Genomic DNA, 230,686 nt, shown 5'->3' with positions numbered 1-230,686 from the left:
GTGCAACGTCGCTAGTTCTGAGCGTCCTCGCCTTTTCCGCTCCCATTGTGACCGTTTCGGGATATATTGCCTTCGCAATTGGCTTTGTTGGTGAAACGGCGCCTCTGGCCTGGGTCGTGGCAACTATCGGTCTAGCGATCTTTTCGGTTGGCTACACCACCATGACTAAGCACATCAAACGCCCAGGAGCTTTCTACGCCTACATTTCACTGGGGCTCGGGAAGACGCTTGGACTTGGCGGAGCCTACCTAGCAACGGTTTCGTACATGCTGATTACGGTTGGCATCTATACATTTACCGGGACAATGGTTTCTTCTGCTGTGGAAGCCTTAGGCGGACCAATTATCCCGTGGTACTTGTGCACTGCAGCCAGTTGGATTGTCATCACCGTCCTTGGCCACTTCCAAATTGAACTTTCCGCCAAGGTACTGGGCATCGTCATGGTCCTGGAGATTATCTTGGTAGCAATTTTCAACGTCGTCGTTCTCGGCAAGGGCGGTGAAAGCGGGCTGTCAGTTGAGCCCCTGAACCCAGCCAAGTTCTTGAATGCCGGCACAGGCATGGCATTGTTGTTTGCTTTCGGAAATTTCGTCGGATTTGAAGCAACTGCTCTGTATCGGGACGAAGTTCGAAATCCAGGAAAGACGATTCCTCGGGCAACGTATATGGCTGTCTTCCTCATCGGCGGGTTCTACGCGATTTCTGCGTACTCAATGATTACCGCCTATGGATCAAGCGCGGTCTCGCATGCGGTTGATGACCCAACAACGATGTTTGATTCAGCGATGGCAACTTACGTCAGCAACAGCTTGGCCACAGTGACGCTGGTTTTGGTAGCAACTTCAGCGCTGGCATCGGTGCTATCTACACACAATGTGGTTGCACGATACCTTCAAAACCTCGGTGCAGATCATGCTCTTCCGAGCTTCTTGGCTGCTGTACACCCGGTTCACAAGTCGCCATACAAAGCGTCGGGAACGAACTCCGTTCTGGTTGGCGTACTTCTCATTCTTGGTGGGCTCATCATTCACGACGAGGACCTAGTTATCGGAACTGGCAGTGGCTTGGGAACGGCAGGGGTTCTGTCCCTGATGGCCTTGGTGAGTTTTGCAGTGGTCCGATACTTCGCTATGGCTGGCCGCCCGGCAGGCGAATCAGTGTGGAGGGTGAAAACTGCGCCTCTGATCGCCGCATTCATTCTTTGTGCAGTCGTAGTGTTTGCGCTTGTTCGATTCGATCTTCTCGTCGGCGGAGAGCCAGGAGAACGGCTTTGGCTCCTGCTGATCCCGATCCTGTTCATCAGCGCGGGCTGTCTGGTTGCGATTCGGATGAAACGTCTGCATCCCAATTTGTATGGCTGCCTTGGCCGTGCAGAAGGTGACCGATCCTAGCGGAGCTTTCAAGCTCGGAAATTTGAAGTGGGCTAAATCGCTCATTGAATTCATTGCATTGCGGAAGACGTCGACTGTCTCCGCAATGAACAGAAACAACAAAAGAAAGTAGGACAAGATGACTGCAGTAAAAATTGGACTCGTTGGCGCCGGCCCGTGGGCAAAGATTTTTCATGCGCCAATGATCACCGGAGGCCCTGAAGCGGAGCTTACGGCTGTCTGGGCTCGTCGACAAGAAGCTGCCCAGGAAATCGTTGATGAGTTCGGAGGCGTGGTCTCCGGCTCCTTCGAAGACTTGGTCGAGTCCGTAGATGCAATTGTCTTCGCCGTCCCGCCATTCATTCAGGCGGAACTGGCGGCAAAGGCCGCGCCGGCCGGCAAACCGATGTTGTTGGAAAAACCACTTGGTGTGGATCTTGAACAGGCCGAGAAATTAACGAGCACCCTGAACGAAGCCAACGTAGCTACGCAGGTCATGTTCACTAACCGGTTCAGCCCACGCATTCGTGAATTCTTGGCTGATGCACGGAAACAGAAGCCGATTGGCGCTGTTGGAAGCTACATCAATCAGGCAGCACTTCCAGGTGGCACTTTTGCAACTCCTTGGCGAATTGAAAAAGGCGGCCTCCTCGATCTTGGGCCGCACGTTCTGGACACTTTGGACGCGGCAGTTGGGCCTATTACCCAAGTTCGCGGTGAAGGCGATCCACAGCGCTGGTACATCTTGACGGCTACTCATGAGAACGGGGTTTTGAGCCAGGCCGCTTTGTCGCTCACTAGCCCCGTCGTCACTGACGTAGCCGGCGTCAAGGTATATACCGAAGACGGCGAACTCGAATGCGAATTCGTGGGCAAAGACGGTGACCCTGAGACGCCTCACGTTATTCGCCGAGAATTCGCCGAAGTCGTAAGGTCTGGCAATTCTCACGAGATTGACGTGAATCGAGCCCTCTATATCCAGCGATTGCTTGAACAAGCAAAGACCGCCAACTAAGTAATTCGGATTGCCTGGTGCCATAGGCGGTATCCGAAGATTTACAAAATTGGACGCGGGCCCTTGATGGCCACTCAAATTTGAAAGGTGGACACATGTCTCAGAACGTCATTGCCACTACTATCAACGAACTGCTTGGCCCGAACGCGCCGAAGAATTGGGGCAAGTGGGGCGAGCAAGATGAGGTCGGCAGCCTCAATTACTTGGATGCAGCCCAAATTCTGAAAGGAATTGCATCAGTCCAGTCCGGTGAGGTTCATACGCTTCAGGTACCCATCGGTGACCCCGACCTTCCTGATCCGGTGTGGCCCGGCCGTGAGCCCGCAGTACGCACCCCAGTCATGGACGAAGGTTATTTCATCAGGGGTGAAGAAGAAGAACCGTCCGATGGCCATCATTGGGCGGACGACAAGATCGAAATGTTCACGCAGGGGTCGACGCAGTACGACGCGCTAGCTCACTACTGGTACGACGGCAAGGTCTGGAATGGTTATCCGGCGGAAAGCACTGTGGGCGAATTGAGCAAGGCATCGGTACTGCCAATTGCTGAACGCGGTGTCGTTGGCCGAGGTGTTCTGATCGACGTGGCGCGTGCCCGCGGCAAAGATGCGCTTCAACGCGGTGAAACCATCACTCTGCAAGATCTTTTGGATGTCGCCAAGCTTCAAAATATCGAAATTTCCAATCGCGACATATTGCTGATTAGAACCGGCTGGATTGGCTCGTACTATCGGACCCAGAGCTCTGAGTTCTTTGACGATTGGAACGAACCAGGATTGATCTACAGTCCCGAACTAGTGGATTGGTTCCAGGAAATGGAAATCCCGAACTTGGTTACTGACACCATTGCGAACGAATTGAGCTTCTACCCCGGGGGGCTCCAGCTTCCGCTGCATTGCGCCTTGATGCGCAATCTCGGGGTCGCCTTCACTGAACTGTGCCAATTGGATTCGTTGGCTGATGCCTGTGCAGCAGACAAGCGGTGGAAGTTTCTCTACACTGCTGCGCCCCTCAAGATTGTTGGCGCAAGCGGCGCCCCAGTTAATCCGGTGGTGATCCGATGAGCGCTCATATCGAAGAAACAAGCTACGAGACAAATGTCGATCCTGTCCCACGTGGCCCAATCGATGTGTTCCGTGATGAGTACGGAATGTTCAGTATGGTCGCAGTAGATCAGCGAGGCTCGCTACGTCACATGCTGAGTGAAGGCCGGCAGGGTGCTGCAATTGCGGACGATGAATTGTCCAGTTTCAAGACTGACTTGGCTCTGGCTATCGGGGACCAGGCAAGCGGCCTATTGCTTGACCAAGATTACGGGCTAGCAGCAGCGAGAAACGCACAGTGCCCGGTAATCCTGGCCGCCGATATCTTGAGCTCCAGCCAGCCTGGTGGTCCCATGGACATCGCTCAACTTGATGATTCTGTGACTCTCGAAACTGTTCAAGCTTTTGGCGCGAAGGCTTTGAAGTTTCTACTGCCCTGGCAGCCCAACCGCAGAACCGAAGCCGTCGAGCTTGCTCATGCCTTCATGGAGCGGTGCCGCGAGTTTGGAATTCCGGGAGTGCTCGAGGGCGTTGTCAGGCCACGCGAGGGGCATCTGGAATCGGCCGAAGGCTTCTCGGAAGCGCTCATCATGGCCGCATCGGACCTGTCCAAGGTGCAGCCAGACCTATATAAGACCGAGGTCCTCTATGGTGGCGAACAAGATCGAGCACTGGCAGTAGCAACAGCCAAATCAATCACTCGCGAACTTGACTGCCCTTGGGTTGTTCTTTCCTCCGGCGTTTCTGCCGAAGAATTTCCTGAAGCGGTTTTGGCAGCAGTGACGGGTGGAGCAAGCGGGTTTCTGGCTGGTCGGGCTGTTTGGAGCCGTGCAACGAGGGCGGCAGATCCTGGCGATTACCTGCGCTCTCATGCGCCAAAGAACTTGCAATCAATAGCAGAGCGAATTCGAAAGACAGAAGAACGATGAACAACAGGATGGACCAAAAAGCCGATGTCGTGGTGATAGGTCGAGTTTGCATCGACCTGTATCCGGAACAATTCGGAGTCGGGCTTGAGGAAATCACCAGCTTCAGCAAGTCGATTGGAGGCAGCGCAACGAACGTTGCGGTAGCTGCAGCACAGCTCGGAAATTCCGTACGGCTGATCAGTCGCGTCGGTGACGACCCGTTCGGGGAGTATGCCAAAAATGAAATTGCCCGCCTTGGTGTAGACAACACGGGGATAACAGCCGTAGCCGGAATGAAATCGGTGCTGACTTTTTGCGAAGTCTTCCCACCGGATAATTTCCCTCTGTATATCTATCGCGAGCCTACTGCTCCGGATATGTACATTAATGGTGACGAACTGCCTTTGGACCTCATTGCGAAGAGCCCTATTTTCTGGGCAACCGCCACGGGCTTGTCTAAGGAACCGACGCAGTCTGCCCACATCATGGCCTGGGAAAAACGCGGGCGTAAGCCCAACACCATCTTGGACCTGGATTATCGTCCGATGTTCTGGAAAGACGAGGACCAAGCGCACCAAGCCGTTTCCAAGGCGCTGGACCATGTCACGGTGACAGTTGGAAATCTCGAAGAGTGTCGAGTTGCAGTAGGGGAAACTGACCCGGACCGGGCAGCAGAGGCCTTGCTGGATCGTGGCGTGGAATTGGCGATCGTCAAGATGGGCCCCGAAGGCGTAATGGCAAGAACCCGTACGCAACGCGTTGAGTCCAAGCCGATTCCAGTAGATGTAATCAACGGCCTGGGAGCAGGTGACGCATTCGGAGGCGCATTGTGCCATGCGCTGCTCAGAGGGATGTCGTTGCAGGAAACACTGGACCTCGCTAATGCCGCAGGCGCTCTGGTCGCGACGAGACCGCAATGTTCATTGGCCATGCCGAGCTGGGACGAGCTCCATGAGTTTTCCGTTCAGGCACACGGCATTCCAGCCAACTGATGAACGACTCTGCAGGATTACCAGGTGCATTCCCATCTGATCTGCATAAAACAGAAATAACGAGCATAAGGAAAAACAATGAACGAGATTAGAGTTGCAATTATCGGTGGTGGCGGCTTCATGGGGTATGCCCACAGCCTTGGATGGGCATTGGCTCCCATCACAGCCGATGCAGGTGCAGTCGTTCGCAAGGCCGTACTTGTTGAAGCCGATGAAGAACGGGCAAAGTCGGCAGCGCAACGACTAAATTGGGAAGAATGGTCGGATGACTGGCGTGCTGTTATCGCCAGGGACGACATTGATGTTGTCGATATTGTGACTCCTCCAGGGTCGCATGCAGAAATCGCTGTGGCAGCTCTGCAGGCCGGTAAGCATGTGTTCGTCGAGAAGCCCATCAGCAATACGCTTCAGGACGCAGAGATCATGCAAGCAGCGGCCGAAAAGAGCTCATCGGTGAGCCAAGTGGGCTTCAACTATCGCCATGCAGCTGCAATTACCTTGATCAAGAACATGCTTGACGACGGGACCCTGGGCCATCCATTGCAATTCCGTGCTCACTACACGCAAGATGTCGGAGCGCTCGGACGTGTCTTGAGCGGGTGGCGCGCCAAGAAGTCTGCCGGTGGATCTGGCGTTACAGGCGATATCGGTTCTCACATCATCGATTTGGCTTCGTATCTCGTTGGAGACATTGAATCGGTTAACGCAATTGTCGGCGCAAAGAATCCGAAAAGTAACACTGCGTGGCTTTCGGACGAAGAAAGGAAAGCCGGAGACCATCTCGATGACGCGGCTTTGTGGATGACCAAATTCGAAAACGGCGCAATTGGTTCATTCGCGGCGACGGTGTACGCCTCGGGGCGCAAGAACCGGCTATTTTTTGAACTTGAATGCACGGGCGGCACCGTTGAATTTGACTGGAACCACACTGACGAAATCAAGCTCAGCTTGGTCAGTGATGACCCAGACAAGCAAGGCTTCCGGACTATCACGTTGAACGAAAATCACCAGGATTACTGGTACCCATTGGGCGGTATGGGAACGGGTTATGCAGATGATGCATCCCTGCAGCTTCAAAAGTTCGTACGTGCCATCGTCGAAGGACGGCCGGGTACGCCAGGGTTCGCGGAAGCGACACGTACTCAGCGCGTCATTGAAGCTGTAATGCAATCTGCTGATAGCCACCAATGGGTAGCGGTAGACGAGGTGACGGCATGAGCCTGGACTTGAGATGGAGCACTGACATTGTCACTTTTTTCAACCCTGAATATTGGGATATGCCCGCTGAGCAGGCCTACAGCGAGTGGGAAAGAAAAGTTGACGAGGACCCTCATCGGTTCTTTGACAAAATGCTGGACGGCGCTGCCGAAGCACAACTTAGCGGCATCGAATTAGCGCCAGCACCCGGTGGTTGGGTTAATGCGTTGCGTGCTTATGGGACCGCTACTGCTTTCAAGAAGGAGCTAGACCGGCGCGGCCTCGTACTTTCATCGAGCTATGTGTTGCCGATAGCGCTCAAGGCAGTCGTGGACGCCCCAGACGCCAAGAGCAGGGCCGTTGCCCTGAACCGGCTTCATGAGGAGACGGCGCAACATGCCGAATTTCTTCGTGAGGTGGGATGCCAAACGTTGATTACTAGCACCGTGCCCAGGGCAGAGTTCTCGGAAACGGCCGGAGTCGAAGCATCGGCCGATTCATTCGCGAAGCCTGCCGATCCTGATCTTATGGGATCCATCGCTGACGTGCTGGAAGGCGCAGGGAAAATTGCTTCCGAGAGCGGAGTGCATCTCGCGATTCATACAGACGCCTATTCACTGGCATCACGAGTCGAGGATATAGACACCCTGATGAGCATTACGGATCCGAATTTGGTGAAGCTGTGCATAGATGCGGGGCATATCGCTCTTGACGGAAGCGACGCGGTGAGCGTGGTTCGCAAGCATGCTCTACGTGCGCCGATACTTCATTGGAAAGACTGTGCAGCACATTTACCCCCGCACAAATTGAGCGGAACACCGATGGAACGGCATGACGTGATGATCAAATCGTTCCGAGTTATGGGTGAAAAGGGAATTGTTGATTGGCGCAAATGGACCATGACTCTGAAAGAACAGCAGTGGTCTGGCTGGGGTGTAGCGGAAATCGATATGTCTGTTGATCCGATTCGTGAAATTCGTGATGGAATCGAATACTACGATTCTGAACTCTCCCAGAATTGATCACTAATGTTCCGGTCTCTTAAGGCAGTTCGGTAATTTCATAGTGCCTGAGGAGCAAGGGTTAAGAGGCATCACCATGGCTTACGAAGATGTAGTCATCAATACTCTATTACGTGCTTTGGATCCCCAAGGCGTAAATGCTGCAGGCGAGCGAGGCATACCAGCCGCGGGGCGTAGCCGGCAAAATGACGAAGAAGTCGTCGAGAGAGAAGATCATGTAGATTTCGAATTCCTTGCCACTCCTGCGGAAAGGATTTTGTCGTTCTTCAAGAGACAACATCGCGAGATAGCGTCTGACTAAACGACAACGGAACCAGAGGGTTAGTGGGAAAGGTTTACAGCGGACCGGCTTGGTGCGCCATCGTGATCCTTGGTCTTAAAGTGCGCGGCAAAGGGACTTGTCCAGGATTCAGAGCTTCGGATGATCGAGTTCTGAATTCAGGCAAGTTCCTTTGCCGCATTCTCTGGAGACTTCAAGAGGCAAAGTCGTGCCGCTCCCAGAAGGTGACCCGCAATCCGTGATGAAGGGTCCTAAAAGACAACTTGGCTTAATATTTGCCAATAGAACTAGCGCGTCAATATTGGCTTTTGGCCAAGGCCCGTTTCGAGGAAAGTCTCGCGTGGCCGACGTCCTCTGCTGGCTACAAAACTAGGCCGGTGGGAAAAGCACGGTTCCGCTGGCTGCCACCGTGATGATGATGAGTGTTGCGATCACGCCCAGAAGCAACGCCTTGACGCCGGTAGTGAAGATGCTGCGCAGGTGGACCCCGAGCCCCAGGGCAAACATGGCCGCAGACAAGAGCAGGGTTTGCACGGTGGAAGCGCCGTCGATGAACACCTCGGGGAGATCCATGGTGGTGCGCACCAGCATGGTGGCCAGGAAACCAATAATGAACAAGGGCACCAGCGGCGGATTCTTGTCGCCGCGAACGCTGTGCTTGCGCCGCATATAGATTCCGACTCCGGCAACCACCGGAGCGAGCAGGAGAACCCTGGCCAGTTTCACGGTGACGGCCACGGCCAAGGCGGCTGCCGACACCGAGCCAGCGCCGGCCACAACCTGTGCCACCTCATGGGTTGAAGCGCCCACGAGCATGCCGATGCCGCGTTCATCCAAACCCAAAAGCAGGCCCAGCGCGGGCATGGCCGGAATCATCAGGGTTCCGAAAAGCACCACTAGGCCAACTGCTGTGGCTACTTGATGCTCCTTGGCCTTGATTGTTCCTTCAGCCCCAGCCACAGCTGCCGCGCCGCAGATGGAAAAGCCAATGGCAATCAACAGCCGTTGTTCCAGGTCCAGACCCATCAGCTTGCCGATCCAGGCGGTGAGCAGGAACGTGACGGTCACCGATGAAACCACCACCAGCAGCACGCCGGGGCCAAGAGCAAGGATGGATTCCAAGGACAATTGGAATCCCAGAAAGACGATTCCCCACCGCAGCAGCTTCTTTGCCGAAAGTGCCACTCCGGAATCAACAACATGAGGCACTGGCGCCAGGTTGCGCCACAGGGCGCCAAGCACAATGGCGATGAGCAACGCGCTCACGGAACTGGTGAAATGGCGGGCGAGCATGCACAGCGCGCCGACGGCCAGGCACAACAGCACGCCAGGGACCGGGCCGGAGAGCAGCCGGGTGGCCAGCGGCGTTCTGCTGGCCATGCCGGCATCGGAAGCAGAAGCAGTGCTGGTCGAGCCCGAGAGGCGGTTCATGCTCACCATTCTCCGCCGATGCGCTAGCCAGCGGTATTCGCCTCCTGGCTATCGCGGGCATATGATCATGATATGGATAGCGATTCGCCAGCAGGGCAGAGCCTGTCTCATTGGCTGCAATTCTCATCATTGGAGTTGCTGGTTGGCATTGCCGATCACGGGAGCCTCAGCGCAGGCGCCCGGGCGGCCGGCATGGCGCAATCCAACGCCTCGCGGGCGCTGAAAACCCTCGAGCGCCGATTGGGATATGCGCTGGTGACCAGGAAAACCAGCGGATCAACTCTGACCGCAGAAGGAGTGCTGACCGTCCAGTGGGCGCGTGAGGCGCTCGCCGGGTTGAACGCATTTTCCGCCGGTGTGCGCTCGCTGGCCGAACATGGCAACAAGGAGCTGGAATTCGGGGCCAGCATGACGGTGGCAGAATACCTGGCCCCGTCATGGATCGGGCAGCTGCATGAGAAGCTGCCCAGCGTCATTCCGCGAATGAGGATCATGAATTCCCACGACGTGATCCAGGCGGTGGAACAGGAGCAGCTCGGCTTCGGATTTGTTGAAACACCTCAGCTGCCCACGTCTCTCAGGAGCCGTGAAGTGTTCCGCGATGAAATGCTGGTCGTGGTTTCGCCTACCCATCCTTGGGCAGCGCGGAAGAATCCGGTGACCTTGGAAGAGCTGCAGGAAACCGCGCTCATCGAGCGCGAGGAAGGCTCGGGGACCAGGGCCTTTTTGAATTCCTTGTCCGCCGTTGAACGGGCCAAGCCGATTGCGGAATTCAATAGCAATGCGACCATCGCCCAGCTGGTAGCCGGAGGCATGGGGCCGGCAGTGCTCAGCCAGCTGGCGGTGGAGAACCTGCTCAATCAAGGGTCGTTGGTTGAAGTACCGTTTGCCGGCCCGGCGTTAATGCGCGAGTTGCGCGCCATTTGGCGTGAAGAGCGTGCGCTGAATGCCAATGAGCGGACGCTCCTTGGCATCGCCATCAACGAGTCTCCCAACGCTTGAGATCCAGGCGGTCCCGGGCGGCATTCTTGCGTCCCTTAAAATCAGTATCCCGGCCGTTTGGCATTCCTTGAAGGGAAGGCAGGCCAAACGGGCCGGGATGCTTGCAAAGACGGCTAGGAGACCTTCTCGACCGCGTGGCCCAGCTGCTTGGTGGGAACCCGATAGGTCTCGCGTGCAGTCAACGCCGAGAGCGAGGAAATGACGGCGATCGCCGCGGTGAACAGGCTGATCTGGACCCAGCCATTGGCTTCAAGCCCGCCCAAGGCGGCGACGATGGACGGCGCGAAGCCCGCCATCAGGAAGCCCAGCTGGGTGCCGATGGCCAGCCCGGAGAAGCGCACCTGCGAGGAGAACATCTCTGCGTAGAAGCTCGGCCAGACAGCGTTCGCTGCCGCATAGGCGCAGGAGAACACCAGCACCGAAAGGGTGAACTGCGCCAGCGCGTTGCTCGACTCCATGGACCGCAGGTAGAACGGCATGATGGCCGCCGAACCCAGCGCGCCGTAGATGAACACCGGCTTGCGGCCGATCTTGTCTGCCAGCATGCCGAACAGCGGCTGCGAAATCAGGGCGCCGATATTACCGGCGACAACCAGCCAGAGAGTAATGGATTCGTCCATGTTGCCGATGGTCTTGCCGTAGGAAATAGCCAGGGTTCCATAAACGGTAGAAACGGCTGCGATGAAGGCACAGAATACGACGCGCAGAACGTCCTTCCAGTGGAAACGAAGCAGTACAGCCAACGGAAGCTTGGCGATTTCATTGTTCTTCTTGGCTTCTTCAAATTCTGGAGTCTCATTCAACGAACGACGAATGAAGAAGGTAACGATAACAACCAGGGCCGAAAGCCAGAACGGGATACGCCAGCCGATGCCGTACTTGATCTCATCAGGCAAGGCCACCACAGGAATAAAGATCATGGCGGCAAGAATCTGACCACCCTGAGTGCCCGTCAACGTCCACGAGGTGAAGAAGCTACGGCGGTTATCCGGCGCGTGTTCCAGTGACATAGAGGAAGCACCTGCCTGCTCGCCAGCTGCCGACAGTCCTTGGCAGAGGCGGGCGAAGACCAACAAGATAGGCGCCAGCCAGCCGACCTGGTCAAAGGTAGGCAGGCAGCCGATAAGGAAGGTTGAAGCACCCATCAAGATGAGGGTGAACATCAAGACTTTTTGCCGTCCAATGCGATCACCAAAGTGGCCCACAAAGATCGCGCCAACTGGCCGGGCGACATAGGCGAAGCCGAAGGTTGCCAGCGACATAACGGCGGCGTTGGTGTTTGTATCAGGGAAGAATATGTGCGGAAAAATCAGTGCAGCCGCTGAACCGAAGATGAAGAAGTCATAGTATTCAACAGCGCTTCCCATGAAGCTAGCGACGGCAGCTTTGACCGGGGTGCGGCCCTGACTGCCTGAATCGGCTGATGCGTTGAGGCTATCTGGAGATGGCATCGGAGGTACTCCTCGTCGAGTGTTTAAAGCTGAAGCTCAAGAACAGTGTTCGCTATGCGTACACTTGTTCGGAATGTGTTCATTGCATTACAGTAGATGTAAATCACATCTCAGGCAATACCTGAAGTAAACAAGAAGAGTTGCGGGAGAAAATGAGTACACGTGCGGAGTCTTATCTGGTCGGTTTGATCGGTGATGGTGTGATGCCGTCGCTCACCCCACCGATGCACGAAAGAGCTGCCGAGGTTCACGGTCTGCGATACCTCTACCGGCCTATTGACCTGACCGAACTGAAACTACCGGCCAGCGACATCGGAGAATTGCTCATTGCCGGAGCAAAGCTTGGTTTTAACGCATTCAACGTTACCCATCCTTGCAAACAACTCGTACTTGATCACTTAGATGACATCTCACCCACCGCCAAAGCCATCGGTGCGGTTAACACCGTGGTCATCACCGACGGCAAATTCCACGGGCACAACACCGACGCCTCAGGATTCTCTCGCGCTCTCGACACCGGTCTTCCCGCAGCTAACAAGCAGCGCGTCCTGCAGCTAGGAGCCGGCGGCGCCGGTGCCGCCGTCGCGTACGCATTGCTGGATTCTGGAACCCAAGAACTGCATATCGTTGATCTTGATGAAGAGCGCGTGAATCATCGAGTCCAAGAACTTCGCAAAAACTTCCCCAAGGCCAGCATCCACGCTGCCACGCCAGATCAGGTGCCTGAGTTGCTGGCACAAGTTGATGGGCTACTTAATGCCACGCCGATTGGCATGCATCACCACCCAGGGGTGCCACTAGATATTGCCGCTCTGGAAGCCCGACACTGGGTCGCAGATTGCATCTACCGCCCGGTGGATACAGAACTGATCGTGGCCGCTCGAAACTTGGGCTGCCAAGTTCTGGACGGCGGACATATGGCTGTGGGACAAGCCGTGGACGCTTTTGAAATCATCACCGGCATCAAGCCAGATGCCCAGCAGGTGCGCGAGCACCTGCTGGAACTGCTGGAAAAGGGACTGTAATGCGTACATCCATCGCCACCGTATGCCTCTCAGGAACACTCGAAGAGAAACTGCTGGCCTGCGCCAAAGCAGGGTTTGACGGCATCGAAATCTTTGAACAAGACCTCCTGGTTAGCCCGATGTCACCAGAAGAAGTCAAAGCCATGGCGCAACGACTGGGGCTAACCTTGGATCTGTTCCAACCCTTCAGAGATTTTGAGGGAGTCACCGAGAGTCAGCTGAAAGCTAACCTGCATCGGGCCGAAGCGAAGTTCCAACTCATGAATCGACTGGGCATGGATTTGATGTTGTTGTGCTCCAACGTTGGCACCGCAACCATCAACGACGACCAAGTGTTTATCGAGCAGATCCGACAGCTCTCGGATCTGGCGGCAAAATACAATGTGCGCATTGCCTATGAGGCGCTGGCCTGGGGCAAGTACGTTGACACCTATCAGCACTCTTGGGAGATCGTGAAGCAGGTGGACCGCGCGAATGTGGGCCTGTGCATCGATAGCTTTCACATTCTTTCGCGCGGGGATGACCCGGCAGAGATTGCGAATATCCCTGGCGAGAAAATATTCTTTGTTCAGTTGGCTGACGCCCCAGTGCTTTCGATGGATATCTTGTCGTGGTCCCGCCACTACCGGCTCTTCCCGGGGCAGGGTGGATTTGCACTCGATCAGTTCTTGGCGGAACTGGTGCGCTCGGGATACAGCGGCATCATTTCCCTTGAAATCTTCAATGACGTATTCCGTCAGTCCAACGTAGAGCGTACTGCCATCGACGGCCTGCGGTCCCTGCAATGGCTTCAGTCTCAGACGGCACAGCTACTAAAATCCAACGGCGAACAGTACGCGCTGGAGCTCAAAGAACTTCCGGGCATTCAAGACGCCACCGGATTCGACTTTGCTGAGATTCGTACCGAGGATCCTGAACTTGTCGGCGGGATGCTGGCCCAACTGGGCTTTAGTTTCCGCGGCCAACACCGCCGTAAGCCGGTGCAGCTATGGACCTCGGGGGACGCGCGGATCATCATCAACTCGCAGCGCAGTCGCGGAGTTGAAGCAGCGGTGTCCGGTTTTGGCGTTCAGGTACTAGATCCCGGTGCGAGCGGCGAACGGGGCAACAGCTTGTTGGCCACCAAGGTCCCGCGCTTGCGAACCTTTAATGAACAAGAACTTCCAGGATTTGTTGCCCCTGACAGCACCGAGATTTTCTTTAGTTCGCCAGAGAATACACAAAACTGGATCATTGAATTTGAAGAAGCGACGCTGCCTAATACGGGCGTCAACGATGGGCCCATCCTGTGCATTGACCACATCAACCTGGCTCAACCATGGCAGTGCTTTGATGAATCCGTGCTGTTTTACAGCAGTGTCATCAACCTCAAAGCACAGCCGGGAACCGAAGTTCCTAGCCCCATGGGTCTGGTGCGTTCGCAGGTGCTTTCCACCGAGGATTCCAGCGTGCGTCTGGCGTTGAATATTGTTCCGCATGGTCTGGAGAGCGCCATCGAGCGCAACCATGAATATCCAGAACATGTTGCCCTGCGCACCGAGGACATTATTGGGTTGGCCAAGGATGCTCGCGCACGAGGCATGGAGTTCTTGCAGGTTCCGGCGAACTACTATGAAGACTTGGCCGCACGCTTTGACCTTGATTCGCAACTGCTCACAACGCTCAAAGAATTGCACCTGCTCTATGATCGTGATGAAGCGGGGGAGTTCTTGCATTTCTACACCAAGACCATTGGCAACATGTTCTTGGAGGTAGTTGAACGTCGTTCTAGCTACGATGGGTATGGAGCGCCTAATGCTCCGGTGCGACTGGCCTCTCAGTTTGAGAGCAACCGCTGGAGCAGAAACCTATAAAGCTGGGGAGAAATACACGTGGCAGAGCGGCCAGATTACTTTGTTAAGTCTGCGGATAAGACTTTGGCCGTGCTGCTCGCATTTTCAGCTGGCAACACCGAATTGACCGTCTCTCAAGTGGCTACGGCAACGGACCAGACCCGCGCTTCGGCTCGCCGGTTCCTGCTGACCCTTACGGACCTTGGCTATCTACAAGCTAACGGCAACGCGTATCGGATGACCCCGCGCGTTTTGGATATCGGTGCTGCCTATTTGTCGGGACTCACTCTGCCACAGGCAGCGGTGGGTCACCTACAGTCTCTGGCGCGCGACTTGGAAGAGACCGCTTCATTATGTGTGCTTGAAGGCCAAGACATTCTGTACGTTGAACGCGTTACTGCACCACGACTGCACGCGCTAAACGTCTCCATCGGCAATCGACTGCCGGCCTGGGTGACATCGATGGGCCGTGTGCTGATCGCTCACCTAGAGCCTGCCGAGCAAGAGGCATTCCTTGAGCGGGTAGATCTGCACCCGTACACCGAACACACGGTGGCTGATCTTGCGGCATTAAAGAAGGAACTGGCAAAGGTCCGCGAGCAGGGATGGTCACTGGTTAATCAGGAACTCGACGAGGGACTGCGCGGACTGGCTGTTCCGGTGCTTCGCGGTGGGAAACTTCTAGGCGCGCTGAACATCTCGGTACAGACCAGCCGGAACAACTCTGAAGTCATCGAAGAAGAGCTGTTGCCAAGGCTGCGACGTACCGCCAAAGAAATCGCTGATGACTTTGGCGGTCGCCTGAGCTAAGCGAGAGGCGGACCCTAGCTAGCGTTTGCTTCGATAGCGGAAGCTAGCAGGGTCGATAGACGCTGCACACCTTCAGCGATGGTGGCCTCATCAACGGCGCAGAACGCTAGACGAAGCTTGTTATCTGCCTGTCCGCTTGGGCTGAACGCCGCTCCTGGAATGAAAATGACTCCGGCCTTCACGCCAAGTTGCAGCAGTGCATACGTGTCGATTCCTTGGGGAAGAGTCAACCAGATGAAAAATCCACCTTCAGGTCGCGTGTAGCTGACCTCTGCTGGTAGGTACTTTTCTAGGGCATCAAGCATTGCGTCGCGACGGGAACGGTACAGATCGTTGTATTTAGTGATCTGTCCCTTCCAGTCATGCTCTTCAAGATAAGCACTGATGATCATCTGATTCAGGGTTGGTGGGCACAGCGCCACAGCTTCGCCAGCCAAGTAGAAACGACGGAACAGATGGGTAGGCACTGCGGCCCAGCCAATGCGTAGACCGGGTGCAAAGATCTTGGAGAAGGAACCCATGTAGATGACGTTCTCGGGATCCAAGCTGCGCAGGGTTGGCGCCGCTTCTCCCTCGTAACGCAGCATTCCGTAAGGGTTATCTTCCAGAATCAGAATGCCTTCTTCACGGCAGATGGCCACGATTTCTTCGCGTCGCTCGGCTGCCAGCGTGATGCCTGAAGGGTTGTTAAAATTCGGAATGGTGTAGAGGAACTTGATGCGTTCCCCGGAGGCTCGCAGCTCAGTGATGCGCTCACGCAACGCTTGAGGAATCAGACCATTATCGTCGGTGCCTACCGGACGTGCTTTGACCTGGTAGGCCTCAAAAGTATTCAGCGCACCAACATAGGTCGGGTCCTCGCACAGTACGGTATCCCCAGGATCGCAGAAGACCTTGCAGGCCATATCTTGTGCCGATTGGGATCCGTTGGTTACCACTACGTCTTCAACTTTGACGTTGGTGATTCCTTCTGCGGCCATGACATCGAGGATCTGCGCGCGGAGTTGAGCGGTGCCCAAACCGGAGCCGTACTGTAACGCTTCAGGCCCCTGCTCGGTGATGATGCGCTGGGAGATTTCACCAATCTTTTCCAGTGGCAGTAATTGCAAAAAAGGATTGCCGCCAGCAAGGGAAACCAATGAAGGATCCAAGGAGAGTTCAAAAACGTCTCGTACCGCAGACTGTTTGATACCTGCTGCCCGCTCGGAGAGCAATTCTTCGTGGGCAGATGTTAGGGACTGGGGTGCGGTGCTCATGGTCCTCCTTGGCCAAGGCTCCTACTGATGTAAGGAGCGCGCTCCTCGCATTCAGGCTCCATGCGAGGATGTGTTTTCAAATAGAATACTTTGGTATTCCAACAGGAAAACTCGCGGTTGGCAAGAACTTCAGCAATGTGCGGCCATTGCCCTTAACCTAGGACAGGTATTCGTCCGGCTACTTCTCGGATTCGGCGCGAGAATCTAACCAATCCTGAATGGAGCTAGGGCGGATACGCCGGTGTGTGCCGCGGTATTCCACCTCGATAATTCCTGCATCAGCAAGCTTTCGAAGGTAGCTATTTGAAATGCCAGCCATCTGAGCTGCCTGAGAAGTGTTCAGCAGTAACTCTGGAGTTCCGATGCTGACCGACTCTCCATTGGCAAAACGCGCGAGCACTTCAATGAGCGCCTGATGAGCTTCCTTAGGTAGCTGTAGTGCAGTGCCATTCACAAACACCGTGGTGTCGTTTGATTCATCCAGCGCGCGTCGTAACCGTGTGGTGGTCTTTTCGTCGAGTGACTCGAAAGTACGTACTCTGCCCAAGGCTGAAGTCGGTGATGCCATGGAATTCATTTTGCCTCAAGATGCGCACCAAGTGCGTGCAATGAGCACCAGAGGTGGATATTGCTACGGCAAGTCATATTAGAGCTCCACGACGAAAGGGGGTTGTATTGCGACAAACGGTTCCCGTATGGTGGAAATTGTAGGTCTAAAGAAAGTACTGACCAGCCATCTTCCGGCACACCACGACGGAACCTTCAGCCTTACCCGGCTGAGCTCCTCGGGGAACTGTGTACATAGAAGCTTGATGCCCTCCTTAATTGCGTCGGGTCAAGCTCTGTTGCGGTCGGATGAATGGTCATGCGCGTTCCTACGCTATGCCACAAGCTTTGTGGGTACTGCGTTTTCGTCGTTCAAAACTTTCTTGAAAGAAGAATCATTCAATGTCGATTGAATCCGCCAAAGACCTGTCCACCATCACCGATGCAGAAGTATTCGACGCTCACATCGGTGGCAAACTCACCGTTCAGTCGCAGATGCCACTGAAGTCCAAGCGTGATCTGTCCATTGCGTACACTCCCGGAGTAGCCAAGGTTTCCCAAGCGATCGCTGACAATCCAGCCATGCACTCCACCCACACCTGGGCCTCGCGTCTGGTTGCCGTCATCTCCGACGGCACCGCAGTGCTAGGCCTAGGCAACATCGGTGCAGCAGCGTCGCTGCCGGTGATGGAAGGTAAGAGCGCACTATTCAAAGAATTCGCTGAACTAGATTCCATCCCGCTGGTACTGAACACCACCGACGTTGATGAAATCGTTGAGACAGTGATTCGTCTACGCCCAAGCTTCGGTGCGGTAAACCTCGAAGACATCTCGGCGCCTCGTTGTTTCGAGATCGAAAAGCGCCTCATAGAAGCGTTGGATATCCCAGTGATGCACGATGATCAGCACGGCACCGCCGTGGTGGTCCTGGCTGCACTTATTGGGGCCGCTCGTCAGACCAAACGGGACATCAGCTCGTTGAAGGTTGTTGTCTCCGGTGCGGGTTCAGCCGGTGTAGCCGTGACTAACCTGTTGCTCAAGGCAGGAGTGGATGACGTGATCGTTCTCGATTCGCGGGGAACCATTCACCGCGAGCGTGATGACTTGAACCCCATCAAGGCCGAATTGGCAGGACGCACCAACCGTGATGACGTGATGGGCGGATTGGCTGAAGCCTTGGAAGGCGCTGACGTAGTGGTGGGACTATCTTCGTCGAAGTTTGACGAAGCAGCATTGGCCAAGATGAACAAGGATGGCATCATCTTTGCGCTGTCTAACCCGACTCCGGAAATCATGCCGGATGTGGCCAAGATGTATGCGGCAGTGGTTGCCACCGGACGAAGTGACTTCCCAAACCAGATCAACAACGTTCTGGCCTTCCCTGGAATCTTCCGTGGTGCGCTGGACTCGGGCGCCACGAAAATTACCGAGGAAATGAAGGTCGCCGCGGCTCATGCCATCGCTGATTTGGTCGGTGATGACTTGGCTGAGGACTACATTGTTCCTTCGGCTCTGGATGATCGAGTGATGCCAGCTGTAGCCGCCGCGGTGGCTGCTGAAGCACAGTCGGCTAAGTAGTCTCGTAGGCACCTGTCGGTGTCGCACCTAAGGCGTTGCCTGCAATCGATGTGATTGCGGGCAGCGCTTTTTTGTTGTCCACACCGAGTTTGATTCTTAACCTCCAAGCCTGATATCAGCGTGAGACTTGCTGACATCACATCATGCAAGGAGGAGTAGTAGTGAGAGACTTCGTAACGAAATGGTGCACGATCAGAAGCACCTTATCCACTGCGGAAGAAGCGGCCTTTCTGGCCGAATTAGAGATAAAGCGCCGCGGCTATGCGTTGTTTGCCTACCGTATTCCTCTGTCGCCGCTTGTCATGGCATCAACCAAGGGTCTTGAGGATTCGGGCCACGCTGAAATCGCCACCCTTGCCGGCAGTGAAGACGAAGCCTTTGGCTTATTGAAGTACCTTGCTGAACAAGTCCTCGACCACGGCCGACATTTCACAGAGGGAACCAGCGGAACAGCCTTCTTTGGAGAATTGAAGTTCCACGACTTGTCTGCCGAGGCGTATCTCCTTGATGCCTTTGAGGATTTTGACGACTTTGAAGACCCTGAGGACTTTGACGATCTTGATGACTTTGACGACGCGCTGGGCGAGTATCGTCCACGTTTGTTAGTTTGCGAGTCTCCATCGCGCAGATCAACGCCGGCACGCAAGGCGCTGCACCAGGTCCAATGCAAAGCAGCCTGAGCTCATGGACAGCAATCGAAGTAAGAAGGAGCGCAAGCATGTGCGATATGTGTGATGGGATGAGCCTTGCAGATGTGGAGGTCAGAAGCGATCAGTGCATTCGTGATTTTGGACGTCAGGTACTTTTTGTAGAACCGGGCCGATTCAGCCAGCCCTACGCCTACACCATCGGGCTCAGCCTGCGAGGGCATCCAGAATTTTGGTTCGTGGCCTGAACTTTGCCGATAGTTTGTACCTGCTCAACGGCCTTTCAGGATCAGTGTTAGAGGACAATGAAGTTTTTGCGCACGGCCATAACTGTTCGTGGAATGAGACCGCGTTGTTGTACTTCTCGAAGATTTCCAGAGGGATCAGGCACGAGGCACCATGGGCTTTTAGTCGGTACGGCGAGAATATGAGACTGCTAGAAGTGCTCTTTGTGAGTCGAGATCTTCCCTTTGGCGCGATGATATCCCCAAATAATTGACCCGTTGCAGTCCTTGCCTGGATAAAGAAAAGCCGTGATCACCCGAATGGATTCGGATGATCACGGCTTTGCCTAAAAAGGAAGATTGATCCTTATTAGTGCTTCTTCGAAGCGAAGTAGGCTGCTGCCTCACGCTTCTCTGCAGCTACACGCTCCACATGTGCTTGACGCAGCTTATGATGCTGAGGATTGTTGCGCAGCAACAGATAGCCGATACCAACCACAACGAACCAGATTGGCGTTGCCAACAGGCCAGTTAAGGTGTCTGCATCCTTAGTGAAAGCCCACAGTAGGAACACGAAGAACGCCATGACTACGTACGGCATGAAGGTGCCGCCCGGCATCTTGAAGACCGACGTGTCATGAGCCTGCGGACGACGCTTGCGGTAGACCAAGTAGCTGATCAAGATGATCGTCCAGACGAACATGAAGCACAGCGAGGAGATCGTGGTGACTACCGAGAAGCCGGTGGACTTATCCAGACCGAAGACCAGCAGAACAATCGAACTGAGCAACACAACGCCGGAAAGGAACAACGCATTGCGTGGAACCTGACGGCTGGTGAGTTTGCCGAAGAGCTTTGGTGCATCACCGTCGGTTGCCAGTCCGAAGACCATACGCGAAGTTGAGTAGATGCCCGAGTTAGCCGATGACGTCGCAGAAGTCAGCACCACGGCGTTAACCAGGTGAGCTGCAGCGCCAAGGCCTGCCAGCGAGAAGAGCATCACGAATGGCGACTGATCAGCGGTGAAGCGATCCCAAGGAACGACCGACATCAAGATGGCCAGCGAACCTACGTAGAAGAGCAGAATACGCACTGGGATGGCGTTGATAGCCTTTGGCAGGTTGTGTTCCGGGTTCTTTGTTTCAGCAGCTGCGGTACCAACTAGCTCAATACCAACAAAGGCGAAGACGGCGATTTGGAAGCCCATAACGAAGCCCATGAGTCCGCCACCGAAGAATCCGCCTTCACCGTTGAATAGGTTCAGGAAGGAAGCCTGAGCGCCATCGTGCTCGAAGCCGGTGACGATCATGACCAGGCCGACGACAATCAAGACAACAATCGCGACAATCTTGATCAATGCGAACCAGAACTCGGTTTCACCAAATCCGCGTACTGAAGGTAGGTTCAGCAGAATCAGCAGCACGATGACTGCCAATGCTGGGATCCACAGCGGAATGGTTGGCAGCCAGTAAGTGACGTACACCGAGGCGATCACAATTACGTCGGCGACGCCGGTAACAATCCAGCAGAACCAGTAGGTCCAGCCGGTGAAGAAGCCAGCCCATGGTCCAAGGATGTCTCCGGCGAAGTCGGAGAAGTTGCGGTAATCGGTGCGGCTGAGCAGTAATTCGCCCATAGCGCGCATCACGAAGTACAACATGAAGCCGATGACCATGTAGACCAGGATGACCGATGGGCCAGCAACAGAGATGGTTTTTCCCGAGCCCATGAATAGGCCAGTGCCGATTGCACCGCCAATGGCAAGGAGCTGAATGTGTCGGTTGGACAACGCTCGTTTAAGCTCGGGTCCAGTCTCTGCGGGATCAGTAGTTTCTATATTTGCCACGCAGGGTCCTTTATCGTGCAGCTTCATCGTGAAGCATAAATCTTTGTGGAGACAGATTCGCCTAGTGCCACGTCTAGTGACATTACCGGAAAACGTCTCGTTGTTTGTAATTGTCCTCACATCAGACTGTGTTGGTCGGCTCAATTGAGGCAAATAGTGTACATACCTAGTGGAAGCCCTCAGGCCCAAGTGAGTAGTCTGGGAACTATGGCAATTCGAAATCGTCGAGCAGCGGCTCTTCCGGCAAAACTGTCCCGTTCCTGGCTTTTGGTGAACGCAGCAAAAGAGGAGGACTTTGCGCCGGCTCTCGCGAGCGAGGCCGACTCAGTCATCTTCGATATGGAAGCTGCTGTCCCTGATGACAAAAAACTTCAAGCTCGCGACAATGTAGTCCGCGCGCTGTCCAATGGCATGACCGCATGGGTGCGCGTCAACGGCATTGATACCGACTTCTGGGCCGATGATCTTGCAGCCCTGTCTGAGGCACCAGGTCTGCGCGGCATTATGCTGGCCATGACCGAGCAGCCAGAGCAGGTCACCTACAGCGCCATGCGTCTGCGCGCGGGCACCCCGGTGCTGGCCTTGATCGAAACCGCATTGGGTATCGAGAATGCTACCTCGATCGCATCGGCTCCTGGCACTTTCCGTCTAGCCTTCGGCGTGAATGACTTCCGCAAAGACACCGGTGTCTCCGATGACCCACTGGCGCTGGCCTATGCTCGCGGCAAGCTGGTCATCGCATCACGTGTTGGAAAGCTTCCCGGCGCCATTGATGGTCCACCACCAGCTGGTTCTGATGCGGCTAAGGTTTCTGAGGAAACTCGCGTCACCGCATCCATGGGTATGACCGGCAAGCTCTCGCTCTCCCGCGACCACGTGGACGGCATCAACGCGGCCTTGGCTCCGAGCGAAGACGAACTGTCATGGGCCATGGAACTGCTCGAAGCCCACGCCGCTGGCGCTTCGGTGGGTGACGGCTCGTACTTGCCGCGTTTGGCCCGTGCGCAGAAGATTGCGGATCTGGCTGACTCCTACGGACTGTGGAACGCCTAAGCTTTCCGAGGGCTAGTTGCGAACCTGGTTTAACAGCAAATGATCTCGGTGAGGATCCTGGAAACAGGATCCGCACCGGGATCATTTTTTTTGCATCAATTCAGGCTTAGCTCATTAAGCGAGGTGTTATCCGCTATGTGCTTGACGATGTTGGGAGGAACCAACAACGTCACCGGACTTCCACTCGCTCCAGCCATCGCGGTCCTTCATGAAGTCCTCAATCTGTGCCTTGTTGGCTTCCAGCTTCGGATCATTCTTGAGGTACCAGCGGGTTTCACGAGCAATCAAACCGGACATGATGAGCAAGCCCACGAGGTTTGGTAGGGCCATAAGACCGTTCATCATGTCGGAGAAGTTCCATACGGCGGTCAGCTCGGTGGTGCAACCTACGTAGACAATCAACGAGAAGAGAACGCGGAATGGCATCACTGCGCGTCGACCAATCAAACGCTCAATATTGCGTTCACCGTAGTAGCACCAGCCAAGGATGGTTGAGAAGGCGAACATAACCAGGCCGATGGTGACAACCCAGTGTCCCCACTGGCCGGGCAGGCCGTGGGTGAAGGCTTGGCCGGTCATCAACGCGGCGGAGACTTGCTCGCCGGTGGCTTCATCAATCTTGTTCCAAGTACCGGTGGTGATGATCACCAATCCGGTGCAGGTAACTACGATGATCGTGTCGATGAAGGTCTGAGTCATGGAGACCAGACCCTGACGGACCGGGTGGGTGGTCTGTGCCGCGGCAGCCGCGATAGCCGCCGAGCCCATGCCGGATTCGTTGGAGAAAATACCGCGAGCAACACCGTACTGTACGGCGATGATGATTGCAGACCCGGCGAAGCCACCTACGGCCGAGGTGCCGGTGAAGGCGTCAGTGAAGATCTCTGCAAAAGCGGCGGGGATGCCACCGACATTGGCAATCAAGATGTAGATCGAAGCAACCACATAGAACACGATCATGATCGGCACGAAGCCGGCGGTGACCTTGCCGATGGACTTGATGCCACCAACAAGGACAGCCAGTGACAGAATGGTGAGGATCAGGCCCGTGACCCACGGGGTGACGCCAAAGGAATTATCCAGGTTGGCGGCGATCGAGTTTCCCTGGGTCATATTGCCGATGCCGAAGCTGGCCAGAGTCGCGGCGACAGCGAAGAACAAAGCCAAGAATTTACCGAATGGGCCTTTGATACCGCGCTGCAGGTAGTACTGCGGTCCGCCGGATTTTTCACCTGCAATATCCGTGCCGCGGTAGCGGACGCCGAGGTAAGCCTCGGAGTACTTGGATGCCATTCCCAGCAGGCCGGTGACCCACATCCAGAACAGCGCGCCCGGTCCGCCAATGCCGATGGCTGTTGCCACGCCGACGATATTGCCAGTTCCAACCGTGGCGGCCAAGGCCGTCGTCAACGCTTGGAACTGCGAGACGTCGCCTTCAGCACCATCATCTTTGCGTTTGAGCAATCCTAGGCGAAGCGAAGCGGCGAGCTTGATAAATTGCAATCCGCCGAGGCGAATGGTCAGGTACAGGCCAGTGCCTAGTAGCAACGGGATCAGACAGAATGGTCCCCAAATAACTGATGAAATATCTCCGAAGAGAGTTCCCAGAGCTTCCATGTATACAACATCCCTTGTGCGAGTGAGTGACAAAGAGAAAGCTTGTAGCTCCCATAGCTGACATCTTATGGCAGAGTGCGATGTGTGTCACTGAATGCTCTGGTGAGCGGGGTAATCATCACGATGGACGGCGCCTTGCCGGCATCGAAGACGCGATGCCGGCAAGAGAGGACCGTTAGCCCTGACGAGCCTTGAGTCTTGGATTCTTTTTATTGATGACGTAGATACGTCCGCGACGCCGAACCACTTGGGATCCTGGCGCATTTTTGAGGTCGCGAAGAGAGTTGCGAACTTTCATTTTTCACCTCCTTTGGGGCAGGTCATGTTGGCGGTAACTCAGGATGCGGAGAATAGCCCTTGCAGCTCTTCCTCTGTCACCTGGCATTGGTGGAATAGGTTAGTAATCTCGTTTGCTTCGTGTTCTGAGCCGTAGACCAAGAGCTCGGAAGCGGCGATTTCAGTTGACCATGAGCCGGTATTTTCCATCCAGAGACGCGGTCCTGCACTTCCGATGGCTACTCGTTCACTTAGTGCACTGGCCACCCAGAGTCGTCCCCGGATGCAGGTACAGGTCGCGGCTAGCGCAGGGAGCGCTTCACGGAACCGTTCGGGATGAAGGGGTCGTTCTGCGATTAGGTGGATTGGTGCGTGTTTTGTTGGTGACGAGGCTTCTGAGATATCAGGTATGTGCCCAGCACTGGTACGTTGCTGGGCGGCACCGGGATTGAACGAGCCGACCTGGCTGTCATGACTGCAGATAGTGGCGTGTGGGGCCATCTGTTGAACCACGCCAAGTCCGGTGTCAAAGTCTTCGCCGCCAATGCGACGAGGCCCCTTGGGGGATTCCAGCAGCCGTGTGTGCATCCCTTCTACGGGTAGGACCGTGTCAGCTTGCATGAGCTCGGTGAAGAAAAACTCTCCGGCGGTGCGTTGGTCGCGCTCCATGGAGCTGAATCCTGACTCCCATAAGGAGTGCTTGTCCCACATGTGATCTTCAAGTTCAGTGGGGTCCAGCGAGAGTGCGATGCTGTTGATGCTGATGTCAACAGTGGCAAGCTTTTGGGCCAATGTTTCCAGCACCGACCCGCTATGCCACGTTGCGGGCCGACCTAGGAGCATTGTGGCTTCGTTATCCTCGGGCGCCAGCCGTTCAATAGCGGGAAAGATTTCGTATTTGACGGCGCAACCGATGCACGGATGTTCGAGGACCGCTTCACCATGCTCGACTGCAGCGTTCCCTGCAACGGTGCGTACCAAACGATTTCCCTCGATGAAATCGTAGGAAAGGATTATGGCCTCTGGATAGTGGCGCCGTAGGTGTTCCAGCCCAGCATCGCGGCAGGAGGTGTCGAGGGCAGAGAGGACGATAACATTCACGTCTTGAAGACTATATGAGAATGAGTCTCAATAACAAATAATGAAGCGCGGACAAAAATGGCCTGCCAGTTCTAACTGACAGGCCATGAGGGAAAGCTAGCTAGTGCTGTGCAGCGTTGAAGGTTGTGCGAGCAACACCTAGGCCATCGATGCGAGTTTCCAGCACGTCACCATGCTTGAGCCACGGGTGACGACCGTTTTCGTCGCGACGTCCCAGTGCCACTCCAGCAGGAGTACCGGTGAGGATGACATCGCCTGGCTGAAGTTCGTTAAACGTCGACAAGTAGGACACCAACTGCTCAGCGTTGAAGATCAAATCATCAATCTGGCCTTCCTGGACGATAACTCCGTTCACGGCACTGGTGATTTTTGCTGCCGGATCTAGCTCATCTGGCGTCACCAGCCATGGACCTAGCGGAGTGGAGTGGTCCCAAATCTTTCCTTGAAGCCATTCGGAGCTTCGTCCTTGGAAGCCTCGCATCGACACGTCACTGGATACGGCGTAACCCGCGATATGTGATGCGGCATCTTCTTCGGCGATACGCCGGCCCGGCGTACCAATGATGATTGCTAGTTCAGCTTCATAGTCCACCCGGTGATCTTCGACAGGGATTTCTACTTCGTCGTTTGCGCCGCACAGCGACGAAGCGAACTTCGCGAACACTGTGGGGTATTTAGGCAACTCTTGACCAACTTCAGCAGCGTGGGACTTGTAGTTCAGTCCGATGCAGTAGATCTTTGACGGGTTAGGAATCAGCGGCGCGTAGTGAGCTTCACCTTCAGCAATAGACTCACCCACCAGTGCACGAGCGATGACTTCCTGCTGCGTTGGCTCATCCAAGCGCAGGAATCGCTGGACGGTATCAAGGTTGTCTAGGTAGTAGGCTCGGCCATCTTCGATGACGGCTGCGGTGGTGTGTCCTGGTTCGCTGGTGAGGCGGAGCGTTGCAAGTTTCATGGTTCCATCTCACTACATTTCTCGTTGAAATCACACCCTGTTTCAGGTTCCCACAAGCATTGTTTTGAGCAAGCTAACTGCCCATGTACCAAGTCAGGAAACGCCGCGAACCTTGGTGAGCTAGATAACCCCCGGTAAGCTCAGGGCAGGAACAGGGCGATTTATGCGTCCTGAGATCGAGCTTGATACGTAACTAAAGTGAAGTAGGTTTTAATGTGGGTGAATTTTTTGAGGAGCGATATCGCAATATCCTCTTCTCCTCCTGGCAACACTTTTCGCTTGTCCTGCAGTGCCTGATTCTGGCAACCATCATTTCAGTAGTGCTTGCCGTACTGGTGTATCGCAATAAGGCATTATCTGGAATCGCGAACTCCGTCAGTGCCATCGGCCTGACCGTCCCATCCTTTGCACTGATCGGTTTGCTCATTGTCCCGTTTGGTTTTGGTGTCGCACCAGCAGTGATCGTTGTGACCTTCTTTGCCGCCTTGCCGATTCTGCGCAACGCCATCGTAGGCCTGAACAACATTGAACCAACCATTGTCGAATCAGCCAGGGGCATCGGCATGAGCCGAATGAAAACCCTTGTTTCCGTTGAACTGCCCATTGCTTGGCCAGTGATCCTCACCGGCGTGCGTGTTTCGGCGCAGATGGTGATGGGTGTAGCCGCCGTTGTTTCCTACGCCTTGGGCCCTGGACTTGGCGGATTTATCTTCCAAGGTCTTTCCCGTTTAGGCGGCGCTAATGCCCTTGAATCAGTGGTTACCGGCGTTGTCGGCGTCGTGATTCTGGCTCTCATTCTTGACCTGATTTTGCTCGGCATCGGCCGACTAACTACCCCGCGAGGTATCCGTGTCTGAAAATAAGAATTCCGAAACTTTGACTGCCCAGAATGTCACTGGCGCTTCGATCATGCTTGAAGAAGTCACCAAAACCTACCCCGGGCAGAAGAAATCTGCCGTCGGGGGACTCACCCTGGAAATTCCAGCCGGTTCAATCGTGATGTTTGTTGGTCCTTCCGGTTGTGGCAAGACCACCACACTGAAGATGATCAACCGTCTGATCGAGCCCACCAGCGGAAAAATCGTCATCAACGGCGAAGACGTGACCGGAATGAACGGCGATGAACTACGTCGTCGCATCGGTTACGTCATTCAGGCTGGCGGCCTGTTCCCGCACATGACCGTGGCAACTAACATCGCCATGGTTCCTAAGATGCTGGGCTGGTCAAAGGAAAAGATCGCTGCTCGTGTTGATGAGCTTCTCGAGTTGGTCTCGCTGGATCCCGAGATGTACCGCGACCGCTTCCCGAAGGAACTTTCCGGCGGACAACAGCAGCGTGTTGGTGTAGCCCGCGCCTTGGCCGCTGATCCACCGGTCTTGCTGATGGATGAGCCTTTTGGCGCGGTGGATCCGATTACCCGTCAGCGACTTCAGGATGAGCTTCTGAATATTCAGTCTGAAGTTCAGAAAACCATCGTCTGTGTCACCCACGACTTTGATGAGGCCGTGAAGCTGGGGGATTGGATTGCCATCTTCAACGAAGGTGCACAACTGGAGCAGTACGATTCGCCAGAACGAATTCTGGCCAACCCCGCCAGCGAGTTTGTCGAAAACTTCATCGGCTCAGGCGCCGGGCTCAAGCAGCTGACCTTGACCCGAGTCAACGAAGTTGAGCTGGAAGAAGCAGTCACAACCACTCCGGGCAAGCGAGCTTCAGAGGTGCTTTCCCATCTGCAGGGTGCCGGGCGCAAACACGCTGTGGTCTTGGACTCGCGTGGCCGCCCATTGCGTCGCTTGGATCGACGTCAGCTATCGCGTGCAGAAATCATCGATGGCACGCGTGATCAGAATCTGCCAGTAGTTGGCGAGCAGGCAACCCTGAATGACGCGCTGGATACGATGCTGGTAGCCAGTTCCGAGTCCGCTTTGGTCACCGGTCGTCGCGACGTGCTTCTTGGCGTCATCTCGGTGCAGACCGTTATGGAAGCCATTGCGGCAGCTAACGGTTCCCAGGATGGAGCCCACAACGCGCCGGTCGGTTTGAATTCTGGTGCGATCAATGTGGTGGACATTGAAAGTGAAGCCATCACGCCGGATGGTGAACCCGTATGAGCGGAGAAAAACGAAGCCTGATATGGCAGATCATTGGCATTGCCATCGCCTTCGCGGTGCTGGTTATCTGGCTGTTAAGCGCAGATCTCACCGAGACTGAGCGCCAGACACTGGATCCCGCCACCATTTGGGGCTACACGCTTCAGCATCTGCAACTGACGGTGATTGCAACGATCATTGTTCTGATTATCGCCATCCCGTTGGGCATCCTACTGACCCGTCCCTCATTGCGGCGCGCTGCCCCAATCGTTCGCGCCATCGCTAACTTCGGGCAAGCTGCACCGGCTATCGGTGTCATTGTCTTGTTAGCTTTTTGGCTTGGCTTTGGATCGAAAACTGCCATCGTTTCACTGGTGATCTACGCGATTCTTCCGGTGCTCTCCAACACCATCGTGGGATTGCAACAGGTTGACCAGCGCATCGTGGAAGCCGGGCGCGGTATTGGCATGTCTTTGATGTCTGTGCTGTTCAAGGTAGAGCTGCCTCTGGCAGTTCCGGTCATGCTTTCGGGCATCCGCACCGCGTTGGTCCTCTTGGTGGGTACAGCAACGCTGGCCACTTTCATCAACGGCGGTGGACTGGGCATCTTGATCACTACCGGCGTGAACCTGAACCTGAACGTCGTACTGATTACCGGTTCCTTGCTGGTGGCTTTGCTGGCTCTGACCATTGATTGGCTGGGGCGAGTAGTTGAACAGGTTGCACGTCCGAAGGGACTGTCATGAAACACGTACTAAAACTCTCGGTGTTGTCCGTTGCCGCCGTGATCGGTTTGACCGGTTGTGGCCTGAGTCCATCCACTGGCACCGTTCCAGAAGTGGGGCCCGGGAAAATTCAGCCGGTTGCCGACGCTGCTGATGCTCCGAAGGTGACCGTGACTTCTAAGTCGTTCACCGAGCAGCTGCTGTTGGGCAAGATCTCCGTGATTGCCTTGGAAGCTGCCGGATATGATGTCACCGACTTGACCAACGTTCCGGGATCTCAGCCTGCACGTCAGCTCTTGCTCTCTGGAGATGCAAGCATGCTGTGGGAATATACCGGCACAGCCTGGTTGACGTACCTCGGGCATGAGAAACCAGTGGTTGGCGAAAAAGCTCAGTGGGAAGCGGTGCAGAAGGAAGACGTGCCCAATGGCATCAACTGGGGCAAGCCGGCACCACTGAACAATACGTACGCCATGGCCATGAACGAAAAGACGGCAAAGCGTCTGGGCATCACTAAGCTCTCAGAGCTGAAGAGTTTGGATACGAAAGACCTAACCTTCTGTGTTGATCCTGAATTCAACTCACGTCGTGATGGTTTGACTCCAATGCTGGAACACTATGGCATTGATCGTGGGTCTCAAGTATCTGAGAACAACATCGGTCTCTACGACGTAGGTGCCATCTATCAAGCAACGGCTTCAGGAGCCTGTGACTTCGGAGAGGTGTTCACCACCGACGGTCGTATCAAGGCGCTGAATCTGACGGTGCTGGAGGACGATAAGAAGTACTTCCCAAGTTACAACGCTGCTCCGGCCTTCAACGAGGCATTCTTGAAGGAACATCCAGACGTCAAAAAGATCATGGGTGAGATCGCTCCATTGCTCACCGATGAGGTGTTGATGGAACTGAACTACCAAGTTGATGTGGTTGGGCGCGAACCGGCGGACGTCGCCTTTGAATGGATGGTTGGCGAGGGGCTAGTCTCCAAGCCGTAGGCCTGATCTTCTTACTGCTCAATGACAACTGCTCACTACCAAAGGCTGGATCCTGACACTTGAAAGTGTCGGGATCCAGCCTTTGTCATTGAAGATTCACGGGAAGTTATTCCCAACGGCAAGTGATGGGCGCATGATTGAAAAGGTGAATGAGACTGGTGTGGCTGTTCGCGGACACGTTCAGGGCGTCACAGGAGCCGAGGCAAAATAAGTTTTCTGGCAAACATTCAAGTCAGAAACGATTTATCGGGTTGAGTCTCTAAAACGAGGAAAATTTTTAGCAAAGTTGTTGACGCTTCAACTTTCTTCGTGCAATACTTGTATCAGCAAAACAAATTGAACCGTCAACTAATTGTTGGCGTGATGAAAGGACTTAGATATGACTGAATCTGCACTGACTTCCGGCACCTGGAACCTTGACGCTTCACACTCCGAGGTCGGCTTCTCGGTCCGTCACGCTGGTATCTCCAAGGTTCGCGGTAGCTTCACCGAATTCGATGCAACCCTGACCGTCGGCGAAACCCTGGCTGACTCCAGCGTTGTTGCCAACGTTCAGATCGCCTCGGTCAACACCAAGGACGCAAACCGCGATGGACACCTCAAGAGCGCTGACTTCTTCGACGCCGAGCAGTTCCCAGCCATGACCTTCAAGTCCACCGGCATCAAGGGTGACTCGGAAGAATTCGTCTTGGTCGGCGAGCTGACCGTCCGTGGCGTTTCGAAGGAAGTTGAATTCGACGTAGAGCTTGGTGGCCAGGCAGTGGACGCATTCGGTGCAACCCGCGCTGGCTTCTTCGCAAGCACCACCATTTCCCGCAAGGAATTCGGCATCACCTGGAACGCAGCTCTTGAAGCTGGCGGTGTTTTGGTCAGCGACAAGGTCAAGATCGAAATCGATGCTTCCTTCGTGCTTCCAACCGAAGCCTAAATAAAACTTCCCGAAGGCCGTCGCATGGGGTGACGGAATAGAGGGCCGATACAGACAAAGCCTCCGAACCATTCGTGGTTCGGAGGCTTTGTTGTTGTATGAAGCGTTTTCTGAGCTTAGTAACTGTAAGCGGATTCAGGCGCTTCCGGTGCCATGATCGCAAATACGATCACACCGACAAAACTCAGCACGTAGATGAGGCCAAGGATTAAGCCGATCCAGCCGGTTACCTTGCCAACGGTTGCTGGAGTATTAAACTCGCGCTCGGCCTGACGAGCCTTGATGATGGCGATGGGGCCGAGGATGATTCCGAGAAGGAAGAGTGAGATGGTGCCCAGAATCATTGAAGTTTGCGCGAGCTGGCTGCCTACGATCTGATTCTGATTTGGGTACCCCTGATTTGGGTAACCCTGATAACCCTGTTGGTACGGCGAGCTCTGATTAGGCGACTGTTGGTATCCGAACTGCTGATACTGACGGGACTGGCCATTCTGCTGATTTTGTCCTTGGTTTGGCTGGCCTGAAGTGTACGGATTCTGTGGTTCGCCATTCGGAGTCGACATTGCGGCCTGCTTTCAGACTAGGTGGTTAGTTCATTAAATCAATCATGCGGCCAATTCACCCAAATAGATTGTGTTTGGGTCAATGAGATGTCACTTCGAGGCGCTAAGAAAAGTCATCAGTTAGTCGGGCAAGCCAATTGGTTTCTAGAATGGTGAATCATGACTTGGGCTTCGTTTTGCGCGTATCTTGGCGTGTGCGTGATGGTGACACTTTCACCCGGACCGGATACTTTTTTGGTACTGCGCTATTCGCTGGTTCGTCAGCTACACGGAGTCATCGCGGCTCTCGGGATGATGGTGGCCATCTTTGCTTGGGCCACTCTGGCAGGGGCTGGGGCAGCTTCGGTCATTCAACGATTCCCTATCGTTGAGACGGTCATCTCGACTCTCGGTGGACTGTATCTGATCTATCTCGGGCTCTCTGGTTTTTTCAAATCACGAGCGGTCGCTAAAGCCGACAGCGCTATCGCTCGCACCGAAACCCGTTCCACCACCGCGCGGCAGGTTCACTCGCTGGGCAAAACTTTTACCGCCGGCATGCTCTCGGCTGCGCTCAATCCGAAGCTGGGCCTACTGTTTCTAGCGATGATGCCAAGCTTTATTCCCCAAGGTTCTAATACCTTCGTGTGGGGCATGGGGCTGGGCGCAATCTTCGCTTCGGTTGGATTCATCTACATGCTGATTTTGAGCACGGCAGCGTCAAAAGCGATGCACTGGTTCAAGCGCCCAGAGATCGCTTTGCGCTTGGAATGGATTGCTTGCGCAGCGCTATTCATCATGGGTGTGGGCGTACTTGTCCACGCGTTCTTTTAGAACGAGGCACGGCATAACACTCATATCGAGAAGGCATCCGTAGCATCGATAGCTAGCGTTAGGTGGCCAGGCTTGGTATTGGGCGCTGCGCAATAGCGCCGTCGCGCAAGGTAATGGTTCGATCCGCAAGCATTTGAGAATCGTGATCATGGGTCACCAGCACCACCGCTAGGCCATGGTCCGCTTCGGCGCGCAAAATCTTATGAATCGCATCCCGACTTGAAGTATCCAGCGAAGCCAGAGGTTCATCGAGCAGTAGTACGGGAGTTTGCTGGACCAATCCTTGAGCAACTAGCGCACGCTGGCGCTGCCCGCCGGAAAGCGTGGAGAAATTTCGGCGTTCAAATCCACTAAGGCCCACGCGCTCTAGTCCCTGTGCGACGATCCGATTGCGTTCTATTCGTGTGGATCGAGTGTGCCATGTCCCCATCGCTACAACATCGGCCACACTCAGTGGCAGAGCCGGGGGAGTGTTGGGCCTTTGAACCACCAGCGCAACTGGAACCGGTCGTTCGATGTGACCGTGGCTGGGCAGCATGACACCAGCAATCAGTTCAAGCAATGTTGACTTTCCTGACCCATTGGCGCCTGTGATGGCCAGTATTTCTCCCCTGTTGATAGTCAGTGATACTCCATGCAGTATTTCTTCCTGAGCATAGGAAAAATGCACCGAGTGAACGTGGATCAAAGTGTTGGGTGTTGTCATAGCTCCAGTGTAGCAATTGATAATGATTCTCATTTAAGGTTACTCTGTGTCATGTGTTGATACTTCCTTTCACTTCTGAGTTCATGGAGCGCGCCCTGATCGGCGGCAGCTTGGTCGCAGTTATTTGTGCCATCGCCGGTACATGGGTCGTGATTCGTGGGATGGCTTTTCTCGGCGAAGCGATAGGCCACGGCATGCTCCCTGGAGTTGCCCTCGCGACCGTATTGGGACTGCCGGTAATGCTCGGCGCTGCGGCCAGTGCCGTGGTGATGACTGGCCTACTTGGTGCAATGCAACGGAAAGGAAAACTTTCCTACGACACCAGCATCGGTCTGGTCTTCGTGGGCATGCTGTCACTGGGAATCATCATCGTCTCCCACTCACGTAGCTTTGCCACGGACGCCACAAGCATGCTCTTTGGCGACATCCTGGCCATCAACACTGCGGACCTGTGGCTTCTAGCCGGTGCCTTGTTGCTGAGCGTGGCCATTGCCGTGAAGTTTCACCGAGCCTTCGTAGCTAGTGCGTTCGACACTCGAATCGCCTTGACCTTGGGCTTCAAGCCAGGACTAGCACAAATCATGCTGGTGCTTTTAGTAGCGCTGTCTATCACAGCCTCCTTCCGGTCTGTCGGAACGTTGCTGGTGGTTGGCATGCTACTGGCGCCAGTCGTAGCGGCCAAGGTTTGGGTAGCGCGCATTCCCGCCATCATGATCCTGGCCGCCGTTTTCGGAGTGCTCAGTGTGAGCGGCGGACTACTAATTTCTTGGTACGCACAAACGGCAGCGGGGCCTTCAATCTCTTGCCTGGCCATTTCGTTGGCCGGCATTTCGGCCTTGATTCAAAAGCTTCTGAGTACTCACAAGTGCATGCCTGAAACGACACACAATAAATCGCTACTACACGTTGAAAGTGCCACATGAAGGCTCAGTCCTACTCACTTACCGCAGTACTACTAAGCGCAGTACTACTGGCGGGATGCGCCGCCTCTCCGTCCGCCACCAACGACGATAGCGCCGTGGAACCGGCAGATCACGGAGCCGTTGAAGGAGCACAAGAAATGCCCGAGGCACCACTACATCTAGTGACAGTGGACGCTAGCGGCACAAGCGGAATGCTGGATCTGCTCACCGATGAAGAAACTGAACTGAGCGAGCTAAAGAACATCCAGAACCTCCAAACCGAGGGACGCTACCTCTTTGCAGATACGGGGGCAGGGGTAGACATCGTTGATAGCGGGATGTGGAGCTGGAACCACACGGACCATTTCCATTACTACCGCGGCACACCGCAAACTGTCGGTCATCTCGATGGCGAGGGACCAGCGCAGATCATCGGTGGACCGCTCTCCACCGCAGGAAGTACCGGTGTTTATTTCCCAAAGACGGGAAGGGGAATTCTTCTAAAGAATTCTGAACTGGCCAAGGGTAACGTCAGTGAACAATTCACTACTCAAGCCTCACCTCATCAAGGTCTACTGACTCCGCTGGGAGAAGGTGCCATAACTAGCGAAGCTAAAAGTGAAACGGCTCCGGCACAAGTGCAATATTTGGACGCCGAGGGCCACCCGGTAGACGGTGCAAACGCTCCCTGCGCTAACCCGAGTGATGCCACACAGACTGCTGCAGGACTCGCTATCGCATGTGAAGAAGGCATCCTCGTTGCCAACGAAGAACAGCCTGGACACCCAGAATTTGAACTGGTGAAATATCCCCAAGGGACTACCGCTGATGAACGAGTTGACCAGCTTGAACATCGCAAGGCCCGCCCTGTGGTGGCTGGTCTGGCAGGGGAGCGAGGGGCTTGGGTTATTAATACCCGAGACCTGAGCATGAACAGAATTATGGAGGATCAGAACCTCCTGAAGGTCACTGCCGTGGGGGATAAAGACGGCAACGTGGTGGCTGTAGATGCAAGCGGACGGGTGCTGGTCTACTCCACAGAAGCCGGAAAAACTACCGGAGTCAGCAAGCCAGTGCTTCAGGAAACTGTGAAAAATCCTCAGGCCTTGGCGAGCACAAATTTGGTCGTCGATGCTCAGCGAGCCTACGTGAATGCCCCTGCGCAGAAGAGAGTGTTTGAAATCGATTTTGCTGATTCAGCACGGATCGCCCGCACCCTTAGCCCGCAAATAGATCCGACCTGGATGACTCAGGTGGGGAATTGATGAGCAACAATATAAGGCACTCAGGTAAAGCGCTGGCCTTGCTGCTGGGCGTATCGCTGTTACTGACTGGCTGCATCGGCACGGCACAGCAAGATGAGAAACCGAGCATTGTGGTCACCACCAACATTCTTGGAAATGTTGTGCAGAACCTAGTCGGTGACCAAGCCCAAGTTCACACGCTGATGCCACCGAATGTTGATCCGCACTCCTTTGAGATCTCCGCGCAGCAAGCCGCCTTGCTCCATGATTCAGACCTGGTGGTTTCCAACGGGTTGAATTTGGAAGAAGGCCTGCAACATCAGCTGGACGCGGTTGATGAGGCCGAAAACAACCACTTTGTCGCCAGCGATCATTTTGAGGTTCTAGAGGTTGCAGGGTCTAACGGTGCAGCCGACCCACATTTCTGGACCGACCCAGCAAAGATGATCCAGGTGGTTGACGCCTTACACCAGCAACTCAAGGATCTCCCCGGAATTTCTGCGGAACAGTTGGCTTCCGATACCCAGGGGTACCGCGCCGAGCTCACTGAGCTTGAACAGCAGATGACCGCTTCTTTCGCGCAGATTCCCGAACAGTCTCGGGCGTTGGTAACCAACCACCATGTTTTTGGTTATCTCGCCGAACGCTTCGGATTCAAAACCATTGGGGCAGTGATCCCTTCGGGGACAACACTGGCCTCTCCAAGTGCAGCGGATCTAGCGTCGCTGGCCGAAGCCATTCGTAGTTCAAAGGTCCCTGCGATCTTTGTTGAGTCGGCCCAGCCGGACAAGCTGGCACGCGCCCTGGCCGATGAAGCCCAAGTAGAGGTACAAATCGTCGAATTGTATTCAGAATCGCTCACGCCACCGCATCAAGGGGCCGATAGCTATCTGCAGATGATGCAAGTGAACACCGAACGAATCACCCATGCCCTGCGCAACTAAGCGCAACAAGAAAGGAATCATGAATCTCATCTCGCCTCGCACCCTCAAAGCCGGGTCAGCTCTAGCCGTCCTAGGTCTACTGGCCACCGCATGCACCGCACCCAGTGCTGCCGAATCCGAAACTGTGTCACCAACTAGGATCGCGGTGACCTATAAAGACGGCGTCTCAGTACTCGACGGGAAGTCACTGAAAGTACTCAAGAGTTTTGACACCGAAGAATTCACGCGATTGAACTCGGCAGGAGATGGCAAAAACTTCCTGCTCACCACCTCCAAAGGATTCCAAGTTCTGGATGCAACGGCTCCTGAACTGACCGAGACCACCTTTGACGCCGGAGCTGCTGGACATGTGGTTCCACATGCTGGCAAGACAGCGCTCTTTGACGACGGCAGCGGAACCACCACGATCTTCGACACCGATAAGCTCGCAGAGGCCGATGGAAAATTGCCGGAGGTTCAAACTGTCGAATCCCCAGCTCATCACGGGGTCTCGGTGGCCTTGGACGACGGTTCCTTGTTGACCACCGTTGGTGATGACACCTCACGTACCGGTGTGAAACTGCTTGATGACAAACAGCAGAAGATCGCCGAAAGCACCGATTGCCCGGGAGTGCACGGTGAAGGTACCGCTGCAGATGGCCGTGCAGTCTTCGGCTGTGAGGACGGGGCATTGGTATTTGCTGACGGAAAATTCACGAAGCTCACCGCACCTGATACCTACGGTCGCATGGGCAACGCCTACGTCTCACCAACCAGTGAATTAGTCATTGGCGACTACAAGGATGACCCAGATGCCGAGGGCAATTTGCTGCACCAGATCACCCTGATCGATACCGCCAAGCTCAGCTACAAGGTAGTAGATCTGCCCAAGGGAATTGAATACACCTGGCGCGGACTCACCCGTGGTCCACAGGATCTTGGTTACCTGTTAGGTACCGACGGTAAGATCCACGTGATTGATCCAAGCACCGGGAAGATCACCCGTGACATCGATGTTATTGACCCGTGGGAAGGACCGGCCGAATGGCAGGAAGCCCACCCGTCCCTGCGCATTGATGGCAACACCGCCTACGTCAGCGAACCAGCTAAGAAGTCGGTGTACGCCATCGACCTTGAGACCGGTAAAAAGACTGCGACCGTGAAACTGGACGCGGAGCCTAACGAAATGGCTGTGACCACCAAGTAGAGCTTGCAGAAGAAATAGTTGTGGCCGATTGCCCGCCCGAATCTGGGTGGGGAATCGGCCACAAGTCTGAGCGCGTCGAATTACAGACCGCGCACCATCAGTACATCCAAGGTTCGTGGACCGTGCACACCCTCAACACGTTCGAGCTCGATATCACTGGTGGCCGAAGGCCCAGAAATCCAAGTTAGCGGGCGGGTGATAGAAAGCCGTGGCATGGCTTCGGGCAGTAGCTGCACAATCGTGGAGATCGGCACAATGCACACGTGGTGATCCGGTACCAACGAGATGGCACGACGTCCCTGATCTGGCTGACCATCAAGGATGATGGTGCCCGACTCCGCGACGGAGACTGCTGAAGAAGTCACTACCGCGCTGGTGGCATCTAGTTCGGCCACACTCAAGCGGGCGCCGGGAGCATCAAGACGCTGTTCCACATCTTTGTCTAGCGCCGAAAGCCAGTTGCTATCTAGGCCCTGCGGGTAGACAACACTGCTGGCGTCCTTGAGCTTGGCTGCCACAAATTCAGGAATCTGCGCCGCATCGATGACCTCAACGCCGGCCTTGTAATCCACCAAACGGTCTACCAAGAGTTCGATGAGCTGCTCTTCATTCATGGCGGAGGTGGTGCGGTATTCGCGCGGCACTTCTTCGGTCACCGGGGTATCGGCTAGGGCCGTACGAATCCTTGAGAGGATCTCATCTTTGGCGCTCACTTGGACTCCTTTTCGTCGCTCCACCAGTCGCGGAAAGACTTACTTGGTGGTGCGGGAATGTCGCGGCTCTGGGTCCACCCGGCAGCGATGCCCGGCAGCTTTTTGATCTTCCTATCCTTACCGGCGGCCAATCGACCCAGTGGCAGTGCTTTTTCGAGCAGACCAATATTTTTGCCCTTGCCCAAAGCCCAAGATCCGCCCTTCATCAATAGATCCATCTGGGTAGGCAGTTTGTGCTTCTCACGTTTGGCATCCACATCTTCGCCGCGCAGGTGCACAAGGATTTCTGGGATGTTGATCTTTACCGGGCAGGCTTCATAACAAGCCCCACACAGTGAGGAAGCGTAAGGAAGAGATCCGTTTTCCTCAACCTCGATGCCGGTGAGCAGCGGGGAGAGGATCGCGCCGATCGGGCCCGGGTAGGTTGAACCATAGGCGTGACCGCCCGTGCGCTCGTAGACCGGGCAGACGTTCATGCAGGCCGAGCAACGAATGCAGTTCAGCGCGGTGCGGCCAAAACGATCGGCCAGGGCTCGGGTGCGTCCGTTATCGAGCAAGACGATGTGCACATTCTGCGGGCCGTCGTCTTCGGTGACACCGGTCCACAGTGAGGTGTACGGGTTCATGCGCTCGCCGGTGGAGGAGCGTGGCAACAGCTGCATGAAGACCTCGATGTCCTCCCACTGCGGCAGTACCTTCTCGATACCCATCACGGTGATCAGGGTTTCTGGCAGGGTCAGGCACATGCGGCCGTTGCCTTCGGACTCGACCACGCCCAAGGTGCCGGTATCGGCTAGGGCAAAGTTGGCTCCGGAGATCGCGACCTTGGCAGCCAAGAACTTCTTGCGTAGGTGGGCACGAGCCGCTTCGGCCAACTTGGCTGGCTCATCGGTCAGGTTCGGATCCACCACCGGCATCTCCTTCAGGAAGATGTCGCGCACCTCGGTGCGGTTTTTGTGGATGGCAGGAACCAGGATGTGGCTTGGCTTGTCGTGGCCTAGCTGGACAATCAGTTCGGCAAGGTCGGTTTCAAAAGCACTAATACCTTCGGTTTCCAAGTGCTCGTTGAGACCAATTTCCTGAGTGGCCATGGACTTAACCTTGACCACCTCGGTGGAGCCGGTGGCTTTAACAAGATCGGTGACAATCTGGTTCGCTTCATCCGCGTCACGGGCCCAGTGGACAATACCGCCGCGTGCCGTGAAGTTCTTTTCGAATTCCAGCAGACGCTCTTCAAGGGTGGCCATCGAATTGTTCTTGATGACGCTGCCCGCATCACGCAGGGCTTCCCAGTCGGGGAGTTCACCAACGACCTTCAGGCGCTTATCGCGGATGGTGTGGGTGGCATGGCGCAGGTTTTTGCGCATCTGGGTGTTGCCCAGTTCGCGGTGCGCTGCCTTGGGGAAAGGCTCGGATTCGAACAGGTTGCCCTGTCCGCCGGCCGGCATGCCGAGGAATACCTGAGTCACAGTGACACCGTCTCTTCCATGGTGCTGGCCAGGATGTCGGCCAGGTGCAGGGTCTTGGGCTTGGCGCCGGTGCGGGAGAGGCCGCCGCCGATGTGCATCAGGCAGGAGGCATCGCCACCGGAGCACGCTGAGGCGCCGGTGGAGCAGATGTTCTTCACCTTGTCATCAAGCATGGCCGAGGAGACATCCGCGTTTTTGATCGAGAAGGTTCCACCAAAACCGCAGCACTGGTCAGCTTCGGGAAGTTCATTGACGGTAATACCGCCGACGGTCTTGAGTAGGTCCAGCTGTCGATCGCCTAGTCCCAAGGACCGCATGCCGTGGCAGGACGGGTGGTAGGTGATGGTTTCGGGGAAGTAGCTGCCTAGTTGTTCGGCCGCATTGGTGATGCCAAGAACGTCCACCAGTAGCTGGGTCAGTTCATAAGTGCGCGCCCCAACGGCCTTGGCTCGTTCCTTGAGTTCTGGTTTGCCCAAGCGATCAGCTAGGTAGGGGTGCTGGTGCTTAACCGAGGCAACGCAGGAACCGGAAGGGGCGACTGCAACGTCGTAGTCGTCGGTGTCGAAGGCATTGATGTGGTTTTCGACCACGGGCAAGGCTTCGGGCATGTAGCCGGAGTTCATGTGCATCTGCCCGCAGCAGGCTTGTGCCTTGGGGAAAATTACCTCATGTCCCAAGCGTTCGAGCAACTTCACTGTCGACTTGGCGGTTTCTGGGTACATAGCGTCCACTATGCACGTGGCAAAGAGAGCGATTCGCATAATAAATGACTCTTTCAGAGTGTGGTCTGACCATACTATGCAGGATCTTTTGTAATAGTCAAGAGCTTGCCGTGATGGCGATCACCTTGTACTCTTGGTGGTCGGACCACATATGGTCAGACCATCTTCTAGTAAGGACGCCCACACCGTGTTTACACCATCCACCGAGCCGATAGCGGGCAGTGTCGCCCTCTCCGCGCTGGTTGCATTGATCCCGTTGATCACCTTTTTTGTGCTGCTGGCGGTGATCAAAACCAAGGCGCACTGGGCCGGGTTGGGATCTCTTGCCGTGGCCATTATTGTCGCCATTATTGGCTGGAAAATGCCGGTATTGATGGCACTAAACTCCGGGGCGATGGGGATGGTGTTTGGTGCCTTCCCGATTGTCTGGATTGTCGTAATGGCGATCTTCCTTTACCAAGTCACCGTCAAATCAGGACGCTTCGAAGACCTGCGTCGAGTCTTTGATGTGATCGGTGGAGGGGACGTAAGAATCCAGGCCGTGCTGATCGCCTTCTGCTTTGGTGGCTTGCTTGAAGCGCTGGCTGGATTTGGCGCACCGGTGGCCATTACCGCCACCATGCTGCTGGCTTTGGGGCTATCTCCGCTGCGTGCGGCTTGTGCCGTGCTGATTGCCAACACTGCACCAGTGGCTTTTGGTGCGGTGGCCATACCCATCACTACCGCCGGAGCATTGACCGGAATCCCGGCTCATGAAATTGGTGCTGTGGTAGGCCACCAATCGCCACTGTTGGCGTTGTTTGTACCAACCATCTTGGTGCTCATTCTTGATGGCTGGCGGGGTGTGCGCCAGACTTTACCGGCCACGTTGATCATCGGTATTTCCTTCGGCATCGCCCAGTGGTTGTGCTCCACGTACTTCTCCTATGAGCTCACCGATATCGTTGCCTCCTTGGTTGGTTTGGCCGCGGCGGTTATCTTATTGCGCTTCTGGACTCCTAAGGGTGCATCCGAAGCACGCCAGCGCGTGTTGACCGCTGAGGCTGCTGCATTGCCGGTGGAGCAGGGCACTAAATTGCACGGACTAAATACCTGGATGGCGCTGTTCCCATACTTGCTGGTCATCGTCATCTTCGGCCTGGCCAAACTGTGGAAATTGGGAATCGACATCCCAGCGTGGCTGGCTAGTACTGACATCAAGTTCGGTTGGCCAGGACTATATGGGGAAGTGGTGGACTCCAGCGGCAAGGCTGTCTCGTCAACCATGTACACCTTCTCGTGGTTGTCCTCGCCGGGTACTCTGCTGCTGATCACCGGCGTGATTGTTGCTTTTGTATATTCACGCAATACCTCCGGCGGCAAGTACGCCTTGACCTTTGGTGAAGGTCTGTCGGAAATCGGCAAGACTATCTACAACATGCGATTTGCCGCGTTGACCATCCTTTCGGTGCTCGGCTTGGCCTACGTGATGAACCTGTCCGGGCAGACCATCACCGTGGGCACTTGGCTGGCTGGAGCCGGTGGATTCTTTGCGTTCCTTTCACCAATTCTTGGCTGGATCGGCACCGCCGTGACCGGCTCGGATACTTCTGCCAACGCGTTGTTCGCCAAGCTGCAGCAGACCGCCGGTGTGAATGCGGGTATTGATCCGCATCTGCTGGTGGCAGCCAATACTTCCGGTGGTGTGGTTGGCAAGCTGATCTCCCCGCAGAACCTGGCTATTGCCGCGACCAGCGTAAAGATGGAAGGCCAAGAATCGGTCATCCTCAAGAAGGTGGCCGGTTGGTCAGTGGGCATGTTGCTGGTGCTGTGTTGCTTGGTCTATCTTCAGTCCACTCCGGTGCTTTCGTGGATGCTTCCATAGCCAGATGAACGGCTAAAATAGTTCCGATGCCAATAAACCCAGCTCCGCGTGCGTACCAAATCGTGCTTCAAGCCATTGAAGAGGATCTGCGTACCGAGAAGTTGTCTCTAGGGGACCAGCTTCCAGGTGAACGTGCGCTCGCGGAGCAACATGGGATCTCCCGTGCGTCGGTACGTGATGCCATCCGTATCCTCGACGTAATGGGAATTATCAAAACCTCTACGGGCTCTGGACCCAACTCCGGTGCCGTGATTGTTTCCAACCCGGCCGCCGGAATCTCTCAAGCCCTGCGTCTGCATTTGGCTGCCAAGGGCATTAACGTTCGCGAGATCGTTGAATCGCGCATTCTGCTCGAGACCTGGGCTGCGCAAATGACTCCGCGCGATCCAATCCAGGCACAGCAGGTCATTGAGCGCACTGCTGTGTTGATTATGCGTATGGATGACGCGCAACTGTCCCGCGAATCCTTCCATCGTATTGATGCCGAGTTCCACGTACTGCTGGCTTCCATGGCCGGCAATGCGGTGGTGGAGTCCATGATGGAATCGCTGCGCAACTCGATTAGTGACTATGTTGCGGCATCGATTCCTGACGACGAATCGTGGCAACCTGTGGTTAAGGTTTTACGCCGCCAACACAAGGCCATTCACCATGCCTTTGCTACTGGCCATCGTGAACGTGCAGCGCAGCTGCTCGAGGAACACATCACTTGGTTCTACTCGCAGACGCACTAGATCCCCAAATTAGTCCGGAACCCACGTCTTCGTCTACGGGCAATACCCCAAGGCGCAGCAGGAAGACATCGATCTTAAATATGTGTTCATGGTGGCGGCCCTGCTCTACTCCAAGCCTTTAGGGACCGCCCTGTTTGGTTGGCGATTATTCGGAGGCGCTGGCTTCTTGATTCCGGTAGCGAGTCGCGAGCTCAGATCCAAGATTTTCGCCCATGATGCGGCGTTCAATTCCGGTAAATTGCTCGACTAGTTGTTCATCTTCCAGTCCGGGAAGACAAACGACTTCACCGAGCGAGAATCCTGCCCACCCTGCCTGAGCTACGTCTTCGGCCGTCATGGCACGGGGGCCCTGCGACTTTCCACCGTTCCATTCCGTGGACACCAAACCCGGGCACACTACAGTTGCCTGCACCCCGGTGCCGTGCAACTCCGATGCGAGAACTCGGGTAAAAGCCATCGTCCCTGCCTTAGCTCCCACGTACAGCGCGCGCTGTGGCAACGTTGCACTTGTGCCGGGCGTTCCCGACGACGAGTTAGTACCCGGGGGTTGGTCGGCACCCGCACTAAATGCGAGGTTGGAGGCAACACTGATGATTCCACCCCGCCCGCGTCCCAGCATGCCGGGGAGTGCTGCTCTGGCCAGGACCGGTGTGACATCAGCATTTAGTGTCCAAGCTCGATCCAGCTCACCGGGGTCGATTTCTGCGAACGGCCCATAAGCGCTGACTCCTGCATTTGATACGAGGACATCAATGTCACCGGCAGCGGCACGTTCAACTGCGCGTTTCAGGCCTGCTTTCTCGGAGAGGTCTACGGTCAGGGTTTCTGAGCTTGCTCCCGCGTCGGAAAGTCGCTCGGCTAGCGCTGCTAGCCTGTCTGCTCTCCGGGCGACAAGTACTAAGTCGTGGCCCGCCTCGGCAAGAACCGTTGCCATGGCGGCGCCGATCCCAGAACTAGCTCCTGTGATGAATGCGATTGGTCGAGGCATATTGACTCGAAGTGTTGACGAGTATAAAGCGTTTGATAGATGACAATGAGTGTACATTAAAGTTATGAGTGAAAATTCTATGGCGGAGACCCCGGATCCCCGAGCCCGAGTAATTTGGGCGTTGCGCCGGGCGGAGCTGGCAGTGCAGAACCTTAAAGACCGTCAGCTTCGAGCGGTGGGTTTACGCTCCTCGCACCACACGTTGCTCGCATCGGTGAGCGCCGAACCGGGGCTTGCTGGAGCCACGCTTGCACGTCGACTAAACGTCACTCCTCAGGCAATCGCTTCTCTGGCCAACCGGTTGGAAACACTCGGCCTCATTGAGCGGAAGGTTCATCCGCGGCACGCGCAAGTGCAGGAATTGCATTTGACTGATGCCGGCCGCATCGCGCTGAACGCAGGCGAGGCTATCGTGGATGGCCTCGAAGAGCAGGTTGTTGAATTGCTCGGTGCCAAGGAGAGTGAGCATCTACGGGTGGTCCTTGAGCGGCTGGCGGAGTTATTGCCTGCAGAACGCATCGGAAACGAAGTGGCTAATGATTGACATCAGGGGCGTTGCTCAATGAGTTCCTTGAAGATCCGGAAGCATCTGAAAAGAATTACCTTGGGCGCAAACTTGCCGTCGAATTGACCTCACCTCGCGCGGGGCAAAGCATGTACTCGACGCCGGTAATTGAGGGGTCTGATCGACCGGACGGCGAGCTACTTGCAGTTTTTGTTCTTCCCTATGGCTCCAAAGCGAGAGCTTCGTTTCGAGCCCTGGAGTGTATTGCGCGAGGAAGCCGTCTCGTGATCACTGGCGAGTGTCGAATGGTGGCAGATGAGAACGTTCTGGTATTCGAGAACTGTTCCATCGCGAAAAGTTAGTTTTCGTGGACCCATAGTGTGACTGGCGGAAATGTGCGCTGCTCGACAGAGTGACCCTGCCGAACTTGCGGAAAAGCATTCCCAGCCACCCATGGCGGCTGGAGATTCTTTGAGCCATCAACTACTCGTCCAGCAATTCATAAATCGTACTTTATTGCAACGTGCGTCACATATATCTGATATCTTTTGAGGGAGCGACGGGGCTACTTTTTGGATACACCACTAGGCCAAGGCCGGTGATGGGTTCCCGTCGGTGAATTATCGACACTTCTTGCGAGGGAATTCATGAGTCAACTTTTTGACCTATCCGGACGTTTGGCCCTGGTCACCGGGTCCTCCCGCGGCATTGGCCGCGAACTTGCCCGAGCGCTAGCCGATGCCGGCGCCACCGTCATTCTTCATGGACGCGATGAGCAACGCTTGGCCCAAACCGTTGCCGAATTTAGCAGCCATTACGGCACCGAAAAAATTCACAGTGCATGCTTTGACGTCACTGATGACGCGGCGGTACGTGAAAATATCGAGGCCGTAGAAAAGAACATCGGCGCCATCCGCATCTTGGTCAACAACGCTGGAATCCAGCACCGCGTACCAATGCTTGAGCTTGAACTAGCTGACTGGCAGCGTGTCATTGATACCAACCTGACCAGCGCGTTCTTGGTAGGACGCGAAGTAGCCCGTGGCATGGTGCAGCGCGGTGAAGGCAAGATCATCAACATCTGCTCGGTACAAACCGACTTGGCCCGCCCCACCATTTCCGCGTACACCGCGGCCAAGGGTGGCCTGCGAAACCTCACCCGCGCCATGACCGCCGAATGGGCTGGTTCCGGACTGCAAATTAATGGCATCGCACCTGGCTACATCCACACCGAAATGACCCAGAACCTCGTTGACGATGAGAAGTTCAACTCCTGGATCTTGGGCCGCACACCAGCTGCCCGTTGGGGAACCGTGGAGGACTTGGCCGGCCCGGCAGTATGGCTGGCCTCTGACGGTTCCAACTACGTCAACGGACAAACTATCTTTATCGACGGAGGCATGAGCGTTGTCGTCTAACACCCTAGCTACTAGTACCGAAGCCGTTGTCGCCCACGCTGCAGGGGACCTACGTGTTGAGCAGATCGAGCTAGCCGCACCGGCTGCGGATGAAGCTCGCATTTCCATCGCCTACGGCGGTATCTGCGGATCGGATCTGCACTACTGGAGCCATGGTGCTGCCGGTGAATCCATTCTTAAAGCACCTATGGTTTTAGGCCACGAGATTGTCGGCACTGTGCTGCAGGCGGCCGCCGATGGCCGTGGGCCAGCGGCTGGCACCAAAATTGCCGTGCACCCGGCAACTCCCGGTGAAACTGGCGAACCTTATCCGACCGAACGTCCCAACCTGTCTCCAGGCTGCACCTATTTAGGATCTGCAGCCCGCTATCCACACACCGAAGGTGCGTTCGCCCGCGAGGTCAACCTACCTGCTCGGATGTTGCGCGCTCTACCCGAGTCCCTTTCACTACGTGATGCCGCGTTGGCGGAACCAGCAGCAGTGGCCTGGCATGCAGTTTCACGTGCGGGAGATGTTGCTGGAAAGCGCGCACTGGTCATCGGTGCCGGCCCCATTGGAGCTTTGGCAGTCGCCGTGCTCAAGCGCGCCGGAGCCGCAGAAATCATTGCGGTGGACATGCATGACAAGCCACTTCAGATCGCAACAAAGCTCGGTGCAACGTCTACCCTGCGAGCCGATGATCAAGAGTCCATTGCCAAGGTGAATGCCGACGTAGTGATTGAGGCTAGCGGTAACTACCGTGGCCTGGCCTCGGCAGTGCGCGGCGCTACACGTGGCGGACGAGTGGTCATGGTTGGCCTGCTACCAACCGGTGAGCAGCCAGCACTGATCTCGCTTGCCATCACCCGTGAACTTGAACTCGTTGGTTCGTTCCGGTTTAACGACGAAATTGACCACGTGCTTGCTGCCTTGGCCGACGGGTCGTTACAGATCTCGGATGCTGTCACCCACGAGTTCCCAGTGGGCCAAAGTCTTGAAGCTTTTGAAACGGCCAAGGATGCTTCCACCTCGGGCAAGGTCCTACTGGATTTCCGTAGCGAATAATCCATCACTGTAAAGCGCACTGCGGTGGCCCTGAAATTCGGGCCACCGCAGTGCGCTTTTGGTTCAGCTGAGACTAATTATTGGTTTCGACAACGCGCACAGAGGTAGTCACCGGCACCGGGTTGGTGAACAAGTCCAACACTGGGCAATGGGCGTCCACTGCCTGGCGTAGTTCTTCATAACGCTCGGCGGCTTCAGGACCAGCGATGTGCACCTGCAAGTCCACGGAGGAGAAGCCCGGACGAATTGTTTCATCAATGCCAAATAGGCCACGAACATCAAGTTGGCCATCAGCGGTGATCTGCACATCATCCACTTGGATGCCCAAGTTTTCCGCGTACAGACGGTAAACAACTACTTGGCAGGAAACCAACGCTGCCAAAGCATATTCCACCGGGCTGGCCGCGATGTCGCTGCCTCCCAGTGCAGCTGGTTCATCAACGGTAAAGCTGTGCTTGCCGGCCCTGATGTTACTGGCAACAGAGCCGAAGCCTTCGCCACGAACACTAAACGTGAGTTGTGCGCTCTGTGGGGCTGCCGAAATGCGTTCACCCCACCCAGCGTCAGCTTCTTGCAAACGCGCAGAACGGTCTTCGGCTACGGAAAGTTTCTTGGTTGCGGTAGGCATAAGAGGTGTTCCCCTTTTCTGACGCAAGGGTGCGCCATCGTTTACGCTTCTTGACTCTCAAGATGCGTCGAATCTTCACCTGGGGCACCCCGCACAATGGCTAGAGGGTTGCCGTCCACTCAGCCAGGGCCGCAGTGAGTGGAACTCGTGATTCAGTGATTCATTTTTATCCTTGAGTACCGCTGCGAGTAAAGCATTCGCTTAACTTTTCGTCATTACGAAGCTGTCGGTAACCGTCGATAGGATGGAGGGTAGCAACCGGCTCTATTGCGTACACAACGATTGGCGGATATGGAATACCAGCTGACTATCAAAAACTTGGACTTGGTACTGGACCAGGACACGTTGGAGATTGGTGCGTTCTACTATCAGTCGGGAAAGGTCTCGCACGTTGAACGCCACGTTGAAGCCGGTCTTACTCAAGTGCGCGGACAGGTGCTCGGCGCGCAGGTGAACGCAACCTTCCGATTTGAAGCGCAAGGGATTTCATTTGAAGGTGGTTGCAGCAAACACCCCACCAGTACTCGCTGCGAAGAAGTCGCCGCGTTATTGATTGAAACCATTAACGAAGATGATGAGCCTCTGTACGTCACCGACGGTGCGGTGCGGCCGCATGACTGGCAACGTCAAGCGGTGCCGCAGTGGGAACGTAGTCTTAACCGCCTATTGCCCGTCATTGATGATGAACAGGACGTCGCCCAAGAGCCGCTGGGCCTCATTCTAAAAATCGTTAGCGAACCACGCTACGGTAGCGATGATGTCCTGACCCTTCAGGCTCGCCCGGCGCGACAAGGTACCAAGAGCCCATGGATTCAGACCGGAGTGAGCTGGAAGTCTGTGGCCTTTGACAAGCGGTTCTCCAAAGAACAGCGCCGCGCCATAAGTGAACTGGACCAGCTGCGAGAGCAGGCTGAAAAGCAAAAATACGGTTATGTCTGGGACGTCAAAGACTGGATCTCGCTAATGGATCTGCCGGGCAAAGATTTGCTCGAAGCTTTCGTTGCGCTGCAAGCAGCCGGAGTGCAGATCATCAACGGAAGTAGCAACGCCAAGCCCGCTGTGACCTTCAGCCCTGAGCCGGCGAATGCTTTTGTAGATCTGCGCCGGGGTGAAGATGGCTTGACCATGGAAGGGTTCATTTCCGCGCCTGATCCACAAGATTCACATGTACTCCCTGTCGGAAATCCACCGACATTTTTGGTGTACTCGGCTAAGCCGTTGACCAAGGCCAAAGACTGGGGACTGGCAGAATTTGCTGAGCCTGTTTCAGCGGAACTTGCCTCTTTTATTGCTTCTGGAGTTCAGTTCGTTCCAGCAGTAGATGTTCCGCGTTTTGAGGAAAAACATCTGGAACGCATGCGCCACTTGGCCCCGCTGAAAAGCGTTGACGTTAGCTATAAAATTCCTGCCCCTGCTCGTCCCGTCCTGCGGCTGGCTGTATCTAGCAGCCCAGAAGTTGTCGCCCTGCGCTATTCGTGGAAGTACCCGTCCAAGGCGCCACGGCAACGTGGCATCGAGAAGGAAATCCTAGCCTCGATCAAGGACAAGCTTGGCGACGACGCTGCCTTGGGACCAGCGAACTCTTCGGGCATTTTTGAAGATCAAGACCTGAGCATGTCTCAGTCCATCGACTTCTTGGTTTATACCCTTCCGCTGCTCGAAGAGCACCCGGACGTATTAATCGAAGCGCAAAACCGTCTGCCAAAGTACCAAATTAATGACGCGCCAGCCACCGTTGCCGTTGAAGCTGGAGAAAGCACCGGAGACTGGTTCGACCTTTCGATTGAAGTCACCATTGATGAGGTCAAGGTACCTTTCCCTCAACTACTCGCAGCGCTGACTCGGCATGAGGACTACCTTGTCTTAGATGATCTGACCGTCATTCCTATCGCCGGTGCTGACTTTGCTCAGCTACGTCAGTTGGTCAATGAAGCTGGGGAACTGGGCACAGTTGAAGGCGATACGATTCGCATCCACAAGCTGAGCATCGACTGGTGGCAACAACTGCTGGACTTGGGCATCATTGAAGCTCAGCACAACGCCTGGCTAGAAACCATGAACGAGCTGACCAGTGGCGAGGAACTTGCGCCCGTAGCTCTGCCAGAAAGTTTCAAAGCGAATTTGCGCCCGTACCAGGAGCAGGGACTGGCCTGGCTGAATTTCTTGCGTACCCACTCACTGGGTGGAGTGCTCGCAGATGACATGGGCTTGGGTAAAACGGTCCAGTTGCTGGCCTGTCTGGAGCAAGCGCGCACGGAAAACCCTGATCAAAAGTTCTTGGTTCTTGCCCCGACCTCGGTGGTAGGTAACTGGATCAATGAAGCGCAGCGTTTCGCGCCGAACCTTCGTACGCGGGGGATTAGCTCCACGTCAAAAAAGGCCGGGCAGAGCATCAAGGATCAGTTGGGTGACGCGCAGCTGATTGTCACTAGCTACACGATCTTCCGACTGTCCTATGAAGAGTTTGAAGCTGCCGGATTCTCCGTGATGATCATGGATGAAGCGCAACAGCTGAAGAACCACACCTCAAAGGGCTATAAGCAAGCGCGCCAGTTGCCGGTGCCTTGTAAGTTCGTTGTCACTGGTACGCCGATGGAAAATAATCTCCTTGAGCTGTGGGCTCTGGTTTCCTTGGCTGCCCCTGGACTGTTGGGCGGACAGAAGGCCTTCAAGGATATTTATCAGAAGCAGATTTCCGACGGTGATAAAGAAAGACTCGATCGTCTCAAGAGCCGGTTGCGTCCATTTGTACTTCGACGCACCAAGGAACAGGTGGTTCCGGAACTTCCAGCAAAAACCGAACAGATTCTGGAAGTTGAGCTGGAACCAAGTCACCGTAAGGCCTATGACCGTCGCTTCCAGCGGGTACGACAAGAAGTGCTCGGATTGGTTGATGACGTAGATTCCAACCGTTTCAAGATTTTGCAGTCGCTCACGTTGCTACGCCAACTGGCCTTAGATCCGTCCTTGGTCGGTGAAGGTGACGGCCCGAGCGCCAAGCTTGAGCTACTACGAGAACTGATGGCCGACGCAGTGGCTGAAGGACACAAGATCTTGGTCTTCAGCCAGTTCACCAGCTTCTTGACCAAGGCGCGGGACGTTGCCGTATCGCTAGATATTGAGCACGGTTACCTAGATGGTTCCACTAGTGGAATCAAGCGAAAAGAAATGATCGATGGGTTCAGCAATGGGGACTTCCCGGTCTTCTTCATCTCGTTGAAGTCCGGCGGTTTTGGTATCAACCTCACCGCTGCTGATTACTGCATCTTGTTGGATCCTTGGTGGAATCCGGCTGCGGAAGCTCAGGCCATTGACCGTGCACACCGCATTGGTCAGGAACGACCGGTTTACGTGTATCGTCTGGTCGCCAAGGACACCATCGAGTCCAAGGTGCTGGCCTTACAAGCCAAAAAGACGCAGCTGTTTAATGACGTTTTGGGTGACGAATCGGAGGCTGGTCAGCAGTCTGCCTTGAGCGCTGATGACTTCTTAGCTTTGATGCAGTAGCTTGAATCGTTGTCTTTAGGTCAGCTCTTCGAAACTGATGTTCAGTCGGTGCAACAGCTGTCCAAAGTTTTGTAGTTCGCTAGCTTCCCATTCGGTGAGCTGGCGGCGCAGTTCCTGACGCAGGGTGTTTCCGCTGTCGCGCCACTTGTCTCTAGCCAGTGCCGTGGCAGAGACCAGTTGAGCGCGGCCGTCAGAGGGATCTTGGGTCCGGTTCACTAGGCCCAAGGACTCTAGCTGCTGAACCAGTCGGGAAATAGTTGCCTTATCTAGACGAAGCTTTTCGGCCAAAGCGCCCTGTTGCTGAGCGTCTTCGCGGATGACAAGACCGAGCAGGCGGTAACCAGGCGCCTGCAAATCGGGGTGGACCGCTTTTGCGCGGCGAACGATCATATCTCGGGCGTGCAAAAGTATGGCAGTGAACTCATCTTCGACCGTCTGCAACAGCGTTTCATCTTGCATAGTCACTATTCTAGGGAGTTGAGGCCACCTCGGGAGAATTTAGTCCTTTGTGCTGTTCAGCTACCGAGGCAAAGTCATTGATATTGGAGCAGATTTCCTTCACCCGTGAAAGAAAAGTTTCTCGCGAGTGCCCCGAATAATGTGGTGTGGCAATGACCAATGGATGTGCAGCCAACCGTTGGGTTAGCGCGGGCGCAACGGTGCCTGTCGGGGCGTCCCACCAGACGTCTAGTGCTGCTCCGCCAATGAGCTGTTGATCTAATACGTCAATGAGCGCTGGCGCGTTCACTATCGGTCCACGCGCAACATTGACCAACAGTGCGTCACTACGCATCATCGAGAGTTCAGTAGCGCCGATAAGATCTCTTGTTGCATCAGTCAGTGGTAGGCAAAGAACCACCACATCGCTGCATTCAAGAAGTTCGGGCAGATGCTCCATGGATTTCACCCAGTGAAGATTTTGGTTATCAGTTGAAGGCTCGCTCGGGTTTCGGCGCACCGCTACCGCTTTGGCCCCCAGGGCTGTGACTGCCGCGAGGGTGTGTTGGCCAATTGCCCCCATTCCAATGAATCCCACGGTTAGGTCCTTGACGGTACGGAACATGGAAATGTTGGGATCTGTTGCGAGAGTGCGCCAGGTGCCCTCGGTCAATTCACGGGTGATGCTGAGCAGGCGCCGTTCGTGGGCGAGGATGGCCATCACTACGTATTCTGCGATGGAACGTTCGTGGTGGGAGGTCGTCGCAACTTGGGTGGACTCGGGCAGGTACTTCAGCGCCACGCGGTCAGTGCCGGATCCGGTGACATGCACTAGACCGGCTGTACAGCGTTGTGCGTCTTGGTCGGAAAGTCTTGCGCACACCAAAACGTCCGCCTCGGCGATCTGCCTTGACTGTTCGTGGGGGTCAAGCGATGCAACAAACTTCCAGTTGTGTCTGGTGCCCAACTGACGGAAAAGGGATTCAAAGCGGCTGACGATGGGGTCGGTCACCACGATCTGTAGTGGCCTTACCATCGTGGACTCTTCAGCTCATAGGTGGGATCGATGGACTGCATGTAGCTGGTATCGTCACGTTGCTTCAGCCCACAGTCAAGGTATTGCTGATGCATCCGCTCAAGGGCTTGCGTATCGAGTTCCACGCCCAGTCCAGGACCGGTTGGAACTTGGACCTTACCGTCTTGAATCGTCAGTGTTCCGGCCACGATGACATCGTCTTCCTCGAGTTTCCAAGGCCAGTGGGTATCGCAGGCGTAGTCAATATTCTCGGTGGCCGCCGCTAACTGAATCATGGCCGCGAAGCTGATCCCTAAATGAGAATTCGAGTGCATCGAAAGGCTCAGACCAAAGGTCTCTGCGATGCCGGAAAGTAGTTTGGACCGGCTCAAGCCGCCCCAGAAGTGATGATCGGACAGGACGATGTCTACAGCTTGCGCTTTGATGGCTGGCTGAAGATCAGCAAAAGAGACCACGCACATGTTGGTGGCGATTGGCAGGTTGATGGCTGCGCGCACGGCAGCATTATCGGCAATCCTCAGGCAAGGATCTTCCAAGTACTGCAGGGATGCTTCCAAACGGTGCCCGACTTCTATTGCCGTTGGCACGCTCCACACACCATTGGGGTCTAAACGCAGTGGGATGTCGGGAAACTCTTGGTGTAACGCCTCGATGGCGGCAGCTTCTTGGTCCGGCGGGAAGACCCCACCCTTGAGTTTCAATGCCTTGAATCCGTAGTCAGTGACCATCTTGCGGGCTTGGGCCACGATCCCTGCAGGGTCTATGGCCTCGCCCCACTTGTCGCTTTCACGTCCGGGATGATTTGCCCACTTGTAAAAGAGATAGCCACTGAAATCAACGTATTCGCGTATTGCGCCGCCGAGCAACGTGCTGACCGGTACTCCCAGGACCTTGCCTTGGATATCGAGGCACGCAACGTTGAATGCGGACAGTACTCGGTCATCTAACGAGGTCGTTGTGACCATGCCTCCGGTGCCGTGTCCGCCTTGTCCGTTGTCCTGCACTAGAGACTCAGAGACGAGTCGTGAGATGAGATTCAGATTAAACGGGTCGGCACCTTGCAGAGCAGAAGCTGCTCGACGTAGCCGCGCGACGTGGGCCTCGTCGCCGTAGGTTTCACCTAGCCCGTAGTGTCCTGTATTTGTATGCACCACCACGATTGCTCGCAACGCAAATGGTTCGTGTACTCCCACGGAATTAAGCAAGGGCGGATCCGCGAAAGCGACGGGAGTGACTTCAATTCTTTCCACTCGGCATGATGTTGGTTCGCTCTGCGGCGATTGGCTAGAGACTTGCTGCGTCGTTGCATCCAGCATGGCGGGCTCCCTTGGTCGTGTAGGTCTAGACTCACCATAGAAGCCGTTATTGATACCTGTCCAAGCTAATTTATGCAATCAACGATTCAAGGAGAGCATTGATGTTTTCGCTCATTCAACTGGAGTCCTTCGTCGCCGTTGCTGAAGAACTCCACTTCGGTGCTGCCGCTGAACGACTCAACATGACTCAGCCGCCGCTGAGCCGACAGATCCAATTGCTGGAACGTGAATTATCCGCCAAGCTCTTCACCCGCACCTCGCGCAATGTGCAACTAACCGCTGCTGGCGAGGTGCTGCTCCCCAATGCCCGCAGACTTTTGGAGTTGAGCCGACGCACCAGCATGGAAGTCTCCCGTGTGTCTACCGGGGACTCTGGAACGGTGATCGTTGGTTACACCTCAGTGGCTGGCCAATCTGTTCTGCCGGCCTTACTGTCTACCGCTGCCCGTCATCTGCCGGATGTCACGCTGGTTCTGCGAGAAGCCGTCTCCATTGACCAACTCGACGCGTTGAGCAGCGGAAATATTGATGTTGGTCTATTGCGCCCAGTCGTCAATCGGGGCGGAGTGCAATCATGTCTGGTGAAAAAGGACCGACTGGTGGTGACTCTTCCAGCAGGACACTATTTGGCCACCGGCAAGGGTGTCTTGATCAAAGAATTGGTGGGGCTCCCACTGATGATGTATTCAACCAATGAAGCTAGGTACTTTTACGATCTGGTGATTCGGCTCTTCGATTCCGTGGGAAGCAAACCAACCATTACCCAAATTGCCAGCCAGATTCCTGCGCTCATGGCTTTGGTTGCCGTGGGGCTCGGGGTGTCGTTGGTGCCGGCCAGCGCCATGGACTTTGCGCCACCTGGAGTGGTTTTTGAAGAACTAACTAGCCCTGACGGACTACAAAATTTGAACCATTCTGACATCTTTATTGCTTGGGAAGAAGGTTCGGTGAATCCGGCTGCGCAACGACTACGAGAAGTCTTTATTGACTCTCTGGAAAATGTTGAAGGAACAGCGATTCCCGACAAGACTGCTTCAACCGATCGGCCTGAGTAGGCCAAAGCTGTGTTGCCGGGTCATTGGTGAATTAGTGGTGCAACAAACCAGCAAAGGCCAACATGACCGGAATACCTAGAATCGTGGTGACCAGAACGGTGTCCTTGGCAATGGTAATTCCGGCGTTGTAGCGATCAGCGTTGACAAAAATATTCTGCGCGGTAGGCAGTGCCGCCATGATAATCGCGATGTATTGACCGGTGGCGTCGAGCCTGAACACCCAGGCTGCCAGAACCCAAGCTAGGAGTGGGTGAACAACCAGCTTGAGTGCTGTTGCCACCCATACTTCGGTTCGGCGTTGTGTTGCCTTTTGCAATGGTTTAGAGCCCACTAGAGAAATGCCGAAGCCAAGAAGCATGGCCGGAATCGAAGCTCCGGCAAGCAGTTCTATGGGTGTCAGCAACAACTGTGGTGGCATCCAATGGAAGATGGAACAAGCCAACCCGGCTGCCGAAGCAATAATCATCGGGTTTGATAGCGTGCGAATCAGGAGGCTTCGCGCACCGGCTTCCCGGTTGCTTGTAGCCTTTTCCATCATCGACAGTGACACCGGAGTCATGATGGCCATCTGAAACAGGGCCACGGGTGCAGCGATAGAGATATCCCCCAACGCATAGAGCGCGATGGGCAGGCCTAGGTTCCCGGCATTCACCGTGGAAGCGGCCATGGAGCCGATTGTTCGTTCTGCAGCAGAGCGTTTAAAGAGCCACCGCGAGAGAAAATGGAAAAGTACAAACACAACGCTGGCCGAAATTCCGGCGATAAACAGCTGAGAGCCGAGGGCTTCTTGAGGATTGGCGCCGGCAATTGTGGTGAAAAGCAAAGCGGGCGAGGCAATGAAGAAGGTGAGACGATTGAGGATCATTCGCCCTTCAGGGCCGAAGACATTCTTCTTTCCAGCCCAATAGCCAATGCCAATAATGGCCCAGATACCGAAAAATCCCTCGAAGACACCAAACATGAGACGGGCTTGAACTCCTAGCTCAAAAGGAACGTTGCTAGCAATGCTACCGGGATGGATAAAAATGTACTGGCCAGAATCACTTCACGAGGAACCGTAGGTTTCAGTGAGAACTGCTGACTGAACAACAGAACGTTCTGCGCGGTGGGCAAAGCGGCCATGACAACTACACCCATGAGATCCGTTGACTCAAGACCAAAAACAAACCGACCCAAAGCCCAAGCAATGCACGGCATGAGCAACACTTTGAACGCGCTACCCAAAAAGACTTCAGGCCGTCCTTCCTTTTCAGCCAATGGCTTTTGCCCATACAAGGACATGCCAAAGGCCATCAGCAACAACGGAATGGAGGCATTACCGAGCATCTCCAAAGGTGCGTGCAACACTTCGGGAAGTCTGAGATGGATGAAAGAAAAGCAGGCACCAATGGCGGTTGCGACAGTCACCGGGTTAGCGATGGATTTCAAGACGGTTCGGCCCAGCGGAAGGTTCTGCGTATCTGGGTTCAGTTTGCGCGAGATCACCGCAAACATACATAGGTAGGCTGGCGCGATGATCAACAACTGAGCTATCAAGACGGAAACTGCAGGGGTAGTACTACCCACCGCATACAGCGCCAGGGGAATGCCGATGTTCCCGGCATTGACGTAACTGGTTGCCATGGCGGCCGCCGGGAGATGGCGGGCCGGAGTCTTGAGGAAAATTCTGGAGACCACCGCGAAGAGCGCGCCGGTGAGCACGGCAGTCAACAGCGCTATAGGTGTGAACACACCCAGAACTAATCCAAGGTCGGCGTCTGCGAGCAAGATGAACATCAAGGCAGGGTTGGTGATGTAGTAGATCAGCGGGGTCAGCCCGGTGGAAATGGCTTGCCGCTTACTCGGGAGAAATTTTGCTGTCGCCAGACCTACCCCGATAAGGATTAGGACTATCGCGAACCCTTGCATCACGCCGTGCATATCTTCTCCTGCTTACACTTCTCTATGACTGCGTTGAGGCCTACCAACACCACAGTGGGGACAGCCGGGACAACATCAAATGTTGTTCCAACCGCCCCCCATGGTCATCACTTATTCAGAGTCAATACTTAGCGAACCAACGCTGGGCTCTTGGAATCAAAGCTCCAGCCTGGAATCAGATATTGCATTGATACCGCGTCATCGCGTGATCCGAGTCCGTGCTGCAAATACAGCTCGTGAGCCTCGTTGACACGCGCTCGGTTCAGGGTGACCCCAAGACCGGACTTTTGCGGAACTTGGATTTCTCCGTCGCGAATCTGCAGTGGTTCTTCGGTCAGCTCTTGACCGTCCTGCCAGATCCAGTGGGTATCCAACGCCGTGATTTCTCCTGGCGCTGCAGCCCCGGCTTGGGTGAACATGGCCAAGGAAATATCAAAGTGGTTATTTGAGTGAGAACCCCACGTAAGCCCAAACTCGTCACACAATTGGGCAACCCGAACGGAACCGGACATGGTCCAGAAGTGCGGATCCGCTAGTGGAATATCCACCGCGTTGGTTCGCACTGCGTGGGACATTTCGCGCCAGTCGGTGGCAATCATGTTGGTAGCGGTCTGCAAGCCGGTGGCACGACGGAACTCGCTCATCACTTCGCGTCCCGAGAACCTGCCCTCAGGTCCACAAGGATCCTCAGCGTAAGCTACAACTCCGCGCATACGCTTGCCCAAACGGATAGCGTCTTCCAACAACCATCCGCCATTAGGATCCAAGGTAATACGCGCATCAGGGAATCGTTCCTTGAGCGCAATCACCGCATCCACTTCAGCGTCGCCTGCCTGGACACCGCCCTTGAGCTTGAAGTCTTTGAACCCGTAACGTTTCTGAGCGGCTTCAGCCAAGCGGACCACAGCTTCTGGTGTCATAGCCTCTTCGCGGCGAACTTTCTCCCAGTCATCCGCGCCATGAGGTTCGCGAAGATATGGAAGATCGGTGGCGTCGGGATTGCCCACGTAGAAGAGGTAGCCCAGCATTGGTACTGCTTCACGCTGCTGACCGTCACCCAGTAGCTCTGCTACCGGCACACCAAGGTGTTGTCCGTGCAGATCCAACAGCGCAGACTCAACGGCGGTAACTGCGTGGACCGTGGTGCGCAGATCAAAAGTTTGCGCTCCACGTCCACCCTTGTCGCGGTCTGCGAAACGGCTGGAAATCTGTCGCAGCAAGGAACGGTATTTGGCTACTGGTGCCCCATGGATGAGCTTTCCAGCTTCTTCAATAGTTGAGCGAATTGCTTCGCCTCCAGGTACTTCACCTAAACCGGTGCGTCCATCAGAGTCGGTGATGATGGCAATATTTCGGGTGAAGAAGGGGCCGTGGGCACCGGAAAGATTCAGCAACATCGAATCGTGGCCGGCGACCGGAATGACCTCTACCGAAGCAATAGTTGGTTGTGCACTCATAGATTATTCTCCTGCTAACTTCAGCGTGCCATCGATGCGACGATTCAGATTCCATGGATTCTCATCTGCCAAAGGCTGGGGCAAGAGCGAATCAGGGAAGTTCTGGTAAGCCACAGGACGCAAGAAGCGTTCGATTGCTAACGTGCCAACAGAAGTGGTCTGTGGGGCAGAGGTAGCCGGGAACGGACCGCCGTGGACCATCGCATCGCCAACTTCAACACCGGTAGGCCAGCCGTTGATCAAGATACGTCCAGCCTTGGTTTCCAAGACGGGAAGAGCTTGGGCAGCAACCGGATAATCCGACTCGTTGAGCTGCAAGGTCGCGGTGAGCTGGCCTTCGAGCTGAGAGAGCGTGCTAACCAATTCTTCAGCGCTGTTGTAGCGGATGACCAGCGAAGCTGCTCCGAAAATTTCTTCCTGAAGGACAGGATTGGTCAAAAGCTGTTCTACACCAGCAGCGAAGATGACCGGTCCAGGTGCATTTTCGCTGTCACCTTCGGCACCACGTCCGAGCAGTTCTACGCCGTCCTGCTTTTCAAGGGCAGAAACACCCTCGGTCCACGCGTTGTAGATCCCCTCGGTCAGCATGGTCTGGCCGGTGCTAGACGTAGTAGCTGGAGCAATAGCCTTTACAAAGGCGTCGCCTGCCGCACCCTGTGGAGCAAAGACCAAACCTGGAGCGGTGCAGAGCTGACCCGAGGACCCGGTGACGGATCCTAGGTACGCCTTGGCATGGCCTTCTGGATCTTCAGCCAAGACACCTTCGAAGAAGATGACAGGGTTGATGGCGCTCATTTCTGCGTACACCGGAATTGGTTCAGGTCGTGCTGCTGCGGTGGCCATCAACGCGGTACCGCCGGAACGTGATCCGGTAAAGCCAACAGCCTTGATCACTGGATCAGCTACCAGCGCCTGACCGATGGAGGCTCCGGGACCATAGATCAAGGAGAAGACACCGGGGTGCAGGTCAGCGTCGGTGACCGCCTGGGTGATGGCGCGGCCAACAATTTCACTGGTGCCCGGATGAGCATTGTGCGCTTTGAAAACTACCGGGCAACCGGCAGCCAAAGCAGAAGCGGTGTCGCCACCGGCGGTGGAGAAGGCCAGCGGGAAGTTCGAGGCACCAAAGACGGCCACTGGACCCAGCGGGATCTTGCGCTGTCGAATATCTACGCGAGGCAATGGGGTTCGCTCTGGCAATGCTGGATCGATGCGCACACCACGGAAATCACCCTGGCGAACGACCTTTGCGAACAGACGCAGCTGGCCGGTGGTACGGCCGCGCTCGCCGTTCAGGCGCGCTGCGGGCAGGCCGGTTTCGGCCATGGCGCGTTCCACGAGCTCTTGACCGACAGCTTCGATGTTATCGGCGATGGCTTCGAGGAAAGCTGCATGCTTTTCTGGATCCAGAGCACGGAAGGAATCAAAGGCTTCGGCCGCCGCGGAGGTGGCAAGCTTCAGTTGCTCGGTATCGATCAGGCTGTAGCCCGGTTCTAGCGGCTGGTTGGTGGCAGGGTTAAAACCGTTAACGGTCCGTCCGGTGCCGGTAGTACTTTGACCTGCGAGAATCGACTGCCCGGTGAGTTGCTCGATGTTGGTAGTCATGGTGCTCCTTGCGATTCGAAAAATTGCCAGTTCAGTTTTTTACAGTGCGGCGCCGGCAGGAACGATGCCGGCCTTCTGGATCAGTGCCGAAAGATCCGCAAGATCAGCTTCAGTCAGGTCCTGCAGTGGTGGGCGCACCGAGCCGGAATCGCGACCAATGGCTTTCAGGCCACCCTTGACGATGGACACTCCGTAGCCCTTGACGCGGTCGCGGATGTCCAAGTACGGCATAACAAAGCGGTTCAGCTTTTCGTTGATTGCCACACGGTCCTGCGCGCGAACGTCCTTGTAGAAGTCCAGTGCAAATTCAGGAACGAAGTTGTACATGGCTGAGGAGTAGGTGCTCATTCCCAGCTGCAACAGTGGTAGTGCGAAAGTCTCTGCGGTAGGCAGGCCACCGAGGTAGAACAGGCGGTCACCGTTCTTCGCGTAGACCTTGGTGATCTGCTCAATGTCGCCCAATGCGTCCTTGAAGCCAATGAAGTTTTCGTGGTTATCTGCCAGTCGCGCCACGGTGTCTGCGGAGTAGACAGCGTTGGCACGGTTGTAAACAATCACGCCAGTTTTGGTCGAGGAGCAAATTTTGGAGACGTGCTGGTACAGGCCTTCCTGGTCACATTCGGTCAGGTAAGGAGGCAGGAGCAGCAGTCCTTCGGCGCCAGCAGCCTCGGCGTCCTGGGCGTTCTGGATGGCCTGCTTGGTTGATCCACCTGCCGAGGCTAGAACTGGAACACTGGAACCGGCTTCTTCAACGGCCATGCGAACAACCTTGGCTGATTCTTCCGGGGTCAAGGTGAAGCCTTCACCGGTGCCACCGGCTGCGAACAAGCCCGCCACATCGAAGCTGGACTGCCACGCTAGGTGCTTGCGGTAGTTGGCCTCATCGATTTCGAGGTTCTCATCAAAGGCGGTGACTGGGAATGAGAGCAGTCCGTCTTTGAGCTTGTTTGCAAGTTCGGAAGGTGTGTACTGAGCCATGGGGGTTTCCTTTGATTCCATTCCCGCATCAGGTAGCTGCAGGAAAAAGTGAGAGTTGATCAGCTATTACCCTCAGCCTAGGAACACTCAGTGATGCCTGTCCAAGCCCATATTTGTATTGTTTGATACCTACTCGGCATCATTGTCGTGCAAGCTTCCGCGGACTATGGAGACCAGTCGTTCCAGCGCGGGGTTTTTGGAAGTCCTACTCCAGATGGCGTGCAGCTGCACCGGGTCCTCGCGGACCTCGGGTAGGCGCAGATAACTCACGCCGGAAACGCCGAGAAGTTTGGCGCTCTCTGGAACAAAAGCGATTCCACGTCCGGCTGCGACCAAAGCGATCATGGTCAAAATCTGGCTCACGGTATGCCGCACGTTTTTATGCTCGATATCAATCATGCGCACAACGAGGTCATAAAAGTAGCGGGCCTTGGTAGGCGAATGCATGATCAGCGGTTCATCGCGTAGATCTTCAAAGGTGAGACTTCGATTCAGTTGAGCCAATGGATGATCCGATGGCACTGCCACTACCAAACCTTCCGAGAACAGCAGGGCAGACTCAAATAAGGTTTCGTCAAAGGGTGGGCGGGCTAGTCCAAGGTCTAGGTCGCCATCAAGTAATGCGACTACTTGTTCGCTGGTCACCATTTCAGATAGGTCCACATGAACCTGCGGCATCTGTGCCGAAATTTCCCCAAGCATTGGCCCGAGCAGGCTGAAGCCAGAAGCGGCGGTAAAGCCAATGCGCAGTTCGCCGAGTTGGCCAGCTGCGATCCTTCGCGCATTATCCGGAGCACGTTCGGCTGCGATGACCAGTCTTCGGGCGTCTTGCAAAAATGCCTGGCCCGCCGCGGTGAGGGCGACCCTGCGGTTATCTCTTTCCAATAACTCGACGCCAACGGTGCGTTCCAGCTTCTGGATTTGGCGGCTCAACGGGGGCTGAGTCATGTTCAGCCTCTCGGCAGCGCGGCCGAAATGTAGTTCTTCTGCCACCGCAACAAAGCTTCTGGCCTGATCCAGAGTAAACATTCAATACCTTTCGGGAATCACTCCATGCACATTCAACCTTGGACATGCATCACTTCAAGTTTCTACGCTATACCCGAGACCAACAAGGTGACTTGCCTCACGTAAGGATTCAAAATTGGTCGCTCGCACTCAAACTCGCAGGAGAAAAACATGAAAAACCGTATGGCTCGTCGCACGCTACTTGCCCTTTCGTCCGCCGGTGTTGTGCTGGCGCTCAGCGCTTGCGGTGGAAACGTTGGGGGAGGGAGCGCCGACTCGGCGCAATTCCCATCTGGCCCGGTCACCCTCACCGTAGGACAGGCTCCAGGCGGGTCTACGGATTTGATTGCCCGCGCTGCCGCTGAAGGAATGGCCGATTCCCTCGGTGTATCAATGCCAGTGGTCAACAAGCCAGGGGCCAACGGCGCATTGGCTACTAAAGAGGTAGCTGCTATGAAGGCAGATGGCCAGAACCTGGTCTTGCTCAACGCTTCACTGATCACCATCACGCCGCTGGCTGTTTCTGAAAACGAAACTGTTTCCCTTGATGACCTCGATGTTCTGATGGGACTTTCGCAGGACGACTACGTCATGGTTGCAAGCAAGGCCTCGGGCCTGAAGAACATTGACGACATCAAGAAGAGCGAGAAGAAACTGTCCTTCGGCACGACCGGGGTGGGAACCGGATCGCAGCTGGCCCAGGAGCTGTTGCTCGCTCAAGCTGATATCGAAGGCACCACCGTACCGTTCGACTCAGGATCACCGGCATTGACCGCAGTCATGGGTGACCAAGTCCAGGTATCAACCATTCAGCTGGGCGAAGCTAAGCCACAGATTGATGCTGGCACCGTGGTGCCAATTACGGTCTTCTCCAAGGAACGCAATGAGTTTCTGCCCGATGTTCCGACTGCTGTCGAATCCGGCTATGAAGTTCCAGTCTCGCAGTACCGTGCCATAGCGGCTCCTAAGGGCTTGAGTGATGAAGCAAAGGAGAAGTTGGTAGCTTCCATCAAGGACGCCACCGCAGCTGATAGCTACAAGTCCTTCAACAAAAAGAACCTGCTCAGCACCCACGAGATCAGCGGCGAAGAGGTTGTCTCGGAATGGACGGAGTTGGCAGAGACCTATAAGAAACTAACCGATGAGCACGAGATTTCCCTCGCTGGCAAGTAGCCGGTAGACACCGATAGGAAACTCGAAAGCGAGAATCTCAGGATGAAACTCATGGACGCGAAACACTCGCGGCAAGATTCAAAAGAGCAAGCTACCAGCGCGCAACCGGCAGAACAGGTTCAGGAAGCTGAGGCGCTCACACCAGATGAATTGGCAGCTCAGTGGGAAGCTGAAGCGGCTGAACCAGCGGGACCAATCGCCAATTTGCTCTCTTCGTTGGTAGTTCTGGGCCTGAGCATTGCTGGCATGGTGCTGTCCGTGGGTCTGGGCCTAGGTACACCAGCTGCGCCGGCGGCGGGCATGTGGCCCTTTGTCATTTCACTCATCGCAGCGGTCATGGCAGTCGCGCAAATAATTATTGGGCGCGCTGGTGGCAGAGACGGCGAGAAGTTCAGCGCAATGAGTTGGTACGCCGCAATCGGGTTCGCAACGCTGATCTTGATGGTTGTACTGATGCCAGTCATCGGCTTTGAAATCCCATCACTACTCCTGTGCTTCGTATGGATGCGATGGCTAGGCGGTGAACGCTGGAGGTCCGCAACGATCTACTCAATTCTGATCGTTGCAGCCTTCTACGCAATCTTCATCGCTGCCCTGGGCACAACGATCCCTCGACTCTTCTAAAGCACGCAAAGGCTGACTCGCATGGAATTCTTTGGACCAGTCCTAGACGGATTTAACGTCGTCCTGGACCCCACCAACCTTTTGTACTGTTTGCTGGGCGTTGTTGTTGGCATGCTCATTGGTGTGCTGCCGGGCCTGGGCCCGGCAGCTACAATCGCCATCTTGCTTCCCATGACCTACGGCGTTGAACCAGTCACCGCCATCATCATGTTGGCCGGAATTTTCTACGGTGCACAATACGGCGGAACCATTACCTCGGTACTGCTCCGCCTGCCCGGTGAAGCCAGCTCAGTGGTCACTGTCTTTGACGGTTACGTTATGGCTAAGCAGGGTAGAGCAGGGGCGGCCCTAGGTATCGCTGCCATTGGCTCATTCTTTGGCGCCACCGTCTCGATTATCGGTTTGACCTTTCTGGCGCCACTCGTTGCCAGCTTCGCTCTGGATTTCGGTCCGCCGGAATATACGGCTCTGGCGATGCTCGGCATCCTGCTGGTAGCAACGATCTCCGGCGGAACCAAAATCAAGGCAATCATCGCCGCTGCTGCTGGCTTGTTCCTGGCAACAATCGGTCGCGATGGATTTACTGGAGCCGAGCGTTTTACCTTCGGTAATCTCTCGCTGGCCGATGGCATCGACTTTGTTCCCATCGCCATGGGCCTATTTGGTCTCGGCGAAATCCTATACAACCTTGAAGAACGCCATCGTGCAGCCACTGCGCCGGTGAAGGTTTCAAATGTTTGGCCGAAAGGCAAAGACATCAAGGAAGCATCCGGGGCCATCGGTCGTGGCTCAGTTCTCGGCTTCTTCCTCGGCATTCTTCCTGGTGGTGGGGCAACCATTGCTTCGCTAGCTTCCTATGCAATGGAGAAGAAGACCGCAAAGGATCCTTCGCGCTTTGGAAGGGGCGCCATTGAAGGCGTTGCTGGACCAGAATCGGCCAACAACGCCGCAGCTACCAGCTCATTCATTCCTCTGCTGACGCTGGGCATCCCGGCCAATGCGACGATGGCAATAATCTTTGGTGCACTGCTAATTCAGGGCATTACCCCTGGGCCGCAGCTGATCAATGATGATCCTCAGTTGTTCTGGGGCGTTGTGAATTCGATGTATATCGGCAATATTCTCTTGTTGATCATGTCGATTCCGCTCATTGGTGTATTCGTAAAAATCCTCCGTGTGCGCGCTGCAATCTTGGCTCCGATCACTGCCCTGATCACCATGCTTGGTGCATACACCATTCGAAATTCAATGTTTGACGTGTTGCTAGTCGTGCTCTTCGGTGCCATTGGTTATCTCATGAAAAAGTTTGGTTTTGAACCAGGTCCTCTGGTGTTGGCGTTCGTGCTCGGTAGCTTGCTCGAATCGAATCTTCGTCGGTCATTGCTTGTGCTTGAAGGCGACCCAACAGGATTCTTCACCCGTCCGATTTCGGCGACCCTGTTGGTGCTGTTTGTCTTCGTCGCCATTTGGCCAGTTATAAAGAGCGCAATTGATAAGCGAAAGACGAGCTCAACTACCAGTGCTGTAGTTGCAGACAAAGAAAAGGAAAACGCATGAGTATCATCGTCGGATACGTTCCTTCGAATGTAGGGGAAGCCGCCGTGGCTGCGGCGATCAAAGAAGCAAGTCTGCGCGATGAGCAGTTGCTCATCGTTAATTCCTCTCGCGAGGGATCGTTAGTAGACAAGAACACTGCTTCAGAAGAAGACCTGGCCCGTGTCTTGGACGCGGCACTTAGTGCTGGAGTCAAAGCACAGGTCATCGAGTCAACTTATCGCGATGATCTAACTGAAGAGTTCTTGGGGCTTGCTGACAAGCATCAGGTCTCGCTCATTGTCATTGGATTGCGCCAGCGTTCTCAGGTCGGCAAATTCATCATGGGATCCCAGGCTCAGCGGATCCTACTGCAGGCGGAGCACCCAGTTCTGGCCGTCAAAGCGTCATGACTCGTTAGGCGTAGTCAAAAGGTATATTCGGCAGGTCGTGGGCTCTCGGTTGGAGAGTCCCGCGGCCTGCTTTTTTGCGTCAAAAACGAGGGCGACTAACTGTAGAGAAGATTCAAAAAGTATGGTGATACTGATCACAAAACTGCGGAAAATTGGCGAGGGTGGAGGGCGAGTCGAACGGTAGGCGGAGGGGATTTCTTGGCTTATCTGCGCGGATTTCAGGAGTCGGCGACCTGAGTTCGAGTCGCACTGATGCCAGCTAGGTATCAATGAATGCGGTTCGAGTCTTGGACGGACAGAAATGAACTCACTAACGTGATTGGTGGCACATGGACTTATGCGCCAGCTCACTTTGTAGCACTGTGAACGCAGTCCATTCGATGCCCAGATTCTTTTCCTGCCCCTGCTCTAGATTGGAGCCTCAATGCCATTGCTCATCGTCGCGCTGGCTGTCGTTGTTCTGTTGATCCTTATGATGAGGTTCAAGCTCAACGGATTCATTTCCCTCATTCTTGTCGCCACACTTGTCGCATTCTGGGCGGTGGCTACTGACTCGCTCACCATCGACGGCGAGGCGGCCGGGATCGCAGATATCCCCGATATCATCGCGGACGGTTTGGGCGGGCAGCTTGGCGGAACGGCTATCGTCATTGGCCTTGGCGCGATGATTGGCCGTGTCATGGGTGACGCAGGCGCAGCGCAACGCATTGCGAAAAAGATTCTCTCTGTTTTTGGAGAACGTGGTGTCCAGTGGGCCATGGTCATTTCGGCGATGCTGATCGGTGTCACCATGTTCTACGAAGTCGCGTTCGTGATTTTGGTACCGGTGGCATTTACCCTTGTTCGCGCCACCAAGGTCAATCTGTTGTGGGTGGGATTGCCTATGTCGATCTCGCTGTCGACAATGCATTCGTTCTTGCCACCGCACCCGGGTCCAACGGCCGTTGCGGGGCTATATAACGCTTCAGTAGGTCTGACTCTTGCGTACGGGCTGATGATCGCTATCCCGGTCGGTGTTGCCATCGCGATGACCTGGCCACGTCTGGCTTTCGTGAAGAAGATGAATCCGCAAATGCCCGCTGGTCTGTTGGCGGAAAAAGAATTCAAGGATGAAGAACTTCCGTCCACTGCGATGTCCTTTATCGTTGCTCTGCTTCCCATCGTGCTGATTGCCGGATCGGAAGTAGCGCGTATGACGCTGGAGATGAGTGAAAGCCTCAGCAATGTTTTGGAGCTTCTTGGTTCAGCTGAGATGGCCTTGCTGATCGCATTGATCGTCGCAATTTTCGCTTTTGGGCCGATGAGTAATCGCAGCATGAGCCAAGTTGCTAAATCCATGAGCGAGGCAGCCCGTGCGATGGCCATGATCCTCTTGGTTATTGGTGCCGGTGGTGCATTCAAGGAGGTTCTGGTCTCGGCGGGAATTGCCGACTACATTGCGGAAACGACGTCTGGGTGGGATCTTAGCCCGTTGGTCCTTGCGTGGCTCATTGCCGTGATTCTGCGTATTGCACTGGGCTCGGCAACTGTTGCTGTCTCGACCGCGGCCGGCATCGCCGCTCCACTGGTTGTGGCCACCGGGGCCTCGCCGGAGCTGATGGTCCTGGCTACGGCTTGTGGTTCCATTGCATTCAGTCACGTAAATGACCCGGGGTTCTGGATGTTCAAAGAATATTTCAACCTCAACGTGGGCCAAGCCATCGCGGTGCGCACTACCTACACCACCACGTTGGCGGTCTTGGGCCTGGGTGGGGTTCTGTTACTCAGCCAGTTCATTGCCTAAAAAATGCAGAAACCCTTTGTGGCCTGTGCGGAGAACTCCGCACAGGCCACGAAGGGTTTGTCTATAACTGGGGCTGCCGCTGAAAGCAACGTGCTTTGCTCAGCTCGGCTTAGGCCTCAGCCTGTAGTCGCTTCACTGAATTTGCTAGGTGCAATCTCATGGCCGCAGAAGCCAACTGAGGGTTGCCCGAGGCGATGGCTTCATGGATAGCGCGGTGCTCGGCTGCGACAGAATCTAACCTGTGGCTGTCGATAGAATCTGTGGCATCTAGTCGGCGACGAGGCATGGCAATCATGCCGGGGCCAAATGTTTGAACGGCTTGAGCAAAGTACGGATTGCCGGTGGCCCTAGCCACGGCAAGATGGAATTCATAATCGCAGCCCATGCTCACCGAGGCGTTGCCCAAGGAAGCTTCAAAACCCTGAAGCGCCGATTCCATTGCCGAGAGGTCTGACTCAGAAGCGCTAAGCGCTGCACTGGCCGCGGCTTCGGTTTCAAATCCCATGCGGAATTCGATCAGTTCTCGGCGTTCATCCAAGGTGCGTGGGATCAGTGGCTGAGTTTCAGCCATGGCAGCAGGTGGGGGAGTCAGTGCAAAGCTACCGGCTCCGCGCCGAGTGTAGATCAGACCTTCAGCCTGCAGGCGCGTAATGGCTTCGCGCACCACGGTACGAGAAACACCATGGGAAGCGATCAACGTGTTTTCACTCGGAAGCTTTTCGCCAGCGACTATGTCTCCAGAGCTGATTCGTTCACGTAGGTGCTCCACCAACGAAGAGGCCAGATTGGGTTTCATGCTCTGCATCCTTAAAGCATAAGCGCCGATCCCCGCGAGAGGCGGGCATCGGCGCTGGTGGAGGAGGAACTATGGGCGTCCGAATTCAACGGTGTCCGTGGTCCACGCGCGAGCTTGGTCGCTGAAGGTGAACCCGAGGCCTGGGCGGTTCGGGACCAGCATCCGACCGTCCTTGGTTTCCAAGTGTTCGTTGAATAGTGGGTCCAACCAGTCGAAGTGCTCTACCCATGGCTCGCGTGGGTAAGCTGCCGCCAGATGAAGGTGGATCTCCATGGCGAAGTGAGGTGCCAAATCCAGGCCGGCTTGATCGGCGAGCGTGGCTAAGCGCAGGAACTGGGTGATGCCACCAACGCGTGGAGCGTCCGGCTGGATGATGTCGCAGGCGCGGGCTTCGATCAAGCGTTCATGCTCAGCGACCGAGGCCAGCATCTCGCCGGTGGCGATGGGAGTGTCTAGGGCTGCGGCGAGAGCCGCATGTCCTTCAGCATCGTAAGCATCCAATGGTTCTTCGATCCAGACCAGATCAAACTGCTCTAGCTTGCGGCCCATGCGAAGTGCGGTGGCGCGGTCCCACTGCTGGTTGGCGTCGACCATGAGGGGCACGTCGGGGCCGATGTGTTCGCGCACGGCAGCGACACGACGCAAGTCCTCGGCACTGTCTGGCAGGCCGACCTTGATCTTGATGCCACCAATTCCTTCCTCGATGGACTGGCTGGCGCGTTCCTTGACCTCTTCGATTGAAGCGTTAAGGAAGCCGCCTGAGGTGTTGTAGGTGCGTACCGAGTCGCGGTGCGAGCCCAAGAACTTGGCCAGTGGAAGTCCGGCACGCTTGGACTTCAAATCGTAAAGTGCGATATCCAAGGCAGCCAGGGCCTGGGTGGCAACACCTGAGCGTCCAACGGAAGCGCCGGTCCAGAGTAGCTTGGTGTAGAGCTTGGCGATGTCGTTGGGGTCCTCGCCGATCATGGTTTCGGCGACTTCCTTGGCATGAGCGTACTGAGCTGGACCGCCAGCACGCTTGGAGTACGAGAACCCCATGCCTTCATGGCCCTGCTCGGTGGTGATTTCTGCGAAGAGGAAGACGACTTCGGTCATCGGCTTTTGGCGCCCGGTGAAGACCTTGGCATCTGAGATCGGGGTGGCCAGCGGCAGTCGTGCCGTGGAGAGCTTAACGTGGCGAATGGCGTCTGGGGTGTAAGTCATGAAATCTGTGCTCCGATGAACAGGGGTGAACATTGCTTTCAACTTATCGTATAAGTTGGCAACTTATCTCACAAGTGTTTTTTGCAGAGAAATATCTTTGATTTTTTCTACCCGGTAAATTGGCGCGCACGAGTACTAGCCCATCCGTATTTTCCGGATGGGCTAGTACTCGAAGGGGATCTGTGGCGCGCTTCTTGGTTATGAAATTGGCGTAAGCAGCGAACGATCCGCAAGGTAGGAACGCAGGTTATCTAAAGTCAGTGCGGCCATATCGGCTCGTGTTTCGTTGGTCCCGCTACCAAGGTGGGGGAGCAGGACAACATTCTCTAATTCCAAAAGCTCTGCCGGCACATGTGGTTCGTTTTCAAAAACATCCAGCCCGGCGCCGGCGATTTTCCCAGTGCTCAGTGCGTCAATGAGGGCTGACTCGTCAATCACGGTTCCGCGGGCGATGTTGATGACAAAGCCTTGTGGTCCAACGGCGGATAAAACTTGGGCATCCACCAACTTGGCCGATTGTGCTCCTCCGGCCGCTGCCACAATAAGGACTTCAGTCTTGGCTGCGAGGTCAACTGCTGAGTGGTGGTAGGTGTAGTTCGAGTCGGGCTTCTGGTTGCGGTTGTGATAGTGGATTTCACACCCAAAGGCTTCCAGCCTGGTGGCAATGGCTTGGCCAATGCGCCCCAGCCCAAGGATGCCGACCTTCTTTCCGCTGGCGCGGGTGGCGAGGGGAAAATTCTTGCCCGGAACCCATGAGCCATTGCGGACAAATCTCTCGGCTGCACCCAAGCTGCGCAGGGTGACCAGGTAGAGACCTAAGGCGGTGTCGGCAACACAATCATTGAGTACCTCGGGGGTGTTGCTGATCTTGATCCCACGAGCGATGGCCGTCTTGGTGTCCGTGGCGTCGTAGCCGACACCAAAGTTGATGATCGCCTCCAGCGCAGGTAATCGAGATAAAAGATCGGTGTCCACGCCAAAGCGTCCAGAGCAGACTGCCACGCGGATCTGCTCGCCGTGGGCCGTGAGGAACGCCTCGCGTTCCGGCTCGGTTTCCGGAAGAACAAGGCTGGAGAATTCTTCGGACAAGCTTTGGGCCACAGTGGGATTTACTGGTCCAACGCGAAGGATCTGTTCGCCGGCGATGGGTGCGGTGACTTGTGGCGCGGACGCGCTGATATTCGTGGGCATAACTGCATCGTAGGGATCATGATCGATTCACGTCCAACACGCAAATTGGATAGATCAATGCTCTTGAGGCATGGATGCCCCGTAAGCCTTGGAATGTAGCGCAAGTAACACTTGGCCTACTGTGCGGTACGCACTCCCGTGCCTCATCAGGCGATTCCTTGGACGGCCCAAAGCCTTGACCGGGCCCATCGAGCGGTCAAAGCTGTGCTTACGAACTTCGGCGGAAAACCCGCCTGATCACCCTTGCTCATCGCACCGTCGCGAAGGAAACGCAATGCTCTTAGTAACTCCACGCTCCCGCCGCATCCCACTGGCCTTAGCCGCCTCTGCGCTACTTGGCACCACTGCACTGTCCGGTTGCTCGGTCGCCAACTCTGAAGATGCTGCCGGTGGGTCATCGGCACCCAGCGACACCCTGCGCGTTGTGCTCCAGCAGGAGCCACCTACCCTCGAAGCCTGCGAGTCCAACCTGACCAGTACCGGTGTGGTCATTCGTTCCACCATCACCGAACCACTGGTAGAAAGAAACCCAACCAGCGGTGAACTGGAGCCCAAGCTTGCTACCCAATGGTCCAGCAAAGATGATCAGACCTGGACGCTGAAGCTACGCGAGGGTGTGAAATTCCATGACGGATCTGACTTCAACGCAGATGACGCCATTGCCACCATCGACCGCGCGGTCAATTCCAAGCTCGGCTGCAACGTCGAAGGCTACGTCTTTGGCGACGATGACCTGAAACTCAAAAAAGTCGATGACTACACTATTGAAGTGACAGCAGCCAAGAAGGACCCGATCCTTCCATTGCGCCTGTCCTTCCTAGAAGTTGTCCCTAAAGAGACATCTACGACCGAAAAAGTACGCGAACCAATTGGCACCGGCCCCTACCAGATTGAAGACTGGCAAGCAGGGCAAAGCATCAATGTGGCAGCGTTCGCCGACTACTGGGGCGAGGCCCCTGCCTATTCCAAGGCCAACTATCAGTGGCGTTCGGAAGGTAGCGTCCGGGCAGCCATGATCACCTCGGGTGAAGCCGATATCGCAACAGGGCTAAGCCCAGAAGACAACATTGGGGATTTGGGAGTTTCCTACCCAAACAATGAAACCGTGGCTCTGCGCATGCACGCCGACACTGCACCATTTGATGACATCCGCATCCGTCGTGCGGTGAACTACGCGATCGATAAAGAATCGATTGTCGCTTCCCTCTACGCAGGACGCGACAAGGCCGCGGCCCAGCTGGTACCTTCCGGAGTAGTTGGACACAGCGATGACTTGCCCGTCTGGGAATTCAACCTCGACAAGGCCAAGGAGCTAGTTGCGGAAGCCAAAGCTGATGGCACGGACGTGTCAGCTCCAATCAACTTGGTAGTTCGTACCGCACAGTTCCCCAAGATTCAGGAACTAGCTCAGGTGATCCAAGAACAGCTTACCCAAGCCGGACTCACCGTGAATTTGAAGATGCTTGAGACCAGCCAGCACCTGACCTACCAGGTTCGTCCATTCCCTACCAAGGATGATGGGGCCATCATGCTGATGACCCAGCACGGAAACCAAGCCGGTGACGCAGCCTTCACCGTGGATCAGTACATGACTTCCAAGGGCGCGCAGTCAGCCTTTGGTACCCCGGAACTGGACGAGCTCATTGCCCAGGCTGATGCCGCATCAGGTGATGACCGCCAAGCTGCCTTCGAAAAGGTCTTCAAGTACCAGAATGACGAAGTTGTTCAATTTGCTCACATCGCTCACCAGACCGGCATGCTCGGTATTTCCTCTTCGGTAGCTTACGAGCCGAATTCTTCCAGTGGAGACGAATTGCGTCTTGCTGAAGTCACTGCGGCAAAGTAACCAACGGCAACTGAAAGTACAGCAACATGCTTACCTATTTGCGTAAAAGAATCATCGCCTCGGCGCTGCCACTGGTGGTTGTCATCGTTGGTGTCTTCGCGCTGGCCAGAATGACCGGTAATCCGGCAGCACTGTATCTACCGCTGAATGCCACTGACACAATGCGCGCAGAATTCGCTGCACGAAACGGGCTAGACCAACCGATCTGGGTGCAGATGGCCCAGTATTTCGGTGGGATCTTCCGCTTCGATTTTGGAACGTCCATGCGCACCGGACAGGACGCTGCGCAGATGGCGCTGCGGGCCTTCCCGGCAACCCTGCAGCTGGCGGCCACCACGATGATCATCGCCATCATCTTGGCGCTCATCGTTGGCTCGGCCGCTGCGATGAAGCCCAACGGCATCCTGGATCGTTGCAGCTCCTTCATCTCCATGACCGCTGCCTCGATCCCGGACTTCTGGTTGGCCATCGTAGGCATCTGGGTTTTTGCCATCACGCTAGGGGTGGTTCCAACCTCCGGTGTAGTCGGTGCAGCAGCCTGGTTCCTGCCCGTAGCCACCTTGGTCATGCGCCCCTTTGGCACGCTGGTCCAGGTGATTCGCGGGGCCATGGTCTCGGCGTTATCTGAACCGTATATCAAACTGGCACGTTCCAAAGGCGCGACCGAGTATCGGGTTATTGCCCAGCATGCCTTGCGCAACGCCGCCGCCCCTGGGCTGACGGTGGCAGGGGACCTGACCGTTGGACTGGTCAACGGTGCCGTGGTGGTTGAGACGATCTTTGGCTGGCCGGGAATCGGCAAGCTCATGATCGACTCAATTTTGCAAAGAGACTTTGCAGTGCTCCAAGCCTGTGTGCTGCTCACCGCGGTGGCCATCTTTGTGCTCAATATCCTGATTGATCTTGGCTACGCGCTACTAGATCCTCGGGTCCGGCCAAGCGCCGGCGCACGTCAACGTCGCAAGGCACGCGCCGCTCAAGGTCCAACCCATGGATCTGAAAACCGCACGCTGGCGCCAGTTGGACCAGCGCTGAGCACGAGCGAATCTTCGAGGGGGAATCACTGATGTCAGCACTAGAGATGGCACCGCCAGCTAAGGATGAACGTCCCGAGCCGAAGAATCGGCGCAAGGCGAAGACTCAAAGTGAGAGTCGTGTTTCGATGTTCACCATGTTGCTACGCGACAGATTCGCCACGGTGGCTGCAATTTTCCTCAGCTTGGTGGTGCTCACCGCGATCTTTGGTCCCGCACTGATGGGTGAACACGCCACAGCGCAGAACTTGATGTTCATGAATAAGGCACCTTTTGACCCGGCCAACGGATGGCTTTACATCCTGGGCTCGGATTCTCTGGGCCGTTCAGTACTGGCCCGCATTGTGGTTGCTACCCAAACAACACTCCTAGTTGCCGTTCCTGCAGTATTGGTGGCCCTGCTCCTTGGCTCATTGTGGGGTGTCTGGGCGGGTTACCACCGTGGACGTCGCGAAGCCATTTCCATGCGCATCGCAGATATCATCATGTCCTTCCCTTCATTGTTGCTGGCTGTGGTGGTGCTCTTTGTCTTCAGCCCTTCGGCAGCAAATATCGTGCTGATCCTGGCGATCACTCGCATCCCGATTTACCTTCGTACCGCACGAGCAGAATCGGCAGAACTGCAGTCACGAACTTTTGTGGATGCAGCCCGCACCTTCGGAACAAATCCCAACGCGATTATTGTTCGCCACGTCATTCCAGTGGTCACTCCGACACTGTTAACCTTGGCTACTTTGGAATTCTGTTTTGTCATGCTCGCCGAGTCCTCACTTTCATTCCTTGGAATTGGTATCCAGCCACCAGACGTCTCTTGGGGACTGTTAGTTGCCCAAGGGCGACAATATCTGCAGACCGCCTGGTGGTTATCTATCCTTCCCGGTTTAGCCATTGTGCTCACCGCGGTCGCCGCCAACGTGCTCGCTGCATGGATGCGTATTGCTACGGATCCAGCCCAACGCTGGCGCCTGGAACTGGACCGTAAAAGTACCAAGGCGTTTGAAAAGGCCACGCGCCAGGCTGCAAAGATGCAGACCAAGAAAGGCAACGACAAATGATGACCGAAATACTTGAACCAACCTCCCGAACTCAGTCAGCAGACCAGGCCGTTCTTGAAGTCAAAGGTTTGGATGTCGACATTCGCACACCCAAAGGAATTGTCCGTGTGGTGAGCCAGGTCGGCTTCAGTGCACGTCGCGGCAAAACGCTGGCGTTGCTGGGGGAATCTGGCTGCGGTAAATCAATGACAGCCAAGGCTATCGCCGGATTACTTGACCCGGTGGCGTCTGTTGCTGGAGGCGTTGCGCGTCTTGATTCAAAAGATCTCTTGTCCATGACTGCTAAGCAGCGCCGGAAAGCGGCGGGAGAAGGGCTAGGGATTGTTTTTCAGGATGCCCTTGCCGCACTCAACCCGGTGTACACCATTGGAACCCAACTCGGAGAAGCGTTCAGGATCCACCGTGGGGCCAGCAGAAAACAGGCCAAAGTTGAGGCCATTGAACTAATGCGCAGGGTTGGTATCCCGGAACCCGAGACACGGGTTAATTCGTACCCGCATCAGTTCTCCGGTGGCATGCGCCAACGAATTCTGATCGCCATGGCGGTGGCCTTGAGCCCCAACTTGTTGATCGCTGACGAACCAACAACGGCGCTGGATGTCACCGTTCAGGCGCAGATCATGCAGTTGTTGAGAAATCTTCGCGAGCAAGAAGATATGGCGGTGGTGCTCATTACCCACGACCTCGCTGTGGTTGCTGAAGAAGCTGATGACGTGTGCGTGATGTATGCAGGCAATGTGGCGGAACAAGGAAGCGTTGACACCGTATTCACTCGGCCAACGCACCCCTATACCAAGGGTTTGCTTTCATCAGTGCCCACCGATTCGCAGCGCGGAGCAGGCCTGAATTCCATCCCGGGCAGTCCACCAGAACTGAGCAAGATTCCCTCGGGGTGCGTTTACCAGGACCGCTGTCCGTTGGTTGCGGCCGTCTGCCGCGAGCAACGTCCGGCCCTGCGTGAAACCGGGCCGGGGCAGAGTGCTGCTTGCCATTTTGCTGAGCAGGTCGCCACGAGCCAAACCACTGAAGAACGTCTTGCTGTAGGAGATGATGAAAAATGAGTACTGTTCTTGAAGTTCAAGATCTTGCCAAGACATTTCATGTGGCCTCCGGCGCCGCGGGAACACGAGAGCTCAAGGCACTAGACGGAATCAATCTGAGCGTAAAACGCGGAGAGACCCTAGGCCTGGTTGGGGAGTCAGGCTGCGGAAAATCAACGCTAGCTCGTACCCTGATGATGCTGGAGCAGCCCGATGGTGGGACGGTGCGTTTTGATGGGCAGGACCCCTTTGCGCTGCGCGGCAAGCAGTTGCTGGCATGGCGGCGTAGGGTGCAAATGGTGTTTCAGGATCCCTTTGCCTCGCTGAACGCACGAATGTCCGCCGGGCAAATTATCACCGAACCTTTTGCTACCCACAAAGATCTGTATCCCAGCGCTGCAGCTCGAAAGCAGCGCTTGAACGAACTGCTTGACTTGGTGGGACTGCGCGCCACCGATGCTGATAAATCACCGCAGGAGTTCTCCGGCGGACAGCGTCAGCGCATTGGTATTGCTCGCGCTTTGGCCTTGGGTCCGGATTTGATCATCTTGGACGAACCAGTTTCTGCCTTGGATCTTTCGGTACAGGCTCAGGTGCTAAATCTGCTCAACGATCTTCAGCAGCAACTTGGCGTCAGCTATATCTTCATTTCCCATGACCTGTCTGTAGTTCGCCACGTGACGGACCGAGTGGCTGTCATGTATCTGGGACGAATTATTGAAACCGGGTCTACCGAGCAGGTCTTCGATTCACCCCTGCATCCTTATACGGCCTCGTTGATGTCGGCCTCGCCAAAGTTGGACCCTGCGCTACGACCCGTGAATCGCATAGTGCTTCAGGGTGAATTGCCTTCTCCTTTAGATCCGCCCTCGGGTTGCCGATTCCGCACGCGGTGCTGGAAGGCGCAGCCGATCTGCTCGGCAGAGCGACCGGAAAGCCGAACCCGCGAAGCTGGTGGCAAGATCTTGTTGGGCATGCCCGGCGATAGCGTCAATGCCGGGCAACAGTTTGCGGAGTGCCACTTCCCGGTCGAATCGGCCGCGGAAGCCGGACTGGCAGTTTCTGCCTAACTCAAGGGGCAGTGGGAGCCAAGTCTTGAATACAAGAATAGTGAAGCCGGCGCTGACCGGCTTCACTATTTTTTGGTTCTTGATACTTCTTTAGAGGACTAGCTGGTGGCTAGCGAGGTGTCGTCGATGCGGAAGGTTGTTGCCTGGGAGCTGTCTTCAACACCCCTGAAACGCAAGGTGACGGTCTTGCCGCGGTAGTTGTTCAGGTTGATGCTTTTCTGCGCGTAGGACGAGCTTGCGTCGAGGTTTGACCATGTACCGACGTTGTAGGTGCTTGAACCATCGAGTACCTGAACGGTGAGCTTGTCGTATTGGGTAGACGCAGTGGTTTCGTCAGTCAGCACCCGCAGGTAGAACTTCAAATCTGCAGTGGTAGCAGTAGAAGGAATGGCGACCTGCTGATCCAGGGTGTAGGTGCTTGCTGTACCCCATCCGTTGAGACCGGCCAAACCGTTGCCGGTGCGAGCAGCTGTTCCGGTTTCAAAGGTGTCGGCACGATTGGCGGTCCAGGAGTCGGCACCGCTTTCAAAGCCTGGGTTCTTCAGCAGATTGCCGCTGGGCTCGGGAGTTGGCTCCGGGGTGGTTCCACCCAGGTTTGTCATGATCTTCGTGGCATCGACCAAGCCTGCACCACAGCCGATGCTGCAACCGCCTGGCATAGCGCGGGTGCCGTTCTTCAACACGGTTTCCACCTGAGCAGGGGACATGGATGGGCTGACGGACTTCATCAGAGCCACCATTCCTGCCACGTGTGGTGTAGCCATGGAAGTGCCTTGGTAGAAGGTGTAACCCTGGCTTGATGGGGTGGTGGTGCCGGTGTTGATAGTGGAAAGAATGCCTTGACCTGCGTAGCGGGTGTCGCCACCAGGTGCGGTCACGTCAACTGCAGAGCCGTAGTTTGTGTAATACGACGGTGCTCCCGATGGGTTGCTGGCAGCTACCGTAATCACGTTGTTGCAGTTTGCTGGGCGTGAGTTCGAAGCGTTTTGGCTTTCATTACCTGCCGCTACCACTACGGAAGTTCCACGAGATACTGCGCTATCGATAGCTGCTTGGTACGTGGTTCCGCAGACTCCACCGCCACCGAGCGACATGTTGATGGTGTCAGCCGGGGTCGAGTTGGCTGGGATGCCAGACACGGTGCCACCGGAGGCCCAGATGATCGCATCTGCGATATCCGAGAGGCTGCCACCGCACTTCGCTAGGACGCGTACCGGTTGGATCTTGGCGTTGGGTGCAACTCCGGCGACGCCGCTGGAGTTGCCGGTGACTGCCGCGACGGTGCCAGCTACGTGGGTGCCGTGCCATGAGGAGTTTCCGGCGTAACTGCTGCCGCATTCGCCAGCTGCGTACCAGTCGCCCTGGTCTTGTGGGTTGGAATCTCGGCCGTTGCCGTCACGCGCCGAAGTTGAGCTGGAAACGAAGTCATGGCCTGAAATCACGTTGGAGTTCAGATCCGTATGGGAGGTGATTCCGGTGTCCAAGACGGCCACAATACTGCCGGTGCCGGTGCCGGTGCCGATGTCCCACGCAGAAGGGATACGCATGCCGTTGGTTCCGTGGAAGTCCCATTGTTCGCTGTAGCGGGTGTCGTTGGGCGATAGGGAGATCTTCATCAGGGCATCAGGCTCGACTGCTTCAACCAGTCCAGACTTGGCAATTTCTGCCATAAACTCTTCGGCGTCTGCGCCCTTGAGTTTCTTGTCAGCCTTGAGAACAAAACCTCCGGTGGCCATGGCGCGCAGTTCCTTGACCGAAACTCCGGCGTCCTTGGCTGCTTTGCCCCAAGCCTTGGCCCGGCCCTGCTTGTCGGCGCTCTGGGTTGACACCTTGTAAGTGACGATGAACTGGTCGTAGGACTCACCGGACTGGGGTGAACCGATCGTAACCTTCGCATCGTTGCTTGGTGCGGGAGCGGACTTTTCTGCCGGTGCCGTTACGGGCTGTGCTGAGGCGGGCATTGCGCCGGCCCCTAAGCCGGCCAAACCGATCACGACTGCGGTGGACGCAGCCAAGGATCGTCGAAGTGGGGTAGAAAAACGTGCCATTGATGTTCTCCTTAGTGGGTTTTGGGCGCACAAGGTTCGGTGATCAAGCGAAATGGGGTGTGCCGATATGGAGCGTAGCGCCTGCGATATCCAGAAAGGAAGTAGTTCTCAAATAAATCTTTTATATTCCTGCATGTGCTAAAAACTCACTTCACACTTTCATTGCAGGGAATCCAACGATTTTCAAGGCTTTGAAAAATGAATGCCAGTTACTTGCACGATAAGGTGTTCTAAAAATTTCAGATTCGCGCTGACTATGGCAAACGCATAACTATTTTTCGTTACTCATGGAATTTATTCGAGACGTACCGTGGGTCAGGCCGAGAATAAAGTGAAAGTTTCGACGACTTCTAGCGCGGAGAATCGGGTCTATGATTCATTGCCTAATTCATTGAGTAATCTGTGCAGTGATTTTCCTGAGGATGCTACGTCAAGTAGTTACGACTGCTCACCTGACGATTGCGTGACTCGCAGCGAAGTCCTCGGTCCAAAAATGCGAGCTCTTGGGGCACCCGGACGGGTTCTCAAAGTAATCTGAAAACCAAGCACAAACAGGAGCAGGTAGATGACAACTGGATTATTGGCCGTTGACGGTGGGCAAAGCGGGATCAAACTTCGTCTTGAATTTGATGGTGAGCGCACGGAATCGAAATTTCCTGGTGTCCAAACCGACGAGCCGGTCCTGCCCCAGTTGGCACGTGTGATCAATGAGTTCATCGCATCAAGCACGGTGGACATTGGCACGGTAACCGTAGGCACCACCGGGTTGGTCAAAGAAGAACACGACGCACATCAACTCTTCAAGCTGATCGACTCAGCCACAGTTGAACGTGTTGCCTTGGCCCATGACTCGGTCACCAGCTACCTCGGCGCCTTGGGCAACGAACACGGCGCCGTGGTTGCTGCCGGTACAGGAGTGGTAACCCTCGGTGTTGGCCCTGGCAGCGTAGCCCGAGTTGATGGGTGGGGCCATATTATGGGCGACGCCGGTAGTGGTTACTGGATTGGCCAGCAAGCACTGATCGCAGTGATGCGTGACTTTGACGGACGCGGACAAGCCACCGCACTCACCGCTGCTGTGCAAGGACGTTGGCCCGATCTATCCGAGGCCTACATTGACTTACAAGCACTTCCCGACAGGGTTTCTACGGTGGCCTCCTTTGCCACCACCGTTGCCGAACTTGCTTTCAGCGATGCCATTGCTGCACAGATCTGTCGCAGAGCCGGAGAAGAACTGGCTGATTCGATTGCCACAGCCTTGCGACGTGTGGGCCTAGAGAAAGCCGACGGGAACGTTCCGGTCGCTGCAATCGGTGGTGTGTTTGAAGGTACGTATCTGAAAGCTGCCTTCGAGGAACAGCTGCACCGACTGCACCCCGGGGCGCAAATTCAGTCTGTCACCGGATCAGGGTTGGACGGAGTGCAACTGTTGGCGCAACTACCCGCCGATCATGCCCTGCAGGAGCTGGTCTCGCGCTACGGCTTTGGGAACTAGTCAGAAAAGCACAGTCATCGTGATCTGCCAGCTAGGTGCTGGCGATCAATAGATGACAAGATGAGACTGATCAGTATTGAGCATTAAAGGAGTCATCGTGAGCTATCGAGTCGGTCCCGTAGATCTAGTCCCAGAAGGCGAATCCCTGCTGGTAGATTCCAAGGACAGCGGTGCCACCGAAGACATTGCGATCTTCCATGCCGAAGACGGCAACTTCTATGCCCTTCAAGACGAGTGCACCCACGAGGTTGCGTCCCTCTCCGATGGGTGGATTGAAGACTGCTCGGTGGAGTGCCCAATTCACTCCTCAACCTTTGATCTAAAGACCGGCCGAGTGCAGTGCATGCCAGCAACGGTAGACGCGCGCACCTACACGGTGAACGTCGTGGATGGTTTTTTGGAGCTCGAAGTCTAAATGCCTTCGGTCCACATCATCGGCGGTGGCGTTGCCGGTTACACCTTGGCGCGCGAACTGGTGCAAAAGCAGTATGCCGGTACCATTACGATCAGCGACGCCCAGGGCTTACCCTATGATCGTCCGGCGCTGAGTAAAGCCTTGCAGGTTGAGCCCTTTGCTCCGGTTGCTTGGTACCAGCAGCACCGTATCAACCTCATCCAAGAAACAATCACCGAGGTGCAACTGCCAGATTCGGAAACGGATTGGGTTGTCCTCGCTACCGGTACCGTGCCGAATCGGCTAAGTCTGCCCGGGGCTGAACACGCACACACGCTGCACACCGCGGCCGACGCTGTGGCACTGGCAGAAATTATCGATTCGGCCATGTTTGGCTTCCAAGTGGTGGTCATCGGGGCCGGACTGATTGGTGCCGAATTTGCTTCCACCGCTAGCATGCTCGGCGCACAGGTCACCCTGATTTCTAATAATGATGCTCCACTAAGCGCCATGCTCGGCCAGGATTTGGCCGAACAACTACACGCTGAACATGCACAACGTGGCATTCGAACTATCACCGGAACTACAAGCAGCATCGCTGCGGATCATGTAGTTGTGGACGGTGAGCGCATCGAAGCTGACTTGATCGTTAGCGCCATCGGTGTCCAACCAGATACCGCGTTGGCTGCTTCCATGGGATTAGCCGTGGACAACGGCATTGTGGTCAACGCGCAGCAACGCTCCATCACACAGCCACAGGTACTGGCCATCGGGGATGCGTCGCGACACCAGGGCGCTCGCCGGACCGTGCACTGGGAAGCTGCTATGGAAGATGCGGCCCAAGCGGCAGCAACCATCCTCGGCACGGACCCAGTAAAGCGTTCGGTGCCGTGGTTCTGGTCCGACCGCCATGAGATGCATGTGGAAAGTGTCGGCGATTTTGATCAAGCGGTGCGTACCGTTCATCGATACAACCGTCGCGGTAAGATCCAAGTGACCTTCGGGCTAAATGCTCAGGGTGCTTTGGTGGCAGCTAGCATGATTGATGGCGGGCTGATGGCCAAGGCCGTGAAGCGGCTGATCGCTCGGTCTGCCTCGCTCAGCGTTGAAGAATTGGAGGACCCGAGTGTGGGACCTCGCGAATTAGGGCGGAACTGACAATGAGCACAGCCGAACCAGCGAAGCTACCTTTGGCTCTGCAGGTACCTACACAGCGAGTGAGCCGCGGTTGGATTGCTGCGGTGGTCACCGTCCACATTGGTATCAATATCGGCTTTTTCGCCCCCATTCAGGTGCTCCTTGGGCTGCATGCCGAGCAACTGGACGCTAGTCAAAAGGGTGCCATCTTGTCCTTGGTGACCGGTGTGGGAGCGGCCGTGTCCATGGTTGCTAATCCACTCTTTGGTGCCCTCAGTGACCGCACTACCTCTCGGTTTGGCCGTCGAATTCCGTGGGTATTGTGCGGAACCCTGTGCGGGGCCCTCGCCCTGTTGCTCATGTCAACGGCCCATACCGTAGGGCTTCTGGTCCTTGGCTGGGCTTTGATGCAGGCCGCTGGAAACGCTGCGGTAGCTGCCATCTTTGCTGCCATCCCGGATCGTGTCCCGGTAGAACAACGCGGCATTGTGGGCGGATTAGTAGCGCTGGGACAAACTTGCGGTTCGCTCATAGGTGCGGTCATCGGCATGGTGGCCGCTGGCGATCTAGTCTTCGGTTACGCGTTGGTCGCCATCGCTATGGCCATTTGCGCCGTCCCTTTTGTCTTGATGCGCAAGGACTCAGTGCTACCCAAGGCAGCACTAGAACCCATCACGGCGTTGCAATTTGCTCAAAGTTTCTGGATCAACCCGGTCAAGCACAAGGACTTCGGCTGGGCCTGGCTGACTCGGTTCTTGCTCTACCTCGGCAGCCAGCTGTGCCTGGTCTACCTCTTGTACTTCCTGCAAGACGCCATTGGTCATCCAAACCCGGCACAGGGTGTTTTGGTGCTGACCGCCGTCTATGCGTTCTGCGTTATTTTCTCTTCGGTGATATCCGGAAAACTTTCGGATCGCGATGGTAAGCGTAAGAAGTACGTCATCATTTCTTCAGTGATTGTCGCCTGTGCAGCAGGGGTTATGGCAGTCTCATCTACCTTTGCCATGGCACTGATTGCTGCGGTGCTGCTAGGCATCGGATTTGGTGCCTACCTTGCGGTGGACTTCGCCTTGCTGACGCAGGTGCTTCCTACAGCCGATTCACGCGGCAAGGATCTTGGCATGATCAATATTGCCAATTCCTTGCCTCAGGTGGTCGCCCCGCTGGTGGCTTGGCTGGCAGTGACTTGGCTTGGTGGCTATCCGACCTTATTCCTTTGCTCGGTAGTCGTCTCGCTTCTTGGCGCAGTGCTGGTGCGAAAAATTAAGTGTGTTCCATAGCCTTGGGTGACTCTATCTCGTGGTTGATCAACGACGCACCTTTTGGGGTGACGTTGTTGTTCTTCTTTCTTGGCACCTTCACTCGTGGCAACGCGACGTACTGGGTGGGCCGCGGGATTGCCAAGGGTGTGGAGCGTAGCCGCTTTGAGAAGCGGCTTCACGCTCCGGGGTATCTCAAAGCCCAAAGGTTCATCCAACGCTGGGGTGCACTAGCGGTTCCGTTGAGTTTCTTGACTGTGGGTGTGCAAAGCGCGGTCAACCTCTCTGCTGGGATAAGTAAGATGCCACTGCGTCGATATGTCCCGGCCGTGGCACTTGGCGCGGCATTGTGGGCCTTGATTTACACAAGTATTGGTATGGCTGTGTTCTACGCGTGGTTGGCGTTGGACTGGCCATGGATTGTGGCAGGCATTGTCCTGCTAGCCATAGTCGCGTTTGTTGTCCTTCGCTGGCGCACTCGCGAGCGCGAGAAGCAGGCGCCGGATGCAGAACAACCTTCAGAAATAAAGGGCTGACCGGCCGTATGATGAGTGGGTCAAACCGCGAACACTGAGAGTAGGTACGGCAAATGTCGCTGAACTTATCCAAGTCAGAGAATAGTCCTGTGCAGCTCGATGAAATCGACCGCAAGCTGTTAGCTTTGCTGAGCAAGAACTCACGGCGAACAAATAACTCGTTGGCGCAGGAGCTCGGTATCGCGGCTTCGACCTGTTTGGCACGGTTGAATGCTTTACGCGATTCCGGAGTGATTTCTCGCTTCACCATCGAGGTGGATCCGCAGGTCTTGGGGCGCGAATTGGAGGCGTTGATCTTTGTGAAGATCCGCCCGGGCGCCCGACATCTTATGTCTAACTTTGCTAGTGAAATGCGTTCCAAGTCTGGGGTGCGCCAGCTGTTCTTCTTGGGTGGTGCCGATGACTTTGTCTTGCATGTGGCGGTGCGCAACTCTGCCGACGTGCGACAGTTTGTACTTGATAACCTTTCAGCTAATCCTGCCGTTGCGACCACACAAACTTCTCTGGTGTTCGAACACGGGCAGGGAAGTGGCGAATTTTAGGCCTTAAGCTCAGGCGAAGTACCCCGCAGATTTTCGTAGGAGTGATCCACGCAATGGGCCTACTTCGAAGAAATGTGCTAAACTTGTTGTTCTTCTCTTAGCAATACCGCGGTCCTCTGGCCGTCAAAGATTTACTTTGACCAAACGGATGGACCACATACGGAAGCGACTGAAGAATGGGGAGGTCGAGAAGATAATGAATTTGGAAACAACAATCGTAACGGCCGTGGTGACTCTGGCGGTTTTGGCCATCGTGAGCATCGTGATGGTTCTTCGTTACAAGCAAGAACACCAGACAGAAATTCGCCAGGCTCTGGTGGCCAAGGCCTATAAGTATGGGATTGCCTCGCCTGAGGACCTATCAAACCATGATCTGAACATGCAGATCCGCGAGGCCAAGCGCCAGCGCAAGAACAATGAGAACGATTTGAAAACTGTCTAAACAGATTCATCGTTAGAGCATTCGGCCCCAGGTTGATCAAACAGCCTGGGGCTTTTGCATGCCAAAAAGCTGCCACAAAAATGTAGGTCAATTGTTTTGGCGCTATGTCCCCGGTCACCGAAAAACTCGATTTAGCCCCAGAACCGTGCGGATTGCATCACAAGTGCGTGTGTGGTTCTCGACAAAAGACTTCCGCAGCTAAAACGGTTCAGAAATGATGGTTATAGCTGGAAAGACGTGATGGAAATGAACTAGGAGCAACAGGTATGGCAACGATCCCTTTGGGCGAAGATATTCTTTTGGCACGGCACGGTGCCAACATCGTTAAGCTTCGCCAGGATCGTAAGACCCGTTCAACTGTTGCTGTGTTGCGTGATGGTCAGATGGATACCGCATCCAACTTGCTCACCTTTTCCACCCCATCACTGAGCCCGGCCGCCAGCTTTGGTCGAGGTGCGGTGCGGTACCTGAATGATGAAGCTGAAGTGAGCCGCGGTGAGGTCCGTTCTTTGATCAAGATTTCCTTTGGCTTCAGCGCTGTGATGGGCATTGTTTTTGGCGGACTGGTTTTGGCTCTGTACAAAGTCGGCGGAAACGAAGCGATCCAGTCGCTGACATATATGGGTGGCGCTCAGTAGACCCTGCGGTGCGAAATTGATGGTGAGGTTCCAAGATAACTTGGGAGCTCGCCATTTCTTTTTTGTGGGCAGAAAACTTTGAACGCGGCACGCCTTATAGCTCTCGTTTTTCTTCACCCGCAGGCATAGGATGACCAGAACTAGGCGAACAAGGAGCAGGCCATGCGTTTTGTTTTGGAAGTCAACTTCGATACCGAGAACATGCAACTCAAGCCGCTAGAAGAGCTTCAACGGATTCTGGGGGACTGGTCGCAACGCGTGGCCATGTATCCGCTGGAACCGGGGTCTCAAGAAGATGTCTACGACTCGCAGAATGAAGAAGTCGGAGAATGGGCAATCTTAGAAGACTAATCTCGGCGCTTGGAAATCCATCCGATCACATAGCCGACCGCCAGGGTTACTAGTAGGACCAGCCATAGTGGTGCCGCGGAGTGGATCAAGAAAAACTCCACACGCACATAGGTCAGGTTCTGCAAGATAAATACCAGAGCGAGAATCACCAAGGCGATGGCCGTGATCTGCTTGGCGTTTAGCGCGAATCGGCTGGGCTTGCGCTCCGGGTCAGTCATTGCTTTTTCCTGTCGCTAAGAGCCCATCGATGATGGCCGCGAGACCACGCTGGAATGAATCATCGCTGGTATTGAGCTGTGTTTCGCGTTGTGCCGCCACCGCTTGGGTGAAGTGTGGGGTGAGATCTTGGTGGTTGCTGGTATCAAAAATATCGTGGGGTGCTGCGGTGTCCATGGCCGAACCAAAGATAAAAGATTCCAAAGCAACAATGGTCGGAATGATCGTCTTCTCGGCCAGTCCGAAGTCTTTGAGACCTTGAGCTACACGCTCATACATGCCCAAGGTGCGTGGCGAATCCGAGACTGGAAGCACCGCAATAATGGGGATGAGCGGAATGTGCCGACTGAAAATATTACGGTAGTTGGTCGCCCAAAGAACTAAGGCATTTCGCAGTGGTTCTGTATCAAAAACTGACGTATCGATATCTGCCATGATCAGTTCCTGAATCCACTGCATCAGATCATGTTTTGAATCCACATGGTTATACAAAGCCGAGGGTGAAACACCTAATGACTTGGCCAGGCGCTGCATTGTTAGTGATTCATAACCACCATCGGAAACCAGTTCCAACGCGTTGACGGTAATACGTTCCCTGTTGAGCACCGCCTTGCGTGGTCGCCCTGCGCGCCTGGTTCCGGATTCTGTCATTCGTTCTCTCCCTGACGTGGGTTGCTTCACAACTCGATGTTCTTCCCCTATGCTATATGACAAGTAAATGAACCGAATTCATTTTATTGTTTGAGGGAGCTTTTCATGGAACATCTGGAACGCGACGTAGTTGTCATTGGCGCTGGCCCATCGGGTCTGACCGCAGCCTACGAGCTGAACAAAGCAGGCAAGTCTGTCGCCGTACTCGAAGCTCGAGATCGTGTGGGCGGCCGCACCTGGAGCGACCAGATGCACGGAGCCACCATCGAAATCGGCGGTCAGTGGATCAGTCCCGATCAAACTGGTCTCTACTCGCTGATCAACGAGTTGGGCATCGAAACCTTTGAACGCTACAAGGCCGGCAAAAGTGTCTACCTCAACGAGCAGGGTGAAGCCATCGTTTATGAGGGCGAAGACTTCCCCGTCTCCGAAGACAGCGTGGCCGAAATGAACAAGCTCATCGGCATCATGAACGAACTGGCCGCACAAATGAATCCAGACAAGCCATGGGAACACCCACAGGCCCAAGAGCTGGACATGGTTTCCTTCCACCACTTCCTGCGTCAGCACTCCTCGGACGAACTAGCCTGCAACAACGTCGGCCTCTTTATTGCCGGTGGCATGCTCACCAAACCAGCCCATACCTTCTCTGCACTTCAAGCAGTATTGATGGCTTCCTCGGCGGGATCCTTCGACAACCTCGTTGATGAAGATTTCATCCTTGACCGCCGCATCGTTGGCACCATGCAGGGCGTATCCAAGACGGTTGCTGCGCGGCTGGGTGAAGAAATCGTATTCCTGAATAACCCAGTGCTGAAGCTGGAATGGAATGATGACGGGGTGGTAGCTCACGGTGAGACCGTCACCGTGTCCGCCAAGAAGGTTGTGGTGGCAATTCCACCTAACCTGTACTCGCGAATCACTTACGTTCCTGCGCTTCCACGCAAGCAGCACGTCACCCATCAGCACCAGTCCATGGGCTTGGTCATCAAGGTGCACGCCGTTTACGAAACCCCGTTCTGGCGCGAAGATGGACTGTCGGGAACCTGCTTCGGGCCCAACGCACTAGTCCAGGAACTCTACGACAACACCTACACCGGAGAAAGCACCGGAACCTTGGTGGGCTTCATCTCGGATCTGAAAGCTGACGAGATGTGGGAACTGGACGATGAGGCACGTCGCGAAGCCATCCTGCAGGGCATTGCCGACTACCTTGGCGAGAAAGCGCTAGATCCAAAGGTCTTCTACCTCTCGGATTTCGCTTCTGAAGAATGGACCCGCGGAGCTTACGCAACCAGCTATGACCTAGGTGGCCTGCACCGCTTTGGCCCAGTCCAGAACGATAACCTCGGACCAATCTATTTCTCCTCCTCGGACTTGGCCGGCGAAGGCTACCAGCACGTGGATGGCGCGGTACGTATGGGTCGCCGCTCGGCCGCACGCATCATCGCAGAACTTGATGGCACCAGCTACGACGAGAACTACGATGGCGTGCAGACACTGACCTCTACCGCAGATAAGGTCAACGCCTAAATCATGAAATTGCTTGTAGGTTACACCGCCGAAGAACGCGGTGCCGAAGCTATCGAACTGGCCAGCGCGCTTGTTGCATCCACCCCGGATGCGTCCTTGCACATTGCCATTGTGCTTCCGGCTGCTGCACCCTTTAGCGCTGTCTACCCGGGTGGAGATCATGGATATTCAACCATTCTCTCCGCTCAAGTAGACCAGTGGGCAAAACACGCCCTGACGCTGGTGCCCGAAGGAATCCAGGCCTCGGTGGTGGCGAGATCAGTCTCCTCCGTGGCCGAAGGGCTGATTTCGCTGGCTCAACAGGTTGATGCTGACGGCATCGTGCTCGGCGGCCGCAAACGTCACCGGGCAGGGTTCTTCATGCCCGGGGCAATCGCCAACGCGTTATTGCACTCCTCGCCAGTTTCGGTGTTCATGTCCTCACCGACTGCTATAGAAACCTTGCGAGCTGCCAACGGCAAGCTCACCAGGCTGACCGCCTTTGTGGGGGACCGGCCCGGAGCTAAAGACGTCATTGAACTCTCGGCCCAAATTGCTACAGCCTGCGCAGTACCACTTCGAGTAGCAACCCTAGTTTTGCCCTACGACGTTCAAGACCCAGACCGGGATCTTGATGCCCACGTTCAGGCAACCAGCGATTACCTTTCGCAACTGACAGCGTCCATGGAATTGGACGCCACTATTGACGTTGTTGTTGGGCGCAACCTCGATGAAGCAACTGGCCAGCTTTCCTGGCAAGACGGCGATCTCGCCTTGCTTGGCTCAGCACGCTTAGCGGCTGCCCGCAGGCTCTTTATCGGGCCTAAAGCCCAACGTATCCTCGGCAAGCTTTCGGTGCCCATGGGTGTTATCCCTAACCCGGGATCAGGCAACTAGCTTCACTTTTTTAGATCTTGAAGGAAGGGTGGCTCGGTACTTCTGACCGACGCACTTATCGCCTCACTAAAGCAAAAGGTAAACCAACATGTCGCAAGACTTGAGGCAGGATTCTAATCCTGCAGCCGCTGAAACCGGTTTGCACGAAAAAGGGCTCTCCAAGGGCACCGTAGGCGTTATGGGCCTGGTGGTCATCGGAATTTCCAGTATCGCCCCGGCATACACCCTCACCGCAGGACTGGGCGCAACGGTGGCTGAAGTAGGCACCAGTCTTCCAGCTATCTTGCTAGCAGGGTTCTTGCCCATGCTGTTGGTGGCCTTGGGCTACCGAGAGCTAAACAATGCCATGCCCGACTCAGGGACCTCGTTCACCTGGGCTACCCGTGCCTTCGGACCAATGATTGGTTGGATGGGCGGTTGGGGGCTGGTGGCTGCCACGGTGATTGTCCTTTCAAATCTGGCCGCTGTCGCAGTTGATTTCTTCTACATCCTGCTGGCCCAACTGACCGGTCACGACGAGATCGCTGAGCTGACCACCAATCTGTGGATCAACATTCCCACTACCTTGATCTTCATCGCTGTTGCCGCCTTCATCTCCTATCGAGGCATGAACGCAACCAAGGTCTTCCAGTACGGTCTGGTCGCGTTCCAGGTAGCGGTGCTGTTGCTGTTCGCGGTGATGTCCTTTACCTCAAACCAACCTTTTGACCGAACCCCGATTACCTTGGAAATGTTCAACCCAGCTGGCGTTGAGAGTTTCTCGGCCTTTGCCGCCGGCATTTCACTGTCTATCTTCGTTTTCTGGGGTTGGGATGTCACCCTGACCATGAACGAAGAAACCACGGATCCTAAGAAGGTTCCGGGCCGAGGTGCGACGTGGACTGTTCTGCTGATCATGGCGCTGTACGTAGCAGTATCCCTCGGTGTGCTGTACTGGGCGGGCGTGGGAACCACAGGCTTAGGCGCTGGAAACCCGGAAAATCAGGAATCAATTTTCGCTGTGCTCTCCGGTCCAGTGATGGGTCCGCTGGCCTTGTTGATGTCTTTGGCAATCCTCTCCTCCTCGGCAGCCTCGCTGCAGTCCACCATGGTTTCCCCGGCACGTACTTTGCTGGCCATGGGCTACTACAAGGCCTTGCCCACCAGCTTCGCAAAGATCTCTCCACGATTCATGTCGCCTTCGGTGGCTACCTTTGTTACTGCTGCCGCAGCTGCAGTGTTCTACGTGGTTACCCGTCTGGTCTCTGAAAATGCCCTCTGGGATACGATCACCGCGCTTGGCCTGATGATCTGCTTCTACTACGGGCTGACCGCACTCGCTTGCGTTTGGTATTTCCGTGCAGAGCTCTTCAGCAGTGCAAGAAACGTCATCTTCAAATTCCTGGCACCACTCATTGGTGGCGTGGTTTTGCTGGTGTTGTTCTTCGCCACGGCCTTCGAGTCGATGGACCCCGACTACGGTTCAGGATCCAACATTGGGGGAGTAGGAATGGTCTTCATTCTTGGCGTCGGAGTTCTGCTGCTTGGTGTCGTAGTCATGATCTACATGCGGATCACCCAGCCATCCTTCTTCAAGGGAGAAACCATCAAGACCTACAAGCCAATCAAGTAACTACAAAAAGAATCTTTGGCATTGAACCACCCACGAAACTCTTCGTGGGTGGTTCAATTGGTTCATGGCTAACTCGGTGCTTTTCATCTGCTCACGCAATGCCGGCAAATCTCAGATGGCTGCCGCGCTCATGGACTATATTTCTGACGGCAAAGTCACCAGCTATTCGGCTGGCACTAATCCGGGCTCTGGCATCAATCAAGAAGCTGTGGCCGCGTTGTCGCAGGCCGGGGCCGACATGTCAGGCGGAACGCCGAAGCCTATTGATCCGCAGATTGTGGATCAGGTGGACCGGGTCATCATCTTAGGTACAGATGCGCACCCGAACCTTGCCCCGACGGTGAACGCGGAACGCTGGGTGACCTATGAACCCAGTGAAGATGGAATCACCGGCGCCGAGCGCATGAATCTCATCCGAGATGAAATTGCTGAGCGAGTCAGGGAACTCTTCCACGAGCTGGAAGACTAGTGCTTGTCTTTGCTGAGTTTCTTTAGCAGTTCAGTGGTGCGGTAAGGAATTACGTCGCGCAGAATCATTGAGGTTGAGGTGCGGGTAATGCCCGGGCACAGTCGAATCTCTTCACTGACGCGGTAGAGATCATCTGGATCCGTCGCCGAAACACGAATCAGTAAATCGGTGTCGCCAGCAGGTGCAACACATTCCAAAACCTCAGGGATCTGGCGAAGGGCTGCGATGGCTTCATTCAGGCTGGCCTGATTCAGTTCAGCACTGACAAAAGCACTGACACCGCGCCCCATGGATGCAGGCAGGATGCGAGCGGTGTTTGGACGCAATGCACCGGAGTGGGCCAGACGTTCCAAGCGAGTCTGAACAGTGCCTCGGGCTAGGCCCAGTTGCTGCGCCAACATCATGATCGGAACACGTGGATCAGCATCAAGCGCCAGCAGGATACGTCGGTCGGTTTCATCGAGCTGATACGTATCCGAATTCATATACTGGTCTCCTGTGACAGGTTGTGATGCACGTGCGTAAGTACCTTCTTAGGATTTTAGTCAATATGACCAGTTGAGCCCAAATGTGTTGCGCGGACTGCCCGATAATGTTGCGTAAAAACCGGCGCTCCATGCCAGTAAAAGCGGTTTCGCGTCATCCGTGATCTCTTGTCCACATAAGCGTGCTTCACCGATGTTTTGGGAAGTAATCCAAGTACCCTATTGCTATGAGGTTTATGCGCTTGGAAGATGTTGCTGAGGAGCTTAATGTAAAGCTTCCTCAAGTCCGCGCCCTAGTAAAAAGCGGCGAGCTACCAGCAATCCAAATTGGTGGCCGTGGCATGTGGCGCGTAGAACGCGTCGAGTTGGAAAACTATATTCAGCAACGCTATGCGCAAGCTCGCGAAGAGATCACGAACGACTCCACTCTTAGGGCTGAGTAGTGTTCTTCAGATAGAACTTCAGGGCGTCACGTACCAGCGGCGCATGTCCGCCATAGTTCTTAGCAAACCGTTCGTCGGCGACGTACATGTCGGCCAAAGATTCAATGTATTGAGCATGTTTCTCAGGATCTTCAGCACCCAGTGGCGTTCCCGGAACGGAAGATAACCATTGCACGTGACGTGCGGCCAGCGACTGGGCCACCTCGCTTTCTGCACTCACTTGGTCGTTGCCGGCCTGGATCCACGCGTCGTTTAGTTCTTGAACCAGCGCGAAGAATTCACTCTGCTCTTGCTTAGTCTTACTGCGCCACCATTTATTTGAGCTGTTGTAGGCCTCGGACCCCCAACGCTCGGTGACTTCTTGTTTGTACTGCTCATTGAATCCGTCAAAGCTCGTTTCGGGTTTCATAGTCTCTCCAGTTTCTAGTGCGGTAATTGAGTGCTTCAGGGCGAGAATCTGCCGGTCTAACGTTTCTCGTTGAAGCTGCAGCTGCTCGACGTGCTTCTTGAGCGCCTCACGTTCATCGCTTTGGCGCTCTAAGATCTCGGCGATATTTTCTAAGCTAAGTCCCATGTCCTTGAGTACCAGAATTCGTTGAAGTCGAACCAGCTGGTCTTGGGCGTAGAAGCGGTAGCCGTTTGAAGCCACGCGGTGCGGGCTAAACAGTCCGATGTGGTCGTAATGGCGCAGGGTGCGGCTGCTGATCCCTGCAGTCCGAGCCAAGTACGCAATAGAGAATTCGTCAGGCTCTTCAAAGTTCGTTGGCTCGTTCATATGCCACACGCTACCGGTTGACGCTACGTCAATGTCAACGGGTAGCTAAGAATCTGTTATTCACAATCTGTGATTCAGGCCTCTCGGCAAAATGGCGGAAAATTCTAGGTAAAAGTGATTCTCATTGATCATATTGACTACTGTGTCGACTGCTCATTGCGCACGGTGAATCATGTGTAGTTCAATGAAATCAGACGACGTTGGAAAGGTAATCGCCGAATCCAATTACGACCTAACGTGTTTGTAGACCACCTGCATCTACATCGCTGAAGAAGAACTGGCCACCCACGCCAGGACTTGGTGAAAGAACTTTATCGATGGCTCGTGAGCATTCCTGTTTGCTGGAATGCTTGCGGGCCATCTTTTTGTGAGCCCACCTAAACTGCGAACATACCTCGTGCCCTTCGCGCAGTGCCCGGTCGGCTCTGGAACAATGAGCCCGTAGGTACATGAAGGAGCATTGTGGGTTCAATGAGGCGCGTCTGGCAAAACTGGTGGATGCAATTAGTCGGTGGCATTTTGATGGCGGCCATCGCTGTCTTGCCGTGGTTGTGGATCGGTGAAAAAGACCGAGCGATACTCCCGGTAGCTAGTGACGATGCTCTTGGATTGATTATCGTATTCGCTTTGACAGCACTGCTTGGTAGCTGGTGTGTTCGCCGAATAGGTCGAGGACGAACCGGATTCGCGGTGGTGACCGCGGTAGGAATGTTCCTGGGCATGCTTGCCCTTGGTGCTCAAGGAATTCAAGCGACAAGCCCGGCGGCGTTTAGTGGAGATCTGTCCAAAGCTTCAGTACACCAGCTCTGGGTATTTGGTTCGCTTTTGGTCATTAGCCAAGCGTGGTACTTCTTGAGCGCAAAGTTGCGTTTACCCGTGGCAGCACTGTTCTACGCCATGTTGGCGGTCAGCCTTGGGTACTGGTTGCAGATCGTTGCTTCGCTCATCGCCGGCGCCCAAAGTTATGCGATCTATCTGGGCTATGCAGGTGCTTTGATCTTGGGCCTCATCCTTGGTTTTGTTGGATTCCTGCGTGCCTCGAATCTGATTTTTTGGGTACTGTCCTTAGCTATCCAATGGGTCATGCCCGCGGTAGTGGACAGTGCAGCGCGCGTCATCCAATCAGAGGTTGGTTTCGCCAAGGGGCTGCGTGCTTTTGGTAAGAACTTCAGCGCAACCGTGCTTGAGGTGCCATGGCAAACGCCATTGATTATCAGCCTTGCTACGGCCATGCTCACCAGCGTCATTATCGTGATCGTTCGCAAGGCACGTAGGCGCTAGGGCGATACGACCTAGAATGAACTTATGGATGAACTGCGCGAACGCGATCCCGAAGAACTGGTCCAACCCATAATCTTGAGGATCGACAAAGAAGATCCTTCAACTGAAGATGAGGGGCTTTCGGCAGTTTCTCGCGCAGCGGTCATTGCATACCTTCAGGACCCGCATAACGAGGACTGGCAGAAGTGGGCGGAACAAGCTTTCGCTAAGTCGGTGCGGCGAGCGAATCCGAAGATGTTCGCCAAGGTCCTTGAGTTGTTCCCAGAGCAAATGGTTAGCGAAGTGGGCAAGGCTCAAGCTGTCGGTTTGCCACCGCTTCCGGCCGCGGATCTTCCCAAGCTGATTGCCAAGCTTCAGGTCTCAGGCACGCAGCTACCCAAGAGCGATGAAATCCTTGATTCTAAAGTAATCATCGCCGTCAATGCCTCCCTTGAAATGTCTACCGGCAAGGCAGCCGCTCAGTGTGCCCACGCGTTGTTTGCATGGTTGACCGAAAGCAGAGGTCAAGACATTGAGGGATGGCTCAAAGTGCATGCTCCGGTAGGGATTCGACACCTGCCTAAAAAGGACTTTGAAGTATTGTCACGGCGAGCAAGTGGGCCGGTGATCCAGGATGCCGGCCGTACCGAGATTGAACCCGGATCTACTACCGCATTTGTTCTCGTTCAAGCCGACTAGCAAGAACGTCTGCTGAGTCTGGAATGTCAGACAGCGTCTGAAACAATGCTCTGGTTGATTCCAGTCGAGTCTGTTTTGCTGTAGTTATGGGCGAACTACCAGAAGCACAACAAAACTCCGTGGACCGAGTCGCACCAAAATGGGCTGGTCGAGTCGACGCAGATGGTCCTGAGCATACGCGCTGGCATCAGCGTGTGAGTGAACAGGTTCAGTCAGATCTTCCTGGTGCAGTAGCGCTGATCGGGTTCTGCTCGGATGCAGGGGTGCAACGCAATCAAGGACGCACCGGTGCAGCTGATGGCCCCGCTAGCTTGCGGGCCGCGCTGAGCCCCTTGGCCATCCATAGCCAGCGGGCACTAGTGGACTTAGGCGACGTTGTGGTTACCGGTGACGATTTGGAGCAGGGCCAGGATCGGTTAGCAGCAGTGGTGGAGCAAGCCTTGGATGCTGACGCTCTGCCGATAGTGCTCGGTGGTGGGCATGAAACCGCCTACGGGACAGCCAGCGGATTACTGAATTTCCTGGCTACGCAGACGTCGAAACGCATTGGCATTCTTAATCTTGATGCCCACTTTGATCTGCGTGATGAACCTCGGCGCAGCAGTGGCACACCGTTTCTTGACATTGCCCGAGTCATGGAAAAATCTGGGCGAGAATTCAACTATGCCGTTGTGGGGATCAGCCGTCCGAGCAATACCTCGGCTCTCTTCGCCAGGGCTGACAAGCTAAGTGTTAGCTACTTGCTTGATGAGCAGTGTCAGCCAGATCGCGCGCAGCGTTTTGTATCCGAATTCTTGGATCGTATCGACGTGCTGTATCTGACCATTGACCTTGATGTATTGCCCGCAAGCGTGGCTCCCGGGGTCAGTGCTCCCGCCGGATTTGGCGTCGCTTTTGAAGTCATTGATGCCGTGTGCCGTCAGGTTGTGCAAAGTGGAAAACTAGCGGTCACAGATGTTGTTGAGCTCAACCCGAAATTTGATGTTGACTCTCGAACCGCGCGTAGCGCAGCGCGACTGATCTACGATCTTGCAGTGGGGTAGCGGCGTCATTAGATTGATTGTTTGACCCCTCAAACATTATCCTGTGAGTAAGCGAAGTTTGTCGCTCGCGTTCTCTTGCAACGAGGCAGGAGCAGCGCCACGAAGCTCAGGATTTGAGGACACAAGTGCTAATAATGTCTGGACTGCGCAAGCCATCGCGCATGATGGCATTGCTTGTTGTGTCGTTGTTGGTGGTGGCTACGGGATGTACTCCGGCAAGTGAGTCGCAGCCGGGTATGGCCGAATCAGCTGACTCCCGTCCAGTGGTGATCACGACGTTCACCGTGCTGCAGGACATCGCTCAAAACGTTGCAGGCGATCACCTGCGGGTGGAATCGCTGACTCGTCTCGGAGCTGAAATTCACGGCTATGAGCCAACCCCCGATGACCTGCGCCGTGCCTCCCAAGCTGATTTGATCTTGGATAACGGGCTAAACCTTGAAGCGTGGTTCGCCCAATTTGTTCAAGAGAGCCCGGCACCGCATGTCACCGTCAGTGACGACATCACGCCGATTGGAATTGTTCAGGGGGAAGGTGCTGGCAAACCAAACCCTCACGCCTGGATGAGTCCAATGAACGTGCAAAAATACGTGAACCGGATGGCAGAGGCCTTCAGCAAACTTGATCCAACCAATTCCGCTGACTATCAAGCTAACGCCAAGCGGTATCAAGCTGAACTACAAAAAGTTCAAGATGATCTTGCCACCGAACTCAAATCAATTCCCGCGCAGCAACGGGTCTTGGTTACTTGTGAAGGTGCCTTTAGCTACCTAGCTAAAGATGCCGGGCTCAAAGAAAAGTACCTTTGGGCGGTCAACGCGGAATCTCAGGCCACGCCACGCAAGGTCGCCTCCACCATTGACTATGTACGAGAGAACCACGTTCCGGCAGTCTTCTGCGAATCAACCGTATCTGATGCGGCGATGCAACGAGTGGTGGAATCTACCGACGCAAAATACGGCGGAACACTGTACGTAGATTCACTCTCAGAAGCTGATGGACCAGTGCCGACTTACCTGGAACTAATTACGCACGATACCCAGCTCATTGCCCGATCGTTGAAAGGCCAAACGCCATGATCGCCACAAGTACTACTGAGCTGGCCGTTGACGTATCGTCGGCCACCGTTCATTACGGTCCCGTACTGGCCTTGGACAACGCATCGTTGGCGCTGGCCCAAGGCACTGTCTGCGGATTGGTGGGCATGAACGGATCCGGGAAGTCCACACTCTTCAAAACGATCATGGGCCAAATCAAGCCCGACAGTGGGAGCGTAAAAATCGGTGGTACCGATCCGCTCCAAGCGCGTAAGAGCGGAATGCTCGCCTATGTTCCACAGAGCGAAGCGGTGGATTGGAACTTTCCCATATCAGTACGCGATGTTGTGATGACTGGACGGTACGGACAAATGGGATGGAGTCGGCGGGCCAAGAAGAAGGACCATGCGGCAGTCAACGAAGCGTTGGAACGGGTGGAACTGACCGAGTACGCAGACCGGCAAATCGGCCAACTTTCCGGAGGTCAGAAGAAACGTGCCTTCGTTGCCAGATGCATCGCCCAAGGTGCCAGCATCATGCTGCTAGATGAACCGTTCGCCGGCGTAGATAAACGCAGTGAAGCAACCATCACCACGCTACTGCGCGAAATTGCCGATGATGGTGGAAGCATCTTGATCTCCACCCATGATTTGCAGGCCCTGCCACAGCTCGCTGATGAAGCGGTGCTGTTGATGCGCAAGGTCCTGATGCACGGTGCACCCGAGGTCGTGCTGCAGGCAGAGAACTTGGCGTTGGCCTTCGGGCTAGATCCGATGAAACGAGATGTCTCATGAACCTACTTGAACTGCTCGCCGAGCCCCTGAGCTACACGTTCATGATCCGCGCCTTGTCGGTGACGGTTATTGCTTCCGTGCTCTGCGCGGTACTTTCTTGCTGGCTGGTGCTTATTGGCTGGTCCTTGATGGGTGACGCGGTCTCGCACGCAGTATTGCCAGGGGTCGTCTTGGCCTACATCGTTGGAGCGCCGTTTGCACTGGGAGCATTGATCTTTGGATTCTTAGCGGTGGCGCTCATCGGGGGAGTGCGGGACACAACCAAACTGAAAGAAGACGCAGCAATAGGCATTGTCTTCACCACTCTGTTTTCCTTCGGGCTGGTTCTCATCTCTGTCACTCCAAGCCACATCGATCTCAACCACATTATCTTCGGCAATCTATTGGGTGTCTCTGCTGAGGATCTGTGGCAAGTATTGATCTTGGGAGCGGTGACCTTCTCAATTCTGATCTTCAAACGTAAGGACTTCACGCTCTACGCTTTTGATCAGACGCACGCACACGCATTGGGAATGAACCCACGACTGATTGGTGCAGTACTTCTCGGGTTGCTGGCCATGACATCCGTGGTTGCATTGCAAGCTGTCGGAGTCATCTTGGTTGTCGCGATGCTGATCATCCCCGGGGCCACAGCCTTCTTGCTAACTGACAAGTTTTCAAAGATGTTGATCATTGCACCGGCGCTCGCTGCGTCTGCCGGGGTACTGGGCGTCTACGTAAGCTACTTCCTCGACGCATCCACCGGCGGCATGGTGGTTCTAGCTCAAGGTCTAATCTTTACCGTGGTCTACCTGTTCAGCCCTCGGCAAGGATTGATTGCCGCTTACATAGCAACAAAAAATCGACGCAAGTCGTTGGCGGCAGCTAGCTAGATCAAGTTCTCGAATATCAACGAATCGGTTGTCGCTTCAGCAGAAATGAACGTGGCGGAGGTCAAGGACCTCCGCCATGTTCATTTCTTGATTATGCGCGCCAGCGAAGCTTTCCGTTGGCATCGTATTTGCAGGTGTACAGCTTGCCTGCGGCAGATTTTCCACGCTTGCCCTTGTCCACGTTCTTGCAGTAAGAACCGGGATGTACGGTGCCCTTGACCGTGCCAGGGGACTTTGTGGTCTTCTTCTTTGGAGTAGTTTTTGGCGTTGAACCAGCAGGCTTAATTGCGGTGACTTTGGCGCCCTTTTGGTTCCTGCAAGAGTTCAGCACCTTGGTCATGGCGTTCTTTTCGGGTTTTGTCACCGAAAGCGCGTACTTTTTCTTGACGCTAATTTGTGTGGCCACGTATTGGCAGCGGAAGCTCTTATTCTTTGGCAACCACTCAGCTGTATTCTTCTCGCCCTTCTGGCGATTAGCGGACGCATCAGCAGCAATAAGGTTCAGCGGATCGTTAGCTAGGGCCTGACGCTGAGATTGTGAAAGCTTCTGCGCACCGGAAATCCACGCATTTTTCAGGGCGACCACGTGGTCGATATCGACGCTGCCAGACTTGACCTTCCAATTGATCCTCTTGCCGGTGTACTTGTCGTTCAACGTACCGGAAGCGACCGTGCACTTCTTTCGGTCCTTGAACTTCACCTTAGACATATCTCGTGAGAGTGTGTCTTGGCGTTCGTCGCATTTGTCCTTGTCGAAGTCTTTCCAACCGTTGCCGAATTTCTTGTTTCGGTTGTATCCAGTAGCGGCAGCTTTACCCTTGACCGGTAGCGATTTGAGCATAGTCGTGGCCTTGGGACCGTTGAGCTTGGGTCCGGCGCTGACCTTCTTGGAGCTGGTCGAAGCGCGTTCGATGACCAAGGTCTGACCTGTGGTCAACGGTGCTGGAACTGTTTCAGAAAGGCTGGCCAACGACGGCGAATCTGCTGGGGCGCTGCAACCGGCGAGAACCAGAATCGCAGCGCAGAGAAGGGCAAAGATTTTCCTTGGCAAGGTGAAGTCTTTCGGCAGGAAGGAATACGAGTGATGACCAAAACTCGGTGGATCGATCCAAGGAAAAGAAACTTGAACTTTTCAGTAAGTTTGGTTGATTCTTACTCTAATCCACATTTCGACAAATAAGCCGTTCGAGGATTGTTACTTGTGTTAGCGCAGCATTTGAAAGCTTCGACAAATGCTTTGTAGGTACCGCATCAAGCTACGTGGGAGACCCAAACTGCGGTGCTTGCACGGGTTCCGAGCTGAGCGGTTGATTTTTTCCCAGCGACCTTGACGGTGACGGTGTCAGAGAAATCTTCTGCAACCGAAACGCTGAGCTGAACTCCAACTCGGATGTCTTGATCTGAGAAATACTGAAGCAGCTGCGAATCATCATCAGCAATGCGCTCAACTACGACGCGGCTGCCGTCGACGGCGTCACTGAGATTGATCGCTTCTGGGATGTTGATGTGGCCTTCTGCGGTGGGAATGGGATCGCCATGAGGATCACGGGTCGGATGATCTAGAAGATCGTCAATGCGCTCAATCATGAAATCAGAGACGGCGTGCTCTAGATTTTCGGCCTCGTCATGCACCTGGTCCCAGCGGTAGCCAAGCATCTGGACAAGGAAAGTCTCAACTAATCGATGGCGCCGAACCATGGTCATCGCGTAGCCACGGCCTAAGTTGGTGAGGGTGACGGCACCGTATGGAGCATGGTTCAAAAGACCCTGCTGTCGCAGCTTACTCAATGCGCCGGAGACCGTGGAAAGCTTCATGCCAGCTTTGGCCGCAATGACGCTGGCTGTCACTGGATCGCTGGACCACTCAGTGAGTCCAAAGATGATCTTGAGATAGTTTTGCGCGCTATCTGAGAGCTGGTTTACCGACACGTTTTCAATCATAGTCATCGGTCGGTGGCGTGGTGTGAAAAGTAGTGAGTTGATTGTCGTTTTTGTGCGTGAATAAATCTGAATTATTAAGTGCGCTGTGCGACATGCGTGATAAAGCCTCAGATCAACATCAATAATTTTGGAGATGATCGCTGGGCTAGTTGGATCTTGAGATCGTTGGTGTTGACAATGTTTTCCGCGTGGTGGAGACTGTGTAATCGATTCCATGGAATCGATTACACGTAAGCAAAGGGGCTTAACGCGATGAACGCCGTCACCATCAAAGACGTGGCACTGGCAGCCGGAGTATCTTCGGCCACTGCCTCGCGCGTTCTCTCCGGACACTCTGCAACTTCTGCCGATTCCCGCGAAAAAGTTGAAGCCGCTGCCAAGAATCTGGGCTTCGTTCCCAACGCTCAGGCACGTTCCCTTCGCTCCACCAAAACTGACACCATCGCACTGCTGATTTCTGATGTGCGCAACCCCTACTTCTCTGATTTGGCTCATGCCGTAGAACAGCAAGCGCTGGCGGCCGGCATGATGACTTTCATTGGTAACGCCAATGAAGACACCGCCCAGCAGGACCAGTTCCTCGCTGCAATGCTTTCGCGTCGAGTAGACGGTCTCATCGTGGTTCCTCAGGGACTGGACGAAGAAGACGAACGCCCTAGCGAAATGATGCAGCGGATCATCAGTTCAGGTACTCCAATGGTCTTTGTGGACCGCACACTTCCTGAACTGAACGTTCCTTCCGTTTCAGCATCAAGTAGCGAAGCATTGGGGGAGGCAATTGGTGAGCTCAAAAAATTGGGCCACCGAAATATCGCCTTCCTCGGTGGACCAGCCCACGCTTCCACCGCTCGTGAACGCCACCGTGCCTTTGATGACGCGCTGCTGGCAAATGCTCTGGAATCAAACGCAAATCTGCACTTCGCCGGTGACTTCCAAGCCGAGTCAGGCGCGGACGGAGCTCGCTGGCTGCTGAACCACCCGCTGAAACCCACTGCGGTCATCATCGCAGATGCGCCTATGGCTATCGGTGCTCTCACAGTTTGGCGCGAGGCCGGAGTTCGGGTGGGCCCGGAACTATCGGTCATCGCTTTTGACGAGGTGGATGCGATGCTCATGCACCATCCGCCGATTGCAACCATCAGCCATGACCTGCGCGCAATGGGTCGTGCAGCAGTCACTGCCTTGCAAGCTGTGATGGGCAGCAATGAACCAGAACCCCAAGAATTTATTAGCCAATTCGCCAACCGGGCGTCCCTCGCCCAAGCCCCGGAAACTACCGGCGCGTAGGTGCATGGAAGGAACAAAAATGAGTAATGACGCTCTGCTGGTCCTGGACAAGGTCTGCAAGTCGTTCGGCCCAGTACAGGTCATCGAGGACGTGACAGTCGAAGTGTATGCCGGCAAAGTCTCGGTACTGCTCGGCGAAAACGGTGCAGGTAAGTCCACGCTGATCAAAATGATCGCAGGCGTGCATGAACCTGATGCGGGGCAGATCCTGTTCAAGGGACAGCCCGTAAGGATCCGCGACACCAAGACCTCCGAGGCGCTAGGTATCGCGACCATTCACCAGGAACTAAATCTGGTCCCGTCGATGACTATCGCCGAGAACATCACGCTGGGACGAGTGCCCCGCAAATTCGGTATTATCAACCGCCGTGAAATGCGTAAGATTGCCCGCGATGCATTGGCCAAGCTGGAACTGGACCTAGACGTGAACACCCCGGTGGGGGAGTTGGGCCTAGCCCAGCAGCAATTGGTGGAAATCGCCAAAGCCTTGAGTCTTGATGCGCGAGTGCTGATCTTGGATGAGCCCACCGCAGCATTGACCACCACGGAGATCGAGCACCTGTTCCGTGTGGTCAACCAGCTGAAAACCCAAGGTGTTGGCATGGTCTTCATCAGCCACCACCTCGATGAAATCGCCGCCATCGGTGACTACGTCAACGTACTGCGCGACGGTAAATTTATCGCCACAGTTCCTGCGGACACCGACGAAAATGAACTTGTTCGTCTGATGGTCGGCCGGGATATCGATGCACAGTTCCCACGCGTAGCCACCGATGTCAGCGGACAGCCGTTATTGACCGTTGAGCACCTGTCAGAAGGAGCGCTCAAGGACATCTCACTGCAGATTCGTCCCGGTGAAGTTGTCGCACTGGCTGGGTTGATGGGCGCTGGGCGTACCGAGTTGATTCGGGCCATCGCAGGGGCTGACAAGTACGCATCGGGCACTGTGAAGGTGTCGGGTAAAAAGCTAACCAGCTATGACGTGGCGGCCGCTACCCGCGCGGGGATCGGACATGTTCCTGAAGACCGCAAAACTCAGGGATTAGTCCTTGATGCGTCGGTAGCCGAAAACATTGGTTACGCCACCATGGCTGCCACCGCAAAAAATGGTCTGGTGGATCGCAAGGGTCAGAAGGCTCGTGCACAGAAAGTCGCTGAGCGCCTACGCATTCGCATGGGCAGCATCGATGCGCCAATCCGTTCATTGTCCGGTGGCAACCAGCAAAAGGCAGTGTTTGGCCGCTGGTTCACTGCAGGGGCGAAGGTGCTACTGCTCGATGAACCCACCCGTGGCGTGGACGTCGGCGCCAAGGTAGAAATCTACGAACTAATCAACGAAATCACGGCCTCCGGAGGCTGTGTCTTAATGGCTTCCAGCGAGCTGCCCGAAGTACTGGGCATGTCTGACCGCATCTTGGTGATGAGCCAAGGGCGGATCGCCGGAGAACTATCCACTAAAGAAGCAACCCAGGACGCCATCATGGCCCTGGCTATTAGCAATGTGCATCGCGAAGAAGAGATGGGAATTAAGTAAATGAGCAGCGTAGCTACTGCCCCGAAGAAGGGCTTCGATTTCAAAGCATTCTTGGCCAATAACGGCGCGCTGGTTGGTTTGGTAATTCTCTGCCTAGCCCTCTTCATCGCCACACCTCGATTCTTGACCGGGCCTAACCTGCTGAACATTGGCATCCAGGTTTCCACCATCGCAGTGATGGCCTTTGGCATGACCTTCGTGATTGTTGCCGCCGGCATTGATCTCTCGGTCGGTTCGGTCGCGGCCCTTTCTGCCATGGGTTCTTCCTATGCAGTGACCACCTCCGGTCTGCCAGATGCTCTGGCTATCCCCGTCGGTTTGGCCATCGGTGCTCTTTCGGGTTGGGTCACCGGCGCAATGAGCGCCTACGGTAAGTTGCCTACCTTCATCGCGTCGCTGGCAATGCTCACGGTGGTTCGCGGTTTGACCTTGGTCATCTCCGACGGCCGTCCAATTTCCACCGCTTCCTCGGTGTCTTGGCTAGGTGATGACCTTGGTCCGATCCCTATGCCAATCATCATTTTGGTAGTTTCCGGTTTGCTGGCTGCCTTCGTATTAAACCGGACCGTCATGGGCAAGAATTCCTTTGCGGTAGGTGGCAATACCGAAGCGGCTCGACTCTCGGGTATCCCAGTCAAGCGTGTATTGGTGACCGTCTTTGTGATTTCCGGACTGTTCGCCGCACTGTCGGGCATGATCTTGGCTGGTCGTTTGGATTCGGCGCAGCCAACCTTGGCATCAGGCTACGAACTGGACGCCATTGCAGCCGTCGTCATCGGTGGCGCTTCGCTTTCAGGTGGCGTCGGACGAATTTCCGGCACGCTCATCGGTGCCTTGGTCCTAGCCGTCATTCGTAACGGCCTGAACCTGCTCTCAGTTTCCGCTTTCTGGCAGCAAGTAGTTATTGGCGCGGTTATCGCGATTGCCGTCGGCTTTGACGTGCTGCGCCGTAAGAACGTCAAACACTAATTTTTCAAATACTCAGCCTCTGTTCAAAGGAGAACAACTCATGAAAAAACTGATTCGCACCACCGCAGCCATCACCCTTTCACTCGGCCTTGCTGCCTCTTTGGCAGCCTGCAACCGTGGCGAAACCGCAGCCGACGGAGCTTCGGCGACCTTGGCAGTTTCCACCTTGAATAACCCATTCTTCGTGGACCTGCGAGACGGCGCTCAGGCTGAAGCCGATGCTTTGGGCATGGATCTTTCTGTAGTAGATGCACAGAACGACTCCGCTACCCAGGCCAACCAGCTGGCTACCGCTGCAACCAACGGTTCCGCTGGCGTCATCATCAACGCTGTTGATACTGAAACCGCAGAAGCCGGCCTGGCCCCAGTGGTGAAGGCAAACTTGCCAATCGTTGCAGTGGACCGCGCGGTAGGCAACACCAAGGTCGCTTCCTTTGTCGCCTCAGATAACGTGGCCGGTGGTGAACAGGCAGCTAAGGCGCTGGCCGAGTCGCTCAAGGGCAAGGGAAAGATCATCGTTCTTGAAGGCGTTCCTGGTGCCTCAGCAACCAACGAACGCGGTGAAGGATTCACCAAGGGTCTCAAAGAGTTCAAAGACATCGAAGTTGTTTCCAAGCAGACCGCTAACTTTGACCGTGCCGAAGCCCTGGACGTAGTCACCAACCTGATGCAATCCAACCCAGACGCCGTTGGCGTACTGGCCATGAACGATGAAATGGCATTGGGCGCAATTCAGGCTTTGGGCGATAAGGCCGGCAAGAGCGTAAAGGTCTTGGGCTTTGATGGCACCGAAGACGGATTCAAAGCAGTGAAGGCTGGCAGCATGGTGGCAACCATCGCGCAGAACCCAGCAGAGTTGGGCAAGCAGTCGGTGCAGATGCTCTCCAAGGCTATTAACGGTGAAGACGTTGAGGCTAATGCGCAGGTTGCAGTAGATACTGTTGATTCGAAGAACATCGCAGAGTACTCCGGCAAGTAATCTTCAAGTAGCAGTATCAAGCTAAACACCGGCATTCAGCGGCCGCCGGTTGAGAGAATCAGAAGGAAATAACCATGCAGCAGGACATCCAGGTCACCATCGTGGGCTCAAGCAATGTAGACATCACCGCGTTGATGGCACGTTTGCCCAGCCCAGGAGAGACCGTGCTGGCTAATTCCTACCAACTCTCACCCGGCGGCAAAGGTGCCAACCAAGCCTTGGCTGCTCAACTGGCCGGAGCGGCTACCGAATTCATCGGCGCTGTAGGCAACGATTCACACTCTGAAGTTGCCTTGGGTCAAATGCAAGAAGCAGGCGTGAAACTGGACCGGGTGGCCCGAAGTAGCGAACCGACCGGTGTGGCCATTATTCAGGTGGACTCGGCGGCAGAAAATTCCATCGCCGTGGTCTCAGGAGCCAACTCCACCGTCACCGAGGAGGCGGTCAAAGCAGCAGGGGCTATTAACGGCATTCTGGTTCTACAAGGTGAAATCCCTGCTTCCGGCATCAAAGCCGCGATGGATGCGGCCACCGATCGCATTGTGCTGAACCTGGCACCAGTGATTGAACTGGAACGTGAGTACCTGCTCAAGGCCAACCCTTTGGTAGTCAACGAGCATGAGGCTGAAGCGGTGCTCCAGCAGCTGAACCCGCACCCAGCCCGTGAATTTGATGGCAAGTATGAGCGACTGGCCAACATGCTGGTGGAAGAGGGCATCGCCAGCGTGGTCATCACGCTCGGGGCCAACGGCTGCCTAGTTGCGGACCGTGTGGCCCTAGACAATGGTGGGGTCCAAGTTCGTGCACTGCCCGCGGTAAAGGTCAAAGCAGTAGATACCACCGGTGCCGGTGATGCATTCACCGGTGCCGTGGCGGCACGGCTAGCTCATGGTGACGACCTTGCTCAGGCCGCAGAATTTGCCGGTAAATTTGCGGCCCTGACGGTACAGGCACACGGTGCCCAAGCTTCCTACCCGCGTTCGATCAAGAACCTCTAAAACAACTTTTTAAGCAAGACTCAAAGGAAGCCTTCGTGCTGAAATCTGAAATTCTCAACGCGCCATTACTTGGAGCGCTGGCTACCTGTGGCCATACCGATACCGTGGTGATTGCCGACTGTGGTTTGCCGCTTCCCAAAGGACCAACGGTGATCGACCTGGCTCTGGTCCAAGGTCTATTGAGCTTTGAGCAGGTGCTTGATGTGCTGGTCCGCAATATGGTGATCGAGCACAGCACTTTGGCTACGGAAGCCAAAGACAGTTCAGTCCAAGAGCTCTGCGAGAGCAAGGGGCTGGAGCCTGGATTCATCTCCCATGAAGAGCTCAAAGCAGAACTGCCTGCAGCCAAAATCATTGTGCGCACCGGGGAATCAACTCCCTACGCCAACGTGATATTGCACTGTGGAGTCGCTTTTTAGTACTCCTGGCATGCCGGTGACTACGATAAAGGTACCGGCCCATAAAAGACTGGCAAGATGGCTTGTCGTAACTTGTGGCACCAATGCATAGGGCCGAACAGCGAAGTTGCCGATTAGATGAATCACAGCTGTTCCGCATATTTTGAAAGGTCCACAGGGTTGGAAACGTACGTTAGAAACCGACTCTATGCGCAGATTCTGTCGTTGCCGGTTTTCACACTTTTAGCATTATTTGTCGATCTGGGAGTAAGTAAGTCGCAGGACACTCCGTTTGGTTACTACACCCTGTGGGGCGGCGTCCTCATTCCCTTTACCTCTGTCATGTTTTTTGCTTTTGCGCCGACAATTCTTAGAAAGACTCGCTCGGTGATTCGTGATCTTGTAGGAGTTTTTGCGGGCGCGACGCTATTCGGTGTAGTGGTCAGTATTGCCACTTGGAATCCGAGCAGCCATCAAGCTGACACAGCCGATTGGAATAACAGCCTTGGCCTCGTCTATTCACCGATGCTTGGCATTATTGTCATGGCATTGTTCGGTGTTATCGCGGGAGTCATTGAATACTCACTGCAGCGACGGGCTCGAATCCGGCATGGTGCAAACTAGTGCTACTGAGCTACTTTTCTAATCTGACAGAACTAGTTCGCAGCTAGTTCTTGCTCTTCCAACAATGCCGTCAGCTCCTGGAGAGTTGGTGGCATGGCGCCCGAGCGACGAACAGCTACGGCGCCTGCGGCGACGGCACTGCGGCCCAGCTTTTCGAGCTGCGTAGTTGTCAGATTTGCCGTTCCGAGTGCGAGCAGGCCATGAAGCAGGGCGGACATGAACGAGTCTCCAGCGCCGATAGTATCGGCCACTTCGCTGAGAATTGCAGGGATCTGCACTTGCGAAGTATTGCTGGTCAGTTCTGCTCCGTCGCCGCCACGAGTGAGCACGACGAGCTTGGGGCCAAGGGCCAGAATAGTCGTAGCTACCTGCTGCTGATCTAGTTCTGGGTACAACCATTCGGCGTCTTCATCGCTGAGTTTCACCACATCGCACAGTGAGGCCATACGTTCAAAGGTGGACAGGGCCAAGTCGTGTTCGCCCACCAACGCCGGACGGATATTCGGATCATAGGTGACCAATGCCTGACCCTTGGCTTGGGCCAACAGTGCCGCCACGGCTTCAGCGCCAGGCTCTAAGAAGGTAGCGATGGATCCGGCATGAACAATCTTTGGCATCGGGTCAATGGTGTGTGGTGCGAGATCCCAGTTGATATCAAATTCGTAGCGGGCCGAGCCATCAGCTGCCAGTACCGCGGTCGCCGAAGCAGTGCGCTCTAGGTTCACCGAACCGGGCAGCAACTGTACGTCGGCGGCAGCTAGATGTGACTGAATTTTTGCGCCAAATTCGTCATCACCCAAGGCGGTAAGCAGTGCAACAGGTACACCGAGTCGACCTAACCCAAAGGCCACGTTGGCAGGCGAACCACCCGGGTGGTCAACAGAGCCTTGATCGGTGGCGACAATGTCGATCAGCGCTTCGCCGATGACCAGGATCTCGTGCGATGGGGTTGGTGCGGCGTTGGTAGTCATTATGTCTTCTCTTAGCTGGGCGGTGGGGCGAAAATGGCGGAAATTAGGGCACTGGGCACGGTGTGTGGTTCCGTGCCCAGTGCCCCTAGATAGTACAGGGCGTTAGCCCAACTTAGGCCGTGGCGGCACCGGTCATGATGGCCACCGCATCGGTCATGCTGTGTGACTGCGGGGTGATGGTGGCAGCGCACTTGCCCAGACGCTGAATGTGAATTCGGTCTGCCACGTCAAATACGTGCGGCATATTGTGGCTGATCAAAATCACTGGCAGACCACGCTCGCGCAGATCTCGTACCAGCTGGAGTACCTGGTTGGATTCACGTACACCCAGTGCTGCGGTTGGCTCATCGAGCACCACAACCTTAGAACCGAAGGCAGCGGCACGAGCCACCGCCACCGCCTGACGCTGACCACCGGAGAGGTTTTCTACCGGGACAGTGACATCCTGCAAGGTGGAGATGCCCAAACGGGTCAGCTCCTCGCGGGCTTGGGTGCGCATGCCCTTGCTATCTAGCATTCGCAAGACGCTTCCGAGCAGTCCTGGCTTGCGCAGTTCGCGACCCAAGAACAGGTTGGAAGCCACATCAAGGGCGGGGGAGACGGCCAAGTTCTGGTAGACCGTTTCAATGCCATGGATCCTAGCGTCCTGGGGACGCTTAAAGGAGACCTGCTCACCGGAGACATAAAGCTCACCGGAGTCTGGGATCTCGGCGCCGGTCAGGCACTTGATCAAGGTGGACTTACCGGCACCGTTATCGCCGATGACGGCCAGTACTTCACCCGGGTACAGATCCAGGCTGACACCGTCTAGGCCAACAACGCGGCCGAAGGTTTTCACCAGATTGCGGGCTCGCAGGATCGGTTCGCGAGTTTCTACGTTGGGAGCTACTGAATCAGTCATGGTCATGACTTCGCCTTTCGAATCCACTGGTCAACGGACACAGCAACGATGATCAAGATACCAACGGCCAGGGTTTGATAGAGCACATCCAGTCCGGCAAGGGACAGGCCATTGCGGAAGACGCCCACGATCAATGCACCGAGCAAGGTGCCCCAGACCGAGCCGCGCCCACCGAAGAGGCTGGTACCGCCGATCACCACTGCGGTGATCGAGTCGAGGTTCAGATCAAGACCTGCGTTCGGGCTAGCCGAGTTGGTACGGCCAATCTGCAACCAAGCGCAGACTGCCAGTACTGCACCAGCAAAGAGGTACACACTCATCAGTACCTTGTTCACCGGGATACCTGCCAGGCGGGCAGCTTCCTTGTCATCACCCACGGCATAAACGTGGCGGCCCCAGGCGGTCTTGCCCAGGATGTAAGCGATCAGCAGGTACAGCGCGATCATCACAATCACACCGGTGGAAATGCGTACCGAACCGATAGGGAAGGTCTTACCGGTCCAGGTCAGCAGCCCTGGCATATCGCTACCGCGTACGGTGGCACCGTGCGAGTAGAGCAAGGTCAACGCCACGTACACATTCAGCGTTCCCAGTGTCACGATGAACGGTGGGAGCTTAAACTTGGTGACCAAGAAGCCGTTAATCGCTCCGGTAGCTAGACCGGTGAGCAGACCCACCAGCAGTGCAACCAGCCCTGGCACACCCTGGTTCACGGCCAGCTGGGCCATGACCATCGAGGCCAGAATCATGCCCGCACCCACCGACAGGTCAATGCCGGCGGTGAGGATCACCAAGGTCTGGGCGATGGCGATGGTGCCCACCACGGAGACCTGCTGGGTAATCAGTGACAGGTTTTCTACACGAAGGAAGCGTTCGTTCAGAAGCCCGAAGACGATCACCGAGACAACCAGCACCAACGCTGGGCTCAAGGCTGGGTAGCGGTGCAGGGCTTGGCGTACTTTTCCGAGTGTGGTCTGGCGATCCATGAATTCTTCTGCCAGATCGCCCTTCCTTGAACTCGGAGGGCCGGCGGTTTTTTGCTGAGTCACGATAAATCCTGATCTTTGTTGGTACGTGGCGATGAATCGTTGGGGTTACTTGCCCCAGCAAATCTTTGAAGCTGCAGCTGCGTCGATGCTGTCAACGCCGCTGACCTTCTCTTCGGTCACAAGCTTGCTGCCGGTGTTGAAGAAGTCCAGGCCATCGGTGGTTTCTGGCTTTTCGCCGGTCTTGGCCATTTCGGAAATAGCCTTGACGCCCATTTCAGCCATCTTCACTGGGTACTGCTGTGCGGTGGCATCGATGATGCCTTCCTTGACGTTTGAAACACCGGAGCAGCCACCGTCGATGGAGACAACCAAGGTGTCCTTTTCCTTACCTGCAGACTTCAGGGCCTCGTAGGCGCCGGCAGCTGCTGGTTCGTTGATGGTGTACACCACATTGATGTCAGGGTTGGCGGTCAGCAGGGTTTCCATTGCGGTACGGCCGCCGTCCTCAGCGCCCTGGGATGCTTGGTTGCCGGCGATTTCGTAGTCGCCGCCCTTGCCGCCGGTGTACTTGCCGGACTTCTCTTCGTCACCGTTGGCCTTGTCATCCTTGGTGTCGATGCCCATGCCCTTGAGGAAGCCCTGGTCGCGGTTGTAGTCAACGGAGACCAGCTTGTCATCAAAGAGGTCCACGAGGGCGATGACTGCCTTCTTGCCGTCCAACTTGGCGGCGGTCCACTGGCCGATCTGCTCACCGGCAGCAACGTTGTCGGTGGCGAAGGTGATGTCAGCTGCGTCAGCTGGGTCTGGTGGGGTGTCCAAAGCGATGACGTACAGGCCGGCGTCGCGGGCCTTCTGCAGTGCGTCAACTACTGATGGGCCGTTGGGGGTGATCAAGATTCCCTTGTCGCCATCGGAGATGGCGTTTTCGATGGCCTGGATCTGAGTGGCTTCGTCACCATCAGACTTTCCTGCGGCCAGCTTCAGCTCAACACCGTCGGTTTCTGCTGCCTTCTTGGCGCCGTCTTGCATGGAAACGAAGAACGGGTTGGTGGTGGTCTTCACGATCAGTGAGACGCCGACTTTTCCATCTGCGGAAGCTTCACCGGAGTCGCCACCTGAACATGCGGACAGTGAAAGGGCCGCGAGCCCTAGGACGGCGCCTGCTGCGAGCATGCGGGTGGTGCGGGTGCGACGTGCTGGGAAACTTGCCATTTGGTGCTCCTTTGCGGGTGGGCTTTTCTCAAACCCTGACAACGTGATCATGTAGAATGTAATCTGGATCACATCGCATAGTCAATAGAAAGAGGGAAGATTTTGACAACGATGTCAAAACCGGGTGTCGGTGCCAGTGGCAAGTCCCGGCCAACCATGCGGCATGTAGCGGCATTAGCTGGTGTTGGAGTCAAGACGGTCTCGCGGGTCATGAATGATGAAGCGGGCGTCTCCGAGGCAACGCGGGAAAAAGTTCTCACTGCCTCAAAGCAACTGAACTATGAACTCGATGTCACTGCCGGAAGCTTGCGGCGCTCAAGCAGGCGAACCCAAACGGTAGGCCTACTTCTGCCCAGCGTTTCTAACCCATTTAGTGCCGAGATTCATCGCGCTATGGAAGACGCATTGGTGTCTAAAGGGGTAGCGGTATTCGCTGCAAGTCTTGACGATGAGCCAGAACGTGAAGAGTCGCTGGTCCGTGCTTTCTTAGGTCGACGGGTTGATGGCATGGTGCTTACGCCTATCGCTGCGAATCAGGCTCATATCATTCCTGAACACTCAAGAGACTTGCCGGTGGTCTTTATTGACCGTGAACCCGTAGGGCTAAGTGCGGATGCCGTAGTCACCGACAACGCCGTCGGAGCAGCTAAGGCAGCGGAGCATCTCTTTGACATAGGCCATCGAAAGATTGCTTATCTTGGTGACCGTACGGATATTCAAACTGCACGAGAACGTCGCCGCGGATTTGTTGAGGCGCTAGGGGAACGAGGTATCAGCACTTCCAGCATTCCCGTGCGCGAAAACCTGCACGATGTTGAAAGCGCGCGACTGGCGGCTATTGAAGTTCTTAGCTCTGATGACCCGCCGACCGCACTATTTTCCAGCCAGAACCTGGTGACTTTCGGGTGCATGCACGCCTTGCGTGAACTGGGATTAAGCCACAAGGTGGCCCTGGTCGGGTTTGATGATTTCACCCTTTCGGACATGGTGGACCCAGGTGTCACCGTGATTGCTCAGCATCCGGAAAAAATCGGCACCCTAGCTGCCGAACGCTTGCTGGCCAGGATTGAAGGCGACACGCAACCTGCACGCACCTACGTGGTTGAAACAACCATGATCGTTCGAGGGTCCGGCGAAATTCCACCAGCAGCCACGAAGTAGTACCCACTAAATTTTTCTTGAACCACCACTTTGAAAGGTCTTAACCATGGAACAGAAAACCTTGTACGCAGAGTTCACCGTCAAAGAAGGTCATGAGGCGCGCGTTGCCGAATTGATGAACGAGCTCACCGAACATGTTCGCAACGAACCAGGCAATGTGTTGTTCCTTCCGTACGTGCGTGAAGAGCGTCCGCGCGAGTACTTCGTATTTGAGGTCTATGAAGATGAGCAAGCGTTCCAGGATCACATCAGTGCTGACTACGGGGCCGTATTCAACGGCGAACTCGCCGAGCATATTGAGGGTGATGGCTCTGAGCTGACCTGGTTGCAACCGGTCGAGTAACAACTTCTAGGCGAAGATAAGAGCCTTGCTGAGAACCGTCAGCAGGGCGTATTTTTGCGCCAAAAACCTTAGTTGACCTGAATAAATAGTATTTGATTTTGACTCTTGAATTGTCCTCTGGACTTCGCCTACAGTCCTTGCTGTCGACAACGTTGTCTGCAACGTCGCCCTTCCACCAGAGAGTCCCAGCAATGCCCACATGTACTGCTCGAACTAAGCAATCAATCTCGCTTGTCACCGTCGCCAGCCTGAGTTTGGGAATGACGCTTCTTAGCTCTCTTCCTGCCGCTGCTGCCGATTTGGGAGATGAAACCTACCGTCCCGGAATCCACTTCTCTCCAGAGAAAAACTGGATGAACGACCCCAACGGAATGGTCTTCTACAAAGGTGTTTATCACCTGTACTTCCAACACAATCCCTTGGGCAACGTGTGGGGAAACATGTCTTGGGGACACGCCACCTCAAAAGACCTGGTGCATTGGGAACAGCAGCCTCTGGCCATCGCAGGCGATGCAGAAGAAGATGTCTTCTCAGGCAGTGTTGTTGTCGATACAAACAACACCTCAGGATTCGGCACCAGCAAAAAACCTCCACTGATTGCCATCTACACCAGCGCCTATAAGGCCGGCTCACCGCACGCAGGTCTTCAAGCCCAGTCACTGGCCTACAGCCTGGATGACGGCCAGAGTTGGACCAAGTACAAAAACAATCCTGTAGTTAACCGAAACTCGGCAAACTTCCGTGACCCTAAGGTCTCTTGGTACACCGGCAAAGACGGCAAGGGCTACTGGGTCATGACCGCAGTGGAAGCCACCGAACACAAGGCAGTGCTCTACAAGTCTTCGAACCTCAAGGACTGGACTAAGCTCAGCGAGTTCGGACCAGCCAACGCCACCGGTGGCGTTTGGGAATGCCCGGACCTGTTCCCACTGGCCATTGATGGGGACCCGGAGAACGTCAAATGGGTTATGGTCATGAACATCAACCCAGGCGGCGTCGCCGGGGGATCTGCAGGACAATACTTCGTTGGAGACTTCGACGGAACCACGTTCACCTCCGACACCACCAAGCCAGTGCCAACCATGCCTGAAGGAAAAATTCTCTCAGGCTTTAACGACGGCAACTACTCAGAGTGGACCGTCACCAACGACTCGACCAGCGATCAGGATGGACCATTTGGTGCCAAGCCGATGGCCGGAACCGTCCCTGGGCAGCAGGAAGTGACCGGATATAAGGGAGCCGGGTTGGTGAATTCCTTCCGCGGCGGGGATCATCCCATCGGCACCATGCTCTCCGATCCATTTACCGTTGATCAGGATTACCTGAACTTCCTGGTGGGTGGTGGTAAACATGCGCGAGTGAGCGACAAACGCGACAATAAGGCTCCGGTCGGAGACCTGCTCTTTGACGGTTTTGAAGTTCCTGAAGGATCAGATCTCTCGGCGTTTGGTTGGACCGGCACCGGCGCACTGGTTCCGGAAAACCTACCGTACAAGGGTGGGAACATGGCCTTGGGCTCGCAGGTACTTAATACCTTTGAAGTGGGTGCCGGTGGTGATGACCAGGTCGGCACCGCCACCTCCCCAGAATTCACCATCTCTAAGGATCGCATTGGCATGCTCGTTGGTGGTGGACACCGGCGTAATGACCCTAGCCAACAACTAGAAGTGCAGTTGTTGGTGGGCGGCAAGATCGTGGACACCATCGCCGGAGACAACGCCGGGGCAATGAACTGGAAATCATGGGAAGTGGCCCAATACAAAGGCCAGAAAGCCCAGATCAAGGTCGTTGATCAGGCTACCGGCGGTTGGGGACACCTCACCTTGGACAATCTAGTTCAGACCGATGAACAAGTTATTCCACGCTCAGATGAGACCACAGTGAATCTGGTGGTTGACGATAAGACCGTGCGCACCACTACAGGCTCAGATAGTGAGAGCCTGGACTTCTCCTCATGGAATGTTAAAGAGTTCGCTGGCAAGCAGGCCCAAATCGAGATTGTTGATAACAATCGGGACGGTTGGGGGCATATCCTTGCCGATGAATTTACGCTTTCGGACACTGCAGCAAAGTCCTCTTTGGAGAGCTATGACTGGTTGGACTACGGACGTGATTACTACGCGTCGGTTTCCTTCGGGAACATGCCACAGGACCAGCGAATCATGCTTGGTTGGATGAACAACTGGGACTATGCCAATGACATTCCCACTGATCCGTGGCGTAGTGCAAATTCGCTGCCACGCCAGGTAGGACTGACTCAAACCGCAGAAGGACCTCGGCTTACCCAGAAGCCGGTTGACCAGGTCAAGACCTTAGGAAGCAAGCCAAGCTACATCGAAAGCAATCGCTCGATCGCTGAAGGAACCCGCACGCTACCATCCCAGGCCTCAGGATCTATCGCCAAGGTGGATCTGACCTTTGATCCAGGAACTGCAAAGACTTCGGGCATCACCGTACATGGGGATGCTAAGAGTTCAACAGTGATCGGTTACGACGCAGATTCAAAGAAGGTTTACGTTGACCGCACCAATTCAGGGAACGTGGGCTTCAACCCTAACTTCGCTTCCGTTGAAGAAATGCCGGTGAAGCTCAACAGCAATGGCGAGGTAACCCTACAGGTTTACCTTGACCGTTCTTCGGTAGAAGTTTTCGCTCAGAACGGGCAGCGCACCCTCACCGACCAGGTCTTCCCGAACCAGGGAGCAGATCAGTTGGCGCTCTTTGCCAAGGGAGGCACTGCGAAACTCAAGACACTGAAGGTCACCCCATTGCAGCAATCTATGTTCACCAACACCGATAAATAGCAACACATCGGTGTAAACCAGTGTGGATGCTGCCACGAAAGAAATTCGTGGCAGCATCCACACTGCACTTTTAAGCGAACCATCTATTTTGACGCCTAAAATCAGAGTCATGAGTCAGCAAGGTTCTGAAAGCCGAGGTCGCGAGCAGTTCACTCGAATTGCCCCGGAAGCCGGCCTGCTACTAGGCGCTGGACGCGCAATCCTCATGCAGCTGGCCCACCCGCAGATCGGCCAAGCTATCGCAGAACATTCGGATTTTGCCAGCAACCCACTTAGCCGGCTAATTCACACCTTGGGCTACATTTATGCGCTCAGTAATGGCACCGCCGAACAACAGCGCAAGATGATCCGTCATGTAGATAACGCACACCGCAACGTGCGCGGCACGAGGGATCTGGGCAAGGGAACGCCGGCCTATTCTGCCTTGGATCCCAAGTTGCAATTGTGGGTTGCCGCTACGCTCTACGACTCAGCCCGAGTGATCGCCGCTCAAGTGTTGCCTCACGAAGTTGAGCATGACGAACAGCTGTATCGGCAATACGCCCAGCTAGGTGATGCCCTGCAAATGCCAACGGACTATTGGCCTTCAACGCTTCAAGAGTTTGACCAGTACATGACCACAACGTTGGCGTCCTTAAAGGTCACTGATCAAACAAGAGCCTTAGCCAACGAATTGTTTCTAGGCCGCAATGCGCCGTGGTGGATTCGGCTAGGGCTACCGCTGATGCGGGACGTGACTATCGCTCAACTGCCGCGGGCAGTGCACGAACAATTTGGGTTTGATCTCACCCAAAAAGTCCAACGACGCAACCGGGTGACGGTGAGTTTTGTGCGCATGGGTACGCGCATCTTGCCTGTTCGGCTTAGGCACTTACCCATGCGCATGATGCTACGACGAATCGATCGTATGGTTTAGCTTCGGGAATTAGTCGCCAGATTCGCGTGCGTGACTTGGAATCAAAATCCGTGGCAGTGCGAGCAAAAGGAACAGGGTGACTACAGCCAGTGAGCCACCGACCCACGCTCCAAGTTGCCAACCAAAAAGCACCTGCAGGACAAACCAAACACAGCCCGAAACTAGCAGGCCCACGCCTATGCCAACGATTTTTAGCACAATGTGGCCCAGCTGGACGGTCTGATCCTTGAGGCGTTGACCGAAGAAATAACGGTGGACAGCCACAGGGGTAATCATCAGAAGAATTAGTAACGTTGCAGCGATCAATAGCGCTATGTAGATCATCTCCTCGGGCCGGTTGAGAATGTCAAACCTAGCCTGGAAGGGCAGCACAACCAGGAACGCAGCAAGGATCTGCACGCCGGTCTGCATCACACGCATTTCTTGAAGTAGTTCGTTCCACTTGCGGTGCGAATCGCTATCTTGGCTATCCGGGTAAGAAGGTGTGTTCATTAGAAGACTCCTGAGAAGTATCGTCAATTCGAAACTGCCATCTGATCTCAAAGACTATGTTAATTGTTGGCACCTCACCTGCTAACAAATATAGTCGGCGAGCCTAAAGTGTCGGCGCTCACGGCTAGATTGGGCAGACCCGCATCAACTAACCAGGGAGGAAACGATGGCGCCGGCAAATAGCTCAAGTAGCCGCCTTGATGTTTGGAGCATGCCTAGCCGAGGGATCACGTGGTGTGACTGCGGAGCGGACCACGAGCTAACCGAAGAATTTGTGTTCAATACCTTGATAGATATCGGGCTGAACCCAGCCCACATGCTCACCCACAGTGAGCTTGTTGAGTTGACCGCAGAAGTTTGGAGCTACGACGAAGTCTGTCGCTTTTTCCACCTTGCACTCGAAGAATCAGCACAACGGATTCATGGTGGAATCGATGAAAGATATCCACTGCGCGAAGCCCTATCCATTGTTGGATACTTCTCCAAAACGTGGCAGGGCTGTCCAGAGGCAGACTGCACCAGCTGGGACGATGAGCCTGGGCACTGAGCTGCAGACGCAGAAATTGGGCTGAGTTGAACCGGACGGATACTGTGGAGAAGATGAACAGCTTTGCATCGCCTCAGCCAACGGCCACGCAGGACGGATTTATCCATGTTCGTGGTGCCAACGAAAATAACTTGGACAACGTGGAAGTGCGGATCCCACGAGATTCAATGGTCGCCTTCACCGGGGTCTCCGGGTCGGGAAAGTCATCACTGGCTTTCGGGACAATTTTTGCCGAATCCCAGCGCCGCTTCCTAGAATCGGTAGCACCTTACGCACGTCGACTCATCGCCCAGGGCCACACACCCAAGGTTGAGTTCATCTCCGGTTTGCCTCCAGCGGTCGCATTACAACAGCGACGTGGTGCCGCAAGCTCTCGCTCAACAGTAGGAACACTGACAACCCTGTCGAATTCGGTGCGCATGCTGTTCTCTCGTGCGGGCACCTATCCTCAGGGTGCTTCCCGGCTGGACTCTGATGCGTTCTCTACAAATACTGCGGTGGGTGCCTGCCCCCAGTGCCACGGTGTAGGCACAGTTCATTCAGTCACCGAGAAGACTCTGGTTCCGGTTCCCTCATTGAGTATTCGAGACGGGGCAATCGCGGCTTGGCCCGGAGCATGGCAAGGAAAAAATCTTCGGGACATCACCTCACACCTGGGCTATGACATTGACTTGCCCTTTGAACAGTTTTCTAAAGAAACACGAGATTGGTTGTTATTCACTGAGGAACAGCCTGTCGTAGAAGTCACCCCAGAGCGAGACCGTGTTGCCAAACCCTATAAGGGAAAATTCTGGAGCGCTGAACGCTATGTTCGCCATACCGTCGCGACGTCCAAGAGCGAGAACCTCCGGGCAAAAGCACTGGAATTCATGATCTCTCAGGACTGCCCTGAATGTTCCGGGACCGGTTTCCGACCAGAAGCACTACGGGTCAGCTTTGCTGGGCTGAACATCTCTGAATTCAACAATGAATCCATGCAGGCACTGGCGCAGTTGTTGCGTCCTTTCGCCCACCAAGCCGGTGGTGAAGCGAAAGCCGATGTGGTGAGCACCATCAGCGCTGATCTGCTGGGTCGGATTGAAGTCCTTGTAGATCTCGGATTGGGTTACTTGAGCTTGGACCGTGCCACCCCGACCCTGTCGCCGGGTGAGACTCAACGATTGCGTATCGCCACCCAGCTACGCGCAGGTCTCTTCGGGGTCATCTATGTCCTTGATGAACCATCGGCAGGATTGCACCCGGCTGATGTTCAACCGCTCATTGAGGTACTTTCTGCACTCAAAGCGGAAGGAAATACCGTCTTTGTGGTGGAGCACAATATGGATGTGGTTCGCCGTGCACAGTGGATAGTCGATGTGGGCCCTGGAGCTGGCAGTGGAGGTGGCCGCGTTCTCTACAGCGGGGACGTGGCGGGCCTTAATAAAATTGAAGAGTCGGTGACTCGAAAATTCTTGGATCCAGAACCGGTTGCACGCCGTGAGCTCAGGACGGCAACACAATGGCTTGAACTGCGCGGGATCAATCTGCACAACCTAGTGGACGTGGAAGCGAAATTCCCCTTGGGAGTTTTGTCCAGCGTGACTGGGGTATCAGGTTCAGGAAAATCAAGCCTTGTCACCGGAGCATTGGCCCAAGCCGTTGGCGGGGCAGCTAGTCAAGCTTCCGACGACGACGCCGAGGTAGTTGAGCACGCATCCATTACAGATATCACGGGTGCTGAGCAGGTTAATCGTGTGGTGCTCATGGATCAGAAACCTATTGGCCGGACCCCACGTTCAAATGTGGCTACTTACACCGGGCTCTTTGACGCGGTCCGGAAAATCTATGCGCAGCTGCCTTTGGCTAAGGAACGGAACTACAACGCTGGCCAATTCTCATTCAACGTTGCAGGGGGACGCTGCGAAAACTGCCTAGGCGAAGGATTCTTGGAAATTGAGTTGCTCTTTTTGCCAGGAACTTACGGCCCCTGCCCGCAGTGTCATGGGACTCGCTACAACGAACAAACTTTAGAAGTTGAATACCGGGGCAAGAACATCGCGCAGATTCTTGAACTCAGTGTCACCGAAGCCGAGGAATTTCTGGCTGATATACCTGCTGCTGCCCGAGCACTGGCGACCTTGCGAGAAGTCGGATTGGGCTACCTTCACCTTGGCCAACCGGCAACTGAAATGTCCGGTGGTGAAGCCCAACGCATCAAGTTGGCTACCGAACTGCAACGTCAGCGCCGTGGTCATACGCTTTATTTGCTTGATGAGCCGACTACGGGATTGCATCCTGCCGATGTTCAACTTCTGGTCTCCCAGTTGCAACAGCTTGTGGATCAAGATAATACGGTGATCGTGGTTGAGCACCATATGGATGTGGTTGCTGCCAGTGACTGGGTCATTGATATGGGTCCAGCAGGTGGCGACGGCGGTGGACGCATCGTTGCTGAGGGCACACCAGAACAGGTGGCACAAAACAAGGCCAGCCGAACTGCGCAATATCTTGCGCGTCGACTGGCCTCGTAAACGTAGTTAATTGCTGCGTAGCTGAGCGAATGGGGGAGTCTGCACACCATCGGCTACAGCTTCAGCCGGGTCATCACCGAGGTGAATGATGCGGTTATCAGCATCTACGTGAACCACGCTAGGCACGTAGTTGCGGGCCTCGGCATCTTCCATTTGTGCGTAGCTGATCAAGATGACTAGATCGCCGGGGTGAACCAAATGTGCAGCAGCACCATTAATTCCAATGACACCACTGCCTGGTTCACCAGCGATGGTGTAGGTTTCCAAGCGTGCGCCGTTGGTGATGTCCACGATGCTCACCAGTTCTCCGGGCAAAATATCCGAGGCCTCCAGCAACTGCGAGTCAACGGTTACTGAGCCGACGTAGTGCAGGTCGGCTTGGGTGACGGTTGCCCGGTGGATCTTGGACTTGAACATGGTGCGTTGCATAAGACGTTTCTTTCACATCAGGTGAGTGGTTTCCCAGTAGTAAAGTTTACGCTTCTTCTAGTGCACAGAACTTTTCTGACTGCGAAATCACATCCCTGGGCTGCTTCTTTAGGCGGGAAGGTGCTCTCGCAGTACTCGGTGCACCGCACCGGTTGCCAGTAGCTGATCTGCAGCTTCTAGCTCAGCGGAAAGGAAGCGGTCCTCGCCTGGACCTGCAACTTTGGTGCGCAACAGTTCAAGTACCGCGCCGGTGCCGGCGCCCGGCTGCAGCGGAGCTCGCATGTCTAGTGCTCGGCCAGCAATGAGCATTTCCACTGCCAAGATACGGCGCAAATTTGCTACCGAGGTGCGCAGTTTGCGAGCTGCATGCCAGCCGAGGGACACGTGGTCTTCCTGCATGGCAGAGGAGGGAATGGAATCAACGCTGGCCGGAACTGCCAGACGCTTGTTTTCCGCGACCAGACCAGCTTGGGTGTATTGGGCAATCATCATGCCCGAATCAACTCCGGGATCATCGGCCAGGAAGGCTGGCAGGTCACGCGAACGGGCAGGATCAAGCATGCGGTCGGTGCGACGCTCGGCGATAGAACCCAAGTCGGCTACTGCAATGGCCAGGAAGTCCAAGACGTAGGCCACCGGTGCACCGTGAAAGTTTCCGTTTGAGGTGACTTCTCCACTAGGAAGAACCACTGGGTTATCAATTGCTGCGGCAAGTTCGCGGGTGGCAACCATTCGCGCGTGGGTGATGGTGTCGCGCACCGCGCCGGTAACCTGCGGTGAGCAGCGAAGTGAGTAGGCGTCCTGAACTCGGCCATCACCTTCACGGTGGGAATTGACGATAGGGGAGTCGGACAACAACGCATACATGTTGGCAGCGCTTCGGCCTTGGCCCGGATGCGGGCGAAGCGCCTCATGTAGTTCAGCGCGGAATACCTGTGCGGTGCCCATCTGAGCCTCAACGCTCATGGCTGCCGTGGCGTCAGCGATGTCGGCTAATTCTTCAAGATCTGCCAGGGCCATCAATAGCTGACCGAGCATTCCGTCGGTGCCGTTGACTAGCGCCAGACCTTCCTTTTCGGCCAATTCAACTGGGGTGATTCCGGCTTCTGCTAGCAGCTCGGGCACTGGGCGCTGCACACCGAAGCGGTCGGTTGCTTCGCCTTCACCCATGAGTACAAGGGCGCAATGGGAGAGTGGGGCGAGATCCCCTGAACATCCCAAGGAACCGTATTCGCGCACAACTGGAGTGATTCCAGCGTTGAGCAATCCAATCATGGTTTCTAGCACTACAGGGCGGACGCCGGTGCGGCCCGATGCCAGAGTCTTGGCGCGCAGGAACATCAGTGCGCGCACGACCTCGCGCTCCACTGGTGCACCCATGCCCGCAGCGTGGGAACGAATCAGTGAACGCTGAAGCTTGGCGCGGTCTTCTGGCGCAATGTGGCGTGTTGCTAAAGCACCGAACCCGGTAGATATTCCGTACACGGGAGTGTCTGCGGAAGCCAGAGCATCAATATGAGCGCGGACAGAAGCGAGTTCTTCAAGTACCGAGGCGGAAATCTCGATGTGTGCATCAAGGCGGGCTACTGCGATGACATCCTCGGCCGTGACACCGCGAAGTTCAAGGGTTACTGGGGTCGAAGAAGTCATGAAAATCAGTCCGTTCGTTACTGTACAAGGTGGTCTCCAGCTTCTATTGTTCGGCAGTAACGATTGGTTGGTGGGGGATAATCAGGGGTTATGTCTGAAATACCGGACGTGGTGTGATCGGTGTTTAGAAACCTTGATCTACGCGAGAATGAGCGTTGGGGTCAAGAGTATTGGACTGGCCACAGTCTTGTCCCGAAGCATTCCTATTTCGCCAAGCCACTGTTCTTCACCTGCATGCAGTTCCCAACGAGTCTGAAGATCTGTCCATCGCCATTCAGGTTCATTCTCGAGAGCGCTTTTTCTCGGTGGCTTGAGACTCGTCCCGCTTAAAATTCTTCCGGACGGAATCCTCTGAAGTCTTTTTGGGAACAATACCCGTTCCGGAAGCCACACCTTCTGGATTCTTGCGGCGCTCAGTTACAGTGCCTTCAATGGGAGCTGCACTGCGAACAATAGTTTTTGCAGAACTTGAGGATGATGGCTCAGATTCGGAGGAGCTTTGAATTCTCACGCACCCTGCAAGTGAGGTTGCGAGAAGTCCGATCGCTACTGCGAGCCCGTAGTGTCTTGCTAGGGATGAGTCCATGGCCAACCTCCCGGTTCAGTAGCTTGTCGTTTAGGTTTTAGCGTCTGAATATTCATTGTCCATCTGCGCTGAGCTAAAAGATCAACGATGTAGAAATCAAATTGGCGTTTGCGGGAAAGCGCAGGTCAAATGCCACTAGTTCTGCGCAGTAAACAGGCCTACCCTGTACCTATCATCAACTCTGTGTGCCAAGTGCGCGCGAACGGGAGGCAATGTGGGAACAACAGTCCAAGGACAGCCTGGTGAACTGTAGCCATCACGAGTTACGGCGTATCCAGTGGTCCATTCAATGATGAATTACCTTGGAGCGGACAGATGCCTAAAAAAATTCACGGGATAGGTCTTGTTGTTGGTGGAGGACTCATCGCCACCTTGTTTCTCTTATTCATATTCACCGCCTCAGTAAGCGGGGCCGGCGCCTTGACTCCAATGTGGCTCGGAGTCATTTGGGGTGGCCTGGCCATGGCATGGGGAATCTTCCGGATGGTCGCCGGTCCTTCAACGTTGGACCGTGTGAACGGTGGAACCGACGCCGGAGCATAACGATCACTGGCGAGCAATTGTTGCTCGCCAGTTTTTTGAGTCTTGACGCGTTATGGCCACTTGCTGAATGTCTTCTCAAAATTGTTGATTCAATTCGGAATCGCCGTGCAGCGGAAGTAACGTGCAAAGAAGTGCACCGGAACTCAACCGGTGTCGGCAACGTCAACTTCAATGCAAGGGAGATGCCATGACAGACATCAAGAAAACCACAGCTAAGAAAACGACGAAGGAAAATGCCGAGCAGGGCTTTATCGCTCCAGCCTCACTTGGCGACGCTTTGCAGAACGTGCTTGTCCAGCTTCTTGACCTGCAACTGGTTGGCAAACAGATCCATTGGAACGTAGTGGGTCCAAACTTCAGGGATCTACATCAGAACCTCGACGAGATTGTAGACATTGCCCGCCGTGGCTCAGACGAAATTGCTGAGCGCATGCGTGCACTTCACGTCACTCCAGATGGATTGGCTGCAACGGTCACCAAGTACAGCAAGCTGGAGCAACCAGTTAACACCGAAATCCTGACCACAGATGCAGTTGACATGGTGGTCAAGGCACTGCAGAGCACAGTGGGTGTCATCCGAGAAGTGCATGATCCGGTGGATGAAGCGGATCCAACCACCGCTGACATCTTGCACCAGTACATTGCTGATCTAGAGCAGCAGGCATGGTTCATCAGCGCGGAAACCCGACGCCCATAATTAGCGCCATTCCGACCGGTCACTGAAACGAATGCCGCTTAGATAGTAAAATGTCGCCTTGTCTCTGAAACGTCAGAGACAAGGCGACTTCTTCTTGAACTGTTTCCGTAGAGCTTAGCTCTACGGAAACACCGCAACTGCAATCAGTGAAAGCAGCCGAGTGCTAGAGCGAAGATTAGAACCCCTCGTTCTGGCCCTGGTTGCCGAAGCCTTGTTCTTCGTTGTCGTCACCGAACGATCCGCGGTTGGACTGTTCGCTGTCATCACCGAGGGACTGCTCGCTGTTGCTGTCACCGTACGAGCCCTGGCTCGACTGCTGGTCCTGGCCTCCGCCATAGGACTGCTCGCCGGACTGTTCGTTACCGCCGCCGAAGGAGTCCTGGCTCGACTGCTGGTCCTGGCCACCGCCGTAGGACTGCTCGCTCGACTGTTCATTGCCGCCGCCGAAGGACTGCTGGTCCTGGCCTCCGCCGAAGGACTGCTCGCTGGACTGTCCGTTACCGCCACCGTACGACTGCTCTTCGTTGCCGCCGCCGTACGACTGTTCTTGACCGTTCTGCTGGTCATTCGACGAGCCGAAGCTGTCGTTTTCTTCCGACTGGTTGTTCTCGAAATTTCCGAACTGCTGGTTTGAATCCTGCTCAGACATGATGTCCTCCGTAGGTCGGTAGTTCCTGACCTGACCCACGCTATGCAGGAGTAAATTCTCCTTCAAGGAATAATCGGAAGCTTTGAGGTATTCGTCATTACACGTTAAGGAACCGTTCATTGCGTCCATGTCAGACGCAATGTTTCGTTCTTTGACAGCTGACGAAGCAAGGGGTTAGCGTGCATTGCCAGTAGATCAACAGGCAATGCACGCTAACTAATCATCAGATCATTTACCGTTCATAGGAATACGCACGGAGCGCTCTTTGGCGACTTCAATGGCCCGGTCGTAACCGGCGTCCACATGCCTGATGACACCCATGCCTGGGTCATTAGTGAGCAAGGCTTCCAGCTTCGCGGCTGCTAGCTCGCTGCCGTCAGCCAACGACACTTGGCCGGCGTGGATCGAGCGACCCATGCCAACTCCGCCTCCATGATGAATCGATACCCACGATGCGCCTGAGCTGGCAGCGGTCAGCGCATTGAGCAACGGCCAGTCCGCAACTGCATCGCTGCCGTCCTTCATCGCTTCAGTCTCACGGTAAGGCGAAGCTACAGAGCCTGAGTCCAAGTGATCGCGGCCGATGACGATTGGTGCTGATACTTTGCCCTCGGCAACTAGCTGGTTGAACAGTAGCCCTGCCTTTTGGCGCTCGCCGTAACCCAACCAGCAGATTCGAGCGGGCAGCCCTTCAAATTCGACATGCTCTTGAGCGGCGTCGAGCCAACGATGAAGATGCTCATTGTTGGGGAAGAGATCCTTCAGGGCTTGGTCGGTGACCTTGATGTCTTCCGGATCACCGGACAGAGCCACCCAGCGGAATGGGCCAAGTCCTTCACAGAAGAGCGGACGAATGTAGGCAGGAACAAAACCAGGGAACTCAAAAGCGCGGTCGAAACCACCCTTTCTGGCTTCGTCGCGAATGGAGTTTCCGTAATCGAAGACTTCGGCGCCGGCATCTTGGAAGCCAACCATGGCTTCGACGTGCTTGGCCATGGATGCTTGAGCTTTTTTGGTGAAGCCAGCAGGATCCGCCGAGGCCTGCGACTGCCACTGATCCAGAGAGAATTCCAACGGAAGATAGCTCAGTGGGTCATGGGCGCTGGTCTGATCGGTGACGATATCGAAGGTGAACTCACCGGCCTTGTGGCGTTCGAGCAAGGCGGGGAAAATCTCTGCCGCGTTGCCAGCGTAGCCAACGGACAGCGCCCTGCCCTCGGCCTTGGCAGCAAACACCTTTTTAAGAGCTTGCTCCAAATCCAGTTCTACATCGTCTAAGTATCGCTTGGACAAGCGACGGCGCAAGCGTGCCTCATCAACATCGATGATCAGTACGGCACCGCCATTGAGCGTCACCGCTAGTGGTTGTGCCCCGCCCATGCCACCGCAACCGCCGGTCAGCGTGAGGGTTCCAGCAAGAGAACCATTAAAACGCTTGTCAGCAATGGCAGCGAAGGTTTCATAGGTGCCCTGCAAGATGCCTTGAGTTCCGATGTAGATCCAAGATCCAGCGGTCATCTGCCCGTACATCATCAGGCCTTCGGCTTCCAGCTTGCGGAAGTGCTCCCAGTTGGCCCAATCACCTACGAGATTTGAGTTGGCGATGAGTACTCGTGGTGCCCATTTGTTGGTCTTGAAGACGCCAACAGGTTTACCCGACTGCACCAGAAGAGTTTCATTGTCTTCAAGATCCTTGAGCGTTTCCACGATGGCATCAAAGGCTTCCCAAGAGCGGGCTGCTTTACCGGTGCCGCCGTACACCACTAGATCATCAGGGCGCTCTGCCACCTCGGGGTCAAGGTTGTTCATCAGCATGCGCAAGGGGGCTTCGGTGGCCCATGACTTTGCATTGAGTTGAGTACCCCTGGGGGCGCGGACGACGCGGGCTTCGTGGCTCATGACAATTCCTAACAATGTAATGTAGCTAACTATTTACATCATTGGTCATGGGGCATCCGCTGAGTACCTCCGAACAGGTAGAGCTGTCCGGTATTTCAGAATGCGTAAGAATTTGGGTCCGCTGAATTGGACCAGCCAGGATTCGTTGGCCGGTCAGATCAGCAAAGCGACGTCGTGCCAGGAGGACCACATGCCTACCAGCATGTGGTCCAACAGATCACTTGAGCTAATGACCAATAATTTGGAGCTTCGAGTTCCATACGATGCCGAACTCCTAGCAGGGGCCGCACTCGCCGCCAGTGGGGCATGAACTAGGAATGGGACCATTTTTGACGCCGTGGACTGAACTAGCCGGCTCGAATCAGGCCAGCGTCTGTGCTAAATATTGCTCCTTGTCGGTGAACACTAACCGTCCTTGGGCTCCGTTGATGATGGCTAGATGTGGTGGAACGTGACCGCATTCAACGTTACCGATGATGGGAACGTCGAGCGTTCCCAGAGCGTCGAGAACTGCTTCGTTTTGGGTGAGAGTGTCAGAATCTGGTGCGCCAGTACGTCCGACAATGATGGCGGCGGCACCGTCAAAGAATCCAGTCAAACGCATGCCGTGCAGATGACGGCAGATCGTGGTGGCCTCGACGCCGGAGGCTTCAATGTAAACGATTAGCGGATCAGCCGGGTCGTTCCGCAAGGATTCGGTTCTCAGATACGGAGTGCCGGCAAGATTGGCCAGCGTTTCGATGCATCCGCCAATCAACCGACCTGACACGCTCACTTCATCGAGCCCTGCATCCAAGCGCTCCCAAGTTCCCTTGCCGTTCCATGCATGTTCGGTGGCTTCTGGCTCCACGCTCCAGTCATCCCAGTCGTTGATTCTGTAAACGCCTGGTGGAGACTGCTTGAAAGTGTCACCAGCAGATAATGAAGCGACATCAAGCCAGGACCGCAAAGAATCGGGAACCCGATAAGGCGTGTCCATCAGGTTGCCGCCGTGGATGGTTGCATTTCCGGTTAGCAAGGTGAGGGGCGCGATCAACGTTGAAATGTCGGAGTATCCCACAATCCAGGTCGGCTCCGCCGCGGAGATTGCCTCAAAATCCAGATGAGGCAATATGTCGATAGCTGTGACTCCACCCCAAGGCGGAACGACGGCCTTGATTTTCGGATCAAGGAGCATCCTCATGAGTTCTTCGGCGCGTTGTTCGACCGGCGCACTAATGTGTGTAGCGCCATCCATGCAGTTACCAAGATCCACCACAAAACCCAGATCTCGCAGGTGTTGTAGAGCGAAGTCAAGACGCCCCACGAGCTCGCTTGGAACACCGCTTGATGGTGATGTAACGCCGATGATGTCACCGGTCATGAGCGGCTGCGGGTATCGAATCTCCATGGATTCATACTTCCATGCCAATCCAAGTGAGCCCAGAATACATTCCACGTGTCGTCTTCTTAAGCTGACGTTAGTGTTGAATTTGAATACGTAGCTGAACCACCGCTTTCGGCATGAATCCCTGGCAAGTGTAAACCTTGACTGCCGGTCGTATTTACGCCTGACTCAGTCGGCGTCCTTGGATCCGTGTGGTCAAGGCTGCCGCCGTGGACCGGATCTGTGTCAGCAGTTTGTCCCATTGTTGCTCTGGGACCCGGTCTGCGAGGAAAGTGACTGCGATAGCAGCAACTGGCCAATTATTCGCGTCACGAATTTCCACTGCAAGAGAGTGGAAGTCTGGGGTGACGTCCCCGCGTTCTATTGCATATCCGCGTTGCGCACACTGTTCTAGTTCGCGCCGCAATTGCGAATAGTTGGTGATCGATGAGTGTTCTACTCGATCCGAAAAGCTGGCCGCATTGGGGTAGAGGGCACGAGCCTGGGACTTGGGCAGCGCCGCCAAAATGGCACGCCCCGAAGCGGTAAGGTGCGAGGGTAGACGAACACCTACGTCGGTGACTAGCGAGGGGCGGCCCTTGGCGCGTTCTTCCACGATGTACAGAACGTCCGAGCCATGGAGGATGGCCAGATGCGCGCTTTCTCCGACCTTATCCACCAGCTGCGCGATTAGTGGTGCCCCAAGTCGAGCCAGAGGTTCCTGGCGGGTGTAGGCGCTTGATAATTCGAAGGCGGCAATGCCTAAACCGTAGGATTTTTCTTCCGGGTAATGGGTGATAAATCCTTGATCAAGCATGACCGAGAGTAGCTGGTAGACGCTAGAACGTGGAAGTTCCAACAAGGTGGCAATCATCGCGGCCGGAGTGGGAGTTTTCCTGCTAGCTAAAAGCCTAAGAATCCTCAAGGTGTTATCAGCTGCGGGGACCTTACTGCCCATGGGACCTCCTTAGTACATGGTGCTCTGCAAGACACTCTAGTCTTGGGCAGAGCTCAGGTAGCTATTGAGGTCCCGTCAATGGTTTATACGTTCAGCCGGTAGCCGCGTTTGATCACGGTGGTGATGATTTCCGGCTGTGGCAAGGCCCGGCGCAAACGACTCAGGGTCATATCCAAGGCATGACGCGAGCTCACCTCAGGCAAAGCGGCACCTAGTTCATCACGTGAGAGCACACTGCCGCCGGCCTCGATTAGGGCCCGGACCAATTCGGCCTGACCGGGAGTCAACTCGCAGTTTTGATCATCAATGGACAGCGTTCGTCCGCGTAGTTGTACCTGCCCGTGGACCGTTTCTGCTTGCAAAGTACCTAGAGAGCCGAGGTGCTCAACGAGCTGACCGATCATCGCACCCATGCGGTGGCGTTCGGGAACCAAGGGGCTGATGCCGGCTTCTTCCAAAGGCGAGGCAGTGACCGGCCCAACGGTGGCCACGGCTACACGCTCGGCTAGTGAGCGCTGCAGGGCAGGCAGGCGATTGCGAGCATTGGCTGCCGCAAACAGTGCGTGCACACTTGGTGCACTGGTGAAGGTCACCGCATCAAAGTGGGCGGCGCATAGTCCTTCAACCAAGGCGGAGATCCCGGTGTCGCTGCTGGTGTCTTGCCAACGGTAGGGTTCAACCTTGATCACTCGCTTGGCACCTAGCTCACGAAGCTGCTGCGGCATCCCGTGATCCGAGTCAGCGTGCAACTGCAGGGCCACCGTGGCGCCTTCAAGCTTGCCCTTAAGCAACTCGATGAGTGTGGAACTGCGTCCATCCTTAGCCAACGCGGCAGGTTCAAGACCCAGTGCACGGACCGAACCGTGGGCTTTGGCCCCACGAACATAGAGATCGGACTGGCTGAACGCGGTAATCAGTTCATCACCAATACCAGCAGCCTCAGCGGTGTCCAGCCAGCGGCGGAACCCGTAAGCGGTGGTAATCACCACAACTTGAGGTTTAGCCTCGATGAGTTTGTGCGTCTGGGCAAGCAGCTGTTGTTCATCATCTAGCGGGGCCAGGCGAAGCAGGGGGGTGTGCGTGACTTCGGCGCCACGGCGTTCAAAAGCTTCAATCAGTTCAGCTGAGCGACGGTCACTGGTAACCGCAATTCGGAATCCGGCTAAAGGTTTGACGATATTCATTAGGCGGTCTCCAAAATTTGTTCTGTAGGTACCGCTTGAACCAGTGATTGTGGCAAGGCGGCAACTTCACCAATGACAATCACTGCAGGATTGGAGTGATTGCGGGCTGTGCCAGCCAACTGATCAAGTTGGGTGTGGCTGGTGCGTTGGATGTCCGTAGTTCCGGACTGGATGATGGCACACGGCATATCCTTGGGCATGCCTACTTGAAGAAGTCCAGAGACGGTCTGCTCCACGGTGCCCATGCCCATCAGAATCACGATGCTGCCACCAAGCTTGGCAAGGTGTTCTAGCTGATCCAGGCTCAGCGGGTCATGGCCGGAAACGACGGTAAACATGGTGTTCACCCCGCGTGCGGTGACCGGGATACCGGCTGCGCCAGGCACAGTGATGCAGGAGCTCAACCCTGGAATCACGCTGACTGGAACATTAGCGTCGGTGGCCGCAGCAACTTCTTCAAATCCGCGACCGAAGACAAATGGGTCTCCACCTTTTAGTCGAACCACTTTGGCTCCGGCCTTGGCCGACTGAATCATCTGGGCTTCAATTTCACGTTGGGTAAGTTTGTGGTGCCCCGGCAGTTTGCCGGCGTCAATAATTTTTGCCTGCGGTGCCAGAACGGCCAGGTGCTCGCTAGGACCTAATCGGTCAGCATAGATCACTTCTGCTTCGGCCAGCGCACGCACTCCGCGAAGGGTCATAAGATCCAAAGCTCCGGGGCCTCCGCCGAGCAGAGTAATTGAACCGGCAGGAGCAGCTGGCTGAGCGCGCATCACCGGGATTCGCGCGGTGCTCACCACAGCGTCGAAGCGTTCTGGCTCTGCATCACAAACCACCAGCAAGCCGGCCTGGCCGATTAGCTCAGCGGCCTGCTGCGGATCCTCGGCGAACAGCAGTGTGCTTCCCTGGGCCAAAAAGCGCTCCGCAACGGTTCTGTTTGCGATGCGGTTACCAACAATCAACACCATGCACTGGGCAAGTTCGAGGTCAACGCCGATCATGATTGCCTCGATCCTTGCCGGAATTTCGTGTATGACATGGTGTGCTCCTTGGAATAAGTAGGTGCTTTCCAGCCTAGAGTGCCAGCTTTTCCCAGAGGTATCGCAAATGTTTCGGCTGTAATAATTCGAATAAAGGTTAACCTTCTGGAAATCTTCGAGTCGGTAGGAAGAAACACAACGACATTAGTGTGATTAGTGTTGCAAGGCACTGGGCCGGTCAACCTGCAAAATTCAGTGAGCGAATACACGGGAGCTTGCCGGTCGATGCCTGCAACAGGCACGCTGGGTACATGGAGTCACTATTTGATGACAGTGCCTTTGAACGCACCGGGGGACAAGTTCGTCCCGGAGCGTGGCACCTGCCCGGTTGGCTAAGCCCTACCGCGCAGGATTGGATTGTCGCACGCTTTTTCCAGTGGGGACACGGACCCGTTCCTCCCCACCGCACGCAAATTAATGGTCATCCCATGAGCGTGCAATCTTTAAGTTTGGGCTGGCACTGGAGTCCCAACCGGTACTCAAAAACCGCCGATGACCTCGGCGGTGCACCAGTGGCACCCATGGAACAATGGTTGGTTCGTTTAGGCCAGCAAGCACTCGCAGAAGCTACCGGTGATGCCGCACGTGCTGCCGCCTACCAACCGGACGCAGCCATTGTGAATTTTTATGATCAGCACGCCACGATGGGCATGCATCAAGATGCCGAGGAACGTATCAACGCCCCGGTGGTATCTCTTTCCATCGGGGACTCGGCAACCTTCCGGCTTGGCAATACGGAAAATCGCAATCGTCCCTGGCAAGAACTGCGCTTGGCTTCAGGAGACCTATTCATCTTTGACGGCCCGGCGCGCTTTGCCTATCACGGGGTGACAAAGATCCATCCGGGTACCGCCCCGGCCGAATGTCAGTTGGGCGCCGGACGCATCAACATCACCCTCCGGCAGACCGGTCTGAGCGACAGTTAGCTGCTTTAGCTATCCAAATCGACGGTGGCTTGCAGGGCGTAATGGTCAGAATCGCCAATCTCTAGGCGTTCAAGTCCGGCAGAATCCACCCCACGCAGCATCACGTGATCAATGCCCAGCATCGGGAAGGGGGAGCGCGGCCAAGTCAAGGCCAGTCCCCACTTGCTGTATTTGGCCTCATCCATGGCCTTGGCAATGGGTGCAAAGTGCCGGTCGGTGCTGGTGGCGTTGAAGTCGCCGGCAGCAACAATCCTCGCCGACTGATCTTTGGAGACGAAGTTAGCAAGCGACGCTAGCATCATGTCGCGTTCATCGTGTCCGGTGGGACGTGCCGAGGCAGCATGAACTGAATACAGCCGCACGGTACTTTGCCCGGTATTCACATCAACGCGTAGGGCTCGATTCCAACCCAGCCCCAAATCTAGTGGTTCCGGGTTCTCCAGCGGGTAGGCGCTCCATACACCTACGGTACTGACCATGTACTTGTAGGGATGAGATTTGGCCAGTTCTGCACTGATCTGGTCTTCTTGGCCTTCGCCGATTTCTTGCAGAGTAATAACCTCTGCCCCTGCGTCAGCTAGCTCCTTGGCTGCCTGCACTCCGGCTGATTCGTGCACGTTTTGGGTTGCGACCTTCAGGGCAGCCTGCGGTGCATGTTGGGTAGCGGGGATGAAGTTTGGCCCAAACAGGACCGCCCAGACAACCACAGGAACAAGTAGGCCGATGAAGCTAGCCCGGCCTCGCACCACCAGGGCGATAAGGAATAGCACCGGGATGCCCAGTCCCGCCCAGGGAGCCAAATTATCTACAACAAGTCCAAGTCCCAAGACATCGGGGATCTGTTGATGGAATACCAAAAGCCCTGCCAGCGCTAGGCAGAGCAGAACAAAAAAGATCCTCGCGATAATCAGCGAGATCGGAAGGCGTTGGTGCGATGCATGAGACATAGGACTTAAACAGTGGCACAAAATACTGTGGGATTCGTAATTTTCAGCTGGAGAAGTACCCCGGCGATTCGACACAGTCACTACGATAGGAATAGAGCGCCGAGGATGCCGCGATCAAGCAACAGCCTAGAATTGAGTACTAAATGACTGCCTACCTGTCCGGCGGAAAATTATTATTGGCGATCCTCGCTCTGGCCATGGGTGGCTTTGGTATCGGCGTTACCGAATTTTCAATGATGGGCCTGCTTCAAGAGGGCGCGAGTGACCTTCAAGTGACTAACTCGCAGATGGGTCTGATGATCAGTGCCTATGCCATGGGTGTTGTTATTGGCGCCCCCGTATTGACCGCTATGGCTGCCAAGATCCCACGCAAGCGTGCGGTGCAGCTACTGATCCTTTTCTTCACCCTGGCAAATCTTTCCTCGGCTTTTGCTCCTGATTACAACACCATGCTTATTACCCGTTTCCTTGCTGGGCTTCCCCACGGTGCGTACTTTGGCTTGGCCGGTGTGCTGGCCGGTAGCTTGGTTCCAGGAACCATGCGTGGCCGCGCCATTGCGTGGGTCATGCTCGGGTTGTCGGTAGCCAACGTCGGTGGTGTTCCGCTGGTAACCATGCTTGGACAGCAAGCTGGCTGGCGCTCAATGTTCTACATTGTTGCCTTTATCGGATTGGTGACCGCGGTACTGATTACGCTCTTTGTTCCGTGGCGCAGGGTGGAATCCGGAGCAAGTATTCGACGGGAACTTACCGCTTTGAAGAGTCCCCAGATCTGGTTGGCCATGGCCACCGGAATCGTGGGCTTCGGTGGTTTCTTCGCGGTGTATTCCTACATCTCACCAACCTTGACCGAAGAGTCCGGGCTGGCCATCAACCTAGTACCTATTGCCTTGGCGCTGTATGGCCTGGGCATGGTGATTGGTTCTTTGATTGGTGGCCGCTTGGCTGACTGGTCGGTGTTTGGTGCCATCAAGCTTTCGAGCATCCTAATGGCTGCAACCATGCTGGTCTTCGCCGCTGTGGCTAGCTGGGTCATCCCAACGATGATCATGGTCTTCATTTTGGGTGCCGTTGGGTCCCTATTAATTCCAAGTTTGCAGACCCTGCTGATGGACTCGGCACCGCATGCCCAGTCGCTAGCGGCATCGCTGAATCACTCGGCACTAAACGTGGCTAATGCCTTGGGCGCTGCCTTGGGCGCGGCAGTGATTTCCGCTGGCTTCGGTTACCGTGCACCGTCGTTGGTGGGCGCAGGGTTGGCCGTCTTGGGCTTGCTGATTGCTTTGATTACGCAGATGCGTGCCAGGAAGATTGGCCTGCTCGTGGGCCGAGACGCTGTCGCAGCCCGCGAACACACCGTTGCTGATTAGTCGCGAACAGCTGAAATGTTGAACATCCAGACCACGCCGAACTTGTCGCGGAGCTGACCGAAGGAGTCGCCCCACGGGGCCTTCTCCAATGGCATTTCGATAGTGGCACCTTCACCGAGGGCTTCCCACCACTTGTGGAGCACGTCGTCGTCGGCGGTGTTGGTGGCGTCGCTGCTTAGAGCGATGACGCCGTTGCCGGTGACGTTCATTTCTGGCGGGGTATCCGAGGCCATCAGGTGGATGCCACGTTCAATGAACAGTGAGGAATGCATGATCAAATCAGCCGTAGCTGGATTGCCATCGTTCATTCCCTCCTGGAAAGTCATCATCGATAGCTCGCCGCCGAGGGCTGCGTTGTAGAATTCCATGGCTTCGCGGGCATCACCGGCGAAGCGAAGGTATGGGGTAATTCCAATGGCCATGTGAACGCACCTTTCACTCAATGTCTGTTGGAACCGATCGGCCCCGAGATCATTCTTACCACTGTGCACGGACAAATAGAATAGTGGCCTGTGATTAGGATCTCTGAGAGCGGATTTGGTGTTTTTCGATACCCTCCGGTAGAGTTTTATCTCGGTTCAACGATAGAAATATCAAAGAATCCAAATCTTTTGGGGGTATGGCGCAGTTGGTAGCGCGTCTGCATGGCATGCAGAAGGTCAGGGGTTCGAATCCCCTTACCTCCACAAATTTGAATAAAATTCTCCCGGTCATCTGACCGGGAGATTTTTCTTTTCCTCGCGCGAATCCCAAAGATCTCTTCTGGTTCAACTCGTAGGACCTTGAACGTAGGCCTACGGCCTCGGATTCTTTGTGTATGCAGGATGACAAGAACACTCATTGCCCGGAGTGAATCATCCGCAAGTAGGGTGTACTTCCCAAGTGAAGGTGTGAAAATAGGAAAATGAATTCACGCTCGGGTCTCATCCTTTCAGGCGCATTACTTCTCGCTGTTCCATCGTTGGCTGGGTGTTCTATAGCGGACCCGCAGCGTGCTCTGACTCTGCAGGAGCTTGTAAATTCCGACAGCCAGGGATCAGTAGATGTCACGACTCAGCCGGAAGAAAATACTGAAATTGCCTGCGCAACATCGGTGGATTGCGTTGAAAGCTACAGCACCACAGAGGCCAACTATTTTCGATTTGAGAGCAAAGACCGCGCTAAGGAATTCGGCGATACGCTTCAGGACGGGTTCACAATGAACTACATCGTCATGGACTTTGCGGGCAAAGACGCTTCTGTGGAGCACCAGCTATGGGCGATGCAAGAACTAGCGGGTACATGGAATGACTACGAAGGAGACTTTCCAGACCGTCGCTAGTGATCCTGCTTGATCGCTTCCCATGATGAACCCGAAATCGTGGCGAGGGGCCCAAGAGAATGGATGGTTCACGCGAGGCAGGTGAGAGGCGCCGACAGGCGGAACCTAGAGTACTGCGCGCACCGAAGACTCGAAACTGGCGATATGTTCGCGGGCAAGCTCGCTGGCGGTAGATGGGTCTTGATCCAGTACGGCCTGTAACAACGCCTGATGTTCGGCGATGTGTTCTTCAATGCTTGGCAAGCGATCCAAGGTCAGGCACCAGATGCGGGTAGCTAGGTTGTCCAACCTGATCAGCGTCTCTTCCATGTGATGGTTTGCTGCAGCTTGGTAGATCAGCCGGTGTACGGCCAAATCATTTTCCATCAGCGTGCGCCGTGACTCATCACCTTTGAAGTTCGTAATGGCGTGCAGGGTCTGTTCAATCTGGGCACGTAACGATCCGCCGCCTAATGCTGCCGCGCGATCAGCTGCCAGTGGCTCTAGGGCAAGGCGGACTTCGGTGATGGCCGCAAGCTCAGTGATGTCCACCCGCGTGGCAAAGGTTCCGCGACGCGGATAAGAATGAACTAGATGGTCAACTTCCAAGCGCTTGAGAGCCTCGCGTAGGGGAGTGCGCCCGATGTTCAGTTCTTGCACCAAGGCAGCCTCATTGATCGGCTCACCTGGAGCAATGTCCAACATGATTAAACGGTCGCGCAGTATCTGGTAGGCGCGATCTGAGAGAGATTCACTCACTGAAGTCCTCCTGCTGTGCGTAGCATCCACGTAATTTTCGCCAACCCATTGACCGGGTTTCGTTTTCTATCATACAGTGAATTGCAGATTGATATATCAGTTGTCGGCAATTCATACATTGAAATGGTCCTGGCGGAGATTGGAGATTCATTGTGGCTGATCTGTTACCTGAGCACCCGGAGTTCCTGTGGGCGAACCCGGACCCTAAAAAGTCTTATGACGTAGTTATCGTCGGCGGAGGTGGCCACGGCTTGGCTACTGCGTACTTCTTGGCGAAGAACCACGGCATCACCAACGTGGCAGTCATAGAAAAGGGTTGGTTGGCTGGCGGGAACATGGCCCGCAACACCACCATCATCCGCTCGAACTACCTCTGGGATGAATCGGCTGGCATCTACGAAAAGTCACTGAAACTCTGGGAACAGCTACCCGAAGATTTGGAATACGACTTCCTCTTCTCCCAGCGCGGTGTCCTAAACCTGGCTCACACCCTGGGCGACGTACGCGAATCTGTACGTCGTGTGGAAGCTAATAAGCTCAACGGGGTAGACGCAGAATGGCTTGACCCATCCCAGGTCAAGGAAGCCTGCCCCATTATCAATACCAGCGACAACATCCGCTACCCGGTCATGGGCGCCACCTGGCAGCCACGCGCCGGTATCGCCAAGCACGACCACGTTGCCTGGGCCTTCGCCCGCAAGGCCAACGAAATGGGCGTGGACATCATCCAGAACTGTGAAGTCACCGGGTTCATCAAGGACGGCGAAAAGGTCACCGGCGTGAAGACCACGCGCGGCACCATCAACGCCGGCAAGGTCGCGCTCGCCGGCGCGGGGCACTCCTCGGTGCTGGCCGAAATGGCCGGCTTTGAACTGCCGATCCAGTCCCACCCGCTGCAGGCTCTGGTCTCCGAGCTGTTCGAACCGGTGCACCCGACCGTGGTCATGTCCAACCACATCCACGTCTACGTCTCCCAGGCCCACAAGGGCGAACTGGTGATGGGCGCCGGGATCGACAGCTACAACGGCTACGGCCAACGCGGTGCCTTCCACGTGATCGAAGAGCAGATGGCCGCGGCCGTGGAGCTCTTCCCAATCTTCGCCCGGGCGCATGTGCTGCGCACCTGGGGCGGCATCGTGGACACCACCTTGGACGCGTCGCCGATCATCTCCAAGACGCCGATCCAGAACCTGTACGTGAACTGCGGCTGGGGCACCGGCGGGTTCAAGGGAACCCCGGGCGCCGGCTTCACCCTGGCCCACACCATCGCCCACGACGAGGCGCACCCGCTGAACGCCCCGTTCAGCCTCGAACGCTTCGAAACCGGCCACCTGATCGACGAACACGGCGCGGCAGCCGTCGCACACTAGGAGCAGCCACCATGATGCTAATCGACTGCCCGCACTGCGGGCCACGCAACGAAAACGAATTCGGCTACGGCGGCGAAGCCCACGTGGCCTACCCGGAGAATCCCGCGGAGCTGACCGATAAGGAATGGTCCCGCTACCTGTTCTACCGTGGCAACAAGAAGGGCGTGTTCGCCGAACGCTGGGTCCACTCCGGCGGCTGCCGCAAGTGGTTCAACGCCCTGCGCGACACCGTCAGCTACGAATTTTTGGCCGTTTATGGCGCCGGTGAGGCGCAACCTGAGATCCAGCAGCTTCAAGGAGGCACCCGATGAGCAAGCCGCAACGTCTGAGCGAAGAACTCAGCTCACGTGCCCGGATCAACCGAGACGAACCGCTGAACTTGAGCATCGATGGTCACCAGATCTCCGCCTACCGCGGAGACACCGTCGCCAGTGCGATGTTGGCCAACCAGATTCGTGCCTGTGGTCCTTCGCTCTACCTGAAGCGCCCGCGCGGCATCTTGGCCGCCGGGGTAGAAGAGCCCAATGCACTGATTACCGTGGCTGCTCGTCACGAAGCAGACATCAACGAATCCATGCTCCCGGCAACCACCGTCTCAGTCACCGAGGGCGTAGCCGTTAGCCTGCTCTCCGGTTTGGGTGTGCTGGATCCAAACACCGACACTGCCTACTATGACCACGTGCACGTACACACCGATGTCCTGGTGGTTGGTGCAGGTCCTGCCGGTTTGGCCGCGGCGCGTGAAGCTTCGCGCTCCGGCGCCCGGGTGATGCTGCTCGATGAGCGCCCCGAAGCTGGCGGCACTCTGCTGGATACTGCCGGTGAGCAGATTGATGGCAAGGATTCCACCGACTGGATCAGCGAAGTGGTCGGTGACTTGGCCCAGGCCGAGGAAACCACACACCTGCAGCGCACCACGGTTTTTGGATCCTATGATGCCAACTACCTGGTGGCCGTTGAACGCCGCACCGTGCACCTAGATGCTGCGGCTGCACCCGGTGTTTCCCGTGAGCGCATCTGGCACATCCGTGCCGGACAGGTTGTGTTGGCTACCGGCGCCCACGAGCGACCGGTGGTCTTTGAAAACAATGACCGCCCGGGCATCATGCTTGCCGGTGCGGTGCGCAGTTACTTGAACCGTTACGGGGTTCGTGCAGGGGAGAAGATCGCGGTCTTCACCACCAACGACTCTGCCTACCAATTGGTCAGCGAATTAGCTGCCTCCGGTTCAGTGGTGGCAGTGGTTGATGCACGGCAGAACATTTCCGCCGCGGCCGCCCAAGCGGTAGCCGACGGGGTGCAAGTCATCTCGGGTTCTGCTGTGGTTGATACCGAAGCCAATGAAGATGGGGAGCTTTCGGCCATCTTTGTTGCCACCCTAGATGAACAGCGTGAGCTGGGCGAAGTCACCCGCATTGATGTCGACGTGCTGGCTGTGGCCGGTGGCTTCAACCCGGTAGTACACCTGCACTCGCAGCGCCAGGGCAAGCTGGACTGGAATAACAGCATTCATGCTTTTGTCCCCGCCAACGCGGTAGCCAACCAGCACTTGGCTGGAGCTGTGACCGGACTACTTGATACCGCTAGCGCCTTGTCCACGGGCGCCGCCACCGGTGCAGCCGCAGCGAGCGCTGCCGGTTTTGACACCGTTGCTCGGGTGCCACAGGCCCCGGATACAACGATGGGTGAAACCCGTCCGGTCTGGCTGGTGCCCTCACGATTTGGTGATGACGCAGCAAACTACAAGTTCCACTTTGTGGACCTGCAGCGTGACCAGACAGTAGCTGACGTACTGCGCGCTACAGGCGCTGGCATGCAGTCGGTGGAACATATCAAGCGTTACACCTCGATCTCCACCGCTAATGATCAGGGCAAGACGTCCGGTGTGGCAGCTATCGGTGTGATTGCCGCGGTTCTGGGCATTGAAAACCCGGCCACCGTTGGCACCACCACCTTCCGTGCACCGTACACCCCGGTGGCTTTTGCCGCCTTGGCTGGACGCAACCGCGGGGACCAATTGGATCCTGCACGGTTGACCGCCATGCATTCCTGGCATGTAGAGCACGACGCGGAATTTGAAGATGTTGGACAGTGGAAGCGCCCTTGGTACTACCCACAAGCCGGCGAAGACATGGAAACCGCGGTTTACCGTGAGTGCAAGGCCGTACGTGAATCGGTGGGCATGCTTGATGCCACCACCTTAGGCAAAATTGAAATTCGCGGAGCAGACGCCGCAGAATTCTTGAACCGCATCTACACTAACGGATACACCAAGCTCAAGGTTGGCATGGGGCGCTACGGCGTGATGTGCAAGCCCGACGGCATGATCTTTGATGATGGTGTAACCCTGCGTTTGGCTGAAGATCGCTTCTTGATGCACACCACCACCGGTAACGCGGCGGCGGTACTGGACTGGTTGGAAGAATGGTTGCAGACCGAATGGCCAGAGCTGGACGTGGTGTGCACCTCGGTGACCGAACAGCTAGCCACCGTAGCAGTAGTGGGGCCAAAGTCCCGCGAAGTAATCGCCAAGCTCGCCTCCAGCGTTGATGTCTCCAACGAAGCCTTTAAGTTCATGGCATTCCAAGACATCGTGCTGGATTCCGGGATCGAAGCACGACTATCGCGCATCTCCTTCTCTGGAGAATTAGCCTTTGAAATTGCCATCCCGGCATGGCATGGACTCAAGGTTTGGCAGGACGTGTACGAGGCCGGCCAAGAATTTGGTATCACCCCCTATGGCACCGAAACCATGCACGTACTGCGTGCAGAAAAGGGCTTCATTATTGTCGGTCAGGACACCGACGGTACGGTCACCCCGCAAGATGCCGGTATGGATTGGGTTGTTTCCAAGCTTAAGGACTTTGTCGGTAACCGCTCCTACTCACGAGCAGATAACCAGCGCGAGGACCGCAAGCACCTGGTCTCGGTGTTGCCGGTAGATAAGAACCTACTCTTGCCAGAAGGTGCAGCACTGGTATCGGTGGAGGAACTGGCCGCCGAGGGGATCACCCCAATGGACGGCTGGGTCACCAGCTCCTATAACTCGGCTGCATTGGGCCGAACCTTTGGTTTGGCGCTAATCAAAAATGGGCGCAACCGCATCGGTGAAACCCTGCGAACCCCGGTAAATGGCCAGCTTGTTGAGGTCACCATCGGTGAAACCGTCCTCTTTGACCCGGAAGGAAGCCGTCGAGATGGCTAATGACACTTTGATCAAAAATGAAACACGTGTTTCTCCTGCAGCGCACCTGTACCAAGAAATGGCTGACGCTTCGGTGCCCGGCGCATTGTCGTTGAGTGAAGTTGCCTTCAGCACCAAGGTCTCGGTGCGTTGTGCACCGGGCAGTGCTGGCTTTGACGCCGTGGCAACAGCTACCGGTGTGGGCTTGCCTCAAAAGGTCGGAGAGGTGCGCGGTGAAGTGGATACCGTGGCAGTGCTCTGGCTGGGCCCGGACGAGTTCTTGGTGGCAGCCCCGGAGGATGCGCAACTGGCGGCTAAACTCGATCAAACTCTAGGGGAAAATCCAGGACAGGTAGTGGACCTTTCGGCCAACCGCAGCGTGCTGGAACTTACCGGTGCTAAAGCCCCGCTGGTGCTGCGCAAGAGCTGTCCGGCAGATCTTCATCCACGAGCATTTGCGGTGAATCACGCGATCACTACATCACTGGCTAACATTCCAGTATTGCTCTGGCGTACCGGTGAAGAAAGCTGGCGGATCATGCCGCGAGCTTCCTTCACCGAGCACACCGTGCGCTGGCTCATTGATGCGATGATCGAATTTCGTACCGAAACAATCTAGTCGGATTAGCCTAGACGGACTACTCGTCTAGTGCGCGGTAGGTGCGTTGGGCATCCACCGATTGCACGGAATCTAATCCACGTAACTGTGTAGCAACCTGCTCGCTGCCCTGACCAATAACTTGGCCCAGGGCAGCGAGCACTCGTTTAACTTGTAAACCGTGAGATTCAAGTTCACTCACCGCACCGGTGGCTTCAATGCCCTCGGCCAGCGTGATGACATATACCGGTAATTCAGAGTCGGACATGAGCCTAGCTTTCTGCGCTGGTGGGGGCTTGGGCCAGGCCGGCACCCACATCGGTGGTCGGCAAGGACAGGCTGCGAGCTTCTTGGACTAACTTGTCCCACAGTTCTTGGGCACGTAACCCGGTGGATTCTGCCAGCAGTGCGGCAAGCCCGGCCACATGCGGGGTCGCCATGGAGGTACCACTGATGGTGTTGTAACGCTGGGAGCCTGGCCAAGAGGAATAAACATCTACACCAGGACCGGCAATGTCCACCTCGCCGCCCTCGGTGCTGATCGCTTGGGCCGAGAAGTCAGCAACCGCCAGTTTGGAGTCCACCGCAGCGACCGCCATGATGTACGGGCTATTAGCCGGTGCGCCCACAAAACCGGGGTTTCCCGCTGAACGCTGGGCATTGTTGCCGGCGGCGGCCACGATCAACGAGCCTAGTTCCAAGGCTCGCCGGCCGGCGGTGACGTAGGGCGGGTGCACGGTTTTTACATCGGCGCCCAGCGACATTGAAATGACTTGGCATTTGTTTTCCAGCGCCCAGTTGATGCCAGCGAGGATATTGGAGTCAGAACCTGAGCCGTCGGCGCCGAGCACCTTGCCGGCAAAGATATTCGCCTCGCTGGCCACGCCATAACCCGGGCCTTGCTCAGGAGTGCGTGGTCCACAGGAGGTGCCGATGCAGTGGGTTCCATGACCGTGGCTGTCGGCAGCATCTTCGCCGTCCACCAGAGATTTGGTGGTGACGTTGCGTCCGGCAAAATCCGGGTGGTTAGCATCAAAGCCGGTATCCAGAACCGCGAGGTTGATGCCCTTGCCGGTGTAAGAGCTGAGATCTGCGCCCACAGCTTGCAGTCCCCAAGTGAACTGCCCCGTGTCGCTGAAACTGTCCTTGGCTAAAGCATCCGGAAGGATGCGGTAGATCAGTTCGGGTACCACCTCGGCTGGCAATTGGTGGCCTGCGCAGCGTTGGCGGAAATCATCAAGCTGGTCAGCTTTGCTGGTGACCACCGCGATGCCCAACATTGGGAAGTACTCGCTGATGGAGTAGCCCTGTTCGGTTAGCAGTTGAGGAACTTGCTGCTCGCGAGTTTCGGCAGCGATGCCCGGGGTTGCCGGATCCGCCGAATCAAAGATGATCACAAAGCGGTCGGGAACTTCGGTGGCTGCTGAGCGTGGAGAGTTTTTGCTGAACATGTCGGGCTCCTTGCTGGTTCGTGGACGTTGCACCTGCGAGTGCTTCGTACTGTACAAGCAGGGCCCGACATGTCACCACGCTCGCCACCGAATACCCAGCGAGCTTTTACTTGGCTGTTTTTACTTGCCCTGCGCCAATTGTGGGTAGAGAGCTTCCAATGGTGCCGACAGTCCGGACTTCACCTGCACGGAGGTTTCGTCAGCGAGAACTTCAAATTCTCCGGCCTCGGTAGCGTCAAGTACCTTGGTCACCAGCACTGCTGGATCCAGCTTTGGATCGGTGCTTGCAGCGGCCATGGCGGTATCAACCCAACCTACGTGCACGCCGACTACCTGCACGCCTGCAGGCTGCAGTTCCAGGCGAAGCGAGTTGGTTGCGGACCACAGGGCTGCCTTGGTAGCCGAGTAAATACCGGCGACTGCATACCAAGCCAGAGCGGAGTGGATATCGATGATTGCGGTGTTCCCACCCTTGGCTGAGAGCAGTGGAGCGTAGGCACGAGCCAGGAACAGTGGGCCCAGGAAGTTGGTCTCTACGTTGGCACGGATTTCTTCGTCGCTGTGGCTCAGGATTTCGGAGGTGCTTGTCGAGGCGCCGGCGTTGTTGATCAACACGGTGACATCTGGTGCGGCTTCGACGGCGGCCTTGATGGACGCAGAGTCGGTGACATCCAGGGTCAGCGGTACAACACGCTCGTCATCCCAAACTTGTGGGTTGCGGGCCGAGGCATAGACCTTGGCTGCGCCACGGGCCAGAGCTTCGCGGACAAAGTGGCCACCGATTCCGCCGTTTGCGCCGGTGACTAGAACTACTGCATCTTTAAGTGAAGTCATGAGAATGCTTCCTACTTTCTTTTGTGAATTTGTTTCTGTTGGTTTTAGGCGTGAGCCAGGGTTGGGTAGTCGATGTAGCCCTTTGCTCCACCGACATAGAGTGTGGCTGGGTCCAAATCATTAACCGGTGCGTCGGTACGTAGGCGTTCAACAACATCTGGGATAGCTAGGGCAATGCGTCCCAGCGGTTCGATGTCTGCCAATCCTGCCTCGATGTCCGCACCGATAGTTTCGCGTTCGCGGCCATAGCGCACTACCAGCACGGCCGTTGGCCACGACTGGCGCAGGGAGCGCAGTAGTGCGTCATCGCCCAGGTGATGAACGTGCAGGTAGACCAGATTCAGTTTGGCCAATTCTCCGACCAAGTGTTGGTACTGGGCATGGACATCTGCTGGCTCGCCCTCGAACAGGCCTCCGAGTGGGAAAGCAGGCGAGATGCGGATGCCGGTGCGATCCGCTCCAATTTCTTCGGCAACCGCCTGAGCGACCTCAACGACAAAGCGTGAACGATTTTCTACCGAGCCACCGTATTCGTCGGTGCGTTCGTTGGCATTTGGGGCCAGGAACTGGTGCAACAGGTATCCGTTAGCGGCGTGGATTTCTACACCGTCAGCTCCAGCCGCGATGGCCGAAGCAGCTGCGTGACGGAATTCGCCAATGACTTCTTGGATATCTTCGCGGCTCAGTTCGCGTGGCACGGGAGTCTGCTTTTTACCCTCAAGGGTGAAGATCTCTTGCTCGGCGGAGATCGCTGACGGCGCTACCGGCTGACGATGATGTGGGGTGTTATCCGGGTGAGCCGAGCGGCCAGCGTGCATGAGCTGAATGAACAGGTGCCCACCTTCAGCATGAACCTCATCAGCGACCTTGCGCCAGCCTGCGATGTGCTCTTCGGTGTAGATGCCTGGGGTGTTGAAGTAGCCCTGGCCGTCAGCCGATGGCTGGGTTCCTTCGGTGATAACCAAGCCGAGGGATGCGCGCTGTGCGTAGTACTGTGCGACATGCTCGCCCGGGGTGCCGTCTGCATTTGAGCGGTTGCGGGTCATCGGCGCCAAAGCAAGGCGGTGGGGGAGTTCGATCCGGCCGAGAGTGAACGGCTGCCAAAGGGACGGGGAAGTCATAACGAGCGGTTTCCTTATCTACTAATTGTGGGCACTGTCCTAGGGTTGAGGCCTTGTTGCCTCACGCCATCGTGGAAGAATGGAAGGTGTAAATTTCCAACCCCAGCAAACGGTGACTATAATCAAAACTGAGTGTAGTCATAGTTTATTCCCGGAGGATAAAAAAATGTCAGTGGCGTCCCAGCCCCTAGGGCGGCGTGAGCGGAACAAGCAGGAAAAGCTTGAACGCATCACCGCGGCCGCCAGTAAGCTCTTCGCCAAGTACGGCGTAGACGAAGTGACCACGCAGCAAATTGCCGACGCTGCCGATATCGGCACCGGTACACTATTCCTGTATGCCAAGAACAAAGGCGAACTGCTACTGCTGGTGCAAAATCTGCACTATGCGCAGTCTCTGGAACGCGGATTGGCGGCAGCGAATAAGACCTCCACTGCGCTGGATGGAATTTTGGCCTTTATTGAACCAATCGTTGAATGTAACCGCGTCCAGGTAGAAAATGGCCGTACCTACCTGCGTGAGATGGTTTTTGGAGATCCGGAAGAACCTCACCACGCTGAAGCCTTAGCTATTGTTGAGCAGACTCAAGCGGCGACGGCGAACCTTCTAGTCGAGCGCTCCCATATGCCACAGGATCAGGCAAAGAGTTTTGCTTCGGTGATCTCATCGATCATGTTCTTGGAATTGTCTGCGACGGTCAATGCCCAGTCCAGCAACTCGGAAATCATGGGGCGACTTCGCACCCAAATTTCCTCGATACTGCCAAGCTAAGCTGAGGCAATCAAGCAGTGCACTAAGGCCTGCGCTATTCGGTCAGTGGGTTGGACTGACCGATTGGCGCAGGCCTTAGCAGTTTGCCGGGCGGCTAGGATTCGGGTGCTGCGAGAATCTCGCCACCCTTTACGTAGCGCGGGGTCGTTTCCACATCGTAGGCGTGAACGGCCGAGGTAAAAAGGCGCGATTAGCTCAGAGAGATTGGCAGCCTGACCTCCGGCGAAAAATTTCTCACGCGCCTCGTCGTCAACAAAGCCAAGAATCACCCAAGCATGTAGATGCTGCTCCTCGGGATTATCGTGCGCCACATTTGGGGTATCCCACAGCTTCTGACTCCAAGGCAGAAATACCTGGGTGCGCAGTTCAGTAAGCACACCGGTTTCTACTAGAGCTGGTACCAAAGTTTTCTTCACGAACTTATGGAAGGCCACCGTGCCGGTGTCCTTGCCACGGCGTAGGTACAGCACTGCGCGAGATCCCGGATGGGACCCAAGAGCCACGTCGTACCACCGGGAGGAACTCGGAGGTCCGGCGTAGAGCAAGGTGCGGCGGAAGACATTAACCTCGTCTGCAAAGGCCAATGCGGTTTGCTCGCGCCCGGCCAAAGGGGACAGAGCATTTTCGAAGGTTACTTCGGCGATGCCGTCAATCTTCCGATCCTCGGGAATGAGCGTCTCCAAGGACGGGTGGGCTGGCCACCGTCCAGGATTAGCTTCTGCCAGATGAATCTGCCGATATTCACTCAAGCCCGGAGCATTGGCGATAATCCCCGAATGGGGGCCTTTTCAATAGTCCATGCCGGTTTGGCGTGGCTGGTCCTTGCGCATCCACAGCAAGATCGATGAAGTGAAGTGCTTAGCGACCTCTGGTTTTGCTTTCTCACTCATTTTCATGCCTTCCAATTGATTCTTGCGAAGAAAACGGGACTACTCGGACAGGAACTCGGCGGCGACCGGCGCGAACTTCTCCCAGTACTGGAAGACGCCACCGTGACCGGAGTTCGGGTAAATGATCAGTTCGGATCCGGCGATGCGCTGGTGTAGGTCTACCGAAAGGATCGATGGAACCATCCGGTCATAATCGCCATTGGCGATCAAAGTTGGGATGGTGATCTTTGACAGATCTGAAGGTGCCGAACGGCCAAACTTCACGATGGCCTTGAGCTGGGTTTGCAGCGCTTTAAATGCGATGTCCTTGTCGCGGTCAACGGTGCGCTCCTTCAAACGCTCCACAAAAGCCTTGCCAGCTTTTTTGCCTTCCTTGTTGCGTTCGAAGAACAAGAATTCTTTAGGATCTGAGCGGGTGATGGTGGCGCGGAAGATGTCCCAGTAGGTCACCGCAACCACCTTGTCGATGTTCCGGCCGCCACGTGGTCCGGTGCCGGTGAGCACCAATTTCCGCACCAGATCTGGGTGCTTGACCACTAGGTCCTGAGCGATGAAGCCACCCATAGAGAACGAGAAGATATCGATCTTGTCGTAGCCCAGTGCGGTAATGAAGTTGTACGCGTCATCTGCGGCTGCCTCCAAGGTGTCGGGAACTGTGCCAGAAGATGCGCCTACGCCGCGCTGATCAAAGGTGATAACGTGGCGTTTTTTTGCGATGGCATCAACAATGCGTGGGTCCCAGTTATCCAAGGTTGCTGCCAAGTGGACAAAAAAGACAACCGGGATGCCGCCCTTAGGACCCAACTCGCGGTAGGCAAAATTGACGCCACCGGCACTGATGGTTTTTGCCGGTGCTTGCACGTAGGAAGTGATGACTGGTTCATTTGTGGACATGATTTCTGCTCCTCCTGAGCTTGGGGAATGCTAAATGGTATGAGAACTAGGCGCCGAGGATAACAACTTTGCCTCGGGCGCCACCCTTGGCTAGAGCTTCCAAAGCTTGAGGTGCCTGATCAAATTCAAAGGTCTTGCCAACTACCGGATTGAGCACATCATTGTCGATGAGCTTGGCGATTTTGCGCAGCTGTTCGCCGCTGGCATCCATGAACAAGAACTCGTAGCTGACCCCAAGTTTCTTGGCCTGCTTGCGGATTTTGGCGCTCAACGCGGTGACGGCCAAACGGAACACTACGTTCAGACCCGCCTTAGCTGCGAAGGCAGGATCTGGTGGTCCTGAGATGCCGATGGCCTTGCCGCCGGGACGCAGGATACGCAGTGATTTCTCCAGGTTTTCGCCGCCGAGTGAATCGAGCACTAGATCGTATCCGGAGAGTTCCTTTTCGAAGTCCTGGTTGCGGTAGTCAATAACTTCATCGGCTCCCAGCTCGCGGACAAAGTCGGCATTCTTGGCAGACGCAGTAGTGGCCACATACGCACCGAGGTGCTTGGCGAGCTGGATCGTGATTGAGCCAACGCCACCGGCGCCAGCATGGATCAGCACCTTCTGTCCCGGCTGAATATTTGCGCGGACTACTAGGGCCTGCCATGCAGTGAGCGCAACCATCGGCGACGAAGCGGCCTCTGCGATAGTGATTGTGGTTGGAGCCAAAGCGACGTCGGCCTCATCGATGGCGATGCGTTCGGCAAAGGTGCCAATGCGGAAATCGCGGGGGCGAGCGTAGACCGTGTCCCCGACTTTGAATCCGCGGACCTGGGAGCCGACACTGATGACAGTACCGGCAACGTCGTGGCCAAGGACTAGCGGAGTCTCGTAGGGAAGGATGGTTTTGAATTCGCCTTCACGAATCTTTTCGTCCAGCTGGTTCACGCCAGCTGCCAGTACCTTCACCAGTACGTCGTGCTCGCCGAGGGTTGGCTCGGGAACGTTGGTCTCGCTGAGCGTACCTTTGTATTTATCGATGGCGAATGCTCGCATGTTATGTGCTCCTCTTGGCTGATGTATGGATATTTGTCGAAACGTCGCTCGGTCAGCGACTCAAGAATTTAGTGATGGTTTGTGAAATTGATGCACGGTGTTGGGAGACAACACCATGCCCGGCGTCCGGGTAGATCTGCACCTGCGTTTGGGGGAGTACCCGCTTGAGCGCTTCGGTGTTTTCTGGGAAGACCATTGCGTCAGAATCGCCGTGCAAATCTAGTACGGGGCCAGCGAACCCCAAGGTTACGGGCGTTGCTTGGCCCCAACGCTTGACTGCGCGTAGCTGGGCCACTAATACGTTTGGCGCTACCGGCTTGTCACGACCGGTGGACCGGAGCATTAGCCGAGCCTGATACTCTTTGGCGGCTTGCTTGCCGTTGTCAGTTTTTGTGAAAAACAAGACGGAGGTGGGGTTGGTCAAAGTGATTGCCCCACGTAGGACACCGCGGATGAAAGTCTTGGTCATTTGCGTCAGTCCAGGACCGCTCCGCGGTCCGGTCCCGGCGAAGACTACGCGGTTCACTAATTCGGGTGCTTGGCGTAGGACTTCCAGTGCCACCATCCCGCCCATGGAGAGCCCAAATAGATCAATTTGAGCTAGGCCTAATGCTCGGATGGTCGCTATCGCATCTTGAACCATGGCCTCGAAATTATCTTGCGGTGTTCCGGTAGAAGCACCCACGCCGCGGTAGCCAATTAGGATGACTCGTCGCGTGGCGGCGATGGGGTCGATGAGTTCTGGATCCCAGCTATCGAGGTTCGCGCCCAAATGGGTCAGCCCGACCAGGGGCAAGCTCTCATCCTGAGCATTACCAAGTTCGCGGTAGATGAATTGTGCCCCGGCGGCATCCACCGTGCGATTTTCCGCAGCAACAAGCGATGCTGTGGCACCGTGATCTTCGTTAGGTTGCTTTGTCATTTGCGCTGTGTGCTTCCTGCCTTGTTCGCTGTGAGGATGAAAGGTTTTCATCTCGATGCTTCCGAGTATACTCAATTATGAGCAAGCTCAGATATTTTTGTCAAGGGAGGAAATATGAAGTCGGTCTATGCTCCCCGTGGTCGCAGGGAACGGGCTAAAGAAGAAAAACTTAAGCGAATTTTGTCCGCAGCCAGCTACCTGCTCGCTAAAGAGGGAATCAACAGTGTCACAACGCAACAGGTTGCTGACAAAGCAGATATCGCTATCGGAACCCTGTACCTCTACGCGGGAACCAAAGCGGAGCTTTTGATTATGGTGCAGAACCAAAAATTCGCCACCGCAATCGAAGAAGGGCTGGCTGCCGACACCTTGATTAAGGGGCCGGAGCCTCACCCCGTTCGAGACCTCATGGCTCTGATAGACCCGGTGCTGACCTGTATTCGAGAGCATCCAGAAAATGGTCGCACCTACATGCATGAGCTAGTTTTTGGCGACCCCGCAGAACCTCATCGAGCCGAGGGACTGGCCCATGCCCAGCGCTGGGAACAAGGAATGCGAAAGGTGCTCTCGGAGTACGCTGGCCTTGACGCAGCGATACTCGCTCGTGTGATCACCTCGATAGTCCATGTCACTGCAACGGCCACCATGTACCTAGATGACTCATTGCCTGTCATCCGCGCCAACGTTGAACAGCAGATCGCAGCAATCTTGCCAAGAGAAACAAATCTGTATCTAAAGGAGAACTTCCATGAACACCAGCACTAATCACTTTGACGTTGTAGTTCTCGGCGCGGGCCCCGGTGGTTATGTCGCCGCTATCCGTGCCGCACAACTGGGCAAATCGGTGGCCGTCATTGAAAAGCAGTACTGGGGTGGGGTGTGCCTTAATGTGGGCTGTGTTCCTTCCAAGGCCCTGCTGCGCAACGCTGAACTTGCTCACACCTTCACTCATCAAGCTGAACAGTTCGGCATCCGCGGAGAGGTGGACTTTGATTTCTCGGTCGCTTTTGACCGCAGTCGCACCGTAGCCGAGGGAAGAGTTAAAGGTGTGCACTTCCTCATGAAGAAAAACGGCATCACCGAGATCAACGGACTGGGTAGCTTCAGCGACGCTCACACCCTTCAGGTTCAGCTCTCCGAGGGCGGAAGCCAAACCGTCACTTTTGACAACGCCATCATTGCAACGGGCTCCACTGTGAAACTGCTGCCAGGGGTGGAAATAAGTAAGAACGTGGTGACCTTCGAGTCCCAGATCCTTTCCCGAGAACTGCCAAACTCCATGGTGATCGTCGGTGCCGGAGCCATTGGGATGGAATTCGCCTATGTCCTTGCCAACTATGGAGTCGAGGTCACGATTATTGAATACCTTGACCGGGCTCTACCCAATGAAGATCCAGAAGTTTCCAAAGAGATCGCCAAGCAGTATAAGAAGTTGGGTATCACCCTGCTCACCTCGGCCTCGGTGAATACTGTCGAAGATGATGGATCCTTAGTGACCGTGACCTATACACCGAAGGGTGCTGAACCCAAAAGCATCGTTGTGGACAAGGTGCTAATGTCCGTGGGCTTTGCTCCACGCACCGATGGCTATGGGCTGGAAAATACGGGCATCACATTGACCGATCGCGGTGCCATCGGTATCGACGACTACATGCGCACCAATGTGCCACACCTGTACGCGATTGGAGATGTGACCGCAAAGCTGCAGCTGGCCCACGTGGCTGAGGCCCAGGGCGTCGTGGCAGCGGAAACCATCGCCGGCGCAGAAACCCAGACGCTGGGAGACTACCGGATGATGCCACGTGCGACCTTCTCGCAGCCGCAGGTTGCCTCCTTCGGGCTAACTGAACAGCAAGCGCGAGATGACGGCCACGAGCTGAAAATTGCTAAGTTCCCATTTACCGCCAACGCAAAAGCGCACGGCCTGGGTGAACCCGGAGGATTCGTGAAAATCATTGCCGATGCCCAGTATGGTGAGCTGCTCGGCGCACACCTGATCGGTGCCGATGTGGCTGAGCTGTTGCCAGAACTCACGCTCGCTCAAAAGTGGGATCTGACCGCGACCGAACTTGCCCGTAACGTGCACGTTCACCCGACGTTGGGAGAAGCTTTGCAGGAAAGTTTCCACGGGCTTACTGGACACATGATCAATCTCTGAGTGAGTCGATTAAGTCCTTGCCAAGCACAGCGTCCGGGTGTGAGTATCGAGGTACATGGTTGTCGAGGAATCGGGTGCAGCATGGAATCGATCGTTGTCCTTGGTGGGGGTTTAGCCGCTGCAAGCGTCGTGAGCGAATTACGTGAGCGTGGTTATTCCGGGAAGCTGACTTTGATCAGTGATGAAACCGATTTGCCTTATGAACGTCCGCCGTTATCTAAAGGCTTCTTGCAAGGCAAGGAAGAGCCAGCGGACTTCATCGTTCATGACTCCACTTGGTACTCCGAACATGGGGTTGCTCTGCGTCTGGGTGTGGCCGGGATCAGCATTGAAGCGGAACAGCAACGAGTACTGCTAGCGGATGGCGATTCGGTGAGCTATGACCATCTGGTTCTAGCCACCGGATCGCGGGCCAGCCTCGGGAAAGAGGCTCCGATTGCCGGCTATGACTTGCCTGGTGTGCACGTGTTGCGGACGCTGAATGACGCAAAGTCTCTGCGTGAGGACATCACTGAAGGAACGCAAGTAGCCGTGGTCGGCTCTGGCTGGATTGGTATGGAGGTCGCTGCCTCGGCGCGTCAGAGCGGAGCGCGGGTCACCGTGTATTCGCCAACCGACGTTCCGCTGAGCAAGGTTTTTGGCGAGCGCTTCGGAAACTATCTCTTGGAGCTACATCAACGTCACGGTGTCGATGTGCGTACAGCACGGGTACAGGGCATCGAACAAGCGGACGGGCATCTGCAAGTGTATTCGGATGCTGGATCCTCCCGTGCTGACGTTGTAATCCTAGCGATGGGTGCGGTTCCGAATCTGGAACTAGCTGAAACTGCGGGGTTGGACGTGGACGGTGGCGTAGTTGTTGACCAGAGCCTACGAAGTAGTAATCGACAGATTCTCGCAGTGGGAGATATTGCCCAAGCTTTTAACACACATCTCGATCGCCACCTGCGCGTAGAACACTGGGATAACGCAATACGCCAAGGGAAGCTGGCCGCCGCAACGCTCACCGGCGCTGATGAGTCCTCTGACTGGTTGCCGTACTTCTTTACAGACCAGTTTGATCTGGGTATGGAATATGTTGGCCACAGTTCACCGGATGACACAACGGTGATCCGTGGAGATACTGAATCTGGAGAATTCATTATATTCTGGCAGCACGGCCAGACGGTGACTGCTGCGGCCAACGTGAATATTGGGGACGTCAACGATACGTTGCGGACGCTGGTGGGGCGGAACATCGACGCGGAACGTTTGGCCGATGTGCAGATTGATTTGACGCAACTTTAGTTCGGGATTTTTGGTGAATACCGGTTCGTTAGAAAGCAGGAACAGCTGATGGGCACGATGGTTTTGGGTGTGGAACCTGGAATGAATGCAGCCGTGTTGGCGGCCGCTGGAAAGCTGGCGAGAGAATTGCATGCACGTCTGGTGTGCGTTTATGCAGACTCTGGACGGATCATGACGCAAAAGTTGGCCGCCGGAGACCTGTTAACCTCGGCGGGCAAAGTCTCAGAGGAACTAGCGTGGGAGATTTCCTCGGTGATTACTGGTGTCGAATTCGAAACCTACACAGTTGCCGGCGACCCAGCAAAGGTGCTCAGCGCAGTAGCCGAGCAACTTGATGCTCAAATGATTGTTGTCGGTACTCGAAGAGCTGGCTTGCGCAACAGAATGACTGAAATCATTGACGGCTCCATTGCCGTCACCTTGGCGCACAAACAGCTGCGCCCCGTATTGGTTATTCCTCGACAGCCTGAAGCTGCGGAAGATTTCTAGGACGACAATTCAAAATACAGATTTTCGTGGAGTTTGCAGCCGGGGTTGAATAGCGCTTGGCAGTGCGGGCATGAAGATGAAGCACGGTATTCATCAATGCTTAGTTCGCAGCGGCAAACTCCGCAGAGAACTGCGGGTTGATCAAACTTATCTGCCGGCCAAAGTTGGGCCGGATGATCAGCCAATTCGGCGTGGCAGAGGTGGCACGGGTAATAGGTATCGCAGCAGACGTGCTTGAGCGCAATCACGTCGTTGAGCTGATGATAGTGAGCGCATCTGGTTTGTTCATCCATCTGCACACCACGCAAATTCACGTTTATCGCCACGGGACCTCCTAAGAACTTGATGGCCTGTGCAAAAAAGCACGCCGAATGTGCACAATCTGTTTCCTACTATGCACCGTTGCGACTATCTTTGACGATGTGATCCGGGTCATACTCTCTGGTGAAGCTGGTTCCGATGGGGTGACTGGCAAGGGCGTTAGGAAATAAATCGTGGCCAGTGAAACGTCAACAAAATCTGAACGCAAGGGATTGCGCAGGGTAGTAGCGGCTTCCATGGCAGGAACTGTGGTCGAGTGGTATGAATTCTTCCTCTATGCCACCGCCGCCACTTTGGTATTCAACAAGATCTTCTTTCCAGACAACGGCAATGACCTCGACAACATCATCAAAGCCTTCCTCACCTACGCGGTGGGATTCATCGCTAGGCCAATCGGTGGCATTGTCTTTGGACACTTTGGCGACAAGTACGGCCGCAAGCACCTACTACAGGTGGCCATCGTCTTGGTCGGTGCAACGACCTTCTTGATGGGCTGCCTGCCGACCTTCCATTCAGTTGGCTACGCAGCACCAATCATGCTGGTCGCCTTGCGCTTCCTTCAGGGATTTGCTGTGGGTGGCGAGTGGGGCGGCGCGGTGCTGCTAGTAGCCGAACATGCTCCGAGTAAGGAACGTGGATTCTGGGCCTCCTGGCCACAAGCTGCTGTTCCAGTCGGAAACCTGCTGGCAACCGTGGTGCTGTTGGTTCTGTCTTCCACCTTGAGCGACGAAGCTTTCTTGGCCTGGGGTTGGCGTATCGGTTTCTGGCTTTCAGTAATTATCGTCATTGTTGGCTACTACATTCGTACTCGTGTTTCGGACGCACCAATTTTCCAAGAAGCAAAAGCTGAGCTGGAGCAGAATGCTGCCGTCGGCTATGGTGTCGGAGAAGTATTCAAGCGCTACCCACGCGGCGTCTTCACCGCAATGGGACTGCGATTTGGTGAGAACATCATGTACTACATGGTGGTGACCTTCTCGATCACCTACATGGCCACTCAGTTGAAGATGGTGACCTCAACCATCTTGGGCCTGATGCTCATTGCCCACGTCATTCACGCAATCTTGGTTCCGCTGGTTGGACGCTTCACCGATACCCGCGGGCGCCGTCCGGTTTATGCCACTGGCGTTATCCTCATGATGGTCTGGGGTGTAGTGGCATTCCCAATGTTCAACACTGCCAACCTTGGCATCATCCTTGCCGCTATCGTGCTGGGACTTGCGATACACGCACTGATGTATGCTGGCCAGCCAGCCATCATGGCTGAAATGTTCCCAACCCGCATGCGCTACTCAGGTGTTTCCTTGGGCTACCAGGTCACCTCGATCGTGGCCGGTTCCATGGCACCGATCATCGCTACCTGGCTACTGAAGGTCTACGGATCTTGGGTTCCGGTGGCTGGTTACATTGTCTTCGCAGCACTGGTCACCTTGGTCGCAGTCTTCTTCATGCGTGAAACCAAGGGAACTGACTTGAGTGCCATTGACGAAGCGGACCGTTTGGCTACTGATGGTGAGGTTGAAGTAGCAAAGCATTTGAAGATGCAGAAGTAACAGCTTCTTCGATAGCCAAGAAGGTGGTCAGTTCATCACAGAGCTGGCCACCTTCTGTTTTTCTATTGCGTAGGTGCGGAGAACCCAGCGGAGCTTTCCGGGGCGCGGGCGTAGACTTTTCGTCTGGGAAAAACACGTCCAAGGAGAAAAAGATGCAACCGTGCCGACTGTATATTGTGGGCGCCAGCGGATCAGGAACAACGACGCTAGGTAGGGCCGTGGCCACTGCTTGGTCGGTGCCTCATGCTGATTCGGATGACTACTTCTGGCTCCCCAGCGTTCCGCCCTACGTTCAAGCACGGCCCGTCAAAGATCGGGTGGTTCTGATGCTTAGCATGTTTGTGCCACGCGCCGCCTGGGTCTTATCAGGCTCGGTTAATGGGTGGGCAGATTTGGTCTTACGACAATGTGATGCCGTGGTCTTTTTGTCCTTGGACCCTGCGGTGCGCCTCAGCCGGACCAGGCAACGCGAATTGATCCGTCGTGAGGGGGAGGATATCGACAGTGCTGCCTTTGACGAATTTATGCACTGGTCCCAAAGTTACGACGATCCACAATTTCACGGTCGAAACCGGGCTAAACATGAAGCGTGGTTGGATACGTTGAATTGCCCTGTACTGCGCCTTGATAGTTCGCGCAGCGTGCCAGAGCTGTGTGAAGCGGTGCTTAGTTGGGAGCCTGCTCAGGGAACGGAAGAATAAACCAATCCCCATTGGCTGCTGCATCATTCAGCGCTCGAACGGTCGCCTGCACGGCCTTGCTGCGCAGAGCTTCCTCGCGGCCGACAAGCCAATATTCCGAGAGATAACTGAACTGATCGTGCAGCACCGGAATCAGATTCGGGTAATGCTTAGATAAGAAAACGGGGAGTAATCCGAGACCAGCATGATTCATTGTTGCTGCGTACTGCACGGCAATGCTGGTCGAGGAAATTGCTCGCCGCATAGGCGGTAGATGACTGGTCGCCTCGTCGAGCTTGTCCACGGTCAGAGCGGTGTCGATGTAGTAGTTCAGGCTATGCCTAGCCAGCTCTGAAAGTTGTTGCGGAGTTCCATGGACTTCTAGATATTCGGCGGTAGCGTATAGTCGCAATTCATAGTCCATGAGTTTTGTGGAAGCCGCTTTACGGACGTTGGGCTGTCCAATGACTATTTCCAAATCCATGCCGGTGCGAGTCTGCCGCGCACGCGTGGTTTCCGAAACAATTTCAAAAACCAACTGCGGATGACGGGCCTGCAACTTAGCCAAAGCAGGGGCAGCAAGATGAGCGCTGAACGCATCAGGCGCTGCCAAGCGCACGTGACCGGCGAGCGCTGGGGAATCGTCCTCGGTGCTGATCGCTGCTACCGCCTGCTCGATGGCCTCGGCACTGGCCATGGCATGGCGTCCGAGGTCCGTTAGTTCCCAACCGTTGGGTGTCTGTGTCAGCAGGTGGCCGCCCATGGCCTTTTGCAGGGCGTCGATGCGCCGGGAGATTGTCGAGTGGTTCACCCCGAGTACAGCTGCCGCTGCGGTGTAGCGACCCAAGCGTGCCACGGTGAGCAAAGCAATGAGGGATTCGAGGTGGCGGTAATCGATCTGACGGTCCATAGAACCAGTCTGCCATGGGCAGTGTGCGCCAGCGCACACTGCCCATGCGCAATTAGATTGCTCCCAAACATTGAGTGCCCCTAGCAGAGCAACCTACTCTGGCTTGAGAAGACAAAACTCAATGGTGAGGGGATATTCGATGAGCACGTACGCATGGATTGGTCTAGGCAATATGGGCGGACCGATGACCGCCAACCTCGTTGCAGCAGGTCATCAGGTGCTGGGCTTTGATCTCAACGAGGATGCCTGCAATACCGCGGCCCAAGGCGGGGTACAGATCACCAGTTCGGTCCTCGAAGCCATTGATGGTGCCGAAGTAGTCTTCACTATGCTGCCCAAGGGGCAGCACGTGCGCTCGGTGTATGAAGGTGAGGCAGGAATCTGGGCCAACTCCACCAAGGACATGTTGCTCATTGATTCCTCTACCGTGGACATCGAAACTTCACGCTATATCCATGAAGGTTCTACCCAACGTGGTTTGAACTTTGTTGATGCCCCAGTCTCTGGTGGCATTTCCGGGGCAGCTGCAGGAACCCTGGCCTTCATGCTTGGCGGTGCGCAAGAACTCATGGAGCGGGCAACCAACTATATTGCCCCGATGAGTGGGCGGACCATCATCGCAGGTACGGCCACTATGGGCATTGCCGCCAAGATCTGCAACAACATGATGCTCTTTATTGATCTGATGGCTAGCGCCGAAGGCTCTCAGCTGGCCGAAAAGCTCGGACTGGAACCCAAGGTGTTCTGGGAGATCGCTTCGGTCTCGTCGGGCAAATCCTGGGCGCAACAAACCTGGTACCCGGTCCCGGACATTATCGACACTGCCGCGGCCAACAATAATTTTGAGGCCACCTTCCGTGCGGATCTAGCGCGCAAAGATATCGGCCTTGCCTTAGATGCCGGGGAAAGCACCGGGGTGAGCTTGCCGGCGGCGACACTAGCCCGGGAACAATTTGATGAGCTAATTGCCCAAGGGCTGGGGGATAAGGACTGCTCGTTGATCGTCAAAAACCTCTTGCCTGACGGTGCGGTCCGCGGGTGGAACCCAGAGCAGGCAGGCTAAGGGTGCGCTTGATCCAGGCCGCCGTTCTTGAACAACGAGAGAATCAGCAACCCTACGCCGAACACCAACCGCTTTCATTGCGTGAAGTGCAGCTTGATGAACCTGGTCCTGGCGAAGTGCTGGTGCGCATCAACGCCGCGGGGTTATGCCATTCTGATCTATCGGTGATTGATGGCAACCGGCCACGGCCTCTACCTATGGTGCTTGGACATGAATCGGCGGGCATTGTGGAACAGGTCGGTGCCGGGGTGCAGCTGGCAGTGGGCCAGCAAGTCATTTCGGTGTTCCTGCCACGCTGCGAGAAGTGCCAAGCCTGCGCCACCGGAGGAAAGCTACCCTGCACTGCCGGTACCGAAGCCAATACCGCAGGAACGTTGCTCACTGGCACTCGCCGGCTGCAGATGGATGGCCAGGGGGTGCACCACCATCTGGGTGTCTCTGCCTTTGCTACTTATGCCGTGATGGATGCACGCAGCGTGGTGCCGGTAGGAGCTGATATTCCCGCTGAAGTAGCTGCCGTACTTGGCTGCGCGGTACTCACAGGTGGCGGGGCCCTGCGCAATGCAGCCAAAGCTACGGGTGCAGAAGATGTTGCGATCGTTGGGCTCGGCGGAGTAGGCATGGCCGCTTTACTGGTGGCAGTAGGTCAACGCACCACAGGCAAGATTCTGGCGATAGATGCCAATGAAGACAAATTGACCACAGCCTTGGAACTAGGTGCTGACGAAGCCTGTACACCGCAGGACCTTTCCGGGCGTAGCGCCAGCATCGTGATTGAAGCTGCGGGACACCCACGAGCTTTTGAAACCGCGCTGGCCGCTACCGCTGTTGGCGGGACGCTGGTGACCGTGGGGCTTCCTGCACCAGGGGCGATGAGCAGCATTGAACCACTGTCGCTGACGGCTGGGGCAAGAACCATCATCGGCAGCTACATGGGCTCAGCCCTTCCAGCCAACGACATTCCCTGCTACGAAGGCTTATGGCGCGCAGGAAAACTGCCAATCGAGAAGTTGGTGCGTACCCGGCCGATGGCGCAGATCAATGAGGCGTTAGATGAATTGGCTCAGGGGCGTTCAGTTCGCCAAGTACTGCTGCCTTGACCAGTAGGATTGAGGGGTGACTGATTCGACCGCCGGTCCACGAGCACTGGCAACTCTGACCGACATCCGGGTGTTTGATTACCTGTGCACCGCACCGGCGACGCGCACCCAGATTTCTGCCGACCTTGGCATCTCCAAACCCACTGCTTCTCAAGCGATCTCACGATTGCAGGAGAACGGTTTGGCCCTGGCCATTGACCGTCCCTCTGAAACGAAGCGCGGACGTACCCCAGAACGCTACGCGCTACGCGCCGAGTTTGGTCACCTGCTCGCATTGTGCCTGCAAGCCGAATCCTTGCAGGTTCGCGCCACCGATCTGGCGGGCAACATTTTGGTGGATCGGCTCTACGCTTTGACCCCGCACAGTAGCGCCGAAGAAGTCGAAAAGATGGCGGCCACGGAGATCACCCGGGTACACAAGCAGTTGCGCTCGCCGTTGCTTGCTGCTGCAGTCAGTCAGGCAGCTCCGGTGCTCCGTGAGGATTCAGAACGCGTAGTTCCCACCGAGATTTTCCCTGCCTCAGGCGCCAACTTGGCTGGACTCTTTGATCAGAAGACGCCAGTGGTTTTGGACAATGACGTGAACTGGATGGCGGTAGCCGAAGCCGAGAACAGCGACGGCTCACTAATGATGCTCTACATCGGTGCCGGTCTTGGTGCTGGATTGGTCATTGACGGAAAGCTTCATCGCGGACGTCACGGTACTGCCGGCGAACTGGAGAACCAGCTGCTCGGTGAAAAGAACCTACGCGAAGTATTGGGTGAAGCTGGCATGTTCCAGACCCGCGTGCTCTGGGAGAAGCTGGCAGATCAGCGCACGTGGAAACCTTTCCTGAGGCCACTGAGCCAGGTGGTGGCGAATTTGGTCGGTTTTGTTGACCCGCAACAGCTGGTCGTTAGTGGGCCTGCGGTCACCGAAGAATTGTGCCAAGCACTGGCTGACGAGGTTAATGATCGATTGCTGGTTCCAGTGCATGTTCATTCTTCTGCACTCGGAGCCCAGGCTGCCGCACATGGAGCCATTGCTGGTGCGCGCGAAGTCGCATTAGATAAACTTTGGGAAAACTACCGCGAACGTTGACCAAACGGCGGAACCAATATATCGTAAAGAGTCCTTAAAATTTCTTTGCACCGCTGGGGAGAATCCTGATGGCATCATCTGACGCATCGGCAAGTAAGTCGCAGTACGCTGCCATCGGCCTTGACATGGGCGGATCTTCGATCAAGTACGCCTTGGTCGGTACCGACGGAAAACTTGTCGAAAGTACCGTGAATAAGGCGACCACCCCAGAGGGTGCTCACCCAGATGCTGTGGCCGAAGTTATGGCGCAGATCATCATCGATTTGCAGAAGGTCACCGGCGAGGATCTTGCCGGCATTCCCGTGGGAGTCACCGTGCCAGGCATCGTCATTGACGGTGTAGTGCACTCGGCAGCAAACATCGACAAGGCATGGATCGGCCTTGACGCCACCACCATGCTCGGCAAAGTCTTGGGCCGCGAAGTCCACGTGCTCAACGATGCAGATGCCGCAGGCGTAGCTGAAGTCTTTGCTGGCGCAGGTTCCAAGGACGGCATTCCACTCAAGGGCAGCACCTTGTTGCTGACCCTGGGCACCGGAATCGGTTCAGCATTCTTCCGTGATGGTGTGCTCTTCCCTAACGTGGAATTTGGCCACCTAGAAATCGACGGATTTGATGCTGAAAGCAAGGCAGCCGCACGCGTTATGCGCGAAGAGGACCTGAGCTGGGAGCAGTACATTCAGCGACTGCAGCGCTACCTGTCGCACGTTGAATTCTTGTGCAGCCCTGACTTGATTGTCATTGGCGGCGCAATCTCCGAGGACCACGAGCACTTCTTGCCTAAGCTGGAGTTGCGCGCAAAAGTTGTGCCTGCGCAATTCAACAACGCCGCCGGAGTGTTGGGCGCAGCGCAGCGCGCCATGCATCCAAACAACTAAGGAACTAATGCATACCATTGACCCGAACGCCCAAATTAAGCTCGTTGCCGTTGACATGGACGGCACCTTTTTGGACGGAGACGGTCAAATCCCGGATGACGCTTGGGGCGTGATTGACCAGCTTCAGGCTCGCGGCATCAAGTTTGTGCCCGCCTCAGGCCGGCAGTTCGCCACCCTGCGCGAGCAGTTCGCGCAGCTCGGCGAAATCGCCATCATTGCCGAAAACGGCACCGTGGTGATGGATGGCGACAAAGAAATCTACTCCAACATCATCGATTCGGCATCTGTGGATGCGGTCATTGATGCGGTCCGAGCACAAGAAGCGCTGGATGCTGGATTGGTGTTGTGCGGACGACGTACTGCCTATGTTGAACGCAATGACGAAGAATTCATGCAGGCAGTCGCACCGTACTACCGTGCAGTTGAGGTCGTTAAAAACCTCAATGACGTTGATGATGAAATCATCAAGATGGCAGTGAACGTTGGCACCAGCAAGGTCCAAGAAATGGCTGATGTGCTTGATGTTCCGCTGCAGGTTGTCATCTCTGGAAGCCACTGGGTTGACGCCATGAACCACGGTGTACACAAGGGACTAGCTCTTGGTGCGCTGCAAAAGGAACTAGGCATCAACGACGACGAAACTGTCGTGTTTGGTGATTACCCTAATGATCTGGAAATGATCAAGGCAGCCACCTACTCCTTCGCCATGGCCAACGCCCACTCCGACGTTGCCGCGGCCGCGAACTTCACGGCCCCAGCCAATACCGAACACGGTGTGCTGCAGGTCTTGCGCGCCTACCTTGACGGGCGCACAGCCCTCTAGCGCCCCAAGTAGTGCATTAATCCTGCCACCGCAGCACGAACTCCGGTATCCAGAGCTCCACGGTATTCCGGCAGGAAGAACGGCGAATGGTTGACCGCAGGTGAAGTATCTTGTGGGTCAGCGCCGCCAAACATCCAAAAGACATTGGGCACGCCGATGGCATCGGCCAGTGCGCCAAAGTCTTCGGATCCCATCGCTGGGGGAGCCAAGCGGATCTGATCTTCTCCGAACTCTTCACCAAATGCCGGTACCAGCTGTTCGGTGTGCTGCGGATCGTTGTAAAGACGAGGGAAAGTATACAACTCGGTGATCTTCGGTTGTGGCGCATCGGATGCCTCAGCTTCTGCATTGATGATGCGAGTGACAGCGGCAAGCACCTTGGCACGTACCGGGTCGGTAAGCGTGCGGATATTTAAGGTGAACACCGCGGAATCTGGAATGATATTTTCCTTCAGCCCAGCGTGGAAGGAACCACAAGTCACCACGGCAGAATCCAATGGGTTGAGCTCGCGTGAGGTGATGGTCTGCAATCGGGTAATGATGTTGGCGCCCAGCACTATCGGATCAATAGAATCCTGCGGCTGGGATCCGTGGGCTTGTTTGCCGTAGAGGGTCACCTCCAAGGAGTCGGCCATCGCCATGGCAGATTTAGGGGTCACCGAGATCGTGCCGGTGGCAAAGGGGAAAACATGCTGGCCCAGCACCACCTGCGGAAGTGGAACCTTCTCCCATAATCCGTCGGCCACCATGGCGCTAGCTCCGGCGCTGGTTTCCTCACCCGGCTGGAAAATGAAGATGACGGTGCCCTGCCACGAAGTGGAACTGCGGACCAAGATTCGTGCCGTAGCCAGCGCACTGGCCCTATGGGTGTCGTGCCCGCAGCCATGCATCACCGGTACCTCGGTGCCGTCGGAAAGCGTGCCGCGTGCGGTCGAAGCATAGTCGACCTTGGTGTCCTCCTGGATGGGCAATCCATCACTATCGGCCCGGAAAGCCACCACTGGTCCCCGACCATTTCGCAGGATGCCCACCACACCGGTGCCCCCGCACCGGAAGTTTTCGATGCCCATATCGGTGAGCTGTGATTCGATGAAGCTGGCGGTATTGTGCTCCTGCATCGACAGTTCCGGACTCTGGTGCAGGTGCAGGTAGTCCTGGTGTAGTTTGTTGGTATCGATCTCGGTGAGCTGAAGTGTGGTTTGCACGGGGAGTACCTCTTAGCTTTCTGAAGTGTAGGTTTTCTTGCGGTCGCGCAATACCCAGGAAAAGGCGGTGGAGCAGATAACCACGATGGCGGTAGCGAACATCGCCAAGGATGGGGCTAGAGGGACAAACACAAAGGTCATCAGCAGCGCTAATACGATGGCAATCACGGTGGGTCGCAACGACTTCATCGCCACAATGCTCTGGACCAATACCGCCCCCATCAGTGACGGCAGAATGTACAGTCGGGCCGCGTCGGTGATCTCTGCGGGAATCAGCGAAACCAGCCACGTTCCCAGCAGACCTACCAGAAGCAGCAAGCTGGTCAGGTGCACCGTTGCCGCACCACAGATAGCCATCACCGCAGCCAAGTCCCCGCGTTTGGTGCCAGGCTTGGCCAATGGTGGACTGAGCAACGATGGCCGCTGGCAGTAGCTTATTGGAGATGTTGCCGATCATGAACGCCTGGTACATGGCAGCAGATCCAAGAATCGGGAAGTACGTCAGTGGCTCGACAATCCAGAGCACTCCAAAGGTTCCGGCCACGGCGAGGAACGCCACCCAGACCATGGACCCGGTGATCTCCAGTCCGCTGAAGAACGCGATGTAAATTGGACCAATCAGTGATAGCACCAGTCCAATGATCATGGTGTTTCGACCATAGCGGCTGGTTTGCTTTTCAAAGCGCTCGATCGAGGCATCAGCGCTGGAAAGTTGTGGTGTCGCAGTCATGATGATTCCTTAAGCGGTGTGCAAGAAATAGGCGGCAATAATCGAGACGACGATGGAAATACCCAACGCCCATTCCTTCAGCCATTTGAGCTGAAGCGTCTTGGCCAGATAGAGGCACAAGCCCATCATGGCCGCGGAGATGAAGACCAGAATCATGTGGACGTTGGACTTTGGCAGTTCCGCGATGGTCAACGCGCTGAAAGCCCCGAGCAGAGCTGCGGTAGGCACCAGAGCCATCACCGCAGGGTTACGTTTGGCTAGATTATTTCCACCTTTTTTGAGCAGTGGAGTCATGATCAAGGTGCAGATCATCCACATTGCACCGGAAAGGCTCATGGCCATAAAGGCCACACCGAAGACCTGCTGGGTGTAAGTCTCACCGCCGAGGGCAGCTCCCATGGTGCTGGCCGAAATGCTGGCTGAGCCGGTTTCTGCAGCGGCCGATCCGATCAACCCGATGCGTACCAAAACGGCTGGGGTGCCGAAAAGCGCCAACATGCGATGGCTACTAGCACCACGGCGAGGGATGGGCCGATGGACGCAACAGCGCCAGCACGTAAGGATTCCTTGACTTCCGCCAAGGGCATGTCCACATGCGGTGCTGCCTTTTTTACGGCCCTGGTGTAGAGCACGCACTGTACAAAGATGACTGCAAAGACACCTAGTGCGCAGAACCAAAGTACTGGGGAGTTGGCAAGTGCCCAGATGTCTGTGGAACCCGGATCACCTGCCGCCATAATCTGTTGCGTTTTCATTAGCGCTTCTTGCCCTGCGAACCATTGATATGAGGCACGTCTCTTTGGGTCTCAACGATCCGCTATCACAGTACAGCTGACAAGATCTGAAAGGTTTAGCCAGATTCTTGTCTAAACACCCAGTTTGATGCGCAGTTCTCACCTGAAAATGGAGGAAATCGCGCCATTTCAGTTGAAACAAAATGGTATCTAGGCGCAAAAGTGATTGCTTATTGGGGAGTTTGGCCTGAAATTTGAATCTATGGCTGATATTCAAGTATTGGGTGAAGTGGAACGACGTATCGTCGTTGCGCTTCAGGTAGATGGCAGAGCAACATGGCGAAAGATTGCCAAAGTCATTGGTGAACCGGAAAGAACGGTCGCCCACTATGGTTCAGCATTGTTAGATGAAGGCAAGGTCAAAGTTGCAGCCATCGCTCATCGTAAGGCCGCGGTCATTGCTTCACTCAAGTGCGCGCCTGGAACTATACCTGTAGCCATTGAAGCTATCTCGCAGCGCTCAGATACTTCATTCACTTACATGGTTACCGGCGAGAGTGACGTGGTTAGCGAACTACATTATGACGGTGGGCTTGAAGACATTCTGACCTTGCAATTGCCGGCAACACCCGGACTGAGCAGCATTCAGAGTTATCCGATTCTGAAATACTTCAAGACTGTTCGAGCGTAGAGGGCAGGATCGCTCAGCGATGCTCAGGAAGCCGCGCTCACTCCCAGCGCAGGTGGGGAACTCACCACGTGGAATCCTGCCGATGGCATGACCGATATTGATCGCTTGATTGTTGAGGTCCTGCGCAACAATGGCCGGGCAAGTATCGACAGCATTTCTCGGCAGGTGAGGATGAGCGAAACTTCGGTTTCGCGCCGAGTGGACGCCCTGCTACGAGGAGAACATATCAGTATTCGCACGTTGGTTGATCCTGCGCTGATGGGGTTCCAAGTCGAAGCACTATTGCGGATTCAAGTTTCACCAGCCAGCGTGGACGCGGACGGGAATAAGCTCAAAACGTTGCCACAGGTCCGCTATGTAGCGGCAGTGGCTGGAGACGCTCAGCTGCTGGTAGAGGTCACTGTTGCTAGTCAGCGGGATCTTTACGAATTCATTGCCGCCACCGACTGGGGCGAGATGGTCCAGCTGCGCACTTCAATGGTGCTCGGAGCGCGCAAGCGTGGTGGACGAATGGTCGAAGAATTACGTTATAGGTAAGAGCGTAGCGTCAAATACGGCACTACAAAGGTCAAAATCTAATGAATGAGCCCCGCCACTCCAGCGTTCACCTGTGACTAGGTGAGAGCTGAAGGTGCGGGGCCAACGGAAGTGAAAAAATTTCAGATCATGGCAAGGCTTTATCCGGAGACGGTGGACGCAAAATCTGTCTCTTGGAATTCAAAGCCTGCGTGGGCAAGAACTTCGCTGGTGACCTTGCGTCCGGTCAATGCAACGCGTGCGTTGGAGCCCATGACCGCGGCACCAATCTTTGGCAGTACCGAGCCGGTAGGAATTCCTGGCAAGCCAGCGACGGAGCGTAGCGCCGCCATCACCTCAGCATTACGCAGCGGCGTAGGACTGGCGGCATGTACCAGTCCGGCAGGGATCTGCGGGGTTTCAAATCCAAGCATGCACCGAATGACCCGAAGCCAGTCCTGCAAGCCAATCCAGCTGAACCACTGTTGTCCGTCGCCCATGCGTCCGCCAAGACCGGTATTCACCAACATATTCAGTGGGCCAAGCAGCGGTGCATCGGGGTGCATCACCAACGAGGTGCGCAGTACATAACGCTGTGCTGCATTTACGTCAGCTTCGTCAAAGGCCTGTTCCCAGGCAGAGGCGACACCGGTCATCTCCGGCAGCGCGCGGCGGTCCGTTGGTAGCGGACTGGACTCGGTGAGATCCGCTTCGCCGGCATCCCCGAAGATTGCGGTGGTGCTGGACTGAATCCAGGTAGCTAGTTGGGGTGCGGAAGCTGCGGCATGCGCCAACGTCTGGGTGGTGGTCACACGCGAGTCAGTCAGCGCTGCGATATTTGCCGGAGTATTGCGCTTGTCCACTCGCTCACCAGCAAGGTTGATCAGATGCACCGGATGCTCACTATGAAGCACTCGGGTCCATGGACCTTGATGGACGCCGTCCCAGGTATATTGCTCTGCGGGGAAATCTTCTGCGGTTTTGCGGGTGAGCACAGCTACCGAGATGCCACGGCAAATCAGATCAGCCGCGAGGTTTCTACCCAGGAAGCCTCGGCCGCCTGCAATAACCACTTGGGCGTCTTTCTTGCGGTGAGCTGTCGGAGCGGTGATCTTATACAGTCGTGCTGCAGCTACCGCGAAGTCTTTGCATAAGGCATTGGCCACGGTGAATTTAAACGCGGTAGTACCGGGGCCGGAGAGGTTCACGGTGAAGTGCAACAGGGCGCCGCCCTCATGCTCATCAACCTGCCAGCGTAGGCTCATGGAGCCACCGGGCTGCGGCTGCGTGAACTCAACCATGCGGGTCTGGTGATTGCGTCGAGTGATCGTGCCGGTGGGCGCAGTATTCCGGTGTAACGGGCCAAAGATCTTGCCAGGAGGTAGAAGATCTACTTTGGTTCCGACGCCGCGCTGGTCGTCATGAACCACAAATCCGTCGAAGCTCTTCATCCATTGGCCGGTCTGCGACAGGTTGCCAACAATCGAATAGACGGCGTTGGGGTCGGCGGCCAGGAACTGGGTTTCGGTGCGCTGCCAGTGGGTATATTTATTCTGGGTGCTCATCGTGCTTGTTCCTTCCAGCTCGGTACATCGGGCATAGCTCAAGGCTACTGGGCGCGGCTATGTTTTCTACGTGCGACATCGGTGTGTGAAGGGCATGAAAAAGCTCCCCGTATCCTCAAACCGTGAAGGTAACGAGGACAGGGGGAGCTAGATCAACTAGTGCTTAGGCAGTGACCTTTGCGCCGACTTCCTGTTCCATCTCGGAGAACTCCGAATCGATGGCTGGATTTGGACGGTAGGTGGCCCGAGAGACCAACCAAGCAACCACCAAGGCTACGACAAAACCAGGAACGATTTCGTACATAGCCGAGGACAGTGGCTTGATATTTCCCCAGATAAAGACCACAACTGCGCCGGAAACCATGCCAGCAAAACCACCGACGGCGGTTAGCTTGCGCCAGTACAGAGCCAACAGAACGATCGGGCCGAAGGCCGCACCGAATCCGGCCCATGCGAAGGAAACCAGGTCCAGAATCGAGGAGTTAGGGTTCAACGCAAGCAACGCTGCCACGACGGCAATGAGCAGAACGCCTGCTCGGCCGAGGTTTACCAGCGCCGTAGGTGAAGCCTTGCGACCGGTGATGTTGTACAGGTCTTCCACCAACGCAGAGGAGCAAACGATCAGCTGCGAGGACATGGTGGACATGATGGCTGCCAACACAGCGGCCAAAACCAGGCCAGCAATTAGTGGGTGGAAGAAGATCTGGCTGAGCAGCAGGAAGACGGTTTCGCTGCTTGACTTATCCAGAGGCTTATCAGCAAAGTGCGCGACACCAATGAATGCGGTCAGTACTGCACCCAAGGTGGTCAGGAACATCCAGGTCATGCCAATTCCGCGGGCGGCCTTAGCTTCACCCGGGGAGCGCAGAGCCATGAAGCGAACGATGATATGTGGTTGGCCGAAGTAGCCCAGACCCCACGCTGCGGTGGAGAAAATTGCTACGGCTGCCACGATCCAGCTGCTGTCGTTGAAGGACGAGAACAGGTTAAAAGCCTCTGGATTCACGGTCGTGATTCGCGAACCGAGGGTCTGGAAGTCACCCATGCGAATCACGGCAACAATTGGCACTGCGATCAACGCAGCGAACATCAAAACACCCTGAACCATGTCGGTCAAGGAAGCTCCGAGGAAGCCACCGAAGAGCGTGTATAGCAAGGTAATGAAGGCAACAAAGAACATGCCAGAAAGATATGGCCAGCCGAAGGATGCTTCGAAGAACTTGCCTGCGGCAACCATGCCTGAAGAGACATAGAAGGTGAAGAACACCAGGATGATCAGCGAAGATCCGATGCGCAACAGGTGGCGGTTGTCCTTCAGACGCTTCTCAAAGAAGCTCGGGATGGTGATGGCGTTCTCGGAGATCGCGGTGTAGGAACGCAGTCGCGGAGCGACAAACTTCCAGTTCAGCCATGCACCGATCAGCAGGCCGATACCGATCCATGCTTCGTGCAGGCCGCCGAGGTAGATGGCTCCGGGGAGACCCATCAGCAGCCAGCCGGACATGTCGGAAGCTCCGGCGGAAAGGGCTGCTACCCAAGGCTTCAGGCCACGGTCAGCGAGCATGTAGTCGTCAATGTTGTTGGTTCGGCGATACGCGATATAGCCGATGCCAAGCATGGCGGCCATATAAATTGCGATCGCAATCATCTGGAAAGTCTGGTCGGACATTATTCCTCATTACCGTTGCTGTCCCGAAACGTAGATTGTGTTCGGGACGCGGATTCAAGTGGTGCGCGTCACCACTATGACACGAAAGGTGTGGTTTCTCGCAAGTGTCATAACAGTTGTGATGGTCGATACTTCTATTCGACCGTATCGAAATCTTTGGGCGTAGCCAAAATTACAGAGTTGTTTGCGTCACTCATTCCCGGTTGTGCATGGAGCATATTGCGCACGGCCTGAATGCCCGGGGATTTGGTGGATGAATGCCGCATGGCGGTGAAAATGGTGCGGGCCGGGGCGCCGGGTAGGTCCACGGTGCGCAGGGTGTGCTGGTTGGAACGCAACACTAAATCTGGCAACATCGCCACGGCATTTCCAGTTTGAACCAGTTCCACGTGCGCCTGTAGGTCGGCGGTTTCGTACCGCAGATCCGGTTCAAAACCTGCCAGCCGGCAAGCCTGCAAAGCCCAATGTCGGCTGGCAGCTCCGTCGGGTTCAACCACCCACGGCAAACTGGCCGCGTGTTCCAACAAGGTGACTCGATCAAAGTCTTCATTGCCAACTGATCCCAAGGCGGGCAGGGCCAGACGAATCGGGTCATGAGTCAATACCCTGCGGTCAAGGTTGGAATAGTGTGGGGCCGAGTGTCCTGAATATTGCTCAGCGACGACGAGGTCAAAGCTTCGACTGCTGGTTTCTTCCAGCGCGTCAGCCGGTTCTTGCTGGCTCATTTCAACCCGCAGCTGAGGATATTTTCGGCGCAGTTCGCGCAGCACCGGTGGCATGAGTGCGAGCATGGCGGTTTGGAAGACGGCCAGCCGTACGGTGCCAGCAACTGAGGACATGGTGCCAGCCAAATCTGCTTCGGCCTGTTCCATGGCTTCAAGCAAAGTTTCGGTGTGGGCCACCAAAAGCTGCGCCTGGGCGGTGAGCTTCAGGGTGCGGCCGGTGCGTCGAAGCAGTTGCACTCCGGCCTCGGCTTCCAACTGACTAAGCTGTTGCGAAACCGAGGAAGGAGAGTAGCTCAGCGAATCGGCTACTTCGGCAATGGTTCCGCGGATGCTTAGCTCGCGCAACAGTCGTAATCGTCGCAGTTCAAGCACGGGTTTTCCGCCGTTCGGTCGGGTTTGAAATGATGCGTAAAGATACATTAGCAAACCCGAACAAATATCTTCGGTTTTGTTCACTTTTGCTTAATGCAACTTAGGTTCATACTCGAAATTGCACACAGCTAATTTGTTCGGGAACACAGCAATCGCTACCCGCCAAAAAAGCCATAACGACTTACGCGTTCGGTGCCGAACCAAGACTGAAATAATTTGCATCGAAGGGACCAATAAGTGTCTTCTCTCTCCACCCAGCACACCGTGCCAGCAGCAGTAGATGTTGATGGCAATCCGCTCACCTCACCGGCAGATCTTGCCGATGAAGTTATTGCCTTGGTGCGCCGTTGGCTCACCGAAGCAGCTGACTATCCGGTGGATGCAGCGGCTGCCCGACTGGCAGGTGTGCTCAAAGATCCCAACGGCCTGGACTTCACCGTGGGATTTGTTGACGGCGTTATTCGCCCTGAAGATCTCAACGTTGCCGCAGCCAACCTGAAGAAGCTGGCACCAAAGGTTCCAAGCTTCCTACCTTGGTACATGCGCAAGGCCGTGGGTCTCGGTGGAGCCATGGCGCCGGTAGTGCCTCAAATCGTTGTTCCTATCGCGCGCAAGGTTTTGCGCGAAATGGTGGGACACCTGATCATTGACGCGTCCGAAGCCAAACTGGGCGGAGCAATCAAGAAGATCAAGCGTGACGGGGTGAACCTGAACGTGAACCTGCTGGGCGAGGCCATCTTGGGCGAGGGCGAAGCCGCCCGCCGTCTTGAAGGAACCACCACCCTGCTTGAACGCGATGACGTGGACTACGTCTCCATCAAGGTTTCTTCCACTGTCGCCCCGCACAACCACTGGGCCTTTGATGAAGCGGTGGAGCACATTGTTGAAAAGCTCAGCCCGCTGTACGCACTTGCGATCAGCAACCCTAAGAAAAAATTCATCAACCTGGACATGGAAGAGTACAAGGATCTTGAGCTGACCATTGCGGTCTTCACCAAGATTCTCTCGAAGCCAGAGTTTAAAGATTTGCCGGCCGGTATCGTCTTGCAGGCCTACTTGCCAGATGCCCTCTCGGCAATGATTCAGCTGCAGGAATTTTCCGCAGCACGTGTAGCCGACGGCGGAGCGCCAATCAAGGTGCGCGTGGTCAAGGGCGCTAACCTGCCGATGGAAACCATGGAAGCTGACATCCACGGCTGGCCACTGGCTACCTGGCACAGCAAGCAAGACTCGGACACCAGCTACAAGTCCGTTCTGGAATACGCCTTGCGCCCAGAGCACGTGAAGAACGTACGTATCGGCGTTGCCGGACACAACCTCTTTGATGTTGCCCTAGCTTGGCTACTGGCCAAGTCCCGCAATGTCACGGACGGCATTGAATTTGAAATGCTCCTTGGCATGGCCACCGGCCAGGCCGAAGCGGTGCGTAAAGAAGTCGGCTCCCTGCTGCTGTACACCCCGGTAGTGCACCCACAGGAATTTGATGTTGCAATCGCTTACCTGATTCGCCGCCTTGAAGAAGGCGCAAGCCAAGAAAACTTCATGTCTGCGGTCTTTGAACTCTCAAAGAATGAACAGCTTTTTGAACGTGAAAAGAACCGTTTCTTAGCTTCCTTGGACGCACTGACCGATGTGGTTCCTGCACCACACCGCGTACAGGACCGAAACATTGAAGATCCAGCCTTGGCGCAGCGCGTTGCTGGTTTTGCCGATGGAACCACCGAATTCTTCAACACCCCGGATACCGACCCGGATCTTTTGCAAAACCGAACCTGGGGCCGCGAAATTCTCTCCAAGATGCGTGACTCCTCGCTGGGCAAAGACTTGGTCAAGGCGAACACCATCAACGCCGCCGGCGAATTGGATGAAGCCATCGCCATGGGTGTTGATGCTTCGCAGGCTTGGCAGGCGCTGGGATCAGCAAAGCGTGCCGATATCCTGCACCGCGGTGGACTGCTCTTTGAAGAGCGTCGCGCCACCTTGCTGGAAGTTCTTGGCTCCGAGTGTGGCAAGACCATTGACCAAGGTGACGTTGAAATCTCTGAGGCCATCGACTTTGCCCACTACTACTCGCAGCTTGGCCGCGAACTGGACTCAGTGGACGGCGCAGAATACGTACCATCCAAGCTGACCGTGGTGACTCCACCATGGAACTTCCCGATGGCCATTCCTGCAGGTTCAACCCTTTCGGCGTTGGCTTCCGGCTCGGCAGTGATCATCAAGCCAGCGACTCAGGCAGCTCGTGTTGGTTCGGTTATGGTGCAGTGCCTGTGGGACGCTGGCGTGCCAAAGGATGTACTGCAGCTTGTCTTCGTGGGTGATCGTTCGTTGGGTCAGCAGTTGGTTTCCGATGAGCGAGTAGATCGTTTGATCCTCACCGGTGGTTACGAAACCGCAGAACTCTTCCGTTCTTTCCGCAAGGACCTGCCACTGTTGGCTGAGACCTCGGGTAAGAATGCCATTATTGTTACCCCAAATGCAGACCTTGATCTAGCTGCCCGCGATGTAGTGCAGTCGGCTTTTGGTCACGCCGGACAGAAGTGCTCAGCGGCCTCGCTGGTAGTTCTGGTTGGATCGGTTGCTGACTCACGTCGGTTTAACAACCAGCTGATCGATGCGGTCAAGTCGCTGAAGGTTGGCTACCCGTGGAACCCTGAATCGCAGATGGGCCCGTTGATCGATGAACCCGGCGAGAAGCTCAAGCGCGGTTTGACCACCTTGGGAGACGGTGAGCGCTGGGCAGTTGAGCCAAAGCAGTTGGATGACTCCGGCAAGCTCTACTCTCCCGGTGTGCGCTACGGTGTGCAACGTGGCAGCGAATACCACAAGACCGAATACTTCGGCCCAATTCTTGGTGTGATGACCGCGGCGACTCTGGAAGAGGCAGTGGAAATCGTCAACGAGGTGGACTACGGACTGACCTCGGGACTGCATTCCTTGGACCGTGGCGAGATGGCTTACTGGATGGATAACATCCAAGCAGGCAATATCTATGTCAACCGTGGCATCACCGGTGCTATCGTTCAGCGTCAGCCATTTGGTGGTTGGAAGAAGTCCGCTATTGGTGCAGGCACCAAGGCCGGCGGCCCTAATTACCTGATCGGTATGGGTAGCTTCAAGGATGCTCCGGTGAAGGACACCGCTGCTTTGTCTCGCTTTGATGAGCGACTACTCGCAGCGGCCGAGCTGGATGAGTCACAGCTGCAGTGGCTGACCGCTGCTTTGGGCAGTGACAAGTACTGGTGGAACGCTGAGTTCAACAAGGCCAAGGACCGTTCCGGTCTGCAGGCTGAGCGCAACGTTTTCCGCTACTGCTCGGTGGATGTCACCGTGCGCTTTGAGCAAGAAACCAGTGGCCATGGTTTGGCTGAGGCTTTGCGCGTTGTTGCTGCCGGCGTCACCGCAGGCTCCCGCGTATACCTCTCGGTGGATGCGCAGCTTTCAACGCAGGTTCGTGGCTTGCTGGCTGAACACTCGGTGACCGTGGTGCGTGAAACCAGCGACCAGTTTGCTGCTCGGGCTGCCAAGCTTGCGGCGAAGACCGGTCCGGATTCGGCAGCTCGGATCCGTTTGATTGGTGGATCGATCAAGGCGGTTGCCGAGGCAACCGACGGCAAGCCAGATGTCGCCATCTACGCTTCGCCAGTGACCGGTGCCGGGCGAGTAGAGCTACTGCCATTCCTGCACGAGCAGGCAGTATCTATTACCGCCCACCGTTTTGGTACGCCAAACCACCTCAGTGACGGTTTGGTCTAAGCGCTCATAACAAGAACTACGGACGGCACCTGCCCAAGGCAGATGCCGTCCGTAGTCTTATGTGGACGTTATTTCTTGAGGGGCTTGTACTTGGCCATGTAGAAATCGGCCAATGCAGCAAGCACCGCTGGTACTACATAGCGGGCCATGCTCACCAAGACAAAGGTAGTAAGGGATCCGTGATCCGAGGTCACCGTTGCCTGCGCGAGGAATCCTAGGCCAACGGCCGAGAAAAGACCGATGATCCATCCAGCAAGCTGGCGTGAGCGCAAAGTAAACCAACCGGCCAGGGCGAGCACTGGTAGCAGTAAGCCCCACACGGTGAAGTAGCCACTGAACTGGCCGGTGAGATCAAGCGCGGAAACCAGGAACCAGTCACCGTATTCGACAGTGTCCAAGACGGGTAACTTCAGCAAGATATCCAAGATCTGTGAGAGCAGAACCAGTGCCATGGCGAAGATCTTGGTGTCCTTGCGACCAGGCAGTAGCCAGAAGCTAGATATGGCCAGAACACGGATGACCCAAAGAGCCACAATGATCAGCAAGCTTCCGCCAGTGACATAGTGCGCTGTGGCCAATAAGGTGGATCCGGCAATGCCGACAATCAAGGCGAGCCAGACTCCAATAAGTCGGGCTGGCAGTTGAATCAGTGGTTTTTCTTCGCTCACTTGGTCAAGTCTAATAATGCTCGCTGTGCAAGTGCTGTTCTGCGTCATGGCTGGCGGCTGGGTGTGCAGCGTACCCAAGGGAAATTTCAGAGAACAGCGGACTAGGCAGAAAAGTTACTGAGCGGTAATGTGATGGTATGCACATGATCTTCAGAATTCTTATGCTCTTTGTTAACAGCAAAAAGTCCAGCAAGCTCACCATGTTTGATACCAGCTCCGTGCAAATGCGAGCCACACTGACCGACATCGACTTTGCTGGGCATATCAATAACGGAATGTACTTCTCGATCTTTGATTTGGGTCGTTTTGATCTGATGTTCCGCTCCGGGGTCTGGGACATCATGCGCAAGAACAAATGGACGCCAGTGGTTCAGACCGAAACCATTACCTTCCGTAAGTCTGTGCGCTTGGGAACCAAATTCTCGCAGGAGACCAAACTGCTGGGGCTAGATGACAAGTGCATCTACTTCGAACAGCGCATTGTCGTTGACGGAGAAATCTACGCCCGCGGTTACATTGCCACCCGCATGACCTCAAGCAAGGGTGCAGTATCCAACGAGCAAATCCTCGCCGCCGTAGGCTTGGATGTTCCTGAAGACCGTGTAGTTCCAGAATGGTTGCACCAGTGGCGCGAACAAGGAGCACTGCCCGGCTCGCGCAAACCGGCACCACATAACTGGGTGGGCTAGAAACTATTCAGCTTTCGCGGCGTCAAGGAACTGAGCAATCAGGAACGGGTCTTTGACGCCGCGTGATGATTCAACACCAGAAGAAACATCTGCTCCGGTGGCCCCGGAGATTCTCAACGCCGGGGCAACATTGGCAGGGCTTAGCCCGCCGGCTACTAACCATTTGCGTCCAGCAGCCAATTCACGCACAGCAGCGTAATCCCAACTTTCACCACTGCCTGGCACGGAGGCATCGATGAGCAAAAGCTCTTCGCCCCAATCAGTGAATTCTTCCGCAGTGGCATCACGACGTACGGCACGGATGACCTTAAACCCAGCAGCCTGGGCCTGAGCCACGTCCTCTTTGGTGCGCTGGCCATGAAGCTGAACCCAGCCCACCTGTGCTTGTCTCGCCCTTTGAACCACGGTAGGGATATCTTCTGAACGGAAGACCGCAACGGTGGCAATGTCTTTCGGAACCAGTGCAACAAGAGTTGCGGCGTCTTGCGGAGCAATTTCCCGAACGCTAGAAGTCAGCACAAAACCAATCGCATCTGCGCCGTGGCTTATGGTTACCTGAACATCTTCGGCAGTGGAAAGCCCGCAGACCTTGACCAACGGTTTTACATTGTTCATGAGGCGCTCGATCCTACCAGGTGCACTGGTGTGTAACCGCCAGGTGCGTTAGCTCGAATGGCCACCAACTCACGAGCGTGCTCCCACAAGCGCCGGTCCTCTTCACTGACCGGAACCCAAGGCTTGACCGGAACGGCAGTTCCCGTCTCGTCGCGGGTGACCATCACTGTCAGGCAGTAAGTGGTTAGATTCATTTCGCGTGATTTCGGGTCACCGGAGCGCACATGGACAGCGACGTGCATACCCTTGCTGCCGGTGTATACCAAGCGAGCTTCTACCTCAACCAAATGTCCAATAAACAGTGGCTGATAAAAACGCACGCCACCGGAGAAAACAGCAACAGTATCCTGCTGGCAGTAACGGGCAGCGCAAAGCTGGGCAGCCTCATCGATCCACTTCATCACGATGCCACCGTGGACTTTACCGCCCCAGTTCACGTCTGTTGGTGCTGCCATGAACCGAAGGGTAACGCGTTCGGCGGTGCCAGCATCCGTGTATTGCTGATCTTTCATCGACGCAACGATCTGTTCACGGATCTCAATGCGTGCCAGCGCGTCGTCGCGCAGTTCTATTTCACGTACCGTGCCCGGGCTGAAACTAGGCACCGCGGTTGGTTTGCCTGATTCATCCACAGCAACAAAAATCACCAGACAGTTACTCGATGCCACGGGGCGCAGTTCGCGTGGATCTCTGAAGGAAACTTCAGTCTGAATGTGCATGGAGCTGGTTCCGGTGTAGACCACTGAGGCTGTTACTTCTACAAGATCACCGGAGTGAATCGGATCAGCAAAGTGGATATTGCCAACGTAGGCGGTGACGCAATAGCTAGTGGACCAACCTACAGCGGCAGCGTAAGCGGCCTTGTCAACCCACTCAAGTACGGTGCCCGCTGGAACCATCCCGTTGACATCAACGTCAGTAGGGGCGGCAAGAAAACGCAGGGTAACGGAATGGGGGCGCTGTTTTAGCTCCGAAGTGCTCATGCACCAAGTTTCTCTCACAAGCGCTCTGAGCGGCAATGTGTGACAAAGCCCCTGCAATCCGCCCCTGAATCTGTCCTAGGATAGTGATGTGCGTAGGCTTTTTGGAATTCTCTCAGCAACAACGGTAATGGTCGTGGCTCTGCGTATCTTCGCTGCCGCAGCTACCGCCGGATTGGTGATCTTACTGGGACAGGGATTTGACCTGTTCTATCGAGGCGAATCCCCAGACACACGTTGGTACATCGGGGTTGCCGGTGAATTACTTGCCCTGGCACTATCAACGTTCTTGGTCCCTGTGGTTATTGCGCACGATAGCCAACAGCTCACCGCCTATCATCGTTCCAAGCTGCTCAAGCATTACCTGTCCATCGGTCCGCTGGCCGTTCGACGGGCCGGCGAGGGAGAGCTGGTGCACTCGGCCATGGATTTGGTGGAACGCTCGGTGAAATTCCGTTCAAGCTTCCTTGGCCCAGCCAGTGCCGCGGTGGCCACTCCCGTCTTAATCCTTGTGTTCATTGCACTGTTTATTGACCCGCTCAGTGCCATTTTGCTTTTGATCCCCACCGCTTTGGTGCCGGTCATCGTCTTGGGATTCCAGAAGCGCTATGGCGGATCCGCCGGTGAGTACCGCAGGGCTCAAGGAATCTTGTCGGCCACCTTCTTGGATGCACTTCGCTCACTAAATATGCTCAAGCTCAACGGTGGCAGTAGCTGGATGGGCGAAACCATTGGGTCGGCAACCGAACGGGTGCGCCAGCAGGTCATGAAACTTTTGGCCCGCAACCAACTCATCCTCTTGGTCATTGATTCCAGCTTTGCGGTGTTGCTCTTGGCAAGCTCCGCAGCTCTAGCTTGGTGGCGAACGAGTTCAGGGGCCATGAGTCCAGGTTTGGGATTCGCACTGATCATTCTCAGCTATTTGATGCTTGCTCCGGTGAACTACGTAGGTAGTTTCTTCTACATCGGGATGACCGGGCGGGCAGCAGAGAAAAAGCTAGCCGAAATTCAAGACATTCCGATGCACCCTTCGATGGCCAACCCACTGACCGTCAATCTGTCGCAGAACGGATTGTTTATCGAAGATCTCTGCGCGAGTTACAACAACGCCGATCTGGCACTGAACAAGATTAATCTCCAATTCCCCGTCGGATCCCGAACAGCTATTGTGGGTCCCTCCGGAAGCGGCAAGAGCACCCTGATTCGGGTGTTGCAAGGACAGCTGCAATCCTCGGCCGGGATCATTCATGACGGCCGCCAAGCCATGGGTCCTGCCACTCTTAAGGCGAATACCGCGGTGGTTGAACAGCAAGCCACACTATTCGGCGTGAGCCTAGCTGCGAACCTGCGACTAGGTGCACCTAACGCCACCGATGAACAACTCAGGGCGGTGATCAGCCAAGTCCGGATGGACTCATGGCTGGCAGATCAACCCCTGGGACTTGACCAACCACTGGGTGAAGGTGGGGCCCGGCTCTCCGGTGGCCAAGCGCAACGGCTTGCCTTGGCTCGTGCCCTGTTAGCACAGCGCCCAGTGCTCTTACTTGATGAACCCACCAGTGCCTTGGACGTGCACAGCGAAGCAGATATTCGCCAAAGCCTGAGAGAGCTTGGCTCATCAACAACGATCATCACCGTCACCCATCGTCTTGGACTATTAGCCGATTTTGACTACGTCGTGGTCATGGATCAAGGACGAGTTATACAGTCCGGGCCGCGCGAACAACTGGTGAATCAAGACGGTTATCTCAAAGGCGCATTAAACGATCTGTCGCAGCGCACCGCGCAGCTACAGGCTTCAGGTCTACGTGCCTTGGGGGAGGGGAAAGCATGAGTCAAGAAAAGAAGCGCACTGTCTCCACAGTCTTCTGGCTCATCGGTACCACTAAGGATCTGGTACCACCGTTGGCGTTAGCCAGTGTTTTCTCGTGCCTGACGCGTCTGGCTTCGTTGAGCATTTACGTTGTTGCCGGCATTGGGTTGAGCAAGGTGCTGGGCCTGAACAGTATTGAAGTGCTCAATTCTTTGAACTGGTGGTTGCTGGCAGGATCCATCGTGGTTCTGGGCCTTGCTAAGGGCGTGCTGCGCTACCTGGAACAATATGTGGGACACCGCGTAGCGTTCCTGTCGCTAGCGCGTCTACGGCGGCGGATGTACGCAGCCTTTGAACGCCAAGCTCCCTACAACGCGGCCACTAAAAATTCCGGACGCCTATTGGCCCGAGCCACCAGTGACATCGACAAGGTTGAAGTGTTCTTCGCGCACACGCTACCGCCAGCGGTAGCCGCGGTAGTGATCAGTGCACTGGCTACTTGGGCAACGTGGATTTACTTCGGCGAACTTCCCGCGTTGATCCTACTTTGTGCTTACACGCTGATAGGCCTGATCATTCCACTCATTGGGGTGCGCACACTACGGGCCAATTCGGCAACTACGGCTTCTGCAAGAGGAGCGCAAAACCAGCTGATGAATGAAGCGATGTGGGGCATAGAAATCCTGCACAGCTTCCGCGGCGGCAACGAGACACTGAGAAAACTGCGTGAGAGCACCAGCCAATCAGGGGCTGCCAGCCTACGCACCGGCACCATCACAGCGCTACGCGCGACACTCACCCAGCTGACCATCTGGGGAAGTCTGCTGGCCCTGTTCATTGTCCTGGGCGGCCAACATCAGTTGGGTGCTCTGGTGATCTTGGGCTGCGCCGCTGTGCCTTCCTATGAAGCGGTACGAACCGTTGATGGGTTTGTGCTTGGACTCCAGGATTCGCTGGCTAGCGCTCGTCGGCTGCATGCCACAGCCACCCAAAAGCCCGAAGTGGCCGAAGTGGCCAAGCCAAAAGAACTCCCTGAAGCTGGCGCCCTAAAGATCAACGATGTGGCAATCAGCTACGGGTCCCAGCAAGTGGTCAGCGGGCTAAATCTCGAACTGAATCCCGGGGGCATGGTGGCTCTGGTTGGCGAGAGCGGATCAGGGAAATCATCGATTGCTTCCGCTGTGGTTAGAGCGGTGAACTTCACCGGGTCTATCACCTTTGGCGGTGTAGACATCACCGAAGCTGCGCTGAGCGAACTGCGGGAAAAGATCATGTTGGTCTCCCAGGAGGCAGTGATGGTTCGCGGAACATTGCGTGAAAACCTGCTGTTGGGTCACGAAGGCATCAGTGATGAAAAGTTGGAAGAAGTACTCGAAGAGTTGGGCCTGAGCACTTGGCTACAACAACAGAAATCCGGGCTCAACACGCGCTTAGGGGATCGGTCCTCAAGACTCTCTGGAGGACAGCGTCAACGGTTGGCATTAGCTCGGGCACTGGTCCGTGAACCTGCGGTGTTGATTCTTGATGAGTCCACCAGTGCATTGGACACTGCCAGTGAAGAACTCGTGTTGCAGGCAATCGAACGCCGGCGTCAGCACTCAATGAGTGTCATCATGATAAGCCACCGACTGGTAACTGTGGGCCATGCGCAGCAGATCTTGGTGTTGGAAAATGGTGCAGTCGCTGAAAGCGGAAACGCCGGGCTGTTGCTGGGGCAGAAAGACTCGCTGTTTGCACAAATGGCCATTCGTGAGGCGGATCGAATCCTCCCTGCGTAGATGCCTGACAATCACGTCCTAAACTATTAGGCTCGCACCATGATGCGAATAGTGGTTCTCCTGTTCTTAGGTGTGCTCGCGACCGGTTTTGTGATCACCGCAATCCTGGCCAGTACCTCTGGAGGATGGGTCTGGTGGATCTTGGTGGCGCTAACCGGGCTTCTGGTCTTGCTTGGAGTTCGGGACCTTGTGCAGAAAAAGCATGCGATCTTGCGCAACTTCCCCATTGTGGGGCACGCGCGTTACCTCTTTGAATTCATCCGCCCAGAAATTCAGCAGTACTTCATCGAGCGCAATACCGATGGCAAACCTTTTGACCGTGATACTCGCTCCCTGATTTATGCGCGTGCCAAAGGAGCCGACAGCCACAAGGCCTTCGGTACTGAACGCAATGTGAACGAATTGGGCCACGAGTACCTGCTTCATTCGGCGGCGCCAGTTGCTCCTCCCACCAGTCAGTTCAGAGTCAAAGTTGGTTCCAGCCAATGTACTCAGCCCTATGAGATTTCGTTGATGAATATCTCCTCGATGAGTTTCGGCGCTTTGTCAGCTAATGCTGTTTTAGCCATGAACAAGGGTGCTGAAATGGGGGAGTTTGTCCATGAAACCGGAGAAGGCGGGCTGACTAAGTACCACCTGGAGTACGGGGCAGATCTGTTCTGGGAGATCGGGTCAGGTTACTTTGGCTGCCGTACCCCCGAGGGACGGTTCAACCCGGAAACCTTCGCCAAGAAGGCTAACCACGAGAAGGTCAAGGGCATCACCATCAAGCTCTCGCAGGGTGCCAAGCCCGGATTGGGCGGTGTGCTTCCGGCAGCAAAGGTCACCGCAGAGATTGCGGAAGCCCGTGATGTTCCGATGGGTGTGGATTGCATTTCCCCAGCTAGCCATGCCGAGTTCTCGACTCCACGAGAACTAATGCATTTTGTCGGTAAACTGCGTGAGCTTAGCGGCGGCAAGCCAATCGGAGTGAAGTTCTGCGTTGGTTCGCGTACCGACATCATGGCGCTGTGTAAGGGCATGCTAGATACCGGCATCCTGGTTGACTTCATCACCGTGGACGGTGCTGAAGGTGGCACGGGTGCAGCTCCGCTTGAGTATGAAGACCACGTTGGCGCACCGCTCACCGAGGGGCTGATGCTGGTGCACAATACGTTGGTTGGTGCGGGACTACGTGATGAAGTCCGATTGGCGGCCGCGGGCAAAATTGCCAACGGATCTGACATCATCAAACGCCTGATTCAAGGTGCCGATTTCACCTTCTCCGCGCGTTCAATGATGATGGCCACCGGTTGTATCCAAGCTCAGCAATGCCACACCAATCACTGCCCGGTGGGTGTGGCTACGCAGAACAAGCGGTTGATGCGAGCCTTAGACGTAGAAGATAAAGGGCACCGCGTCTACAACTACCATCACCTGACAGTTACTGAATCTGCACAGATCATGGCATCAATGGGGCTCACCAGCCCGACACAACTAAATACCCGAATGCTACGTCGCCGGGTCAACCTACAGTCAACCAGGTCCTATGCTTCGCTGTTCCACTGGCTTCGTCCAGGCGAACTGCTTGACGAAGCCCCCGGGTCTTGGAAGGAAGACTGGGAGGAAGCGGACTCAGATCACTTCGGCGAGCACGCACCATTGCATTACGAAGAACCAATGGGCGTGGGCATTGAAGCCAGCGTCGTGCGAGAGCCTCATGATGCGGTGAGCGCACCGCGTATTGAACCTAGGGAATCAGCGAAGGTTCGTCCGGTGCATTCGGACGTCACCCGACCCGAAGGCCGACCCGGAGTCGACAGCTAAAGCTGAGAATCACGCACCAAGGACCGTAATTCGTCCTGGTCAACTTCGCCTACCAGCGTAGGAGACCAGTGCGGGTTGCGGTCCTTGTCTATCACCTGAGCACGGATACCTTCAGCCAGATCAGGCCGATACATCAAGAACCGTGCCAAGCGTAATTCGCGGTCTAATGCGGAGCGCAGATCTTGTTCAACGCGGGCCTCTCGCACCGAATGGAACGCTGCACAAATGCTGGAGGGCGAATTAGCTTTCAGCAACTGTGCGGCTTGATCCGCCGCCGGGTGCACCATCTGCTCCAAACGACTAATAACTTCTTGCGGGGTATCGGCGCTGAACGCGTGATCAACCCAGCCTTGGATTTGTTCAACTCCGTGAGACTCGGGCGCCCCATGAAGTACCTCGATAGCTGAGATGATTTCTGCTGCGGAAAGTCCGAGGAATTCATCAAGCTCATCCAAGATGTTCTCGGCAAAGGAGTCGGTCACTACAACGTCAGCAAACCCCATGAAAACTGCATCCGCGCCGGCGAATGAGGTAGCGCTCATGGCGAAGTATTCCCCTAGGTGTCCTGGAGAGTTGGCCAGCAAATGACTTCCACCCACATCAGGGGTGTAGCCGATTTTGGATTCGGGCATCCCCAATTTTGCGCTTGCCGTGACAAGCCGGATCGGCGCATGAGATGCCAAGCCCACGCCGCCACCCATCGTGATGCCGTGAGCCAAGGTGATCAGTGGCTTGGGATAGGTGGAAATAAGATAGTCGAGATCAAACTCCAAAGACAGCAGGTTGATGAAGTCCTGATGTTTTCCGGTAGTGATCGCTTGATGGAAATCTGCAATGTCCCCGCCAGCACAGAAACCCCGCTCGCCGCACCCCGTCAAAAGAACCAGTTGGATCGATGGATCCTCGGCCCATACTTTCAGTACTCTCGTCAGCTCAGTGAGCATCTGAAGAGTTAGAGCGTTGAGCTTAGCGGGGCGGTTGAGCTCTATGTGCCCAATGGGTCCATAAACATGTGAGAGAACCGTAGATCCGTTGTTGGTTTGGTTGTGAGCGCTAGTCATCAAAAGACTCTCTTGATAAATTCTTAGGCACGTGCGGTGCCAAACGGTCAGGGCCAGGTTCTACTGCGCTTGGTCTTACTGCGCGGGTTTTACTGGGCCAAGATTTGGGCTAGTCGGTCTAAGACCAGCGCCACCTTTGGCTTTTTAGAGTTCTCTGGTTTCAGCGCAAAGATGGAACGTGCCAAACGGATCTCCGGAGCATCCACGATACGAATACCTTCCGGGGCGTTGGCCATGGCAAGGTCAGGAACTAACGCGGCACCCAGGCCTGAAGACACCAAGCTCAGCGAGGCATTAAAGTCATCGCAGTAGGCAGCCACCTGCGGGTGGATGTTGTACGAAGAGAACAGCCGGGAGATCAGGGTAGCGTCCGAGGTTCCAGGGTGGTGGAAGATCCACGGCCATTCGGCCAACTGGTCAACGGTGAGCTGAGAGTCTTCGGCGATAGGCCATGAGGCGGGAATGACCACACGGAATTGGTCGTCACCTAGCCATGTGCGTTCCAGGGATGCAGGCCACGATAGTCCGCCGGGACCCACCTGGAAGATCAGCGCGAGGTCGAGGTCTCCACCGGTGCCTAGACCGGCAACGGTCTGTTGCGGTTCACCGATCCACAAGCGCAAGTTGATTCCTAGCGAGGACCAGTCACGTGCTGTGAGGATTTGTGGCAACGCGTAAGTGGCCAGGGAAGGGAAGATGCCTAGCTTGATCTCTTCAAGGTCGGTGGCCTCGGTGGAGATCGTGGCGACATCGGCCATGAGCGCGTCAAGGTCTGTCAGCACACGCTTAGCGTGGCGAACCATGCGCATGGCCCCAGGCGTAGGAGTGATAGAGCGGGCGCCTCGGACAAACAAGGTTGTGCCGGTGCTCCGCTCCAGCGCTGTCATCTGCTGAGATACAGCACTGGCCGTGTAGCCTAGGCGGGTTGCGGCCGTGGCAAAGGAACGATGCGCCACTACTTCGAGTAGCGTGCGCAGATGAACTGGATTAATCACTTCTAAAGTCTATGGCCTTTAGCCCAAGTTTTGCTTAGCCGCCGTGTCAGTCGTCATCCTCAGGTTCAAAGGATTCGTCTTCTTCATCATCATCGGAACCGTCGTTGGAGAATTCGTTGTCCAGATCATCTTCGGTTTCTAGATCATCGTCGTAGAGGTACTGACGCTGGGCTAGCGGATCATGATTGCGCATGGTCTCCGGCATGTCGCTGGATCCTTCATAGGCCTGAGAGTCACGTCCGTCATCAGGCTCATAGATATCGTTGCCGTATTCCGTGCCAAATTCTGTTGGTTCGAATTCCCTGCTCATCGCGCGCTCCTTCGGTGATACGAGGGATCCACCTTCGAAGCCGGGGATACTCCTCGTGACTTCTCGTAGCACCAGCCTAGGACCACGCATCTGGAAACTAAAGACTTGTTTTAAATTTCTTTTAGGTGGTGGGAACTAGAGCATTTATTAGTGATCATGTTCGGTGTAGTGTTCCAGCAAAGGGGAGGAGCGGTAGGCCAGATGAGTGTGCAAAGCGAACGTGGTTTCCGAACGGGTGACTCCCTTGATGCGCAAGATCTGGCGCAGCGCAGACTGCAGCTGGTGAGTGTCGGTGGCAATGAGTCGAACCCACACATCTCCGCGCCCGGACGTCTCATGGATTTCTAAAACATTCGGGATCTGACGCAGAGCGGTGATGACCGTATCAAGGTCACGGTGGCTCACCTCCAAGGTGACAAAGGCCAGCACGTCGTAGCCCAACTTACCGAGGTCAATATCGCGACCGCCATCTCGAAGAATTTCTGAACGCTGCAATCGGCGCAAACGTGACTGAGCGGTATTGCGGGCGATGCCTACCTCATCAGCAAGTTCCGAAATTTGGATACGCGGGTCCTTGATTAAGGACAGCAGCACCTTGAGGTCTACTTCGTCTAAGCGCACTATATGCTCACTCCAGGGGTTGTTGCGGGGCGTTATTTTGACCAAACTGCTCAAATCCTAGCAAGAATTCTTTCGACCTGCTTTGAAAGGGTGGATATTAGTGAGTGAACGATCTGTTGCAGTAGACAAACTCAAGCAGAACGCTCAACTCACCGGTGGGGAAGCGAGTAGCCCCACCGGTTAAAACTTTTTCAGGACTGTTCCTGATCCCAAGACCTGATCTATTTTGCTACCGGGAGTGCACGTGTCCGTCATCAGTGAACTGCGCATGCAGCCCATGCAGCACCGGACGCTTTCCTGGAACCCGGGCTTGACCACACGTCTGGTCATCACGGTGGCAGTGAGCTTCCTCTTGTTGGTGGGCGCCAACCTAGCTACGCCGTTGTACCCAGCGCTTCAGGCCGAACTACATTTGGGCGCGATGGGAACTACCATCGCGTTCGCCAGCTATGTCTGCTCGCTGATGCTTTTCCTATCCACCGTTGGACACTGGTCCGATCACATTGGACGTCGAGCTGCCCTGGTCATCGCCGTACTGGTCTCGCTCATTGGCACGCTCGTCTTTGCTTCGGCCTCTAATCTGGTTGAGCTTTGCCTCGGGCGAGGACTCCAAGGAACTGGCGTCGCGCTAGCTACCGGTGCCAGCGCGGCAGCTCTGCGTGAGCTTTTGCCTTCCAAGCCTGAATGGGCCTCACGCTTCACGCTCTTGGCATCCTCGGGTGGAGTTGCTTTCGGACCGGTCTTGGGCGGATTGCTGGCAAACCTTCCCGGTGGGCGAACTACCGTGTTCTTGATCCAAGCCATTTTGTTGCTGTTGATCATGGTCCCGTTGGGTACCTTGCAAGCACGTCCAGCCATTGCCATGGCCGAACGAGGCAAGCGCGGCAAGGCACTAGCCCCTCGCCGTCTGGGCATTCCAAGTACTGCACGTTCCCAGTTCTGGCTGGCCGCACTGGTAGGGTTCTTGAGCTTCGCCGTCTTCGGCTTTGTGCTCTCCTTGGCGCCGGGCTACTTCGCTCAGGTCTTTGGGCTGGAATCAAAGTGGATCATTGGCCTGATTGCCGGGCTGCCTCTGGGAGTCTCCGCACTATCCCAGGTAGTAGTGCGTGGAGGGGCAAAACTTCTTCCCGTCGGTTTGGGACTCATGGCAGTATCTACCGTTCTGCTGGCCTTCGCCGCCGAACACCACCTATTGGTCCTTGCCCTGCTGGCTCTGGGCATGGTGGGTCTGGGCCAAGGCATGAGCTTCCGCACCGCTTTTGCTAAGGCAGTTGACTCGGTCAGCGACCGTCAGCACGCGCAAACCGTGTCCACCATCTACCTGGTGACGTACCTCGGCAGTGCAGTTCCAGTGATCGCACTGGGATGGGCCGTTGGTGTATTTGGCCAGGAAATTAGCATTCTGGTCTTTGCGATCTGCTGCTCTGTTCTTGCTGCAGTTCTTGGTCTCTGGGCCATCATTGGACAGCGCACCAAAGCTTAGATTTCAGAACTAAAGCGTAAATACTTCGCCCCCGAGTTCAACAGAACTCGGGGGCGAAGTGCGTCTAGGCATTACTGCTATTACTGCGCGGCGACCAATTCGGAAGCCTTGGCGGTGATCATGACCGATTCCAAACGTTCCCGCTCTTCAGTGGGGTAGTGAATGGTGATCAGTTCATCGGCCTGAGCTGCGGTAGCGAAGTGCTGAAGGTAATCAGCAACCTGCTCGCCGGTACCTACTGCGGTGTAGCGCATCATGTCCAAGATCTGCTCTGCCTGTGGGGTGTCCATCAGCATGTCGATCTCGGCTTCGGTGAATTCCTTCTTGGCGTTGCGACCCAGGAATGCAGCCACACGGTGACGCTTGGCCACGTTGAGCAACTCGTGGGCCTTTTCGGAAGTTTCTGCCGCGAGTACACCAACACCAGCAATCACGTATGGTTCGGACAGCTGCGCCGAAGGCTGGAACTCGTCTCGGTACACGCGGATGGCTTCATGCAAAGCGGCCGGTGCGAAGTGCGAGGCGAAGGAGTATGGCAAGCCAAGCTGGGCGGCGAGCTTTGCGCCAAACAGCGACGAACCCAAGATGTACAGTGGCACGTTGGTGCCAGCGCCTGGGGTGGCGGCAACGGTAGGAACCCGTGACTCACCGGCGAGGTAGGCCTGAAGCTCAAGCACATCGTGTGGGAAAGTATCGGCGGCTGATGGGTCGCGACGAAGGGCGCGAAGGGTGGTCATATCAGTGCCCGGGGCGCGGCCTAGACCAAGGTCGATGCGGTCCCCATAGATGGTGGCCAAGGTACCAAACTGCTCAGCGATCACCAATGGTGAGTGGTTTGGCAGCATGACCCCGCCCGAGCCCAATCGAATGGTCTCGGTGTGGTGGGCTACGTGGCTGATCAGCAGAGAAGTCGCGCTGGAGGCGATGGTCGGCATGTTGTGGTGCTCGGCGTACCAAACACGCTCATAACCATGACGTTCTGCGGTCTGGGCTAGGCGGACAGAGGACTTAAAAGAGTCGGAAATAGTTTGACCGGGAGCAACCGGGGCAAGATCCAAAATAGATAGCTTCACATTTAGTACAACCGGTCAGTGCGCCGAAGTATTCCAGTGATCTGCAACGCTCATAACAAAAAGAAGGTCACCCGCAATGCGGATGACCTTCTTTTGAAAAGTCAGGCGTTAGAGCCAAAGACCTTCTTTAGAGAGCGCGGATATCTGCAGCCTGCAGACCCTTTGGACCCTCAACAACTTCGAACTCGACCTTCTGGCCTTCGTCCAGGGTACGGAAACCCTGGGTCTGGATGGCGCTGAAGTGAGCGAAGACATCTGGATCTCCGCTGTCTGGTGCGATGAAGCCGAAGCCCTTTTCAGCGTTGAACCACTTTACGATTCCGGTTGCCATGTTTCTATTTGGTCCTTTCAGACGTTTCTCGCCAGTTCTATTGGCGATCTTGGTTGTAATCTACGTAAGGCCTCACTCCCTGATGGAAGAACAGGTCTTACGAAGCAGCCAAGTCATTCACTGCACGTCTAGAAGGGGGCTCGCGTCAACCGAGGTGGTTCGACATTCACATACTTCTAACGGGTACTTCGCGAATTACTTTGGAACTACACTGCCTAGCCTACGTGCTAGCCGTCAACAATTGAATAACTTTGAACCAATTAATCAAAAATTTGGTCAAGTGGTGCGTTCAGTTCACTTAATTGCCGGTTTGATGACGCGAAATACAAGGACTGCAGCTACCAAAGACAGTGTGGCAGCGATTGTCGAAGTAAGTAATACACCGTGATCGAAGGCCTGCGCCGCCGAAGCCAGCAGCGCTTGAGCATCACCTGTGTTCAAGGATGCCGCCACCTGATGCGCACCTCCCAGAGTTTCACCTGCCAGCTGTGCCTGCTCCTGGCTTAACGATCCTGGGACCAGCAACCGTGTGGAGTAGACCGAGTTTAAGATGGAGCCCAAGACCGCGACGCCCAACACCGAACCGACTTCATAGGCCGTCTCGGAAATGGCCGAGGCTGCACCAGCCTTGGAAGCGGGAACCGCCGCCAGTGTCATGTCATTGGACAAGGTCTCGGTCATGCCGATTCCAGTACCCAATACCGCGAAGGCAACCATCAGCACCGGTGCGCTTAAGTGATCTCCCGCCAGCAACACCATCAGGTAGGCCGCCGCGGAGAAGACCAAGCCCAGCGCCATGATGTTTGGTGAACCAAAACGACGCGACAGGGCCACTGCCACCAACCCAAAGAGCATGGTCAAAACCAGTCCGGGAGTCATCCACAAACCAGCTTGGATGGGGCTGAACCCGGTGATGAGCTGCAAATGCTGGGAGACAAAGTAGATAAAACCAACCAGCGAGAAGACACCGATGAGGTTCACCATGAGCGCCCCGGAGAAAGGCGCGTTCTTGAACAATCGCATGTCAAGCATGGGGGATTCACTGGCCAGCTGCCGGCGCACAAAGGTGATACCGCTGAGAACAGCCAACCCGACACTCGCTACTAGAACAAACCACGGTGCGGTGGCGAAAGTCTTGATGGCATAGGTAAAGGGCAACAGGGTGAGGATGATCAGCACAATGGACAGCGGATCAACCCGTCCAGGATTGGGGTCCTTGGATTCGGGAACCAAGACCAACCCGCCGATCAGTAGCGGCAACAACATGGGAACTGCCATCAGGAAGACCGAGCCCCACCAGAAGTGTTCTAGCAGTAGCCCGCCAACGATTGGTCCCAGTACCGCACCTCCCGAGAAGGCAGCTGCCCAGACAGCAATAGCGGTACGTCGTTCGGTGGCGTCCGGGAAGATGGTGCGGATCAGCGACAGCGTGGCTGGCATCAGCATGGCGCCAAAAATGCCCAGCAGGGCACGAGCTGCAATGAGCTGGCTGGCGTCGGTGGCGAAGGCTGCCACGGCTGAAACAATGGCAAAACCGGTGGCGCCGATCAACAGCAGGCGGCGTCGCCCGATGCGATCTCCGAGTGAACCCATGGGGACGAGGAGCCCGGCCAAAACCAGGGCGTAGATGTCAATGATCCACAGCAGCTGATTGCCGGTGGGGGACAGAGCTTCGGTCATCGCCGGTACAGCAAAGGACAAGACGGTGTTGTCCACGGAAATCAGCAGTACCGGGAAAATTAGAACAGACAACGCCGCCCAACGACGCGGCTTGCTTAATGCAGAAGCGCGTTCGGAGATGTTTGAGCTCATAACTTTCACCTTTGGGAGTTAGTAGAAATGTGTGGTTTGCCCACAAATGGTAACTGTACCGTCTAGACGGTACAGTTACAATTGACGATAAGGTTGAATTGATCACCGCCCCAACGAAACGGAGAGCCATGGCCCGCCCACCTGCTGCTCGCAACAAAGTGCTGGAATCCTACATATCGCTGTTATGCGAAGAAGGAGAACGCGCAGCAACGCTGGACGCCACCGCAGCACGCGCCGGCGTATCCAAAGGGGGACTGCTCTATCACTTCGCGTCGAAAGAAGCGCTAGCTGAAGCGGTTATCGAAGCCGCTGAAGTACACATTGCCCATGACGTTGAACTTATGAGCAACTCAGCAGAAGGCGGCGCTGCCTACTTCATCCGCACCAGCGCCGAAGTAGACACGGAACTGGACCGCCACCTTGTGGCCCTCCACCGGCTGGCGCAGGCTGGAGTCAAGAGCGCCACAGACAAAATCGAAAGCACCAACGAGCGATGGTACGGGGCTATTCTCGAAGATGTGGGCAGCAAAGATCTCGCTCATTTGGTGATGCTCACCGGTGAGGGACTCTACGCTTCTCTTTCACTTCCAAGCAATTGGTACCAACGTAATTTTGCTGGTGAGCTCGATCGCTTACTAGAGTTAGTCTCATCAATCAAAAAGTTGGGGAATCTCAACCAACACTAAGCAGGAAGACTTCAATGGCGAAAGACAGCGACTCCACGTCTTTACGCGGACGGATCGGGGCGCTTGTAGGCATCCTTATGCTCGCCCTGTCGCTTCGTGCGGCGGTAGTTTCTGTCCCGCCCCTGTTAGCCAGGATCAAGACGGACATTGAATTTACCGAACTCACCACCGGTCTGCTGGCAATGCTTGCCCCGGTGGTCTTTGCAGTTTTCGGCCTGCTCACTCCGCGACTGATCAAGACTTTTGGGCTTGAGAAGACCTTGATCATCTCGCTCGCCTGTGCCGTACTTGGACAGCTGGCACGAGTTTTTATGCCCGAGGTCTACTCATTCCTCGCCCTATCCATCGTGGCCTTGGCCGGATATGGAATGGGAAACGTAGTCCTGCCGCCACTGGTTAAGAAATATTTCCCAGAACGCATCGGGATGGTCACCAGCGGCTACGTCACCATGATTGCCGTGGGTACCTGGATGGCACCACAGTTCTCGGTCCCACTGGCCAATGTGAGCAACTGGCAAGTCTCCATCGGAGCTTGGGCGGCACTTTCGGGCATCGTATTGATCCCTTGGATCCTTCAGCTCTTTGCTGACCGCGGGGTCAAGCGCTCGGAGCATCTGGTCGGTGCCAATGGCGTGCCTCATCCGGTTATCAAGATCAACCCCTGGAAGTCCAAAGTCGCTTGGGGTCTGGCGATCTTCCTGGCAGGTAACTCAGCCCAGACCTATGTGTACTTCACTTGGCTGCCACCGTATCTGCAAGACCGTGGACTTGATGAACTCACCGCGGGCAACATGCTGGCACTCTTTGCCATCCTTGGCCTGCCGATGAGCCTGCTGGTTCCGCTATGGGTTCCAAGACTAAAAAACCCGATTGTCGCAGTACTGATTTTCACCGCCTGCTGGATCGTTGGGCACCTAGGTATTTTCCTCTCACCAACCCATAACACCGTGCTGTGGATCTGCGCTGCCGGGCTGGGTCAGGGCACCTTTGCTGTCGCCCTGCTGATGATGAACTTGCGTTCGCGAACCACCTACGGTTCGGGTGTGCTTTCCGGCTTTGCCCAGGGGCTGGGCTATGCGGGCGCAGCAGTGGTTCCAATGCTCTTTGGTGTCGTGCAGAAAGCTACGGACTCTTGGGGTGCTGCGTTCTCGATGCTCGGCGGTTGCCTCATCGTGATGCTCATCGGTGCAGTGATCATCAACCCATCACGGACCATTGAAGACGATGCGCCCACGACTGAAGAAATGGGCAAGCTCGAACGCATCGACTAGGGTTCAGCGCGAACCTAGAATCAGTGCGAACCTAGAAGTAGTGACGCTGCGGACCGTCTGACCCCGGTGCGCTGGGGTTCGGACGGTGCCAGTGTCCGGCGGCCAAAGGCACCGACCAACCGAAACGCAACGACGCAACACGGATGATAAAGGCCAGCGCAGCGATACCTGCTCCGACCGCAGCGTTCATCAATCCAGCGTGCCAGGCTACAGCTGTGAGAGCTGAACCCACCATGGCAGCCATCGCATAAATATCGCGGGGGTTGAACAGATCCGGGGTCACATTAGAAATGACATCACGCAGCAATCCGCCGCCCACACTGGTAATAATGCCTAGCAGCACGGCAGTTACCGGATTGAAGTGATGTTCCAACGCTTTGAGGGTGCCGGTGACACAGAATAGGCCCAGCCCTGCAGCGTCAAAAAGCTGAATGAGTCGGTGCAATTTCTTTACCGCCGGTGTGAAGGCATAAACGCACAACGCGGCCAAGGCTGGTGGCACAAAGTAGATCGGATGCTGGAAGGTCGCAGGGGACTCGTTAAGGATCAAATCTCTGACCACTCCGCCGCCCAAACCGCAGACTCCACCGAGGAAGGCAGAACCTAAGAGATCAAATCCGCGCCGGGCAGCCATTAAAGATCCTGCAACGGCGAAGAAGAAGATGCCGACGAGTTCGATCAGAATATACATTCCAGAGCCCTTAGCGGAGTCGGCGAAGTGTGGTCAATGCCCAATTATTGCCTGTCTGAGCCTTAGCCAACAATCTTGGCGATTTTCACCAGTGTGTTGTGGTTTCTTGTCGTGATGATTCTTCGCTTGGCTTGGGCCTGGATCAGCTTCGCTACTGGGTCAGTGGTGCTGGTTCCCTTAGAAACGATCCAGCAGATGGCCCGGCCGATGATCAATAATTCTCTGGAGTCATCTAACGTCTTGATGGCCTCGCCCATAGCTAGGGCATCATCTTCGCTCTGGCACAGCGTGAGATAACAGTGATGCTCTGCCACTGGATCAGGCAGAGGCATCCCAAAAGGTCCGGATAATTCTTTGATTTCTTCGGCGGTATAAACCAACGTGGGGATCTCGCGTTGGTAGTGCGTTGCCAGAAGTTCATTGCAAGTAGCTTGAATGATCTGCGGGTCAGACTCTTCTGATGAAAGCACCACGTTACCGCTGGCCAGCAAGGTCTTGACCTCGGTGAAGCCGGCGGATAGCAGTAACTGCGACAAGTCCTTCATAAGGACCTTTACGCCACCAACGTTCACTCCGCGAAGAAATACGGCAAATTTACTCATTGTTTTCCAAGCTCTTGAACATGAATCTTCTTAGGGGTCGTTCTGTATCCCAAAGATCGCTAGGATCAAGAATATGCCTATGCACTTGCCTTTCGGATCCTGGCCCTCATCAATCACAGCACAAGACGTTGCTGCAGGGACCAAGCCATTGGGCGGCGCCTGCTTCTACGGCGAGCGGATTATTGTCCAAGAAGGACGCCCCGCTGAAGGTGGCCGCATCACCCTGGTCGATTACGACAGCAACGGCCAAGCTGGCAAACAGCTGGTTGATGCCCCGTTCAACGTTCGCTCACGAGTCCACGAATACGGTGGAGCGAGCTGGACGCTCATCGAACAGGGCGCCGCACAATTAATCTTTGCTAACTTCAGCGACCAGCGTGTTTATTCCTTAACTATTGGCGAAGGCGAACCGACTCCACTTACCCCAGAAAGCATGGTTGATGCTGACCCGGCGCTACGTTTTGCAGAGTTTAAGCGTGGTCCCGAAGGTAGCGTCTTGGCCATCATGGAAGACCTGCGGGCAGAACCTGTACGACACATCGTGGCCATTCCCTTGGACGGCAGTGCTGCCCAAGACCTTTCCAACATACGAATTCTGAGCGCTCCGGCCCGCTTTGTAGCGGCTCCGCGCTTAAGCCCTAATGGTGAGAAGCTGACGTGGATCAGTTGGGAACACCCAAATATGCCGTGGGACTCCACCAACTTGCACCTTGCCGAGATGACTGAAGCAGGAGTGCTTAATAGCAATATCATTGCCGGTGGCGAAGATGTCTCAGTGATGCAACCTGAATGGCTTGATGATGACCGCATTGCGTTCATCTCTGATGCCAGCGGCTGGTGGAATCCCTACGTTTATCAGGATGGGTCTTCACGCACCACTCGACTAGTTGACCGTCCTGCAGAATTTGCAGGACCACTATGGCAGTTAGGTACCAGCTGGTACCTGGTGGAAAACCCACATAGCTTGCTCTGCTCATACGGAACTGGAACCAAATCCTTGGCACGAGTGCATTCGGTGACCGGGGGACTGGACGACATTTCCCTTCCCTTCACCGGGATCCGTCCTTTGGCACTCAAAGACGACTGGCTGTTGGCCGGCACCTCATCGATGACTCACGGTGAGCAGATCATCTTGATCAATATCGAAACTTTGGAACACCGCGAGATCACTCGTTCTATTCAGAGCTTGCCTGACCCAGCCATGCTGCCAGAGGTTGAAGAATTTGAATGCAAAAACCTGGCAGGCCAATCGGTACACGCGCTGCTCTACCGCCCAACCCAAGCAGGCTATGCCGGCGTAGAGGACGAGCTGCCACCATTTGTCACCTTCGTTCACGGCGGACCAACCAGTCAGGCGACGGCAACACTGAGTGCAGCGGTGGCCTATTACACCTCGCGCGGCATCGGTGTTATTGATGTGAACTACGGTGGCTCAACCGGTTACGGTCGCGAATACCGCAACAGATTGCGCGGCTCGTGGGGAGTTGTTGATGTTGCCGACACCGTTGCGGTGATCAACGCACTGATAGGTCAATCAATAGCTGACCCGGCGCGGATCGGCATTGAAGGCGGTAGCGCCGGCGGTTGGACCGTTCTTTGTGCACTGACCTTCGCTGACGTATTTACCGCAGGGATCAGCCGGTACGGTGTCTCAGACCTTGTAGGTCTGGTGCAGCATACTCACGATTTTGAATCCCAGTACATGTTCTCTTTGGTGGGCCCTTACCCAGAAGCCGCCGACCTGTATGAGAAGCGTGCCCCGATCAATCACGTATCAAAGATTTCTTGCCCGGTACTGCTGCTGCAAGGTGACGAGGACAAGGTGGTGCCACCTGCCCAATCGCAGGTTGTTGCTGATGCGCTCGCTGCCCGCGGTATCAAGCACGCCTACATTCTCTTTGAAGGTGAACAGCATGGATTCAGGAAGTCGGAGAATATTGTGCGGGCTTTGGAATCGTCGTTGGCGTTCTACTCACAAATCTTCAACTTTGAGACAGACGTGCCAGTCATCGAGCTGTCCTAGATCTAAAGAGTCATAAGAGAGCTACTGCTCGGAGCCGGGTTCCTGCCAGGAAGCACGCAAGCGATCCATCTCGCGGCGGTCCTTCTTGGTGGGACGCCCGGCACCACGCTCGCGCAAAGGAACTTGCGGGACCACCATCCGTTCACGCGGTGGAGAATGATCGATATAGCACTTGGTGGCTACCGGAGCTGAAACTCGTTTGGAGAGCAAGCCGGTGACTTCAAGGTCTCGGTCAAAACCGTCTTTGCGCACACGAACCCGATCTCCGGAGACCACATTTTGTGATGCCTTAACCGGATCTCCGTTTAAACGCACATGCCCAGCACGGCAGGCAGTAGTTGCCGCGGAGCGAGTCTTGTAAACCCGAACAGACCACAACCAAGCGTCGAGTCGTACTTTGCCACTGGTGGGAATTTCAACCATGACAAAATTCTAGATCACTGGCGTGGGAACTGATTTGTTAGTTGCTCTGGGCGGTGGCGTTGTCACAGGAGGTTTTTAACCGATCCTGGAGAGCTGCCGGGGCCTTATCCCCGGAATCAGCCAACTCGTTGAGAACGTTGACCATATCCTCCGGAAGGCCGCCGCCCTCTACAGACCCCACAATGGAGGAGAGCACACGAAGCTCACTGGAATTGATGGTGCCGTCTTGAATCGGAGCGCACGCCTGACGTACGAGTTCTTTGCTGGCAGCGTCGGTGAGTTGGTCTGACGCACGAGATGCGGTGTCTTCAACTACAGAACATCCGGCACTAAGCAGTGCTACTGATGTTATCGCAAATACCGATGCCACCTTACGAAATTTCACTTTCCCCATGGAACTAAATTCTAGCGACCGATAATGAATTTCAGCTGAATGCTAACCGAGTCGATCATCTGAACTTTAGAGCCGTTAAGACACAATGGATCGGTGAGTAGCGAGCAGAAGAACACAGTAAGTGACCACGGTGTGCAACAGCGAATCATCGCTCAGCTGGCCAAGGAACTGTCCACTGAATCCACGGTTGCCACGTGGCAGGTCAAGGCAGCGGTAGAGCTACTTGATTCGGGATCAACCGTTCCATTTATCGCTCGTTACCGAAAAGAAGTCACCGGAACACTCAGCGATAGCCAGTTACGTTTACTTGAAGAGCGCCTGCGGTACCTGCGCGAACTTGAAGACCGACGAGTTGTGGTGCGCGAAGCGATCGCCGAAGCAGACAAGCTCACCGATGAGCTTTCGGCCGCCATTGCAGCAGCGGCCACCAAGGCTGAGTTGGAAGACATTTACCTTCCCTTCAAATCCAAGCGCCGCACCAAAGCTCAGATCGCTCGTGAGGCAGGGTTGGAGCCGCTGGCAGACCTATTGCTTTCCACTCCTTCAACTGACCCGCAGCAAGCGGCAACAAAGTATCTCAATGCCGAGGCCGGATTTGCCGCCGAAGCCGACGTACTTTCCGGTGCACGTTCCATCGTCACCGAGCGGGTATCTCAAGACGTGGCACTGGCCGGTGAACTACGCGAACGCTTGTGGAAGACTGGCAAGATTTCTGCCAGCGTTTCACCCACTGCCAGCACCGAAGGCCAGGGCAAGTACTCCGATTATCTGGACTACGTTGCTAATCTGGACCGGCTGCCTTCACACCGGGTTTTGGCGCTCCTGCGTGGCGAACGTGAAGGCGTTTTGAACCTGCAGCTGGCTGAAGCTGATCCACACGATGAAGAGGCGGTAGCCCAGGCACGCCAAGGATACGAAAATGCGATCACCGCGTCGCTGGGTCTCAATGTTCCTACCGGTGCGCCAGCTGCGTCCTGGATCTCCCAGACCGTCCGCGTGGCCTGGAAAGCGCGCCTGTTAACCCGCTTTGAGTCTGATCTTCGCTCGCGACTCTTTGACGCAGCAGAAGATGAATCAGTGAAGATTTTCGCCTCCAATCTCCGCGACGTTTTGCTTGCTGCTCCGGCGGGAAATAAGGCAGTGCTTGGCTTGGATCCTGGACTCCGTACCGGCGTGAAGGTCGCGGTAGTGGATCTGACCGGTCAGTGTATTGAAACTGCCACGATCTATCCTCATGCTCCGGTGAAGAAGTGGGACGAGTCCCTAGCAACTTTGGTTCAGCTAGCCAAGAAGCATGGAACGAGCCTCATCGCCGTGGGCAACGGAACCGCTGGGCGCGAAACAGACCGTTTGGCGGCTGAGGTCATCAAGGCCTTGGGCGATTCGAAGATCAGTAAGGTGATCGTCTCCGAGGCCGGTGCGTCGGTCTACTCCGCCTCAGAACTGGCAAGCCAAGAACTACCCGATATGGATGTGTCCCTACGTGGAGCCGTGTCCATTGCTCGCCGCCTGCAGGACCCATTGGCTGAGCTGGTCAAGATCGATCCAAAGTCCATCGGCGTTGGTCAGTACCAGCATGACGTTACTGCTTCCAAGCTAGATCGTGCCCTGGATGCCGTCGTTGAAGACTGTGTGAACGCGGTCGGCGTAGACGTTAATACTGCATCCCCAGCATTACTCTCTCGTGTGGCTGGTGTGGGCCCACGGCTCAGCCGGAACATTGTTGATCACCGAAACGCTAATGGTCCATTCGCCTCACGCAAGGCTCTGCTCAAGGTTCCTCGCCTAGGTGCCAAGGCCTTTGAGCAGTGCGCGGGATTCCTTCGCATCACCGGAGGCAAGGAACAGCTAGATGCTTCGTCGGTCCACCCCGAAGCATATGACTTGGCCAAGAAACTACAGCAGGCGGCCGAAGCTCAAGGGCGTCGACTAGAAGAGCTTAGCGTTCAGGACTTTGTCACTGAACAATTCGGTGAGCCAACGATCCGCGACGTTATTTCTGAATTGCGTCGTCCGGCTCGTGACCCGCGTGGCGAATTTGTGACCGCTTCCCTCAAGGAAGGCGTTGAGAGCCTCAAAGATGTTAAGCCGGGCATGATTCTTGAAGGAACGGTTTCCAACGTTGCTGCCTTCGGAGCGTTTGTTGATTTAGGCGTCCACCAGGACGGTTTGATTCACGTGTCCGCAATGAGCTCTAAGTTCATCTCTGATCCGCGTGAGGTAGTTAGCTCCGGACAGATCGTTAAGGTCAAGGTTTTGGAAGTCGACAGTGTCCGTAAACGTATATCTCTCACCCTGCGTCTGGATGATGAGCTACCTGTAGCTGGAGAACCAAACAACAACGGTGCTTCGCGCCAGCGCAAAACGACCAGTGCTCCTCCTCCTTCTGCGCGCGGTGAAAATCAGCGTGGTGGACAGCAGAACCGTAAGGCTGGGGCGCAAGAACGGCAGCCGGCTGCTTCGGGCAACACTGCTATGGCAGAGGCGCTGCGCAGAGCTGGACTTAGCCGGTAGTTTAGGTGCTGTTCGGTTTACCTAACCTTGGTTAGCATCGGCTACGATTACTTGCTCGCAACGTGGGATGATTCCCTAATTCGGGTTGGACTAAGTGAGTGCAAACTTCAGTGACAAGTAGGGGAAATCGTCCTAGTCTAAAGACATGGAACTTACAGGAAAACTGGCAGAAGCCTTCAGCACTCAGGTAACTCTCGAACTAACCGCAGCCACGGTTTACCGTCAGCTGGCAGTTGAAATGGACGTTAAGAGCCTTCCAGGTATCGCTGGTTGGTTCCGCGCCCAGGCTGGCGAGGAAGTTGTGCACGCAGAAAAGTTCATCACTCACATGACTGACCGCTCGGCTCACCCGAAGATTGGCGAGCAGCCAGCACCAGAGCTGAACATCAAGAGCGTTGCTGATGCTTTTGCAGCATCGTTGGCTCATGAGCAGAAGGTCTCCGAAGCAATTCGTGAGCTTTACCGTCTGGCTCAGACCGAGGGAGACATTGACTCCCTTCCACTGCTGCACTGGTTCATCGATGAGCAGATTGAAGAAGAGGCAACCGTTTCTGAAATTCTGGATCGCGTGAAGCTAATTGGCAACGACGGTAGTGGTCTTTTGCGTCTGGATGCTGAGCTCGGCTCTCGTCCATCCGATGACTAATCGTGTAGGAAGTACGCATCTTCTGAAAATGGAATAAACTTAGGGAAGCAACCTTCGGTTGCTTCCCTAAGTTTTTATTTGAGGTGGTTGTGAACCCATTGGGCTTACCGCATAAGTCGGCTTTGACGTCGTCAGTAACGTTAACCCATCGGACTACTGCCTCGCTGAAACTGCGCAAGGGTGCCGGACGGCACTATGTTGTGCAGAGCAACCTTGCCGAGCTCACCGAGCTCGCCTTGATTGAAGTTCAAGGATCTTGGGCCCATGTGTTTGTTAACGGAATTTACGGCTGGCTGCCCAATATCTATTTGGAGCCAATCCCGACAGTCTTTGATCAGCCAGTTGTGGCCGAGAACGAAGACGAGGATGACTACGCCGAACCGGTGCTCTCCCGTTACTCGCTGATTGAAGCGACCCACGTAACCACGGCGACACTGAACCTGCGCAAGGGCAGCGGCACGGGATATCCCGTACTAAAGGTCATAGATCAGGGCAACAAGGTTCGTTCGATGCTCCAGCAGGGCCTCTGGTCCCAGGTTCAGGCAGGAAAACTTCTCGGTTGGGTACCGAGTATGTACCTGCAGGAGATCCCGGCACGTCCAGCGCGTGGCGGTCTGATCGCCGTACCAAATCAGCGAGCGCTGACCACGATTCGACTCAACGCACGACGCGGTCCGGGCGACCACCATTCGCTGGTACGCATTCTCCCGGCAGATACCGCGGTAATTATTGTTGCGCGACAGGGCGCCTGGCGTCAGATCGACCGCGACGGCGAAGAGATGTGGGTTCCCGCTAGCCAATTGCGGACCGTTTACTAGGCCAGTCATCGGCAGAATAGCTGAATACAAGATCCACTTGCCGTGTTTGAGGCTTGGGGCCCATGGAGCTGCATGCCGGGAGCTACTAGTTAGGCGTTGTTTTCGGTGCATCAAAAGTAGTCCTGCTCCAGGGCGTCTGCAGAGTCCTGAACCGGTCAAATCGTCTTAAAATCTGAGACAAATTTGATCTGGCTTTAAATAGGCAGGAACCCCTGTTAAACATGTGAATGTTCAAGCCCACATGTCAGCACAGGAGTTCCTACGTGCCATCGTCTCATTTGCATGCCTTCATTGACCAATTTGAAGGACTCCACCCCGACATCATTCAACCCAAAACATTCCTTCGCAGCTTAGCGGCACTCCCAGATCCCCGCGCCAAACGCGGCATCCGCCATCCGCTAGCCCATATCTTAGTCATCGTCATCTGCGCGGTCATCGCAGGAGCGAAAAGCCTGGTTGAGATCGCTGAATGGGCTCAAGACACAGCCCCCACAACAGCTGGCCAGATACGGCATCGGAGCACCCCACGCTACAACGATCGCCAGGGTACTTCAGCTCCTGGATACCCGAACTTTTGAGCTGCTCCTTGCTGATTGGGCCCGAAACTTACGTCACCGAACACGCCACAACACAAGAATCAGAGCGATCGCTATCGATGGCAAAGAGGTCCGCGGAGCGAAGAACGGAAACCACCCACGCGTGCATCTGTTATCAGCCATTGACCAAGACTCCCACGCGGTGCTCAGCCAAGTTTCTGTGGGAGTCAAAACCAACGAGATTACCCAGTTCACAACCTTGTTAGATCACGTGACGGACCTTAAAGGTACCGTCGTGACAGCCGATGCCCTACATACGCAAAAGGGACATGCTAGGTATCTGCATGGGCGTGAAGCGCACTATATTTTTACTGTCAAAGGCAACCAAGCCAAGCTTTTGGCTGAGCTTGAGCAATTCCCATGGGACGCTATGCCGGAAGGTAATCGTACTATTCAGACGAAGAATGGGCGTCGGACCATTCGCACAGTCAAAAGCGTCACTGTGACCACCGGGACTAGTTTCCCGCATGCGACCCAAGCAATGCAGATCACCCGTAAATCACGGTCGTTAAACTCAACGAAGTGGCATCTTGAGACGGTGCATGCATTGACGTCGTTGCCGACACATCTTGCAAGTCCCCGAGAGTTGGGCGAACGGGTTCAAAAGCATTGGGGTATTGAGAACGGCCTGCATTGGAGGCGGGACGTGACTTGGCTGGAGGATAAATCTCAAGTCAGGACCGGGAATGCTCCGCACGCGATGGCAACGTTGAGGAATATCGCGATTTCGTTACTTAAGAATCTCGGGCACAGTAATTTGGCGAAGGCTACGCGGAAGCTACGCAATCATCCTGACCGAGTGTTGTCGCTGATCGGTTTGGACACCAGTCACTGACTTTGCAGACGCCCTGGGCGCCTGGCATTGTTATTCGTACGTCTAACGGGATTGAACGATATTCAGAGCTCATTCGATCTGCTTGGCTGCACTCGCAGCAGCGGTTGGCACACCGAACTTCGCAGCGGCGTGGTTCCCGTGCCCGGTTCATCATCAAAAGTGGTTAAGCCCTTGACCCTGACAGCTCAATCATTGACCGCCGGTCTTTCAAGGCTACGGACGTGGTGGATGTTTTGGAGGGCATCATTGCCGAAAACGGAATCCAACCGACGTTCGTGCGGTGCGATAACGGGCCTGAATTCACTGCCGGCGTGCTGGTGGATTGGTGCAACAATGTTGGGGTGCGCACTGCGTTTATCGATCCAGGTTCGCCCTGGCAGAACGGTTTTATTGAGTCGTTTAATGCGCAGTTCCGGCGTGAACAGCTCTCTGGGGAAATCACGGATACCGTGGTGGAGGCAAAGTATGCGGCCGATGAATGGAAGGACATTTACAATCAGGAACGTCCCCCATGGTTCCTTGGATGGAATGACGCCGTCCCGGTTATGGGATGAATGGGTTAGAGAGAATCAGTGAGCTATCGCATAGATGCTGGACCGCTCAAAGGGACCCAACCAGTCTCAAGTCGGAGATGTTCCATGGAGAGCACTTTAGGGATCTTGGAGAGCCCAAAGTGGAAATTGAAGCGTACATCGATTGGTGCAACACGAATCGGCGCCATAACCTTGTAGCCTGAGCAGGGACTATTATTTAGCTAGTCCAACTTTCGGGACCCAGTTCACTGCGCAAGGCAGTCTTCCGGGGGTATGCAAATCCGTACAATTAGTCCGGGTAGTCGAACTGATACTGACTAAGCCTGTCAGGGTCGAGTCAGTACCTCCGGGGCGGAATTCGAGTGCATACCCGCCGGCCATGGTGGTGAGTCGCCGTATTCAAAGACCAGCAGCCGAAATCATGGAATAGGTCTCGTCCAAAAGTGACAGTTTAGGACTTTGAGATGGATTAGTGCTGGTGCAAGTCGTGGCGAGTAGAGTCTCGTTGCAGCTATCGACAAGAGTAAAGGCAGGTATCTGAGCAATACTCGGATACCTGCCTTTACCAGTGTGGTTATTCGCCGACGTAGAACAGTCGCTTGTTCACGAATTCATCCATACCCAGTGGTCCAAGCTCACGGCCGAAGCCCGAGCGCTTCACACCACCGAAAGGCATTTCTGCACCCTCGGCACTTGGAGTGTTGACGTTGGTCATGCCGGTCTGCAGCTTCTGGGCTACCTTCGAGGCACGCTCCACGTCGGTGGAGTGCACCGAACCGCCAAGACCGTAGATGGTGTCGTTAGCCAAGTCTGCAGCTTCTTCATCGCTGGTCACCTTGTAGACCACTGCTACAGGGCCGAACAGCTCTTCGTAGTAGGCGCGCATGTCCTTGGTGATGCCGGTCAGCACAGCAGGGGAGTAGTAAGCCGAAGGGCCATCGTGCAATACGCCACCGGCGTGCAGGGTTGCACCCTTGGATACTGCATCCTGAACCTGCTCGTGCAGGGACTCTGCTGCCTTGCGGGAAGAAAGTGGTGCGAAGGTTCCTTCTGCTTCTTCCATTGGGTCACCCGGCTTCAAGCCATCGGCACGCTTGGTCAGCTCTGATACGAACTCGTCATAGATGTCTTCCATGACAATCATTCGCTTGTTCGAGTTACATGCCTGACCGGTGTTATCGATGCGGTAGCCCCACGCGGTATCAACGATTGCCGGAACATCATCCGAGTCGAGAACGACGAATGGATCCGAGCCACCTAACTCCAGTACAGCCTTCTTCAGGTTGCGGCCAGCCTGCTCACCAATGATGGCGCCAGCGCGTTCGGAACCAGTCAAGGAAACACCCTGGATGCGGGTATCAGCGATGATGGTGGAAATCTGGTCATGGGTAGCGAAGACGTTGTTGTAAGCGCCTGCTGGGACGCCAGCTTCATCCATGATTTCCTGAATAGCCAAGGCCGAACGTGGGCAAGACTCAGCGTGCTTCAAGATGATGGTATTGCCCAGCATCAAGTTAGGTGCTGCGAAGCGAGCAACCTGGTACAGCGGGAAGTTCCAAGGCATGATGCCAAGCAATGGACCAACTGGGCGCTTCTGCACGACAGCCTTGCCACCGGAGAAGGACTTGATTTCCTGATCCGCAGCTAAGGTAGGGCCCTCGCTTGCGAAGTATTCAAAGATTTCCTGGCAGTACTGCGCTTCGCCTACTGCTTCAGAAACGGGCTTACCCATTTCCGTGGTCATGATCTTGCCAAGTTCATCCGCACGTTCGGTGAAGAGTGCTCCGACTTTGGAAACAATCTTTGCGCGTTCGTTGATGTCTACGTCCTGCCATGCCTCGTAGGCAGACTGGGCGGCAGCTAGTGCCTGCTCAACTTGCTCGTCGGTTGCTGAAGCGAATTCTTCGACAACCTCGCCGGTAGCAGGGTTCAAAACCTTATAAGTTGTGGCGCTCATCAATGCTCCTCTCGTTAATGCAGATTGGTCAGCGTAAGCCTGTAACTTGACGCTATCGGACTTCACTCGATAAATGAATGTAATTCACTTCATTCCGCGTCTACTCTGAGCTTATCCTCAGATTCGTGTTTGAGCCACTATGAAGAAGCAAATTTTGAACGGTGGGAAATAACGTGCTTATTGACCACCAAGAAAGGGCCGTGGTCTGCCCAGGGAACCTAGGAAACCGCGGCCGCAGACTGATCCTCTTGGTCAGCGGCGAGAGGGGTACTAGCTGATAGCTGAGGCACGCCACCAGTCGATGCCCGCATCACCCTGAGCGATCTCTGCGATGCTGGAAAGTTCAGCTTGCGTGAACTCCAGATTCTTCAGAGCACCCAAGTTCTCATCGAGCTGCTTAGTTGAAGAAGCGCCAATGAGCACCGACGTTGCAGCGCCATCGCGCAACAACCAAGCCAGAGACATCTGTGCTAGTGACTGCTCGCGCTGCTGTGCAATCTCGTTCAAGCGACGCACCTTGGTGAGGTTTTCTTCGGTGAGCTGGCTTTCCAAAGAACGCCGGCCACCTTGACGCTCAACATCGGTGGTGGACAGATACTTATCGGTCAGCAGACCTTGTGCCAACGGAGTGAACGCAATCGCACCCATATTCTCCTTCTGCAAAGTCTGCAGCAGGCCATGCTCAACCCAAGGATTGAGAATGTTGTATGAAGGCTGGTGGATGACGAGTGGCGTGCCCAAGTCATCGGCAATTGCCTTGGCTTCAGCGGTACGTTCTGCAGAGTATGAGGAAATGCCGACATAGGTGGCCTTGCCCTGGCGGACCAAGGTATCCAGAGCGCCGATGGTTTCCTCTATGGGAGTGTCTGGATCAAAACGGTGCGAGTAGAAGATGTCAACGTAGTCCAAACCCATCTTCTCCAAGGAGGCCTCGCACGACGCGAGCAGATACTTACGCGAACCGAAAGTACCGTAAGGACCTGGCCACATGTTGTAGCCAGCCTTGGATGAGATCAGTAGTTCGTTGCGGTAGGCCTTGAAGTCCTTGCGCATCATGCGCCCGAAGTTCTCTTCTGCCGAGCCAGCTGGAGGCCCATAGTTATTGGCTAGATCAAAGTGGTTGATTCCGTGGTCAAAGGCATGACGGAGAATTTCGCGCTGGGAATCAAAAGGACGGTTATCACCGAAATTCCACCACAGCCCTAACGACAATGGTGGAAGGCGTAAACCGGACTCACCCACACGGCGGTAACCGAAATGCTCATACCTGTCGGCTGCAGCGGTGTAAGGGCGGTGCAATTCGTTGACGGCCGGGATTCGCTCGTATTCCACGAGACACCTTTCTGCCAGCGTCGATGCTGACGGGGTGGATGACGGAGGGTCTTCCATTTCAGAATATGGCAAGCGACCTGAGTCGCACGATACCTGCCGGTAAATCTGCTAAATGCGTAACGCGCATGCTGGTGGGCAGACGAGCCCAGGTAGGCGCAGCTTAAATAGAAGAACCGATCCAGCAGGCCAAGGAGGTAACGCCTGTGTGGATCGGTTCTTCTAAGTCACTCGCACCTTAAGAAGGTAATCACCACACTAGGAGCCGAGTCTTGAAACAAGCTGAGTGCTAAGTGTGTGCTCACTGCAAGATGCATAGTGATTAGTAATTTGAAGGTGGGTCAGAAGCCGGGAAGGATTCGTCTTCCCATTCTTCGACAAGCGCTTCATCGTGCTCGTCATGACGTTTCTTTTCTTCGTCAGCTGCGAGCTGTTGCTCGTCGGTTAGTTTCTCGCTCATAGTATTCCCCCTTTTTCTACTTGGATGGTCTGCCGTGATCGGTGGCCTTGGCCTGTTCACGTACTGTCAGTCTTCACCTAATGCACGGCATTGTCGATAGCTTGTACGGAACTCGGATTTCGCCATCCTCGCTTCGAAGGGATTTAATCAAAGACATGCCAATGATCAATAATCCTGTCGACGGTTCAGATATCTTCTTTGATGATGATGGTGCAGGCGGAGAGCCAATTCTCTTCTTACATGGCTCTGCTTTGTCTCGCTCTATCTGGCGGGGACTGGGGTACACCAAAGCTCTGGGCGAAGATCATCGAACTATCCGCATGGACCTGCGTGGACATGGGAAATCTTCCAAGTCTCATGACGTTGCTGATTACACGATGGACAAGGTCATCAGCGACATCCAAGCAGTACTTCAACATCTCAACGTTGATCGAGTACATGTTGTTGGCTATTCATTTGGTGCGCGTACCGGAATGCACCTGGCCATGACCCACCCTGAACAAGTTATTTCATTGATCATGCTTGGTGGCACTTTCGAAATTACCGAAGGGGAGATCGGCAAACTCTTCTTCCCCGGATACCTTGAAACCCTGCGTCGCGGAGATATCGAAGGATTTGTTACTGGCCAAGAAACCAACGGCAAGCTGGATCCTGCCACAAGGCTGGCGTTTAGATCCAATGATCCGCTGGCCCTCGCTGCATATTATGAAGCAGCCGAAACAGTACAAAATGTTGAGCTGAGCGAACTGGCCAAAATTAGGATTCCCACGCTGTTGCTGATTGGCACTCGGGATCAACCCCGCTTTGACCAAAACAAAATCATGGCCCGCACGTTGCCCAATGCGCGCATGGTGGCCCTGCCCGGGCGCACCCATGGCGGAACCTTGTTCCCGATTGACCCGATCATCTCTGCCATTCGATCCTTCTGGTCCGGACGAAGCGTATGAGCGATGGTGGCTTTGATCTTGAACGGATCTCAACGGGTCTGGCCTTTGGCCCGAGCCGCAATGAGCTGTTTGATGCCCTAGCAAACAATCCTTCTGGACCACTAGTCATTCAAGCACCGCCGGGCTCTGGTAAAACCACCATTGTTCCGCCAACGGTAGCCAATGCACTAGATCAGGCAGGGTTGAACGGAAAGATAATCGTCACCCAGCCTCGCCGTGTGGCAGCTCGTGCAGCGGCTCGACGCTTAGCGCAGTTGGACGGAACCGCTCTGGGTGAGCGGGTGGGCTTTGCCGTACGTGGAGAACGAAAAAGTTCGGCCAACACCCGCGTTGAATTTGTGACCGCCGGCTTGATGCTGCGCAGGTTGCTGGCGGATCCAGATCTGGCCGGCGTCAGCGCGGTCATTATCGATGAAGTCCACGAACGCTCGATTGATACCGACCTTCTTTTGGCGATGGTGAATCAAGTCAGTCAATTGCGTGATGACCTCTCACTGATTCTGATGAGCGCCACCTTGCATGCCCAAGAACTTGCACAGTTTCTAACCCGTGAGGCTGCGGCTCCGGTGCTCAGCGCGCGCACCGCACAGTATGAGGTCGCCGAAAGCTTTGATAGCTTTTCATCGGCTCGAACCAATGAGTTTGGGCTCAAGGACGAATACCTTCGACATGTGGCCAGCGTGAGCCTTCAGCACTCCGCCGCCATGAATGCAGACAGTGATGAACCGGTTGACACCTTGGTTTTCCTTCCCGGCGTGCGCGAAGTAGAACGTGTCTGCGCTCAAATTTCGGCCAGTGGCGTCACCGCCCTGGCCCTGCACTCGCAAATATCCTCGGCGCAACAGGACTCGATACTCAATGTTCCAGAGTCGGGCAGTGCACCACGAATTATCGTCGCCACGTCCATTGCTGAATCCTCGTTGACCGTCCCTAGAGTTCATCTTGTGATTGATGCGGGTTATGCCCGCGAACCGCGCCGGGATAACGCCAGAGGAATGTCAGGGCTCGTGACCGTGGTGGCCAGCCGTGCCGCCGCAACGCAGCGTGCTGGCCGGGCTGGACGACTTGGCCCTGGACGTGTTGTGCGAACCTTGGATCCAAAGTCATTTGCTGCGGCCGCAGAATTCTCCACCCCGGAAATTCGAACTGGTGATCTGGTATCAGCGGGGCTGGCAATGGCCGTCTGGGGAACACCGCGAGGTGAGGGACTAGACCTTTGGGAAGCGCCACCAGCATCCACCATGGCTAGTGACGAGCAGGTGCTCAAGAGCCTTGGTGCCGTGGATGATTCTGGGTACATCACCGCCCAAGGTGAGCAGATGGCCAAGATTCCCACGGACCCACGAACTGCTCGCGCACTGCTCGACGGTGCACAAATCTACGGGTCCCGAGCAGCTTCTGAAGCTGTGGCTCTCTTGGCGAGCTCTGAGCGAATCGCCAGCGCGGATCTACACGAGTTGGAATCGGCAGTACGGCGCAGTTCGCATCCTGGGAACCGTGCCTGGAAGCAAGAAGCCGAGCGACTTGAACGACTGCTAGAACAGCACACCGGCGCTTCCTTAGCTAAGCAGCAACTGGCTGGCACAGAGCGCGATGCGCTGGCCGGTGTCAGCGCTTTGGCCTACCCACAATGGGTGGCGCGTAAGGTCAGCCACGATGAATATCTATTGGCATCAGGCACTCGTGCCACGTTGCCGAGAAATAGCCCGTTGGCCCATGAAGAGTACGTGGCTGTAGTCGAGGTTGCCCGTGCTGGGTCTAAAGCAATGATCCGACGTGCCGTCGGTATTGAGCTGCAGACAGCCATGGAGCTTCTTCCGCAGCTACACAAGAGCGTTGAAACTGCCGAATTTATCGATGGGAAGATTAGCGCACGAAAGATAGAAAACTTTGGCGCCATCGAGTTAGCTTCCCATCCGATCAAAGCCACTGAAGAGCTCGGTATGAAAGCTGTTGAGTCAGCAATTCAAGACCAAGGGATGGCCTTCTTCGGTGAACATGAAAACTTTGATGCTCTGCGTCGGCGAATGGCTGTGGCCTACCGTTTGCTCGGCGAACCCTTTGTTGCCGTGGATAATCAATCGCTAAGTAATGATGCACAGAACTGGTTGCAACCTGTTCTGCGTCAGGTAGCCAACGGAAAGAACGTGGCCAAGGTTGATCTGTACTCTGCACTGCGCAACTTGCTGCCCTGGGAGCACGCTCACGACTTTGATTCCTTAGTACCGCAACGTCTAGAAGTTCCATCAGGATCAAAGATTGTTGTTACCTATCCACCGGTAGGGGACAGTGGCCCGGCGGTGGTCGCGGTGAAATTGCAAGAGTGCTTTGGACTGGATAAATCCCCGCGTTTAGTTAGGGACAAGCTCCCGGTACAGTTCCATCTACTCTCGCCGGGCGGTTTTCCGCTGGCAGTGACGGAAGACCTCGTGAGCTTCTTTAACGGTCCTTACGCGCAGGTTCGTTCCGAGATGCGTGGGCGTTATCCGAAGCATCCATGGCCGGAGAATCCGTGGGAGCATGTGGCTACGGCCAAGACAAAAAATAGATTAAATCGTCAGTAGCGATGGACAAAACGTTGGAGACCAGTTCAATGTGAACTGGTCTCCAACGTACTGACTACGTGTGTGCTTTAGTCTTAGGCGAAAGCTGAAATGCCAGTGATATCGCGTCCCATAATCAAGGCCTGAACGGTTTCAGTGCCTTCATAGGTATGGATTGCTTCAATATCGGCAAAGTGTCGCGCTACGCGGTTGCTGGTCAGAATACCGTTGCCGCCGAGCAAGTCGCGAGCGTTAGAAGCGATGGCACGAGCGGTACGGGTAGCGGTGTACTTGGCCAAAGAGGCCTGCGGGCCGGTGAGCTCGCCAGTGGTTTCTCGCTTAGTTGCCTGCATGACCAACACCTGAATGGACGCCAGCTCGGACTGCATGCGAGCCAAACGCTCCTGCACAATCTGGCTTGCGGCAAGCGGGCGGCCAAACTGCACGCGCTGCTTGGCGTAGTTCACTGCCGACTCATAGCAGGCAGTGGCATGTCCCACCGCGGACCAGGCAACGCCCAGACGAGTAGCGAACAGTACTCGTGAGGTATCCTTGAAGCTTGTTGCTTCCGGCAAGACATCTTCGTCGGGAACAAAGACGTTTTCCATGCGAATGTGTGCCTGCCAGATGGCACGCAGGGAGAGCTTATTAGCAATGGTCGTCGCGCTGTAGCCTTCGGCATCCTGACGGACAACAAAACCGCGGACCTTACCTTCATCATCGCGTGCCCACACGATGGAGACGCCACCAATCGAGCCGTTGCCGATCCATTTCTTTTCACCGCTGATCCGGTAGCCGCCCTCAACCTTGGTTGCTCGGGTTTCTAGCGACACCGAGTCAGAACCGTGGGTCGGTTCGGTCAGCGCAAATGCGCCGGGTAGCTCGCCGGCGAGCATTGGCAAACCATACTTCTGAATTTGTTCTGGGCTACCGCAGTACAGCACTGAGCGCACCGCAAGTCCACCCTGGACACCAACAATGGTGGCCACCGACCCATCGCCGCGGGCCATTTCCATGTTGACCAAACCGGCCGCCAGCGGACTCATTTTTTCGTGGGAGTCTAAGTTCAAGCCGTCACGAAGCAGATCCAGTTCGCCTAGCTTCTTGATCAGGTGCAGCGGGTACTCTGCCTTGTCCCAGTATTCATGAATGTCTGCCTTGACTTCATCCAAGATGAATTTACGTGCCTTAGCGCGCCAAGCGTTGTCAGCGGCATCCACATCAGCGAAGACTCCGGTGGGGTCAATGTTGACGTCATCTGCCCACAAATCGTAATCAGGCTCAACAACTCCGGTGGGAAATTCCATACCGGTTGACTGCTCTGTCATCTCAGGCGCTCCAAAATTGGCTAGAGGGAAAAGGTATCACCTCAAGCCTAGTGGAACTCGGTGTCATGTCAAGAAACTAGGTTTCAAAACGCGGGAGCTTTGTTAGCCTCGTTCTTTGAGCGCTGCCGAGACCGCTTGCAAGATGGACTGCTCGTCGGCGCCTGGATCCAACACTGATACAACAACGGTGGGGGCCGGCGAAGCTGTGACCGATTCGCTACCTTCAGAACCCAATAAGTCGGCAAAGCGCCCTAGGAACAACCGGACATCATGTGCCAGTTTGCCTCGGTCGGTACTGGTGGGGTCCTTGATCCAGCCGCGCAGGTGATCATTGTGAATTGCTACCAGCCCTGCGCTGACGCCCAAGCACAGAGCCTTTTCCGAGGCGGTGTTGGTCAACCCGCGTCGGGAGAGGAAGTCGTAAAAAGCGCGTTCGTAGCGATGGGTAGAAACCAGCTCTCGTTCACGCAACGAGGAAACAGAGGACAGCAGCTTATGGCGCAGCTGAGCTCCTTCTGGATTAACCGTGTACTGATCAAAAACTACATGGGCCGCATCAACAAGGGTCGAAATTGCGTCCACGGATGAGGCAGCCAGAGTTGTCTGAACGTGGGTGATGATCATTTCTTGGTCGGCAAATACCATGTTCTCTTTGGAGCCAAAACGGCGGAAGAAAGTAGAACGTGAGATCCCTGCGGCGGTTGCCAGCTCATCAACACTTGTGGCGTCAAAGCCTTGTGAAATTAGCAAATCAAGTGCGGCCGGAGGTACAGCGGAAGAAGCGATCATGATTTACGAATTTAGCACGAAACTTGTTTACAGAATCCTGAGAACAGACAAGCGCGCCGTCGAAATGATTGTGAACCACACCCGCCATGACTACGCTGAACAGTAACGCGTTCTTTTATGGAACGCTTTTTGTTCACAACGGAAAGAGAAGTGAGGGCCCATGGGAATCTCGATCGCAAACGCCGCACTACGATTGGTCAGTGGCGCATTCATTCTCAACAGCGGCATCAACAAGCTGCGCATTGATGAAGCTAGCGCAGCCGGTCTGCAGCAGATGGCCTCCAACGGTGTGCCTCAGCTAGCCGAACTAGAACCAAGTGTCTTTGGCAAGGTTGTTTCCATCTCGGAAATCTCACTGGGTAGCGCACTGTTGCTGCCACTGGTGCCATCACGTTTGGCGGGTCTAGGACTGGGTGCATTCTCTGCAGTTCTACTCTCCTCCTACCTACGTACCCCAGGTATGACCGAATCTGATGGCGTACGTCCAACTGCAGACGGCACCGCGTTGGCCAAGGACTTCTGGCTTGCAGGTATCGCAGCTGCATTGATCTTTGCTCGTAAGGGCGCCAAGAAGGTCAAGAAAGACAAATAGCATTGCGCCGTTGCTGACTCTCAAAGTTCACCAGCGGTAAGTTGAGCCTGAAGGCTGGCGTTGTTAGTGGTTAGATTTGGAACACAAGCTAAGAGGAGAACCAATGGGTTTCTTAGATGATGCAAAGAAGAAGCTGGGCGAAGCAGTCGAGAGCGCAAAAGAGTTCGCCGGTGAAGCCACCGAGAACATCAAAGACTTTGCTGCTGATGCTCAAGAGAAAATTGGCGAAAAGGTCGATGAGTTCAAGGGTGACAACACCGACGGCCCTTCGGACAAGGTCTAATTAGCACAGAGAAACGCCCTTGCGAATGACGATTGATCGTTAATCGCAAGGGCGTTTTTCGTGCCTACGGGCAGCAGGCCTTGAAGCTAGGCTTTCTTGCCAGGGCTGAGGAATGCTGCCACGATCACGGCGGCGACAGCGACAAATCCGGGTAGCAACAGTGCCTGACCCAGACCAACCGATGTTGCTTCCATCAGCGTTGCTGGATCTTTAGATCCGGCCTTTTCGATCTGTGCCTGGACACGAGAATCCATCATCACCGCGATCAATGCTGAACCCAGCACCGAACCGATCTGACGGGTGGTGTTGTAGATACCGGAGCCAGCTCCAGCATCGCGTGGAGTGAGGTCGCGGGTGGCAGCCAAGGAGAGCGACGGCCAAATCATTGCAGAGCCGACACCCTGAACGGCCGAAGGAATCAGCAACGTCCACAGCGGAATCGCGGCGTGCATCATGAACGCATAAACCACCGTGGCGCCACCAAAGAGTATGAAGCCCGGAACTGCGAGTTTGCGTGGGCTGAGCTTGTTGACCATCTTGCCCAAGCGTGGGGCGATGAAAATACCAACCACGGCCATAGGTGAAATCATCAGCGCAGACTCGGTAGGAGTCAGTCCACGAACGTTCTGCAAGAAGAAGACCATTGGCAAGCTCATGGTGGCGATAGTGACGCCCATGGCTGCGATGGCAACGTTGGCCAGCGAAAAGTTGCGGACCTTGAATAGACGCAGCGGAACCAGTGGCTCAGATTTGGTCTTGTTCTGCCACCACACAAAAACGGCCATCAGTAGGATGCCGGCAATGATTAGGTGCCATGAGGAAATTGGGCCAATGAATGGCTCCCAGTTCGAGGACTGGCCTTCCTGAATACCAAAGACTAGGCAGAACATCGCCACTGCCGAGAGCGCAACACCCAGCCAGTCAAAGGAGTGGGCCTGCGGGGCCAAACGCGGAACAAACTTGAAGACCATGACCAAGCTGACTACAGCAATAGGCAGGTTGATGAAGAAGATCCATTCCCAGCCCACGGAGTCAACTAATAGGCCGCCGGCGATAGGGCCGATCAGCGAGGCAATACCTGCTACGGCGCCCCACAGTCCCATGGCAGCACCGCGGTGCTGGTAAGGGAACAGACGGGTAATCATGGTCATCGCCTGGGGCGAGATCATCGCGGCACCCAAGCCCTGAACCGCGCGGGCTGCAACCAATGAGCCCAGCGAATCAGACAGGCCACACCACAGTGAAGCCAAGGAGAAGATGACCATACCGATGAGGTAGATATTGCGTGGTCCAAAGCGGTCGCCAAGGCGTCCAGTGACCAGTAGCGGCACTGCAAAGGTGAGCAGGTAGGCGCTGTTGACCCACAAGATGCTGGATATGTCAGCATCCAAAGAAGTCATGATGGAAGGCATCGCTGTGGAGACAATCGTGGTGTCCAACAGGATCATGAAGAAGCCGATGACTAATGCCCAGAGGGCACGCCACGCGGCTTTCTTATCAAAGTCAGTATTAGGGTTCGCAGTTTCAGGCACTGGTCAAGGTTAGTGCCTGATTGCCGACAAAGGAATCAATAGTTAGCCTATGAGGGCGAATCAGTCGAAACTCACATCACCTGAAATGCGAGTCTCCACATCGCCACTGACCCACACACCTTTTTCGGTGGCTTCGATATGCAAGATCGCGCCACGACCAACTCGGGTTCCCTGGCGTACGGTGTATCGCTGCGGAGCGTAACCGGACTGAGTCAGCCAAATGCCGAAGGCCGCGTTCAGTGAACCGGTGGCTGGATCTTCTGGCACCGCTTCTCCCGAGACAAAGGCGCGTACCTCGAAGTCGGCAGGCGGTTGCAGAACTACCGAGCCAAAGCGTTCTTCGGAACGTTCAAGGTCGGAGAAATCTAGGGGGCGAAGTTCTTCTCGGGTTCCAGAAACCCGGGGGAGTACTGAACCACGTGGCTGCCAGACGCCGTGAGAAACACTGGACGCCGTATAAGGTCCGATGACTCCAACTTCAAGCCCTTGCAGGGCTTCGTAGTCTGGTTCAATCCCCAGAACGATATCTGCATCGCGCAGAACGAGACCCGCAGGATGTGGACCGTTGACCAGCCACTGGTGGTCAACCACGTCGTCCTCGTGAAGGCCCAGGCCACTAATGGCCCATTGCAGGACATCAGGTTCCAAAGGGCCTGAACGAGTCAGTGGAGGAGCTAAGAAGGCCAGGCGACGTGAATGGCTGTCGGTGCTTTCGCGTTCTACGCGGACCGGAACCAATCCTGCTTCGCACTGTTGAATGAGATTTCCGCCCGGGCCGGGGACTCCGCCTGACTCTAACCAAGCATGCGCCGCACCCAAGGTGGGATGCCCGGCGAAGGGCAGCTCGGTACTCGGAGTGAAAATACGGATTGCGTAGTCGGCCTCTTCGGAAGTGGGCTCAACAAAAAATACCGTTTCGGCAAGGTTCAGCCACTGGGCGAAATGTTGCATCTGGTCATCAGTGAGTTGATCAGCGTCGAATACGACTCCTAGCCCATTGCCATTAAAAGCAGTGGGCGCGAAGACATCAACCTGCTGATAAGCAAATGTTCGGCTCATACTTAGCATGGTGGCACATTAATCCTCAGGTTGATCGGGTGTTACGCGCAGGGCCTAGCAAAACGTAATCAAGAGATCCATGCTTAGTCCTCATGCGGTATCCGGCACCGCCAGCACCAAATCCACAACGGGTACTGTGAGCAAAACCGCTGAAAAATAACGGCCTAGACAAGGATTCAACAAGTTTCTGCACAGCATTTTTCTAGTGCCTTGTGCCATCCTTAAAACATGTCACCTACCCCCGTTGAACCTATAGACGATACGGTCGAGGAAGTTATAAAAGTTTCAAGCTTTCTTCCTGAGTCCATGCAATTCTGGGCTGTCGTTCTGGCCGGTGCAGTCGTTGCCGCGCTCTTAGCCTTCGCCTTTAGTACCGTTGCGCGGCGCATGCTCAAACGCATCGGTGTAGAAGAAGCCGATGTTCGCGCTACCCGACTTCCCTTCTTTGGATTGGTCACCTCAATCATCGCCAAGTCGGCCTTTGCCCTCTTCTACCGGGACCGTTCTTGGTACAACCCGTGGCAGTTTGTCATCCTGATCATCCTGGTAATCTTCCTGACGTGGTTCATCATCAAGCTGGTGCGCGTTGTCGAATCAGGCATGATGCTGCGGTTCGAATCAAAGTTTGGTCCTGGGCGTCGTTTGGCCAAGGTGCAAACTCAGGTGGGGTTGATGCGCCGCGTGCTCATCGCCGTATTGTGCATCCTCGCAGTAGCCGCCGTGCTGTTGACCATCGAGCAAGTCAGGGCCCTGGGCGCAGGACTTTTGGCCTCAGCTGGTCTGGCCTCGGTAGTTGTCGGTTTGGCTGTGCAATCAACGCTGGCCAATGTGTTTGCCGGGCTGCAAGTTGCCTTCACCGATTCAATCCGAGTGGATGACACCGTGGTGGTTGAGGGGGAGCGTGGCTCGGTTGAAGAAATCACCCTGTCCTATGTGGTGGTCCTACTGTTGGACGGTCGCCGAATGATTCTGCCCTCCACGTATTTCACCACCACACCGTTTGAGAACTGGTCACGTCGCAGCACTGAAATTTCTGGCAACGTCGCGTTGCAACTGAAACTTAATGCGCCGGTGGCCTACCTGCGCGAGCGCACCACCGAGCTACTTGAAGCGTCGGACTGGTGGGATGGCCGAGAAAATGAGCTTCTGGTGACGGATGTTCAGAATGGTCTACAGACCGTGACCATCTACCTCTCCTCACGAAATGCCGGAGACCTGTGGAGTCTGCGCAATATGATCCGCGAAAAGCTTTTGGGCGAGCTACTAGAAAGCTACCCGGAGTGCCTACCCGATCCTCGGATGGTTCCCGGCAACACCGTCTGATCCTGAAGTAAGAGCGTAATTAAGCAATTGACCCCCAACACCACATTAGGTGTTGGGGGTCAATTGCGTTCAGTGTGATTTAGAGGCGAAGAGCTGCCGGGCCATAGTCGTCGTAACGTTGCTGTCTGGCGGTGGCCTCGCGCAGGGCGGAAATCAAAGACTCGGCCTTGTCGATGAGGTCCTGAATCAGTTCATCATCGCGTTCCACCCAGAGGTACTCGGGCACATCACGCAACGGAATAAAATCCTGATGTTCTTCCCAAACAAACAGCGTACGTTCTGCCCCAATGACATGCTGTTGCCACAGAATCTGGCGCAGGTAGTTCTTGGGGATTCTTTTCAGTGGCTTATTGGTGGTCTTGATTTCAGCTAAGACCGGAGCACCGTCAGCATCAAATCCCAGCCCGTCGGGGGTGGCTAAATGAAGTCGTGAAGCTTCGGAATGAAAAAGCTGGGACGAAGGGAAAATGTTGAAATTTTCTTGCACCCAGGCGGCGATGACTGGCTCGCGCTTGCGACCGTGATCGGTGTAGGGATTACCGGAAAAACCGTTGCCGTAGAGCTTGTCCCACGCGGCATTCTTGATGGACTTCTCAGTGGAAAGTTTGGCCACGTCGGTGGCGGTGATGCCCTGCGCTCGTGCCCGCAGCCATTCAATACGATTAGTTGAATCAGCGAGGACGCGTTGGAAACATTCATGTTCAACGCCGGGCACAGTTATCACCTGATCTATTCTTCCCCATAAACCCAGAAGAACCGTGCATCTGCAGCTACTGAACTAGGTGAGACTAGTCGCTGGCACGGGCGATAGCAGTCAAAAGCTGAGGCAAAGTAGGAGTATTACTGGCGCGGAATTTTTCCGTGTCGCCCTGCATCAAGCGAATCATTGGCGTGCTGGTGACTCCCAGGTCCTCGCCGCGTTGAACTTGCTCCACCACATTGACTTCTTCTACTTCTAAATCAGGAAGTAGTTCTTGGGCTCTAGCTACAGTCTGGCGAGTACGAACGCAGGGTGCGCAAAAGGGCTGTGTGTACAGTTCCAATTTCATTAGTTGCTCTAGAACTCCTGTAGGACTGGTTCAAGTCAGAATCGCTCCTACTGCGGGATGAACCCTGCTCGCAGCTACTTCGGCCCGTGCACCGATGTGCAAGCAGACCAATATTGAAAACATTGAATCATGCTTGAAAATTCCATAGATCATCCACCCGTACTCAATGCACAGGACCTACGCCGTAGTTTCGGCTCCACCACCGCGCTCAATGGCGTAAATCTGAAAATCTCCCTCGGAGAATCACTGGCAATTATGGGTCCGTCAGGATCCGGCAAATCAACTTTGCTTCACGCGCTGGCAGGCATTGAACTGCCAGATACGGGAAGCCTAATCTTGGACCTTCCCGGACAAGCACGAGTAGATCTGCAACAGCTCAATGACAAAGCTCGAACCAAACTGCGCCGCCAGTCCTTCGGATTCGTTTTCCAAGCAGGACTGCTAATCCCAGAGCTTACTGCCGAAGAGAACGTGGCAATGGCTTTGATGATCAACGGAACCTCGCGTCAAACTGCGATGATGCAGGCAGGCCAAGTCTTGGCTGCGTTAGGTCTTGCTGGAATGGAGCAACGTCGAATAGGCCAGCTCTCTGGCGGACAGATGCAGAGAGTAGCGATTGCCCGTGCGCAGGTCACTGGTGCCATGGTTGTTTTTGCCGACGAACCTACCGGCGCTTTGGACTCAACTACCGGTGCCGAAGTACTAGACGTGTTGCTCGCTTGCACCGTGGGTGCGGGAAAGTCATTGGTCATGGTGACCCATGACCCGTCGGTAGCTGAGCGTTGTGACCGCGTTGTAAAACTCAGCGACGGGAACCTGATCAGTGACAGCCGCCAGGGCAGCAGCACTTTTGTGGGTCAAACCCGATGAACCTATTGCATCTAGCCTGGCTGCTGGGGCGCCCAGCCAAGGCTCGTCTAGCACCTCAAGTTCTCACCGTCAGTGCTTACGCCATGGTCAGCACGATTCTGCTGATCGTACTTGGTGGAGCGTATTCCTTCACCAGCTTTGAAGCCGAAGCTCAAGGAGCATATCTTCCATTGGCGGGAATAGCGGTAGTGCTCCTTGTGGTGCCGCTTCTAGTACTTGGGTCAGCCGCTGCCAGACTATCTGCACGAGCTAATGACCGGGCGCTATCTTCGCTGAGGTTACTCGGTGGAACCGGAGCACAGATTAGTGCGGTGACCGTGATTCAAGCGGCTGCCACGGCATGTGCCGGTGCGCTCGCCGGTGTGGTGCTGTACTTGGCTTGTGCTCCGTTGGCGTCATTGATTCGGTTCCAAGGAGCACCCATTGGCAAGGCCATTTATCTGCCGGCTTGGATTGTTGCGATAGCAGTATTCGCTGTCGTTCTTCTCTCCGCCATCAGCGCAGCTGCGGGTCTACGCAAGTTAGTTATCTCGCCCTTGTCTGTGGCTACTCGCAGAACGGTGCCGGTGCCAAGCTGGGTCCGCGCTTTGATTTCGGTAGGCAGCATCATTGTGTTGTGTTTGGTCTTCCTCAATTTGGGGAAAGTGACTGAAAGTATTGCCGTAATCATCGTGGTGATTCTTGCTGGCTTTGGTTTCGGACTACTCGTGCTGAACTTAGTTGGCCCCTACCTTGTTTCTAAGGTGGGCAAGCGCAAGCTCAAGACGGCTAAAACTCCACAACAGCTCCTGGCCGCACGAATGATCTTGGAAAGTCCCGCCGAGTCTTGGCGACAGGTTTCCGGCGTCGCGATGGCCTCATTTGTTGCTGTGGTGGGAGGCAGTGGCGCAGCCCTGATGCAACAGTCAGCAACAGATGTAATAGATCACTCCTGGTATGACTATTTACCCGGCGATATTCTCACCGGCGTTCTGGTGACCTTGGCAATAACCTTCATTTGCGTGGCTACGTCCTCCGCTATTAGCCAGAGCGCAAGTACCTTGGACCGGGCGCCACTGTACTCAGGACTTCACCGCCTAGGGATGCCGTACTCCACCATGAATTCGGCGCGCACTAATTCATTGATGATCCCGGCGCTGACTGCGTCGATCGGTTTTGCGATCGCTTCGACCGTTCTGGTCCTGCCGTTGGCTGGGATGGCAGTCATCCTCAGCCCACTGACGGTGCTTACCGTTATTGTCGCCGTGTTACTTGGTTTGCTTTTGGTTAGGGCATCAATATTGGTCGCGGATCCGAAAAAGTTGCTAACGGCTGGAAGATAAAGACAGTGATCAGGGTCCATTCTCTGATTCAGTAAATGGTTAGCATCACTTCATGGGCGGTGATTAGGTACGCTTCATGTTGCGTATTGATCCGATTACCGCGTATCGTGGCATACGGCTCGGATAGGTAACCCTTACCTATCTTGGCAGTAATGTTTCACAGAACCTCGCATAGTCTGGAATCACCGACCCATGAAAATTTCACGCCGCGCCGGAATCTTCGCCGCGTCCACCGCTATCCTCGCTCTGAGCCTGACCGCTTGCGGTTCCTCGGGCACTTCCGGAGATTCTTCGGCTGATTCATCAGCCAAAGCTGGCGAAGATTTCGCCCCGGTCACCATCAAGAACATTTATGGTGAGACCAAGATTGATAAGGCGCCAGAGCGCGTAGCTACCATCTCATGGGTCAACGCTGACACCCTGCTGGCTTTGGACACCGTTCCAGTGGGCATGGATGCCGACACTTACGGCCAGAACAAAAACAATTCCACTCAGTGGAAGGATGAGGCGCTGGCCAAGCTTGACGCCTCCATCGGTTCCGAGAAGGCTCCAGCACAGTTCACAACCGGTGATGACCCTGACTACACCGCCATCGCCAAGAGCAAGCCAGACGTGATCTTCGCTCCTTACTCGGGACTGAAGAAGGAACAGTACGAAAAGCTCGAAGAGATCGCGCCGGTAGTTGGTCCAATCAAGCCGAACTACACCTCCAGCTGGCAGGAAGTCACCGAGGTTGCCGGTCAGATGCTGGGTAAGGAAGATCAAGCACAAACCTTGATCAAGAAGGTTGAAGGCGACTTGGCTAAGGTCGGTGAAGACAACCCAGTTCTGAAGGATACAACCTTCATCGCAGCTGACTTGTCCGCACCGGATACCGCATACGTGTACTCCGAAGGCGACACCCGTCCACGCTTCTTGACCGCATTGGGCATGAAGCAGGCTGACTACGTGCAGAAGAACGCCACCAAGGATACGTTCTTCTTCACCGTTTCTCCTGAAAAGGTCAACGAGTGGGATTCAGATATCGTCTTCTCCTCAGCGATCGCCGGTAACACCACGAAAGACATCGTGAAGTCGCAGCCGCTGTACGGTCAGATCCCTGCAGTGAAGAGTGACGCGGTGGCACTGCCAGGCACCGATGAAGCAACCCTAGCTATCTCGGCCGCTTCGCCGCTGTCCCTTGAATGGTCACTGGACAAGGTTGTTCCAAAAATCGTGAAGGCTGCCGAAAACGCAGCCAAAGCAAAGTAACTGCTAGCGATTCGACGCTAGATAGTGCAACTGCGCTTCCAAGGATCGGCTAGCCGCGCCAACCAGGCGCGGATCCAGGTCGGGGTAGACAACGTCCAGCAATTGAGCTGGGTCAACGTCCGCCCCGGCCTTGCCGAGTTTAATCAGGGCCCCACGAACTTGATCCAATCGGGACTCACGATGCGCAAGGTAGGCACGCAACAACTGATGCGAGGCAGTGTGTTGCTCACCGTGCGCTGGATGCAGGGGCATGTCATCAAGGCGCAGCAGCCGATCCAAGGAAGCAAGGTAATCTTCCAGCGTTCCGTCCGGATGATCCAAAATAGTGGTCCCGCGACCCAATACGGTGTCGCCGGTGAACAGGTGCGGGCTGACACCGTTGAGCGTAAAGCACACCGAGTCCGAGGTGTGGCCCGGAGTGAAATGAACCTGAACGTTGATGCCCGCGCAGCTAATGACTTCGTGGTCTTCCAACGCTGCCGCATCCCGGCAGTATTCGTTCAACTGGGCGCGAACCGGTGCCTGGCACAGCCGATGCAGGTAGTTGATACCGTCGGTGTGGTCGCCATGGCGGTGCGTGATCAGCACCAACTGAATTTCAAATTGGGCCAGCGATTCCAAATGAGCGGGAAGCTCGGGTCCTGGATCAATCAACACCACCGGGGTACCGGGGCTCAACGCAGAAATTTTCGGGTCGAAGAGCAAATAGGAGTTAGTCCCATCCAACGTCATTTCCGAAGGGTTATCGGCCTGCAACAAAGCGATACCCGGAGCAATCAGGGTGGGAGCGGAAAGATGATCCATAGCAATGAGTGTAGGAACCTATGACCTCGACTGAAAGTGTGACGCGCCCAGAGCACGAAGCTGCCGGTCCGCGTCTGCCACGCAAACTCGGGGCATTTATCATCCTCGGAGTGTTGTTGGTAGTTGCCATCTGCGCGTCGTTGCTCTTTGGCGCACGCGCCGTTTCGCTGTCCGCGCTCAGTGATGCGCTGTGGCATTTTGATGCCACCAACGGAGATCAAGGCGTGGTCGCTTCGCGCTTTGCACGGACCATCGGGGCCATCGTGGTCGGGGCCGCCTTGGGCATGGCCGGTGCAGGACTGCAGGGTCTAACTCGCAACCCGTTGGCCGATACCGGAATTCTGGGACTGAACGCAGGATCCGCGATGAGCGTGGTGGTTGCCATCGCTTTTTTGGGTGTTAGCTCGCTGACCGGGATCATGATTGCCGCCTTTATTGGTGCGGCGCTGGTGATGACCTTGGTGTACGTGGTGGCCAATGTGGGGCGTGAAGGTGCCACCCCCATCAAGCTGGCCCTAGGCGGCGCGGCCCTGGCCGTGGGCGTAGGGGCCGTCACCAACGCGATTCTGATGATCTCGGATTCCACCCTAGATCGATTCCGCATGTGGCAGATCGGATCCCTGTCCAGCACTCCACTAGACACGTTCCTTGGTGCGGCGCCGGTTGTGGCCGTTGGAGCATTAATTGTTTTGTCTACCGCGCGGGTGTCCAACGCCGTCTCCATGGGAGATGACACTGCCACCGCGCTAGGCTTCAACTTAGGACGAGCACGCCTGCTGGGCTCGATCGGTGTGGTCATCCTGGCCGGTACCGCCACGGCGGTGGCCGGGCCCATCGCCTTTGTTGGCTTGATGATCCCGCACGCCGTGCGCTTACTGGTGGGCTCGGATTACCGGTGGTTAATGCCTGGGTCCTTGCTGGCCGGGCCGATCCTCTTATTGGTGGCTGATACCGTGGGACGAGTGATCGCGCCACCGAGTGAAATCCAAGTTGGCGTCATGTGCGCAATGATTGGCGGACCCCTCTTTATCCTGATGATGCGCAGCGGCATGAAGTCGGTGAGCCTATGAGCACCAACGAAATGACGCAAGAGACGGTGAAGCAAAACAAAGCGGAACAGAGCCGGCCGCAAAGGACTAAAAACCGGGTGCTTCGAACCACCATCTGGATGTCGGCCGCCATCATTCTTTCCATCGTGGCTTACCTGTTTTGGGGCCGCGACCGCCTACCTGCCACCGAAGTTCTACAGGTGCTTAGCGGCCAAAAGGTCCCCGGAACCAGCTTTATTATCATGTCCGATAGGCTGCCACGAGTAGCTGTTGGCGCCTTGGCTGGTGCGGGTCTTGGTATCTCCGGCGCACTCTTCCAGCGTTGGCTGGGCAACCCACTGGCCAGCCCCGATGTGATCGGCGTGGGCTACGGTGCCTCGGCCGCCGCGGTGTTCGCGATGATCACCCTGGGTTATACCGACTGGAAACTGAACGTCTTCGCCTTAGCCGGTGGACTGATTGTCGCCGCGCTGATTTATTGGCTTTCAGCGTCGGGTAAACGCACCGGGCCACGATTGATTTTGGCTGGGCTAGCCATCGGATCCATGCTGCAGGCACTGATCCAATATCTTCTGACCCAAGCTCAGGTGAATACCGCGAGCGACGTGATGCATTGGCTCTCCGGTTCACTGTCTTCGAGCAACTGGCGTAGCGCCCTGGTGCTCTTGATCAGCCTAGGAATTATTGGGGGAGTCTTCCTTCCCTTTGTGCTGCGTCAGCTCAAAATGCTGGAACTGGGCGAGGATTCGGCAGCCGCACTGGGCGTCAATGTCAGCCAGGCTCGCACGCTGCTGGTGTTTGTGGCCGTCGCTATGGGGGCGATGCCCATTGCAGTGACCGGGCCACTGGCCTTTGTGGCGTTCCTTGCCGGTCCGATTAGCGCGGCCCTTTCGCGCGGGCCAATCAACATTCCCCTTGCCGGATTGACCGGCGCAACCCTGGTGATTATCGCCAATTTTTTTGCAGCAAATTTGTTCGCAGATCTTGTACTGCCGGTAGGAGTAATTACCGGCGCATTCGGCGCACCGTTCCTGATTTGGATTTTGGTGCGCGCCAACTCAACCGGAAACGGGGGCTAATCCATGGCCACTTTGCAGGCTAGCGATCTGACCTTGGCCTATGACAAGGTCACCATTGTCGACGAACTGTCCTTGGACATCCCCACCGGGCAGGTGAGCATTGTGGTCGGCGCAAACGGTTGCGGCAAGTCCACCCTCTTGCGCGCCCTATCACGACTGCTTAAGCCCACCGGTGGGCAGGTGCTGTTGGACGGGGCGGATATTCATTCCAAGCCGGCCAAGGAAGTCGCAAAGATTTTGGGTCTGCTGCCACAGTCACCAACCGCGCCGGATGGAATCACCGCCCGCGAGCTGATCAGCCGTGGACGTTACCCACACCAGGGCTTATTCAAGCGCTTCTCCGCTGAAGATGAAGCGGCAGTGAACCACGCAATGGAAATGACCGGCACCACCGAGCTTGCCGACCGTGCAGTCGACGAGCTCTCTGGTGGGCAGCGTCAGCGTGTCTGGATCGCCATGGCGCTGGCCCAGGAAACTGACCTGTTGTTACTTGATGAGCCCACCACCTTCTTGGACGTGGCGCACCAGCTTGAGGTGCTTGATGTGGTCAGCGAGTTGAATCGTAGTCGCGGCATCACCGTGGTCATTGTGTTGCACGACTTGAACCTGGCAGCGCGCTACGCCGATTATCTGGTGGCCCTGCGTCACGGAAAGATCTACGCTGCCGGGCACCCGAATGAAGTGGTGACCGAAAAGACAGTTAAAGATGTTTTTGGGATGCCAAGCCGAGTTATCCCTGACCCGGTGGGTGGCACTCCACTGGTTCTACCTATCGGACGTCACCGGGTATTGCGCACCGAGCAGGTGCTGGCCTCCAAGGGTATTTTCCGCAGTGAGCCCAAAGCACTTGAGCCTTCTACCGGTACGCAGCCAGCTGAAGCAGAACAAGATGAGACGACCGGCGAATCTGAACAGAGCGTTCGCCCGGCCTACGAGCACGTTCCAACGTTGGCTTTTGAGACCACCTTGATCAAACGTCAAGAACTCTCACCTTCCTTCCGCCGTCTGACTTTCAGCGGCAACGACCTGGATTACTTTGGGACCAACAGTCACCCATTGGATATGCGGATCAAGTTGTTGCTGCCACCAGCTGGCGGTACCGCGCTGACCGACGAAATTGCCTCGATGCGCCCGAACGCGATGACCAGTCCAGCGGATCAAGTCGGTTGGTACAAGCGCTGGTTATCCATTGATCCGGACACCCGCGGCTACATGCGCACCTACACCGTTCGTGCCTTCCGCGAAGCCGGTCACCGAGATAACGCTGGGCTCACTGCAGAGCTAGATATTGATTTTGTGATGCACGGACACATGGTGGATGGAAAGCTACACGGCGGTCCAGCCACCGAGTTTGGTGATCGCGCCCAGGTGGGTGACCAACTGTTGCTCCTTGGCCCTAATAAGTTCCTCAATGATTCCAGCTACGGCGGCATCGAATTCCGTCCAGGCGATGCCGGCCGCATTGTGCTGGCCGGGGATGAAACGGCCGCTCCGGCAATTTGTGCGATCCTTGAGTCATTACCTTCTCATGTCACCGGACATGCCCTGATCGAGGTGCCAGAGACCACCGACATTCTGGGTGCTTCGACTCGTTCTGGGGTGTCCGTACAGTGGCTTACCCGCGGAAATAGTGAGCACGGGGAGCTACTACGATCGGCCTTGCGTCAGGTCGTGGCAATCCCGGCAGCCGGTGTTGTTGATACCAACGCCGAGCCTGAAGACATTGACATTGATTCCGAAATTCTTTGGGAGACCGGCCAAGCCAACAACGCCCCGTTCTACGCGTGGGTTGCCGGTGAGGCAGCGACCGTGAAGGAAATGCGCCGTTACTTGGTGCGTGAAGCGGGTCTAGATCGCAAGCAGGTGGCCTTCATGGGCTACTGGCGTCGTGGGAAGACCGAAAACTAGAACTGAATTTTAGTCCTTGGACTATTCCAAAGCGGCGGCCCTGAAAATCATTAAATGGTTTTCAGGGCCGCCGCTTTTTGGTTTTGAGAACTAGTTGCTGCTCGCAGGCTTGCAATCGGAACGCCGTGGGCGAGGATTTTCCCTGTTTAGGATCTCCAGCAGGCGGGTGAGCTCCCTGCGATCATCGCCCGGAAGCTTTTCAAAGTACCCGTCCATGCTCTCGCGTCTAAGCCGAGTCAGCTCACCTATTTGAGCCTTGCCACTGGGGCTCAGTGCGATGAGTGTGGCACGTCGGTCTGCAGGATCCGGGGTGCGGATCACCAGCTCTTTAGCTTCAAGCTGGTCGACAACCTCGGTGGTGGAGCGCGCGGCGATATGTAGTCGCTCTGCTAAGTGCGAGTTGCGCATCCCCTGGTTTTCGGCATGGCTGAGCAGGCTCAACACTCGCGATTGATGTGGGGTGATCCCTAAGGGGATGAGGTTTTCTCGCCAGCGCCCGCGGATAACGCGCGAGGCCCGGAGAAAGAGATCTGCCAAGTCATCCTTGGACTCTTCGTTCTGCATGCTTTCAAGAATAGTGTGTTCTTCAGAACAAATTCAAGATGAAACCACATAGTGAGGTTACCTCTGCTATTCTTTGTGTGAAAAGAGTGATGAGGGAGGATCTATGAGTTCAGGAGCAACGCACGGAGCACCGGCCGCGCCTACCGGTGGTGGCCGCATGAAAAATTCGGCCCAAGATAAACAATGGCTAGCCGAGCATCCGGTCTCACTCAAGCGTGTGGCCGAACTTTTTAGACCGCACCTGGGCTCTGTCATCGTCGTGGTCCTACTGATCGTAGCCTCGTCCATCATTGGCCTCGCTCAACCCTTCATTGTCCGCGAGCTGATTGATGACGCCATTCCCAATAGCAATGTTCGGCTTCTGATGTTCGGCGCCGGGGGACTGGTGCTCATTGCGCTAGCTACCGCGGTGCTGGAAGTGCTGCAAACGTGGCGCGCCACCTTGATGGGGCAGCGCGTTATGCACCGACTGCGTACCGGTCTCTTTACCCACTTACAGAAACAGTCGCTCGGATTTTTCACCAACTCCCGTTCAGGGGACGTCCAATCTCGATTGATCAATGATGTCGGGCAGATGCAGTCGGTCATTACCAATTCGGCAACCAGTATCGCTTCAAACCTGACCACCGTGGTGGCAACAGCAGTAGCCATGGTTGCTATCTCTTGGAAGCTCAGTCTGATTTCTTTGATTGTCTTCCCTCCGGCAATTTTGCTGGCCAAACAGACCGCAAAGTTGCGGCGCGCGGTCACCGGTAAGCGACAGCGCGAGATGTCTAACCTGACCTCGCTGATTGAAGAGCGGCTGAGCATCTCAGGAGTACGCCTGTCCAAGATCATGGGCACTGGTAGTGCGGACGCTGCGGTCTTCGCGGATTCCAGCCATAAGCTCATTGACCTTGAAATGAAAAGCGCCCTAGCCGGACGCTGGCGCATGGCCACCATGAGCATCATTTTTGCGGCTATTCCAGCTGCCCTCTATCTGGCTGCCGGATTGCCGGTGACAGGCGAAGGAATGAGTATCGGTACCCTGGTTGCCTTCACTGGGCTACAAGCTGGGATCTTCCGTCCAGTCATGGGCTTGATGCAACTATCGGTTCAGTGGGTTTCGGCCATGGCCTTGTTCAGCAGGGTTTTTGAGTACCTTGATACTGAGCAAGAATTACCGGTGCCGAAGAATCCAAAGCCGGTGGAACCAGAACATGTTCAGGGTTACGTAGAGCTTCGCAACGTGAGCTTCCGCTACCCGCAAGCTAATCGGGCGACCTTGGATCAACTAAATCTGACACTTGAAGCCGGCACGATGACCGCAGTGGTCGGCTCTACTGGTTCCGGTAAGTCCACTCTAGGCTCATTGCTTCCACGATTGCTGGACCCAACTTCGGGACAGGTGCTGCTCGACGGAGTTGACCTCAAAGACTATGCGCCAGAAGGCATCGCGAATGTGGTCTCTGTGGTGGCTCAGGAGAGCTACTTGTTGCACGATACTGTCAGGGCTAACTTGCTCTGGGCTGCACCGGAAGCAAGCGAAGCTCAACTGTGGCAGGCGCTCGAAGCTGCGCAGATTGCAGAGCTCATCCGCGGGTTGCCTCAGGGCATAGATACCGAGGTAGGTCAGCGTGGCCATCGGTTCTCCGGTGGAGAACAGCAACGTCTGGCCATCGCTCGAACCATGCTGCGCAAGCCAAAGGTTCTGGTGCTGGATGAGGCAACTAGCGCACTGGATACAGTCACCGAAGCGTTGGTGCAGCAGGCGCTGGATGAGCTTGCAGTTGGGCGTACTACTCTGCTCATTGCACACCGGCTAAGCACTGTGATGCGTGCGGATAAAATTGTGGTGCTCGAAGATGGCCAGATTGCTGAGGCAGGAACCTTCGACGAGCTGGTGGCCCTTGGTGGTCGCTTTGCGCGATTAGTTCAAAACAGCGAGCTAGCCGCGCAAAGGAACTAGCAGGAGGAGTCTCTGAGCCCTTGCTTTTCCAGTGAGTCCAGGATCTTTGGCAACGCGGATTCCAGTGCTTTGCGTTCTGCAGGATCAAGGGAATCAAAGAGCGTTTCGCGCACAAAGGTGACGTGGGTCGGCGCTGCACTTTGGATGGTTTGTTGACCCAATTCGGTGAGCGCAATTTGGTGACCGCGGCGATCGGTTTCATCCGAGCAACGGCTGATCAAGCCCTTGGCTTCCATACGACGAAGCAGGTGTGAAAGTCGGGAGCGGTCCCAGCGAAGTCCTTGAGCAACGTCAGCGGGACGTAAACTTGGTTCCGGAGTCTCTGAAAGTACCGCCAAAACCGAATATTCCCCGGACTGCATTTGTGCATCGCGGAGTAACTGACGGTCCATTGCGCTGGGGAATTGCCAGAGGAACTCGCGTATCGTGCGCCAGAGTTCCTGCTCGCTATCGGTGAGCCAGCGGGTCTCGTCGCTCTTCATGATTTTCTTTCACCCTTGTATCGTTAGCCCAATAAAATTTTGTTGACGCATCAATCATCTCGTGTAAGGTTGGTTTTGGCAACATAGGCTGACACGTCAATTAACTGATGGCCAGCTACCTGCCGAAATATTGATTCACATCATCATGTTCAACGGGCAGCCGTTGTTCTAGGGTCGATGTGGAAGCACACTGAATGTGTAGAGCATGAAGGACTTTGGAGGGAAACGATGAGCGAAGAATATTCAACGAAGGGTGCCTATGTCACCGGCGGAGAATTCACCCGTGATACCAACTACATCCAAGACCGGATTGTCGCTGATACTGCGCCAGAAAATTACAGCAATGAGCATAACGACAGCAAGATCGGTCATCCGTTGGCCGGTGTTTCTGAAGGTGCCCAGCTGTGGCCAGTAGAAGCAGGGCGCTACCGCTTGGTGGCAGCTCGTGCTTGCCCTTGGGCCAACCGCACCCTCATTGTTCGCCGACTGCTTGGCCTAGAAGATGCCTTGTCCGTTGGGCTTCCCGGGCCAACCCACGACGCCCGCAGCTGGAATTTTGATCTAGATCCAGACGGGAAAGATCCAGTTCTAGGCACCGAACGAATCCAAGAAAACTACTTCAAGCGCTTTGCTGACTACCCTCGTGGCATCACCGTTCCGGCCATCGTGGATATCCCATCCGGTGCCGTTGTCACCAATGAGTACCCACAAATCACCTGGGACCTATCCACCCAGTGGAAAGAATTCCATCGCGAGGGTGCACCAAATTTGGTGCCGGAAGATCAGCTAGATGAAATGCTTCCGCTGATCAAGCGGATCTTCACCGAAGTGAACAACGGCGTATATCGCGCAGGATTTGCTGGGGATCAGAAATCCTACAGCGACGCTTACGATCGTCTTTTTGATACGTTGGATTTCCTGGAAGAGCGACTTGCTACCCGTCGTTTCTTGATGGGGGACTACATCACCGAAGCGGACGTACGTCTGTTTACTACCTTGGTGCGTTTTGATCCGGTGTATCACGGTCATTTCAAGACCAACCGCAACAAGCTGGTCGAGATGCCTAACCTTTGGGGTTATGCCCGTGATCTGTTCCAGACCCCTGGTTTTGGTGACACCATCGACTTTGAACAGATCAAGGCTCACTACTACGTGGTGCATGAAGACATTAACCCAACCCAGATCATCCCGAAGGGTCCAGTGCTAGAAAACTGGTTAGAACTCTCGGGTCGTGATCAGTTGGCCGATAACGGTCCGTTCCTCAACGGCACCGCACCGGGTGAAGTTCGAGCCGAAGAGCGCGTGCAAGCCGGCCACAACCCGTTGTACTCGGCATAGCTAGTAGAACGCTTAGGCTAAGTGGTCTTAACCCCTGGGTTCGGGTGACGTTTTGAAATCGTCAAAACCTGCCAGCTCAGGGGTTTTCCATTTCTTGAGCTTTTCTTCAGTTTTAGTTTTGAGTCGAACCGTCAGCGACATGGCCCGATAGGTAGGTCAGAGGCAGGCATCAGGCGTGGCAGGATTAAAGCATGACGATCATTGCAGCTGCAGATGGATCCGCCCTAGGTAACCCAGGGCCGGCCGGTTGGGCCTGGTACGTGGATGACAATAATTGGGCGGCCGGTGGTTGGGACCACGGAACAAACAATATGGGGGAGCTGCAAGCAGTCCTTGAACTCTTCCGGGCCACCGCACACCTGCCTGATGAAGAGCTAAAGATCCTCTGTGATTCGCAGTACGCCATCAATTGCATCAGCAAATGGATGCCGGGCTGGAAGAAGCGCGGCTGGAAAAAAGCCGATGGCAAACAGGTGTTGAACCAAGACATCCTCAAAGAACTTGATTCGGCCATTGTCGGCCGCAAGTACACCTTTGAATGGGTCAAGGGTCATGCCGGGCATGACCTGAACGAGGCTGCCGACGAACGTGCTCGCGCAGCGGCCACCGCTCATCAAAGGGGAACTTCCCCTGACGCTGGCCCCGGTTACATCGTGGGAAGCGCACAAGCGCCAGCCGCGGCAAGTGCTTCCACTACGTCCGCGCCGGCAGAGCCAGTTGAGCCAGCTCACGAAGCCGAACAACCCGCACAGGTATCTGCGCTAGTGTCAACATCCGGGGACTTTGCCGCGACGGTTTATGAGCTGGAGCAAGGATTCCTCGACCCACAAATCCGCACCAGCTTTACTGAGATCGCCGACTTCTTGCACCCCAGCTACCAAGAGGTGACCCGCCACGGTGGGCTACTGGATGTAGCAACCATCGGCACCCTGTTGAGTTCCGGATCCTCCCTGCCCACCACGGGGCAGATGCAGGTTCTGGCCACCCGACAGATCAGTGAAGAAATGGTGTTGCTGGCCTACCGAATGAAGCCAAGCGACTCTGAAGTTTTGGTGGTCTCCTCCTGGTGGCAACTAGGCGAACAGGGCTGGAAGCTTCGCTTCCGTCAGGAAACTATCGAGCAGTCCGCATAGCGGCCAGTGCGAGATTAGAGGCTTAAAGAACTGTGGTCCACCGAGAAAAATTCTCGGTGGACCACAGCT

At 55.5% G+C, this 230,686-nt stretch carries 219 protein-coding genes, 1 tRNA gene, 2 pseudogenes and 1 riboswitch (1 of these 223 only partly in view); of the genes and pseudogenes, 130 read left to right on the top strand and 92 right to left on the bottom strand.

What is annotated here, in order from left to right; genetic code table 11:
- From EYR88_RS08500 to EYR88_RS08465, 8 genes are all read left to right on the top strand, one after another.
- Positions 1–1,391, top strand: partial view of an APC family permease gene (locus EYR88_RS08500; protein ID WP_131089207.1) — the 3' portion only. It extends 79 nt beyond the left edge of the window; the window shows 1,391 of its 1,470 coding nt (coding positions 80–1,470); its start codon lies off the left edge, out of view; the stop codon is at positions 1,389–1,391.
- Positions 1,392–1,509: 118 nt separating this feature from the next.
- Positions 1,510–2,385, top strand: coding sequence for a Gfo/Idh/MocA family oxidoreductase (locus EYR88_RS08495; protein ID WP_131089206.1), 876 nt, complete (start codon positions 1,510–1,512; stop codon positions 2,383–2,385).
- Between the two features lie 95 nt (positions 2,386–2,480).
- Complete coding sequence (locus EYR88_RS08490; protein ID WP_131089205.1) at positions 2,481–3,449, top strand: cyclase family protein; 969 nt, start codon at positions 2,481–2,483, stop codon at positions 3,447–3,449.
- Positions 3,446–4,357, top strand: a complete 912-nt coding sequence (locus EYR88_RS08485) for a hypothetical protein (RefSeq protein ID WP_131089204.1) — start codon at positions 3,446–3,448, stop codon at positions 4,355–4,357. Before EYR88_RS08490 ends, EYR88_RS08485 begins: the two co-directional genes overlap by 4 nt.
- Positions 4,354–5,328 carry a 5-dehydro-2-deoxygluconokinase gene (gene iolC / locus EYR88_RS08480; protein WP_242632494.1) on the top strand — a complete coding sequence of 325 codons (975 nt, stop codon included), beginning with the start codon at positions 4,354–4,356 and terminating at the stop codon, positions 5,326–5,328. The genes EYR88_RS08485 and iolC overlap by 4 nt, the downstream gene beginning before the upstream one ends.
- Before the next feature lie 78 nt (positions 5,329–5,406).
- Entirely contained in the window at positions 5,407–6,546 is a 1,140-nt protein-coding gene (locus EYR88_RS08475; protein ID WP_131089203.1) for a Gfo/Idh/MocA family oxidoreductase, read from the top strand.
- Positions 6,543–7,547: a sugar phosphate isomerase/epimerase gene (locus EYR88_RS08470; RefSeq protein WP_165477301.1), complete on the top strand. Its 1,005-nt coding sequence runs from the start codon at positions 6,543–6,545 to the stop codon at positions 7,545–7,547. The genes EYR88_RS08475 and EYR88_RS08470 overlap by 4 nt, the downstream gene beginning before the upstream one ends.
- A 76-nt stretch (positions 7,548–7,623) precedes the next feature.
- Positions 7,624–7,848: a hypothetical protein gene (locus tag EYR88_RS08465; RefSeq protein ID WP_131089201.1), complete on the top strand. Its 225-nt coding sequence runs from the start codon at positions 7,624–7,626 to the stop codon at positions 7,846–7,848.
- Positions 7,849–8,196: 348 nt separating this feature from the next.
- On the opposite strand, the gene EYR88_RS08460 is transcribed toward EYR88_RS08465, so the two are convergent.
- Positions 8,197–9,258 carry a putative sulfate exporter family transporter gene (locus EYR88_RS08460; RefSeq protein ID WP_242632493.1) on the bottom strand — a complete coding sequence of 354 codons (1,062 nt, stop codon included), beginning with the start codon at positions 9,256–9,258 and terminating at the stop codon, positions 8,197–8,199.
- Between the two features lie 72 nt (positions 9,259–9,330).
- Between EYR88_RS08460 and EYR88_RS08455 the strand changes: the two genes are divergently transcribed.
- Complete coding sequence (locus EYR88_RS08455) at positions 9,331–10,260, top strand: LysR family transcriptional regulator (protein ID WP_131089200.1); 930 nt, start codon at positions 9,331–9,333, stop codon at positions 10,258–10,260.
- A gap of 113 nt (positions 10,261–10,373) precedes the next feature.
- Here the strand turns inward: EYR88_RS08455 and EYR88_RS08450 are convergent, their stop codons facing one another.
- Positions 10,374–11,711 carry an MFS transporter gene (locus EYR88_RS08450; protein WP_131089199.1) on the bottom strand — a complete coding sequence of 446 codons (1,338 nt, stop codon included), beginning with the start codon at positions 11,709–11,711 and terminating at the stop codon, positions 10,374–10,376.
- Positions 11,712–11,863: 152 nt separating this feature from the next.
- On the opposite strand from EYR88_RS08450, the gene EYR88_RS08445 reads away from it, so the two are divergent.
- From EYR88_RS08445 to EYR88_RS08435, 3 genes are read left to right on the top strand one after another with little or no spacing between them, the layout of a single operon-like run.
- Entirely contained in the window at positions 11,864–12,736 is an 873-nt protein-coding gene (locus EYR88_RS08445; protein ID WP_131089198.1) for a shikimate dehydrogenase, read from the top strand.
- The gene (locus tag EYR88_RS08440) at positions 12,736–14,589 is read left to right on the top strand and encodes a sugar phosphate isomerase/epimerase and 4-hydroxyphenylpyruvate domain-containing protein (protein WP_131089197.1); all 1,854 of its coding nucleotides are present in this window, start codon (positions 12,736–12,738) and stop codon (positions 14,587–14,589) included. Before EYR88_RS08445 ends, EYR88_RS08440 begins: the two co-directional genes overlap by 1 nt.
- Positions 14,590–14,607: 18 nt before the next feature.
- Positions 14,608–15,378, top strand: a complete 771-nt coding sequence (locus EYR88_RS08435; protein WP_131089196.1) for an IclR family transcriptional regulator C-terminal domain-containing protein — start codon at positions 14,608–14,610, stop codon at positions 15,376–15,378.
- A gap of 14 nt (positions 15,379–15,392) precedes the next feature.
- Here EYR88_RS08435 and EYR88_RS08430 read toward each other — a convergent pair whose 3' ends face one another.
- Positions 15,393–16,634 carry a PLP-dependent aminotransferase family protein gene (locus EYR88_RS08430; RefSeq protein WP_131089195.1) on the bottom strand — a complete coding sequence of 414 codons (1,242 nt, stop codon included), beginning with the start codon at positions 16,632–16,634 and terminating at the stop codon, positions 15,393–15,395.
- A 178-nt stretch (positions 16,635–16,812) separates the two neighbouring features.
- Positions 16,813–17,202, bottom strand: a complete 390-nt coding sequence (locus tag EYR88_RS08425; RefSeq protein ID WP_131089194.1) for a helix-turn-helix domain-containing protein — start codon at positions 17,200–17,202, stop codon at positions 16,813–16,815.
- Between the two features lie 380 nt (positions 17,203–17,582).
- Here EYR88_RS08425 and EYR88_RS08420 point away from each other — a divergent pair, with 380 nt between their 5' ends.
- Both EYR88_RS08420 and EYR88_RS08415 read left to right on the top strand, forming a co-directional pair.
- Complete coding sequence (locus tag EYR88_RS08420; protein WP_131089193.1) at positions 17,583–18,758, top strand: NADP-dependent malic enzyme; 1,176 nt, start codon at positions 17,583–17,585, stop codon at positions 18,756–18,758.
- 161 nt (positions 18,759–18,919) lie between these two features.
- Entirely contained in the window at positions 18,920–19,438 is a 519-nt protein-coding gene (locus EYR88_RS08415) for a hypothetical protein (protein WP_131089192.1), read from the top strand.
- A gap of 561 nt (positions 19,439–19,999) precedes the next feature.
- Here EYR88_RS08415 and EYR88_RS08410 read toward each other — a convergent pair.
- Positions 20,000–21,475 carry an amino acid permease gene (locus EYR88_RS08410; protein ID WP_242632492.1) on the bottom strand — a complete coding sequence of 492 codons (1,476 nt, stop codon included), beginning with the start codon at positions 21,473–21,475 and terminating at the stop codon, positions 20,000–20,002.
- 207 nt (positions 21,476–21,682) lie between these two features.
- On the opposite strand from EYR88_RS08410, the gene EYR88_RS08405 reads away from it, so the two are divergent.
- The gene (locus EYR88_RS08405; RefSeq protein WP_131089190.1) at positions 21,683–22,528 is read left to right on the top strand and encodes a CoA ester lyase; all 846 of its coding nucleotides are present in this window, start codon (positions 21,683–21,685) and stop codon (positions 22,526–22,528) included.
- A gap of 126 nt (positions 22,529–22,654) precedes the next feature.
- Here EYR88_RS08405 and EYR88_RS08400 read toward each other — a convergent pair whose 3' ends face one another.
- From EYR88_RS08400 to EYR88_RS08385, 4 genes are all read right to left on the bottom strand, one after another.
- Complete coding sequence (locus tag EYR88_RS08400; RefSeq protein WP_131089189.1) at positions 22,655–24,145, bottom strand: sodium:alanine symporter family protein; 1,491 nt, start codon at positions 24,143–24,145, stop codon at positions 22,655–22,657.
- 175 nt (positions 24,146–24,320) lie between these two features.
- On the bottom strand, positions 24,321–24,443 hold the full coding sequence (gene ykgO / locus EYR88_RS08395) for a type B 50S ribosomal protein L36 (RefSeq protein WP_131089188.1): 123 nt from the start codon (positions 24,441–24,443) through the stop codon (positions 24,321–24,323).
- Between the two features lie 38 nt (positions 24,444–24,481).
- On the bottom strand, positions 24,482–25,522 hold the full coding sequence (locus tag EYR88_RS08390; RefSeq protein ID WP_131089187.1) for a GTP-binding protein: 1,041 nt from the start codon (positions 25,520–25,522) through the stop codon (positions 24,482–24,484).
- Positions 25,523–25,622: 100 nt separating this feature from the next.
- A complete protein-coding gene (locus tag EYR88_RS08385) occupies positions 25,623–26,480 on the bottom strand; it encodes a fumarylacetoacetate hydrolase family protein (protein WP_131089186.1) in 858 nt (285 codons plus the stop codon).
- Positions 26,481–26,695: 215 nt separating this feature from the next.
- Here EYR88_RS08385 and EYR88_RS08380 point away from each other — a divergent pair, with 215 nt between their 5' ends.
- From EYR88_RS08380 to EYR88_RS08360, 5 genes are all read left to right on the top strand, one after another.
- Positions 26,696–27,337 carry an ABC transporter permease gene (locus EYR88_RS08380; protein WP_131089185.1) on the top strand — a complete coding sequence of 214 codons (642 nt, stop codon included), beginning with the start codon at positions 26,696–26,698 and terminating at the stop codon, positions 27,335–27,337.
- A gap of 52 nt (positions 27,338–27,389) precedes the next feature.
- The gene (locus EYR88_RS08375; protein WP_165477343.1) at positions 27,390–28,592 is read left to right on the top strand and encodes an ABC transporter ATP-binding protein; all 1,203 of its coding nucleotides are present in this window, start codon (positions 27,390–27,392) and stop codon (positions 28,590–28,592) included.
- Positions 28,589–29,317, top strand: a complete 729-nt coding sequence (locus EYR88_RS08370; RefSeq protein WP_131089183.1) for an ABC transporter permease — start codon at positions 28,589–28,591, stop codon at positions 29,315–29,317. Before EYR88_RS08375 ends, EYR88_RS08370 begins: the two co-directional genes overlap by 4 nt.
- Positions 29,314–30,291, top strand: a complete 978-nt coding sequence (locus EYR88_RS08365) for a glycine betaine ABC transporter substrate-binding protein (RefSeq protein ID WP_131089182.1) — start codon at positions 29,314–29,316, stop codon at positions 30,289–30,291. Before EYR88_RS08370 ends, EYR88_RS08365 begins: the two co-directional genes overlap by 4 nt.
- 379 nt (positions 30,292–30,670) lie before the next feature.
- Complete coding sequence (locus EYR88_RS08360; protein WP_131089181.1) at positions 30,671–31,219, top strand: YceI family protein; 549 nt, start codon at positions 30,671–30,673, stop codon at positions 31,217–31,219.
- 116 nt (positions 31,220–31,335) lie between these two features.
- Here the strand turns inward: EYR88_RS08360 and EYR88_RS08355 are convergent, their stop codons facing one another.
- A complete protein-coding gene (locus EYR88_RS08355; protein ID WP_131089180.1) occupies positions 31,336–31,782 on the bottom strand; it encodes a DUF4190 domain-containing protein in 447 nt (148 codons plus the stop codon).
- Positions 31,783–31,941: 159 nt separating this feature from the next.
- Here EYR88_RS08355 and EYR88_RS08350 point away from each other — a divergent pair, with 159 nt between their 5' ends.
- Positions 31,942–32,595 carry a LysE family translocator gene (locus EYR88_RS08350; RefSeq protein ID WP_131089179.1) on the top strand — a complete coding sequence of 218 codons (654 nt, stop codon included), beginning with the start codon at positions 31,942–31,944 and terminating at the stop codon, positions 32,593–32,595.
- A 58-nt stretch (positions 32,596–32,653) separates the two neighbouring features.
- On the opposite strand, the gene EYR88_RS08345 is transcribed toward EYR88_RS08350, so the two are convergent.
- Positions 32,654–33,301, bottom strand: coding sequence for an ATP-binding cassette domain-containing protein (locus EYR88_RS08345; RefSeq protein ID WP_165477300.1), 648 nt, complete (start codon positions 33,299–33,301; stop codon positions 32,654–32,656).
- Between the two features lie 53 nt (positions 33,302–33,354).
- On the opposite strand from EYR88_RS08345, the gene aztB reads away from it, so the two are divergent.
- From aztB to aztD, 4 genes are read left to right on the top strand one after another with little or no spacing between them, the layout of a single operon-like run.
- Positions 33,355–34,224, top strand: coding sequence for a zinc ABC transporter permease AztB (gene aztB, locus EYR88_RS08340; protein WP_242632491.1), 870 nt, complete (start codon positions 33,355–33,357; stop codon positions 34,222–34,224).
- Positions 34,221–35,468, top strand: a complete 1,248-nt coding sequence (locus tag EYR88_RS08335; RefSeq protein ID WP_131089177.1) for an ABC transporter — start codon at positions 34,221–34,223, stop codon at positions 35,466–35,468. The genes aztB and EYR88_RS08335 overlap by 4 nt, the downstream gene beginning before the upstream one ends.
- Entirely contained in the window at positions 35,468–36,391 is a 924-nt protein-coding gene (locus EYR88_RS08330; RefSeq protein ID WP_131089176.1) for a metal ABC transporter substrate-binding protein, read from the top strand. Before EYR88_RS08335 ends, EYR88_RS08330 begins: the two co-directional genes overlap by 1 nt.
- Positions 36,392–36,410: 19 nt before the next feature.
- Entirely contained in the window at positions 36,411–37,577 is a 1,167-nt protein-coding gene (gene aztD / locus EYR88_RS08325; RefSeq protein WP_131089175.1) for a zinc metallochaperone AztD, read from the top strand.
- A gap of 80 nt (positions 37,578–37,657) precedes the next feature.
- Here the strand turns inward: aztD and EYR88_RS08320 are convergent, their stop codons facing one another.
- From EYR88_RS08320 to EYR88_RS08310, 3 genes are read right to left on the bottom strand one after another with little or no spacing between them, the layout of a single operon-like run.
- Positions 37,658–38,290, bottom strand: coding sequence for a lactate utilization protein C (locus EYR88_RS08320; protein WP_131089174.1), 633 nt, complete (start codon positions 38,288–38,290; stop codon positions 37,658–37,660).
- Complete coding sequence (locus EYR88_RS08315) at positions 38,287–39,759, bottom strand: LutB/LldF family L-lactate oxidation iron-sulfur protein (protein WP_207306476.1); 1,473 nt, start codon at positions 39,757–39,759, stop codon at positions 38,287–38,289. Before EYR88_RS08315 ends, EYR88_RS08320 begins: the two co-directional genes overlap by 4 nt.
- On the bottom strand, positions 39,756–40,520 hold the full coding sequence (locus tag EYR88_RS08310) for a (Fe-S)-binding protein (RefSeq protein WP_131089173.1): 765 nt from the start codon (positions 40,518–40,520) through the stop codon (positions 39,756–39,758). The genes EYR88_RS08315 and EYR88_RS08310 overlap by 4 nt, the downstream gene beginning before the upstream one ends.
- 112 nt (positions 40,521–40,632) lie before the next feature.
- Here EYR88_RS08310 and EYR88_RS08305 point away from each other — a divergent pair, with 112 nt between their 5' ends.
- Both EYR88_RS08305 and EYR88_RS08300 read left to right on the top strand, forming a co-directional pair.
- Positions 40,633–42,345, top strand: a complete 1,713-nt coding sequence (locus EYR88_RS08305; RefSeq protein WP_131089172.1) for an L-lactate permease — start codon at positions 40,633–40,635, stop codon at positions 42,343–42,345.
- 26 nt (positions 42,346–42,371) lie between these two features.
- Complete coding sequence (locus EYR88_RS08300) at positions 42,372–43,079, top strand: FCD domain-containing protein (protein WP_131089171.1); 708 nt, start codon at positions 42,372–42,374, stop codon at positions 43,077–43,079.
- Positions 43,080–43,224: 145 nt separating this feature from the next.
- Here the strand turns inward: EYR88_RS08300 and EYR88_RS08295 are convergent, their stop codons facing one another.
- Positions 43,225–44,067, bottom strand: coding sequence for an SDR family NAD(P)-dependent oxidoreductase (locus tag EYR88_RS08295; protein WP_207306475.1), 843 nt, complete (start codon positions 44,065–44,067; stop codon positions 43,225–43,227).
- A 64-nt stretch (positions 44,068–44,131) separates the two neighbouring features.
- Here EYR88_RS08295 and EYR88_RS08290 point away from each other — a divergent pair, with 64 nt between their 5' ends.
- From EYR88_RS08290 to EYR88_RS08280, 3 genes are all read left to right on the top strand, one after another.
- The gene (locus tag EYR88_RS08290) at positions 44,132–44,611 is read left to right on the top strand and encodes a MarR family transcriptional regulator (protein WP_131089170.1); all 480 of its coding nucleotides are present in this window, start codon (positions 44,132–44,134) and stop codon (positions 44,609–44,611) included.
- 608 nt (positions 44,612–45,219) lie between these two features.
- Entirely contained in the window at positions 45,220–45,990 is a 771-nt protein-coding gene (locus EYR88_RS08285) for an SDR family oxidoreductase (RefSeq protein ID WP_131089169.1), read from the top strand.
- Complete coding sequence (locus tag EYR88_RS08280; RefSeq protein WP_131089168.1) at positions 45,980–47,035, top strand: L-idonate 5-dehydrogenase; 1,056 nt, start codon at positions 45,980–45,982, stop codon at positions 47,033–47,035. Before EYR88_RS08285 ends, EYR88_RS08280 begins: the two co-directional genes overlap by 11 nt.
- Before the next feature lie 73 nt (positions 47,036–47,108).
- Here the strand turns inward: EYR88_RS08280 and EYR88_RS08275 are convergent, their stop codons facing one another.
- A complete protein-coding gene (locus EYR88_RS08275; RefSeq protein WP_131089167.1) occupies positions 47,109–47,663 on the bottom strand; it encodes an OsmC family protein in 555 nt (184 codons plus the stop codon).
- Between the two features lie 32 nt (positions 47,664–47,695).
- Positions 47,696–47,816, bottom strand: a riboswitch (SAM riboswitch).
- A gap of 114 nt (positions 47,817–47,930) precedes the next feature.
- Here EYR88_RS08275 and EYR88_RS08270 point away from each other — a divergent pair.
- On the top strand, positions 47,931–51,170 hold the full coding sequence (locus EYR88_RS08270) for a DEAD/DEAH box helicase (RefSeq protein WP_131089166.1): 3,240 nt from the start codon (positions 47,931–47,933) through the stop codon (positions 51,168–51,170).
- 15 nt (positions 51,171–51,185) lie between these two features.
- On the opposite strand, the gene EYR88_RS08265 is transcribed toward EYR88_RS08270, so the two are convergent.
- Genes EYR88_RS08265 through EYR88_RS08255 form a run of 3 tightly spaced genes read right to left on the bottom strand, consistent with a single transcriptional unit; the run spans position 51,186 to position 53,960 of the window.
- Positions 51,186–51,629, bottom strand: coding sequence for a MarR family transcriptional regulator (locus EYR88_RS08265; protein WP_131089165.1), 444 nt, complete (start codon positions 51,627–51,629; stop codon positions 51,186–51,188).
- Between the two features lie 10 nt (positions 51,630–51,639).
- Positions 51,640–52,644, bottom strand: coding sequence for an NAD(P)-dependent oxidoreductase (locus EYR88_RS08260; protein ID WP_131089164.1), 1,005 nt, complete (start codon positions 52,642–52,644; stop codon positions 51,640–51,642).
- Complete coding sequence (locus EYR88_RS08255; protein ID WP_131089163.1) at positions 52,638–53,960, bottom strand: enolase C-terminal domain-like protein; 1,323 nt, start codon at positions 53,958–53,960, stop codon at positions 52,638–52,640. The genes EYR88_RS08260 and EYR88_RS08255 overlap by 7 nt, the downstream gene beginning before the upstream one ends.
- 101 nt (positions 53,961–54,061) lie before the next feature.
- On the opposite strand from EYR88_RS08255, the gene EYR88_RS08250 reads away from it, so the two are divergent.
- Positions 54,062–55,015: a LysR family transcriptional regulator gene (locus tag EYR88_RS08250; RefSeq protein ID WP_131089162.1), complete on the top strand. Its 954-nt coding sequence runs from the start codon at positions 54,062–54,064 to the stop codon at positions 55,013–55,015.
- 31 nt (positions 55,016–55,046) lie between these two features.
- Here EYR88_RS08250 and EYR88_RS08245 read toward each other — a convergent pair whose 3' ends face one another.
- The 6 genes from EYR88_RS08245 to EYR88_RS08220 form a co-directional block, all read right to left on the bottom strand.
- Complete coding sequence (locus EYR88_RS08245; RefSeq protein WP_131089161.1) at positions 55,047–55,976, bottom strand: AEC family transporter; 930 nt, start codon at positions 55,974–55,976, stop codon at positions 55,047–55,049.
- 17 nt (positions 55,977–55,993) lie between these two features.
- A complete protein-coding gene (locus EYR88_RS08240) occupies positions 55,994–56,935 on the bottom strand; it encodes an AEC family transporter (RefSeq protein ID WP_131089160.1) in 942 nt (313 codons plus the stop codon).
- Between the two features lie 128 nt (positions 56,936–57,063).
- Positions 57,064–58,392: an enolase C-terminal domain-like protein gene (locus tag EYR88_RS08235; protein WP_131089159.1), complete on the bottom strand. Its 1,329-nt coding sequence runs from the start codon at positions 58,390–58,392 to the stop codon at positions 57,064–57,066.
- Positions 58,393–58,395: 3 nt separating this feature from the next.
- Positions 58,396–59,997, bottom strand: coding sequence for an aldehyde dehydrogenase (NADP(+)) (locus EYR88_RS08230; protein WP_131089158.1), 1,602 nt, complete (start codon positions 59,995–59,997; stop codon positions 58,396–58,398).
- A 39-nt stretch (positions 59,998–60,036) separates the two neighbouring features.
- Positions 60,037–60,975, bottom strand: a complete 939-nt coding sequence (kdgD, locus tag EYR88_RS08225; protein WP_131089157.1) for a 5-dehydro-4-deoxyglucarate dehydratase — start codon at positions 60,973–60,975, stop codon at positions 60,037–60,039.
- A gap of 129 nt (positions 60,976–61,104) precedes the next feature.
- Positions 61,105–62,004, bottom strand: a complete 900-nt coding sequence (locus EYR88_RS08220) for a LysR family transcriptional regulator (RefSeq protein ID WP_131089156.1) — start codon at positions 62,002–62,004, stop codon at positions 61,105–61,107.
- A gap of 150 nt (positions 62,005–62,154) precedes the next feature.
- On the opposite strand from EYR88_RS08220, the gene EYR88_RS08215 reads away from it, so the two are divergent.
- The 5 genes from EYR88_RS08215 (at position 62,155) to EYR88_RS08195 (ending at position 67,509) form a co-directional block, all read left to right on the top strand.
- A complete protein-coding gene (locus EYR88_RS08215) occupies positions 62,155–63,156 on the top strand; it encodes a tripartite tricarboxylate transporter substrate binding protein (protein WP_131089155.1) in 1,002 nt (333 codons plus the stop codon).
- 51 nt (positions 63,157–63,207) lie between these two features.
- Entirely contained in the window at positions 63,208–63,780 is a 573-nt protein-coding gene (locus EYR88_RS08210; RefSeq protein WP_131089154.1) for a tripartite tricarboxylate transporter TctB family protein, read from the top strand.
- 21 nt (positions 63,781–63,801) lie between these two features.
- A complete protein-coding gene (locus tag EYR88_RS08205; protein ID WP_131089153.1) occupies positions 63,802–65,337 on the top strand; it encodes a tripartite tricarboxylate transporter permease in 1,536 nt (511 codons plus the stop codon).
- Positions 65,334–65,726, top strand: coding sequence for a universal stress protein (locus EYR88_RS08200; RefSeq protein WP_131089152.1), 393 nt, complete (start codon positions 65,334–65,336; stop codon positions 65,724–65,726). The genes EYR88_RS08205 and EYR88_RS08200 overlap by 4 nt, the downstream gene beginning before the upstream one ends.
- A gap of 424 nt (positions 65,727–66,150) precedes the next feature.
- A complete protein-coding gene (locus tag EYR88_RS08195) occupies positions 66,151–67,509 on the top strand; it encodes a gluconate:H+ symporter (RefSeq protein ID WP_131089151.1) in 1,359 nt (452 codons plus the stop codon).
- A gap of 109 nt (positions 67,510–67,618) precedes the next feature.
- Here the strand turns inward: EYR88_RS08195 and EYR88_RS08190 are convergent, their stop codons facing one another.
- The 3 genes from EYR88_RS08190 to EYR88_RS08180 form a co-directional block, all read right to left on the bottom strand.
- Entirely contained in the window at positions 67,619–68,305 is a 687-nt protein-coding gene (locus EYR88_RS08190; protein ID WP_131089150.1) for a FadR/GntR family transcriptional regulator, read from the bottom strand.
- A gap of 69 nt (positions 68,306–68,374) precedes the next feature.
- Positions 68,375–69,508, bottom strand: coding sequence for a mandelate racemase/muconate lactonizing enzyme family protein (locus EYR88_RS08185; protein ID WP_131089149.1), 1,134 nt, complete (start codon positions 69,506–69,508; stop codon positions 68,375–68,377).
- A 198-nt stretch (positions 69,509–69,706) separates the two neighbouring features.
- Complete coding sequence (locus EYR88_RS08180; RefSeq protein ID WP_131089148.1) at positions 69,707–70,699, bottom strand: 2-hydroxyacid dehydrogenase; 993 nt, start codon at positions 70,697–70,699, stop codon at positions 69,707–69,709.
- 274 nt (positions 70,700–70,973) lie between these two features.
- Between EYR88_RS08180 and EYR88_RS08175 the strand changes: the two genes are divergently transcribed.
- Genes EYR88_RS08175 through EYR88_RS08155 form a run of 5 tightly spaced genes read left to right on the top strand, consistent with a single transcriptional unit; the run spans position 70,974 to position 76,744 of the window.
- Positions 70,974–72,545 carry an ABC transporter substrate-binding protein gene (locus EYR88_RS08175; RefSeq protein WP_131089147.1) on the top strand — a complete coding sequence of 524 codons (1,572 nt, stop codon included), beginning with the start codon at positions 70,974–70,976 and terminating at the stop codon, positions 72,543–72,545.
- Between the two features lie 26 nt (positions 72,546–72,571).
- Positions 72,572–73,612: an ABC transporter permease gene (locus EYR88_RS08170; RefSeq protein ID WP_131089146.1), complete on the top strand. Its 1,041-nt coding sequence runs from the start codon at positions 72,572–72,574 to the stop codon at positions 73,610–73,612.
- Positions 73,612–74,634 carry an ABC transporter permease gene (locus tag EYR88_RS08165; RefSeq protein WP_131089145.1) on the top strand — a complete coding sequence of 341 codons (1,023 nt, stop codon included), beginning with the start codon at positions 73,612–73,614 and terminating at the stop codon, positions 74,632–74,634. Before EYR88_RS08170 ends, EYR88_RS08165 begins: the two co-directional genes overlap by 1 nt.
- Complete coding sequence (locus EYR88_RS08160) at positions 74,634–75,695, top strand: ABC transporter ATP-binding protein (protein WP_131089833.1); 1,062 nt, start codon at positions 74,634–74,636, stop codon at positions 75,693–75,695. Before EYR88_RS08165 ends, EYR88_RS08160 begins: the two co-directional genes overlap by 1 nt.
- Complete coding sequence (locus EYR88_RS08155; RefSeq protein WP_131089144.1) at positions 75,692–76,744, top strand: oligopeptide/dipeptide ABC transporter ATP-binding protein; 1,053 nt, start codon at positions 75,692–75,694, stop codon at positions 76,742–76,744. Before EYR88_RS08160 ends, EYR88_RS08155 begins: the two co-directional genes overlap by 4 nt.
- Positions 76,745–76,842: 98 nt before the next feature.
- Here EYR88_RS08155 and EYR88_RS08150 read toward each other — a convergent pair whose 3' ends face one another.
- Positions 76,843–78,792 (bottom strand): S8 family serine peptidase, encoded by a 1,950-nt coding sequence (locus tag EYR88_RS08150; protein ID WP_131089143.1) that lies wholly within the window; start codon positions 78,790–78,792, stop codon positions 76,843–76,845.
- Between the two features lie 565 nt (positions 78,793–79,357).
- On the opposite strand from EYR88_RS08150, the gene EYR88_RS08145 reads away from it, so the two are divergent.
- The 9 genes from EYR88_RS08145 to EYR88_RS08105 all read left to right on the top strand — a co-directional run bounded on the left by EYR88_RS08145 (position 79,358) and on the right by EYR88_RS08105 (position 85,586).
- Positions 79,358–80,287 carry a BadF/BadG/BcrA/BcrD ATPase family protein gene (locus tag EYR88_RS08145; RefSeq protein ID WP_131089142.1) on the top strand — a complete coding sequence of 310 codons (930 nt, stop codon included), beginning with the start codon at positions 79,358–79,360 and terminating at the stop codon, positions 80,285–80,287.
- Between the two features lie 97 nt (positions 80,288–80,384).
- Positions 80,385–80,702, top strand: a complete 318-nt coding sequence (locus EYR88_RS08140) for a bifunctional 3-phenylpropionate/cinnamic acid dioxygenase ferredoxin subunit (RefSeq protein ID WP_131089141.1) — start codon at positions 80,385–80,387, stop codon at positions 80,700–80,702.
- Positions 80,703–81,839, top strand: coding sequence for an FAD-dependent oxidoreductase (locus tag EYR88_RS08135; protein ID WP_131089140.1), 1,137 nt, complete (start codon positions 80,703–80,705; stop codon positions 81,837–81,839). It abuts the gene before it with no gap.
- A gap of 2 nt (positions 81,840–81,841) precedes the next feature.
- Positions 81,842–83,098, top strand: a complete 1,257-nt coding sequence (locus EYR88_RS08130; RefSeq protein ID WP_131089139.1) for an MFS transporter — start codon at positions 81,842–81,844, stop codon at positions 83,096–83,098.
- A 2-nt stretch (positions 83,099–83,100) separates the two neighbouring features.
- A complete protein-coding gene (locus EYR88_RS08125; protein WP_131089138.1) occupies positions 83,101–83,613 on the top strand; it encodes a VTT domain-containing protein in 513 nt (170 codons plus the stop codon).
- 53 nt (positions 83,614–83,666) lie between these two features.
- The gene (locus EYR88_RS08120; RefSeq protein ID WP_131089137.1) at positions 83,667–84,155 is read left to right on the top strand and encodes an Lrp/AsnC family transcriptional regulator; all 489 of its coding nucleotides are present in this window, start codon (positions 83,667–83,669) and stop codon (positions 84,153–84,155) included.
- A gap of 196 nt (positions 84,156–84,351) precedes the next feature.
- Positions 84,352–84,597 carry a hypothetical protein gene (locus EYR88_RS08115; protein WP_131089136.1) on the top strand — a complete coding sequence of 82 codons (246 nt, stop codon included), beginning with the start codon at positions 84,352–84,354 and terminating at the stop codon, positions 84,595–84,597.
- A 266-nt stretch (positions 84,598–84,863) separates the two neighbouring features.
- On the top strand, positions 84,864–85,235 hold the full coding sequence (locus tag EYR88_RS08110; RefSeq protein ID WP_131089135.1) for a hypothetical protein: 372 nt from the start codon (positions 84,864–84,866) through the stop codon (positions 85,233–85,235).
- Positions 85,236–85,397: 162 nt separating this feature from the next.
- On the top strand, positions 85,398–85,586 hold the full coding sequence (locus tag EYR88_RS08105) for a hypothetical protein (protein WP_131089134.1): 189 nt from the start codon (positions 85,398–85,400) through the stop codon (positions 85,584–85,586).
- Here the strand turns inward: EYR88_RS08105 and EYR88_RS08100 are convergent.
- Together EYR88_RS08100 and EYR88_RS08095 are read right to left on the bottom strand one after the other, a co-directional pair.
- A complete protein-coding gene (locus EYR88_RS08100; RefSeq protein WP_131089133.1) occupies positions 85,583–85,804 on the bottom strand; it encodes a LapA family protein in 222 nt (73 codons plus the stop codon). The genes EYR88_RS08105 and EYR88_RS08100 overlap by 4 nt on opposite strands.
- Positions 85,797–86,453, bottom strand: coding sequence for a TetR/AcrR family transcriptional regulator (locus EYR88_RS08095; RefSeq protein ID WP_131089132.1), 657 nt, complete (start codon positions 86,451–86,453; stop codon positions 85,797–85,799). The genes EYR88_RS08100 and EYR88_RS08095 overlap by 8 nt, the downstream gene beginning before the upstream one ends.
- 105 nt (positions 86,454–86,558) lie before the next feature.
- On the opposite strand from EYR88_RS08095, the gene EYR88_RS08090 reads away from it, so the two are divergent.
- The 4 genes from EYR88_RS08090 to EYR88_RS08075 all read left to right on the top strand — a co-directional run bounded on the left by EYR88_RS08090 (position 86,559) and on the right by EYR88_RS08075 (position 90,943).
- On the top strand, positions 86,559–87,986 hold the full coding sequence (locus EYR88_RS08090) for an NAD(P)/FAD-dependent oxidoreductase (protein ID WP_131089131.1): 1,428 nt from the start codon (positions 86,559–86,561) through the stop codon (positions 87,984–87,986).
- 3 nt (positions 87,987–87,989) lie between these two features.
- Positions 87,990–88,862 carry a universal stress protein gene (locus tag EYR88_RS08085; protein ID WP_131089130.1) on the top strand — a complete coding sequence of 291 codons (873 nt, stop codon included), beginning with the start codon at positions 87,990–87,992 and terminating at the stop codon, positions 88,860–88,862.
- An 88-nt stretch (positions 88,863–88,950) separates the two neighbouring features.
- Positions 88,951–90,474: an APC family permease gene (locus EYR88_RS08080; RefSeq protein WP_131089129.1), complete on the top strand. Its 1,524-nt coding sequence runs from the start codon at positions 88,951–88,953 to the stop codon at positions 90,472–90,474.
- Positions 90,475–90,538: 64 nt separating this feature from the next.
- Positions 90,539–90,943, top strand: a complete 405-nt coding sequence (locus EYR88_RS08075) for a low molecular weight phosphatase family protein (RefSeq protein WP_131089128.1) — start codon at positions 90,539–90,541, stop codon at positions 90,941–90,943.
- On the opposite strand, the gene EYR88_RS08070 is transcribed toward EYR88_RS08075, so the two are convergent.
- Positions 90,940–91,428 carry an Lrp/AsnC family transcriptional regulator gene (locus EYR88_RS08070; RefSeq protein ID WP_131089127.1) on the bottom strand — a complete coding sequence of 163 codons (489 nt, stop codon included), beginning with the start codon at positions 91,426–91,428 and terminating at the stop codon, positions 90,940–90,942. The genes EYR88_RS08075 and EYR88_RS08070 overlap by 4 nt on opposite strands.
- Positions 91,429–91,664: 236 nt before the next feature.
- On the opposite strand from EYR88_RS08070, the gene EYR88_RS08065 reads away from it, so the two are divergent.
- Positions 91,665–91,871: a helix-turn-helix domain-containing protein gene (locus tag EYR88_RS08065; RefSeq protein WP_131089832.1), complete on the top strand. Its 207-nt coding sequence runs from the start codon at positions 91,665–91,667 to the stop codon at positions 91,869–91,871.
- On the opposite strand, the gene EYR88_RS08060 is transcribed toward EYR88_RS08065, so the two are convergent.
- Positions 91,858–92,646 (bottom strand): MerR family transcriptional regulator, encoded by a 789-nt coding sequence (locus tag EYR88_RS08060; protein WP_131089126.1) that lies wholly within the window; start codon positions 92,644–92,646, stop codon positions 91,858–91,860. The genes EYR88_RS08065 and EYR88_RS08060 overlap by 14 nt on opposite strands.
- Positions 92,647–93,117: 471 nt before the next feature.
- On the opposite strand from EYR88_RS08060, the gene EYR88_RS08055 reads away from it, so the two are divergent.
- The 6 genes from EYR88_RS08055 (at position 93,118) to EYR88_RS08030 (ending at position 98,351) form a co-directional block, all read left to right on the top strand.
- A complete protein-coding gene (locus EYR88_RS08055) occupies positions 93,118–93,927 on the top strand; it encodes a hypothetical protein (RefSeq protein WP_131089125.1) in 810 nt (269 codons plus the stop codon).
- A gap of 24 nt (positions 93,928–93,951) precedes the next feature.
- Positions 93,952–94,605: a peptidyl-tRNA hydrolase gene (locus EYR88_RS08050; protein WP_131089124.1), complete on the top strand. Its 654-nt coding sequence runs from the start codon at positions 93,952–93,954 to the stop codon at positions 94,603–94,605.
- A gap of 86 nt (positions 94,606–94,691) precedes the next feature.
- On the top strand, positions 94,692–95,648 hold the full coding sequence (gene hutG / locus EYR88_RS08045; RefSeq protein WP_131089123.1) for a formimidoylglutamase: 957 nt from the start codon (positions 94,692–94,694) through the stop codon (positions 95,646–95,648).
- Between the two features lie 134 nt (positions 95,649–95,782).
- A complete protein-coding gene (locus tag EYR88_RS08040) occupies positions 95,783–96,727 on the top strand; it encodes a metal ABC transporter substrate-binding protein (RefSeq protein ID WP_278184785.1) in 945 nt (314 codons plus the stop codon).
- A complete protein-coding gene (locus EYR88_RS08035; RefSeq protein ID WP_131089122.1) occupies positions 96,724–97,479 on the top strand; it encodes a metal ABC transporter ATP-binding protein in 756 nt (251 codons plus the stop codon). The genes EYR88_RS08040 and EYR88_RS08035 overlap by 4 nt, the downstream gene beginning before the upstream one ends.
- The gene (locus EYR88_RS08030; RefSeq protein WP_131089121.1) at positions 97,476–98,351 is read left to right on the top strand and encodes a metal ABC transporter permease; all 876 of its coding nucleotides are present in this window, start codon (positions 97,476–97,478) and stop codon (positions 98,349–98,351) included. The genes EYR88_RS08035 and EYR88_RS08030 overlap by 4 nt, the downstream gene beginning before the upstream one ends.
- Positions 98,352–98,442: 91 nt before the next feature.
- On the opposite strand, the gene EYR88_RS08025 is transcribed toward EYR88_RS08030, so the two are convergent.
- Together EYR88_RS08025 and EYR88_RS08020 are read right to left on the bottom strand one after the other, a co-directional pair.
- Entirely contained in the window at positions 98,443–99,402 is a 960-nt protein-coding gene (locus tag EYR88_RS08025; protein WP_131089120.1) for an HNH endonuclease family protein, read from the bottom strand.
- Between the two features lie 200 nt (positions 99,403–99,602).
- Complete coding sequence (locus tag EYR88_RS08020) at positions 99,603–100,280, bottom strand: metal-dependent transcriptional regulator (RefSeq protein ID WP_131089119.1); 678 nt, start codon at positions 100,278–100,280, stop codon at positions 99,603–99,605.
- 264 nt (positions 100,281–100,544) lie between these two features.
- Between EYR88_RS08020 and EYR88_RS08015 the strand changes: the two genes are divergently transcribed.
- From EYR88_RS08015 to EYR88_RS07985, 7 genes are all read left to right on the top strand, one after another.
- The gene (locus EYR88_RS08015) at positions 100,545–101,579 is read left to right on the top strand and encodes a LacI family DNA-binding transcriptional regulator (RefSeq protein ID WP_131089118.1); all 1,035 of its coding nucleotides are present in this window, start codon (positions 100,545–100,547) and stop codon (positions 101,577–101,579) included.
- Between the two features lie 19 nt (positions 101,580–101,598).
- Positions 101,599–103,113 (top strand): sugar ABC transporter ATP-binding protein, encoded by a 1,515-nt coding sequence (locus EYR88_RS08010; protein ID WP_131089117.1) that lies wholly within the window; start codon positions 101,599–101,601, stop codon positions 103,111–103,113.
- Positions 103,114–104,082, top strand: a complete 969-nt coding sequence (locus EYR88_RS08005) for an ABC transporter permease (RefSeq protein ID WP_131089116.1) — start codon at positions 103,114–103,116, stop codon at positions 104,080–104,082. It abuts the gene before it with no gap.
- A 40-nt stretch (positions 104,083–104,122) separates the two neighbouring features.
- Positions 104,123–105,061, top strand: a complete 939-nt coding sequence (locus tag EYR88_RS08000; RefSeq protein ID WP_131089115.1) for a substrate-binding domain-containing protein — start codon at positions 104,123–104,125, stop codon at positions 105,059–105,061.
- 74 nt (positions 105,062–105,135) lie between these two features.
- Positions 105,136–106,059, top strand: coding sequence for a ribokinase (locus EYR88_RS07995; RefSeq protein ID WP_131089114.1), 924 nt, complete (start codon positions 105,136–105,138; stop codon positions 106,057–106,059).
- Between the two features lie 35 nt (positions 106,060–106,094).
- Positions 106,095–106,478: a D-ribose pyranase gene (gene rbsD / locus EYR88_RS07990; protein WP_131089113.1), complete on the top strand. Its 384-nt coding sequence runs from the start codon at positions 106,095–106,097 to the stop codon at positions 106,476–106,478.
- Between the two features lie 159 nt (positions 106,479–106,637).
- A complete protein-coding gene (locus EYR88_RS07985; protein ID WP_131089112.1) occupies positions 106,638–107,081 on the top strand; it encodes a hypothetical protein in 444 nt (147 codons plus the stop codon).
- Between the two features lie 32 nt (positions 107,082–107,113).
- Here EYR88_RS07985 and EYR88_RS07980 read toward each other — a convergent pair whose 3' ends face one another.
- The 4 genes from EYR88_RS07980 to EYR88_RS07965 form a co-directional block, all read right to left on the bottom strand.
- Positions 107,114–108,052: a carbohydrate kinase gene (locus EYR88_RS07980; protein ID WP_131089111.1), complete on the bottom strand. Its 939-nt coding sequence runs from the start codon at positions 108,050–108,052 to the stop codon at positions 107,114–107,116.
- Between the two features lie 112 nt (positions 108,053–108,164).
- Entirely contained in the window at positions 108,165–108,959 is a 795-nt protein-coding gene (locus tag EYR88_RS07975) for an ATP-binding cassette domain-containing protein (RefSeq protein ID WP_131089110.1), read from the bottom strand.
- On the bottom strand, positions 108,956–110,002 hold the full coding sequence (locus EYR88_RS07970) for an ABC transporter permease (RefSeq protein WP_131089109.1): 1,047 nt from the start codon (positions 110,000–110,002) through the stop codon (positions 108,956–108,958). The genes EYR88_RS07975 and EYR88_RS07970 overlap by 4 nt, the downstream gene beginning before the upstream one ends.
- A 45-nt stretch (positions 110,003–110,047) precedes the next feature.
- Positions 110,048–111,154: a substrate-binding domain-containing protein gene (locus tag EYR88_RS07965; protein WP_131089108.1), complete on the bottom strand. Its 1,107-nt coding sequence runs from the start codon at positions 111,152–111,154 to the stop codon at positions 110,048–110,050.
- Between the two features lie 156 nt (positions 111,155–111,310).
- On the opposite strand from EYR88_RS07965, the gene EYR88_RS07960 reads away from it, so the two are divergent.
- The 4 genes from EYR88_RS07960 to EYR88_RS07945 all read left to right on the top strand — a co-directional run bounded on the left by EYR88_RS07960 (position 111,311) and on the right by EYR88_RS07945 (position 116,378).
- On the top strand, positions 111,311–112,315 hold the full coding sequence (locus EYR88_RS07960) for a LacI family DNA-binding transcriptional regulator (protein WP_131089830.1): 1,005 nt from the start codon (positions 111,311–111,313) through the stop codon (positions 112,313–112,315).
- Positions 112,316–112,361: 46 nt separating this feature from the next.
- Entirely contained in the window at positions 112,362–112,658 is a 297-nt protein-coding gene (locus EYR88_RS07955; protein WP_131089107.1) for an antibiotic biosynthesis monooxygenase, read from the top strand.
- Between the two features lie 260 nt (positions 112,659–112,918).
- On the top strand, positions 112,919–115,462 hold the full coding sequence (locus EYR88_RS07950; protein ID WP_242632489.1) for a GH32 C-terminal domain-containing protein: 2,544 nt from the start codon (positions 112,919–112,921) through the stop codon (positions 115,460–115,462).
- Positions 115,463–115,571: 109 nt separating this feature from the next.
- The gene (locus EYR88_RS07945; protein ID WP_131089105.1) at positions 115,572–116,378 is read left to right on the top strand and encodes an oxygenase MpaB family protein; all 807 of its coding nucleotides are present in this window, start codon (positions 115,572–115,574) and stop codon (positions 116,376–116,378) included.
- A gap of 9 nt (positions 116,379–116,387) precedes the next feature.
- Here the strand turns inward: EYR88_RS07945 and EYR88_RS07940 are convergent, their stop codons facing one another.
- The gene (locus tag EYR88_RS07940) at positions 116,388–116,870 is read right to left on the bottom strand and encodes a DUF6328 family protein (protein ID WP_131089104.1); all 483 of its coding nucleotides are present in this window, start codon (positions 116,868–116,870) and stop codon (positions 116,388–116,390) included.
- Positions 116,871–117,036: 166 nt separating this feature from the next.
- Here EYR88_RS07940 and EYR88_RS07935 point away from each other — a divergent pair, with 166 nt between their 5' ends.
- Positions 117,037–117,417: a hypothetical protein gene (locus tag EYR88_RS07935; RefSeq protein ID WP_131089103.1), complete on the top strand. Its 381-nt coding sequence runs from the start codon at positions 117,037–117,039 to the stop codon at positions 117,415–117,417.
- A gap of 53 nt (positions 117,418–117,470) precedes the next feature.
- The gene (locus tag EYR88_RS07930; RefSeq protein WP_131089102.1) at positions 117,471–119,927 is read left to right on the top strand and encodes an excinuclease ABC subunit UvrA; all 2,457 of its coding nucleotides are present in this window, start codon (positions 117,471–117,473) and stop codon (positions 119,925–119,927) included.
- A 6-nt stretch (positions 119,928–119,933) separates the two neighbouring features.
- On the opposite strand, the gene panD is transcribed toward EYR88_RS07930, so the two are convergent.
- Both panD and hutH read right to left on the bottom strand, forming a co-directional pair.
- On the bottom strand, positions 119,934–120,356 hold the full coding sequence (panD, locus tag EYR88_RS07925) for an aspartate 1-decarboxylase (protein ID WP_131089101.1): 423 nt from the start codon (positions 120,354–120,356) through the stop codon (positions 119,934–119,936).
- 108 nt (positions 120,357–120,464) lie between these two features.
- Positions 120,465–122,006 carry a histidine ammonia-lyase gene (hutH, locus tag EYR88_RS07920; RefSeq protein ID WP_242632488.1) on the bottom strand — a complete coding sequence of 514 codons (1,542 nt, stop codon included), beginning with the start codon at positions 122,004–122,006 and terminating at the stop codon, positions 120,465–120,467.
- A gap of 901 nt (positions 122,007–122,907) precedes the next feature.
- Here hutH and EYR88_RS07915 point away from each other — a divergent pair.
- The 3 genes from EYR88_RS07915 (at position 122,908) to EYR88_RS07905 (ending at position 124,466) form a co-directional block, all read left to right on the top strand.
- The gene (locus EYR88_RS07915) at positions 122,908–123,135 is read left to right on the top strand and encodes a hypothetical protein (protein WP_131089099.1); all 228 of its coding nucleotides are present in this window, start codon (positions 122,908–122,910) and stop codon (positions 123,133–123,135) included.
- A gap of 187 nt (positions 123,136–123,322) precedes the next feature.
- Positions 123,323–123,832, top strand: a complete 510-nt coding sequence (locus EYR88_RS07910; RefSeq protein ID WP_131089098.1) for a DNA starvation/stationary phase protection protein — start codon at positions 123,323–123,325, stop codon at positions 123,830–123,832.
- Between the two features lie 160 nt (positions 123,833–123,992).
- Entirely contained in the window at positions 123,993–124,466 is a 474-nt protein-coding gene (locus EYR88_RS07905) for a hypothetical protein (protein ID WP_131089097.1), read from the top strand.
- 243 nt (positions 124,467–124,709) lie between these two features.
- Here the strand turns inward: EYR88_RS07905 and hutU are convergent, their stop codons facing one another.
- The 5 genes from hutU to cobA all read right to left on the bottom strand — a co-directional run bounded on the left by hutU (position 124,710) and on the right by cobA (position 130,889).
- Entirely contained in the window at positions 124,710–126,380 is a 1,671-nt protein-coding gene (gene hutU / locus EYR88_RS07900) for a urocanate hydratase (RefSeq protein ID WP_131089096.1), read from the bottom strand.
- Positions 126,381–126,741: 361 nt separating this feature from the next.
- Positions 126,742–127,770 (bottom strand): S66 peptidase family protein, encoded by a 1,029-nt coding sequence (locus EYR88_RS07895; RefSeq protein WP_131089095.1) that lies wholly within the window; start codon positions 127,768–127,770, stop codon positions 126,742–126,744.
- A 154-nt stretch (positions 127,771–127,924) separates the two neighbouring features.
- Positions 127,925–128,704 carry an IclR family transcriptional regulator gene (locus EYR88_RS07890; protein WP_131089094.1) on the bottom strand — a complete coding sequence of 260 codons (780 nt, stop codon included), beginning with the start codon at positions 128,702–128,704 and terminating at the stop codon, positions 127,925–127,927.
- 83 nt (positions 128,705–128,787) lie between these two features.
- Positions 128,788–129,888: a uroporphyrinogen-III synthase gene (locus EYR88_RS07885; RefSeq protein ID WP_131089093.1), complete on the bottom strand. Its 1,101-nt coding sequence runs from the start codon at positions 129,886–129,888 to the stop codon at positions 128,788–128,790.
- Positions 129,888–130,889 (bottom strand): uroporphyrinogen-III C-methyltransferase, encoded by a 1,002-nt coding sequence (gene cobA / locus EYR88_RS07880; RefSeq protein WP_131089092.1) that lies wholly within the window; start codon positions 130,887–130,889, stop codon positions 129,888–129,890. The genes EYR88_RS07885 and cobA overlap by 1 nt, the downstream gene beginning before the upstream one ends.
- 290 nt (positions 130,890–131,179) lie before the next feature.
- On the opposite strand from cobA, the gene EYR88_RS07875 reads away from it, so the two are divergent.
- Positions 131,180–131,854: an alpha-ketoglutarate-dependent dioxygenase AlkB gene (locus EYR88_RS07875; RefSeq protein WP_131089091.1), complete on the top strand. Its 675-nt coding sequence runs from the start codon at positions 131,180–131,182 to the stop codon at positions 131,852–131,854.
- Between the two features lie 5 nt (positions 131,855–131,859).
- Here EYR88_RS07875 and EYR88_RS07870 read toward each other — a convergent pair whose 3' ends face one another.
- The gene (locus tag EYR88_RS07870; protein WP_131089090.1) at positions 131,860–132,801 is read right to left on the bottom strand and encodes an endonuclease/exonuclease/phosphatase family protein; all 942 of its coding nucleotides are present in this window, start codon (positions 132,799–132,801) and stop codon (positions 131,860–131,862) included.
- A 143-nt stretch (positions 132,802–132,944) separates the two neighbouring features.
- On the opposite strand from EYR88_RS07870, the gene EYR88_RS07865 reads away from it, so the two are divergent.
- Positions 132,945–134,171 carry an MFS transporter gene (locus EYR88_RS07865; RefSeq protein WP_131089089.1) on the top strand — a complete coding sequence of 409 codons (1,227 nt, stop codon included), beginning with the start codon at positions 132,945–132,947 and terminating at the stop codon, positions 134,169–134,171.
- On the opposite strand, the gene EYR88_RS07860 is transcribed toward EYR88_RS07865, so the two are convergent.
- Entirely contained in the window at positions 134,168–134,593 is a 426-nt protein-coding gene (locus tag EYR88_RS07860; RefSeq protein ID WP_131089088.1) for a VOC family protein, read from the bottom strand. The genes EYR88_RS07865 and EYR88_RS07860 overlap by 4 nt on opposite strands.
- 191 nt (positions 134,594–134,784) lie before the next feature.
- Here EYR88_RS07860 and EYR88_RS07855 point away from each other — a divergent pair.
- Together EYR88_RS07855 and EYR88_RS07850 are read left to right on the top strand one after the other, a co-directional pair.
- Positions 134,785–134,857, top strand: a tRNA-Ala gene (locus EYR88_RS07855).
- A gap of 218 nt (positions 134,858–135,075) precedes the next feature.
- Complete coding sequence (locus EYR88_RS07850) at positions 135,076–135,492, top strand: hypothetical protein (RefSeq protein ID WP_131089087.1); 417 nt, start codon at positions 135,076–135,078, stop codon at positions 135,490–135,492.
- Between the two features lie 105 nt (positions 135,493–135,597).
- Here the strand turns inward: EYR88_RS07850 and EYR88_RS07845 are convergent, their stop codons facing one another.
- The gene (locus EYR88_RS07845; RefSeq protein WP_262199406.1) at positions 135,598–136,230 is read right to left on the bottom strand and encodes a GntR family transcriptional regulator; all 633 of its coding nucleotides are present in this window, start codon (positions 136,228–136,230) and stop codon (positions 135,598–135,600) included.
- Positions 136,231–136,382: 152 nt separating this feature from the next.
- Between EYR88_RS07845 and EYR88_RS07840 the strand changes: the two genes are divergently transcribed.
- Genes EYR88_RS07840 through soxG form a run of 4 tightly spaced genes read left to right on the top strand, consistent with a single transcriptional unit; the run spans position 136,383 to position 141,403 of the window.
- Positions 136,383–137,600 (top strand): sarcosine oxidase subunit beta family protein, encoded by a 1,218-nt coding sequence (locus tag EYR88_RS07840; RefSeq protein ID WP_131089086.1) that lies wholly within the window; start codon positions 136,383–136,385, stop codon positions 137,598–137,600.
- Positions 137,601–137,611: 11 nt separating this feature from the next.
- A complete protein-coding gene (locus EYR88_RS07835; RefSeq protein WP_131089085.1) occupies positions 137,612–137,911 on the top strand; it encodes a sarcosine oxidase subunit delta in 300 nt (99 codons plus the stop codon).
- The gene (locus EYR88_RS07830) at positions 137,908–140,805 is read left to right on the top strand and encodes a sarcosine oxidase subunit alpha family protein (RefSeq protein WP_131089084.1); all 2,898 of its coding nucleotides are present in this window, start codon (positions 137,908–137,910) and stop codon (positions 140,803–140,805) included. The genes EYR88_RS07835 and EYR88_RS07830 overlap by 4 nt, the downstream gene beginning before the upstream one ends.
- Positions 140,798–141,403, top strand: coding sequence for a sarcosine oxidase subunit gamma family protein (gene soxG / locus EYR88_RS07825; protein ID WP_131089083.1), 606 nt, complete (start codon positions 140,798–140,800; stop codon positions 141,401–141,403). The genes EYR88_RS07830 and soxG overlap by 8 nt, the downstream gene beginning before the upstream one ends.
- A gap of 19 nt (positions 141,404–141,422) precedes the next feature.
- Here soxG and EYR88_RS07820 read toward each other — a convergent pair whose 3' ends face one another.
- The 4 genes from EYR88_RS07820 to EYR88_RS07805 all read right to left on the bottom strand — a co-directional run bounded on the left by EYR88_RS07820 (position 141,423) and on the right by EYR88_RS07805 (position 144,788).
- Positions 141,423–141,650, bottom strand: coding sequence for a hypothetical protein (locus EYR88_RS07820; protein WP_131089082.1), 228 nt, complete (start codon positions 141,648–141,650; stop codon positions 141,423–141,425).
- Between the two features lie 4 nt (positions 141,651–141,654).
- Positions 141,655–142,833 (bottom strand): S8 family serine peptidase, encoded by a 1,179-nt coding sequence (locus tag EYR88_RS07815; RefSeq protein ID WP_131089081.1) that lies wholly within the window; start codon positions 142,831–142,833, stop codon positions 141,655–141,657.
- Between the two features lie 120 nt (positions 142,834–142,953).
- Positions 142,954–143,667 (bottom strand): SDR family oxidoreductase, encoded by a 714-nt coding sequence (locus EYR88_RS07810; protein ID WP_131089080.1) that lies wholly within the window; start codon positions 143,665–143,667, stop codon positions 142,954–142,956.
- Between the two features lie 44 nt (positions 143,668–143,711).
- Entirely contained in the window at positions 143,712–144,788 is a 1,077-nt protein-coding gene (locus EYR88_RS07805; RefSeq protein ID WP_131089079.1) for an alkene reductase, read from the bottom strand.
- A gap of 166 nt (positions 144,789–144,954) precedes the next feature.
- Between EYR88_RS07805 and EYR88_RS07800 the strand changes: the two genes are divergently transcribed.
- Positions 144,955–145,557 carry a TetR/AcrR family transcriptional regulator gene (locus EYR88_RS07800; RefSeq protein ID WP_131089078.1) on the top strand — a complete coding sequence of 201 codons (603 nt, stop codon included), beginning with the start codon at positions 144,955–144,957 and terminating at the stop codon, positions 145,555–145,557.
- Here the strand turns inward: EYR88_RS07800 and EYR88_RS07795 are convergent.
- The 4 genes from EYR88_RS07795 to EYR88_RS07780 form a co-directional block, all read right to left on the bottom strand.
- On the bottom strand, positions 145,554–146,306 hold the full coding sequence (locus tag EYR88_RS07795) for a strictosidine synthase (protein ID WP_207306474.1): 753 nt from the start codon (positions 146,304–146,306) through the stop codon (positions 145,554–145,556). The two genes, EYR88_RS07800 and EYR88_RS07795, sit on opposite strands and share 4 nt — an antisense overlap.
- Positions 146,307–146,486: 180 nt before the next feature.
- On the bottom strand, positions 146,487–147,341 hold the full coding sequence (locus tag EYR88_RS07790; protein WP_131089077.1) for an alpha/beta hydrolase: 855 nt from the start codon (positions 147,339–147,341) through the stop codon (positions 146,487–146,489).
- Positions 147,342–147,387: 46 nt separating this feature from the next.
- On the bottom strand, positions 147,388–148,383 hold the full coding sequence (locus EYR88_RS07785; protein ID WP_131089076.1) for an NADP-dependent oxidoreductase: 996 nt from the start codon (positions 148,381–148,383) through the stop codon (positions 147,388–147,390).
- 52 nt (positions 148,384–148,435) lie between these two features.
- Positions 148,436–149,305 carry an alpha/beta hydrolase gene (locus EYR88_RS07780; RefSeq protein ID WP_131089075.1) on the bottom strand — a complete coding sequence of 290 codons (870 nt, stop codon included), beginning with the start codon at positions 149,303–149,305 and terminating at the stop codon, positions 148,436–148,438.
- A 114-nt stretch (positions 149,306–149,419) separates the two neighbouring features.
- Here EYR88_RS07780 and EYR88_RS07775 point away from each other — a divergent pair, with 114 nt between their 5' ends.
- From EYR88_RS07775 to EYR88_RS07760, 4 genes are all read left to right on the top strand, one after another.
- Positions 149,420–150,070, top strand: a complete 651-nt coding sequence (locus tag EYR88_RS07775; RefSeq protein ID WP_131089074.1) for a TetR/AcrR family transcriptional regulator — start codon at positions 149,420–149,422, stop codon at positions 150,068–150,070.
- Positions 150,054–151,463 (top strand): dihydrolipoyl dehydrogenase, encoded by a 1,410-nt coding sequence (gene lpdA / locus EYR88_RS07770; protein WP_131089073.1) that lies wholly within the window; start codon positions 150,054–150,056, stop codon positions 151,461–151,463. Before EYR88_RS07775 ends, lpdA begins: the two co-directional genes overlap by 17 nt.
- 81 nt (positions 151,464–151,544) lie before the next feature.
- Positions 151,545–152,750, top strand: a complete 1,206-nt coding sequence (locus EYR88_RS07765) for an FAD-dependent oxidoreductase (protein WP_131089072.1) — start codon at positions 151,545–151,547, stop codon at positions 152,748–152,750.
- 48 nt (positions 152,751–152,798) lie between these two features.
- Complete coding sequence (locus EYR88_RS07760; protein ID WP_131089071.1) at positions 152,799–153,239, top strand: universal stress protein; 441 nt, start codon at positions 152,799–152,801, stop codon at positions 153,237–153,239.
- Here the strand turns inward: EYR88_RS07760 and EYR88_RS07755 are convergent.
- A complete protein-coding gene (locus EYR88_RS07755) occupies positions 153,236–153,565 on the bottom strand; it encodes a CHY zinc finger protein (RefSeq protein WP_315973780.1) in 330 nt (109 codons plus the stop codon). The two genes, EYR88_RS07760 and EYR88_RS07755, sit on opposite strands and share 4 nt — an antisense overlap.
- Before the next feature lie 168 nt (positions 153,566–153,733).
- Here EYR88_RS07755 and EYR88_RS07750 point away from each other — a divergent pair, with 168 nt between their 5' ends.
- Both EYR88_RS07750 and EYR88_RS07745 read left to right on the top strand, forming a co-directional pair.
- Positions 153,734–155,113: an MFS transporter gene (locus EYR88_RS07750; protein WP_278184784.1), complete on the top strand. Its 1,380-nt coding sequence runs from the start codon at positions 153,734–153,736 to the stop codon at positions 155,111–155,113.
- 152 nt (positions 155,114–155,265) lie between these two features.
- Complete coding sequence (locus EYR88_RS07745) at positions 155,266–155,814, top strand: hypothetical protein (RefSeq protein WP_131089070.1); 549 nt, start codon at positions 155,266–155,268, stop codon at positions 155,812–155,814.
- On the opposite strand, the gene EYR88_RS07740 is transcribed toward EYR88_RS07745, so the two are convergent.
- Positions 155,780–156,703 (bottom strand): LysR family transcriptional regulator, encoded by a 924-nt coding sequence (locus EYR88_RS07740; protein WP_131089069.1) that lies wholly within the window; start codon positions 156,701–156,703, stop codon positions 155,780–155,782. The genes EYR88_RS07745 and EYR88_RS07740 overlap by 35 nt on opposite strands.
- 139 nt (positions 156,704–156,842) lie before the next feature.
- Between EYR88_RS07740 and mmsB the strand changes: the two genes are divergently transcribed.
- From mmsB to EYR88_RS07715, 5 genes are all read left to right on the top strand, one after another.
- Entirely contained in the window at positions 156,843–157,766 is a 924-nt protein-coding gene (gene mmsB / locus EYR88_RS07735; RefSeq protein ID WP_131089068.1) for a 3-hydroxyisobutyrate dehydrogenase, read from the top strand.
- Positions 157,767–157,768: 2 nt separating this feature from the next.
- Positions 157,769–158,866 (top strand): alcohol dehydrogenase catalytic domain-containing protein, encoded by a 1,098-nt coding sequence (locus EYR88_RS07730; RefSeq protein ID WP_131089067.1) that lies wholly within the window; start codon positions 157,769–157,771, stop codon positions 158,864–158,866.
- 16 nt (positions 158,867–158,882) lie between these two features.
- Positions 158,883–159,947, top strand: coding sequence for an ROK family transcriptional regulator (locus EYR88_RS07725; protein ID WP_131089066.1), 1,065 nt, complete (start codon positions 158,883–158,885; stop codon positions 159,945–159,947).
- Between the two features lie 68 nt (positions 159,948–160,015).
- Complete coding sequence (ppgK, locus tag EYR88_RS07720) at positions 160,016–160,825, top strand: polyphosphate--glucose phosphotransferase (protein ID WP_131089065.1); 810 nt, start codon at positions 160,016–160,018, stop codon at positions 160,823–160,825.
- Between the two features lie 7 nt (positions 160,826–160,832).
- The gene (locus tag EYR88_RS07715; protein ID WP_131089064.1) at positions 160,833–161,648 is read left to right on the top strand and encodes an HAD family hydrolase; all 816 of its coding nucleotides are present in this window, start codon (positions 160,833–160,835) and stop codon (positions 161,646–161,648) included.
- Here EYR88_RS07715 and EYR88_RS07710 read toward each other — a convergent pair.
- Complete coding sequence (locus EYR88_RS07710; RefSeq protein WP_131089063.1) at positions 161,645–162,853, bottom strand: amidohydrolase; 1,209 nt, start codon at positions 162,851–162,853, stop codon at positions 161,645–161,647. The two genes, EYR88_RS07715 and EYR88_RS07710, sit on opposite strands and share 4 nt — an antisense overlap.
- A gap of 12 nt (positions 162,854–162,865) precedes the next feature.
- A complete protein-coding gene (locus EYR88_RS16415) occupies positions 162,866–163,267 on the bottom strand; it encodes a hypothetical protein (protein ID WP_347559256.1) in 402 nt (133 codons plus the stop codon).
- A gap of 41 nt (positions 163,268–163,308) precedes the next feature.
- Between EYR88_RS16415 and EYR88_RS16410 the strand changes: the two genes are divergently transcribed.
- Complete coding sequence (locus tag EYR88_RS16410; RefSeq protein WP_347559255.1) at positions 163,309–163,461, top strand: hypothetical protein; 153 nt, start codon at positions 163,309–163,311, stop codon at positions 163,459–163,461.
- Between the two features lie 131 nt (positions 163,462–163,592).
- On the opposite strand, the pseudogene EYR88_RS07700 reads toward EYR88_RS16410, so the two are convergent.
- Positions 163,593–164,338 (bottom strand): annotated as a pseudogene (locus tag EYR88_RS07700) (DUF5058 family protein).
- A gap of 241 nt (positions 164,339–164,579) precedes the next feature.
- On the opposite strand from EYR88_RS07700, the gene EYR88_RS07695 reads away from it, so the two are divergent.
- A complete protein-coding gene (locus EYR88_RS07695) occupies positions 164,580–165,008 on the top strand; it encodes an Lrp/AsnC family transcriptional regulator (RefSeq protein ID WP_131089062.1) in 429 nt (142 codons plus the stop codon).
- 87 nt (positions 165,009–165,095) lie between these two features.
- The gene (locus tag EYR88_RS07690) at positions 165,096–165,545 is read left to right on the top strand and encodes an AsnC family transcriptional regulator (RefSeq protein ID WP_131089061.1); all 450 of its coding nucleotides are present in this window, start codon (positions 165,096–165,098) and stop codon (positions 165,543–165,545) included.
- A 140-nt stretch (positions 165,546–165,685) separates the two neighbouring features.
- Here the strand turns inward: EYR88_RS07690 and EYR88_RS07685 are convergent, their stop codons facing one another.
- From EYR88_RS07685 to EYR88_RS07675, 3 genes are all read right to left on the bottom strand, one after another.
- A complete protein-coding gene (locus tag EYR88_RS07685) occupies positions 165,686–167,089 on the bottom strand; it encodes an NAD-dependent epimerase/dehydratase family protein (protein WP_242632487.1) in 1,404 nt (467 codons plus the stop codon).
- A gap of 163 nt (positions 167,090–167,252) precedes the next feature.
- Positions 167,253–168,758 carry a sodium/proline symporter PutP gene (gene putP / locus EYR88_RS07680; RefSeq protein ID WP_131089060.1) on the bottom strand — a complete coding sequence of 502 codons (1,506 nt, stop codon included), beginning with the start codon at positions 168,756–168,758 and terminating at the stop codon, positions 167,253–167,255.
- Between the two features lie 134 nt (positions 168,759–168,892).
- Positions 168,893–169,855, bottom strand: a complete 963-nt coding sequence (locus EYR88_RS07675) for a LysR substrate-binding domain-containing protein (protein WP_131089059.1) — start codon at positions 169,853–169,855, stop codon at positions 168,893–168,895.
- Between the two features lie 264 nt (positions 169,856–170,119).
- On the opposite strand from EYR88_RS07675, the gene EYR88_RS07670 reads away from it, so the two are divergent.
- A complete protein-coding gene (locus EYR88_RS07670) occupies positions 170,120–173,611 on the top strand; it encodes a proline dehydrogenase family protein (protein WP_242632550.1) in 3,492 nt (1,163 codons plus the stop codon).
- Between the two features lie 68 nt (positions 173,612–173,679).
- Here the strand turns inward: EYR88_RS07670 and EYR88_RS07665 are convergent, their stop codons facing one another.
- The gene (locus EYR88_RS07665; protein WP_131089057.1) at positions 173,680–174,279 is read right to left on the bottom strand and encodes a hypothetical protein; all 600 of its coding nucleotides are present in this window, start codon (positions 174,277–174,279) and stop codon (positions 173,680–173,682) included.
- Positions 174,280–174,416: 137 nt separating this feature from the next.
- On the opposite strand from EYR88_RS07665, the gene EYR88_RS07660 reads away from it, so the two are divergent.
- Positions 174,417–174,968, top strand: coding sequence for an acyl-CoA thioesterase (locus tag EYR88_RS07660; RefSeq protein ID WP_131089056.1), 552 nt, complete (start codon positions 174,417–174,419; stop codon positions 174,966–174,968).
- A 3-nt stretch (positions 174,969–174,971) separates the two neighbouring features.
- Here EYR88_RS07660 and EYR88_RS07655 read toward each other — a convergent pair whose 3' ends face one another.
- Both EYR88_RS07655 and EYR88_RS07650 read right to left on the bottom strand, forming a co-directional pair.
- On the bottom strand, positions 174,972–175,583 hold the full coding sequence (locus EYR88_RS07655) for a phosphoribosylanthranilate isomerase (protein WP_131089055.1): 612 nt from the start codon (positions 175,581–175,583) through the stop codon (positions 174,972–174,974).
- Positions 175,580–176,566 carry an acyl-CoA thioesterase gene (locus EYR88_RS07650; RefSeq protein WP_131089054.1) on the bottom strand — a complete coding sequence of 329 codons (987 nt, stop codon included), beginning with the start codon at positions 176,564–176,566 and terminating at the stop codon, positions 175,580–175,582. The genes EYR88_RS07655 and EYR88_RS07650 overlap by 4 nt, the downstream gene beginning before the upstream one ends.
- A gap of 88 nt (positions 176,567–176,654) precedes the next feature.
- Between EYR88_RS07650 and EYR88_RS07645 the strand changes: the two genes are divergently transcribed.
- The 3 genes from EYR88_RS07645 to EYR88_RS07635 are packed head-to-tail and all read left to right on the top strand — an operon-like array spanning position 176,655 to position 181,960.
- Positions 176,655–178,397 (top strand): ABC transporter ATP-binding protein, encoded by a 1,743-nt coding sequence (locus EYR88_RS07645; RefSeq protein WP_131089053.1) that lies wholly within the window; start codon positions 176,655–176,657, stop codon positions 178,395–178,397.
- Entirely contained in the window at positions 178,394–180,154 is a 1,761-nt protein-coding gene (locus tag EYR88_RS07640; RefSeq protein WP_131089052.1) for an ABC transporter ATP-binding protein, read from the top strand. Before EYR88_RS07645 ends, EYR88_RS07640 begins: the two co-directional genes overlap by 4 nt.
- Positions 180,155–180,196: 42 nt before the next feature.
- Positions 180,197–181,960, top strand: a complete 1,764-nt coding sequence (locus EYR88_RS07635; RefSeq protein WP_207306509.1) for an FMN-binding glutamate synthase family protein — start codon at positions 180,197–180,199, stop codon at positions 181,958–181,960.
- On the opposite strand, the gene EYR88_RS07630 is transcribed toward EYR88_RS07635, so the two are convergent.
- The 4 genes from EYR88_RS07630 to EYR88_RS07615 all read right to left on the bottom strand — a co-directional run bounded on the left by EYR88_RS07630 (position 181,957) and on the right by EYR88_RS07615 (position 184,950).
- Complete coding sequence (locus EYR88_RS07630; protein WP_131089050.1) at positions 181,957–183,021, bottom strand: enoyl-CoA hydratase/isomerase family protein; 1,065 nt, start codon at positions 183,019–183,021, stop codon at positions 181,957–181,959. The genes EYR88_RS07635 and EYR88_RS07630 overlap by 4 nt on opposite strands.
- A gap of 89 nt (positions 183,022–183,110) precedes the next feature.
- Positions 183,111–184,016 carry a LysR family transcriptional regulator gene (locus tag EYR88_RS07625; RefSeq protein WP_131089049.1) on the bottom strand — a complete coding sequence of 302 codons (906 nt, stop codon included), beginning with the start codon at positions 184,014–184,016 and terminating at the stop codon, positions 183,111–183,113.
- A 46-nt stretch (positions 184,017–184,062) separates the two neighbouring features.
- Positions 184,063–184,326 (bottom strand): hypothetical protein, encoded by a 264-nt coding sequence (locus EYR88_RS07620; RefSeq protein WP_131089048.1) that lies wholly within the window; start codon positions 184,324–184,326, stop codon positions 184,063–184,065.
- A gap of 147 nt (positions 184,327–184,473) precedes the next feature.
- Positions 184,474–184,950 carry an Lrp/AsnC family transcriptional regulator gene (locus EYR88_RS07615; RefSeq protein WP_131089825.1) on the bottom strand — a complete coding sequence of 159 codons (477 nt, stop codon included), beginning with the start codon at positions 184,948–184,950 and terminating at the stop codon, positions 184,474–184,476.
- Between the two features lie 241 nt (positions 184,951–185,191).
- On the opposite strand from EYR88_RS07615, the gene EYR88_RS07610 reads away from it, so the two are divergent.
- Positions 185,192–186,430, top strand: a complete 1,239-nt coding sequence (locus EYR88_RS07610; RefSeq protein ID WP_131089047.1) for an MFS transporter — start codon at positions 185,192–185,194, stop codon at positions 186,428–186,430.
- Positions 186,431–186,510: 80 nt separating this feature from the next.
- Here EYR88_RS07610 and EYR88_RS07605 read toward each other — a convergent pair whose 3' ends face one another.
- The 3 genes from EYR88_RS07605 to EYR88_RS07595 all read right to left on the bottom strand — a co-directional run bounded on the left by EYR88_RS07605 (position 186,511) and on the right by EYR88_RS07595 (position 189,646).
- Positions 186,511–187,503: an LLM class flavin-dependent oxidoreductase gene (locus tag EYR88_RS07605; RefSeq protein ID WP_131089046.1), complete on the bottom strand. Its 993-nt coding sequence runs from the start codon at positions 187,501–187,503 to the stop codon at positions 186,511–186,513.
- Between the two features lie 127 nt (positions 187,504–187,630).
- Positions 187,631–187,834: a cold-shock protein gene (locus tag EYR88_RS07600; RefSeq protein ID WP_013349999.1), complete on the bottom strand. Its 204-nt coding sequence runs from the start codon at positions 187,832–187,834 to the stop codon at positions 187,631–187,633.
- 294 nt (positions 187,835–188,128) lie between these two features.
- Positions 188,129–189,646: an MFS transporter gene (locus EYR88_RS07595; RefSeq protein WP_131089045.1), complete on the bottom strand. Its 1,518-nt coding sequence runs from the start codon at positions 189,644–189,646 to the stop codon at positions 188,129–188,131.
- Between the two features lie 128 nt (positions 189,647–189,774).
- On the opposite strand from EYR88_RS07595, the gene EYR88_RS07590 reads away from it, so the two are divergent.
- Positions 189,775–190,332 (top strand): TetR/AcrR family transcriptional regulator, encoded by a 558-nt coding sequence (locus EYR88_RS07590; protein WP_131089044.1) that lies wholly within the window; start codon positions 189,775–189,777, stop codon positions 190,330–190,332.
- A 14-nt stretch (positions 190,333–190,346) separates the two neighbouring features.
- Positions 190,347–191,603 (top strand): MFS transporter, encoded by a 1,257-nt coding sequence (locus EYR88_RS07585; RefSeq protein WP_131089043.1) that lies wholly within the window; start codon positions 190,347–190,349, stop codon positions 191,601–191,603.
- Positions 191,604–191,634: 31 nt separating this feature from the next.
- Here the strand turns inward: EYR88_RS07585 and EYR88_RS07580 are convergent, their stop codons facing one another.
- The gene (locus EYR88_RS07580; RefSeq protein WP_131089042.1) at positions 191,635–192,294 is read right to left on the bottom strand and encodes a TRIC cation channel family protein; all 660 of its coding nucleotides are present in this window, start codon (positions 192,292–192,294) and stop codon (positions 191,635–191,637) included.
- 62 nt (positions 192,295–192,356) lie between these two features.
- Positions 192,357–192,896 carry a DUF1697 domain-containing protein gene (locus EYR88_RS07575; protein WP_131089041.1) on the bottom strand — a complete coding sequence of 180 codons (540 nt, stop codon included), beginning with the start codon at positions 192,894–192,896 and terminating at the stop codon, positions 192,357–192,359.
- A gap of 79 nt (positions 192,897–192,975) precedes the next feature.
- Between EYR88_RS07575 and EYR88_RS07570 the strand changes: the two genes are divergently transcribed.
- Positions 192,976–194,919, top strand: coding sequence for a prolyl oligopeptidase family serine peptidase (locus EYR88_RS07570; RefSeq protein ID WP_242632486.1), 1,944 nt, complete (start codon positions 192,976–192,978; stop codon positions 194,917–194,919).
- Between the two features lie 21 nt (positions 194,920–194,940).
- On the opposite strand, the gene EYR88_RS07565 is transcribed toward EYR88_RS07570, so the two are convergent.
- Positions 194,941–195,342, bottom strand: a complete 402-nt coding sequence (locus EYR88_RS07565; protein ID WP_131089039.1) for an RNA-binding S4 domain-containing protein — start codon at positions 195,340–195,342, stop codon at positions 194,941–194,943.
- Positions 195,343–195,379: 37 nt separating this feature from the next.
- On the bottom strand, positions 195,380–195,736 hold the full coding sequence (locus EYR88_RS07560) for a hypothetical protein (RefSeq protein ID WP_131089038.1): 357 nt from the start codon (positions 195,734–195,736) through the stop codon (positions 195,380–195,382).
- 93 nt (positions 195,737–195,829) lie between these two features.
- Here EYR88_RS07560 and EYR88_RS07555 point away from each other — a divergent pair, with 93 nt between their 5' ends.
- From EYR88_RS07555 to EYR88_RS07530, 6 genes and pseudogenes are all read left to right on the top strand, one after another.
- Positions 195,830–198,250 (top strand): Tex family protein, encoded by a 2,421-nt coding sequence (locus EYR88_RS07555; protein WP_131089037.1) that lies wholly within the window; start codon positions 195,830–195,832, stop codon positions 198,248–198,250.
- A gap of 145 nt (positions 198,251–198,395) precedes the next feature.
- Entirely contained in the window at positions 198,396–198,896 is a 501-nt protein-coding gene (locus EYR88_RS07550) for a ferritin (RefSeq protein ID WP_131089036.1), read from the top strand.
- A gap of 122 nt (positions 198,897–199,018) precedes the next feature.
- Positions 199,019–199,714 (top strand): SH3 domain-containing protein, encoded by a 696-nt coding sequence (locus tag EYR88_RS07545; protein WP_131089035.1) that lies wholly within the window; start codon positions 199,019–199,021, stop codon positions 199,712–199,714.
- Positions 199,715–199,977: 263 nt separating this feature from the next.
- Entirely contained in the window at positions 199,978–200,292 is a 315-nt protein-coding gene (locus tag EYR88_RS07540; RefSeq protein ID WP_165477299.1) for a transposase family protein, read from the top strand.
- Positions 200,180–201,145 (top strand): ISAs1 family transposase, encoded by a 966-nt coding sequence (locus tag EYR88_RS07535; RefSeq protein WP_242632549.1) that lies wholly within the window; start codon positions 200,180–200,182, stop codon positions 201,143–201,145. The genes EYR88_RS07540 and EYR88_RS07535 overlap by 113 nt, the downstream gene beginning before the upstream one ends.
- A gap of 185 nt (positions 201,146–201,330) precedes the next feature.
- Positions 201,331–201,721: pseudogene (locus tag EYR88_RS07530) on the top strand (integrase core domain-containing protein); the annotation flags it as partial.
- Between the two features lie 531 nt (positions 201,722–202,252).
- On the opposite strand, the gene EYR88_RS07520 reads toward EYR88_RS07530, so the two are convergent.
- From EYR88_RS07520 to EYR88_RS16005, 3 genes are all read right to left on the bottom strand, one after another.
- On the bottom strand, positions 202,253–203,635 hold the full coding sequence (locus tag EYR88_RS07520; protein WP_131089031.1) for an NAD-dependent succinate-semialdehyde dehydrogenase: 1,383 nt from the start codon (positions 203,633–203,635) through the stop codon (positions 202,253–202,255).
- Between the two features lie 270 nt (positions 203,636–203,905).
- Complete coding sequence (mgrA, locus tag EYR88_RS07515; protein WP_242632485.1) at positions 203,906–204,967, bottom strand: L-glyceraldehyde 3-phosphate reductase; 1,062 nt, start codon at positions 204,965–204,967, stop codon at positions 203,906–203,908.
- Positions 204,968–205,286: 319 nt separating this feature from the next.
- Entirely contained in the window at positions 205,287–205,424 is a 138-nt protein-coding gene (locus tag EYR88_RS16005; protein ID WP_165477297.1) for a hypothetical protein, read from the bottom strand.
- Between the two features lie 155 nt (positions 205,425–205,579).
- Between EYR88_RS16005 and EYR88_RS07510 the strand changes: the two genes are divergently transcribed.
- Positions 205,580–206,371: an alpha/beta hydrolase gene (locus EYR88_RS07510; protein WP_242632484.1), complete on the top strand. Its 792-nt coding sequence runs from the start codon at positions 205,580–205,582 to the stop codon at positions 206,369–206,371.
- Complete coding sequence (gene hrpB / locus EYR88_RS07505; protein ID WP_131089030.1) at positions 206,368–208,935, top strand: ATP-dependent helicase HrpB; 2,568 nt, start codon at positions 206,368–206,370, stop codon at positions 208,933–208,935. Before EYR88_RS07510 ends, hrpB begins: the two co-directional genes overlap by 4 nt.
- Positions 208,936–209,009: 74 nt before the next feature.
- Here the strand turns inward: hrpB and EYR88_RS07500 are convergent, their stop codons facing one another.
- Together EYR88_RS07500 and EYR88_RS07495 are read right to left on the bottom strand one after the other, a co-directional pair.
- Entirely contained in the window at positions 209,010–210,242 is a 1,233-nt protein-coding gene (locus EYR88_RS07500) for an acyl-CoA dehydrogenase family protein (protein WP_131089029.1), read from the bottom strand.
- A 102-nt stretch (positions 210,243–210,344) separates the two neighbouring features.
- Positions 210,345–211,031, bottom strand: coding sequence for a TetR family transcriptional regulator (locus EYR88_RS07495; RefSeq protein ID WP_131089028.1), 687 nt, complete (start codon positions 211,029–211,031; stop codon positions 210,345–210,347).
- Positions 211,032–211,191: 160 nt separating this feature from the next.
- Here EYR88_RS07495 and EYR88_RS07490 point away from each other — a divergent pair, with 160 nt between their 5' ends.
- On the top strand, positions 211,192–211,623 hold the full coding sequence (locus EYR88_RS07490) for a DoxX family membrane protein (RefSeq protein WP_131089027.1): 432 nt from the start codon (positions 211,192–211,194) through the stop codon (positions 211,621–211,623).
- Positions 211,624–211,726: 103 nt separating this feature from the next.
- Complete coding sequence (locus EYR88_RS07485; protein ID WP_131089026.1) at positions 211,727–211,906, top strand: CsbD family protein; 180 nt, start codon at positions 211,727–211,729, stop codon at positions 211,904–211,906.
- An 86-nt stretch (positions 211,907–211,992) separates the two neighbouring features.
- Here EYR88_RS07485 and EYR88_RS07480 read toward each other — a convergent pair whose 3' ends face one another.
- Both EYR88_RS07480 and EYR88_RS07475 read right to left on the bottom strand, forming a co-directional pair.
- Complete coding sequence (locus tag EYR88_RS07480) at positions 211,993–213,438, bottom strand: DHA2 family efflux MFS transporter permease subunit (protein ID WP_131089025.1); 1,446 nt, start codon at positions 213,436–213,438, stop codon at positions 211,993–211,995.
- 60 nt (positions 213,439–213,498) lie between these two features.
- The gene (locus EYR88_RS07475; protein WP_242632483.1) at positions 213,499–214,497 is read right to left on the bottom strand and encodes a PhzF family phenazine biosynthesis protein; all 999 of its coding nucleotides are present in this window, start codon (positions 214,495–214,497) and stop codon (positions 213,499–213,501) included.
- Between the two features lie 228 nt (positions 214,498–214,725).
- Here EYR88_RS07475 and EYR88_RS07470 point away from each other — a divergent pair, with 228 nt between their 5' ends.
- Positions 214,726–215,820, top strand: coding sequence for a mechanosensitive ion channel family protein (locus EYR88_RS07470; RefSeq protein ID WP_131089023.1), 1,095 nt, complete (start codon positions 214,726–214,728; stop codon positions 215,818–215,820).
- 79 nt (positions 215,821–215,899) lie between these two features.
- On the opposite strand, the gene EYR88_RS07465 is transcribed toward EYR88_RS07470, so the two are convergent.
- Complete coding sequence (locus EYR88_RS07465) at positions 215,900–216,544, bottom strand: YqaJ viral recombinase family protein (protein WP_242632482.1); 645 nt, start codon at positions 216,542–216,544, stop codon at positions 215,900–215,902.
- 64 nt (positions 216,545–216,608) lie between these two features.
- A complete protein-coding gene (locus EYR88_RS07460; RefSeq protein WP_131089022.1) occupies positions 216,609–216,869 on the bottom strand; it encodes a thioredoxin in 261 nt (86 codons plus the stop codon).
- A gap of 129 nt (positions 216,870–216,998) precedes the next feature.
- Here EYR88_RS07460 and EYR88_RS07455 point away from each other — a divergent pair, with 129 nt between their 5' ends.
- The 3 genes from EYR88_RS07455 (at position 216,999) to EYR88_RS07445 (ending at position 220,312) form a co-directional block, all read left to right on the top strand.
- Complete coding sequence (locus EYR88_RS07455) at positions 216,999–217,739, top strand: ABC transporter ATP-binding protein (RefSeq protein ID WP_165477296.1); 741 nt, start codon at positions 216,999–217,001, stop codon at positions 217,737–217,739.
- The gene (locus EYR88_RS07450) at positions 217,736–219,061 is read left to right on the top strand and encodes an FtsX-like permease family protein (protein WP_165477295.1); all 1,326 of its coding nucleotides are present in this window, start codon (positions 217,736–217,738) and stop codon (positions 219,059–219,061) included. Before EYR88_RS07455 ends, EYR88_RS07450 begins: the two co-directional genes overlap by 4 nt.
- A gap of 192 nt (positions 219,062–219,253) precedes the next feature.
- Complete coding sequence (locus tag EYR88_RS07445; RefSeq protein ID WP_131089020.1) at positions 219,254–220,312, top strand: ABC transporter substrate-binding protein; 1,059 nt, start codon at positions 219,254–219,256, stop codon at positions 220,310–220,312.
- 3 nt (positions 220,313–220,315) lie between these two features.
- Here EYR88_RS07445 and EYR88_RS07440 read toward each other — a convergent pair whose 3' ends face one another.
- Entirely contained in the window at positions 220,316–221,116 is an 801-nt protein-coding gene (locus EYR88_RS07440; protein ID WP_131089019.1) for an MBL fold metallo-hydrolase, read from the bottom strand.
- A gap of 20 nt (positions 221,117–221,136) precedes the next feature.
- Here EYR88_RS07440 and EYR88_RS07435 point away from each other — a divergent pair, with 20 nt between their 5' ends.
- The 3 genes from EYR88_RS07435 to EYR88_RS07425 are packed head-to-tail and all read left to right on the top strand — an operon-like array spanning position 221,137 to position 225,152.
- On the top strand, positions 221,137–222,186 hold the full coding sequence (locus tag EYR88_RS07435) for an iron ABC transporter permease (RefSeq protein WP_131089018.1): 1,050 nt from the start codon (positions 221,137–221,139) through the stop codon (positions 222,184–222,186).
- Entirely contained in the window at positions 222,183–223,244 is a 1,062-nt protein-coding gene (locus tag EYR88_RS07430) for an iron ABC transporter permease (protein WP_131089017.1), read from the top strand. The genes EYR88_RS07435 and EYR88_RS07430 overlap by 4 nt, the downstream gene beginning before the upstream one ends.
- A 3-nt stretch (positions 223,245–223,247) precedes the next feature.
- Entirely contained in the window at positions 223,248–225,152 is a 1,905-nt protein-coding gene (locus EYR88_RS07425; RefSeq protein WP_131089016.1) for an SIP domain-containing protein, read from the top strand.
- Between the two features lie 90 nt (positions 225,153–225,242).
- On the opposite strand, the gene EYR88_RS07420 is transcribed toward EYR88_RS07425, so the two are convergent.
- On the bottom strand, positions 225,243–225,716 hold the full coding sequence (locus tag EYR88_RS07420) for a MarR family transcriptional regulator (RefSeq protein WP_131089015.1): 474 nt from the start codon (positions 225,714–225,716) through the stop codon (positions 225,243–225,245).
- 103 nt (positions 225,717–225,819) lie between these two features.
- On the opposite strand from EYR88_RS07420, the gene EYR88_RS07415 reads away from it, so the two are divergent.
- Positions 225,820–227,664, top strand: coding sequence for an ABC transporter ATP-binding protein (locus EYR88_RS07415; protein WP_131089014.1), 1,845 nt, complete (start codon positions 225,820–225,822; stop codon positions 227,662–227,664).
- Here EYR88_RS07415 and EYR88_RS07410 read toward each other — a convergent pair.
- Positions 227,661–228,146 carry a MarR family transcriptional regulator gene (locus EYR88_RS07410; RefSeq protein ID WP_131089013.1) on the bottom strand — a complete coding sequence of 162 codons (486 nt, stop codon included), beginning with the start codon at positions 228,144–228,146 and terminating at the stop codon, positions 227,661–227,663. The two genes, EYR88_RS07415 and EYR88_RS07410, sit on opposite strands and share 4 nt — an antisense overlap.
- A 228-nt stretch (positions 228,147–228,374) precedes the next feature.
- On the opposite strand from EYR88_RS07410, the gene EYR88_RS07405 reads away from it, so the two are divergent.
- Together EYR88_RS07405 and EYR88_RS07400 are read left to right on the top strand one after the other, a co-directional pair.
- The gene (locus EYR88_RS07405) at positions 228,375–229,484 is read left to right on the top strand and encodes a glutathione S-transferase C-terminal domain-containing protein (protein WP_131089012.1); all 1,110 of its coding nucleotides are present in this window, start codon (positions 228,375–228,377) and stop codon (positions 229,482–229,484) included.
- A gap of 191 nt (positions 229,485–229,675) precedes the next feature.
- Entirely contained in the window at positions 229,676–230,617 is a 942-nt protein-coding gene (locus tag EYR88_RS07400; RefSeq protein WP_131089011.1) for an RNase H family protein, read from the top strand.
- Positions 230,618–230,686: the final 69 nt, after the last annotated feature.

It is taken from the genome of Arthrobacter sp. S41 (assembly GCF_004320535.1).
Lineage (GTDB): Bacteria > Actinomycetota > Actinomycetes > Actinomycetales > Micrococcaceae > Glutamicibacter.
The sequence above is the reverse complement of the archived record's forward strand: the minus strand, read 5'-3'. Positions and strand labels throughout refer to the sequence as shown.

Coding starts and splice junctions, on each gene's coding strand:
- EYR88_RS07775 (WP_131089074.1), top strand. CDS start 149,420: ATGAAGTCGGTCTATGCTCCCCGTGGTCGCAGGGAACGGGCTAAAGAA.
- EYR88_RS08030 (WP_131089121.1), top strand. CDS start 97,476: ATGAACCTACTTGAACTGCTCGCCGAGCCCCTGAGCTACACGTTCATG.
- EYR88_RS08130 (WP_131089139.1), top strand. CDS start 81,842: ATGAGCACAGCCGAACCAGCGAAGCTACCTTTGGCTCTGCAGGTACCT.
- EYR88_RS08370 (WP_131089183.1), top strand. CDS start 28,589: ATGAGCGGAGAAAAACGAAGCCTGATATGGCAGATCATTGGCATTGCC.
- EYR88_RS07420 (WP_131089015.1), bottom strand. CDS start 225,716: ATGCAGAACGAAGAGTCCAAGGATGACTTGGCAGATCTCTTTCTCCGG.
- EYR88_RS08150 (WP_131089143.1), bottom strand. CDS start 78,792: ATGGCACGTTTTTCTACCCCACTTCGACGATCCTTGGCTGCGTCCACC.
- EYR88_RS07585 (WP_131089043.1), top strand. CDS start 190,347: ATGGCGAAAGACAGCGACTCCACGTCTTTACGCGGACGGATCGGGGCG.
- EYR88_RS08055 (WP_131089125.1), top strand. CDS start 93,118: ATGAGGCGCGTCTGGCAAAACTGGTGGATGCAATTAGTCGGTGGCATT.
- EYR88_RS08010 (WP_131089117.1), top strand. CDS start 101,599: ATGAGTAATGACGCTCTGCTGGTCCTGGACAAGGTCTGCAAGTCGTTC.
- EYR88_RS08015 (WP_131089118.1), top strand. CDS start 100,545: ATGAACGCCGTCACCATCAAAGACGTGGCACTGGCAGCCGGAGTATCT.
- EYR88_RS07560 (WP_131089038.1), bottom strand. CDS start 195,736: ATGGGGAAAGTGAAATTTCGTAAGGTGGCATCGGTATTTGCGATAACA.
- EYR88_RS08305 (WP_131089172.1), top strand. CDS start 40,633: ATGGTCAGACCATCTTCTAGTAAGGACGCCCACACCGTGTTTACACCA.
- EYR88_RS07580 (WP_131089042.1), bottom strand. CDS start 192,294: ATGTATATTCTGATCGAACTCGTCGGCATCTTCTTCTTCGCCGTTGCA.
- EYR88_RS07860 (WP_131089088.1), bottom strand. CDS start 134,593: ATGGCCATTGGAATTACCCCATACCTTCGCTTCGCCGGTGATGCCCGC.
- EYR88_RS08365 (WP_131089182.1), top strand. CDS start 29,314: ATGAAACACGTACTAAAACTCTCGGTGTTGTCCGTTGCCGCCGTGATC.
- EYR88_RS08430 (WP_131089195.1), bottom strand. CDS start 16,634: ATGAGCACCGCACCCCAGTCCCTAACATCTGCCCACGAAGAATTGCTC.
- EYR88_RS08195 (WP_131089151.1), top strand. CDS start 66,151: ATGCCATTGCTCATCGTCGCGCTGGCTGTCGTTGTTCTGTTGATCCTT.
- EYR88_RS08165 (WP_131089145.1), top strand. CDS start 73,612: ATGTCAGCACTAGAGATGGCACCGCCAGCTAAGGATGAACGTCCCGAG.
- EYR88_RS07435 (WP_131089018.1), top strand. CDS start 221,137: ATGACCTCGACTGAAAGTGTGACGCGCCCAGAGCACGAAGCTGCCGGT.
- EYR88_RS07740 (WP_131089069.1), bottom strand. CDS start 156,703: ATGGACCGTCAGATCGATTACCGCCACCTCGAATCCCTCATTGCTTTG.
- EYR88_RS08170 (WP_131089146.1), top strand. CDS start 72,572: ATGCTTACCTATTTGCGTAAAAGAATCATCGCCTCGGCGCTGCCACTG.
- EYR88_RS07650 (WP_131089054.1), bottom strand. CDS start 176,566: ATGAGCACTTCGGAGCTAAAACAGCGCCCCCATTCCGTTACCCTGCGT.
- EYR88_RS07715 (WP_131089064.1), top strand. CDS start 160,833: ATGCATACCATTGACCCGAACGCCCAAATTAAGCTCGTTGCCGTTGAC.
- EYR88_RS08205 (WP_131089153.1), top strand. CDS start 63,802: ATGGAATTCTTTGGACCAGTCCTAGACGGATTTAACGTCGTCCTGGAC.
- EYR88_RS08050 (WP_131089124.1), top strand. CDS start 93,952: ATGGATGAACTGCGCGAACGCGATCCCGAAGAACTGGTCCAACCCATA.
- EYR88_RS07690 (WP_131089061.1), top strand. CDS start 165,096: ATGACCGATATTGATCGCTTGATTGTTGAGGTCCTGCGCAACAATGGC.
- EYR88_RS08250 (WP_131089162.1), top strand. CDS start 54,062: ATGTTTTCGCTCATTCAACTGGAGTCCTTCGTCGCCGTTGCTGAAGAA.
- EYR88_RS07430 (WP_131089017.1), top strand. CDS start 222,183: ATGAGCACCAACGAAATGACGCAAGAGACGGTGAAGCAAAACAAAGCG.
- EYR88_RS07425 (WP_131089016.1), top strand. CDS start 223,248: ATGGCCACTTTGCAGGCTAGCGATCTGACCTTGGCCTATGACAAGGTC.
- EYR88_RS07835 (WP_131089085.1), top strand. CDS start 137,612: ATGATGCTAATCGACTGCCCGCACTGCGGGCCACGCAACGAAAACGAA.
- EYR88_RS08090 (WP_131089131.1), top strand. CDS start 86,559: ATGGAACATCTGGAACGCGACGTAGTTGTCATTGGCGCTGGCCCATCG.
- EYR88_RS08035 (WP_131089122.1), top strand. CDS start 96,724: ATGATCGCCACAAGTACTACTGAGCTGGCCGTTGACGTATCGTCGGCC.
- EYR88_RS08115 (WP_131089136.1), top strand. CDS start 84,352: ATGAATTTGGAAACAACAATCGTAACGGCCGTGGTGACTCTGGCGGTT.
- EYR88_RS16410 (WP_347559255.1), top strand. CDS start 163,309: ATGAACGCCTGGTACATGGCAGCAGATCCAAGAATCGGGAAGTACGTC.
- EYR88_RS07600 (WP_013349999.1), bottom strand. CDS start 187,834: ATGGCAACCGGAATCGTAAAGTGGTTCAACGCTGAAAAGGGCTTCGGC.
- EYR88_RS07975 (WP_131089110.1), bottom strand. CDS start 108,959: ATGACCATGACTGATTCAGTAGCTCCCAACGTAGAAACTCGCGAACCG.
- EYR88_RS08145 (WP_131089142.1), top strand. CDS start 79,358: ATGACAACTGGATTATTGGCCGTTGACGGTGGGCAAAGCGGGATCAAA.
- EYR88_RS07550 (WP_131089036.1), top strand. CDS start 198,396: ATGGAACTTACAGGAAAACTGGCAGAAGCCTTCAGCACTCAGGTAACT.
- panD (WP_131089101.1), bottom strand. CDS start 120,356: ATGCAACGCACCATGTTCAAGTCCAAGATCCACCGGGCAACCGTCACC.
- EYR88_RS08385 (WP_131089186.1), bottom strand. CDS start 26,480: ATGAAACTTGCAACGCTCCGCCTCACCAGCGAACCAGGACACACCACC.
- hrpB (WP_131089030.1), top strand. CDS start 206,368: ATGAGCGATGGTGGCTTTGATCTTGAACGGATCTCAACGGGTCTGGCC.
- EYR88_RS07790 (WP_131089077.1), bottom strand. CDS start 147,341: ATGTCCACAAATGAACCAGTCATCACTTCCTACGTGCAAGCACCGGCA.
- EYR88_RS08475 (WP_131089203.1), top strand. CDS start 5,407: ATGAACGAGATTAGAGTTGCAATTATCGGTGGTGGCGGCTTCATGGGG.
- EYR88_RS07980 (WP_131089111.1), bottom strand. CDS start 108,052: ATGACTACCAACGCCGCACCAACCCCATCGCACGAGATCCTGGTCATC.
- hutU (WP_131089096.1), bottom strand. CDS start 126,380: ATGAGCCACGAAGCCCGCGTCGTCCGCGCCCCCAGGGGTACTCAACTC.
- EYR88_RS07895 (WP_131089095.1), bottom strand. CDS start 127,770: ATGGAGATTCGATACCCGCAGCCGCTCATGACCGGTGACATCATCGGC.
- EYR88_RS07885 (WP_131089093.1), bottom strand. CDS start 129,888: ATGAATATCGTCAAACCTTTAGCCGGATTCCGAATTGCGGTTACCAGT.
- EYR88_RS08300 (WP_131089171.1), top strand. CDS start 42,372: ATGCCAATAAACCCAGCTCCGCGTGCGTACCAAATCGTGCTTCAAGCC.
- EYR88_RS07850 (WP_131089087.1), top strand. CDS start 135,076: ATGAATTCACGCTCGGGTCTCATCCTTTCAGGCGCATTACTTCTCGCT.
- EYR88_RS07470 (WP_131089023.1), top strand. CDS start 214,726: ATGTCACCTACCCCCGTTGAACCTATAGACGATACGGTCGAGGAAGTT.
- EYR88_RS07820 (WP_131089082.1), bottom strand. CDS start 141,650: ATGTCCGACTCTGAATTACCGGTATATGTCATCACGCTGGCCGAGGGC.
- EYR88_RS08065 (WP_131089832.1), top strand. CDS start 91,665: ATGCGCTTGGAAGATGTTGCTGAGGAGCTTAATGTAAAGCTTCCTCAA.
- EYR88_RS07930 (WP_131089102.1), top strand. CDS start 117,471: ATGAACAGCTTTGCATCGCCTCAGCCAACGGCCACGCAGGACGGATTT.
- EYR88_RS07630 (WP_131089050.1), bottom strand. CDS start 183,021: ATGACTAGCGCTCACAACCAAACCAACAACGGATCTACGGTTCTCTCA.
- EYR88_RS08450 (WP_131089199.1), bottom strand. CDS start 11,711: ATGCCATCTCCAGATAGCCTCAACGCATCAGCCGATTCAGGCAGTCAG.
- EYR88_RS08455 (WP_131089200.1), top strand. CDS start 9,331: ATGGATAGCGATTCGCCAGCAGGGCAGAGCCTGTCTCATTGGCTGCAA.
- EYR88_RS07485 (WP_131089026.1), top strand. CDS start 211,727: ATGGGTTTCTTAGATGATGCAAAGAAGAAGCTGGGCGAAGCAGTCGAG.
- mmsB (WP_131089068.1), top strand. CDS start 156,843: ATGAGCACGTACGCATGGATTGGTCTAGGCAATATGGGCGGACCGATG.
- iolC (WP_242632494.1), top strand. CDS start 4,354: ATGAACAACAGGATGGACCAAAAAGCCGATGTCGTGGTGATAGGTCGA.
- EYR88_RS08465 (WP_131089201.1), top strand. CDS start 7,624: ATGGCTTACGAAGATGTAGTCATCAATACTCTATTACGTGCTTTGGAT.
- EYR88_RS08005 (WP_131089116.1), top strand. CDS start 103,114: ATGAGCAGCGTAGCTACTGCCCCGAAGAAGGGCTTCGATTTCAAAGCA.
- EYR88_RS08420 (WP_131089193.1), top strand. CDS start 17,583: ATGTCGATTGAATCCGCCAAAGACCTGTCCACCATCACCGATGCAGAA.
- EYR88_RS07405 (WP_131089012.1), top strand. CDS start 228,375: ATGAGCGAAGAATATTCAACGAAGGGTGCCTATGTCACCGGCGGAGAA.
- EYR88_RS08440 (WP_131089197.1), top strand. CDS start 12,736: ATGCGTACATCCATCGCCACCGTATGCCTCTCAGGAACACTCGAAGAG.
- hutH (WP_242632488.1), bottom strand. CDS start 122,006: ATGACTTCTTCGACCCCAGTAACCCTTGAACTTCGCGGTGTCACGGCC.
- EYR88_RS07945 (WP_131089105.1), top strand. CDS start 115,572: ATGAGTCAGCAAGGTTCTGAAAGCCGAGGTCGCGAGCAGTTCACTCGA.
- EYR88_RS07460 (WP_131089022.1), bottom strand. CDS start 216,869: ATGAAATTGGAACTGTACACACAGCCCTTTTGCGCACCCTGCGTTCGT.
- EYR88_RS07890 (WP_131089094.1), bottom strand. CDS start 128,704: ATGGGCAGTAAGGTCCCCGCAGCTGATAACACCTTGAGGATTCTTAGG.
- EYR88_RS08215 (WP_131089155.1), top strand. CDS start 62,155: ATGAAAAACCGTATGGCTCGTCGCACGCTACTTGCCCTTTCGTCCGCC.
- EYR88_RS08240 (WP_131089160.1), bottom strand. CDS start 56,935: ATGCACGGCGTGATGCAAGGGTTCGCGATAGTCCTAATCCTTATCGGG.
- EYR88_RS08085 (WP_131089130.1), top strand. CDS start 87,990: ATGAAATTGCTTGTAGGTTACACCGCCGAAGAACGCGGTGCCGAAGCT.
- EYR88_RS08255 (WP_131089163.1), bottom strand. CDS start 53,960: ATGCTGGATGCAACGACGCAGCAAGTCTCTAGCCAATCGCCGCAGAGC.
- EYR88_RS08460 (WP_242632493.1), bottom strand. CDS start 9,258: ATGAACCGCCTCTCGGGCTCGACCAGCACTGCTTCTGCTTCCGATGCC.
- EYR88_RS07950 (WP_242632489.1), top strand. CDS start 112,919: ATGACGCTTCTTAGCTCTCTTCCTGCCGCTGCTGCCGATTTGGGAGAT.
- EYR88_RS08490 (WP_131089205.1), top strand. CDS start 2,481: ATGTCTCAGAACGTCATTGCCACTACTATCAACGAACTGCTTGGCCCG.
- EYR88_RS07655 (WP_131089055.1), bottom strand. CDS start 175,583: ATGAACAATGTAAAACCGTTGGTCAAGGTCTGCGGGCTTTCCACTGCC.
- EYR88_RS08425 (WP_131089194.1), bottom strand. CDS start 17,202: ATGGCATCACCGACTTCAGCCTTGGGCAGAGTACGTACTTTCGAGTCA.
- EYR88_RS08110 (WP_131089135.1), top strand. CDS start 84,864: ATGGCAACGATCCCTTTGGGCGAAGATATTCTTTTGGCACGGCACGGT.
- EYR88_RS07450 (WP_165477295.1), top strand. CDS start 217,736: ATGAACCTATTGCATCTAGCCTGGCTGCTGGGGCGCCCAGCCAAGGCT.
- EYR88_RS07955 (WP_131089107.1), top strand. CDS start 112,362: ATGGAACAGAAAACCTTGTACGCAGAGTTCACCGTCAAAGAAGGTCAT.
- EYR88_RS08230 (WP_131089158.1), bottom strand. CDS start 59,997: ATGACTACCAACATCGAGCAACTCACCGGGCAGTCGATTCTCGCAGGT.
- lpdA (WP_131089073.1), top strand. CDS start 150,054: ATGAACACCAGCACTAATCACTTTGACGTTGTAGTTCTCGGCGCGGGC.
- EYR88_RS07635 (WP_207306509.1), top strand. CDS start 180,197: ATGCGAATAGTGGTTCTCCTGTTCTTAGGTGTGCTCGCGACCGGTTTT.
- EYR88_RS07475 (WP_242632483.1), bottom strand. CDS start 214,497: ATGAGCCGAACATTTGCTTATCAGCAGGTTGATGTCTTCGCGCCCACT.
- EYR88_RS07935 (WP_131089103.1), top strand. CDS start 117,037: ATGGCGCCGGCAAATAGCTCAAGTAGCCGCCTTGATGTTTGGAGCATG.
- EYR88_RS07685 (WP_242632487.1), bottom strand. CDS start 167,089: ATGAGCACCCAGAATAAATATACCCACTGGCAGCGCACCGAAACCCAG.
- EYR88_RS07660 (WP_131089056.1), top strand. CDS start 174,417: ATGCACATGATCTTCAGAATTCTTATGCTCTTTGTTAACAGCAAAAAG.
- EYR88_RS07500 (WP_131089029.1), bottom strand. CDS start 210,242: ATGACAGAGCAGTCAACCGGTATGGAATTTCCCACCGGAGTTGTTGAG.
- EYR88_RS08000 (WP_131089115.1), top strand. CDS start 104,123: ATGAAAAAACTGATTCGCACCACCGCAGCCATCACCCTTTCACTCGGC.
- soxG (WP_131089083.1), top strand. CDS start 140,798: ATGGCTAATGACACTTTGATCAAAAATGAAACACGTGTTTCTCCTGCA.
- EYR88_RS07565 (WP_131089039.1), bottom strand. CDS start 195,342: ATGGTTGAAATTCCCACCAGTGGCAAAGTACGACTCGACGCTTGGTTG.
- EYR88_RS07785 (WP_131089076.1), bottom strand. CDS start 148,383: ATGCGAGCATTCGCCATCGATAAATACAAAGGTACGCTCAGCGAGACC.
- EYR88_RS07495 (WP_131089028.1), bottom strand. CDS start 211,031: ATGATCGCTTCTTCCGCTGTACCTCCGGCCGCACTTGATTTGCTAATT.
- EYR88_RS07695 (WP_131089062.1), top strand. CDS start 164,580: ATGGCTGATATTCAAGTATTGGGTGAAGTGGAACGACGTATCGTCGTT.
- EYR88_RS08265 (WP_131089165.1), bottom strand. CDS start 51,629: ATGCAAGATGAAACGCTGTTGCAGACGGTCGAAGATGAGTTCACTGCC.
- EYR88_RS07875 (WP_131089091.1), top strand. CDS start 131,180: ATGGAGTCACTATTTGATGACAGTGCCTTTGAACGCACCGGGGGACAA.
- EYR88_RS08445 (WP_131089198.1), top strand. CDS start 11,864: ATGAGTACACGTGCGGAGTCTTATCTGGTCGGTTTGATCGGTGATGGT.
- EYR88_RS08220 (WP_131089156.1), bottom strand. CDS start 62,004: ATGTTTACTCTGGATCAGGCCAGAAGCTTTGTTGCGGTGGCAGAAGAA.
- EYR88_RS08400 (WP_131089189.1), bottom strand. CDS start 24,145: ATGGAAGCTCTGGGAACTCTCTTCGGAGATATTTCATCAGTTATTTGG.
- EYR88_RS07590 (WP_131089044.1), top strand. CDS start 189,775: ATGGCCCGCCCACCTGCTGCTCGCAACAAAGTGCTGGAATCCTACATA.
- EYR88_RS08180 (WP_131089148.1), bottom strand. CDS start 70,699: ATGCCCACGAATATCAGCGCGTCCGCGCCACAAGTCACCGCACCCATC.
- EYR88_RS08360 (WP_131089181.1), top strand. CDS start 30,671: ATGACTGAATCTGCACTGACTTCCGGCACCTGGAACCTTGACGCTTCA.
- EYR88_RS08295 (WP_207306475.1), bottom strand. CDS start 44,067: ATGCCTCGACCAATCGCATTCATCACAGGAGCTAGTTCTGGGATCGGC.
- EYR88_RS07800 (WP_131089078.1), top strand. CDS start 144,955: ATGTCAGTGGCGTCCCAGCCCCTAGGGCGGCGTGAGCGGAACAAGCAG.
- EYR88_RS07510 (WP_242632484.1), top strand. CDS start 205,580: ATGCCAATGATCAATAATCCTGTCGACGGTTCAGATATCTTCTTTGAT.
- EYR88_RS07915 (WP_131089099.1), top strand. CDS start 122,908: ATGCCTAAAAAAATTCACGGGATAGGTCTTGTTGTTGGTGGAGGACTC.
- EYR88_RS07410 (WP_131089013.1), bottom strand. CDS start 228,146: ATGAAGAGCGACGAGACCCGCTGGCTCACCGATAGCGAGCAGGAACTC.
- EYR88_RS08330 (WP_131089176.1), top strand. CDS start 35,468: ATGAGCAACAATATAAGGCACTCAGGTAAAGCGCTGGCCTTGCTGCTG.
- EYR88_RS07865 (WP_131089089.1), top strand. CDS start 132,945: ATGACTGCCTACCTGTCCGGCGGAAAATTATTATTGGCGATCCTCGCT.
- EYR88_RS07570 (WP_242632486.1), top strand. CDS start 192,976: ATGCACTTGCCTTTCGGATCCTGGCCCTCATCAATCACAGCACAAGAC.
- EYR88_RS07745 (WP_131089070.1), top strand. CDS start 155,266: ATGCAACCGTGCCGACTGTATATTGTGGGCGCCAGCGGATCAGGAACA.
- EYR88_RS07445 (WP_131089020.1), top strand. CDS start 219,254: ATGAAAATTTCACGCCGCGCCGGAATCTTCGCCGCGTCCACCGCTATC.
- EYR88_RS16005 (WP_165477297.1), bottom strand. CDS start 205,424: ATGAGCGAGAAACTAACCGACGAGCAACAGCTCGCAGCTGACGAAGAA.
- EYR88_RS08290 (WP_131089170.1), top strand. CDS start 44,132: ATGAGTGAAAATTCTATGGCGGAGACCCCGGATCCCCGAGCCCGAGTA.
- EYR88_RS08200 (WP_131089152.1), top strand. CDS start 65,334: ATGAGTATCATCGTCGGATACGTTCCTTCGAATGTAGGGGAAGCCGCC.
- EYR88_RS07995 (WP_131089114.1), top strand. CDS start 105,136: ATGCAGCAGGACATCCAGGTCACCATCGTGGGCTCAAGCAATGTAGAC.
- EYR88_RS07575 (WP_131089041.1), bottom strand. CDS start 192,896: ATGAGTAAATTTGCCGTATTTCTTCGCGGAGTGAACGTTGGTGGCGTA.
- EYR88_RS08190 (WP_131089150.1), bottom strand. CDS start 68,305: ATGAAACCCAATCTGGCCTCTTCGTTGGTGGAGCACCTACGTGAACGA.
- EYR88_RS08275 (WP_131089167.1), bottom strand. CDS start 47,663: ATGCCTACCGCAACCAAGAAACTTTCCGTAGCCGAAGACCGTTCTGCG.
- EYR88_RS07805 (WP_131089079.1), bottom strand. CDS start 144,788: ATGACTTCCCCGTCCCTTTGGCAGCCGTTCACTCTCGGCCGGATCGAA.
- ykgO (WP_131089188.1), bottom strand. CDS start 24,443: ATGAAAGTTCGCAACTCTCTTCGCGACCTCAAAAATGCGCCAGGATCC.
- EYR88_RS07870 (WP_131089090.1), bottom strand. CDS start 132,801: ATGTCTCATGCATCGCACCAACGCCTTCCGATCTCGCTGATTATCGCG.
- EYR88_RS08060 (WP_131089126.1), bottom strand. CDS start 92,646: ATGAACGAGCCAACGAACTTTGAAGAGCCTGACGAATTCTCTATTGCG.
- EYR88_RS08155 (WP_131089144.1), top strand. CDS start 75,692: ATGAGTACTGTTCTTGAAGTTCAAGATCTTGCCAAGACATTTCATGTG.
- EYR88_RS08310 (WP_131089173.1), bottom strand. CDS start 40,520: ATGCGAATCGCTCTCTTTGCCACGTGCATAGTGGACGCTATGTACCCA.
- EYR88_RS08245 (WP_131089161.1), bottom strand. CDS start 55,976: ATGTTTGGTGTCTTCGAGGGATTTTTCGGTATCTGGGCCATTATTGGC.
- EYR88_RS07780 (WP_131089075.1), bottom strand. CDS start 149,305: ATGACAAAGCAACCTAACGAAGATCACGGTGCCACAGCATCGCTTGTT.
- EYR88_RS07760 (WP_131089071.1), top strand. CDS start 152,799: ATGGGCACGATGGTTTTGGGTGTGGAACCTGGAATGAATGCAGCCGTG.
- EYR88_RS07595 (WP_131089045.1), bottom strand. CDS start 189,646: ATGAGCTCAAACATCTCCGAACGCGCTTCTGCATTAAGCAAGCCGCGT.
- ppgK (WP_131089065.1), top strand. CDS start 160,016: ATGGCATCATCTGACGCATCGGCAAGTAAGTCGCAGTACGCTGCCATC.
- EYR88_RS08210 (WP_131089154.1), top strand. CDS start 63,208: ATGGACGCGAAACACTCGCGGCAAGATTCAAAAGAGCAAGCTACCAGC.
- EYR88_RS07415 (WP_131089014.1), top strand. CDS start 225,820: ATGAGTTCAGGAGCAACGCACGGAGCACCGGCCGCGCCTACCGGTGGT.
- EYR88_RS07810 (WP_131089080.1), bottom strand. CDS start 143,667: ATGACTTCACTTAAAGATGCAGTAGTTCTAGTCACCGGCGCAAACGGC.
- EYR88_RS07520 (WP_131089031.1), bottom strand. CDS start 203,635: ATGAGCGCCACAACTTATAAGGTTTTGAACCCTGCTACCGGCGAGGTT.
- EYR88_RS08235 (WP_131089159.1), bottom strand. CDS start 58,392: ATGAGTGCACAACCAACTATTGCTTCGGTAGAGGTCATTCCGGTCGCC.
- EYR88_RS08375 (WP_165477343.1), top strand. CDS start 27,390: ATGCTTGAAGAAGTCACCAAAACCTACCCCGGGCAGAAGAAATCTGCC.
- EYR88_RS07620 (WP_131089048.1), bottom strand. CDS start 184,326: ATGAGCAGGGAATTCGAACCAACAGAATTTGGCACGGAATACGGCAAC.
- hutG (WP_131089123.1), top strand. CDS start 94,692: ATGGGCGAACTACCAGAAGCACAACAAAACTCCGTGGACCGAGTCGCA.
- EYR88_RS07400 (WP_131089011.1), top strand. CDS start 229,676: ATGACGATCATTGCAGCTGCAGATGGATCCGCCCTAGGTAACCCAGGG.
- EYR88_RS08105 (WP_131089134.1), top strand. CDS start 85,398: ATGCGTTTTGTTTTGGAAGTCAACTTCGATACCGAGAACATGCAACTC.
- EYR88_RS08095 (WP_131089132.1), bottom strand. CDS start 86,453: ATGACAGAATCCGGAACCAGGCGCGCAGGGCGACCACGCAAGGCGGTG.
- EYR88_RS08100 (WP_131089133.1), bottom strand. CDS start 85,804: ATGACTGACCCGGAGCGCAAGCCCAGCCGATTCGCGCTAAACGCCAAG.
- EYR88_RS08070 (WP_131089127.1), bottom strand. CDS start 91,428: ATGAATTCGGATACGTATCAGCTCGATGAAACCGACCGACGTATCCTG.
- EYR88_RS07815 (WP_131089081.1), bottom strand. CDS start 142,833: ATGTTCAGCAAAAACTCTCCACGCTCAGCAGCCACCGAAGTTCCCGAC.
- EYR88_RS08080 (WP_131089129.1), top strand. CDS start 88,951: ATGTCGCAAGACTTGAGGCAGGATTCTAATCCTGCAGCCGCTGAAACC.
- EYR88_RS08040 (WP_278184785.1), top strand. CDS start 95,783: ATGTCTGGACTGCGCAAGCCATCGCGCATGATGGCATTGCTTGTTGTG.
- EYR88_RS08260 (WP_131089164.1), bottom strand. CDS start 52,644: ATGGTAAGGCCACTACAGATCGTGGTGACCGACCCCATCGTCAGCCGC.
- EYR88_RS07490 (WP_131089027.1), top strand. CDS start 211,192: ATGGGAATCTCGATCGCAAACGCCGCACTACGATTGGTCAGTGGCGCA.
- EYR88_RS08120 (WP_131089137.1), top strand. CDS start 83,667: ATGTCGCTGAACTTATCCAAGTCAGAGAATAGTCCTGTGCAGCTCGAT.
- EYR88_RS08470 (WP_165477301.1), top strand. CDS start 6,543: ATGAGCCTGGACTTGAGATGGAGCACTGACATTGTCACTTTTTTCAAC.
- EYR88_RS08355 (WP_131089180.1), bottom strand. CDS start 31,782: ATGTCGACTCCGAATGGCGAACCACAGAATCCGTACACTTCAGGCCAG.
- EYR88_RS08405 (WP_131089190.1), top strand. CDS start 21,683: ATGGCAATTCGAAATCGTCGAGCAGCGGCTCTTCCGGCAAAACTGTCC.
- EYR88_RS07910 (WP_131089098.1), top strand. CDS start 123,323: ATGACAGACATCAAGAAAACCACAGCTAAGAAAACGACGAAGGAAAAT.
- EYR88_RS08495 (WP_131089206.1), top strand. CDS start 1,510: ATGACTGCAGTAAAAATTGGACTCGTTGGCGCCGGCCCGTGGGCAAAG.
- EYR88_RS08335 (WP_131089177.1), top strand. CDS start 34,221: ATGAAGGCTCAGTCCTACTCACTTACCGCAGTACTACTAAGCGCAGTA.
- EYR88_RS07455 (WP_165477296.1), top strand. CDS start 216,999: ATGCTTGAAAATTCCATAGATCATCCACCCGTACTCAATGCACAGGAC.
- EYR88_RS08485 (WP_131089204.1), top strand. CDS start 3,446: ATGAGCGCTCATATCGAAGAAACAAGCTACGAGACAAATGTCGATCCT.
- kdgD (WP_131089157.1), bottom strand. CDS start 60,975: ATGGCTCAGTACACACCTTCCGAACTTGCAAACAAGCTCAAAGACGGA.
- EYR88_RS07940 (WP_131089104.1), bottom strand. CDS start 116,870: ATGAACACACCTTCTTACCCGGATAGCCAAGATAGCGATTCGCACCGC.
- EYR88_RS08185 (WP_131089149.1), bottom strand. CDS start 69,508: ATGACTTACACCCCAGACGCCATTCGCCACGTTAAGCTCTCCACGGCA.
- EYR88_RS08285 (WP_131089169.1), top strand. CDS start 45,220: ATGAGTCAACTTTTTGACCTATCCGGACGTTTGGCCCTGGTCACCGGG.
- EYR88_RS07765 (WP_131089072.1), top strand. CDS start 151,545: ATGGAATCGATCGTTGTCCTTGGTGGGGGTTTAGCCGCTGCAAGCGTC.
- EYR88_RS08160 (WP_131089833.1), top strand. CDS start 74,634: ATGACCGAAATACTTGAACCAACCTCCCGAACTCAGTCAGCAGACCAG.
- cobA (WP_131089092.1), bottom strand. CDS start 130,889: ATGATCGGCGTTGACCTCGAACTTGCCCAGTGCATGGTGTTGATTGTT.
- putP (WP_131089060.1), bottom strand. CDS start 168,758: ATGTCCGACCAGACTTTCCAGATGATTGCGATCGCAATTTATATGGCC.
- EYR88_RS08075 (WP_131089128.1), top strand. CDS start 90,539: ATGGCTAACTCGGTGCTTTTCATCTGCTCACGCAATGCCGGCAAATCT.
- EYR88_RS07965 (WP_131089108.1), bottom strand. CDS start 111,154: ATGGCAAGTTTCCCAGCACGTCGCACCCGCACCACCCGCATGCTCGCA.
- EYR88_RS07440 (WP_131089019.1), bottom strand. CDS start 221,116: ATGGATCATCTTTCCGCTCCCACCCTGATTGCTCCGGGTATCGCTTTG.
- EYR88_RS08175 (WP_131089147.1), top strand. CDS start 70,974: ATGCTCTTAGTAACTCCACGCTCCCGCCGCATCCCACTGGCCTTAGCC.
- EYR88_RS08350 (WP_131089179.1), top strand. CDS start 31,942: ATGACTTGGGCTTCGTTTTGCGCGTATCTTGGCGTGTGCGTGATGGTG.
- EYR88_RS08345 (WP_165477300.1), bottom strand. CDS start 33,301: ATGACAACACCCAACACTTTGATCCACGTTCACTCGGTGCATTTTTCC.
- EYR88_RS07640 (WP_131089052.1), top strand. CDS start 178,394: ATGAGTCAAGAAAAGAAGCGCACTGTCTCCACAGTCTTCTGGCTCATC.
- EYR88_RS07830 (WP_131089084.1), top strand. CDS start 137,908: ATGAGCAAGCCGCAACGTCTGAGCGAAGAACTCAGCTCACGTGCCCGG.
- EYR88_RS07960 (WP_131089830.1), top strand. CDS start 111,311: ATGCGGCATGTAGCGGCATTAGCTGGTGTTGGAGTCAAGACGGTCTCG.
- aztD (WP_131089175.1), top strand. CDS start 36,411: ATGAATCTCATCTCGCCTCGCACCCTCAAAGCCGGGTCAGCTCTAGCC.
- EYR88_RS08135 (WP_131089140.1), top strand. CDS start 80,703: ATGCCTTCGGTCCACATCATCGGCGGTGGCGTTGCCGGTTACACCTTG.